Annotated in this window: 149 protein-coding genes and 2 tRNA genes; 89 read left to right on the top strand and 62 right to left on the bottom strand. The window is 68.5% G+C overall.

What is annotated here, in order from left to right:
• Positions 1–132: 132 nt before the first annotated feature.
• From AWC16_RS04325 to AWC16_RS04315, 3 genes are read right to left on the bottom strand one after another with little or no spacing between them, the layout of a single operon-like run.
• Entirely contained in the window at positions 133–1359 is a 1227-nt protein-coding gene (locus AWC16_RS04325; RefSeq protein WP_109561278.1) for an MFS transporter, read from the bottom strand.
• Positions 1360–1407: 48 nt separating this feature from the next.
• Positions 1408–2259 carry an NAD-dependent protein deacetylase gene (locus AWC16_RS04320; protein ID WP_085263546.1) on the bottom strand — a complete coding sequence of 284 codons (852 nt, stop codon included), beginning with the start codon at positions 2257–2259 and terminating at the stop codon, positions 1408–1410.
• Between the two features lie 5 nt (positions 2260–2264).
• A complete protein-coding gene (locus tag AWC16_RS04315; RefSeq protein ID WP_085263545.1) occupies positions 2265–2804 on the bottom strand; it encodes a cysteine hydrolase family protein in 540 nt (179 codons plus the stop codon).
• A 57-nt stretch (positions 2805–2861) separates the two neighbouring features.
• Between AWC16_RS04315 and AWC16_RS04310 the strand changes: the two genes are divergently transcribed.
• The 3 genes from AWC16_RS04310 to AWC16_RS04300 all read left to right on the top strand — a co-directional run bounded on the left by AWC16_RS04310 (position 2862) and on the right by AWC16_RS04300 (position 5571).
• A complete protein-coding gene (locus tag AWC16_RS04310; RefSeq protein ID WP_085263544.1) occupies positions 2862–4904 on the top strand; it encodes an NAD(+) synthase in 2043 nt (680 codons plus the stop codon).
• A 65-nt stretch (positions 4905–4969) separates the two neighbouring features.
• Positions 4970–5182, top strand: a complete 213-nt coding sequence (locus AWC16_RS04305; RefSeq protein ID WP_234812122.1) for a ribbon-helix-helix domain-containing protein — start codon at positions 4970–4972, stop codon at positions 5180–5182.
• Positions 5179–5571 (top strand): PIN domain-containing protein, encoded by a 393-nt coding sequence (locus AWC16_RS04300; protein ID WP_085263543.1) that lies wholly within the window; start codon positions 5179–5181, stop codon positions 5569–5571. Before AWC16_RS04305 ends, AWC16_RS04300 begins: the two co-directional genes overlap by 4 nt.
• Here AWC16_RS04300 and AWC16_RS04295 read toward each other — a convergent pair.
• The gene (locus AWC16_RS04295) at positions 5537–6409 is read right to left on the bottom strand and encodes a ribokinase (RefSeq protein WP_085263542.1); all 873 of its coding nucleotides are present in this window, start codon (positions 6407–6409) and stop codon (positions 5537–5539) included. The genes AWC16_RS04300 and AWC16_RS04295 overlap by 35 nt on opposite strands.
• A gap of 87 nt (positions 6410–6496) precedes the next feature.
• Here AWC16_RS04295 and AWC16_RS04290 point away from each other — a divergent pair, with 87 nt between their 5' ends.
• The 5 genes from AWC16_RS04290 to AWC16_RS04270 are packed head-to-tail and all read left to right on the top strand — an operon-like array spanning position 6497 to position 13703.
• On the top strand, positions 6497–8662 hold the full coding sequence (locus tag AWC16_RS04290) for an adenylate/guanylate cyclase domain-containing protein (RefSeq protein ID WP_085263541.1): 2166 nt from the start codon (positions 6497–6499) through the stop codon (positions 8660–8662).
• The gene (locus AWC16_RS04285) at positions 8638–10038 is read left to right on the top strand and encodes a mechanosensitive ion channel family protein (RefSeq protein WP_109561270.1); all 1401 of its coding nucleotides are present in this window, start codon (positions 8638–8640) and stop codon (positions 10036–10038) included. The genes AWC16_RS04290 and AWC16_RS04285 overlap by 25 nt, the downstream gene beginning before the upstream one ends.
• Before the next feature lie 45 nt (positions 10039–10083).
• Positions 10084–11337: a glutamate-5-semialdehyde dehydrogenase gene (locus AWC16_RS04280; protein WP_085263540.1), complete on the top strand. Its 1254-nt coding sequence runs from the start codon at positions 10084–10086 to the stop codon at positions 11335–11337.
• Positions 11338–11353: 16 nt separating this feature from the next.
• Positions 11354–12253 (top strand): AAA family ATPase, encoded by a 900-nt coding sequence (locus tag AWC16_RS04275; protein ID WP_085263539.1) that lies wholly within the window; start codon positions 11354–11356, stop codon positions 12251–12253.
• A 7-nt stretch (positions 12254–12260) separates the two neighbouring features.
• On the top strand, positions 12261–13703 hold the full coding sequence (locus AWC16_RS04270) for a vWA domain-containing protein (RefSeq protein ID WP_109561269.1): 1443 nt from the start codon (positions 12261–12263) through the stop codon (positions 13701–13703).
• A gap of 9 nt (positions 13704–13712) precedes the next feature.
• Here the strand turns inward: AWC16_RS04270 and AWC16_RS04265 are convergent, their stop codons facing one another.
• Positions 13713–14768, bottom strand: a complete 1056-nt coding sequence (locus tag AWC16_RS04265; RefSeq protein WP_276062041.1) for a class I SAM-dependent methyltransferase — start codon at positions 14766–14768, stop codon at positions 13713–13715.
• Between the two features lie 144 nt (positions 14769–14912).
• On the opposite strand from AWC16_RS04265, the gene nadD reads away from it, so the two are divergent.
• From nadD to AWC16_RS04235, 6 genes are all read left to right on the top strand, one after another.
• Positions 14913–15539 carry a nicotinate-nucleotide adenylyltransferase gene (gene nadD / locus AWC16_RS04260; protein WP_409370635.1) on the top strand — a complete coding sequence of 209 codons (627 nt, stop codon included), beginning with the start codon at positions 14913–14915 and terminating at the stop codon, positions 15537–15539.
• Entirely contained in the window at positions 15536–15949 is a 414-nt protein-coding gene (rsfS, locus tag AWC16_RS04255) for a ribosome silencing factor (protein WP_085263536.1), read from the top strand. The genes nadD and rsfS overlap by 4 nt, the downstream gene beginning before the upstream one ends.
• A complete protein-coding gene (gpgP, locus tag AWC16_RS04250) occupies positions 15946–16620 on the top strand; it encodes a glucosyl-3-phosphoglycerate phosphatase (RefSeq protein ID WP_085263535.1) in 675 nt (224 codons plus the stop codon). Before rsfS ends, gpgP begins: the two co-directional genes overlap by 4 nt.
• Positions 16621–16645: 25 nt before the next feature.
• Positions 16646–17377: a diglucosylglycerate octanoyltransferase gene (gene octT, locus AWC16_RS04245; protein WP_085263534.1), complete on the top strand. Its 732-nt coding sequence runs from the start codon at positions 16646–16648 to the stop codon at positions 17375–17377.
• An 18-nt stretch (positions 17378–17395) separates the two neighbouring features.
• Positions 17396–18250, top strand: a complete 855-nt coding sequence (locus AWC16_RS04240) for a DegV family protein (protein ID WP_085263533.1) — start codon at positions 17396–17398, stop codon at positions 18248–18250.
• A gap of 126 nt (positions 18251–18376) precedes the next feature.
• A complete protein-coding gene (locus tag AWC16_RS04235; RefSeq protein WP_085263532.1) occupies positions 18377–18964 on the top strand; it encodes a PepSY domain-containing protein in 588 nt (195 codons plus the stop codon).
• Positions 18965–18968: 4 nt separating this feature from the next.
• Here the strand turns inward: AWC16_RS04235 and AWC16_RS04230 are convergent, their stop codons facing one another.
• Positions 18969–20021, bottom strand: a complete 1053-nt coding sequence (locus AWC16_RS04230; protein ID WP_085263531.1) for an NAD(P)H-dependent amine dehydrogenase family protein — start codon at positions 20019–20021, stop codon at positions 18969–18971.
• A 38-nt stretch (positions 20022–20059) separates the two neighbouring features.
• Between AWC16_RS04230 and AWC16_RS04225 the strand changes: the two genes are divergently transcribed.
• Positions 20060–21271: an enhanced intracellular survival protein Eis gene (locus AWC16_RS04225; RefSeq protein WP_085263530.1), complete on the top strand. Its 1212-nt coding sequence runs from the start codon at positions 20060–20062 to the stop codon at positions 21269–21271.
• A 5-nt stretch (positions 21272–21276) separates the two neighbouring features.
• Here AWC16_RS04225 and AWC16_RS04220 read toward each other — a convergent pair whose 3' ends face one another.
• A complete protein-coding gene (locus AWC16_RS04220) occupies positions 21277–22386 on the bottom strand; it encodes an acyl-CoA dehydrogenase family protein (protein ID WP_085263529.1) in 1110 nt (369 codons plus the stop codon).
• A gap of 14 nt (positions 22387–22400) precedes the next feature.
• Entirely contained in the window at positions 22401–23561 is a 1161-nt protein-coding gene (locus AWC16_RS04215) for an acyl-CoA dehydrogenase family protein (RefSeq protein WP_085263528.1), read from the bottom strand.
• Between the two features lie 178 nt (positions 23562–23739).
• Between AWC16_RS04215 and AWC16_RS04210 the strand changes: the two genes are divergently transcribed.
• Genes AWC16_RS04210 through holA form a run of 3 tightly spaced genes read left to right on the top strand, consistent with a single transcriptional unit; the run spans position 23740 to position 27129 of the window.
• On the top strand, positions 23740–24591 hold the full coding sequence (locus AWC16_RS04210) for a ComEA family DNA-binding protein (RefSeq protein WP_085263527.1): 852 nt from the start codon (positions 23740–23742) through the stop codon (positions 24589–24591).
• A gap of 3 nt (positions 24592–24594) precedes the next feature.
• Positions 24595–26154 (top strand): ComEC/Rec2 family competence protein, encoded by a 1560-nt coding sequence (locus AWC16_RS04205; RefSeq protein ID WP_234812121.1) that lies wholly within the window; start codon positions 24595–24597, stop codon positions 26152–26154.
• Positions 26155–26166: 12 nt separating this feature from the next.
• On the top strand, positions 26167–27129 hold the full coding sequence (gene holA / locus AWC16_RS04200; RefSeq protein ID WP_085263526.1) for a DNA polymerase III subunit delta: 963 nt from the start codon (positions 26167–26169) through the stop codon (positions 27127–27129).
• 70 nt (positions 27130–27199) lie between these two features.
• On the opposite strand, the gene rpsT is transcribed toward holA, so the two are convergent.
• Positions 27200–27460: a 30S ribosomal protein S20 gene (gene rpsT, locus AWC16_RS04195; RefSeq protein WP_085263525.1), complete on the bottom strand. Its 261-nt coding sequence runs from the start codon at positions 27458–27460 to the stop codon at positions 27200–27202.
• Between the two features lie 100 nt (positions 27461–27560).
• A complete protein-coding gene (locus AWC16_RS04190; RefSeq protein WP_085263524.1) occupies positions 27561–28418 on the bottom strand; it encodes a ribonuclease Z in 858 nt (285 codons plus the stop codon).
• Positions 28419–28543: 125 nt separating this feature from the next.
• Here AWC16_RS04190 and AWC16_RS04185 point away from each other — a divergent pair, with 125 nt between their 5' ends.
• Entirely contained in the window at positions 28544–28972 is a 429-nt protein-coding gene (locus AWC16_RS04185) for a CBS domain-containing protein (RefSeq protein WP_085263523.1), read from the top strand.
• 29 nt (positions 28973–29001) lie between these two features.
• Here the strand turns inward: AWC16_RS04185 and AWC16_RS04180 are convergent, their stop codons facing one another.
• Complete coding sequence (locus AWC16_RS04180) at positions 29002–29616, bottom strand: type II toxin-antitoxin system PemK/MazF family toxin (protein ID WP_085263522.1); 615 nt, start codon at positions 29614–29616, stop codon at positions 29002–29004.
• 279 nt (positions 29617–29895) lie between these two features.
• Between AWC16_RS04180 and AWC16_RS04175 the strand changes: the two genes are divergently transcribed.
• The 4 genes from AWC16_RS04175 (at position 29896) to AWC16_RS04160 (ending at position 34001) form a co-directional block, all read left to right on the top strand.
• On the top strand, positions 29896–30561 hold the full coding sequence (locus AWC16_RS04175; RefSeq protein ID WP_085263521.1) for a hypothetical protein: 666 nt from the start codon (positions 29896–29898) through the stop codon (positions 30559–30561).
• A gap of 150 nt (positions 30562–30711) precedes the next feature.
• Entirely contained in the window at positions 30712–31254 is a 543-nt protein-coding gene (locus AWC16_RS04170; protein ID WP_085263520.1) for a hypothetical protein, read from the top strand.
• Between the two features lie 96 nt (positions 31255–31350).
• Positions 31351–33237 (top strand): translation elongation factor 4, encoded by a 1887-nt coding sequence (gene lepA / locus AWC16_RS04165; protein ID WP_085263519.1) that lies wholly within the window; start codon positions 31351–31353, stop codon positions 33235–33237.
• Complete coding sequence (locus tag AWC16_RS04160) at positions 33237–34001, top strand: sensor domain-containing protein (protein WP_234812120.1); 765 nt, start codon at positions 33237–33239, stop codon at positions 33999–34001. The genes lepA and AWC16_RS04160 overlap by 1 nt, the downstream gene beginning before the upstream one ends.
• A 149-nt stretch (positions 34002–34150) precedes the next feature.
• On the opposite strand, the gene AWC16_RS04155 is transcribed toward AWC16_RS04160, so the two are convergent.
• Positions 34151–36202, bottom strand: coding sequence for a glycoside hydrolase family 15 protein (locus AWC16_RS04155; RefSeq protein ID WP_085263518.1), 2052 nt, complete (start codon positions 36200–36202; stop codon positions 34151–34153).
• A gap of 86 nt (positions 36203–36288) precedes the next feature.
• Here AWC16_RS04155 and AWC16_RS04150 point away from each other — a divergent pair, with 86 nt between their 5' ends.
• The 6 genes from AWC16_RS04150 (at position 36289) to AWC16_RS04130 (ending at position 40542) form a co-directional block, all read left to right on the top strand.
• Entirely contained in the window at positions 36289–36486 is a 198-nt protein-coding gene (locus tag AWC16_RS04150) for a hypothetical protein (protein ID WP_085263567.1), read from the top strand.
• A 106-nt stretch (positions 36487–36592) separates the two neighbouring features.
• The gene (locus AWC16_RS25715) at positions 36593–36691 is read left to right on the top strand and encodes an Ms4533A family Cys-rich leader peptide (RefSeq protein ID WP_322791081.1); all 99 of its coding nucleotides are present in this window, start codon (positions 36593–36595) and stop codon (positions 36689–36691) included.
• A 128-nt stretch (positions 36692–36819) separates the two neighbouring features.
• Positions 36820–37851 carry an extracellular solute-binding protein gene (locus tag AWC16_RS04145; RefSeq protein ID WP_085263517.1) on the top strand — a complete coding sequence of 344 codons (1032 nt, stop codon included), beginning with the start codon at positions 36820–36822 and terminating at the stop codon, positions 37849–37851.
• Positions 37848–38708 carry a sulfate ABC transporter permease subunit CysT gene (gene cysT / locus AWC16_RS04140; protein WP_085263516.1) on the top strand — a complete coding sequence of 287 codons (861 nt, stop codon included), beginning with the start codon at positions 37848–37850 and terminating at the stop codon, positions 38706–38708. Before AWC16_RS04145 ends, cysT begins: the two co-directional genes overlap by 4 nt.
• The gene (cysW, locus tag AWC16_RS04135; protein WP_085263515.1) at positions 38705–39520 is read left to right on the top strand and encodes a sulfate ABC transporter permease subunit CysW; all 816 of its coding nucleotides are present in this window, start codon (positions 38705–38707) and stop codon (positions 39518–39520) included. The genes cysT and cysW overlap by 4 nt, the downstream gene beginning before the upstream one ends.
• Entirely contained in the window at positions 39517–40542 is a 1026-nt protein-coding gene (locus AWC16_RS04130) for a sulfate/molybdate ABC transporter ATP-binding protein (RefSeq protein ID WP_085263514.1), read from the top strand. Before cysW ends, AWC16_RS04130 begins: the two co-directional genes overlap by 4 nt.
• Before the next feature lie 38 nt (positions 40543–40580).
• Here the strand turns inward: AWC16_RS04130 and AWC16_RS04125 are convergent, their stop codons facing one another.
• The 6 genes from AWC16_RS04125 to AWC16_RS25770 form a co-directional block, all read right to left on the bottom strand.
• A complete protein-coding gene (locus AWC16_RS04125) occupies positions 40581–42218 on the bottom strand; it encodes a diflavin oxidoreductase (RefSeq protein ID WP_085263513.1) in 1638 nt (545 codons plus the stop codon).
• Complete coding sequence (locus AWC16_RS04120; protein ID WP_085263512.1) at positions 42215–43006, bottom strand: iron reductase; 792 nt, start codon at positions 43004–43006, stop codon at positions 42215–42217. Before AWC16_RS04120 ends, AWC16_RS04125 begins: the two co-directional genes overlap by 4 nt.
• Before the next feature lie 96 nt (positions 43007–43102).
• The gene (locus tag AWC16_RS04115) at positions 43103–43861 is read right to left on the bottom strand and encodes a sirohydrochlorin chelatase (protein ID WP_085263511.1); all 759 of its coding nucleotides are present in this window, start codon (positions 43859–43861) and stop codon (positions 43103–43105) included.
• Complete coding sequence (locus tag AWC16_RS04110) at positions 43840–44571, bottom strand: phosphoadenylyl-sulfate reductase (protein WP_085263510.1); 732 nt, start codon at positions 44569–44571, stop codon at positions 43840–43842. Before AWC16_RS04110 ends, AWC16_RS04115 begins: the two co-directional genes overlap by 22 nt.
• Complete coding sequence (locus AWC16_RS04105; RefSeq protein ID WP_085263509.1) at positions 44568–46247, bottom strand: nitrite/sulfite reductase; 1680 nt, start codon at positions 46245–46247, stop codon at positions 44568–44570. The genes AWC16_RS04110 and AWC16_RS04105 overlap by 4 nt, the downstream gene beginning before the upstream one ends.
• Positions 46248–46360: 113 nt before the next feature.
• Positions 46361–46531 (bottom strand): Ms4527A family Cys-rich leader peptide, encoded by a 171-nt coding sequence (locus AWC16_RS25770; protein ID WP_409370634.1) that lies wholly within the window; start codon positions 46529–46531, stop codon positions 46361–46363.
• A 115-nt stretch (positions 46532–46646) separates the two neighbouring features.
• Between AWC16_RS25770 and AWC16_RS04100 the strand changes: the two genes are divergently transcribed.
• The 3 genes from AWC16_RS04100 to hemW are packed head-to-tail and all read left to right on the top strand — an operon-like array spanning position 46647 to position 48791.
• Positions 46647–47189 carry a hypothetical protein gene (locus AWC16_RS04100; protein ID WP_234812119.1) on the top strand — a complete coding sequence of 181 codons (543 nt, stop codon included), beginning with the start codon at positions 46647–46649 and terminating at the stop codon, positions 47187–47189.
• Positions 47186–47572 (top strand): transglycosylase family protein, encoded by a 387-nt coding sequence (locus tag AWC16_RS04095; protein WP_085263508.1) that lies wholly within the window; start codon positions 47186–47188, stop codon positions 47570–47572. Before AWC16_RS04100 ends, AWC16_RS04095 begins: the two co-directional genes overlap by 4 nt.
• A gap of 37 nt (positions 47573–47609) precedes the next feature.
• Positions 47610–48791, top strand: coding sequence for a radical SAM family heme chaperone HemW (gene hemW, locus AWC16_RS04090; RefSeq protein WP_085263507.1), 1182 nt, complete (start codon positions 47610–47612; stop codon positions 48789–48791).
• Between the two features lie 32 nt (positions 48792–48823).
• Here hemW and AWC16_RS04085 read toward each other — a convergent pair whose 3' ends face one another.
• Positions 48824–49096, bottom strand: coding sequence for a hypothetical protein (locus AWC16_RS04085; protein WP_409370633.1), 273 nt, complete (start codon positions 49094–49096; stop codon positions 48824–48826).
• A gap of 500 nt (positions 49097–49596) precedes the next feature.
• On the opposite strand from AWC16_RS04085, the gene AWC16_RS04080 reads away from it, so the two are divergent.
• From AWC16_RS04080 to AWC16_RS04065, 4 genes are all read left to right on the top strand, one after another.
• Positions 49597–50622, top strand: a complete 1026-nt coding sequence (locus AWC16_RS04080) for a Rieske (2Fe-2S) protein (protein WP_085263505.1) — start codon at positions 49597–49599, stop codon at positions 50620–50622.
• Positions 50619–51107: a hemerythrin domain-containing protein gene (locus AWC16_RS04075; RefSeq protein ID WP_085263504.1), complete on the top strand. Its 489-nt coding sequence runs from the start codon at positions 50619–50621 to the stop codon at positions 51105–51107. Before AWC16_RS04080 ends, AWC16_RS04075 begins: the two co-directional genes overlap by 4 nt.
• A gap of 68 nt (positions 51108–51175) precedes the next feature.
• Positions 51176–52261, top strand: coding sequence for a chorismate-binding protein (locus AWC16_RS04070; RefSeq protein ID WP_085263503.1), 1086 nt, complete (start codon positions 51176–51178; stop codon positions 52259–52261).
• A gap of 61 nt (positions 52262–52322) precedes the next feature.
• A complete protein-coding gene (locus tag AWC16_RS04065) occupies positions 52323–52592 on the top strand; it encodes a metal-sensitive transcriptional regulator (protein WP_085263502.1) in 270 nt (89 codons plus the stop codon).
• Between the two features lie 32 nt (positions 52593–52624).
• Here AWC16_RS04065 and AWC16_RS04060 read toward each other — a convergent pair whose 3' ends face one another.
• From AWC16_RS04060 to AWC16_RS04030, 7 genes are all read right to left on the bottom strand, one after another.
• Positions 52625–53524 carry a MerR family transcriptional regulator gene (locus AWC16_RS04060; RefSeq protein WP_085263501.1) on the bottom strand — a complete coding sequence of 300 codons (900 nt, stop codon included), beginning with the start codon at positions 53522–53524 and terminating at the stop codon, positions 52625–52627.
• Positions 53521–54990: a flavin-containing monooxygenase gene (locus AWC16_RS04055; RefSeq protein ID WP_085263500.1), complete on the bottom strand. Its 1470-nt coding sequence runs from the start codon at positions 54988–54990 to the stop codon at positions 53521–53523. Before AWC16_RS04055 ends, AWC16_RS04060 begins: the two co-directional genes overlap by 4 nt.
• Position 54991: 1 nt before the next feature.
• Complete coding sequence (locus tag AWC16_RS04050; RefSeq protein WP_085263565.1) at positions 54992–55912, bottom strand: reductase; 921 nt, start codon at positions 55910–55912, stop codon at positions 54992–54994.
• A 14-nt stretch (positions 55913–55926) separates the two neighbouring features.
• Positions 55927–56775 carry an SDR family NAD(P)-dependent oxidoreductase gene (locus tag AWC16_RS04045; RefSeq protein WP_109561266.1) on the bottom strand — a complete coding sequence of 283 codons (849 nt, stop codon included), beginning with the start codon at positions 56773–56775 and terminating at the stop codon, positions 55927–55929.
• A gap of 147 nt (positions 56776–56922) precedes the next feature.
• On the bottom strand, positions 56923–57849 hold the full coding sequence (locus AWC16_RS04040) for a hypothetical protein (RefSeq protein WP_085263499.1): 927 nt from the start codon (positions 57847–57849) through the stop codon (positions 56923–56925).
• Positions 57850–58110: 261 nt separating this feature from the next.
• Positions 58111–59853, bottom strand: a complete 1743-nt coding sequence (locus AWC16_RS04035; RefSeq protein ID WP_085263498.1) for an ABC transporter ATP-binding protein — start codon at positions 59851–59853, stop codon at positions 58111–58113.
• Positions 59850–62450 (bottom strand): ABC transporter ATP-binding protein/permease, encoded by a 2601-nt coding sequence (locus AWC16_RS04030; protein WP_085263497.1) that lies wholly within the window; start codon positions 62448–62450, stop codon positions 59850–59852. The genes AWC16_RS04035 and AWC16_RS04030 overlap by 4 nt, the downstream gene beginning before the upstream one ends.
• A 181-nt stretch (positions 62451–62631) precedes the next feature.
• Between AWC16_RS04030 and AWC16_RS04025 the strand changes: the two genes are divergently transcribed.
• Entirely contained in the window at positions 62632–63237 is a 606-nt protein-coding gene (locus AWC16_RS04025) for a GNAT family N-acetyltransferase (RefSeq protein WP_085263496.1), read from the top strand.
• A gap of 83 nt (positions 63238–63320) precedes the next feature.
• On the opposite strand, the gene mbtN is transcribed toward AWC16_RS04025, so the two are convergent.
• The 3 genes from mbtN to AWC16_RS04010 are packed head-to-tail and all read right to left on the bottom strand — an operon-like array spanning position 63321 to position 66273.
• The gene (mbtN, locus tag AWC16_RS04020; RefSeq protein WP_085263495.1) at positions 63321–64481 is read right to left on the bottom strand and encodes a mycobactin biosynthesis acyl-ACP dehydrogenase MbtN; all 1161 of its coding nucleotides are present in this window, start codon (positions 64479–64481) and stop codon (positions 63321–63323) included.
• The gene (gene mbtM / locus AWC16_RS04015; RefSeq protein ID WP_085263494.1) at positions 64478–66016 is read right to left on the bottom strand and encodes a long-chain-fatty acid--ACP ligase MbtM; all 1539 of its coding nucleotides are present in this window, start codon (positions 66014–66016) and stop codon (positions 64478–64480) included. The genes mbtN and mbtM overlap by 4 nt, the downstream gene beginning before the upstream one ends.
• A complete protein-coding gene (locus AWC16_RS04010; protein ID WP_085263493.1) occupies positions 66013–66273 on the bottom strand; it encodes an acyl carrier protein in 261 nt (86 codons plus the stop codon). Before AWC16_RS04010 ends, mbtM begins: the two co-directional genes overlap by 4 nt.
• Positions 66274–66454: 181 nt before the next feature.
• Between AWC16_RS04010 and AWC16_RS04005 the strand changes: the two genes are divergently transcribed.
• Positions 66455–67135: a cutinase family protein gene (locus tag AWC16_RS04005; RefSeq protein WP_109561265.1), complete on the top strand. Its 681-nt coding sequence runs from the start codon at positions 66455–66457 to the stop codon at positions 67133–67135.
• A gap of 6 nt (positions 67136–67141) precedes the next feature.
• On the opposite strand, the gene AWC16_RS04000 is transcribed toward AWC16_RS04005, so the two are convergent.
• Complete coding sequence (locus tag AWC16_RS04000; protein ID WP_085263492.1) at positions 67142–67513, bottom strand: nuclear transport factor 2 family protein; 372 nt, start codon at positions 67511–67513, stop codon at positions 67142–67144.
• A 233-nt stretch (positions 67514–67746) separates the two neighbouring features.
• Between AWC16_RS04000 and AWC16_RS03995 the strand changes: the two genes are divergently transcribed.
• The 7 genes from AWC16_RS03995 to AWC16_RS03965 are packed head-to-tail and all read left to right on the top strand — an operon-like array spanning position 67747 to position 85456.
• Positions 67747–68493, top strand: coding sequence for a thioesterase II family protein (locus tag AWC16_RS03995; RefSeq protein WP_085263491.1), 747 nt, complete (start codon positions 67747–67749; stop codon positions 68491–68493).
• The gene (locus AWC16_RS03990; RefSeq protein ID WP_085263490.1) at positions 68486–69832 is read left to right on the top strand and encodes a beta-ketoacyl [acyl carrier protein] synthase domain-containing protein; all 1347 of its coding nucleotides are present in this window, start codon (positions 68486–68488) and stop codon (positions 69830–69832) included. Before AWC16_RS03995 ends, AWC16_RS03990 begins: the two co-directional genes overlap by 8 nt.
• Positions 69826–72780, top strand: coding sequence for an SDR family NAD(P)-dependent oxidoreductase (locus tag AWC16_RS03985; RefSeq protein ID WP_085263489.1), 2955 nt, complete (start codon positions 69826–69828; stop codon positions 72778–72780). Before AWC16_RS03990 ends, AWC16_RS03985 begins: the two co-directional genes overlap by 7 nt.
• Positions 72773–79510, top strand: a complete 6738-nt coding sequence (locus AWC16_RS03980) for a non-ribosomal peptide synthetase (protein ID WP_234812118.1) — start codon at positions 72773–72775, stop codon at positions 79508–79510. Before AWC16_RS03985 ends, AWC16_RS03980 begins: the two co-directional genes overlap by 8 nt.
• Positions 79507–83892, top strand: a complete 4386-nt coding sequence (locus AWC16_RS03975) for a non-ribosomal peptide synthetase (RefSeq protein WP_234812117.1) — start codon at positions 79507–79509, stop codon at positions 83890–83892. Before AWC16_RS03980 ends, AWC16_RS03975 begins: the two co-directional genes overlap by 4 nt.
• Positions 83889–85229 (top strand): NADPH-dependent L-lysine N(6)-monooxygenase MbtG, encoded by a 1341-nt coding sequence (gene mbtG, locus AWC16_RS03970; RefSeq protein ID WP_234812116.1) that lies wholly within the window; start codon positions 83889–83891, stop codon positions 85227–85229. The genes AWC16_RS03975 and mbtG overlap by 4 nt, the downstream gene beginning before the upstream one ends.
• Positions 85226–85456 carry an MbtH family protein gene (locus AWC16_RS03965; RefSeq protein ID WP_085263487.1) on the top strand — a complete coding sequence of 77 codons (231 nt, stop codon included), beginning with the start codon at positions 85226–85228 and terminating at the stop codon, positions 85454–85456. Before mbtG ends, AWC16_RS03965 begins: the two co-directional genes overlap by 4 nt.
• Before the next feature lie 36 nt (positions 85457–85492).
• Here the strand turns inward: AWC16_RS03965 and AWC16_RS03960 are convergent, their stop codons facing one another.
• The 3 genes from AWC16_RS03960 to hisN all read right to left on the bottom strand — a co-directional run bounded on the left by AWC16_RS03960 (position 85493) and on the right by hisN (position 89584).
• Positions 85493–87028 carry a xylulokinase gene (locus AWC16_RS03960; RefSeq protein ID WP_085263486.1) on the bottom strand — a complete coding sequence of 512 codons (1536 nt, stop codon included), beginning with the start codon at positions 87026–87028 and terminating at the stop codon, positions 85493–85495.
• Positions 87025–88419, bottom strand: a complete 1395-nt coding sequence (locus AWC16_RS03955; protein ID WP_085263485.1) for a pyridoxal phosphate-dependent decarboxylase family protein — start codon at positions 88417–88419, stop codon at positions 87025–87027. Before AWC16_RS03955 ends, AWC16_RS03960 begins: the two co-directional genes overlap by 4 nt.
• A 364-nt stretch (positions 88420–88783) precedes the next feature.
• The gene (gene hisN / locus AWC16_RS03950; RefSeq protein ID WP_085263484.1) at positions 88784–89584 is read right to left on the bottom strand and encodes a histidinol-phosphatase; all 801 of its coding nucleotides are present in this window, start codon (positions 89582–89584) and stop codon (positions 88784–88786) included.
• A 214-nt stretch (positions 89585–89798) separates the two neighbouring features.
• Between hisN and AWC16_RS03945 the strand changes: the two genes are divergently transcribed.
• From AWC16_RS03945 to AWC16_RS03915, 7 genes are read left to right on the top strand one after another with little or no spacing between them, the layout of a single operon-like run.
• Complete coding sequence (locus AWC16_RS03945; RefSeq protein WP_085263483.1) at positions 89799–91211, top strand: ethanolamine ammonia-lyase subunit EutB; 1413 nt, start codon at positions 89799–89801, stop codon at positions 91209–91211.
• Positions 91208–91996, top strand: a complete 789-nt coding sequence (gene eutC, locus AWC16_RS03940; RefSeq protein ID WP_085263482.1) for an ethanolamine ammonia-lyase subunit EutC — start codon at positions 91208–91210, stop codon at positions 91994–91996. The genes AWC16_RS03945 and eutC overlap by 4 nt, the downstream gene beginning before the upstream one ends.
• Before the next feature lie 11 nt (positions 91997–92007).
• On the top strand, positions 92008–92946 hold the full coding sequence (locus tag AWC16_RS03935) for a LysR family transcriptional regulator (protein WP_308213312.1): 939 nt from the start codon (positions 92008–92010) through the stop codon (positions 92944–92946).
• A 53-nt stretch (positions 92947–92999) separates the two neighbouring features.
• Entirely contained in the window at positions 93000–94043 is a 1044-nt protein-coding gene (gene hrcA / locus AWC16_RS03930; protein WP_085263480.1) for a heat-inducible transcriptional repressor HrcA, read from the top strand.
• Between the two features lie 33 nt (positions 94044–94076).
• Complete coding sequence (gene dnaJ / locus AWC16_RS03925; RefSeq protein WP_085263479.1) at positions 94077–95222, top strand: molecular chaperone DnaJ; 1146 nt, start codon at positions 94077–94079, stop codon at positions 95220–95222.
• A gap of 7 nt (positions 95223–95229) precedes the next feature.
• Complete coding sequence (locus AWC16_RS03920; RefSeq protein ID WP_085263478.1) at positions 95230–95973, top strand: 16S rRNA (uracil(1498)-N(3))-methyltransferase; 744 nt, start codon at positions 95230–95232, stop codon at positions 95971–95973.
• On the top strand, positions 95966–96667 hold the full coding sequence (locus AWC16_RS03915; protein ID WP_234812115.1) for an AraC family transcriptional regulator: 702 nt from the start codon (positions 95966–95968) through the stop codon (positions 96665–96667). The genes AWC16_RS03920 and AWC16_RS03915 overlap by 8 nt, the downstream gene beginning before the upstream one ends.
• Here AWC16_RS03915 and AWC16_RS03910 read toward each other — a convergent pair.
• Genes AWC16_RS03910 through AWC16_RS03890 form a run of 5 tightly spaced genes read right to left on the bottom strand, consistent with a single transcriptional unit; the run spans position 96646 to position 98575 of the window.
• Positions 96646–97308, bottom strand: coding sequence for a class I SAM-dependent methyltransferase (locus tag AWC16_RS03910; RefSeq protein ID WP_085263477.1), 663 nt, complete (start codon positions 97306–97308; stop codon positions 96646–96648). The two genes, AWC16_RS03915 and AWC16_RS03910, sit on opposite strands and share 22 nt — an antisense overlap.
• Positions 97309–97356: 48 nt before the next feature.
• The gene (locus AWC16_RS03905; protein WP_085263476.1) at positions 97357–97740 is read right to left on the bottom strand and encodes a type II toxin-antitoxin system death-on-curing family toxin; all 384 of its coding nucleotides are present in this window, start codon (positions 97738–97740) and stop codon (positions 97357–97359) included.
• Positions 97737–97934 (bottom strand): antitoxin Phd, encoded by a 198-nt coding sequence (locus tag AWC16_RS03900; RefSeq protein WP_109561264.1) that lies wholly within the window; start codon positions 97932–97934, stop codon positions 97737–97739. The genes AWC16_RS03905 and AWC16_RS03900 overlap by 4 nt, the downstream gene beginning before the upstream one ends.
• A gap of 30 nt (positions 97935–97964) precedes the next feature.
• Positions 97965–98351 carry a type II toxin-antitoxin system VapC family toxin gene (locus AWC16_RS03895; RefSeq protein WP_085263474.1) on the bottom strand — a complete coding sequence of 129 codons (387 nt, stop codon included), beginning with the start codon at positions 98349–98351 and terminating at the stop codon, positions 97965–97967.
• Positions 98336–98575 carry a hypothetical protein gene (locus AWC16_RS03890; RefSeq protein WP_085263473.1) on the bottom strand — a complete coding sequence of 80 codons (240 nt, stop codon included), beginning with the start codon at positions 98573–98575 and terminating at the stop codon, positions 98336–98338. The genes AWC16_RS03895 and AWC16_RS03890 overlap by 16 nt, the downstream gene beginning before the upstream one ends.
• A gap of 118 nt (positions 98576–98693) precedes the next feature.
• On the opposite strand from AWC16_RS03890, the gene AWC16_RS03885 reads away from it, so the two are divergent.
• From AWC16_RS03885 to AWC16_RS03855, 7 genes are all read left to right on the top strand, one after another.
• Positions 98694–99734 carry a PhoH family protein gene (locus AWC16_RS03885; RefSeq protein ID WP_085263472.1) on the top strand — a complete coding sequence of 347 codons (1041 nt, stop codon included), beginning with the start codon at positions 98694–98696 and terminating at the stop codon, positions 99732–99734.
• The gene (ybeY, locus tag AWC16_RS03880; RefSeq protein ID WP_085263471.1) at positions 99731–100267 is read left to right on the top strand and encodes an rRNA maturation RNase YbeY; all 537 of its coding nucleotides are present in this window, start codon (positions 99731–99733) and stop codon (positions 100265–100267) included. The genes AWC16_RS03885 and ybeY overlap by 4 nt, the downstream gene beginning before the upstream one ends.
• A complete protein-coding gene (locus AWC16_RS03875; RefSeq protein ID WP_085263470.1) occupies positions 100264–101562 on the top strand; it encodes a hemolysin family protein in 1299 nt (432 codons plus the stop codon). The genes ybeY and AWC16_RS03875 overlap by 4 nt, the downstream gene beginning before the upstream one ends.
• 92 nt (positions 101563–101654) lie before the next feature.
• Positions 101655–102563: a GTPase Era gene (gene era / locus AWC16_RS03870; RefSeq protein WP_085263469.1), complete on the top strand. Its 909-nt coding sequence runs from the start codon at positions 101655–101657 to the stop codon at positions 102561–102563.
• An 87-nt stretch (positions 102564–102650) separates the two neighbouring features.
• On the top strand, positions 102651–103325 hold the full coding sequence (locus tag AWC16_RS03865; protein ID WP_165759158.1) for a DUF5642 family protein: 675 nt from the start codon (positions 102651–102653) through the stop codon (positions 103323–103325).
• Between the two features lie 3 nt (positions 103326–103328).
• A complete protein-coding gene (locus tag AWC16_RS03860; protein ID WP_234812114.1) occupies positions 103329–104195 on the top strand; it encodes an SDR family oxidoreductase in 867 nt (288 codons plus the stop codon).
• Positions 104192–105649: a flavin-containing monooxygenase gene (locus AWC16_RS03855; RefSeq protein WP_085263468.1), complete on the top strand. Its 1458-nt coding sequence runs from the start codon at positions 104192–104194 to the stop codon at positions 105647–105649. The genes AWC16_RS03860 and AWC16_RS03855 overlap by 4 nt, the downstream gene beginning before the upstream one ends.
• A gap of 8 nt (positions 105650–105657) precedes the next feature.
• Here AWC16_RS03855 and AWC16_RS03850 read toward each other — a convergent pair whose 3' ends face one another.
• The 3 genes from AWC16_RS03850 to AWC16_RS03840 form a co-directional block, all read right to left on the bottom strand.
• Positions 105658–106524: a sulfurtransferase gene (locus AWC16_RS03850; protein WP_085263467.1), complete on the bottom strand. Its 867-nt coding sequence runs from the start codon at positions 106522–106524 to the stop codon at positions 105658–105660.
• Between the two features lie 13 nt (positions 106525–106537).
• Positions 106538–106876, bottom strand: a complete 339-nt coding sequence (locus AWC16_RS03845) for a hemophore-related protein (protein WP_085263466.1) — start codon at positions 106874–106876, stop codon at positions 106538–106540.
• 123 nt (positions 106877–106999) lie between these two features.
• The gene (locus AWC16_RS03840; protein ID WP_109561262.1) at positions 107000–108445 is read right to left on the bottom strand and encodes an amidase; all 1446 of its coding nucleotides are present in this window, start codon (positions 108443–108445) and stop codon (positions 107000–107002) included.
• A 73-nt stretch (positions 108446–108518) separates the two neighbouring features.
• Here AWC16_RS03840 and recO point away from each other — a divergent pair, with 73 nt between their 5' ends.
• From recO to AWC16_RS03815, 5 genes are all read left to right on the top strand, one after another.
• Entirely contained in the window at positions 108519–109325 is an 807-nt protein-coding gene (recO, locus tag AWC16_RS03835) for a DNA repair protein RecO (protein ID WP_085263465.1), read from the top strand.
• A gap of 113 nt (positions 109326–109438) precedes the next feature.
• Positions 109439–109993 (top strand): hypothetical protein, encoded by a 555-nt coding sequence (locus tag AWC16_RS24625; RefSeq protein ID WP_207572252.1) that lies wholly within the window; start codon positions 109439–109441, stop codon positions 109991–109993.
• 134 nt (positions 109994–110127) lie between these two features.
• Positions 110128–111348, top strand: coding sequence for a class I SAM-dependent methyltransferase (locus tag AWC16_RS03825; RefSeq protein ID WP_085263464.1), 1221 nt, complete (start codon positions 110128–110130; stop codon positions 111346–111348).
• A gap of 89 nt (positions 111349–111437) precedes the next feature.
• Positions 111438–112325, top strand: a complete 888-nt coding sequence (locus AWC16_RS03820; protein WP_085263463.1) for a decaprenyl diphosphate synthase — start codon at positions 111438–111440, stop codon at positions 112323–112325.
• Positions 112325–112714, top strand: a complete 390-nt coding sequence (locus AWC16_RS03815) for a hypothetical protein (protein ID WP_085263462.1) — start codon at positions 112325–112327, stop codon at positions 112712–112714. The genes AWC16_RS03820 and AWC16_RS03815 overlap by 1 nt, the downstream gene beginning before the upstream one ends.
• 4 nt (positions 112715–112718) lie before the next feature.
• Here AWC16_RS03815 and AWC16_RS03810 read toward each other — a convergent pair whose 3' ends face one another.
• Both AWC16_RS03810 and AWC16_RS03805 read right to left on the bottom strand, forming a co-directional pair.
• Positions 112719–113111, bottom strand: coding sequence for a Fur family transcriptional regulator (locus AWC16_RS03810; protein ID WP_085263461.1), 393 nt, complete (start codon positions 113109–113111; stop codon positions 112719–112721).
• Entirely contained in the window at positions 113108–113464 is a 357-nt protein-coding gene (locus AWC16_RS03805; RefSeq protein WP_085263557.1) for an ArsR/SmtB family transcription factor, read from the bottom strand. Before AWC16_RS03805 ends, AWC16_RS03810 begins: the two co-directional genes overlap by 4 nt.
• A 163-nt stretch (positions 113465–113627) precedes the next feature.
• On the opposite strand from AWC16_RS03805, the gene AWC16_RS03800 reads away from it, so the two are divergent.
• Positions 113628–115010 (top strand): glycine--tRNA ligase, encoded by a 1383-nt coding sequence (locus tag AWC16_RS03800; RefSeq protein WP_085263556.1) that lies wholly within the window; start codon positions 113628–113630, stop codon positions 115008–115010.
• A 6-nt stretch (positions 115011–115016) separates the two neighbouring features.
• On the opposite strand, the gene AWC16_RS03795 is transcribed toward AWC16_RS03800, so the two are convergent.
• Both AWC16_RS03795 and AWC16_RS03790 read right to left on the bottom strand, forming a co-directional pair.
• On the bottom strand, positions 115017–115769 hold the full coding sequence (locus AWC16_RS03795) for a hypothetical protein (RefSeq protein ID WP_085263460.1): 753 nt from the start codon (positions 115767–115769) through the stop codon (positions 115017–115019).
• 106 nt (positions 115770–115875) lie between these two features.
• Positions 115876–117879, bottom strand: a complete 2004-nt coding sequence (locus AWC16_RS03790) for a TPM domain-containing protein (RefSeq protein ID WP_085263459.1) — start codon at positions 117877–117879, stop codon at positions 115876–115878.
• Positions 117880–118015: 136 nt separating this feature from the next.
• Here AWC16_RS03790 and AWC16_RS03785 point away from each other — a divergent pair, with 136 nt between their 5' ends.
• Both AWC16_RS03785 and dnaG read left to right on the top strand, forming a co-directional pair.
• Positions 118016–119278 (top strand): deoxyguanosinetriphosphate triphosphohydrolase, encoded by a 1263-nt coding sequence (locus AWC16_RS03785; RefSeq protein WP_085263458.1) that lies wholly within the window; start codon positions 118016–118018, stop codon positions 119276–119278.
• A 9-nt stretch (positions 119279–119287) separates the two neighbouring features.
• Positions 119288–121216: a DNA primase gene (gene dnaG, locus AWC16_RS03780; RefSeq protein ID WP_085263457.1), complete on the top strand. Its 1929-nt coding sequence runs from the start codon at positions 119288–119290 to the stop codon at positions 121214–121216.
• A 78-nt stretch (positions 121217–121294) separates the two neighbouring features.
• Here the strand turns inward: dnaG and AWC16_RS03775 are convergent, their stop codons facing one another.
• Positions 121295–121549 (bottom strand): hypothetical protein, encoded by a 255-nt coding sequence (locus AWC16_RS03775; protein WP_085263555.1) that lies wholly within the window; start codon positions 121547–121549, stop codon positions 121295–121297.
• Between the two features lie 134 nt (positions 121550–121683).
• Here AWC16_RS03775 and AWC16_RS03770 point away from each other — a divergent pair.
• Positions 121684–121759, top strand: a tRNA-Asn gene (locus AWC16_RS03770).
• Positions 121760–121775: 16 nt separating this feature from the next.
• Here the strand turns inward: AWC16_RS03770 and AWC16_RS03765 are convergent.
• Both AWC16_RS03765 and AWC16_RS03760 read right to left on the bottom strand, forming a co-directional pair.
• Positions 121776–122162, bottom strand: a complete 387-nt coding sequence (locus AWC16_RS03765) for a hypothetical protein (protein ID WP_085263456.1) — start codon at positions 122160–122162, stop codon at positions 121776–121778.
• A 38-nt stretch (positions 122163–122200) separates the two neighbouring features.
• Positions 122201–124156: an acyl-CoA dehydrogenase family protein gene (locus AWC16_RS03760; RefSeq protein WP_234812113.1), complete on the bottom strand. Its 1956-nt coding sequence runs from the start codon at positions 124154–124156 to the stop codon at positions 122201–122203.
• 168 nt (positions 124157–124324) lie between these two features.
• On the opposite strand from AWC16_RS03760, the gene AWC16_RS03755 reads away from it, so the two are divergent.
• The 3 genes from AWC16_RS03755 to AWC16_RS03745 all read left to right on the top strand — a co-directional run bounded on the left by AWC16_RS03755 (position 124325) and on the right by AWC16_RS03745 (position 127092).
• Positions 124325–125479: an esterase-like activity of phytase family protein gene (locus AWC16_RS03755; protein ID WP_085263455.1), complete on the top strand. Its 1155-nt coding sequence runs from the start codon at positions 124325–124327 to the stop codon at positions 125477–125479.
• Between the two features lie 240 nt (positions 125480–125719).
• Positions 125720–126412, top strand: coding sequence for a TetR/AcrR family transcriptional regulator (locus tag AWC16_RS03750; protein WP_085263454.1), 693 nt, complete (start codon positions 125720–125722; stop codon positions 126410–126412).
• On the top strand, positions 126412–127092 hold the full coding sequence (locus AWC16_RS03745; protein WP_085263453.1) for a TetR/AcrR family transcriptional regulator: 681 nt from the start codon (positions 126412–126414) through the stop codon (positions 127090–127092). The genes AWC16_RS03750 and AWC16_RS03745 overlap by 1 nt, the downstream gene beginning before the upstream one ends.
• 3 nt (positions 127093–127095) lie before the next feature.
• Here the strand turns inward: AWC16_RS03745 and AWC16_RS03740 are convergent, their stop codons facing one another.
• The 3 genes from AWC16_RS03740 to AWC16_RS03730 all read right to left on the bottom strand — a co-directional run bounded on the left by AWC16_RS03740 (position 127096) and on the right by AWC16_RS03730 (position 130329).
• Complete coding sequence (locus AWC16_RS03740; protein ID WP_109561272.1) at positions 127096–127461, bottom strand: PAS domain-containing protein; 366 nt, start codon at positions 127459–127461, stop codon at positions 127096–127098.
• Between the two features lie 424 nt (positions 127462–127885).
• The gene (locus tag AWC16_RS03735) at positions 127886–129694 is read right to left on the bottom strand and encodes a putative bifunctional diguanylate cyclase/phosphodiesterase (protein WP_085263553.1); all 1809 of its coding nucleotides are present in this window, start codon (positions 129692–129694) and stop codon (positions 127886–127888) included.
• Between the two features lie 185 nt (positions 129695–129879).
• Entirely contained in the window at positions 129880–130329 is a 450-nt protein-coding gene (locus AWC16_RS03730) for a MarR family winged helix-turn-helix transcriptional regulator (RefSeq protein ID WP_085263451.1), read from the bottom strand.
• Positions 130330–130464: 135 nt separating this feature from the next.
• On the opposite strand from AWC16_RS03730, the gene AWC16_RS03725 reads away from it, so the two are divergent.
• The 3 genes from AWC16_RS03725 to AWC16_RS25485 all read left to right on the top strand — a co-directional run bounded on the left by AWC16_RS03725 (position 130465) and on the right by AWC16_RS25485 (position 133824).
• A complete protein-coding gene (locus AWC16_RS03725; RefSeq protein ID WP_085263552.1) occupies positions 130465–132453 on the top strand; it encodes an ATP-binding cassette domain-containing protein in 1989 nt (662 codons plus the stop codon).
• The gene (locus AWC16_RS03720; RefSeq protein ID WP_085263450.1) at positions 132453–133262 is read left to right on the top strand and encodes a CbiQ family ECF transporter T component; all 810 of its coding nucleotides are present in this window, start codon (positions 132453–132455) and stop codon (positions 133260–133262) included. Before AWC16_RS03725 ends, AWC16_RS03720 begins: the two co-directional genes overlap by 1 nt.
• Before the next feature lie 169 nt (positions 133263–133431).
• Positions 133432–133824: a DivIVA domain-containing protein gene (locus AWC16_RS25485; RefSeq protein ID WP_085263449.1), complete on the top strand. Its 393-nt coding sequence runs from the start codon at positions 133432–133434 to the stop codon at positions 133822–133824.
• A 6-nt stretch (positions 133825–133830) separates the two neighbouring features.
• Here AWC16_RS25485 and AWC16_RS03710 read toward each other — a convergent pair whose 3' ends face one another.
• Together AWC16_RS03710 and AWC16_RS03705 are read right to left on the bottom strand one after the other, a co-directional pair.
• Positions 133831–135162 (bottom strand): ABC transporter substrate-binding protein, encoded by a 1332-nt coding sequence (locus tag AWC16_RS03710; protein ID WP_085263448.1) that lies wholly within the window; start codon positions 135160–135162, stop codon positions 133831–133833.
• Positions 135159–135995, bottom strand: a complete 837-nt coding sequence (locus AWC16_RS03705; RefSeq protein WP_085263551.1) for a carbohydrate ABC transporter permease — start codon at positions 135993–135995, stop codon at positions 135159–135161. Before AWC16_RS03705 ends, AWC16_RS03710 begins: the two co-directional genes overlap by 4 nt.
• A gap of 188 nt (positions 135996–136183) precedes the next feature.
• Here AWC16_RS03705 and AWC16_RS03700 point away from each other — a divergent pair, with 188 nt between their 5' ends.
• Positions 136184–136669, top strand: a complete 486-nt coding sequence (locus AWC16_RS03700) for a lipoprotein LpqH (RefSeq protein WP_085263447.1) — start codon at positions 136184–136186, stop codon at positions 136667–136669.
• A gap of 81 nt (positions 136670–136750) precedes the next feature.
• Positions 136751–138208, top strand: coding sequence for an amino acid permease (locus AWC16_RS03695; RefSeq protein WP_085263446.1), 1458 nt, complete (start codon positions 136751–136753; stop codon positions 138206–138208).
• Here the strand turns inward: AWC16_RS03695 and AWC16_RS03690 are convergent.
• On the bottom strand, positions 138193–139071 hold the full coding sequence (locus AWC16_RS03690; RefSeq protein ID WP_085263445.1) for a carbohydrate ABC transporter permease: 879 nt from the start codon (positions 139069–139071) through the stop codon (positions 138193–138195). The two genes, AWC16_RS03695 and AWC16_RS03690, sit on opposite strands and share 16 nt — an antisense overlap.
• A 33-nt stretch (positions 139072–139104) precedes the next feature.
• Here AWC16_RS03690 and AWC16_RS03685 point away from each other — a divergent pair, with 33 nt between their 5' ends.
• Both AWC16_RS03685 and AWC16_RS03680 read left to right on the top strand, forming a co-directional pair.
• Positions 139105–140619 carry a TldD/PmbA family protein gene (locus AWC16_RS03685; protein WP_085263444.1) on the top strand — a complete coding sequence of 505 codons (1515 nt, stop codon included), beginning with the start codon at positions 139105–139107 and terminating at the stop codon, positions 140617–140619.
• Positions 140616–141983 carry a metallopeptidase TldD-related protein gene (locus AWC16_RS03680; RefSeq protein ID WP_085263443.1) on the top strand — a complete coding sequence of 456 codons (1368 nt, stop codon included), beginning with the start codon at positions 140616–140618 and terminating at the stop codon, positions 141981–141983. Before AWC16_RS03685 ends, AWC16_RS03680 begins: the two co-directional genes overlap by 4 nt.
• Before the next feature lie 12 nt (positions 141984–141995).
• Here AWC16_RS03680 and AWC16_RS03675 read toward each other — a convergent pair whose 3' ends face one another.
• The 3 genes from AWC16_RS03675 to AWC16_RS03665 are packed head-to-tail and all read right to left on the bottom strand — an operon-like array spanning position 141996 to position 152690.
• Complete coding sequence (locus AWC16_RS03675; RefSeq protein ID WP_085263442.1) at positions 141996–142424, bottom strand: type II toxin-antitoxin system VapC family toxin; 429 nt, start codon at positions 142422–142424, stop codon at positions 141996–141998.
• Positions 142421–142690 carry a hypothetical protein gene (locus AWC16_RS03670; protein WP_085263441.1) on the bottom strand — a complete coding sequence of 90 codons (270 nt, stop codon included), beginning with the start codon at positions 142688–142690 and terminating at the stop codon, positions 142421–142423. The genes AWC16_RS03675 and AWC16_RS03670 overlap by 4 nt, the downstream gene beginning before the upstream one ends.
• Before the next feature lie 40 nt (positions 142691–142730).
• Positions 142731–152690 (bottom strand): BTAD domain-containing putative transcriptional regulator, encoded by a 9960-nt coding sequence (locus AWC16_RS03665; RefSeq protein WP_085263440.1) that lies wholly within the window; start codon positions 152688–152690, stop codon positions 142731–142733.
• A 131-nt stretch (positions 152691–152821) separates the two neighbouring features.
• Between AWC16_RS03665 and htpG the strand changes: the two genes are divergently transcribed.
• The 4 genes from htpG to AWC16_RS25475 all read left to right on the top strand — a co-directional run bounded on the left by htpG (position 152822) and on the right by AWC16_RS25475 (position 161254).
• Positions 152822–154753: a molecular chaperone HtpG gene (gene htpG / locus AWC16_RS03660; RefSeq protein ID WP_085263439.1), complete on the top strand. Its 1932-nt coding sequence runs from the start codon at positions 152822–152824 to the stop codon at positions 154751–154753.
• Between the two features lie 218 nt (positions 154754–154971).
• Complete coding sequence (locus AWC16_RS25480; RefSeq protein WP_272937805.1) at positions 154972–158301, top strand: PGRS repeat-containing protein; 3330 nt, start codon at positions 154972–154974, stop codon at positions 158299–158301.
• Between the two features lie 468 nt (positions 158302–158769).
• Complete coding sequence (locus AWC16_RS03630) at positions 158770–160026, top strand: PPE family protein (protein WP_308213311.1); 1257 nt, start codon at positions 158770–158772, stop codon at positions 160024–160026.
• Between the two features lie 25 nt (positions 160027–160051).
• The gene (locus tag AWC16_RS25475; protein WP_085263437.1) at positions 160052–161254 is read left to right on the top strand and encodes a PPE family protein; all 1203 of its coding nucleotides are present in this window, start codon (positions 160052–160054) and stop codon (positions 161252–161254) included.
• Between the two features lie 4 nt (positions 161255–161258).
• Here the strand turns inward: AWC16_RS25475 and AWC16_RS03620 are convergent, their stop codons facing one another.
• Positions 161259–162632: a PPE family protein gene (locus AWC16_RS03620; protein WP_085263436.1), complete on the bottom strand. Its 1374-nt coding sequence runs from the start codon at positions 162630–162632 to the stop codon at positions 161259–161261.
• 554 nt (positions 162633–163186) lie between these two features.
• On the opposite strand from AWC16_RS03620, the gene AWC16_RS03615 reads away from it, so the two are divergent.
• On the top strand, positions 163187–164017 hold the full coding sequence (locus tag AWC16_RS03615; protein WP_207572254.1) for a carboxymuconolactone decarboxylase family protein: 831 nt from the start codon (positions 163187–163189) through the stop codon (positions 164015–164017).
• A gap of 16 nt (positions 164018–164033) precedes the next feature.
• Here AWC16_RS03615 and AWC16_RS03610 read toward each other — a convergent pair whose 3' ends face one another.
• Together AWC16_RS03610 and AWC16_RS03605 are read right to left on the bottom strand one after the other, a co-directional pair.
• Complete coding sequence (locus AWC16_RS03610) at positions 164034–169154, bottom strand: type I polyketide synthase (protein ID WP_085263434.1); 5121 nt, start codon at positions 169152–169154, stop codon at positions 164034–164036.
• On the bottom strand, positions 169151–170794 hold the full coding sequence (locus tag AWC16_RS03605) for a (2,3-dihydroxybenzoyl)adenylate synthase (RefSeq protein ID WP_085263547.1): 1644 nt from the start codon (positions 170792–170794) through the stop codon (positions 169151–169153). Before AWC16_RS03605 ends, AWC16_RS03610 begins: the two co-directional genes overlap by 4 nt.
• Positions 170795–170919: 125 nt before the next feature.
• Between AWC16_RS03605 and AWC16_RS03600 the strand changes: the two genes are divergently transcribed.
• Positions 170920–174429, top strand: coding sequence for a non-ribosomal peptide synthetase (locus AWC16_RS03600; RefSeq protein WP_085263433.1), 3510 nt, complete (start codon positions 170920–170922; stop codon positions 174427–174429).
• A 27-nt stretch (positions 174430–174456) separates the two neighbouring features.
• Here the strand turns inward: AWC16_RS03600 and AWC16_RS03595 are convergent, their stop codons facing one another.
• Positions 174457–175320, bottom strand: a complete 864-nt coding sequence (locus AWC16_RS03595; protein WP_085263432.1) for an alpha/beta fold hydrolase — start codon at positions 175318–175320, stop codon at positions 174457–174459.
• 108 nt (positions 175321–175428) lie between these two features.
• On the opposite strand from AWC16_RS03595, the gene mddA reads away from it, so the two are divergent.
• Entirely contained in the window at positions 175429–176172 is a 744-nt protein-coding gene (gene mddA / locus AWC16_RS03590; protein ID WP_085263431.1) for a methanethiol S-methyltransferase, read from the top strand.
• A gap of 1 nt (position 176173) precedes the next feature.
• Here the strand turns inward: mddA and AWC16_RS03585 are convergent, their stop codons facing one another.
• The gene (locus AWC16_RS03585; protein WP_085263430.1) at positions 176174–176557 is read right to left on the bottom strand and encodes a DoxX family protein; all 384 of its coding nucleotides are present in this window, start codon (positions 176555–176557) and stop codon (positions 176174–176176) included.
• 78 nt (positions 176558–176635) lie between these two features.
• Here AWC16_RS03585 and AWC16_RS03580 point away from each other — a divergent pair, with 78 nt between their 5' ends.
• From AWC16_RS03580 to AWC16_RS03565, 4 genes are all read left to right on the top strand, one after another.
• The gene (locus AWC16_RS03580; protein ID WP_085263429.1) at positions 176636–177508 is read left to right on the top strand and encodes a sigma-70 family RNA polymerase sigma factor; all 873 of its coding nucleotides are present in this window, start codon (positions 176636–176638) and stop codon (positions 177506–177508) included.
• Between the two features lie 30 nt (positions 177509–177538).
• The gene (locus AWC16_RS03575) at positions 177539–177793 is read left to right on the top strand and encodes a type II toxin-antitoxin system VapB family antitoxin (protein ID WP_085263428.1); all 255 of its coding nucleotides are present in this window, start codon (positions 177539–177541) and stop codon (positions 177791–177793) included.
• Complete coding sequence (locus tag AWC16_RS03570; protein ID WP_085263427.1) at positions 177793–178185, top strand: type II toxin-antitoxin system VapC family toxin; 393 nt, start codon at positions 177793–177795, stop codon at positions 178183–178185. Before AWC16_RS03575 ends, AWC16_RS03570 begins: the two co-directional genes overlap by 1 nt.
• Before the next feature lie 61 nt (positions 178186–178246).
• Positions 178247–178323: transfer RNA gene (locus AWC16_RS03565), tRNA-Ile, on the top strand.
• The last annotated feature ends 83 nt before the right edge of the window (positions 178324–178406 follow it).

Raw genomic sequence — 178406 nt, 5'->3', positions numbered from 1 at the left:
GCAGTGTTTGCAAGAGCCAGGCACCAGGTGAGAAGAACCCAACCACCGCAACGCGGCACCGTCGACAGTGACACTGAGTGTTTGCACACCGACACGCCGCAAAGGGCGTACAACCGCGCACGCTCGATCCAGCTACGAAGTCCCGAACCGGATCCCGGTGGCGTCCTTACCGATCGCGGTCAGCACCGCCACGGCGATCAGCACCGGCACCAGGGTGACTGCCAGCGCGAACGGGTAGCCGTGCGCGGCCGCAAGGTGTTCCTGGATCGGCAGGTTGAACGCGGCCAGCAGGTTACCTAGCTGGTAGGTCACGCCTGGATAGAAACCGCGGATCGCGTCGGGGGACATCTCGGTCAGGTGCGCCGGGATCACGCCCCAGGCGCCCTGCACGCAGAACTGGATCAGAAACGAACCGAGGCACAGCATGCCCGCGCTTTGCGAAAATGCGAACAGCGGCACGATCGGCAGGCCCATCACCGCGCACCAGATGATCGCGTAGCGACGTCCCAACCGCTGCGACAGTGTGCCGAAGATCAGCCCGCCGATGATCCCGCCGATGTTGTAGATCACCGCGATCCACTTGGCGGTCACGTGCGGCAGGCCGGCTCCGTCAGGTGAGGTCAAGAACGTCGGATAGATGTCCTGGGTGCCGTGGCTCATCCAGTTGAACGCCGTCATCAGCAACACCAGGTAGCAGAACCGGCGGATGACCTTGGCATCGGTGAACACATCACGAATCCTGGTGCGGGTCAGCCGCATCCGGTTCTGGGTGGCCTGCCATACCTCGGATTCCGAAACCCGGTAGCGGATGAGCAGGCTGACCATGGCGGGCAGGATGGAAAGCCCGAACAGCCAGCGCCAGGACAACCCCAGCCAGTCGGTCACCAGCAGCGACGCCAGGGTGGCCGCCAGGTAGCCGAACAGGTAGCCCTCCTGCAGCAGCCCGGAGAAGAATCCGCGGCGCTCCGGCGGGATCTTCTCCATGGCCAGCGCGGCGCCCAGCCCCCACTCGCCGCCCATGCCGATTCCGTACAACAGGCGCAGGATCACCAGCACGGTGAAGTTGGGCGCGAACGCGCATAGGAACCCGACCGTCGAGTAGAAGATCACGTCCACCATCAGCGGCACTCGTCTGCCGACCCGGTCGGCCCACAGGCCGAACAGCAGTGCGCCCACCGGGCGCATCACCAAGGTGGCCGTGGTCAGAAAAGCCACCTCGGTCTTGGTGTGGCCGAAGGTCTTGGCGATGTCGGCGTAGACGAACACCACGATGAAGTAGTCGAACGCGTCCATCGACCAGCCCAGAACAGCGGCCAGGAAGGAGTTGCGCTGGTCGGGAGTGAGCCGCTGCCTCGTCACCTGAGCATCGTGCCCGATCTCGGCGCGATTTTTCCCGCAGAGCGGCAATTATCGCGCCGAAATCACACGACTCAGTTCGGAAGCCAGCAGAGTCAGGACCGACGAGCAGTCGCCGTCGAGTTTGATCGCCGCCAAGTCGTCGCCGCGCGTCCTGCCACGGTTGATGATCGCGACGGGAATGCCGCGCCCCGCGGCGTGCCGGACGAAGCGGTAGCCGGAGAAGACTGTCAGCGACGACCCCGCGACCAGCAGCGCGTCGGCGCCGTCGACCATCGAATAGGCTTGCGCGACACGGTGCTTCGGAACACTTTCGCCGAAGTAGACGATGTCGGGTTTGAGCATGCCTCCGCAGCGGTCGCAGTCGACATAGCGGAACGACGCGGTGTCGGTGACGACGGCGTCGGCGTCCGGTGCCACCGCGATGCCGCTGAGTGCCCCGGCACGCTCGAGAAATCCCGGGTTGAGGGCTTCCAGTCGCTCGGCCAGTGCCGCGCGGCTGATGGTGTTCCCGCAGGCCAGGCACACCACGGCCGCGAAGCTGCCGTGCAGGTCGATGACGTGGCGACTGCCCGCCCGGGTGTGCAGCAGGTCGACGTTCTGGGTGATCACCCCGGTCACCACTCCGGCGGCCTCCAGTTCGACCAGGGCCCGGTGCCCGGCGTTGGCGGCGGTGCCGGCCATGTGCCGCCAGCCGACGTGGTTGCGGGCCCAATACCGCCTGCGGAACTCCGGGTCGGCGACGAACTGGCCGATGGTCATCGGGTTGCTCGGCGGCGAATCCGGACCTCGATAGTCCGGAATGCCCGAATCGGTGGAGATCCCGGCACCGGTGAGCACGGCGACGCGGCGGCCGGACAGCAGGTTGACCAGGTCGCAGACGCTCGGCTCCACGGGCCCCACGCCGTTCAGCGTAGGCACTCCGCAGCGGTGGACTGTTCGGCAGCCATGTTGCGGCGCATCATCTCCAGGCCGGCCGCGCCCAGGCCGGCATCGATGTGGGCGACGGCGTCGACGGGTATCACCACCGGAAGATGACGGACGTAGGCGTCCAGCGCGGTGTAGAGGATGCACTGCTCGGTGACCTGCCCGGTCAAGATCAGCCGCCGGGTGCCGAGCCGGCCGAGCAGGTACTCCAGCGGCGTGGCGTAGAACGCACTGTGCCGCACCTTGGTCATCATCCGGTCACCGGGCATCGGCACTATGGGCCGCACCAGGTCCGGCCGGGCGCCATCCAGCGCCGCACCGACGATATCGGCGAATCCGGCGGTGAAATCGCCGTAGTTGTCATTGACGTAGATCAGGTCCACGGACTCGCTGGCCCGGCTGTGTTCGACCAGCTCAGCCAACGGTTCGATGATCTGCGCGACGTTGGCGGCCAGTGATTCGGCGTCCACGTGCCGGTAGCTGTTGAGCATGTCGACGACCACCACCGCGGTATCGGTCATGGCCTGGTGATACCCGAAAGCTGCGAATCGACACAACCCAGGCGACAATGACACGTGATGGACTTTTACAACGCCTACCGGCACGGGTTTGCGCGGGTCGCCGCCTGCACTCACCACACGACGCTTGCCGACCCCGCCGCCAACGCCGAATCGGTGTTGCGGCTGGCGCGTGACTGCCATGACGACGGCGTCGCGCTGGCGGTCTTCCCCGAACTCACGTTGTCGGGCTACTCCATCGACGACATCCTCATGCAGGACACCCTGCTCGACGCCGTCGAGGTGGCGCTGCTCGAGGTTGCCGCCGCCTCGGCGGACCTGTTGCCGGTGCTGGTGGTGGGGGCTCCGCTGCGGTACGCGCACCGCGTCTACAACAGCGCCGTCGTCATCCATCGCGGGCGCATCCTGGGCGTGGCGCCGAAGTCCTACCTGCCCACCTATCGCGAGTTCTACGAGGCCCGGCAGCTGGCCGCCGGGGTCGGGGAGCGCGGAACGCTGCGGCTGGGAGATGCCGACGTCCCGTTCGGGCCGGACCTGCTGTTCGCCGCCACGGATCTACCCGGGTTCGTTCTGCACGTCGAAGTGTGCGAGGACATGTTTGTGCCGGTGCCGCCCAGCGCCGAGGCCGCGCTGGCCGGTGCGACGGTGCTGGCCAACCTGTCCGGTAGTCCAATCACCGTGGGGCGCGCGGATGATCGCGCCCTGTTGGCCCGGTCGGCTTCGGCGCGATGCCTGGCCGCTTACCTCTACGCCGCGGCCGGCGAGGGCGAGTCGACCACCGACCTGGCCTGGGACGGCCAGACGATGATCTGGGAGAACGGCACACTGCTGGCCGAAACCGAGCGGTTCCCCAGCGGCGCACGGCGTTGTGTCGCCGACGTCGACCTCGGTTTGCTGCGTGCGGAGCGGCTGCGGATGGGCACCTTCGACGACAACCGCCGGCAGCACCGCGATGTGGTGGGGGAGTTTCGGCGGGTGGAGTTCCGTCTGCAACCCCCGGGCGGCGACATCGGGCTGCGGCGCGTGGTGGAACGGTTCCCGTTCGTTCCGTCGAATCCGCAGCGGCTGCAACAGGATTGCTACGAGGCCTACAACATCCAGGTTTCCGGCCTGGAACAGCGGCTGCGCGCGCTGAACTACCCGAAGGTGGTGCTGGGGGTGTCCGGCGGGCTGGACTCCACGCACGCACTGATCGTCGCCGCGCGAGCGATGGATCGGGAGAACCGGCCGCGCAGCGACATTCTGGCCTTCACCCTGCCCGGCTTCGCCACCGGCGAGCGCACCAAGGCCAACGCGGCTGCGCTGAGCAGGGCGCTCGGCGTGACATTCGCTGAGATCGACATCCGCGAGACCGCGAAGCTGATGCTGACCGAGCTGGGTCATCCGTATGCCCGCGGCGAGGCCGTCTACGACGTCACGTTCGAGAACGTGCAGGCCGGCCTGCGCACGGACTACCTGTTCCGGATCGCCAACCAGAACGGCGGCATCGTGCTGGGCACTGGCGACCTGTCTGAGTTGGCGCTGGGTTGGTCCACCTACGGCGTGGGCGATCAGATGTCGCACTACAACGTCAACGGTGGAGTGCCAAAAACCCTGATCCAGCACCTGATTCGCTGGGTGATCAACTCCGGTGAGTTCGACGCTGACGTGTGCGCAGTGCTGGCCTCGGTGCTCAACACCGAGATCAGCCCGGAGTTGGTGCCGACAGACGGAGCCGAGGAGATCCAGCGCAGCGAAGACACCGTCGGTCCTTACTCACTGCAGGATTTCGCCCTGTTTCAGGTGCTGCGTAACGGGTTCGCACCGGCCAAGATCGCATTTCTGGCCTGGCATGCCTGGCATGACATGGACGAGGGCGCCTGGCCTCCGGGATACCCGGCGGATAAGCGGCAGGCCTATTCGCTGGCCGAGATCCGGCGCTGGCTGAAAGTCTTTGCACAGCGGTTCTATTCGTTCAGTCAGTTCAAGCGTTCGGCATTGCCCAACGGGCCCAAGGTGTTACACGGCGGCGCACTGTCTCCGCGCGGTGATTGGCGGGCCCCCTCGGACATGTCGGCGCGGATCTGGCTCGACGCGATCGAACGGGAGATACCGGAGCAGTAGGGACGGTAGCCGGCGTTGCGCCGGATAAAAGTGATGTATACATCATCTCGCTATCCAGCGTAGGTTTGCAGATCTACATTGAAGAGGACGTTGACCAGGCGCTGGGCGTTGAAGCCCGGAGGCAGCGCAAGTCCAAGGCGGCACTCATCCGGGAGTACCTAGCCGATCGACTGCGGGCGCCCGGTCCCGACCCGGTCGACGCTTTCATCGGTTCGTTCGACGGGGATCCCGACCTGTCCGCGTCGGTGGACGACGTGGTCTACGGATCGACTGGATGATTTTCGTGGATACGTCGTTCTGGGCCGCACTGGGCAATGCCAGGGACGCCCGGCATGACATCGCCAAGAGGCTTTGGAGCGCGAGACTGGGGATGGTCGTGACCTCCAACCACGTCCTGGGCGAGACGTGGACATTGCTCGATCGACGCTGCGGCCGCCGGGCCGCGCTGGCCGCTGCCGCGATTCGGCACAGCGCAAGTGTTCGGGTTGAGCACATCACGCCAGATGTTGAAGAGCAGGCCTGGGAATGGCTTGGCTGCCACGATGAACGAGAGTACTCATTCGTCGACGCAACGAGTTTCGCGCTGATGCGGAAGAAGAAGTTGGTCAATGCCTTTGCGTTCGACGGCGATTTCAGCGCGGCAGGATTCGTCGAGCTTCGCCCGTGACCAGCCAGCGCTCCCGCTCCTCGGCGCTCGGGGCGCAATCGCCGGCGCCGGGCACCAGGGTCGCCAGGGCCCCCGCGACACAGGCGGTGTGCAGCGCATGCGCTATCCCGCCGGACCATTCGGCCGCCAGCACTCCGGCGAACACGTCACCCGCGCCGGCGGTGTCGACGGCATCCACCACCGGCGCCGGCACATCAACGGTGCCGGCAGGCCCGGTGTAGCGAACCCCGCGCGCACCGTGGGTGACCACCCGGTGCGGCACCGGGTGGTCGAACCGTGCCGATTCCGTCTCGTTGACCACCGCGACATCGATGAGCCCGGCCAGCTCGGTGAGATCGGCACCGAGCGGGGAGACGTTGATGATCACCGTCGCCCCCGCTGACCGGGCCAGTCGGGCGGCAGCGGCCGCCGTCGCGATCGGGATCTCCAATTGCGCCAGCAGCACCTGACAGCCGGCGATCAGCCCGCGGTGACCGGAATCCAATGTCAGTGCGGCGTTCGCGCCCGGTGCCACCACGATGGTGTTCTCCCCGGCCGGGTCCACCGTGATGACCGCCGATCCGCTGGGCCCGGACACGGTCCGCAGTCCCTCGGTGCCGACGCCGTTGACCTCCAGGTGGCGGCGCAACCGCGTCCCTGCGTCGTCGTCACCCACCGCGCCGACGAACAACACGTCCGCACCGGCCCGCGCAGCGGCCACCGCCTGATTGGCGCCCTTTCCGCCGGGGGAGGTACGCGGCGCCGAACCGAGGACCGTCTCGCCCGGAGCCGGCAGCGCGGGCACGGTGAACACGGTATCCAGGTTCACGCTGCCCACCACGCATACTCGCGTCGCCATGGATGTCAGCTTTGCATTCACGACCGCGGGATGTCGGACATCCCCTAGGGTGGGGGCCGTCCGGTAACCGGGGAAGGGAGCGGCCGAGTGGACTCGGCACCGTCGACAGACGTGGGCAGCACGGCCGGCGAACAGCGACGGCGGCGAGTATTGCCGTCCCGGGTCAGTATTCAGACCAAGCTGATGCTCATTCTGCTGCTGACCAGCATCGCTTCGGTTGCGGTGGTCGGATTCGTCGAGTTCCAGTACGGCGCAGCCGAATTGCAGCGCGCGGCGACGAGCAAACTGGTGCAGGCCCGGGAGTCGCAGCGTCGGGCGGTCACCAGTCTGTTCGCTGAGCTGACGAACTCCCTGGTTGTTTTCAGCGGGGGAACAACCGCGGCCAGTGCGCTCAAGGCTTTCACCGCCGGCTTCGACGAGCTCGCTCACGCCACGGTCACTCCCGAGCAGCAGCACGCCGTGGAGGCCTACTACCGCGACCACTTCGTGAAGGCGCTGGCCGAACGGACCGGTGAAGTTGTCGACATCGCCGCACTGTTGCCGACCTCGACCGCGCAGCGCTACCTGCAAGCTCACTACACCGGGCAGTCGGACAAGCCCGACGACGCCGGTGACGGCAGCGCGTGGAGTGCGGCCAATGCTCAGTTCAACAATTTCTTCGCCGAGATCGTCAAACGCAACGAGTACCTGGACGCGCTGCTGTTGGACAGCAGGGGAAACGTGGTCTATACCGCCAACAAGGGTGTGGACCTGGGCACCAATGTGCTGACCGGCCCCTATCGAGAATCCAGTCTGCGCGACGCCTACCGCAAGGCGCTGGCGTCCAACGCGGTCAACTTCGTCTGGATCACCGACTATCAGCCGTACCAACCCAACCTGGACACCCCCACCGCCTGGCTGGTGTCGCCGGTCGGCAACAAGGGGGCGGTCGAGGGGGTGCTGGCCCTGCCGCTGCCCAGCGCGAAGGTCAACCGGATCATGACCGCCAACCGGGCGTGGGAGAAGGCCGGGCTGGGCCACACAACCGAGACCTACCTCGCCGGCCCGGACGAGCTGATGCGGTCGGATTCACGGCTGTTCCTGGAGGATCCCGAGGAATATCGGCGTGAGGCGGTGGCCGCCGGGACCGCGCCGGCGACCGTGGAAAAGGCGCTGCGATTGGGGACCACCACCCTGGTGCAGCCGGTAGAGGCCCCGGGACTGCGCGCCGCGCAACGTGGCCAGACCGGCACGCTCAACACCGGATACGACTATCTGGGCAACCGCGAGCTGGTCGCGTACGCGCCGCTGACCGTGCCGAATTCGGACCTGCAGTGGTCGATTCTGGCGACCAGGGACTACGCCGACGCCTACGCCGGGGTCACCTCGTTCAGCAAGAGGGTGGTGCTGGCCACCACCGCAGTCATCTTCGCCATCTGTGTGCTGGCGATGTTGCTGGCCCGGCTGTTCCTGCGGCCGATCCGGCGGTTGCAGGTCGCCGCCCAGCGGATCAGTGCCGGTGACTACAGCGCCGCGGTGCCGCCCGGGGCTGCCGACGAGATCGGTGATCTCACCAAGGCATTCAACGACATGAGCCGCAGCCTGCGGACCAAGGAGGAGTTGCTCGCCGAGCAGCGCAAGCAGAACGACGAGTTGCTGCTGTCGCTGATGCCGGAGTCGGTGGTGCAGCGTTACCGCGGGGGCGAACAGGCCGGCGAACAGGTGATCGCCGAGGAGCATCACAACGTCAGCGTCGTCTACGCCGAACTGAAGGGGATCGACCAACTCTCGTCGGAGGTCTCCGCGAGCGAACTGGTGACCATCGTCGACGAACTGGTCCGGCAGTTCGACGCCGCCGCCGAAGTCGTGGGTGTCGAACGAATTCGCACCATGTACAACGGCTATCTCGCCGGTTGCGGCCTGACCACCCCGCGGCTGGACGGCGTGCACCGCATCGTCGAATTCGCCTGCGAGATGCAGCGAATCGTCGATCGATTCGACGTCAACACCGGCCGCCGGCTCAAGCTGTGGGCCGGAGTCAACACCGGGGAGGTCGTCAGCGGCCTGGTGGGCCGGTCCAGCATCACCTACGACCTGTGGGGTTCGGCGGTCAACGTCGCCTACCAGTTGCGCACGGGCACATCAGAACCCGGCATCTACGTGACCGAGGTGGTGCGCGACATGCTCGGCGGCGGCGAGGAGTTCGTGCCGGCCGCCACCGTGAAGATCGGCGACGCCGAGGAGCAGATATGGCGACTGTCGGGGACGCCGTGAACAACCTGTTCGGGTCCTGGTTCTACTGGGCGGCCGGGGTCGCGATCGGGTTGCCGGCGGGGCTGATCCTGCTCACCGAATGGCATGTGGCACTGGCCCGCCGGGGCAGCCATCTGGCCCGGCCGGTGGCGCTGGCCCGGAACTACCTGCTGCCGCTGGCCGCGTTGCTGGTGCTGCTGGCCCGGGTGGCCGGAGTGGCCGAACAGGATCCGGTGGTGCGGGTCATCTACACCGCGTTCGGCTTCGTGGTGCTGGTGTTGCTGCTGTCCGGGCTGAACGTCACCTTCTTCCAGAGCGCTCCGCAGGGCTCCTGGCGCAACCGGGTGCCGACCATCTTCATCGACGTCGCCCGTTTCCTGCTCATCGGTGTCGGCCTGGCGCTGATCCTGTCCCACGTCTGGGGCGCGAAGATCGGCGGGCTGTTCACCGCGCTGGGCGTGACGTCGGTGGTCATCGGCCTGATGCTGCAGAACTCGGTCGGCCAGATCGTCTCGGGCCTGTTCATGCTGTTCGAACAACCGTTCCGGCTCGGCGACTGGCTGGACACCCCCGCCGCGCGCGGTCGGGTCGTCGAAGTGAACTGGCGCGCGGTGCACATCGCCACCGCCAACGGACTGCAGGTCACACCGAACTCCGTACTGGCCGGAACCTCCTTCACCAACATCAGCCGAAGCGGTGGCGCGCACCGGGTGTCGGTCACCACGACGTTCGCCGTCGCCGACCCTCCGGACCGGGTGTGCGCGTTGCTGTCGAGGGTCGCCGCCGCCCTGCCGCTGCGAACCGCGGGGGAGACGCCCACCTCGGTGGCGCTGGGCGGTGGCGAATACCGGACCACCATCGCACTGGACGGCCCGGGCGACGACGGTGCGGCGCAAGCCACCTTCTTGCGGTGGCTCTGGTACGCCGCGCGGCGAGAGGGGCTGCACCTCGACGACGCCGACGACGAGTTCTCTACCCCGGAGGCGGTGGCCGAGGCGCTGCGGACGGTGGTGGCGCCCGCGCTCCGGCTGACCGACGCCGACCAGCAGGCGCTGGTGCCCTACGCCACGGTGGTGCGCTACGGAACCGACGAAGCCGTGCAGAAGGCCGGCCACGTGCCGACCGCGATGACCTTCCTGACCGCGGGCAGCGTCCGGCTCACCGACGATGACCCGGATGCGCCGGGCACCACGCTGCGACACGGCGCCTTCCTGGGTATCACCACGCTGACCCGCCAACCCAGCCAGTTCGACGCCTACGCACTGGAGGAGGTGACCGCGGTGGTGATCGACCGCGAACACATCGAAGACCTCGTGATGCACAAGCCGCTGTTGCTGCAGGAGCTGGGCCGCGTCATCGACCAGCGCCGCCGTGTGGTGTCGGCGCCTTCAACCTGACGGGGCCGTTTTACCTGATCGGGCGTTCGCCGATACGCTGGCACGATGAGCGTCCCCGTGCTTCCCGACCTGCGCCAAGAGGTCCACGACGCCGCCCGCCGAGCCAGGGTCGCCTCGCGCGCCCTGACGGCGTTGTCCACGGCGGCCAAGAACAGTGCGCTGAACGCCGCAGCCGACGCGCTGCTGGCCCATACCGATGACATCCTGACCGCCAATGCCCAGGATCTGGCCGAGGCGCGGGCCGCCGGCACCCCCGAGGCCATGCTGGACCGGCTGGCGCTGACCAAGGACCGGGTCGACGGGATCGCCGCCGGTCTGCGCCAGGTCGCCGGGCTGCCCGATCCGGTCGGCGAGGTGTTGCGCGGCTACACCCTGCCCAACGGGCTGCAGCTGCGCCAACTGCGGGTTCCGCTCGGTGTGGTCGGAATGGTCTACGAAGGCCGGCCCAACGTCACCGTGGATGCGTTCGGCCTGACGCTGAAGTCCGGCAACGCCGCGCTGCTGCGTGGCAGTTCGTCTGCGGCGCACTCCAACCGGGCGCTGGTCGAGGTGCTGCGGGACGCCCTGATCGGCGAGGACCTGCCCGCCGACGCGGTGCAGCTGATCTCGGCGGCCGACCGCGCCACCGTCACCCACCTGATTCAGGCCCGCGGGCTGGTCGACGTGGTGATTCCGCGCGGTGGGGCCGGGCTGATCGAGGCGGTGGTACGCGACGCGTTGGTGCCGACCATCGAGACCGGTGTCGGCAACTGCCATGTCTACGTCCACGAGGCCGCCGACTTGGCCGTCGCCGAACAGGTGCTGCTCAACTCCAAGACCCGTCGGCCCAGCGTCTGCAACGCCGCCGAAACCCTGCTGATCGACGCCGCGATCGCCGAGACGGCGCTGCCCCGGCTGGTGGACGCCCTCACCGCGGCGGGGGTCACCGTGCACGGCGACGCGAACGACGCCGCCGCCGAGGACGACCTGCGCCGCGAATACCTGGCGATGGACATCGCCTGCGCAGTGGTCGACGGGCTTGAGGACGCGATCGAGCACATCAACGAGTACGGCACCGGTCACACCGAGGCCATCGTCACCACCAACATGGCCGCCGCACAGCGATTCAGCGAGCTGGTCGACGCGGCCGCGGTCATGGTCAATGCCTCCACCGCGTTCACCGACGGAGAGCAGTTCGGTTTCGGCGCCGAGATCGGCATCTCCACCCAGAAACTGCACGCCCGTGGCCCGATGGGGTTGCCGGAGCTGACGTCGACCAAATGGATCGTGTGGGGTGACGGCCACACCCGTCCCGTCTAAGGAAGCCGCCGCCTGTATGGAAAAGCCAGCCATTCCCGCCAATCCGGCCCGGCAAGCGCCGCTGTTCGCCGACATCGACGATGTCGCCCGCCGGCTGGCCGAGACCGGTTACCTGGCCGACACCGCCACCACCACCGCGGTGTACCTGGCCGACCGGCTGGGCAAACCCCTGCTGGTGGAGGGTCCGGCCGGCGTCGGCAAGACCGAACTGGCCCGCGCGGTCGCGGCGGCGACGGGCTCCGGGCTGGTGCGGCTGCAGTGCTACGAGGGTGTCGACGAGGCCCGGGCGCTCTACGAGTGGAACCACGCCAAACAGATCTTGCATATCCAGTCCGGGTCAGACTCCGGCGACTGGGACGCCACCAAGATGGACGTGTTCGCCGAGGAGTTCCTGCTGTCGCGGCCGCTGCTGACCGCGATCCGGCGCACCGAGCCGACGGTGCTGCTCATCGATGAGACCGACAAGGCAGACATCGAGATCGAGGGCCTGCTGCTGGAGGTGCTCTCCGACTTCGCGGTCACCGTCCCGGAACTGGGCACCATCACCGCGACGCAGACGCCGTTCACGGTGTTGACCTCCAACGCCACCCGGGAGCTGTCCGAGGCGCTCAAGCGCCGCTGCCTGTTCCTGCACATCGACTTCCCCGACCCCGACCTGGAACGCCGCATCCTGCTGTCGCGTGTGCCGGAGCTGCCGGAGCATCTGGCCGCCGAGCTGGTGCGCATCATCGGGGTGCTGCGCGGAATGCAGCTCAAGAAGCTGCCGTCGGTGGCCGAGACCATCGACTGGGGCCGCACCGTGCTGGCCCTGGGCATGGACACCATCGACGACGCCACCGTCGCCGCGACCCTCGGGGTGGTGCTCAAGCACCAGTCGGATCAGGTGCGGGCAGCCGGAGAACTGCGACTGAACTGATGGTCCACTGATGGTTCGCCGCATCCGCTCACCGCAGCCGCTGGCCCCGCACGGAATCCCGGGGCATCTCGTCGGGTTCGTGGAAGCCCTTCGGGAGCAGGGTATTTCAGTGGGCCCGTCGGAGACCGTCGACGCCGGGCGGGTGCTGGCCGTGATCGGCCTGGGTGACCGGGAGGTGCTGCGCGAGGGCCTGGCGTGCGCGGTGCTGCGCCGGCCCGACCACCGCGACACCTACGACGCCATGTTCGACCTGTGGTTCCCCGCCGCGCTGGGCGGGCGCACCGTCGTCATCTCCGATGATCCGCAGTCGGCCGACGACGTACCGCTGCCGCAGGACGCCGAGGACATGCGGGCGATGCTGGTCGATCTGTTGACCGCCAATCCCGATCTCGCCGACACCGACCCGCGGCTGTCGGCGATGATCGCCGCGATCGTCGGCGCCTACGGGCAGTACCGCTCCAGCCGTGGCCCGTCCTATTCGGCCTACCAGGCACTCAAGGCGCTGGCGCTCGACGAGTTGGAGGGCAAGCTGCTGGCCGGTCTGCTCGCGCCCTACGGGGACGAGCCCAGCCCGACCCAGGAGCAGATCGCCAAAGCGATGGCCGCGCAGCGGATCACCCAGTTACGCAAGCTCGTCGACGCCGAGACCAAGCGGCGCACCGCCGAACAGCTGGGCCGCGAACATGTGCAGATGTACGGCATCCCGCAACTGTCCGAGAATGTCGAGTTCCTGCGGGCTTCCGGCGAACAGCTGCGTCAGATGCGCCGGGTGGTGGCGCCGTTGGCCCGCACCCTGGCCACCCGGTTGGCCGCGCGCCGGCGACGCTCTCGCGCCGGCACCGTCGACCTGCGCAAGACGCTACGGAAGTCGATGTCCACCGGTGGGGTGCCGATCGACGTGGTGCTGCGCAAGCCGCGACCCGCCCGGCCGGAGCTGGTGGTGTTGTGCGACGTGTCCGGGTCGGTCGCCGGGTTCAGTCACTTCACCCTGTTGCTGGTCCATGCGCTGCGCCAACAGTTTTCGCGGGTTCGTGTCTTTGCGTTCATCGACACCACCGACGAGGTGACGCACCTGTTCGGTCCGGAGGCGGACTTGGCGGTTGCCATCCAGCGGATCACCCGGGAGTCCGGGGTCTACACCCGCGACGGCCACTCCGATTACGGCAACGCCTTTGTCTCGTTCACCGAGAAGTACCCGAGCGTGGTGTCGCCGCGCAGCTCGCTGCTGGTGCTCGGCGACGGCCGCACCAACTACCGGGACCCGGGGGTGACTGCGCTGTCGCATCTGGTGACGGCGAGCCGCCACGCGCACTGGCTGAACCCCGAGCCCACGCATCTGTGGGGCAGTGGGGATTCCGCGGTGCCGCGCTACAGCGACGTCATTCCTATGCACGAGTGCCGTTCGGCCAAGCAACTGGCCGGGGTCATCGACCAGTTGCTGCCGGTCTGACCAGGTGGGTCAGTAGCGGGTCCGCTCGTAGACCAACCAGCGCAACTCCATCGGGCTTTCCTCACGCGAGGTTCGGAACGCGTCGAGCCCGGCTGCCCAGTCGGGGTACCAGCTGGTCTGTGGCCAGGCGCCCTCGGGCAGATGCGCCTTCTCGTAGTCGTACGCGGACTCGTCGGAAAGCAGCTGAAGCGGTAGGCCGGCCGTGGCGATCGACATCTCGTCACGGGTGAACAGCCCCGAATACACCTGCTGGCAGAACTCGCGGGCGGCCGCGTCGGGCTCGTAGCCGTCGTGCGCCAGGAAGCTGTTGAACACCAGCAGGCCGCCGGGAGCCAGGCACCGGGCGGCGAGTTCGAACAGGCTGCGCAACTGCTCGGTGGACCGGAAATCGGTCAACACCTCGGAGATCACCATCATCTGGTAGTCGTCGCGCAGGTCGTCGGCGCCGGCGAACACGTCGCGCACGATGACGCGCACGTCCAGTGACTCCCGGTCCGCATCGGCCCGAAGCATCTCGGCGAACTTCGGGGTCATCTCCACGACGTCGACCGGATGTCCGCGACGGGCCAGCGCCAGGGCGTTGCGGCCGGTGCCGCCGCCGATTTCGAGCACGCGATGCGAGGCTGGATCGGCGACTTCGCCGGACAGCTGCCAGACTCGGGCGTCGGGTTCCGTGCCGAACAACGGTGGTTGCCGCGTTTCCAGCCAGTTCTCGTATGCCTGCGCGATGGAGTTCCACTGGGCGCGGACCGTGTAGTTCAGGGTGGGGCCGACCGTGGCGTTGTAGGAGATGACGATCTGCGAGCGCGTCGATGCCGCGTAGGCCTCGGCGAGTTGGCCCTCCAACACGCCTTTGAGATGGGCGAGTTCGCCGTCGCTGAAGGGCTTACCCAGGCCCGCGAACACCGCGCTGCACATCGACACGTATTCGTCCACCATGCTCGGTACGGCCGGCAGCCTGATTTCGCCGGTGAGCACCGCGCGGGTGTGAAAACGCCGCAGCATGGCGTCCTTGGCCGCCTGCAGGCGATCAATGGGCCTCAACGGCAAACCTTCCACAGACATCTTCTACACGATCGGGCCGTTCGTCGCGGCAGCAATCGACGTCGCGGTGCCCCCGGCGGGCGTGCGCAGATCCACAATACTGCTCGGTATGTCGGCGGGGGACGCACACGCTGGCCCAGATGGCGACCCCAAGTAAGCTGGCCTATCGTGCGAAAACGGCGGCTGGGAGTCATGGGTGGGACGTTCGATCCCATCCATCACGGACACCTGGTCGCCGCCAGCGAGGTGGCCGATCTGTTCGGGCTCGACGAGGTGGTGTTCGTGCCGACCGGTCAGCCCTGGCTCAAGGACCGCCGCGTCACCGCCGCCGAGGACCGCTACCTGATGACGGTGATCGCCACCGCGTCCAACCCCCGGTTCTCGGTGAGCCGGGCCGACATCGACCGCGGCGGACCCACCTACACCAAGGACACCCTGCGGGACCTGCACGGGCAGCACCCCGATGCCGAGCTGTACTTCATCACCGGTGCGGATGCACTGGCCACCATCCTGTCCTGGCAGGATTGGCCGGAGATGTTCGAGATGGCGCGGTTCGTCGGGGTGAGCCGGCCCGGTTACGAGCTGAACGGCGACCACCTCGCCGATGCGCTCGGATCCCTGCCAGCACACGCCTTGACGCTGGTGGAAGTGCCGGCGCTGGCCATTTCGTCGACCGATTGCCGGCGGCGCGCCTCGGAATCCCGACCGATCTGGTACCTGGTGCCCGACGGTGTGGTCCAGTACGTGTCAAAACGCCGGCTCTACCAACCGACCCCCGGAGACCAACAATGACCGCGACACCCGAGGCCGTCCGGATGGCCACCGTGGCGGCCGGCGCCGCCTCGAACAAGCTGGCCGACGACGTCGTCGTCATCGACGTCTCTGCGCAGCTGGTCATCACCGACTGCTTCGTCATCGCCTCGGCGTCCAACGAACGACAGGTGAACGCCATCGTCGACGAGGTCGAGGAGAAGATGCGGTTGGCCGGCTACAAGCCGGCGCGGCGTGAGGGCACCCGGGAGGGGCGCTGGACGCTGCTGGACTACGTCGACATCGTCGTGCACATCCAGCACCAGGATGAGCGGGACTTCTACGCGCTGGACCGGCTGTGGAAGGACTGCCCGCTGGTGCCGGTGGACTTGGAAGACTCAGCGGACTCAGCCGGTGAGGCCGATGAGTCCGTGTCTGGGGACGCATCGTGAGGGTCCGCCGGTTGATCCTGCTGCGGCACGGCCAGACCGAGTTCAACGCCGGCAGCAGGATGCAGGGTCAGCTGGACACGGTCTTGAGTGATTTGGGCCGTGCACAGGCGGAGGCGGCGGCCGAGGTGCTGCGCAAGCGACACCCGCTGCTGATCGTGTCGTCGGATCTGTGGCGTGCCTACGACACCGCGACCGTGCTGGCCGAGCACAACGGCTTGCAGGTCCGGGTGGACACCCGGTTGCGTGAAACCCATCTGGGTGACTGGCAGGGGCTGACCCACGAAGAGGTAGACGCCGCGGCCCCCGGGGCACGGCTGGCCTGGCGCGACGATGCCCGATGGGCACCGCACGGCGGGGAGAGCCGTATCGACGTGGCCCAGCGCAGCACCCCGCTGGTCGACGAGCTGGTGGCCGGCGAACCGGAGTGGGGCAGGGCCGACCATGCCGATCGGCCGGTGGTGCTGGTCGCCCACGGCGGGCTGATCGCCGCACTCACCGCGGCACTGCTGCGGCTGCCGGTGGAGAACTGGCCGGCACTGGGCGGGATGGCCAACGCCAGCTGGACCCAGCTCAGCGGCTACTCCGAAGACGACGTGATCACCCCGGACAACGTTCGCTGGCGTCTCGACGTGTGGAACGCCTCAGCCCAGGTGGCCGGCGATGTCCTCTGAGTCCTCTGAGTCCTCTGGCGCGCGGATGTCCCCGCCGGCGCGTCCCACGCTGCTGATCTTCGCCGATTCGTTGTCCTACTACGGGCCCACCGGCGGGCTGCCCGCCGACGACCCGAGGATCTGGCCGAACATCGTTGCCACCCAACTGGACTGGGACGTCGAGTTGATCGGCAGGATCGGCTGGACCAGCCGGGACGTCTGGTGGGCGTCCACCCAGGACCCGCGCGCCTGGGCCGCCCTGCCCCGGGCCGGCGCGGTCATCTTCGCCACCAGCGGAATGGACTCGTTGCCGTCGGTGTGGCCGACTGCGCTGCGCGAGCTGATCCGCTATGTGCGGCCGGCCTGGCTGCGGCGCTGGGTCCGCGACGGCTACGGCTGGCTGCAGCCCCGATTCTCGCCGGTGGCGCGGGCGGCCCTGCCGCCGCATCTCACCGTGGACTATCTCGAAATGACCAGGGGAGCTATTGATTTCAACCGCCCCGGGATTCCCATCGTGGCGTGCCTGCCGTCGGTGCACATCGCCGACACGTACGGTCGCGCCCACCAGGGTCGGGAACCGACGGTGCGAGCGATCACCGCGTGGGCGCAGCAGCGCGACATCCCGCTGGTCGACCTGAAGGCTGCGGTGGGCGACGAGGTCATGAGCGGGCGCGCCAATCCGGACGGCATCCACTGGAACTTCGAAGCGCACCGAGCGGTTGCCGACCTGATGCTCAAAGCCCTCAGCGAGGCCGGTGTGCCCGGACAGTCGGTATGACCGGCCGATGAGCGTCTCATGACCGTTACCGTCGTCACCGATTCGTCGGCGTGTCTGCCCGCCGAGCTGCGCGATCGGTGGGGCATCCGGGTGGTGCCGCTGCACATCCTGCTCGACGGCGCCGATCTGCGCGACGGCGTCGACGACGTGCCCGAAGACATCTATGCGCGCGAGCGTGTCAGTACCGCCGGAGCGGGCCCGGAGGAGCTGGCGGAGGCCTACCGGAACGCGCTGGCCGACAACGCCGGCTCCGGTGTGGTGGCGGTGCACATCTCGGCGGCGCTGTCGGGGACCTTCGGCGGCGCCCTGCAGGCCGCCGCCGAGCTCGGCTCCGGGGTGCGGGTGATCGACTCGAAGTCGGCGGCGATGGGCACCGGATTCGTGGCGCTGGCCGCCGCCCGTGCCGCGGCCGGCGGCGCCGACTTGGACGCTGTCGCGGCCGCCGCGGATGCCGCCGTGCAACGCGGCCACGCCTACATGGTGGTGCAGCGGCTGGACAACCTGCGGCGCAGCGGCCGGATCGGCAGTGCGGCGGCCTGGCTGGGCACCGCGCTCTCCCTCAAACCGCTGCTCGCCGTGGATGACGGAAAACTCGTTTTGGCGCAGCGCATCCGCACCGTCAGCAAGGCCGTCGCATCGATGATCGACCGGGTCTGTGATGTGGTCGGCGATCGGCCCGCCGCGTTGGCCGTGCATCATGTCGCCAATCCGCAGGGGGCGCAGGACGTAGCCGGCGCGCTGGCCGAGCGGTTGCCGGTCTGCGAACCTGCCGTGGTGACCGACCTGTGTCCTACCCTGGCCCTTCACGTCGGGGCGGGTGCGGTTGCGGTGTGTGTCGACCTGAATCCGGGAGGGGCTCCGGCTGGGGTCTGAACGCGTTCATCCTGCGTCCAGGGCGGCGTCTGTCGGCGTGTCGCCGCCCTGGACGCAGGGTCGACGCAGAATCAGCGCCACCTCGACTTGAGCGCCGACGCCCCGACTTCAGTAGCATGGCCGCTGATGCACGCTCTGGTGAAAGGCGCCCGATTCGGCGCAATGGTCGTCGCGGCAACGCTGGCACTGGCCGGCTGCGGCGGCAGCGGCAAGTCCGGCGCCTCGTCGTCAGAGTCGACGACGCCGGAGGCGTCCTGGACTCGGCCTGACGCGCCGCCGGACCCGCAGACCCTGCTTCATGCGGGTGACCTCGCCGTTTCGCAGGTGCCCGACAGTGTGCTGATCTTCATCGAGAGTCAGACCAGCGACGCCGGCGCCTGGAAGGCCCGGGTGGTCACGCCCGACGGCACCGAACATCAGCTCAAGATCGGATCCAACGGGGGAGCGGTGCTGGTCGGCCCCGCGGCGACCGAGGACAGCGACGCCGACAAGGCCAAGCGCCGCGCCAACGTGGAAGGCGCCCACCTCGACTACCGCGGCGCGGTGGACAAGGTGCTCGCCGCGGTGCCCAGCAGCTCGATCACCGAACTGAGCCTGCTCGACATCAACGGCACCGTGGTGTGGGACGCCGACGTGTGGGACGCCGAACTCGCCGAACGCAACGTCACCGTCGACGCCGCATCCGGGGCGGTCACCGTCAACCGGCAGGTTTAGCGACTCAGCTCGCCGCGGGTTTGACTCGGCCGGTGATCGGCGGCAGATCGGCCAGGGTGACGATGCCCGGCTCGGCCGCGACCACCGCCGGCACCGCGTTGGTCACCGGCATCGCCGTGTAGATCGAGCCCAGGCCGTTGAAGTTCGGCTCGCTCCAGTCCTTCGGCGGCAGGCAGTTGATGACGGTGCGCATGTTGGGCAGCCCGAACACCTGGATCACATGGCCGTGTGCCACCGGCTTGGGCGGGGTGACGTGGCTGCCCATGATCCAGTTGAAGCCGACGCTGACCACGTTGCGCGTCCCCACCCAACCGCGGTGGTAGCCGAAGACGCTGCCCACCGTGCCGGCCGGGATCTGCATGAAACCGAGGTCGCTGTCGCCGGTCGCGGCGGTGAACTGCACGTCGAAGGTGATGCGATCCAGCTGTGCACCGATCGCGTCGGCCATCATCGCCGCCGACTCGGCGAACACCTCGCTCTCACGGCGGACGCTCGCGGCCAGACCGGGGGTGTCGGGGTCCTGGGCGAATCCCATCGCCGCCATGGTCGCCGCCGACTCGTAGGTGGAACAGTCCACCGATTCGGTGATCCGGATTTCGTCGACGCGCTCGCACGCTCCCGACAGCACCATGCCGACCATGTTGGTCAACCCGGGATGTGCGCCGCTGCCGAACATCGTCGAGTTGCCGGTCCGGCAGGCGTCCTCGATGCGTTTGCGGTCTTCGGGGGCCTGTTTGCCACCGGTGATCCAGGCGGCGGTCGAACACACGTTGATCCCGGCCTCCAGCAGCCGGACCAGCTCGTCGATGCTCGGCCACAGCGGGTTGTAGCAGCAGGCATCCGGGCGCAACGCGATCAGGGCGTCGATGTCATCGGTGGCCGTGACGCCGGTCGCAGTGGGCCAGCCGGCCAGCTCGGCGGCGTCCACCCCGACCTTGTCCTTGCCGTGGGCGTAGACGCCGACCAGCTCCATGTCCGGCCGGCCGATGATGGCGTGCAGCGAGCGCTGCCCGATGTTGCCGGTGGTCCATTGGATGACGCGAAGCGGGTTGGTCATGGCTACCCACCTTATTGGGATGCGGTGCGCCGCCCGTTATGGCACCGTCGAAGCCTGTGACCGATGTGACCGTGCGGACCGCGGATGACGACGACTGGGCGGCGATGTCGGTGCTGTCCGCCGCCGGTTTCGCTGAGGACTGGGACCCTGAGGCGATGGCCGCCTGGCGGACCCTGACCACTCCCGACAGCGTCATCGTGGCCTGCGACGGCAGCGAGGTCGTCGGCATGTCGGGCTATCTGGATCTGGAGCTGACCGTCCCGGGAGGGGCGGTGCTACCGGCGGCCGGGGTCAGCTTTGTCGTGGTGGCTCCGACGCACCGTCGACGTGGCGTGCTGCGGTCGATGTACACCGAATTGCACCGGCGCATCGCTGATTCGGGCTACCCGATCGCGGCGTTGACCGCGAGTGAGGGCGGGATCTACGGGCGGTTCGGCTACGGTCCGGCGACGGTGGACCACCAGCTGACCATCGACCGGCGGTTTGCCCAGCTGCACGTGGACGCGCCGGACCCCGGCGGGGTACGCCTGGTGAAGGCCGCCGACAGCCGGGACGAGTTCGCGGCGATCTACCAGCGGTGGCGGGCACGTGTTCCGGGCGGTTTGGCGCGTCCCCTGCCGCTCTGGGACGACCTGCTCGCCGACCGGGAGAACACTCGCGAGGGCGGCACCGCCTGGTTCGGGCTGCTGCATCCCGACGGCTACGTGCTCTACCGGGCACACGGTGAGGATCCGAAGTCCGCGCGAGTCGGCGAGTTCCGAGCGGTCACCCCGGACGCCCATGCCGCGTTGTGGCGGGCGCTGCTGGGGTTGGATCTCATGAGCAAGATCGTCGTCGAGACCTACCCGGACGATCCGATGCCGTACCTGTTGACCGACACCCGGCTGGCCACCACCACCGGGCGGTCCGATGGTCTGTGGCTGCGGATGATGGATATTCCCGCGGTGCTACAGGCTCGCCGCTATGCCTCGGACGTGTCCGCCGTCGTAGCGGTGCGCGACGGGTTCCGCAGCGACGGAGGACGGTTCGCCCTCGAGATCTGCGCCGGCGTCGCCGGCTGCACCCCCACCGAGACAGCCGCCGACGTCGAGCTGGACCTCGATGTGCTGGGCAGCCTGTACCTGGGTGCGCACCGGGCGTCGGCGCTCGCCGGCGCCGGCAGGCTGCGCTGCCGCGACGACGCGCTGGTGCGCCGACTGGATGCGGCGTTCGTCAGTGACGTCCCCGCCCAGATCGGTTACGGCTTCTAAAACCGCTACAGCTTGGCCAGGTCGTAACTGCCCAGGTTGTCCATCAGCACGTGCAGCTGGTCCTGCGTCGAGCCCAGGGTGTGCTCGAACGCGGTGAGCCGGGCCGCGTAGTGGCCGACCGGATACTCCCAGGTCACCCCGATCCCGCCGTGCAACTGGATGGCCTCCTGGGCGATGTGCCGCCCGGACCGGCCGACCTGCAGTTTGGCGCGCGCCGCGATCAGCGGGTCGAGGTTGTCGTCGGAGATCGACATGGCCGCGTACATGCTCATGCTGCGAGCCAACTCCAGCGACACGTACATGTCGGCGGCGCGCTGGGTCAGGGTCTGGAAGGTGTTGAGGGTGACCCCGAACTGCTTGCGTGTCTTGAGGTAGTCGGTGGTCAGCCGCAAGGCCTCTTCCATCGCGCCGACGGCCTCGGCGCACAGCGCCGAGGAGATGCGGACAACTGCGTGTCCGATGGCCGCCGTGGCATCGGTCGGCTCACCCAGCGGCGTGCCCGAGGCATCGGCAAGGTCGATCTGCGCGCCGCGCTGGCCGTCGAAGGTCCGGTAGGGCTGTCGGCTCAGGCCGTCGGCGCTTGCGTCGACCAGGAACAGCCCGGTCCCGCCGTCCGGCAAGGCGGCGCTGACCACCAGGGTGTCGGCGCGATCCCCGGTCAGCACCGGGTTCTTGCGGCCGTTCAGCAGCCACGAATCACCTTGCTGCGCAGCCGTGGTGGTCACCTTCCCGGCCGTGCCGCGCATGCCGGGCTCGGTGTGGGCGAACGCCAGAACCTGCTCGCCTTCGGCGACGGCGTCGAGCAATGCCCGCTGCTCGGCATCGCCCCGCTCGGCGATCAGCGCGCCCGGCCCGAGCGCTCCGTGCACCACGGGCTCGGGAGCCAGTCGCCGGCCGAACTCGGTGAGCACCACCATGATCTCCAGCGGACCGGACTCGTCCGGGTCGAAACCCAGGCCGAGGATCCCGGTTTCCGCCAACTGTTTCCACAACTCGGGGTTGAAGCCGGGGTCGGTGTCGATGGCCTTGTTGCGGGTCTCGGTGTCATAGCCCGACAGGATCGAACGGGTGGTGTCGCGAAGCAGAACCTGCTCGTCGCTGAGTTGAAAGTCCATGGCCGTCCTACCTCCTAGAGACCGAGAATGGTCGACGCGATGATGGTCCGCTGAATCTCGTTGCTGCCGCCGTAGATCGAGGTCTTGCGGTAGTTCAGGTACGTCGGCGCGGCGTCCTGCGCCCAACCGGGCGAAGCGATGGCCTCGCCCGCCTCGAACGGCAGCGCCTCGGGACCGGCCAGTTCCACGAACAACTCGGTGGCGGTCTGCTGCAGTTGGCTGCCCCGCAGCTTGAGCACCGACGACGCCGGATTCGGCTTACCGTCGGCGGAGTCGCTGGACACCCGCATCTGGGTGAGTTCCAGTGCCAGCAGATCGTTTTCGAGTTCGGCGACCCGCGCGGCGAACAGCGGATCGTCGAGCGCCCCCAACTCATTGGCGCGCCGCTTGAGTTCGGCGAGGCGCACCTTGGTGCGGGTCACCCCGGCGATGCCGGTTCGCTCGTTGCCCAGCAGGAACTTCGCGTAGGTCCAGCCGTGGTTCTCTTCGCCGACCAGCTGATCGGCGGGCACCCGCACGTCGGAGAAGAACACCTCGTTGACCTCGTAGCCGCCGTCGATCAACTTGATCGGCCGCATGGTGACACCCGGAGTCGACACTTCGAACAGCAGGAAGGAGATACCGGCCTGCTTCTTGGGGGCCTGCGGGTCGGTGCGCACCAGGCAGAAGATCCAGTCCGCGTACTGCCCGAGCGTGGTCCAGGTCTTCTGCCCGTTGACGATGTAGCTGTCGCCGTCACGCACCGCCGTGGTGCGCAGGCCGGCCAGGTCAGAGCCGGCGTCAGGCTCGGAAAAGCCTTGGCACCACCAGATATCCAGGTTGGCGGTGGCGGGCAGAAAGCGTTCCTTGATCTCCTGGGAGCCGAACTCGGCGATCACCGGGCCCACCATCTTGGCGTTGAAGGTCAGCGGTTCGGGGACCGACGCCAGCTGCATCTCGTCGTGCCAGATCTGGTGCTGGGTTAGCGTCCAGTCCTTGCCGCCCCACTCGGTCGGCCAGTTGGGCACCGCGAGGCCGTTCGCGTTGAGGATCCGCTGGGTGGCGACGATGTCGTCGGGAAAGATCGAGTGGCCCTGCCGGCTGCGCTCGCGGATCTCGGCGGGGATCTCGGTGGTGAAGAAGGTGCGCATCTCGTCGCGGAACGCAGCCTCCTGCGCGGTCAGTGCCAGTCTCACGTCGGCCTCCGAGTCAGGTGGGTGAAGTCACGGTTGGTATGCACCCTAATCGGACGTCGCGCGGTGTGAGTCGCCGCCATCGATACGGTTGTGCACAGCCCGGGGTTGATCCACAGACTCGACCCGAATCGTGCGGTGAGAGAGTGGTTCCGACGGTGCCGGCACCTAGCGTCGGCGCATGGCATCAGAACTACCCGGTGAACGGCTGCAGCGGCGGCTCGGCCTGCTGCCGGAACCCGACCGCGGCGAACACGCTCCCGACCCTGACGACGAGGCTGACCCGAATTCATTGCTGCCGCGCTGGCTGCCCGACGGTGCGGCCGATGCCGGCTGGCTCGCCAGGGTACGGGCCGACCCGGGCCGGGCGGGCGCGATCGCCCTGGCGGTGATCGCCGCGGTCGCGGTGCTCATCACGGTGTTCACCATGATCCGAGACCGGCCCGCCCCGGTACTGAGCGCCAAACTGCCTCCGGTGGAGATGGTTTCGACGGCCAGCCCACGCGCCGATGATCCCGCCGCGAGCCCCGCGGCGCCCGTCGCCGAGCAGGTGGTGGTCAGCGTGGTCGGGTTGGTGCACAAGCCTGGCCTGGCGACGCTGTCGCCGGGTTCCCGGATCGCCGACGCGCTGAGCGCAGCCGGCGGGGCGCTGGACGGCGCGGACACGATCGGCCTGAACCTGGCCCGCCCCTTGGTCGATGGCGAACAGATCGTGGTCGGCCTGGCGCCGCCGACCGGGCAGCCGGTGCTGGGCAGTTCCGTCGGTGCCGCGTCGCCGGCGCCGGACGCGCCGCGCACCAGCACCGCGCCGACGCCGGCGGGACCGCCGGGTTCAGGCGGTGAGCCGGTCAACCTCAACACCGCGACCGTCGAGCAGCTCGACGCCCTGCCCGGCGTCGGACCGGTGACCGCGGCCGCCATCGTGGCCTGGCGCGAGGCCCACGGCAAGTTCACCCATGTCGACCAACTCGGCGATGTCGACGGTATCGGCCCGGCGCGCCTGGAGAAGCTGCGTGCCCTGGTCCGTGTCTGAGGCGTGACGCCGCCATCGGCCGCACCGCCGGCGGCCCGGCTGGATGTTCGGTTGGTACCGGCGGCGCTGGTGGGCTGGCTGGTCACCGCGGCCGGCATCCAATGGCAGATCGGCGGCTTCCTGGCCGTGCTGTGTGCGCTGCTGGGTACGGCCGCAGGTGCGCTGTGTCGGTGCGCCGGGCGGAATCGGCGCCCGGGCTGGCGGCTCGCAGGTGCGGCCGTGGCCGCGGCATCGCTGGTCGGGGCCGGCTTCGGCTGGGCGGTTGCGCTGCGCACCGAGTCCGTCATCCACCATCCGATCACCGCGGTGTTCGGCCGAACGGCCGCGGTGACGGTCACCCCGAGTGAGAGCCCGCTGCGAACCGGCGCCCGGCGGGTGATGTTCCGGGCCACCCTGCAGCGCCTCGGCGACGACGCCGCTTCGGGCCGGGTGGTGGTGTTCGCCTCCGGTGCCGAATTCGGCGAAGTGATGGTCGGCCAGTCCCTGGCGTTCCGTGCGAAGATCGCCCGCCCGGCCCGGCGTGACCTGACGGTGGCGACGCTGACAGCTCACGGGCAGCCCAGGCGGGGCGAGCCCGGATCCGTTGCGCGGGCAGCCCATCGGGTCCGGGCCCGGTTCGCGATCGCCGCCCGGCAGGTGCTGCCCGACGAGCAGGCCCGGATGCTGCCCGCCCTCGTGCTGGGCGACACCTCTGCGATCACCGCCGCCACCGGAGGTGACTTCCGGGCCGCGGGGTTGACCCACCTGATGGCGGTCTCCGGCGCCAACGTGACGATCGTCTGCGGTGCGGTCTTGTTCTCGGCGCGGCTGGTCGGGCCGCGCGCGGCCACCATATTGGCCGGCTGTGCCCTGGTGGCGTTCGTGATCGTCGTGCAGCCGACGGCCAGCGTGTTGCGCGCGGCGGTGATGGGGGCGATCGCGCTGTTGGGGGTGCTCTCGGCTCGCAGCCGCCAGGCCGTTCCGAGCCTGGCCGCCAGTGTCCTGGTGCTGCTGGCGCTGGCACCGCACCTGGCCGTCGACGTCGGGTTCGCGCTCTCGGTGGTCGCCACCGCGGCGTTGGTGCTGGTCGCACCGGTGTGGTCGGCTCGGCTGATGGCCCGCGGCTGGCCACGGTCCCTGGCCGCCGCGGTCTGTGTGGCGTGGGCCGCCAACCTGGTCACCGCGCCGTTGATCGCGGGCATCTCCGGACGCCTCAGCCTGGTCAGCACCCTCGCCAACCTGGCGGTGGCGATGCTGGTCGCGCCCATCACCGTGCTGGGCAGCGCGGCGGCGGTGCTGTGCGGATGGTGGCCGGCGGGCGCGCACCTGCTGATCCGTTTCACCGGCCCGGAATTGTGGTGGGTGTGCCGCGTCGCGCACTGGGCCGGCGGCATGCCCGCCGCCACCGTGCCCGTGCCGTCGGGGGCGGCCGGGGTGGCCGGGGTCGGCGCCACCGCGGCCCTGGTGGTGGTCTGTTGGCGTTGGCGGTGGTGTCGGCGGGCGCTGGCGGCGCTGGCGCTGTGCCTGCTGGCGTGGTCGGCGTCGGAGGTGTTGACCGGCTGGGCGGGTGTCGGTGCTGCGTGACACGATTGGCGGGTGAGCCAACCGGTTTCGCCGCTGCATCTGATCCTCGGGGATGAGGAACTGTTGGTCGAACGGGCCATCGGTCAGGTGTTGGCCGCGGTGCGGGCGGAGGCCGGCAGCGCCGACGTCCCGGTGGACCGGTTGCGTGCCGGTGAGGTCGAGGCGGGTGAACTCGCCGAGCTGCTGAGTCCGTCGCTGTTCGCCGACGAACGGGTGGTGGTGCTGGAGGCTGCCGGCGAGGCGGGCAAGGACGCGGTGGCGCTGATCGCAGCCACGGCCGCCGACATCCCGCCGGGCACCGTGCTGGTGGTGGTGCATTCCGGCGCTGGGCGGGCCAAGGCGCTGGCCGGGCAGCTGCGGGAGCTCGGCGCCCAAGTGCACACGTGCGCGCGCATCACCAAGGCCGCCGAACGTGCCGACTTCGTCCGCGCCGAGTTTCGGGGCCTCAAGGTCCGGGTCGACGACGGATGCGTGACGGCGCTGCTCGACGCGGTCGGCTCCGATATCCGCGAACTGGCCTCGGCCTGTTCGCAGTTGGTCGCCGACACCGGTGGGCACGTCGATGCCATCGCGGTGCGCCGCTATCACAGCGGCAAAGCGGAGGTGAAGGGGTTCGACGTCGCCGACCGTGCGGTGGTCGGCGACGTCGCCGGTGCCACCGAGGCGCTGCGCTGGGCGATGATCCGCGGCGAACCGCACGTGGTGCTGGCCGACGCCCTGGCCGAGGCGATCCACACCATCGCCCGCGTCGGACCCAAGTCCGGTGACCCCTACCGGCTGGCCGGCGAGTTGGGGATGCCGCCGTGGCGGGTGCAGAAGGCGCAGAAGCAGTCGAGGTACTGGACTCGGGAGTCGGTGGCGGCCGCCGTCCGGCTGGTGGCCGCGCTCAATGCCGATGTCAAAGGCGCTGCCGCCGACGCCGACTACGCGCTGGAAGCCGCTGTTCGTGGGGTCGCCGAGCTGGCCGGGCGCTGATTCAGGGCAACACGAAGGCCCCTGTTCCGGGCGGAATCAGGGGCCTGCGCTGGCGGGAAACCCGCCCCGATCAGAGCTTGTTGAGGGCCCGGGCCAGCGCCGACTTCTTGTTGGCGGCCTGGTTCTTGTGGATCACGCCCTTGCTGGCGGCCTTGTCCAACTTGCGGCTGGTCGACACCAGCAGCTCGCCGGCCTTCTCTTTGTCGCCGGACTCGGCGGCCTCACGGAAGGCGCGGATCGCGGTGCGCACCGCCGACTTCACCGACTGGTTGCGGAGCCGGGCGCGCTCGTTGGTCCGGTTGCGCTTCACCTGCGACTTGATGTTGGCCACGGAGTAATTCCTTCGCAAAAGCTTGAGTTGGGTTCGCCTCCCGACGCGGGAGCAACAGCTGTTCAGGGTACCAGCTGGCCCAGCAACTCCCCAACTCGGCTCAACTGCGCGCGGCCACTTCGACCCGGTGCAGATCGTCGCCGAGCTCGATCGGCCCGTCGAACTCCGCGGCGGCCAGAGCCCGCCACTGTTCTTCCTGCCCGGGCGCGATGGCGGGTACGTAGTGGGTCAGCACCAGGGTGCCCACTCCGGCCCGCCGGGCGGTCGCGGCGGCTTCTGCCACCGAAGAGTGGTAGTCGCAGATGTCGCGGATCCGCTGTTGGGGGAGTGTGGCAATGAGGTCTTTGCGAATGACGGTGTGCACCAGTGCGTCGGCCCCGGCGGCCAACCCGTCGAGGCTGTCACAGGGCACGGTGTCTCCGGCGAGCACCACCGAGGCTGTCCCGGTTTGATCGTCGTGCTCGATCCGGAACCCGATGGTGGGTGCCACCGGCCGATGGTCGGTCTGGGCCACGGTGATCCGCACGCCGTCGCGATCCCAGACCTGACCTGCGGTGTGTTCGTGTATCTCGACCGACGGTGGTGCGGTCAGGTCGTCGTGGTGGGCGATCCGGTAGCCGATGTCGTGGCCGAACGCTCGCAGCGTGGCCTCCACGACCTCCGCGGTGCCCGGCGGACCGATGATCGGCAGTGGCGCGGCGTCGGGGGTGAACGTGGCGACCCACCGGGTGATCAGCAGGTCGCCCAGGTCGGCGATGTGGTCACTGTGCAGATGCGTGAGCAGCAGCGCGGACAGGGTGTTGGCGGACGCTCCTGCCGCGGCGAGTCGCTGCAACACCCCGCGCCCGCAGTCGACCAGCAGCACCTGGCCGCCGGCCCGGATCAGGGTCGACGGTCCCGCGCGGTTCGGGTCGGGGATCGGGCTTCCGGTGCCCAGCAGGGTGATCTCGATCGTCATGAGTCACATATGCCACAGATGTCTCGCGCGCGCCAGGAGACCGGAGGAGTTTCGGCATCGCCGCCCCGTGTCCGGGCAAATGGCCTAGCCTGGTGTGAGGCAGCTCACTGCGGCGGGAGGCTTCAATGCGGATCGCGGATGTATTGCGGAACAAGGGTGCGGCGGTGGTGACCATCCACCCGGATGCCACGGTCATGGAACTGATCGCGGGCCTGGCCGAGCACAATATCGGCGCCATGGTCGTGATCGGACGGGATGGCTTGGAGGGGGTGGCCTCCGAGCGTGACGTGGTACGCCAGTTGCAGGTCCACGGTGCCAGCCTGCTGGCCCGGCCGGTATCGGCCATCATGACCCGCCTGGTGGCGACCTGCACCAAGACCGACTCGGCCGACGACGTCAGCATGCTGATGACCGAGCACCGCGCACGTCACATACCGGTGCTCGAAGACGGCCGACTGGCCGGGATCGTCAGCATCGGCGACGTCGTGAAGTCGCGGATGGAAGAGCTGCAGGCCGAGCACGAGCAGCTGCGCGACTACATCGCCCAGGGGTAAGCGGCGATCGCAAGGCCGGCGCTGACCGCTCACCGCCACGCGTAGTCGCTGCGCAGCCGAGCGGCCACCATCTCGAACATCGAGCGCTCCAGGATGGCGCCCTCGCGCCGGATCGACTCCTCGGGCACGTCGAGCACCCGGTCGAGCCGCACCCAGCTCAGCCGGTGTTCTTCATCCCAGCTGCCCGCACCGATTCCGACCCAGTTCGTGTCATCGGCGTGGCGTTGCCGGCTGGACAGCATCAGCCCGAGCAGCGTGCTGCGGTCACGCCCGACGACCAGGACCGGGCGGTCCTTGCCCCGGTCCGGCTCGTCCTCGTAGGTCACCCAGGTCCAGACGATCTCGCCCGGATCGGCGCGGCCGTTGAGGTCGGGGGCATAGACGAGCCTGCGAGCGCGGTGCGCGGTGGGGACACTGCTGTCGGTCACCGGACGTCCGGCGGGGATTTCCGGCGCCGGCTCCAGCGACGCGCCGCTGAGCACCTCCAGGCCGATCTTGATGCCCTGTTCGATGCCCCGTTGGATGCGCTGCTGCACCAGCGGTGCCTGCTCGAGTTGGCGGATGAACCGTGGGGCTTCGTTGAACACCAGGTTCTCCGCGAATCGCTGCACCGCCTCCCAAGGGGTCTTCCGCGGGGAAGCCATGTTCGCAGCATAGGCGACGCGAAATCGAAGGCACCCGTCTTTGTGATGTGTGGGCAGGCGATAGGGTCCGGAAACTGTCCGAAAACTGATGTGCCGCTTGCATTGTCCATAGATGCACATCGGCGTAGGGTGTCGAGAATAGACGTTCACGGTGCGGGCACATGAACAGTCGAGCGTTGGACGCCGGAGAGGCGTGGTTGGTGACTTTCGGGTTGCTCGCCCCAGGGCGAGCCACAACAACAGCAGGCTGACCCTTCGCGACCATTGGAAAGTGAAATCATGAGGGAGCAGAACCGCTTTCGACGCGGGTTCGCTGTCTGGGTCGCCGCCCTCACCGGACTGTCCGCCGCCGCTCTGGGGGTGGTCGGCATCTCCGCGCATGCCGACCGTGCCGCCCAACGGGAGGTGACGCTGATCAGCGCTGCCGACGCCGCTCAGCAGGGTTTGGTCGCCGCACAGGTCGGCCTGGACCACGACCAGTTCCTCAACGACGTCGCGCTGCAGCAGAACGTCTACTCCTGGGCTCTCGAGCCGATTGCCAACGGTGGCCTCGGACTGCCCGACGACTCGCTGCTGTTCCCAGGCAGCGCCGACGAGCCGGCTGACAGTCTTTTCAACGGGGCATTCTCGCGGTTCACTGAGGCCAACCTGGTCGGCCAAGCGCTGATACAGGCCGAGCTGGACCATCTGTTGGGGGTGAACCAGACCCTGGATGTCGGTGGCTACGAGACGCTCATCGGGCAACAGCTCTTCGACGACCTCAGCGGTGCCGGCGTAGCGGTGGACGCTGTCCTCGCCGGCGACCTGGACGACCTGATCGATTCCGGCACGCTGTCCGGCGCCGGCGGCTTCCAGGACGCCCTGATCGCCTTGCAGGGCGACCTGATGCAGACGATGTGGAGCGACCTGTTCGGCATGTTCAGCATCGCCGACGTGACGCCGTAGGACGGCAACCGGAGCTGAGTGGGATCAGGGATCCTTGCAATTAATCACAGGTTTCTGTTAGATTAAATATGCTTACAGCAACGGTGCTGGGGGGAGCATCCGGCGGCATCTGACCGCCCGCCGGATACACATCGTGAAAGGCAATCAAGCATGAACATGCGTAAATTCGGGGTGCTCGGCAGCTTCGCAGTCGGTACGGCAGTCGCGTTGGCGCCGCTGGCGGCCGCCGACGACAGCGCCAGCGGTTTCGACTTCGACAGCGTGGTACAGGCCCAGATCCAGTCGATGAACTGGCTGTTCGAAACGCAGGCCACCCTGGCGGGTGTCGGCGACAAGGTCATCGACGGCTCCGAGGCCTATCCGTTCCTCACCATCGACCGCGACGACGTGAACGCCGCATTCGGAACACTGCTCTACGGCTTCAACTGGGAGAACGAGATCTCCGACGCCCCGGGTTCCTACAGCTTGCTCAACGGCGCGTTGACCCAGTTCTTCAACGGCAACAACGTTCTGCTGTTCGCCATCCTGAACGGCGGTGACCAGATTGAGGTCGAGAACGCGGCCGACTACCTGTTCGGTTCCGACGCGGGGATCATCGCCGGCCTGGCCGGCGACAGTGCCTGGGAAGACGCCGCCAACTTCTTCCAGGCAGGCTTTGCCGACATCGGCGGCTACTTCGCGATCGACCTGTAGTTTGCGCTCAGACACGCAAACCCCCGGAGGTGCGCCTCCGGGGGTTTCGTTTTGAGGCCACCGCCTCGCTACCCTGGCTAGGCAGTACGCACCACCATCGCACCCGTTCACCAGGAGATTCCCATCAGCAGCTTCGCCGACCAGACCTTCACCGCGCCGGCGCAGATACGGAACTTCTGCATCATCGCCCACATCGACCACGGCAAATCCACGCTGGCCGACCGGATGCTGCAGCTCACCGGCGTCGTCGACGACCGGTCGATGCGCGCCCAGTATCTGGACCGGATGGACATCGAGCGGGAACGCGGCATCACCATCAAGGCGCAGAACGTCCGGTTGCCTTGGACGAGCGCCGCAAGTGGGTCGACCGAGGACTATGTGCTGCACCTGATCGACACCCCCGGCCACGTCGACTTCACCTACGAGGTGTCCCGCGCGCTGGAGGCCTGTGAGGGCGCCATCCTGCTGGTCGATGCCGCCCAGGGCATCGAGGCCCAGACCCTGGCCAACCTGTACCTGGCGCTGGACCGCGACCTGACCATCATCCCGGTGCTCAACAAGATCGACCTGCCCGCCGCCGACCCCGAGCGCTACGCCGCCGAACTGGCTCACATCATCGGCTGCGAGCCCGAAGATGTGCTGAAGGTGTCCGGCAAGACCGGCGAGGGCGTGGCCGAACTGCTCGACGAAGTCGTCAAAAAGGTGCCGCCGCCAACCGGCGACGCCGATGCGCCCACCCGGGCGATGATCTTCGACTCCGTCTACGACATCTACCGCGGCGTGGTGACCTATGTCCGCGTCGTCGACGGCAAGATCACCCCGCGCGAGAAGATCGCGATGATGTCCACCGGCGCCACTCACGAGCTGCTGGAAGTCGGCATCGTCTCCCCGGAACCCAAGGCCACCAAGGGACTTGGCGTCGGCGAGGTGGGCTATCTGATCACCGGCGTGAAAGACGTACGCCAATCGAAGGTCGGCGACACCGTCACCACCGCGCGGGCCGGCGCCACCGAGGCGCTCACCGGCTACCGCGAACCCAAGCCCATGGTCTATTCCGGGCTGTATCCGGTGGACGGGTCGGACTACCCGAACCTGCGCGATGCCCTGGACAAGTTGCAGCTCAACGACGCCGCTCTGACCTACGAGCCGGAAACCTCGGTTGCGCTGGGCTTCGGCTTCCGCTGCGGCTTCCTGGGCCTGCTGCACATGGAGATCACCCGGGAACGCCTCGAACGTGAATTCGACCTGGACCTGATCTCCACCTCGCCCAATGTCGTCTACCGGGTGATCGCCGAGGACGGCAGCGAGATCGTCGTCACCAATCCGTCGGACTGGCCGGAGGGCAAGATCCGGACCGTCTACGAGCCCGTCGTCAAGACCACCGTGATCGCGCCGAGTGAGTTCGTCGGCACCATCATGGAGCTGTGCCAGTCTCGGCGCGGGGAGCTGGGCGGCATGGACTACCTCTCGCCGGAACGCGTCGAACTGCGCTACACGATGCCGTTGGGCGAGATCATCTTCGACTTCTTCGACTCGCTGAAGTCACGTACCCGCGGTTACGCCAGCCTGGACTACGAGGAGGCCGGCGAGCAGGAGGCCGACCTGGTCAAGGTCGACATCCTGCTGCAGGGCGAGGCGGTGGACGCGTTCAGTGCGATCGTGCACAAGGACTCGGCGTCGGCCTACGGCAACAAGATGACCACCAAGCTCAAGGAGCTGATCCCCCGGCAGCAGTTCGAGGTGCCCGTGCAGGCCGCGATCGGCTCGAAAATCATTGCCCGCGAAAATATTCGTGCCATCCGCAAGGACGTGCTATCCAAGTGCTACGGCGGTGACATCACCCGTAAGCGCAAGCTGCTCGAGAAGCAGAAGGAGGGCAAGAAGCGGATGAAGACCATCGGTCGGGTCGATGTACCGCAGGAGGCGTTCGTCGCGGCGCTGTCGACCGATGGCGGCTCGGCCGGAGATAAGGCCAAGAAGTAGTGGCCGCCCTGGCACGCGCGATCGCTGGGGGTGCGGTCGCGCTGGTGCTGCTGGCCAGCGGGTGCACGACGGTGGTGCCCGGAACCGTCCGGCCTGCACCGGGATTGGCTCCGACCCCGGTCACCGGGATGGCGGTCCGGCAGGTGTTGCTCGACGACTCAGAGCTGTCGAAACTGGTCGGCCAGCCGTTCCGCAGCGATCCCGATCTGCCGCCGCGGTACGGCGGGGTCGATGAACTGCTCGACGCCTGGGACTCGGCCCAACCGGCAGACTGCGTCGGCGCCGTGGTGGGCGCTCAGAAGAGCGTCTATGGCGCCGCGAACGTGCGGGACGTCGCCCATGAGTTCTGGGACAGCTCCGGCGCCGAGGACTCGCCGTTGACCGGTGTGGGCGAGGCGGTGATCGCCTTGGGCAGCGCCGCTGACGCAGACGCGCTCATGGAGAAGTTCTCGAAGCAGTGGGGCAGTTGCGACGGAGTGCTGGTGATCCGGGATGGCGATGACGTCGACGAGGCCAGCGGCGAGGTCACCGACATCTCCGCTGGAGGCGAAGTGCTCACCGCCACCGTGCGCACCACCGTGGACGGCGAAGCGGGCCTGCATGTGACGCGGGCGGTCGCGGCGCGGGTGAACTGCATCGTCGACATCGATGTGTTCTGGTTCGTCGACGAGGAGGACGACTCCGATGCCCCGCCCGCCGGGGACACCACCGCGGCCGATCTGGCCCGGGCGATGCTGGACAAGGTCCGCGGTCTGAGCGGCTGACCCCGGGTTCATACGGCGGTCCCAGCTTCGGCTCTCCTCCGTCGAGCCTTGCTGAACCGCCGGCTTCCCGGGCCGAGCAGACACAGAATCGCCCAAAAAGCTCCCATTCTGGATAATTCTGCGTCTGCTCGCGCCGAGTGAGGCGATCCCTACATAGGCGCGTTCGCGGGCTGGAATCCTCCGGTGGAGTCGGCCTCCTCCTCGGCGCGGATCACATGGACGACGGCGTTGATCAGCGCCAGATGGGTGAAAGCCTGCGGGAAGTTGCCCAGGTGGCGACCGGTGCGCGGTTCGATCTCTTCGGCGTAGAGGTGTAACGGGCTGGCAAAGGACAGCAGCCGCTCACACAGATGCTTGGCGCGGCTGACCTCCCCGATCTCGACCAGCGCCGAGACCAGCCAGAAGGAGCAGATGGTGAACGTGCCCTCGGCGCCGGACAACCCGTCGTCGGTCTCCTCCACCCGATAGCGCAGTACCAGGCCGTCCTCGGTGAGCTCGTCGGCGATCGCCATCACGGTGGCGCGCACCCGCGGGTCGTCGGCGGGCAGGAACCGGGTCAGAACCACCAGCAGCAGTGAGGCGTCCAGCGCGTCGCTGCCGTAGGTCTGGGTCAGCACACCGCGCGAGTCCACCCCGTTGGCCAGCACGTCGGCCTTGATCTCCTCGGCGATCACTCGCCACTGCCGGGCGTAGGAGACCTCGCCCTGCAACTCGGCCAGCTTCGAGCCGCGGTCCAGCGCCACCCAGCACATCACCTTCGACGAGGTGAAGTGCTGCGGTTCGCCGCGCACCTCCCAGATGCCGCGGTCCGGCTCGCGCCAGTGCTTGATGGCCTCCTCCACCTGACGCTTGAGCACCGGCCACAGCGATTCGGGGACCTGCTCGCGGGACCTGGCGTGCAGATACACCGAGTCGAGCATGGTGCCCCAGATATCGTGCTGTTCCTGGTTGTAGGCGGCATTACCGATCCGCACCGGCCGGGCGTTGTCGTAGCCGGACAGATGGTCCAGTTCCTCCTCGACGAGTTGGTGCTCCCCACCGACGCCGTACATCACCTGCAGCGGATGCTGCTGGCCGTTGTTGACACCGGAGACGTCGGCGATGAACGAGAAGAAGTCGTCGGCCTCGCGGTCCAGCCCCAGCGTGTAGAGGCCCCACAGGGTGAACGCCGAATCACGTACCCAGCTGTATCGGTAGTCCCAATTGCGTTCACCTTGTGGCGTTTCCGGCAGCGACGTGGTGGGCGCAGCCAGCAGGGCCCCGGTCGGTGAATAGGTCAGTCCCTTCAGGGTCAGCGCGCTGCGCTGCAGATACACCCGCCACGGATGGTCGGGGAAGTTGCCGATGTTGATCCACTGCCGCCAACATTCGGTGGTGTTCCACATCTTGTCGGCGGCTTCGGCATAGCTTTGCGGCGCAGGGTGTTTGGACCAGCTCAACGCCACGAAGACGTCGTCGCCCTCGGTCAGGCGGGTCCGGGCCCGGGCCTCACGGCCTTCCAGTCCCAGCCGCAGGTTCGTGGTCAACCGCAGTGTGGGGTGGGCGTCGGGGTTCTGCCGCGCCCGCGCGATCGCCTCGCCGTAGGCGTTGGCGGAGTACTCCCAGGTGGCGCTGGTGCGGTGATAGTCGAAGGCCGGTTCACAGCTCATGGTCAACTCGACGGTGCCGCTGACGCAGCGCACCGTGCGCAGCAGGATGTGCTCGGCGTCCCAGTCGGTGGGGGTGCGTCGGTGGGTCTGGGACCGGGCCTCGATGTCGTGCCATTTGCCCATCACCAGCGCGTCGCGCACGATCATCCAGCCGGTGTGGGTCTGCCAGGTTGTCTCCATGATCGGGCTGCCGGGCAGGTAGCGGCGCGCTGCCGGCACCGACACCCCGTAGGGACCGAGCCGAAAGTGCCCCGCGCTGCGGTCCAGGATCGCGCCGAAGACGCTGGGGGAGTCAGGTCGCGGCACGCACATCCACTCCACGGATCCGGCCGCCGAGATCAGGCAGTTGGTTTCGCAGTCCGACAGAAACGCGTAGTCGGCGATCGGAGGGAACGGGTTACGGACCTGGGTCGGCGTTGCGGCATACGGCACCGGCGCGGTCGCCGACAGGGGCGGGGTCGGCGCAGTTGCCGTCCCGGGGCCCGGGGTTCGGGCGCTGATTTCCGGCGCGGTCTTCTCGGGTGCATCGCCCGGCGGGGTGTGCAGATCCATTCCGCCATCATCTCTGGCCTCATGGCGCGCGTCTACCCGAGACGGCGATCTTGGCTTCGGTCGGCGACCCGCCTAGGGTGGTCGGGGTGGTTGGCTTCCTGAGCTGGTGGGACGGTGTCGAGCTGTGGCTGTCCGGGCTCGGCTTCGTGGTGCAGACCGCGGTGGTGATGCCGGTGGTGCTGGTACTGGCCTACGGTCTGGCCTCGGTGCTGGACGCCGTGCTGGGGGAGGGAATCCGGGTGCAGGAGCGAGTCAGGCACGGGCGTGACGGTGGTACGCGCTGATGCCGCGGTCACAGGTGACCCTGGTCCTGGTCGGCCTCATTCTGTTGGTGATCGTCAGCTGGCTGCTGACCCGGTGACCGCACAGGCCTCTGTTATGCTTCCCGGCATGTTCGCAGCGACCGGTGACCGGCCGCGCCACGTGGTGGCGCTCCCGATGCTCGCCGTGGTGACTTCCGCTGTGGCCGACCTGCACTGTTGTTGCTGATCCCGCACCCGTCGGCGCACCGGTGTCGTCACTGTTGACGCACGATCTTTCGAGCGAATGCCCTTTCGCGATCCGACGGACAAGCACTTTTGCTGAAGTCTGTACGGAGTCGCCGAGAAAGGTCACGAATGCCCAATCCCATTGCGCGCGGTGCCGCACTGGCGCTGGCTGCCGCCTTGGCCATCACCACGCTTGCGGGGTGCGGCGGCGGTCCCAGCGACGTGGTCGGCGGAGCTGAGCGATCCGACACGCACACCACGCTGACGCTGGTGGCTTATGCGGTTCCCGAGCCCGGCTGGAGCAAGGTGATCCCGGCCTTCTACGGCACCGAGGAGGGCGCCGACGTCCAGGTCGTCACCTCTTACGGCGCGTCGGGCGATCAGTCCCGCGGCGTGGTCAACGGCAAACCCGCCGACATCGTGAACTTCTCGGTCGAACCGGACATCACCCGGCTGGTGAGCGCGGGCAAGGTGGCCGAGGACTGGAACGCCGACGTCACCAAGGGCATCCCGTTCGGCTCGGTGGTGACCCTGGTGGTGCGGCAGGGCAATCCCAAACGCATCAAGGACTGGGACGACCTGCTGCGGCCCGGGGTCGAGGTGATCACGCCGAGCCCGCTGAGTTCCGGATCGGCCAAGTGGAATCTGTTGGCGCCGTATGCCGTCAAGAGCGACGGTGGCAAGAACCCGCAGGACGGCCTGGACTTCGTCGATCGTCTGGTCAGTGACCACGTCAAGCTGCGCCCGGGCTCGGGGCGGGAGGCCACCGATGTGTTCCTGCAGGGCAGCGGCGACGTGCTGATCAGCTACGAGAACGAGGCCATCGGGATCGAGCGCAAGGGCAGGCCGGTGGAGCACATCAACCCATCGCAGACCTTCAAGATCGAGAACCCCCTGGCGGTGGTGAGTTCCACCAGGCACCTCGACGCCGCCAACGCGTTCAAGAATTTCCAGTACACGGCCGTGGCGCAACGTCTGTGGGCGCAGGCCGGCTTCCGTCCGGCAGACCCGGGTATCGCCGCCGAGTTCAGCCACGAGTTTCCCGCGCCGGACAAGCTCTGGACGGTCGCCGACCTGGGTGGGTGGGCCGTCATCGACAGCGGGTTGTTCGACAAGGCGAGCGGCTCGATCAGCAAGATCTACACCCGAGCCACCGGATGAGCGCGGCTGTGGTCACCGAAGCGACCCAGCCCGGCCAGGGCGGGCCGCCGGTGCATTCGGGGTTCCGGCGCGAAGGCATCTCGTTGCGGGTGGGTACCGCCGTGGTGTGGTTGTCGCTGATCGTGCTGGCGCCGCTGGCCGCGATCGCCTGGCAGGCGGCCGGTGGCGGCTGGCGGGCGTTTCAGCTGGCGGTCAGCTCGCACGCCGCGCTGGAGTCGTTCCGGGTGACGTTGACGATCGCGGCCGGCGTCACCGTGCTCAACCTGGTGTTCGGCCTGTTGATCGCCTGGATGCTGGTGCGTGACGACTTCTTCGGCAAACGCTTCATCGACGTGATCATCGACCTGCCCTTCGCACTGCCGACCATTGTGGCCAGCTTGGTGATGCTGGCGCTGTACGGTCCCGCCAGCCCGGTGCACCTGCATCTGCAGCACACCGCATGGGGTGTCGGTCTGGCGCTGGCGTTCGTCACGCTGCCTTTCGTGGTGCGGTCCGTGCAGCCGGTGCTGTTGGAGATCGATCGGGAGGTCGAGGAGGCTGCCGCCTCCCTGGGCGCCTCCGGGTTCACCATCTTTCGCGCCGTGGTGTTGCCGTCGTTGACGCCGGCGCTGCTGACCGGGGCGGGCCTGGCGTTCTCCCGGGCGATCGGTGAGTTCGGCTCGGTGGTCTTGATCGGCGGCGCGGTGCCCGGCAAGACCGAGGTGTCATCGCAGTGGATCCGGACGCTGATCGAGAACGACGATCGCACCGGCGCAGCGGCGATCTCCATTGTACTGCTGGGGATTTCGTTCCTGGTGCTGCTCGCGCTGCGGGTGTTGGGGGCGCGGGCGACCATGCGGCAGGAGCGGTCTTCATGACATCGTCGCCGAAAGTCCGTTACCTCATTCGATTCCTGTCGCTGACCTATATCGGCCTGCTGTTGATCGTTCCGGTGTCGTTGATCCTGTGGCGCAGTTTCGCCCCCGGATTCGGGCAGTTCTTCGACTACATCTCTACCCCGGCGGCCATCTCGGCGCTGCAGTTGTCGTTGCTGGTGGTGGCGATCGTGGTGCCGTTGAACGTGATCTTCGGTATTCCCACGGCATTGGTGCTGGCCCGCAACAAGTTCCGTGGCAAGGGTGCACTGCAGGCGGTCATCGACCTGCCGTTCGCGGTCTCGCCGGTGATCGTCGGCGTGGCCCTGGTGGTGCTGTGGGGATCGGCGGGTCTGCTGGGATTCGTGGAGAACGACTGGGGTCTGAAGATCATCTTCGGCCTGCCCGGCATCGTGCTGGCCAGCATCTTCGTCACCCTGCCCTTCGTGATCCGGGAAGTCGAACCGGTGCTGCACGAGCTGGGAACCGATATGGAGGAAGCGGCGGCGACGCTGGGTTCGAGCTGGTGGCAGACGTTCTGGCGCATCACGCTGCCGTCGATCCGCTGGGGGCTGACGTACGGGATCGTGCTGACCGTGGCGCGCACCCTCGGCGAGTACGGCGCGGTGTTGATCGTGTCGTCCAACCTGCCCGGCAAGTCCCAGACGCTGACACTGCTGGTGTCCGACCGTTACAACCGCGGCGCCGAATACGGCGCCTATGCCCTGTCCACACTGTTGATGTCGGTGTCGGTGTTGGTGTTGATCGTCTCTGTGGTGCTCGACATGCGCCGGGCCGGAAAGGGAAACAAATGAGCAACGCAATCACGGTGCGCGGAGCCAACAAGCGCTACGGCGACTTCGTCGCGCTGGACAACGTCGACTTCGCGGTGCCGTCCGGTTCGCTCACCGCGCTGCTCGGCCCCAGTGGCTCGGGCAAGTCGACCCTGCTGCGGGCGATCGCCGGGCTGGACCACCCGGACAGCGGCACCGTCATCATCAACGGCGTCGATGTCACCGGGATCCCGCCGCAGCGCCGTGGGATCGGATTCGTCTTCCAGCACTACGCGGCGTTCAAGCACATGACGGTGCGCGACAACGTGGCGTTCGGGCTGAAGATCCGCAAGCGTCCCAAGGCCGAGGTCAAGGAGAAGGTGGACAACCTGCTGGAAGTGGTGGGGCTCAGCGGTTTTCAGACCCGTTACCCCAACCAGCTGTCCGGCGGGCAGCGTCAGCGGATGGCCCTGGCGCGGGCCCTGGCGGTGGATCCGCAGGTGCTGCTGCTCGACGAGCCGTTCGGAGCGCTGGACGCCAAGGTCCGCGAGGACCTGCGGGCCTGGCTGCGCCGTCTGCACGACGAGGTGCATGTCACCACGGTCCTGGTCACCCATGACCAGGCCGAGGCGCTGGATGTCGCGGACCGGATCGCGGTGCTCAACCAGGGCCGCATCGAGCAGCTCGGCACGCCGACCGAGGTTTACGACGCTCCGGCCAACGCCTTCGTGATGTCGTTCCTCGGTGCGGTGTCCTCGCTCAACGGGGCCCTGGTCCGTCCGCACGACATCCGGGTCGGGCGCACCCCGGACATGGCGGTGGCCGCGGCCGACGGCGCCGAGGGCGTCGGGGTGTTGCGCGCCGTTGTCGAGCGGGTGGTGGCCCTGGGCTTCGAGGTGCGCGTGGAGCTGACCAATGCCGCCACCAAGGTTCCGTTCACCGCGCAGATCACCCGCGGCGACGCCGAAGCCCTGGCGCTGGCCGAAGGGGACACCGTCTATGTGCGGGCCACCCGGGTGCCGCCGCTGGGTGACGTGGCAGCAGACGCACCGGTCTCGGCGTAACAGCGGCGAGGTTTCCCGGGGCCGGGCCGGCGCCGGGGTCAATAGATGTCGCGCAGGTAGCGGTGACTCTTGATGAGGTGGTTGACATAGGCGTGGGCCTGCGCGGTGTCCATGTTGCCGGCGCTGGCCACGACGGCGTGCAGGGTGGCGTCGACGTCCTTGGCCATGCGTTCGGCGTCGCCGCACACGTAGAGGTACGCGCCGTCTTCGAGCCAGCCGAAGAGGTCGGTCGAGTTTTCCCACATGCGGTGCTGGACATACCGGTTGGGTGCGTCGCCGGCGCCGTCGCGGGAGAATGCCAGATCGAGTCTGGACAGCACCCCTGACCGCAGGTGGTCGTCGAACTCCTCCCCGTAGAGAAAGTCACCGGCCCTGCGCCGACTGCCGAAGAAGAGCCACGAACGTCCCTTCGCCTGGCCGGCGCGGCGTTCCTGCAGGAACGCCCGAAAGGGTGCGACTCCCGTGCCGGGGCCGATCATGATGATGGGTACGTCGGGGTCCGGCAGCCGGAAGGAATGGTTGGGGCGCAGGTGAACCCGCACCGTGTCACCGCGATCGGCCAGGAACGTGGTAGCCACCCCGCCGTAGCGGCGGTCGCCGAGCGCGTAACGCACGGTCGCCACCGTCAGGTGCACGTGGTCGGGGCTGACCAGGGGGCTGGACGCGATCGAGTAGTCGCGGTACTGAAGCGGACGCAAGGTGTCGATCACCTCGTCCACCGTCAGCCCGGCCAGTCTGATCAGGTCGAGCACGTCCTTGCCGTAGAGCCACGAATCCTGTGCGGCATCGGCATTCACGCGCAGTGCGGCCGCGGCGCTCGGGTCGCGGGTGCGCGACGCCGCGAGTTCCCGCAGCGCCCGCGACGGCGTCCGGATCTCGAGGTGATGTGCCAGCAGCACGCCCAGGGGCTCGTCGTGGCCGGTCACGCTGTGGTCGGGGTCGAGGCCGAACTCGGTCAGCAGGGCATCGACCAGGGCGGGGTCGTTGCTCGGATGCACCGCAATGGAATCGCCTGCGGTATAAGCGATGCCGGAGCCGTTGAGGTCCAGCTCGTAGTGGCGGACCTCCTTGTCGGATCCCGGCGCCGTGAGCAGCCGGTTGACCGCCAGCCGGGCCTCGAAGGGGTGGTCACGATCGGGGGTCGACGGTGCGGCCTGCTCGGGTGGGTGCACCGCGGCACTCGATACGGCAATGCTCGGATTGGGGCTGGCGTGCTCGGCCGCCAGCAGCTTGACGACGTCGGTTGTCCACGCCGCGGCCGGCTTTGAATAGGAGCCGTCGATCTCGGTGCGTTCGATCAGCCGGGTAGCGCCCAGCTGTTCGAGACGCGCGTCGAGCAGTCGGCCGGCGTTGCAGAACAGGTCATATCCGCTGTCGCCGAGGGCGAGCACCGCGAAGCTCAGGTGATCGAGGCGGTCGGCCGTGTCCGCGCTGATGGCCTCCCAGAACAGGTTGGCGTTGTCGGGAAACTCGCCGTCACCCCAGGTGGAGGTGACCACGATCAGATGCGTCGCCGACGCCAGATCGCCGATCTCGACCTGGTTGAGCTCGACCGCTTCGGCGCCCCGGCCGACGGCTTCTTCGAAGGCCTCGGCGAATGACATCGCGGCGTCCTCGGCGTTGCCCATGTCGCTGCCGTAGCCCACGATCATCGAGAAGGCGGGGGCAGCGCTCACAGCTGTCCTCCGCTGCGGCTGGAGGCCTTCGAGGTGGTGGCGAGGCGTGCCGGCACGGCGAGCCCGCGCACCGGCAGTCCGAAGCCGACCATCGCGTCGAGCACTGCCTGACTTCGCCGGAAGCTGCGGGCCTCGTCGATCTCGGGCCGGCGGGGAAGCTGGGAGGCGGCCACCACGACCGCCGATCCGACGAGCTGCCACATCGACAAGATCGAAACCGCGCCTTCGGACGCCTTGTGGAGCCAGACGAACAGCGGGGCCAAGGTCCGATGGCACCGGTGGGCCACCCAGGTGGTCAGGGCCGACTCGTTGGGCAAGACCACCATGGTGTCGACGTCGCCGCGCCCGCCCTTCTTGCTGATCCAGGGATCATCTGGAAGGACCCGCACCGTCGGGTCGACCACGGCCACCCAGTCGATGTCGTTCTCGCCGTCGAAGTGCACCCACAGGTTCTCCAGGCCCGCGTCCCAGGCTCTTCCCTCGAGGAGCACGAGCGGAAGCAGCCGACCCAGCACCTCGTGCACCAGGCGCGCGGCCAGCACGTTGCCCGCCGCGCGCCGGTCGGTGAGCTCGGCGGTCTCGTCCAGGCGGACCCGCAGGCGGTCGACGGTGAACACCGAGTCCAACGGGAACCATCGGCGCTTGCTGACGTCCGCCAGAATCGCGACACCGTAGGTGCGCGGGCACTGCGGATGAAGTTGGCGAAGCCGGTGACAGGATTCGTGCAGCGCGTGCCGCCGCCGAATTACCATTCTCGCGATGAGGGGATCCTCGCCCGTCGACGTCACCCAAGGCTCCTAACGTAGGTTAGGCTAACCATACTAAAACGGGCGGAGGGTGATGACTGCTGTGACGGCTCTCACCCTTGGCGTGGGGTCCGTGGGTCAGGCGGCCGCGGTCCGAGCGGTCAGGGCCGCTTCGGCGCGATCCAAGACTGTCGCTGCCACCAGGCGGTGCGCGCCCAGCGGCTCAGCCATCGGGATCCCGGCTTGTCTGGCGTAGCCGGCGACTCGGTCGGTGATCAGCCCGTGCGCCAGGAACCAGGGGGCGATCATCAGCCGGGTGGCGCCGCGGGCCCGCAGGCGTTCGACGGCTTCCGGTACAGAAGGTTGCGGGCCGCTGGTGGCGAAGGCGACCTCCACTCCGGCCCAACGGGTTCCGCGAGACAGGCGGGCGGCGATCCGAGCGGTCTGCGCATTGGCCGTCGCATGCGAGGAGCCCACCGCGGCCACCACCACGCCCAACTTCGGGTCGAACCGTGACGCCCCGGCGCTGGTCAGCCGTTCCCCGAGAACCTGGACCAGACGACTGTCCTCGCCCAGGGTCGGCGCCACCCGAACGTCGGCACCGGACTGCGCGATCATCGCCGGGATATCAACCCGGGCGTGGTAGGCGCTGGCCAGCAGGAACGGGACCACCACGGCACGGTGGCCGGGCGAGCCGGCCAATGGTCCTTCCAGAACGTCGCGCAGATTCGGGGTGCTCTGTTCGCAGAACGCCACCTGCACGGCGTACTCCGGCGCCACCCGGCGCAGATGCCCGGCGATCGCGTCGGCATTGGCGGCCGAGCGCGGATCCCGGCTGCCGTGCGCGGTCAACACGAGGGTCGCAATGGGAGCTGTCACGAGGCGTGCAGCCCGCATTCGGTCTTGGCGAGGCCCGCCCAGCGCCCGCTGCGCGGATCGGCGCCGGCCGCCGGCTTGGCCGTGCACGGTGCGCAGCCGATCGACGGGTAGCCCTCGTCGATCAGCGGGTTGACCAGCACGTTGTTCGCGGCGATGTAGGCGTCCATCTCATCGTCGGTCCACGCCGCAATCGGGTTGACCTTCACCAGCCCGAACTGCTCGTCGAAGCTGATCAGCGGCGCGTTGGCGCGGGTCGGAGCCTCCACCCGGCGCAGCCCGGTCACCCACGCCGAATAGCCGCGCAGCGTGCGTGCCAGCGGTTCGACCTTGCGCAGCCGGCAGCACAGCGCCGGATTGGACCCGAACAGGTCCTTGCCGTGGGCGGCGTCCTGCTCGGCGACGGTCTGCTCCGGGGTGACGTTGACCAACTGGACGTCGTACATCGCCTCCACCGCATCGCGGGTGCCGATGGTCTCGGCGAAGTGATAGCCGGTGTCGAGGAACAGCACCGGGACCCCCGCGCGGACCTTCGCCGCCAGGTCCACCAGCACCGCGTCGGCCATATTGGAGGCCACCACGTAGTTACAGGTCGCGCCGCCGCGCGGGCCGTTCACGCCGCCGAAGTGCGTATCCGTCCACTCCAGCAGTTCGGTGGCACTGGCGCCGTCGAGCTCGGCCGCCCCCTTGGCGGCCAGCTCGCGCAACTCCGCTTCGCCGTGTGGTCTCATCGCAGGTCGTCTTCTTCGGCCCGCACCGCCCACTGGGCGAAGCGCTCACCGGCGGTGCGCTGCTTGATGAAGTTGCGCACCACCCGTTCGATGTAGTCGCCGAGCTCGGAGCTGAACACCTTGTGCTGACGCAGCTTGCGGCCGAAACCGCTGTCGGCGCCCAGGCTGCCGCCGAGGTGCACCTGGAAGCCCGGTACCGCGTTGCCCTCGCCGTCGTCGATCATCTGGCCCTTGAACCCGATGTCGGCCACCTGGATGCGGGCACACGAGTTCGGGCACCCGTTGATGTTGACCGTCACCGGCACGTCCAGCAGGGCGTTGAGGTCATCGAGGCGCTGCTCGAGTTCGGGGACCAGGCTCTGCGCCCGCACCCGGGTCTCGACGAACGACAGCTTGCAGAACTCCAGCCCGGTGCAGGCCATCAGATTGCGCCGCCACGGCGAGGGGTTGGCCGGCAGACCCAGCGCATCCAGCTCGGTGAGCAGGCCGTCGAGCTTGTCGTCGGGAACATCGAGGATGACCAGTTTCTGGTACGGGGTGAACCGTGCCCGGTCCGAACCCACCTGTTCCATCAGCTCAGCCACCTTGAGCAGCGTCGCTCCGCTCACCCGGCCGGAGATCGGGGCCACGCCCACCGCGTTGCGGCCGTTGCGGGTCTTCTGCACCCCCACGTGGTCGACGGTCGCGGTGGGCTCCGCGGGCGCCGGCCCGTCGATCATCGGGCGCTTGAGGTACTCCCGTTCGAGAACTTCCCTGAATTTTTCAGGCCCCCAGTCCTTGAGCAGGAACTTCAGCCGGGCCTTGGAACGCAGCCGCCGGTAGCCGTAGTCGCGGAACAGGCTGGTGACGGCCTCCCAGACGTCCGGCACCTCGTCCAGCGGCACCCACGCGCCGAGGCGCTGAGCCAGCATCGGGTTGGTCGACAGCCCGCCGCCGACCCACAGGTCCAGGCCGGGGCCGTGCTCGGGGTGGTTGACGCCGATGAAGGAGACGTCGTTGATCTCGTGGGCCACATCCGGCAGGCCCGACACCGCGGTCTTGAACTTGCGCGGCAGGTTGGCGAACTCCGGGTTGCCGATGTAGCGGCGGACGATCTCGTCGAGGGCGGGGGAGGGGTCGAGGACCTCGTCGAGGGACTCCCCGGCCAGCGGCGAGCCGAGCATGCCACGCGGGCAGTCGCCGCAGGCCTCGGTGGTCTGCAGCCCGACGGCGTCCAGGCGGTCCCAGATCTCCGGGACGTTCTCGATCTCGATCCAGTGGTATTGCAGGTTGTTGCGGTCGGAGATGTCGGCGGTGCCCCGCGCGAAGTCGACCGAGATCTCACCAAGGGTCCGCATCGCGGCGGCCGACAGCGGTTTGCCGTCGCAGCGCACCCGCAGCATGAAGTAGGGGGCCTCGAGCAGGTCGGCGTTCTCGTCGCCGGTGAAGGTGCCGTCGTAGCCCTGCTCGCGCTGGGTGTAGAGACCCATCCAGCGGAAGCGTCCGCGCAGGTCATCCTTGGCGATGCTGTCGAAGCCCTGCTTGGAGTAGACGTCGAGGATCCGGGCCCGCACATTGAGGGCCGGGTCCTCCTGCTTGAACTGCTCGTTGTGGTTGACCGGTTCGGTCTCGCCGAGCGCCCACTGGGCCTCGCTGCGCTTGGCCCTGCTCGGCGGAGCAGTCGGAGTGGCGGTCATCGGTTCTCCTTCGAAAAAGGAGCTGGCGGGATTGAGCGCAGGTCACCGGCGACTGTCTCCGGCGGCGCAGATCCGTCGGCCAGCTGGAAAAACAGGTGGGCGGCTCTACGGCATCAAGGCAGACAGCGACAGCTGCAAACTCGCTTGAAATCGATATGCCGCCGAGCCACCAAGGCAACCCCAGATGCGGTGCAGTAGGCGGCGGTCACGGGAGCGATTATGCCATGGATGCCGAAAATCTTCCTTACCGGCGCAAAGTTGTGATCAGCGTGAGCAAAACTCATGTGGGGTCCGAGGGGAGACGGTCGGTCCGGGAGGGGCGGACAGGAAGGCCCGGGGCGGTGTGTCCTATGCCGGACAGCCGTAAGACAACAGCCGATCGGAAGGCGGGTGGGACAGGTGAGTGTGGTCGACTTCGGCTGGGAACCGGCGTGGGAGCCGCTGCCGGTCCCCGAACCGCCACCGCGCGCGGGCGGACGCGCCCTGCTGCGGCGCTGGCTGGCGATCGCGACGCTGGTGGCCATCGTGGGCGGCGGCGGATGGCTGGCCGTCCAGCATTACCAAACCCACCTCGCAGGTGAGCAGGCCCTGGCGGCCGCCGAGTCATATGTCTTGCGGCTGACCGACATCGACGCCGACGACATCGATCGGAACTTCGCTGACATCACCGACGGGTCGATCGGTGAGTTCCGGGCGATGCACACCCGCTCCGGTGTGCAGCTGCGCCAGCTGCTGATCGACAACAAGGCGACCGCTCGCGGGCACGTCGCCGACGCGGTGGTCAAATCCGCCGAGAAGGGCCACGTTGTGGTGGTGCTGCTGGTCAACCAAGCGGTGCGCAACGCCGACAATCCCGAACCGGTGATCGATCGCAGCCGGATCCGGATGACCATGGACAAGGTCGACGGCCGATGGCTGGCCAGCAAGGTGGAGTTGGTATGAGGAAATTCACAGCGCTGGCGGCCGGCGCGCTGCTGGTCGGCGCCGCCGAACTGGCCGGCGCGGCCAACGCCGACCCGATCGACTGGGAGGCCATCGCCAGGTGCGAGTCCGGGGGAAACTGGTCGGCCGACACCGGCAGCGGCGGCTACGGCGGGCTGCAGATCAGCGCTGGGGACTGGGACCACAACGGCGGGGTGGGATTGCCGTCGCAGGCCTCTCCGCAGCAGCAGATCGCCGTCGCCAAACGCATCATGGCCAGCCGGGGGCCCGGGGCGTGGCCGGCCTGCGCCGCCCGGGCCGGGGCCGCCCCGATCGGTTCGCTGACGCATTACGTGACGGCGCTGTACGTGGACGCCGAGCAGCCCGGAGCGCAAGCCGACTGAGGCGCTGACGGGCGGCGCCGTGGGATGATCGGGCCTCATGACGCCCACCCCGACCGCTGTGGCGCTGCCCGAGGCACCACCTGCCCGGCGCGGCCCGGAAGACCCGTTCGGGGTGTATGTGCACGTGCCGTTCTGTTTCACCCGGTGCGGCTACTGCGACTTCAACACCTACACCCCGGCTGAGCTGGGCGGCGCCAACCCCGACGCCTGGGTGGCGGCGTTGGCCCGGGAACTGGAGTTGGCGGCCGCCCGCCTGGGTGGCCCGCGTGCCGACACGGTGTTCGTCGGCGGCGGCACACCATCCCTGCTGGGCGGTGCCCGGCTGGCACTGGTGCTCGACCACGTGCGTCAACACTTCGGACTGGCCGACGACGCCGAGGTCACCACCGAGGCGAACCCGGAGTCGACGTCGCCGGAGTTCTTCGAGTCGATCCGGGCCGCCGGCTACACCCGGGTATCGCTGGGCATGCAGTCGGTGTCGCCGCGGGTGCTGGCCACCCTGGACCGCATCCACTCCCCGGGCCGGCCGGTGGCCGCGGCGCGGGAGGCACGTGCCGCCGGATTCGAGCACCTCAACATCGACCTGATCTACGGCACTCCCGGTGAGACCGACGACGATCTGCTGCGTTCGGCAGACGCCGCGCTGGAGGCGGGCGTCGACCATGTCTCGGCCTACAGCCTGATCGTGGAGGACGGCACCGCGCTGGCCCGTCGGGTACGGCACGGCGAACTACCCGCTCCCGACGGCGATGTGATGGCGCATCGCTACGAACTGGTCGACACCCGACTGCGTGCCGCCGGGATGGACTGGTATGAGGTGTCGAATTGGAGCCGGCCCGGCGCCGCCTGCCGGCACAACCTGGGTTACTGGGGCGGCGGCCGGTGGTGGGGCGCCGGACCGGGAGCGCACAGCTACGACGGCGCGCTGCGCTACTGGAATGTCAAGCACCCCAATACCTACGCGCAGCTGGTGGCGGAGAACGTGCTGCCGGTGGCGGGTTTCGAGGAGCTGACCGAGTCCGACCGGCACACCGAGGACGTCATGTTGCGGTTGCGGATGCGCGAGGGGTTGCCGCTGGCGACTCTGGACCCCGCCGAGCGGGAGCGCGCCGCGACCTCGGTCAGCGACGGCCTGTTGCGCCTCGACGGCGAACGGCTGGTGCTGACCGACCGCGGTCGGCTGCTGGCCGACGCGGTGGTGCGGGCCCTGCTGGGGTAGCGGCGGGTCGCCGCCACCTGGGTAGGCGTCGGTCAGCCGCTGAACCAGCCGCGGCCGCCGTCCCAGCTGCCGCAGATGCCGTTGAAGCAGCCGTGGCCGAAACCACCCTGGCCGGGGATGAAGCCCCCGCAGCCCTGCCAGCCGGCGTCATGGCCACAGCCGCTTCCGCCGCCGTTGCCGTCCGGGCCGCCGGCACCGTGCGGTTGGGCGACCACGGTGTGGCTCGGCGTGCCCGCCGGTGCAGTCATCAGCATCACGCCGGTCGGGGCGGCAGCGATGGCCACCGCGGCTGTCGCTACGAACATCGATCCAATGAGTTTGCGGATACTTAGCATGACTCCATGGTCCACGCGGGCGCTGTCGTTGCAACCATCGTGTGGGGACTGATACCGAATCGTGAATGCTCGTAACACATCACCGCGATCTCCTCGCAGTGGTCGGCATCACCGGACCTGTGGCCGGTCCGACTCGGGAAACGAACCGCATATGCGGATCCAAAGCGCGCTCAGAAGGCCGTCGTTCTGGGTAGCGCACAGGCGTCCAACATACTCACAGCAATCTTTACATGATGTTGCCAGATCCGGCGTACTGAACTCTGGCGAATGGCTGTATGAGGCATATTCTGTTGAAACACAACATTTCTAGATCGCACACGATGTGCATCTCGCCAGCTGCCGGCGGCCTTCGTAGCGCAAAGATAGCTATATCGTAACCCGTTACTTGTGTGCATACCTGCACGCGGATACGCTCCCGGATGCAGTGCCGCAAACGAGGCATTGTCGATGTCAGATGGAGGACCGACGGGATGGCATTTCAACGGGCGCGAGACGCTGCGGACCGGGCGCACGGCGCCGGTGGGCGGGTGCTGGAGATTCTCGGGCGACAGGAGTGGCTGGACCGACCGAGCTACCGGCTGGAGAACGTACTGAGCTTCGTCTTCAACGCATTCGGCGGGTGGCGCAATCGGGTGACCAATTTCTTGAACGGCGTCTGGCTCGGGCACCCGGTGCATCCGCCGCTGGCGTCGCTGGCCACCGGCGCCATCGGGACGACGGTGGCGCTGGATGCGCTGAGCCTGTTGCCCGGCAAGTCCGCGAACGAAGTCCTCGATGCGTCTCGATTCGCCCAGCGGGCGCTGGGGCTGGGGATTCTGGCCAACTTCGCTTCCGCCGCCACCGGTGTGACCGACTGGCAGCACACCCACGAATCCGACCGGCGGATCGGGCTGGTGCACGGCGTGCTGAATCTCGTCGCCACGGGTCTGTACATCCGGTCCTGGCGGGACCGGCGCCGCGGCCGGCATCTGCGGGGCATAGTGACCAGCGCGGTCGGCTACGGCATCACCTCCGCCAGCGGATTCCTGGGCGGTGCACTGGTGTTCGGCTCCGGGATCGGCATCGACCAGTCCGGTCAACGGCTACGCATCGAGGATTGGACGTCGGTGCTGCCGGAGGCGGAGCTGCCGGCCGACACGAAGCTCAAGCGGGTTGAGGTCGACGGCGTCGGGGTGGTGGTGTGTCGCGACGGCGACACCGTGTCGGCGTTCGCCGGCCTGTGCCCGCACCTTGCCGCGCCGATGGAGGACGGTTGGGTCGACCGGGGCCGGGTCGTCTGCCCATGGCACGGTTCGCAGTTCGACGTGTACTCCGGCGAGGTGGTGCGCGGACCGGCCACCGCTCCGCTGCCGTGCTATCAGGCTCGGCTGCGCAACGGGATGGTCGAGCTGCGTGACGGTGCACCGATTCCGCTCGGGGTGGCCCGGGAGAAGTACCTCGCACCGCAGGTTCCGGAGTGCCCGGAAATCTTCGAACCGAAGGAGACCGCACAGTGAGCAACGCCTATGACGTGTTGAGAGATCACCACAACGTGTTGCGCGGGCTGGGTTCCAGGCTCAAGGCGGCTCCGGTCGGATCGGCCGAGCGGCAAGAGACCCTCGATGAACTGTTGCGGGAGTTCACCATCCATATGCGCATCGAGGACGACATCTACTATCCGGCACTGTCGGCGGCCAGCAGGCTGATCGCGATCGCGCACGCAGAACACCGGCAGATCTACGACCAGCTCGCGGTTGCGTTGCGGACACCGGCCTCCTCGCCCCACTACGTAGATGAGTGGAATTCCTTCCTGATGGTCTTGGAAGCCCATGCCGACGAAGAGGAGCGCGACCTGGTGCCCCCGCCGGCGCCGGTCGACCTGACCGACGCCGAGTTGGAGGACCTGGGCAACAGGATGGCCGCGGAGATGGAGCGGCAGCGCAACTCCACGTTCGAGGAGTTGCATGTCAAGGCGCGAGCCGCGTTGCTGAAAGCCTTTTGACCCGGTATCGCCGCAGGTCGTGGAGCTACGAGCCTTTTGGTTAATAGGTTAGGCTACATTTACTAATTGTGTTCGAGCTCGGTGTCGAAACGGCCTCCGAGAGTGCGCTGTCGATACCGTTGCCGCCGGGTGTCGAGCCGGCCGATCTGGCGGCCACGCTGGCCGCGGCGTTGCCGGAACGTGATGGCAAGGAGTACCTGCTCTACGAGCGTGACGGAAGCTGGACACTGGCCGCAGGTCTGCGCGCCGCCGTCGAATTCGACAGTGACGAACTGCGCATAGTTCGCGACGGGGTGGTGCGACGCCAGCACTGGCGAGGCCGGCCGGCCGCGGTGCTCGGCGAGGCGGTTGACCGGTTGCTGCTGGAGGCCACCCAGGTGTTCGGTTGGGTCGCCTTCGAGTTGGGCGCCTACCGCTTCGGGCTTCAGGACCGCTTGGCGCCGGGCACCGCATTGGCGCGGGTGTTCTGGCCGCAGACCCGCATCGTCGTCACCGCCGAGAAAGTAGAGATGTTCGGGCACGCCGACCGTGAAGTCGCGGTGCTGGACCGGCTGCTGGCCGGCGCCGTTGCGACGCCGGCCGAACCGTCCCCCGTCGCGGTGGACGTGGACGGCACCGGCTATCGCGAGCGGGTGGCGACCGCGGTCGAGGAGATCCGCGCCGGCGCCTACCGCAGGGTGACTCTGTCGCGCTGCGTCGCCGTGCCGTTCGCGGTCGACTTTCCCTCGACCTACCGGCTGGGGCGGCCGCACAACACCGCGGCCCGGTCATTCTTGTTGCGGCTGGGCGGGATACGCGCACTGGGGTACAGCCCGGCGTCGGTGGTCGACGTCATGGCCGCGCGGGATCGGATGGATGCCCTGGAGGCGCTGTTCCCGGCTATCACGTCGGGCAGTCCCGGCCCGGCGGGGATCGATGCCGTCCTGCGGCTCGATCAGTACCCGCGTGGCCTGTACTCCGGCGCGGTGGTGATGCTCTCCGCCGACGGCGGGCTGGATGCGGCGTCGGCGCTGCGGACCGCCCACGAGCGCGGAGGGCGGACCTGGCTACGGGCCGGAACGAGCGTGATCGGCGAGGCGCATCCCGAGCGGGAGTTCGACAAGACCTGCGAGATGCTGGCCACATTGGCGCCGTTCCTGGTCGCCCGCCGCTGAGCTCCGCGGCCATCAGATACCCGGCAGGGTATGATTGGTGGTTCCGCAGAGAGGAGCTCAGGTGGTTGGGGACGACGAAAGCGTCAAGTCGGTACTGAACCGGTTGCGCCGCGCGCACGGCCAGCTCGCCGGGGTGATCGCGATGATCGAAAGCGGCCGCGACTGCAAGGACGTGGTCACACAACTCGCCGCGGTCTCGCGGGCGCTGGATCGGGCGGGTTTCAAGATCGTCGCGAGCGGGCTTCGGGAATGCCTGGCCGGCCAGTCCGGCAGCGGCAACGCGCCGCTGACCGAGGATGAGCTCGAGAAGCTGTTCCTCGCCCTGGCCTGATCGGTTCGCCGCGAACCTCGCGGTGGACGCGGTCAGTGCAGCAGCGACTCGGCGAGCAGGCCGCTGACCATCGACTCGATGGTCGACTCGATCGAGGCCGCCAGGGTTGCGGTGACCGACGCGACGGCCTGGGTGCGGAACCGCACCAGCATCCCGATCAGCTCGGCGATCTCGGCGTCGGCGGGCAGCGGCGCACCGGGCTGGACCCTTTTCAGGACATGCTCGGCCCCGGCGCGCACCAACATCTGGCTGATCGCGTCGATATGCGGCAGCGTCTCCTCGTAGAGGTCGATGAGCCGGTCCACGGAGATGCCGTAGCCGCGGATCTCGTTGAACGCCTCGATCAGTTTGGGCCGGGTGATGGTGGCTCGCGAGCTGTCGGCCTCGTCGATGCGGACGATTCCCAGGCCCATCAGCCGCCGCAGCGCCTGCGGATCGCCGATCAGCCGCTCGGCCGCGGAACTGGGCATGGTCTGAGGGCGCTCGGTGGTCCAACTGCCGGCGATCGCGCTCTCCAGGCCCAGGATGTCCCCGAGATCCTTGCCCTGCTCCCAGGCGCCGATCATCTCCTTGACGTGCGCGATGGTGTAGCCCCGGTCCAGCATCGAGGTGATCAGCCGCAGCCGGGTCAGGTGCGTGTCGTTGAACAGCGCGATCCGCCCCACTCGTCGCGGCGGCGGCAGCAGATCCCGGTCCCGGTACACCCGGACATTGCGGGTGGTGGTGCCGGCCAAGCGGGCCAGGTCGTCGATCCGGTATTCCCGCGACGCCGTGTGACCGCCGGGGTGGCGCACCACCACCTCGAACAGTTGGGTCACCGCTGCCTCGATCACCTCGCGGGACTCGCGCCGCACCCGCCGTGGCACCCGGCGCAGGTTCGCCAGCACCCCGGCGATGGAGTCCGCTTTCGGGTGGCGATCCGGTGTGCTCATGCCACCGCGTGGTAGTCGGAGAGCCGGAAGCTTCGCATCTGCCGAAGATACTGCGTCGCGAACCCCGGGTACATCGAGGCGTTGAAGCCGTCTTCGGTCAGATACCAGCTACTGCAGCCCGACATCCACGTCGTCTTGCGGAGTCGTCGCTGGATCTGCTCGTTGTGGCGGCGCTGCACCGTCTCGCGGACGTCCAGATACCGCAGCTTCGCCTGACGGACGGTGCGGATGGCGCGCACCACGTAGTCGAGTTGGCCTTCGACGTAGACCAGCAGTGAGTTGTGGCCCGGGCCGGAGTTGGGGCCGGTCATGAAGAACAGGTTGGGATAGCCGTGTGCCTGGATGCTCTTGAAGGCCTGGGCACCTCGGGTCCATTCGTCGGCCAACGACCTGCCACCCAAGCCGGAGACGGAGAACGGCGGACCGGTCAGGTGCACGTCGTAGCCGGTCGCGAAGACGATGGCGTCCAGTTGGTGCTCCACGCCGTCGCTGGTGCGGATGCCGGCCGGGCTCATCGTGGCGATCGGCCAGTCGATCAGCTTGCAGTTGTCGCGCTGCAGGGCGGGGTAGTAGTCGCTGGAGATCAGCATGCGTTTGCAGCCGGGGGTGAAGTCCGGGGTGAGCTGACGGCGCAGCCATGGATCCTTGACGGCGGCCCGCAGGTGGGCCTTGCCCAGCTGCGCGACCAGGCCGCTCAGCGGGGTGTTCCACACCAACGCGGTGGCGCTGGCCTCATGTCCCCAGAACAACGCCTGGCGCGCAAGCTGCTGGGCCGCGGGGACTTTGGCGAACAGCTCTTGAACGCTCGCCGGCATGGCCACATCCAGTCGCGGGATCACCCAGCCCGGGGTGCGCTGGAAGACCTTGACGAAGCCGGCCTGCTCGACCAACTCCGGGATGATCTGCACCGCGCTGGCGCCGGTGCCGATGACCGCGACCTTCTTGCCGGCGAAGTCGTAGTCGTGATCCCAACGGGCGCTATGGATCTTGTGGCCGGTGTAGGCGTCCAGGCCGCGAATAGCCGGGAAGCTCGAATCGGGCAACGGGCCCGACGCGAGCACCACGGTGCGGGCCCGGAACTTCTTGCGGCCCGCCGATACGGTCCAAACACCGGCGCTTTCGTCGAACGCCAGGGCGGTGACCTCGGTGCCGAACCGGATGTGGCGGCGCAGGTCGAACCGGTCGACCATGTCCTCGATGTGCTGATAGATCTCGCCGGCCGAGGGATAGGCCCGGGACCAACCGGGGTTGGCCACGAATGAGAACGAGTACAGCAGCGACGGAATATCGCAGGCCGCACCGGGATAGCGGGTGTCGCGCCAGGTTCCGCCGACCCGGTCGCTGCGCTCCAGGATCACGATCTCGTCGTCGCCGCCGAGGCCGGCTTCGGCCAGCTTGATCGCCGCACCTATCCCGCTGAAGCCGGCACCGACGATCAGCGTCTGGTAGACGTGCGCGCGGGCCATCTCAGGCCGCCGGCTCGTGCGTCAGCTCCTTGAACCAGCTCGGGATGGGTTTGAGCAGCCGCTTGGGGTAAAAGCCGGACAGCCACACCGCGGGGTCGGCCAACAGGTGATAGGGGCTGTCCGGGTTGGCCACCAAGGCCGCGTAATGCTTGACGATCTGATACGTCGGCACCCGCCAGGTGTGCGTGCCGCGTTCGCCGAACTGCCGGAAACGCATCAGTGCCGAGTAGAGCCGGTGCGGATCCAATCCCATGCCGATCACTTCGTTGCGCACCCGGTTGAGCAACGGGACGGAGATCAGCGCGCCGACGATGAGAGATGGCGAGGCGACGGTGCCGACGAACTCGATGGCCAGCTTGCGCAGGCCGGCGTGCCCGATCATCTCCAGCACCTCGAAATCGACGGCGATGTGCCGGGATTCGTCGTTGTTGATCTTCTCGAACACCTGGTGGCAGACGGGATCGTCGACCTCGTCGAGCAGGAACTTCAGCAGTGCGCCGTCGAGCGCCACTTCCAGCATCGGAATGACCGTGCCGAGCACGGACAACGGCAGGTCATCGGAGTAGTCGTCGAGCCACTGCATCGCCAGCCGGATGTTGACGTTGGGCTCGGGCATTTCACCGTCGTCGAGCATGCCCCAGCGCTTCATCAGTGCCAGCTCGGCATTGGCGTGGCGTTGCTCCTCGGCGTGAAAGTAGCGGTAGATCTCGGCCAGCGCCGGGGTGGGCGCCTTGCGTGCCATAGCCGCGAATCCGCGGGCCCCGATGTTCTCGATCCAGCACAGGTCGGCCATGAACTTCTTGAGCTTGGGCACCATCTCGGGGCGAATCAGCTCGGCACCCGGCGCGTCCCAGTCGATGTCGGCCAGCGCCCACTGTCGGTCCTTGATCTTGGTGAGCATCACATCCAGGTCGACAGCCATGACAATCTCCTCGATCAACTCGGCAGGATTGAGCCGGCCCGAAACGCCAGCCCGATGGTCCTGGTGAATGTCTCAGGCGCCAATCGCTTGATGTTCCAACCGATTTTGGCGTCCAACTGCGGCATGCAGTACAGACCGCCGCGGTCATGGGTGTCGAGGCAGTCCCGGGCCACCCGGGCCGCCGAGAGCCCGGTCCAGCGCATCAGACGGTTTGCCATGTCAGTGGACTGCGCGGTGATGCGGCCGGATTCGACGATGTTGGTCTTGACGAACGTCGGGCACAGCACGGTCACGCCGATCCCGGTGCCCGACAGCTCGGCGGCCAGGGTCTCCGACAGGGACAACACGCCGGCCTTGCTGACGTTGTAGGCCGCCATCTCCGGGGCGGCGCCGAACGACGCGGCCGAGGCAACGTTGATGATGCCGCGGGGCTGGCCGGCGGAGGCGTCGCGCAGGATCGGGGTGAAGACGTGGCAGCCGTGGATCGGGCCCCACAGGTTGATGCCCAGCGTCCAGTTCCAGTCGTCCAGCGCCATGGTGCCGATCGGCTCTCCACCGGCGCCGACGCCCGCGTTGTTGATCACCAGCGTGGGCGGGTGGCCGAACCAGTCCTGCGCGGCCTCAGCCAGCGCGATGACCTCGTCGACGGCGGAGACGTCGCAGTGCATGGCGGTGGCGCGTCCGCCCGCGCCGGTGATGGCCTCGACGGTGCGCTGGGCGGCGTCATCGTCGATATCACTGCAGACCACGGCGCTGCCGCGGCGGGCCAGTTCGACGGCGAATGCCGCTCCGATGCCGCTGCCGGCTCCGGTGACGACGGCGGAAGCCCCGTGGCTGCGTTTCGGCGAGCGGCCAAGCATCATGTGACTGAGTCAACAGTCAATGGTGCCATTAGTCAATGGCAATGTTTTGAGCCGGGCCCGGGCCATTGCGGCCCGAACCCGGCTCGTCCTCCGCGCGAGCGTGCGTAATCGGACACACGCACGCTCGCGCGAGAGAGGGTGGTGCGATCAGGCGAACAGGCCGGTGAGCCAGTCCAGGTCGAAGTCGAACAGGCTGGCGGCCGCAACCGCGTCGCCGGCATCGACGTCCGGAATGTTCGCTGTCAACGCATCGGCGATCCTGCTCGGCAGCACATCGAGGAAGTAGGCGAAGGTGCCCTGCGGGGTGAGCAGGCCCCACCACTGGCCGGTGTCCTCGCCGGTTTCCTCGTTCCACGTGATGTAGCCGTTGAGCAGGGCGTCGATCGGGTCCTGAGCCTCGCGGCCCTCGACGCCGTTCAAGTTTTCCGACAACGCGAACATGTAGCCGGTAAGCGGTTCCGTCAGGTACTTGGCGGTGCTCTTCCAGAAGTTGAAGTCACCGAAAATGTCCTGCACTTCCGCCCAGACCCGAGTCATGTCGGCGCCGAGGCCGAACACGCCGGGCACGAATTCGCCGGTGCCGCGCACGGTGTGGTCGAAGAGCGGCTGGAAGATGTTCTGCGCGGAGAACAACAGGTCCCAGTTGATCAGGTCCCAGGCATGAGTGAAGTCACCCTGCTGCAGGTAGTCCATGATCTGGGGAAGGATGGTCTCCAGGCCCCGAGCGGCGCCCATACCGGACCAGGCGCCCTCGATGCCCGCCATCATCCCGTCGAAGCTGTTGCTGGCGACCTGGCTGTAGTAGCCGGTGAGTTCGTTGATGGCGGTGCTGAGCGGGTTCGGGCCCGACAGCAGGCCCATCAGGTAGTCGAGGTTTTCCTCAGTGGTGGCGGTGAGCTCGACGGCGGGCTGGTGGTGGCTGGCGACGGAAACCAGCGGCGCAACCGGGTTGACGGCGATCACACCGGCGCCGGCCAGGACGACCCCCGCGGCCAGCAGCCGATTGGTCCGCGCGTTCGGCAGAAAGTCGGATGTGCCGCGGCCGGTCGAACCGGCGGCAAGAGCGAGCTGCATTGCATCTCCTTATCGTGACCTCACCTGATATGAGGTTCCCTATATGTATTGCAGCTTTGACGTTAAGCTAAACCGAAGAAATAAGGCAAGCCTTGCCTAACTTTGTACGGAACCTCACAGGGAATCCGCAGTGGGTTTTACGTCACTCGTGGGCGCGCCGCAGTCGACCGGCTCCGGTCACCGGGGCGGTGACGATCGCGTCGTGACGGGGGTCGGTGCTGAACGCGGGTTGGCAGCGCCGGCGCTGATCGCGTCGAACTCTCAGTCGGCATGGACCCGCCAATCGGCCGCGTCCTGCTGCTGCCGCCAGAATTCATCGAACCGCCCACCGGTGGAACGCAATTCGTCGATGGTTCCGTCTTCGACAACGCGGCCGTCGTCGATGAACAGCACCCGGTCGGCGTGCCGGATGCTGGCCAGCCGGTGGGCGACGATCACGCGGGTGCGCGAGCGCAAGTCCGCGGTGAGAGCGTCGACGACAGCGGCCTCATTCTCGTTGTCCAATGCGCTGGTGGCCTCGTCGACCAGCAGCACCGGCGCGGGCTTGAGCAGGGCGCGGGCGATGCTGACGCGCTGCCGCTCACCCCCGGACAGTGCGGTGCCGGCCTCCCCGACGCGGGAGTCGAGGCCGTCGGGCAGCCGGCCGGTCAGCTCGTCGACGCGAGCCAGCTCCAATGCCCGCGCCAGCTGCGCCGGGTCGGCGTCGGGATCACCGGCGGCCACGTTCTCGCCGATGGTGCCGTCGAACAGGTACGGCTGTTGGAAAACCACACTGGTCACGGCGCGCCGGGCGTGCGGTTCCAGCGTGGCCGCGTCGACCGCGTCGATGAGCACCCGGCCGCTCGCAGGCTGCGCCAGTCCGGCGATCAACGCCAGGATGGTGCTCTTGCCGGACCCTGACGGCCCGACGATCGCGGTGGTGCTGCCCGGTGCCAGGGTGAAGCTCACGTGATCGAGCACCGGGGTGCGGTCGTAGCTGAAGCTCACGTCCTCGAATGTGACGGCCGGCGGCGACGTGGCGTCGGGCAGGGTGGCGTCGCCGGCGGGCAGCGCGGGAGCGGACAGCACGGTGGCGATCCGGTCCAGGCTGGCGCGGGTGGACTCCAATGCCGGCGCCAGTTCGCTGACCGTGGTGAACGGCTCCAGGTAGCGGGCGATCACCACGATCAGCGCGACGGCCTGCGCGGGTGCGAGCGTGCCTGCCACCGTCAGCGCCGTGGTCGTGCCGGCCAGCAGGATCAGCGCGGTCTGGCTGGCCGCGCCGAACAGCAACTGGCCGGGAATCTGCATGCCCAACAGCCGCAGGGCGGTCCCGCGCTGGGAGGTCAGCGCGTCGCCGACCAGGCTGCGGGCCGGTTCCACCCGCCGGGCGGCGCGCAGGGCCTGCTGGGTTCGGGCGAACTCGATGAGGCGTTCGGTGAGCGTGGTGTTGGCCGCATCCGCGGCGGCGTCGGCGCGCCGGGTGAATCGGGCCGATGCCCACAGCGCCGCGAGCAGCAACGGCACCCCGGCCAGGGCGGCCAGCCCGAGCTGCCAGGAGACGCCGATCAGGCCCAGCGCGATAGCGCCCGGCAGCAATACCGCACTGGTCAACGGGGTCAGCAGGTTGACCACCAGCCCGACCAGCTCGGGACCGGTCGCCGCGATCGCCTGCCGAGCGGTAGCGGTGTTGCCGGTGTCTCCGGCGGTCAGCCAGTCCAGCCGGATGTCGGGGAGTCGGTCGGCCAGGTCGTGCTGGGTGTGGTCCAGCACCGCGAAACCCAGGTCGAAACCGAGGCGCGAGGTCGCGGCGTCGATCAGCCAGCCGGCGGTGGTGGCTGCCGTCAGCCAGCCCAGCCAGACCACTGCGTGCTGCGGGGCGGGGCTGAACAGCGCCCCCACCAGCGGTACCAGCAGGACCGTGCCCGCCGCGCGCACCAGCACCGACGTCAGCGCCAGCGCGATATAGGTCAGTACCCGGCCGCGACGATCGGACGGGACCAGCGAAAGCCAGGTGCGGATCACTGCGCGCGCTCCCCGGCGGCAGCCAGGTCAGCCGGCTCGGGGCCGCCGGTCCGCTGCCCGGTCTGCCAGAGCTGTCGGTAGCGCCCGTCGGCGGCCAGCAGTTCGGTGTGCGTCCCGGATTCGGCGATGCATCCGTGGTCGAGCACCACGATCTGGTCGGCTGCCGTGATGGTGTGCAGCCGGTGGGCGATCATCAGCACGGTGCGATCGGCGGTGAGCCGGTTGATCGCCTGCTGCACCAGGTATTCCGATTCCGGGTCGGCGAACGCGGTGGCCTCGTCCAGAATCAGGACCGGGGTGTCGGCCAGGATGGCGCGGGCGATGGTCAGCCGCTGCCGCTCGCCGCCGGACAGGCCCGAACCGGCGCCGAGCACGGTGTCATAGCCGTCGGGCATGCGGCAGATCCGGTCGTGGATCTGCGCCGCTTTGGCGGCGGCCTGCACCTGGGCGTCGGTCGCCTCGGGAACCGCCAGCGCGATGTTGTCGCGGACGCTGCCGTGCACCAGCTGGGTCTCCTGCAGGACGAACCCGACCCGGGAATACAGCTCGTCGGCGGTCATGGTCGCGATGTCACGCCCGTCGATGGTGATGGCGCCGGAGTCGACGTCGTGGAACCGGGCCAGCAACGCGGCCAGCGTGGACTTGCCGGATCCCGACGGTCCCACCAGCGCGGTCACCGTGCCGGGACGCAGGGTCAGCGAGGCGTCCCGGATCACCGGCACCCCGGGCCGGTAGCTGAAGACGACCCGGTCGAACACCACCGAACCGGCCGGGCTCGCCGCGCCGTGCGTTTCGGCGGGGCGCACTGCCAGCTCGGGTTCGTCGAGGGCGGCCTGCAGCCGGCGTGCGGCCAGCAGCCCGGAGCGGATACCGCCCACCCCGTAGGCGATACCCAGCAGCTGCGCACCGAACGCCGTGCCCAGCAGCAGGAACGGCAGCAGGTTGATCGGGTCCATCCGGTGGGTGACCACCAGGGCGGTGCCGGAGGCGGCGATCAGCCACAGGAATGTGGCCGGTCGGGTCACCAGGTCCGCCCGGGTCTTCTTTCCGGTCAGCGGACGCTGCCAGGCGACCAGGAAGCCGATGTAGTCGTCGAGCCGGCGCCGGAACGCCGAGGCGGCGGCACCGCCGAACACGCGGATCACCGGCTGGCCCTCCAGGTATCCGGCGGCCTCGGTGTTCATGGTCTCGGCCCAGCGTTGCGCCTGATTGATCCGCGGGCCGGACTGCACCGCCATCGAGGACGCCATGACCAGGTAGATCAGTACCGGCACGAACAGCACCAGCGCCACTCGCCAATCCACACTGAACAGGTAGGCCAGGACCGCGACCGGGGCGATCACCGCGGCGACGGCGTCGGGGATCGCGTGGGTGACCAGGTAGTGCAGCGACAGCGTGTCGTCGGCCACCAGCTGCTTGATCGACCCCGAACCGCGCGCCGTGAACCAGCCCAACGGCAGGCGCGCCAGTTTGCCCAGCAGCCGCACCCGCAGTCCGTGGGCGAAACGGGCGTCGATGACGTGCAGCCACAGCGTCAGGGCGGCGCCCAGCAGTGTGGCCAGGCCCAGCAGCCCAACCGCGGCGAGCCCCAACGTCCACAACCGGGAGGTCTGCGCGCCTGACACCAGCAGGCGGGCCAGCTCGACGAGCAGCACGAACGGGGCCAGCTGCACCAGCGTGAGCAGCGCCTGCAGAATGCCGGAGATCACCAGCGGGGTCCGCAGCGGCGCCAGGAGCCGGCCGGCCCCCTGGGCGCGCCAGTTGCCCTGCGGTGCGGACGGCGCCGTCACCTGCGACTGCTCAACGGTTTCGGGCTGGTCGATCTCGGGTGTTGCATCGCTGCTGCGCAGCTTGCCCATCGCCCGGCCGGCGGTCCAGTAGGCCTGGGCGTGCACCTCGGACTTGGGGAAGCCGAACTCCTCGCGCAGCCGGGTCCGCAGGTGTTTGAGGCTGGCCGCCTCCGGGGTCAGCCAGGCATACCAGTTGGACCAGTTCCGGGCTTCGATCGCCGCCGCCAGCGAGGTGGCGTCGCGGCGAGGAACCCAGTGCACCCGCAGCCGGGGGTGGCTTGCCAGCGGGATCAGCGTGTCGTTGTCGTCGTGCTGCTCGAGGTAGAGCTCGATCGGGATGTCGGGAGCGACGGTCTCGATGATCCCGTTCAGCGCGGTGATCGCGGCGGCGTCGCCGACCAGCAGATAGCCGGCGGGCTGCTCGTCGTCCTCGCCGGGGGCCTGGTAACGCGACGAGCCCATCAGCGACATCGCCGCGATCGTCGTACCCGGTGTCACGGTGCGTACCCACTGCGATGCCGGGCCGGCCGGCTCGTGCAGGAGGATGTCGACGGCGAATCGCCCGGTGGCGGGGTCGCCCTCGGAGAGGGTGTAGCCGCGCTGGTGCTCGGTGGAGGACCCGTCGGGGTCGGGGAACCAGAACCGCAACCAGGCGGTGGGTTCGAGGACCACGTCTTCGAACAGGGTCGGCGACTCCATCCGCACCCGGATGAAGTGCGGCGCGATCTGCAGTGTTTCCAGCACCGTCGCGGTGTGTTCCCGCGCGCCGAGGCCGCGCAGGACGGCGCCCTGAAATCCACGCGCCATCAGCGATCCAGTCTCACGAGTCAGCCTCCACCCCGATGGGCCCAGCGTCGGAAATCAGCCACGAACCGACTCAAAACTAAGGGTTGCCTTACCGAACGTCAAACCGCTTGCCGGTACGTGCCGCGCAACGCTGGTGGGGCAGGGTTAGTGCACCCTCACTCCGGTAGGCTCCGTGCCCGACATGACTGACACCGAGCCGATCCTGCATCGGGAGCTCACCGACGTCTCCGAAGCGGTCCGTGCGGTGCCGCCGCCGCCGGTGCCGGTGTTGGCCGCGCCGTTCGAGGTCCGCCTGGTCGACCCGGATGCCGACGCGGCGACGATCGCGGAATGGATGAGCCGGCCGCACCTGGTGGAGGCGTGGGAGTCCGACTGGCCGGTGCAGCGCTGGCGCCGCTACCTGGCCGCCCAGCTGGCCGGGGACTATTCCCGCCCGCTGTTGGTGGGCCTGCGCGGGAAGTACCACGGCTACATCGAAATCTACCGGGCGGCAAAGGATTCCATCGCTCCGCGATACGACGCAGATCCGTATGACCTCGGCATGCACGCCGCGATCGCCGATCTGGCAATCGTCAACCGGGGGATCGCGCCGTTGCTGCTGCCGCGCGTGGTGGCCAGCCTGTTCGAGCTGGAGCCCCGTTGCCGCCGGATCATGTTCGACCCCGACCACCGCAACACCGGCGCCCGGCGGTTGTGTGAGTTCGCCGGCTGCGAATTTCTCGGCGAGCACGACATGGCCAACCGGCGGATGGCGCTGTACGCGCTGGCGCGTCCCGAGCCGGTCTAGCCCGGTCTGGCCGCCCGTCCGCGCGAGTGGGGACCCCACGACGCGGCTCCGGCGAGTCGCGTCGGGTATGTCCCACTCGCGGATCAGTCGGCGGCTGTGTGGTTGCCGATCAACTCCGCGTAGCCGTCGTGGTCGGGCTGCATTCCGGCCGCCACCAGTTCCCAGAGCACCTCGTCGGTGCCGCCACCGACCCGGGCCAGCTTCATGTCCCGCCACCAGCGTCCCAGCGGCGTCTCGTCGACCAGGTAGCCCGAGCCGCCGAAGATGTGCATGCACTCGCCCAGCACCTCTTCGCCGAGCCGCGCGGCGGTCACCTTCACCGCAGCGGCGGCGCGCAGGTCCAGCCGGCCCCTGGCGGCGATACCGACCAGCCCGTACCGCAGCAGATCCACCCGGGACTGCAGATCGGCCATCCGCAGCCGCAGGGCCTGATGTTCGAACAAGGTGGCCCCGAACTGGCGGCGGTTGACCATCCGGGCGTGGGTGATGCCCAGCACGACCTGACAGGACGAGGCCACCTGCCCGGCGATCGACATCCGCTCGTGCGCCAGCCCCCAGGAGATCGCCGCCAGGCCGGTGCCCGCCCGGGCGATCAGTGCGTCGGCGGGCACCCAGGTGTCGATGTGCACCGCTGCGGTGTCCAGCGGCCCGGCGCCGACCTTGCGGTAGGGCGCCTGCACGTCGACCTGCTCGGTGGGGACGGCGATCAGCATGACGTTGCCGTGCCGGCTGTTCTCGTCGTGGTCGACGCTGCGGGCCACCACGATGATGTAATCGGCGATCGGGGACAGCGAGACGAACTTCTTGATCCCGCGAACCGTGAAACCATCACGCTCGGAACGGGCTTCGGTGCCTACGATCTGCAGGTCCGAACCACCGGACTCCTCCGAGGCGCCGATGCACAGCACCGCGTCGCCGAGGATCGCCTGTTCGCAGACGGCCTTGAGATGATCGGAGCGGGCGAATCGGCGCAGGATGGCGATCGCCGAATCGTGCAGGCTGACCCCGACGCCGATTCCGGCCGATCCGGTTCGGCCCAGCGCGAACGCCAACTCGACGAGTTTGTCCAGGTCCGGGTGGGGGTTGCCGGCCGGACCCCACTTCTGCGCGAAAACTCCGCTCTGGCCCAGGTGTTCGAGTAACTTGCGCGGAAACCGTTCGGTGGCTTCGGCTTCGGCGGTCCAGTCGGTGACCTGTTGGCCGAAGGCCAAGCCGAGCAGTTCGCGGTATTCGTCGACGTTCATGAGCGCGCGGCCTCCAGGTTCTGTTTGACTTCCAGCCGCCGCAACTTCCCGGAGGAGGTGCGCGGTAGCGATCCCGGTGCCACCAGCACCACATCGGCTGGCACGACCCCGCATTCAGACGCCACCCGGGCGAGTACCTCGCCACGGGCGCCCTCGGCGTCGGGGCCGCGGAACTCGGCGGTGATCACCAGACCCGGCCGGGCCGCACCCTCGCCGGTGCCCACGGCCACCACCGCGCCGTCGCGCACTCCGCGCACCTGCGCGGCGACCCGCTCGATCTCGGTCGGGAACACGTTGCGCCCGGCCACCGAGATGACCTCCATGGCGCGCCCGCACACCACCAGTCCACCCTCGGTGAGGTAACCGAGATCCCCAGTGGGGAACCAGGTTTCAGCCGCCAAGGGTGAGTCGCCCAGATACCCCGACATCAGTGAGGAGCCCCGGATCTCGATGGCGCCGGCATGCGGTTCGCCGGTGTCGGTGACTCGCAGCTCCATGCCGGAGATCGGTTCGCCCAGGATCGCGTGCCGGCGTCCGCCTACCTCGTCATAGCGCAGGCCGGTGCCGGGGTGCGGCATCGTCACCGCGCAGGTCGCCTCGGCCAGGCCGTAGGACGGGCAGGGCGCGCCGGGGTCGAATCCGAACCGGCCCAACTCGGTGCAGAACCGTTCCAACCCGGCGCAGTCGATCGGTTCGCCGCCGTTGATCGCCACTCGTACCGCGCTCAGGTCGACGTCGGGCACCCGGCGGGCGTACTTGCCGATCACGCTGTAGGCGAAGTTGGGCGCGGCGGTCAGGGTGGCGCGGCTGTCGTGCAGCCACTGCAGCCAGCGGAACGGCGACGCCGCGAACGCGGTGGTGGGGGCCAGCCAGACCGGCGCCCCGAGCAGCATCGCGGACAGCAGGAACGTCAGACCCATGTCGTGGTAGAGCGGCAGCCACGTGCATCCGATGTCGTCCTTGCCGACCCCGGTCCGATCGATGAGGCCGCGCAGGTTGCTCAGCATCGCCTCCGGCGACAACAGGGCGGTGCGCGGCGTTCCGGTGGAGCCGGCGGTGCCCTGCAGCACCGCCGGTGCCTCGGTCGGCACCGGAGCCAGCGTGGCCGACGGTGGCCGGCGTGCGGCGTCGGTGACGTCGATGACGGTCAGTGTGGTGTCCTGCGCCCACAGCAGGCTCAGCACCGACTCGGTGCCGAACACCACGTCGACGCCGATCCGGGCGAACCGGTCCAGGGTGGCGTGCGCCCACTGCGCGGGGTCGGCGCCACGCACCGGTCCGGGCAGGATCGACACGGCGCGCCCGGCCAGCCAGGCGCCCGGGATCGCGGCCACGAACTCGGCCGTCGGCTCTCCGACGAGCCCGACGGCACCGGGCAGGCCGGTGTCCAGGATCCGCGCGGCGATGCTCCGCGCGTAGTCGTGCACCTGCGCCCAGGGCCGGGGAGCCCACTCGCCGGTTGTGCGGTCCAGTACCACCAGGTCGTGCGGGGACGCCGTCATCGCCTCGGTCAGGGCGACCGCCAGGACGCTCACTTGTCGGCCGGCACCTTGGCCAGGATCGCCGCCTCCAGCTCGCCGACGGTGTCGCAGGTCAGCAGGTCCTGTTCGTCGAGTACCGCGCCGAGCCGGTCCTCGATGGCCACCATCCCGATCGCGAACGCCACCGAGTCCATGCCCAGGTCATCGACGAGGCGGGCGTCGGGAGTGGCGCGTTTGACGTCGATCTGAAGGTCGTCGCGCAGGATCTCCTGCAGGGTGGCGCGTACCGCCGCCGAGTTCGGGGAAGTCATGGCGATCGACCTTACTCGGTCAAGTTATGCAAGCCTATGCTTACCCGGTCGCGGGGGAGATTTGCCGACAAGACGCGGCGCGGGTCGCAAGCTGTGCCCGCCGGAAAGACGGCTGAAAAGGGCGGCTTAACGTCGCGATCAGGGGTGGTGGACGCCGTCGCGGTGTGCCAGCATCGATGCTATGAAAGCGCGCCGATCGGGCGTATTGCTGGGTGTTTTGGTGGCAGCCTGGACACTGTCCGGCGCGCCGGGCGTCCTTCCCCCCGCGTCCGCCGCCTGTCCCGACGTGGAGGTGACCTTCGCCCGTGGCACTGCCGAGCCGCCCGGCGTCGGCGGAGTCGGACAGAAGTTCATCGATGCACTGCGCTCCCAGGTCGGGGGACGGTCCCTGGCGGTGTATGCGGTCAACTACCCGGCAGGCCAAGACTGGCCGCCGTCGGCGTCCGACGGCGCCGGCGATGCGAACGCTCACGTGCAATACATGGTTGCGAACTGTCCCAACACCAAGCTGGTGCTTGGCGGGTATTCCCAAGGTGCGATGGTCATCGATCTCATCACCATCGCGCGGGCATCGGTGGCGGGCTTCAACGCCGCGACCCTGTCGGCGGACGAAGCCGAACACGTGGCCGCGGTCGCGGTCTTCGGGAATCCGACCAACAGGTATCTGGGGGGACCGGTCAGCGAGATCAGCCCGTGGTACGGGGCCAAGGCCATTGATCTGTGTGCGGACGGCGATCCGATCTGCTCTCCGGGCGCCCTCGCGCTGCCTTCGCACGACGAGATGTTCTCCGCGCCGCACCTGTCCTACGCGCAGTCGCCGATGCCCGGCCAGGCCGCGGCTTTCGTGGCCGGCCGTATCTGAGCCGCCTTACCCGACTACCTCCGAAGCCCAGTACTCGCGCAGGCTGGCGATCAGCTCACCGGCGAACTCCAAGATGGCCACTTCCCGCATCCGTTTTCGCACGCCCTGGACGCGGTCGTCGAAGGTTGCTTCCCACTCGGCGATCACCGTGACGCCGTCGGTTGCGGGGTAGAGGTTGAGCAGCCGGGCGTCGATGTCGGTCTGTCCCTCGACGACCTTGGACTGCCAATAGTTCCGGATCCCGGCTCGGGTGCGGATCGGTTCGCCCAGCACCCGTTCGTGGTAGGTGGCGTCGTCGGTGAAAATCGTGACGATGAGCTCGGGGTCCTGCTGCATCCACGCCCGCAGATAGGTGTCAATCGTGCCGCGGATATCCATCAGGGGAGTGTGGCTCACGCGGGGCGCTGTCTTCGCCGAACGTGTAATCAGCCCGGAAAAATCGCCACGAGATCGGGCTCAGTGCACGCTCGGCGCAGCGGCGGGCCTAGGACCGGCAGAGGGCGGGTCGGGGGCCGGCGCCGCGGTGCCCGGATTTCCGGCCCGCCCCTGATGGGGGTAACCTGACGCGGGGGAATTAGGGCAGCCTTTACTAACACATGCGAGGGGATCGGATGGCCGTCGACGACACCTCGGCCGCCGCGGGCTTCCCGTCCTGGATCGGCCACTTTGCCGGGCCCGGCGCCGCGACTCTGGTGTTCCCGCACGCCGGCGGCGCGGCGGTGAACTACCGCCCGTTGGCGCTGGCGCTGGCCACCGGTGCCGACACCTACGTCATGCAGTATCCGCAGCGTGCCGACCGGTTTCGGGAACCCCCCGCCGAGACCCTGCCGGAGCTGGCCCGCAGCCTGTTCGACGCCGGGCCCTGGCATCAGCTCGGCCCCCTGCGACTGTTCGGCCACAGCATGGGCTCGATCGTCGCGTTCGAGTTCGCCCGGATCGCCGAAGAGCGAGGCATCGAGATTCAGCGACTGTGGGCCTCCTCGGGACCGGCGCCGGGCTTGGTGGCCGGGCTGCGCAAGCTGCCCACCGGCGACGCCGAACTGCGCGCCGAACTGGCCGAACTGGGCGGCACCGATCCGCGGCTGCTGGCCGACCAGGAATTCCTCTCCCTGCTGCTGACCCCGGTGCGCGCGGACTACCTGGCCTTCAACCGTTACCGGTGTGCACCCGAGGCCACCATTGCCGGCGATATCAACGTGCTGGGCGGCCGGTCCGACGAGCGGGTGGGCACCGACCTGCTGGAGCGCTGGGCCGACCACACCACCGGCGCATGCACGGTGTCGATGTACGACGGCGGGCACTTCTACCACTACGAGCACATCGAGACCCTTGCGAAGCGGATCATCACCGATGACTGACCGGCCCGAGGACCCGGTCGTCATCACCGGCCTCGGTGTCGAGGCGCCCGGTGGAATCGACACCGCCGAGGAATACTGGTCGCTGCTGGCCGAGGGCCGTGAGGCCCTGAGCGCCATCCCGGAGGACCGGGATTGGGCGGTGCGCGAACTCATCGAGGGCTCGCACCGCGACGGCTTCAAACCCATCTGCAACGTCGGCGGATTCCTGACCGGTGCCACCGAATTCGATCCCGGATTCTTCGGCATCGCACCGCGCGAAGCCATCGCGATGGACCCGCAGCAACGGGTTGCGCTGCGGGTGGCCTGGCGAGCCCTTGAGGACGCCGGCATCAACCCCGAGGAACTCAGCGGCCATGACGTCGGCGTCTATCTCGGCGCGTCGGTCACCGGCTACGGCCCGGACATGGCGCAGTTCACCGACCACAGCGGTCATCTGCTGCCGGGTACGGCGCTGTCGGTGATCTCCGGTCGCGTCGCCTACGTCCTCGGGCTGGCGGGTCCGGCCATCACCGTCGACACCTCCTGCTCATCGGCGCTGTCCGCTGTGCACCTGGCGGTACGGGCGATCCAGAGCGGTGACGCCGACATGGCGCTCGCCGGCGGGGTCTGCGTGATGGGCTCGCCCGGATTCTTTGTCGAGTTCTCCAAGCAGCACGCGCTGTCCGACGACGGCCACTGCCGGCCCTACAGCGCTGCCGCCACCGGAACGGTGTGGGCCGAAGGCGCAGGAATTTTTGTGCTGCAACGGAAATCGGCTGCGCTGCGCGAGCACCGGCACATCTACGGCGAGGTGCTGGCCAGCCGGCTCAACCAGGACGGCCACACCACCGGCCTGCTCACGCCCAGCGAGCAGGCCCAGCAGCGACTGTTCCGGCACGCCCTGAACGAAGCCGGCCTGCACCCCACCCAGGTCGGGATGATCGAGGGCCACGGGACCGGGACGCGGGTCGGCGATCCCGTGGAACTGCGGTCGCTGATCAACGTCTACGGCACCGAGACGAACCCAGGCGCCGGCCCGCGACTCGGTTCGGTCAAGTCCAACATCGGCCACACCCAGGCCGCAGCGGGCGCACTCGGCCTGACCAAGGTGCTGCTGGCCGCCGAGCACGAGGCGATCCCGCCCACCCTGCATGTGCGCGACGGCTGGCACGACGGCATCGACTGGGACGGCGGGGTCGGCGGGGGCATCACGCTGGCCGAAACCATCACCGCCTGGCCGGCCGCCGACGGGCGCCGGATCGGCTCGGTCTCGGCGTTCGGGATGAGCGGCACCAACGCGCACCTGATCGTCGCGATGGACGCAGCGGACCAAAATTCCCAGGCAGCGGTGCCGTGCTGAGCAGCCACCCCACCGTCCTGCCCGACGGCCGCATCCCGGTGCTGATCTCGGCGCACGCCCGCGACCTGGTGGCCGCCGAGGCCGGCGCGCTGGCGGGCTACCTGCGCCGGCGCCCCGCCGCGGTCGGGGCCGTCGCGCGGACCCTGCGGGCCACCCGCCCGGTGCGCCGCTACCGTGCGGTGATCCGGGCCCGGGACACCGCCGAGCTCATCGGTGGCCTTGACGCGGTGTACCACGGCGTCGACCACCCGCTGGTGGCCCGATCGCATCATCAGGAGCCCACCCGCACCGCGTTCGTCTTCCCCGGCCAGGGCAACCAGTGGCCCGGCATGGGGGCCGACCTGTTCGGCATCGACGCCTACCGCGCCGAGGCGGATCGCTGCGATGACGCCTTCCGGCGCGCCGGTCATGGCTCGCCGCTGGCCTACCTGCGCGGCACCGACGACCGCCGCACCGATCCGGTGGTGGTGCAGGCCGCACAGTTCACCCACGCCGCCGCGCTGGCCGCCACCTGGCGGCATTTCGGTGTACTGCCCGACATCACCGTCGGCCACAGCCTCGGCGAGCTCGCCGCCGCCTACACCGCCGGGGTGGTCGACCTGGACGCCGCGGTGGCGGTGGTGGCCGCACGGGCGCAGTTGACCGACCAGCTGGCCGAGCAGGCACCGGATCGATTCGGTATGGCGGTGATCGCCCTGAGCGCCGAGGTGGCCGCCGAGATCATCACCGACATCTCCGGCTGGCTGGAGCTGTCGGTGGTCAACGGGCCCGAATCGGTGGTCGTCTCCGGCGAATGGGCCGCAGTAGAGCAGATGCTGGAGTGCGCCGGACGGCGTGGGGTGTTCGCCCGCGAACTCCCGGTGCGCTATCCCGGCCACACCAGCGCCCTGGAGGCCCTGCGGGACCGGATGATCGGGCAGCTTCCCGACGCGCAATTCCACAGCACCCCGGTGGAATTCATCGGCTCGGTGTACGGTGGGCCGATCCCGGATGCAGTAGCGTTCCGGCAGTACTGGTTTGACAATCTGCGCAGGCAGGTCCGGTTCGACCTGGCCACCGCCGCCGCGGTGGCGCGCGGTGTCACCACGTTCATCGAGATGTCGGCGCATCCCACCCTGCTCGTCGCGCTCGGCGACACCGCGGACACCGCACAGGTGCTGGGCAGTACCGACCGTGACCACCTGGCCGACGAGGCACTGGCAGCCAACATCGCCTCCGCGGCGATCGCCGATCCCGGCTACCGATGGCGAGACTTCGTGCGGGAGGACGCCGGCGCACCGCTGCGTCATTTCCCGCATGCCCCGATGCACACCACCAGACTGTGGGCCGCCCCCGAACCGCCCCCGCAGCGGCATCGGCTGCCGGTGGTCATGAGCGAGCGTTGGCTACCGGTCGGGGATCCGGGCCAGCGGCCCGCGCGGGTAGCCGTCATCGACTACACCGGCGGGGCGCCTGATCTGACCGACCAGCTGTTGGCGGTCCTGGATGCCTCTGATGCCGAGGCGGTGGACCCCGCCGCCGCCGAATTGCTCCTGCTGGTGGCTCCGGCCGCTGACGAAGCTGATATCGCCACGGCAGCAATTGAATTCGCCGGTCAGGCGGCCGGCCAGGCCGCGGTGGCGCCCGGACCGAACTGCCGCCGGGTATGGCTGCTGACCCGTGGCGCCGAATGCCTCGACGGTGATCCGGCACCGCGCCCGGGCGCTGCCGCGCTGGCAGCGCTGCACCGCAGCGTCGGATTCGGCTACCCCGACCAGACGTTCGCACACCTGGATCTGCCGGTGCAGCCCACCGCGGCGGACGTGCGCGCCGCGGTCGCCGTACTCTCGCTGACCGACACCGAGGTCGCGGTGCGTTCCGGAGAGCTCGCGGTGCGCCGGTTGCTCCAATCCCCGGCCGCCCGGGCGCTGCCCGCGATCCCGGAGAGTGTGGTGATCAGCGGTGGCACCGGTGCCATCGGGATGGCCTACGCGGCGTTCTGCGCCGAACGCGGCGCTCGCAACCTCGTCCTGCTCAGCCGCAGCGGGGCCGGTGATGCCGTTGCGGCGCAGCTGGATGCGCTGCGCTCGCGCACCGGCGCCCGAATCACCGCGATCCGGTGCGACATCACCGACGACGCGGCACTCGCGGCGGTGATCGCGCAACACCGTCCCGAGCCGGCCGGGCTCTTGGTACACACCGCATCGGCGGAAGCCGTTGCCGTCGAGAAGATCACCGGAGCCGACGTTCGGGATGCGCTCGGCGCCAAGGTGATCGGACTGGACAACCTGGCGCGGTGCTGGCCGCTGCACGCCGACGCCCGGGTGCTGGTCTGTTCGTCGGTGTTGGCGCTGTGGGGCGGGTCGGGGCACGGCCTGTACGCGGCGGCCAATCGGATGGCCGACGCCCTGGTTGCCCGGCTGCGGACGCAGGGCCGCAACGCCAGCGCTGTCCGGTGGGGCCTATGGGAGAGCGTGGCCGTGGTCCGCGGCGAGGAGAAGGACCGGATCGCCCGGACCGGGCTCACACCGATGCCACCCGAGGCCGCGATCACCGCCGGGCTGGTCGCCGAGCCGAGCGATCCGGTGATCCTGACCGCCGACTTCGACCGGCTGGCGGTGTTCTTCGACAGTCAGGGCGTGCCCTTGCCGTTCGACGAGTCGCTGGTGACATCGCCGACCGATTACACAGCGGACCGTCCGGTCGCCGAGGTGGTGGCCGCCGAACTGGTGACGGTGCTCGGGCTGGACGGGACGGACGACATCGACATGCACCGGGCCCTGGTCGATCTCGGCCTGGATTCACTGCTGGCGCTGGATCTGCGTAAGCGACTGGGACGGGCGACCGGCCGGCGAGTGGCGCTCGGTCCACTGCTGGCCGGAATGACCGGAGCCCAGCTGACGGCGGCGCTGCGTGATGACGCAGCGCCGGCCGGGCGATGCGAAAGGACTGTATTCACCCATGACTGACACCGGCGGTTTAGCGAGGCTCGACGGAGGAGAGGCGAAGCTGGAACCGCCGCATGACACCGGCGGTTCAGCGAGGCTCGACGGAGGAGAGGCGAAGCTGGAACCGCCGCATGACACCGGCGGTTTAGCGAGGCTCGACGGAGGAGAGGCGAAGCTGGAACCGCCGCATGACACCGTCGACCAGGCGAGCAACTCCCGCGAGCGGCGGCTGGAACTGCTGCGCCGCCGGCTCACCGAACGCGGGCTGGCCACCAGCGCGCCGGCCGCCGGACCGTTGACGATGAGCGACGGTCAGCGTCGGATGTGGTTCGTCCAAGCCCTCGACCCGGACGGCACCGTCGCCAACATTGCCCTCTCCTACCGGCTGACCGGGCCGCTGGACGGCGCCCGGTTGGGGGCCGCGCTGGCCGCGGTGGCCGCCCGGCACCCGGTGTTGCGCACCGTCTATTCCGTCGACGACGCCGGTGAACCCCAGGCGGTGCTCGCCGAGGTCACCCCCGGCTTCGCCACACACGACCTGTCCGATCTGGCCGAACAAGCCCGGGCGCTGCGGCTGGAGGTGCTCGCCCAGCGTGAGTTCGCCACCCCGTTCCGGCTGGAATCCGATGCCCCGCTGCGGCTCACCCTGGTCCGAGTACGGCCGGACGAACACATTCTCCTGCTGGTGGCCCACCACATCGCCTGGGACGACGCCTCCTGGGCGGCATTCTTCGCCGACCTGACCGCCGCCTACACCGACCCCGAGGCGTTCGCCGCCCGCCCACCCGTGAACGTCGTGCCGTCGCCACCGAGCTCCAACCACGACGCGGAGCTGAACTACTGGCGCAATCTGCTGGCCGATCCACCGGACCCGCTGGAGCTGCCCGGTCCGCGGGGTTCGGCGGTGCCCCGTACCCTGCGCTCCGGCCTGTGCACCCGGGCCCTGCCCGCCGAGCTGATGGACGGCATCGCCGACCTGGCGCGCAGCAACGGCGCCACGCCCTACATGGTGATCGCCGCCGCGTTGACCGCACTGATCCACCGCTACACGGCCACCGACGACTTCCTCATCGCCTCACCGGTGCTCAACCGAACTGCCGGCACCGAGGACGCGATCGGCTACTTCGGCAACACCGTGGTGCTGCGCGCCCGGGTCAGCGCGTCCGATCGATTCGCCGACCTGCTGGAGCGCACCCGCGACACCGCGCTGGGCGCGTTCGGCCACCAGGGCATCAACCTCGACCGGGTGGTGCGCGAACTCAACCCCGACCGCCGACACGGGGGAGTGGAACGACTCACCCGGCTCAGCTTCGGGCTCCGCGGGGCGAACTGGAACGCTTTCCAGCCGGACGGGATCACTTGCACCCGAGCCGATTACCGCGGAAAGGTCGCCCAGCTGCCGCTGGGAATCATGGTGGAGGCCGGCCCTGACGGCGCGCTGATCGAAGCCGAATACCTGCACGACGTGCTCGACGAGGCGCTGGTCGACCAGCTGCTGCGGCACCTGGTGCAGCTGCTGGCTGCCGCCGTGGCGCAACCGCGGGCATGCGTCGGCGAGCTGGACATGCTCGGCGATGCCGATCGCGCCTGGCTGGACGCGGTGTCCCGCGGACCGGAGTACACGCTGTCCTCCGAGGCGCCGGCCACGCTGGGCACCCTGGTGGCCGACCGGGCTGCGCTCACCCCGGACGCCATCGCCGTCGTCGACGATCACGGCCGCTACAGCTACGCCGAGATCAACGCCCGCGCCAACCGGATCGCGCACCACCTGATCCGGGCCGGTATCGGCACCGAGGACAAGGTCGCGGTGCTGTTCGGCCGCTCGCTGGATCTGGTGGTCACCGCGCTGGGCATCGCCAAGGCCGGTGCCGCCTATGTGCCCGTCGACCCCGAATATCCGCCGGACCGAATTGAATTCATCCTCGGCGACGCCCGGGCGGCGGCGGTGCTGCGCGAGCCTCTGGACGCGGCCGAGTTGGCCGGCCTGCCCGACACCGACCCGACCGACGCGGACCGGGTACGTCCGCTGCGACCGGAGAATCTCGCCTACCTCATCTACACCTCGGGGTCGACCGGATTGCCCAAAGGCGTCGAGGTATCCCACGCTCCGATCACCGAGTACCTGACCTGGTTCGGCGACGAGTACGGCATCGACGACACCGACGTGCTGCTGCAGGTCGCCTCACCGAGCTTCGACGTGTCGGTCGGCGAATTGTTCGGCACCCTGGGAAACGGTGCCCGGCTGGTGATCCCACGGCCGGACGGACTGCGCGACATCGGCTACCTGACCGACCTGCTGCAGCGCGAGGGCGTCACGGCCATGCACTTCGTGCCGTCGCTGCTGGGCCTGTTCCTGTCGCTGCCCGGCGTGAATCAGTGGCGCACGTTGCGGCGCATCCCGATCGGTGGCGAACCGCTGCCCGGCGAGCTGGCGGACAAGTTCCACGCCACCTTCGATGCGCTGCTGCACAACTTCTACGGCCCCACCGAGACGGTGGTCAACTCCACTCGATACAAGGTCGAAGGCACCCAGGGCAGCCGGATTGTGCCGATCGGCAGCCCCAACATCAACACCACCATCCGGCTGCTCGACGACGCCTTGGCGCCCGTGCCGGTCGGGGTGATCGGCGAGATCTACATCGGCGGAACACATGTCGCCCGCGGCTACTTCGACCGCCCCGGCCTGACCGCCGACCGCTTCGTCGCCGATCCGTGGGCGCCCGGCATGCGGATGTACCGCACCGGTGACCTGGCCCGGCGCAATGCCGCCGGTGACCTGGAATTCATCGGCCGCGCCGACGACCAGGTCAAGGTCCGCGGTTTCCGGATCGAGCTCGGCGAGGTGGCCTCGGCGATCTCGGTGGACCCCAGCGTCGGACAGTGCGTGGTGGTGGTGTCCGATCTGCCCGCGCTGGGCCGCAGCCTGGTCGCCTACTTGACACCGAACGAGCAGGGCGCCGCCGAAGAAACCGTGGAGATTCCGCGGATCCGGGCCCGGGTGGCCGCTGCATTGCCCGAATACATGGCCCCGGCGGCCTACGTGGTGGTCGATGACATCCCGATCACCGCTCACGGCAAGATCGACCGCGCTGCCCTGCCGGAGCCGCAGCCGATCGAGACCATGCCGTACCGGGAGCCGCAGACCGACACCGAACACACGGTGGCGCAGCTGTTCTCGCAACTTCTCGGGCGTGACAAGGTCGGCGCCGACGACTCGTTCTTCGACCTCGGCGGCCACTCACTGCTGGCCACCAAACTGGTGGCATCGATCCGCGCCCGCTGCGGGGTGGAGATCGGCATCCGCGACATCTTCGAGGCGAGCACGGTGGCCAGGCTGGCCGCCGCGATCGACCGGGCACCGGCCGCGCAGGACGGGGAGCACGGGCAGGGCCGTCCGGCACTGGACGCGGTGCCGCGCTCCGGGAACCTTCCGGTGTCGGCGTCGCAGCTGCGCACCTGGTTCGCCTACCGGCTGAACCCGGATGCCACCGGCGACAACATTCCGCTGTCGGCCCGGCTCACCGGCCCCTGCGACACCGCCGCCCTGATCGCCGCCATCGGGGACGTGGTGTCCCGCCACGAGAGTCTGCGCACCACGTTCTGCGAGATCGACGGGATGCCCCACCAGGTCATCAATCCGCCCGCGCCGGTGCCGGTAGCCGAATTCACCTGTCCGGAAACCGATCCCGCGGCGGTCGCGGAGTGGACCCGAGCCCGGCTCGAAGAGCAGCGGGGCGTGGTGTTCGACCTGGAGCGGGACTGGCCGATCCGGCCAGCGCTGCTGCACCTGCCCGGCGATGAACGGGTGCTGTCACTGGTGGTGCATCACATCGCCGCCGACCATTGGTCGGTCGAGGTGCTCTTCACCGACCTGCTGATCGCGTACCGCTCCCGGGCCGCCGGCGCACCGCCGTCGTGGGAGCCACCCGCATTGCAGTACGCGGACTTCGCGCACTGGCAGGCCGAGCTGCTGCGCGACGAGTCCGGGCTGATCGACGCGCAGCGCCGCTACTGGATCGAGCAGCTGGCCGGCCTGGCCGACGACACCGGGCCCCGGCCGGATTTTCCGCGCCCGGCCACCGCGAACGGCTCCGGCGATTCGATCCCGTTCACCGTGACGCCGCAGGTGCGGGCCGGGCTGGCGGCGCTGGCCCGGGAGACCGGCGCCACCGAGTTCATGGTGGTGCAGGCCGCAGTTGCGGTGCTGCTGCACCTGGCCGGCAGCGGCGACGACATCCCGCTCGGGGTGCCGATCGCCGGACGCACCGACAACGCACTGGACAACCTGGTCGGCTTCTTCGTCAACATCGTGGTGTTGCGAAACCGGTTGTCGGGCAATCCGACACTGCGCGAGGTGGTGTCCCGGGCGCGGGAAGCCGCACTGGGCGCCTACGCGCATGCCGACCTGCCGTTCGACCGGCTGGTGGAGGCGCTCAACCCGGTCCGGACGCTGTCGCGCAACCCGCTGTTCCAGGTGGTGGTCCACGTCCGCGACGCCGCCGACGTCACCCACGTCATCAACAGCGGCCCGGAGGGTGACCTGGTGTTCCGCACCGTGATGCCGACGTTCGACATCGCGCACGCCGACCTGTCGGTCAACCTGTTCACCACGGCCGACGCCGAGGGTGCCGGCTATGACGGCCACCTGATCTACCGCACCGACCTCTACGAACGCGCCACCGTGGCGCGGCTGGCCGACTGGCTGGGCCGGGTGCTCGCGGCGATGGCAGCCGAACCGGGGCGGACGCTGCGTGACATCACCTTGGTCGACGACGAGCAACGCGACCGCATCCTGCGCCAGTGGAGCCGCGGTGCCGAGGCGCCCGAAGATGCGCCGCGCACCATCGCCGAAGTGCTTGCGGCCAGCCGGAACTTCGCCGGCGTCGCGGCGCGCTGCGCCGGAGCAGAGCTGACCTATCCGCAGCTGCACCACCGCTCCGACCGGCTCGCCGAACTGCTGATCGCATCCGGTGTGCAGCCCGGAACACTGGTGGGACTGTCGGTGCGTCGCGACCTCGACCTGCCGGTCGCGCTGGTCGGCATCATGAAGGCCGGCGCGGGCTACTTCCCGCTGGACCCGAGCTACCCGCGTCAGCGCCTGGAGTTCATGATCGATGATGTTGCGCCGAAGGTCATCATGGTCAGCGCGGCCACCCGGGGCGCGATGCCGGAGACGGACGGCGTGACGCTGCTGTGTCTGGACGACGCGGACGTGCAGGCCGAATTGGCGAAAGACGTTACCGGCGCGGATCTTCCGGTGCCGCAACCGGACGACCCGATGTTTCTGGTGTTCACCTCCGGCTCCACCGGCGTGCCCAAGGGCGTGCTGGGCACGCACCGGTCCATGAGCGCCCGACTGAACTGGCAGCTCGCCCACTACCCGGTGGACGGCGAGGACATCCGGCTGGCCCAGTCGTCGATGACGTTCCTGGAGGGCGGCATGGAGATGCTGGCCGGGCTGGCCGCCGGGGCGACCATGATCCTGGCCGACGACAACGAGTTCCGCGACCCCGAGGCGCTGGCCCGGCTGATCGTGGATAAGCGGGTGGCGCAGGTGACGGCGGTGGCCAGCTTGGTTTCGGTGCTGGCCGATTCCGGCGGTTCAGCGAGGCTCGACGGAGGAGAGCCGAAGCTGGGACCGCCGCATGAACCCGGCGGGGCGCTGCGCGGTCTGCGCCGTCTGGTGTGCAGCGGCGAACCCGTCTCGGCGGACCTGTTGGCCCGGCTGGGCGAGGTACTGGACTCGAAGACTCAGCTGCTCAACAACTTCGGTGCCACCGAGACCTCCGGCGCGGTGGTGCGCGGCGAACTGGCCCCTCCCACACCGAAACTGGGCAGGCCCATTCCGGGAGCGCAGGCCTACCTGCTTGACGACGCGCTGCAACCGGTGCCGCCCGGTGTGGTCGGCGAGGTTTACTACGCCGGCCCGCAGATCGTGCGCGGCTACTGGAAGCGGCCGGGGCTGACCGCAACCCGCTTCGTCGCCAACCCCTTCTCGAACGCGCCCGGCGACCGGCTCTACCGCAGCGGGGATCGCGCCCGCTGGAGCACCGATGGGGTGCTGGAGTTTGTCGGCCGCACCGACCACCAGGTCAAGGTGCGTGGTTTCCGGGTGGAGCTGGCCGAGGTGGAGACCGCGCTGCGGGGGGCGCCCGGGGTGGCGTCGGCGGCCGCCCGCACCTGGGAGCAGCGGGGTGTCACCACGTTGGCCGGCTACCTGGTGCCGGCCGGCCCGGTCGCCGATGCGGCGGAATTCATCGCTTCGGTGCGCACGGCCGTGGCCGCGACGCTGCCGGGTTACATGGTGCCGTCGTCGCTGACCGTGCTGGAAGCCATGCCGCTCACCGACTCCGGGAAACTGAACCGGCCCGCGCTGCCCCAGCCGACGGTGGCCACCCGCGGGGAGGCCGACCCGCCGGTCACCGCGACCGAACGGACCCTGGCCGGTATCTGCGCGGAGTTGTTGGGTGTCCAGGCGATTGGGCGCAGCGACGGGTTCTTCGAACTCGGCGGCGACAGCATCCTCTCGGTGCAACTGGCCGCCCGGGCGCGTGCGGCCGGTCTGGGCATCGATCCGCGGATGATCTTCGAGCATCCGACGTTCGCCGAACTGGCCGCCGCCGCCGACGCCCAGGCCGAGGCCGGCTCAGCGCCCGCGCCCGCCGACACGGCCTTCGAGCCGATGAGTGTTTCGGGCCTGAGCAGCGACGCGCTGGCCGATCTCACGGCGGCATGGGGTGATTCGCCGTGACGGAAGCTGTGACCGACACGGCGGCGCGGCGCGCCGCCGGGCCGTCGATCGAGGACGTGCTGGCACTCTCCCCGCTGCAGCAGGGGCTGTTCTCGCTGGCCAAACTCGCCGGTGAGGTCGACGACGGTGTGGACGTCTACACGGTGCAGTTCGTGATCGACATCGTCGGAACCGTCGACGCCGCGCTGCTGCGCCGTAGCGCGCAGGCCATGCTCGCCCGGCACGCCAACCTGCGGGCGTCGTTCTGGGACGTCGACCTACCGCACCCGGTACAGATCGTGCCGGTGTCAGTCAGCGTCCCGTGGCGAGAGATCAGCGCCGCACCAAGTGAATTCGACACGATCGCACGTACCGAGCGCACCACCAACTTCGACCTGGCCCGCGGGCCGCTGCTGCGATTCCTGCTGGTCCAGTCCGCGCCCGACCAGCACCGGCTGATCCTCACCGTGCACCACCTGCTGCTCGACGGCTGGTCGATGGCGGTGTTCTTCGACGAAATGGTGGCGATCTACCGCGCCGGCGGTGTTGACCCGCTGCCCCCGCCGCGCCCCTACCGCGACTACATCGGCTGGCTGGCGAGCCAGGACACCGATGAAGCCGTCGCCGCCTGGCGCGACTACCTTGCCCCGCTGAGCGCCCCGACCATCCTGGCCGACGGCGAGCCGGCGGTGGTGGGCGGCGCGGTCCCGCAGGCCCACGAGGTGGTGCTGGACAGCGACGACACCGCCCGGCTGACGGAGTGGGTCCGCCGGAACGGTCTGACCCTGAACACCGTGCTGCAGTTCGCCTGGGGGGTGCTGCTCGGCCGGCTCACCGACCGGACCGAGGTGGCGTTCGGCGCGGTGGTGTCGGGCCGTCCGCAACAGCTCACCGGCGTCGAGTCCATGGTCGGCCTGTTCATCAACACCGTGCCGGTGGTCGCGGCGAGCCCGCCCGGTGCTGACGTGGTCGCCACCTGCCAAGCGCTGCAACGCGATACCGCCACCATGCGCGACCTGGGGTACCTGAGCCTGTCGACGGTGCAACGGGCGGCCGGCAACGCCGTCTTCGACACCCTGCTGGTATTCGAGAACGCCCCGATCGGCTCGGCGACGGCCGGAGTCACCACCCCCGACGGCGTGCGCTTCATCCCGGTCACGGTGGAAAGCCTCACGCATTACCCGCTGACCCTGGTCAGCTACCCGCCCCGCGAGGGCCGGCTGAGCGTGCTGCTCGAGGCGGTACCGGATGCGTTGGGAGAGTTGTCGATTCCCGATCTGGGACAGCGGCTGCTGCAGGTGCTGCGCCAACTGGTCGACCCGGCACGGCCCCGCATCGCCGACCTGGACGTGCTGTTGCCCGCCGAGCGGACCCGCCGGGCCGAGCCGGCGCCGCAGCCCGCCACGGCGGTGCCGGCACTGTTCGCCGAAGCCGTTGCCGCATATCCGGACCGCTTCGCGCTCACCGGCGAGGACCGCACGCTGACCTACCGCGAACTGGCGGCCGAATCACGCCGGCTGGCGCGGGCACTGGCGGGGCGGGGGATCGGTCCCGAAGACCGGGTCGCGATCGCACTGGCCCGCTCACTGGATTCGATCGTCGCGATCTTAGCGGTGCTGCAGACCGGTGCGGCCTACGTTCCGGTCGACGTCACCCTGCCGGCCCCCCGAATCGAATCGATTCTGCGCCAATCAGACCCGAAGCTGACGCTCACCGCCGAGATGCTTGCCGAGTTGCGCTCCGACGGCGCGCTGCAGCGGCCGACGCCGGCGACGATCCACCCCGACTCGGCCGCCTACGTCATCTTCACCTCCGGTTCCACCGGGGAACCCAAGGGCGTCATCGGCACCCACCGGGCGCTGGCGTCGTACTTCGCCGACCACCAGCAGCGCATGTACGCGCCGGCGATGGCCCGGCTGGGCAGGGCACTGCGCGTCGCGCACGCCTGGTCGCTGAGCTTCGACGCGAGCTGGCAACCGCTGGTCGGCCTGCTGGGCGGACAGACCGTACACCTGTTCTCGGCCGAGGAGATGCGCGACGCCGAGGCGATCATCGACGGCATCCGGCGGCACCGGCTGGACATGATCGACACCTCGCCGTCGATGTTCACCCAGCTGTTCGACGCGGGCCTGCTCGGCGCCGGATCCGACCACCGCCTCACCGTGCTGGCGCTCGGCGGCGAGGCCATCGCGCCGCACACCTGGGCGCGGCTGCGCGCGGTCTCCGCGGCGTCTTCAGTGGCGGTGCACAACTGCTACGGGCCCACCGAAACCACCGTGGAGGCCGTCGTCGCCGATGTTGCCGACACCGAGGTGCCGGTGATCGGCGAAGCGGTGCGCGGCATGACGGCCTACGTGCTGGATTCCGGGCTGCGAGAGGTCCCCGACGCGGTGGCCGGTGAGCTCTACCTGGCCGGTGAGCAGGTCACCCGCGGCTACCTGGGCCGGGCCGGTGCGACCGCGGCCCGCTACGTGGCCGACCCGTTCCGTGCCGGCGGCCGGATGTATCGCACCGGCGACCTGGTCCGGCGTCGCGCCGACGGCAGCCTGGTCTACCTGGGCCGCGCCGATGACCAGGTCAAGGTCCGCGGCTACCGAGTGGAGATCGCCGAAGTCGAGGCGGCGCTGGCCGCGGCGACGGGGGTGACCGCCGCGGCGGTGCTCCCCGTGCCGGGGCCCACCGGAACACAACTGGCCGGGTTCGTCACCGGCGCGCACGCCGACGCCACCCGGGTGCGCGCCGAGGTCGGCGCCCGGCTGCCCGCCTACCTGATTCCGGCCCGGATCATCGTGGTCGAGTCCATGCCGCTGACCGCCAACGGGAAACTGGACACGGAAAAGCTGGCGGAGCTCCTCGCATCATCCGGCCCCTTTGTCGGCGGCGGCACCGAAGCGGCAACCGACACCGAGCGGGCCCTGGTGGAACTGCTCGCCGAAGTCTTCGACGGTGCGACTCCCGGCGTTGAGACCGATCTGCGGGAGCTGGGCCTGGACAGTATCGTCGCGCTCTCGATGGTTCGGTCGGCGCGACGGCGCGGGCTGCCGCTGCGTCCACGGACGGTCTTGAGCTGCATCACGATTCGGGACCTGGCCGCGGCCCTGGATCGCGAGGTCGACGAAGCCGCTCACGACGGCGCTGCGGTCGCCGATGACGGTCCGATTCCACTGCTGCCCGCCGGCCGCTGGCTCTACCAGTACGGCAGCCCGCGCCGGCTCGGTCAGGTTGAGGCGGTGCGGCTGCCGGCCGACATCGATCCGGGACAGCTGCGGGCAGCGCTGGCCGCGATCGTCGCCGCGCACCCGCTGCTGCGCGCCCGCCTGGACCCGGTCGAGCTGACGCTGCACCCGATCGAGCCCGTCGACGTGCTGACCGAGATAACCGTCGACCAGGCCGATCTTTCCGTGGTGACCGAGCACGGCACCCGGCTGCTGGCGAGCCTGGACCCGGAAGCCGGGGTCATGGTGCGGGCGATCTGGCTACGAGGTCCCGACGGCGCGGGAGTGTTGCTGCTCGGCGCGCATGTGCTGGCGCTGGACCCGGTGTCGTGGCAGGTGATCCTGGGTGAACTGCACGCCGCCCTGGCCGGGGCGGAGCCGCTGCCGGAACGCAGCGGCTACCGGCGTTGGGCGGCCGCATTGACCGCACGGGCGCAATCCCTGGACACCGTGGAGTTCTGGGCCGCCCAACTGGACGGCGATGATCCGCAGCTGGGCGCCCGCCGCGTCGACCCGGACCGCGACCGCGCCGGTGACCTCACGGTGTCGGTGTCCGTCACCGACCCGACGATCACCGCTGCGCTGTTGGCCGCGCAGGTTCCGATGCATGACCTGCTGGTGGTGGCGACCGCGCGGATGATCAACACCTGGCGGACCCGTCGCGGACAGGCCGGGACGGCGCCGCTGCTGGCGTTGGAGACCCACGGGCGTGCCGAGGATGTGGTCTCCGGGGTCGACACCGCCGATATCGCCGGGCTGCTGACCGCGATCTACCCGCTGCGGGTGCCGCAGGCCGACCCGGCCGGAGTCGCCCGGGCACTGGCTGAGATCCCGGGCGGGGGCATCGATTACGGTCTGCTGGCCTACCTGCGCGCCGACACCGCCGAGCGGTTGGCCGGTTATCCCGGCCCCCAGCTGTTGTTGAACTACCTGGGACGCGTCGACCGGGCCGCGGGCGGGCCGGCCCTGGCCCCCGACCTGATCGCCGGGCTGCCGTCGGTGCCAGAACCCGGCCAGGCGGTGCGTCACGAACTGGGCATCTTCGCCGCGGTGGCCGACGTCGGGGCGGGCCAGTCGCTGATGACCCAGTGGCGCACCCTGCCCGACATCCTCGGCGAGGCCGAGATCACGGAGCTGCAAGGGTTGTTCGTCGAGAGCCTCGGCGATCTGGTGGAGGAGCTGCGATGAGCACGCTGGCGGTGGTGGGCGCGGGAGCCAAAGCGGTGGCGGTGGCCGCGAAAGCCGCGGTGCTGCGCGAGATGGGCGTCGCCACACCCGATGTGGTCGCCGTGGAGCGCACCGAGGTGGCCGCCAACTGGCGCGCGGCCGGGGGGTGGACCGACGGCGCGCACCGGCTGGGCACCAGCCCGGAGAAGGACGTCGGCTTCCCGTACCGCTCGGCGTTGGTGGCCGGCCGCAACGCGGAACTCGACGAGCGGATGACGCGTTACAGCTGGCAGTCCTATCTGATCGCCACCGGACAGTTCGCCGAGTGGGTGGACCGGGGCCGGCCGGCCCCGACGCATCTGAGGTGGAGCCAGTACCTGCGTTGGGTGGCCGACGCGGTGGCGCTGACCGTGATCCCCGGGGAGGTGGAGCGGCTGGGGGTCGACGGCGCCGGCTGGGTGTTGCACACCCGTGAGACCGAGGTGGCCGCCGACGCGGTGATGATCACCGGGCCCGGCCAGGCCGAGAAGTCGATCCTGCCCGGCAATCCGTTGGTGCTCTCCATCGCCCAGTTCTGGCATCGGGCCGCTGCCGATCGGATCAGCGCAGAGCGCGTCGCCGTCATCGGTGGCGGTGAGACTGCCGCATCGATGCTCAACGAGCTTTTCCGGCACCGGGTTTCGACCATCACCGTGATCTCCCCGCAGGTGACGCTGTTCACCCGAGGAGAGGGCTTCTTCGAGAACACGCTGTTCTCCGACCCCATCGACTGGACCGCGCTGACTCTGGCCGAGCGGCGGGATGCGCTGGCCCGCACCGACCGCGGGGTGTTCTCGGCGCGCGTGCAGGATGCGCTGCTGGCCGATGACCGGATCCGCCACCTGCGGGGCCGGGTCGCGCACGCCGTTGCCCGGGACGGCCGAATCCGCCTGACGCTGAGCACCAACCGCGGTGGCGAGAACTTCGAGACCGTACACGGTTTCGACCTGGTGATCGACGGCTCCGGGGCCGACCCGCTGTGGTTCGTGTCGCTGTTCGGACAGGACACCTTGGATCTGCTGGAACTGGGGCTGGGCGGTCCGCTGTCCGGGGACCGACTGGCCGAGGCGATCGGCCACGACCTGGCCGTCACCGACGTCACGCCGAAACTTTTCCTGCCCAACCTGGCCGGCCTCACCCAGGGCCCCGGTTTCCCCAACCTGAGCTGTCTGGGGCTGCTGTCCGACCGGGTCCTGGGCCCCCACCTGTCCGCTGCGCCACTCATTTCCCCCGCGAGCAGACGCAGAATCGCACTCGACGGCTCCGCCGCGTGCGATTCTGCGACTGCTCGCGTTGCCGACACCGAGGAGAACCGATGAGCACCAATCCCTTTGATGACGAGAGCGGCAGCTTCTACGTGCTGATCAACGACGAGGAGCAGTACAGTCTGTGGCCCACCTTCGCCGACGTTCCCGCCGGATGGCGGGTGGTCTACGGGGGTGAGCAGGGCGCCGCTCGGGCGGCCTGCCTGGAGTACGTCGAAGCGCATTGGAACGACCTGCGGCCCAAGAGTCTTCGTGACGCCATGGCGGCCGAACGGGGATAGCCGGCCGCTGGGCACTGCTTTCGATGCGGTTACAGTTCAGCGGTTGAGCCGAGCGAAGATGCCCTTCTGCGCCTTGTAGAGCCGCGGGAATTCGGCGAAGAGCCGGTCATACACCCCGCGGTGGGCGGCATTCGGCTCGAAGACACCGTCGAGCGGGATCAGGTCGTGCAACTCGTCGCGATGCAGCTCGCCCATGCCGATACCGGCGAACAGCGCCGCGCCGCGCAATTGGGCATTCAACGGGTCGGCCACCCGCTCGCAGGTCCGCCCGCACACGTCGGCGACGATCTGGCACCACAGTTCTGAACGTGCCCCGCCGCCGACGATCCGGATCGGCCCGGCATTGGGTGCGAACTTGTTCACGTAGTCGAGCAGCCAACGATTGTTGTAGGCCACCCCTTCGAGCACCGCGCGCACCAGATCCGCGCCGGTGGTACCCAGCGACAGGTTGTGAAAGCCGCCGCGGGCGTCGCGATCGTCGATGGGAGAGCGCTCGCCCTTGAGCCAGGGAGTGAAGATCACCCCGTTGGAGCCGGCCGGTGCACCCGCCGCAATCTCGGTCAGCGCGTCATAATCGAGATCGTCGAAAACGTTGTCGCGCAACCATTGCAACGCCCGCCCGGCGGTGTCCTGATTGTTGACCAGCAGGTAGGAGGACGGGTCCAGGCCCGGAACAGTGGCCAGCTGGTGCAACGCATCGGTCTTCTTGAACGCCACCGGGCAGCTGATCCACGACGTGGTGGACAGGGTCAGGTGCAGCTCGCCGTGGCGTACCGCGCCGGAACCCACCGCCGCGCTGTGCAGGTCCGGGGTCCCGGTAACCACCTGCGCGGCAGGCGATATGCCCAGTTCGGCGGCGACCGCCGGCGCCACCGGGCCGATGATCGAACCGGTCGGCACCAGCGGCGGCAGCTTCGCCCGGTCAATACCGGCTCGGCGCACCAGCACGTCGTCGTAGTCGAGCACCGCCAGGTTCCGGTTGTCGGTGAGCCAGGCGCCCATCATCGAGGCCCGCGATGCCGCGGCCTGCCCGGTGAAACACATGCTGAGGTAGTCGACCGGCTCCAGCAGCCAGCGAGCCGCGCCGAAAGTCGCCGGGTCACCATGCTGCAGATGCAGCATGTGGCCGACCGGGTCGTCGCCGCTGGGCGAGGGGATGCCGCCGTTGCGACGAAGCCAGCTCAGCAGAGCCCGTGGCCGGTAGCCGGCCACCGGGCCGCCGAATGCCTTGCGGCTGTAGGGCGCACCGCGGGTGTCCATCCACATCACGCACGGACCCGCCGGCCGTCCGTCGGCGTCGACCGGGATGGTGCTGGCCCACTGCCCGGTGATCGACACCCCGGCCACCTGCTCGCCGCGCACCCCGCTCTGGGTCAGCCCGCGCCGAGTGGCTTCGCGGATGATCTCCCACCACAGACCGGCATCCTGGGTGGCCGCCCCGCCCGGCCCGTAGTCGGTCGAGACCTCGACCAGGTCCGACCAGAGCACGGTGCCGTCCAGCGACACGAAACCGACTTTGGGGCCGCCGGTGCCGAGGTCGACGGCGAGAACGACGCGGTCAGCGCGGCTCATACGGGCGGCAGCGACTGCTGGGTGTCGAGCATCTGCTCCATGAACCCCTCGATGAACTGGGCGGCCTCGTCGGTCAGCCCGCCCGGGATACCGCCGTAGACCGCCGCGCTGACCGGTGCCTCGCCGGCGGCGGTCTTCTTCTTGGCGTACTCGACCGCGTCGTCGAGGTCGGCGGCGAAGGCCGCGACCACACCGGGCTGGGTCTGCGGCCGCGTGACGGCCATGTGGATCGAATTGGGGTACTGCTGACCGTTGAACCGCCAGCCCTTGGGTTTCATCGCGTCGGCGACGTGGTAGATGTCGAACTCGTCGGAGCGGAAGCTGAAGCAGAACGTCGGGTCACCCATGATCTTCAGCTCGGGGTGGCTGCGCACCGCCGACTGCATGGCCGACGCGGTGTCCAGGATGGCCTTGGCGTAGTTGCGGTATCCCTCGCGGCCCAGCTGAACCATCGACGCCCACGCTGCGGCGATCAATCCGCCCGAGCGGGAACCCTCGATGCCCGGCGACATGTACTTCCCGCCGGACCAGTCCAACAGGTAGAAGTACTGTGAATTGCGGTAGGCCTTGTCGCGGAACAACAGTGTGGAGGCGCCCTTCAACGCATAGCCGTACTTGTGGTTGTCCGCGGAGATGCTGGTGACACCCGGCACCCGGAAATCGAACACCGGGACGTCATAACCCAGCTCCTGCGCGAACGGCAGCACGAACCCGCCCAGACAGCCATCCACGTGCAGACCCACTCCCCGCTCCAACGCCAGCTGCCCCAGCTCGGGAATCGGGTCGACGGTGCCGTAGCCGTAGTTGCAGGCCGAGCCCATGATCGCGATGGTGTTCTCGTCGATGTTGTTCGCCACCCAGTCGACGTCGACCTGGGTCGTGTGCGGGTCGATCGGCGCCTTGCGCAGTTCGATGCCGAACAGGTGACAGCCCTTGTCGAAAGCCGGGTGGCCGGTCTCGGGCTTGATGAAGTTCGGCCGGGTGATGCCCCGGTGCTGCGCGGCGTGCTCGCGGTAGGCCAGCAGCGCGTGGATGATGCTGCCGGTGCCGCCGGTGGTGACCATGCCCGCCGGGTTGCCGTCGGTGATCGCTTCGGCGTGCATCAAGTCCAGCGCCATCGCGATGATCTCGCCCTCGAACTTGGTCGCCGACGGGCAGATGTCGCGTTGCAGCACGTTGACGTGGGCGAACAGCCCGAACGCCTCATCGAGGAAGCGGTAGTGCTCGTGGTCGCCGCAGTACATGGTCCCGGATACCTTGCCGGTTTCCCAGGTGGGGTCCTCGGCCTGCGCCATCTCGCGCAGCTCCGCGAGCACCTCCTCCCGCGGCCGGCCATGCTCGGGCAGCGTGCGGTTGACCGTGAACCGGTCCGTATAGGGGAAGTCGGACATGGCTTGAGCAGACCCTCCATTTTGAGAACCCCTCCAGGCTAGGGACCGAAGGGATTGTCGTGTTGTTGTTCGCGCACGCAATAGCAGAGCTAACCACGGTCGGTCGAGGCGCTGTCACACCACGTCGCCGCTCACCCGTTCGGTATCACGCGGGTAGGGCCGAAGCGACCCGGCGATGAAATGGTGAATTCACGATCTCCCACACGTTCGAATGGCCTGGCCGCACGCGGGCAATGAAAATGCCGAACCATTTATTCAGCCCGTGATATCAGAATCTCAAACCGCGGCCGAGAATTCCAACACCAAAAAGCTACAGCATTGACAATATTTTGTTGTTAATCCGAACCGGGGGATGCGACCGGCGCTAGGCCACGCCCAGGCGCTCCAGCACCGCCGCGTGCAGCAGGGCGTTGGTGGCCACCGCGCTGCCGCCGTGCGGTCCCGCGTTGCCGCTCAGGTCGCTGAACATCCCACCGGACTCACGAACCAGCACATCGAGTGCCGCCAGGTCCCACACCGACACCGCCGGCTCGGCGACGATGTCGAGCGCGCCCTCGGCGAGCAGGCAATAGGCCCAGAAGTCGCCGTAGCTGCGCGTTCGCCACACGGTGTCGGTCAGATCCAGAAAGCGCTCCCGCAGTCCACGGTGCACCCACAGCGAGAGCCCGGCGAACGACAGACTCGCCGAACCCACCTCGGCCACCGCGGACACCGACAACCGACGCGGTTCCGCCCCGTCTACCGCGGCGAATGCACCCAGGCCGCTCCCGGCCCACCACCGTCTGCCCAACGCGGGGGCGCTGATCGCGCCCACGCGCGGCACGCCGTCGTCGAGCAGCGCGATCAGGGTGGCCCACACCGGCACCCCGCGCACGAAGTTCTCGGTTCCGTCGATCGGGTCGATCACCCATTGGCGGCCACTGAACGTCGCGGTCCCGCCGAACTCCTCACCCAGGACGTCGTCGTCGGGTCGATCCCGCGCCAGGACCTCGCGCAGCGCGGCCTCGACCGCGCGGTCGGCGTCGGTGACCGGGGTGAGGTCCGGTTTGGTGTCCACCCGCAGATCCAGCGCGCCGAATCGGTCCAGGGTCATGGCGTCGGCGAGGTCTGCCAGACCCAGCGCCAGTGTCAGATCATCATCGGTCGATGCCGCGGCAATTCCCATAGGCGGGGGACAGTACCACCGAATGGAGTTTTTGCCGCGCCCGCCGGAGAAATGGCTTGAATTATGGGATCGCGCCGATGATATGCAACACTGACCTCCGCGGGTGCCTTTCTTCGCCCGTGACTCATATCGGCGCGAAGAATTTATTCTGGCCAGACACGCGTGCCGCCGTCGATTCGATCAGAGGGATCCGGCTGATGGGAAGGGGCCTGCGGTGACCACCTACACGCAGACGCTCGCCGGCACCACCTACCGCTTCGACGGGCTGATCGACCTGCTGGCCAAGGCCACCCCGCGGCGCTCCGGCGACGAACTCGCCGGCTGTGCCGCCGGCAGCGACGCCGAGCGAGCCGCGGCGCAGTGGGCGCTCGCCGACGTCGGCCTGGACACCTTCCTGCACGACCTTGTGGTGCCGTACGAGACCGACGAGGTGACCCGGTTGATCATCGATCGCCACGACCGTGAGAGTTACCGGGCGGTGTCGCATCTGACGGTCGGCGGCCTGCGGGACTGGCTGCTCGAGGTGGCGGCCACACCGGCCGCGGCGGACACGCTGCGCCGAGTCGGCCCCGGGTTGACCCCCGAGATGGTGGCCGCGGTCAGCAAACTCATGCGCAATCAGGATCTGATCGCGGTGGCGCGGGCCATCTCGGTCACCAGCGCGTTTCGCACCACGCTGGGCCTGCCCGGCCGCCTGGCCACCCGGCTGCAGCCCAACCACCCGACCGACGACCCCCGCGGTGTGGCCGCGGCCACCCTGGACGGACTGCTGCACGGCTGCGGCGACGCCGTGATCGGCATCAACCCGGCCACCGACTCGCCGCAGGCCACCGCCGATCTGCTGCGTCTGCTCGACGACATCCGACTGCGCTACCAGATCCCGACGCAGTCCTGCGTGCTCTCACACGTGACCACAACCGTTGAGCTGATCGAGCAGGGCGTCCCAGTCGACCTGGTGTTCCAGTCGATCGCCGGGACCGAGGGCGCCAACCGCAGCTTCGGCGTGAGCCTTGATCTGCTGCGGGCCGCCAACGAGGCCGGGCGTTCGTTACAACGCGGCACCGTCGGGGACAACGTGATGTACTTCGAGACCGGGCAGGGCTCGGCGCTGAGCGCGCACGCTCACCTGGGCAGCGGAGGCCGGCCGGTCGATCAGCAAACCCTGGAGACCCGGGCCTACGCGGTCGCACGCGAATTCTCCCCGCTGCTGGTCAACAGTGTGGTCGGGTTCATCGGACCCGAATACCTCTACGACGGCAAGCAGATCGCCCGGGCCGGGCTCGAAGACCACTTCTGCGGGAAACTGCTCGGCCTGCCGATGGGCGTCGACGTCTGCTACACCAATCACGCCGAAGCCGACCAGGACGACGTCGACACCCTGCTCACCCTGCTCGGCGTTGCCGGCTGCAACTTCGTCATCACCGTGCCCGGTGCCGACGACGTGATGCTGGGCTACCAGAGCATGTCCTTCCACGACGCGCTCTACGCGCGCCGGGTGCTGGGTCTGCGCCCGGCGCCCGAGTTCGAGACGTGGCTACAGGAGCTCGGCATGGCCGATGAGTCCGGCCGGGTGCTTCCGCACGCGGTGGAGCGCTCACCGTTGCGTTCGCTGGCGGCACCGGCATGAGCGCCGTGCATCCGAAATCAGCTGATTCGCAAGACATCTGGCAGAGCTTGCGCCGCCACACCCAGGCCCGGATCGGGCTCGGCCGCTCCGGCGACGCCCAGCCCACCCGCAGCATCCTGGAGTTCAGGGCGGCGCACGCCCTGGCCCGTGACGCCGTGCGCCAACCATTCGACCTCCAGCTCCTGGCGCAACGGGTAGCCGGCGTCGGGCTGGGTGAGCCCGTCGCCGTGACCAGCCGAGCCAACAGCCGCGGCGAGTATCTGCGGCGCCCCGACCTCGGCCGCCTCCCCGAGGATCTGAGCGAGATTCCTTTTAGCGCAGCCGAAGTGGGCTTCGTGCTGTGCGACGGACTGTCTCCGGCGGCACTTACCGAACACGGCGTTGAATTGCTGCGCGCGTTGACCGACGTCGTGGGCGCCCATCGCACCATCGCCGCACCGGTGATCGCCACCGGGGCCCGGGTGGCTCTCGGCGACCACATCGGCCAGGCGATGGGCGTGCAGACCGTCGTGGTGCTGATCGGTGAGCGACCGGGATTGTCGGTGGCCGCCAGCGTCGGGCTGTACCTGACACACCTGCCGCGGCCGGGACGCACCGACGCCGAACGCAACTGCGTGTCCAACGTGCACCCCCCGGAGGGACTCGGCTACCGCGAGGCGGCCCACGTCATCGACTCCCTGATCACCGGCGCACGAAGACTGGGCCGCTCCGGTGTCGACCTGAAGGCCACCTCGGCGGGTGCGCTCGACATTCGAACCACGCTGGACGGCCACGTGCTGTCCTAAGATCGAGCACCATCGACATCAACACGCGAAAGCTGCGCCACTTCGTGGTGGCCGCCGAGGAGCTGCACTTCAGCCGGGCAGCGGCGCGTGTGTACCTGGCGCAGCAGGCGCTCAGTCGCCAGATCAAGGACCTTGAGGACGAGCTCGGCGCCAAGCTGTTCGAGCGAAACACCCGCAACGTGACGCTGACGCCGGCCGGGGAAGTCTTCCTGGAGGGAGCGCGCGCGGTACTGACCGCTCTCGACGGCGCGGCCGCCGCCGCGCAACAGGCCGCCCGCGGGCTGGTCGGCACACTGCGGCTGGGCTACGTGCCGGGCGCGGCGCTGGAACTGACCGCGCCGATCATCGCCGAATTCCGGGAACGCCACCCCGACGTCGTGGTCGAGATGCGGGAGTTCCAGGTCAGTGACCCCTCGGCCGGCCTGGCGTCGCGGGCCGCCGACGTCGCGTTCCTGCGCCTGCCGCAGAGCACACCGAACCTCAAGACCGAGATCCTGGCGGTCGACCCCGTCGTCGCCATGGTTTCCGCATCCCACCGCCACGCCGGACGGGACTCGGTGTCGGTACGCGATCTGCTCGATGACCCGATCACCCAGTCGTCCAGCCTCGATGAGACCCATCACGCGTTCTGGAGCCTGGCGGCTGCGCGGACCGATGCGACACGGGTCGAGGTCGTGCGCACCGACTCGATCACCGAGGAGGCGCAGATGGTCGCCGCCGGCGCGGCCATCGCCATCACCAGCGCGGCGGCCGCGCACTTCATGCCGGCGACCGGCGTCCGGTTCCTGCCGATCGACGACTGGCCGGGCTCGGCGATCGCGGTCGGCTGGACCGACGACGAGCCGTCACCGCTCGTCGCCCGATTCGTCGACGTCGCCTGTTCGGTGCGCGACGCCGAGCCCGACGTCGTGCACAGCATCGAGCACCGGCGCTTGGCGTCTTCACCGTAAAATCGGGGACGGCCCCTAGCCGTCCTAGCCGTTTGAAGCAGGAGGTGACACCGATGGGCGTGGCTGATGACCGCCGCTTCGAGGTACTGCGTGCCATCGTCGCGGACTTCGTCGCCACCAAGGAGCCGATCGGGTCCAAAGCCCTGGTCGAGCGGCACAACCTGGGGGTTTCTCCGGCCACCGTCCGCAACGACATGGCGGTGCTGGAAGCCGAGGGCTACATCGCCCAACCGCACACCAGCTCCGGGCGGGTGCCCACCGAGAAGGGCTACCGCGAGTTCGTCGACCGCCTCGAAGACGTCAAGCCGCTGTCGAGCGCGGAGCGCCGGGCGATCCTGTCGTTCCTGGATTCCGGTGTCGACCTCGACGACGTGCTGCGTCGTGCGGTGCGAACGCTGGCCCAGCTGACCCGCCAGGTTGCCGTCGTGCAGTATCCGACCCTGTCGGTGTCCACGGTGCGCCGCCTGGAGGTGATCGCGCTCACCCCGGCACGGCTGTTGCTGGTCGTGATCACCGACTCCGGTCGGGTCGATCAGCGCATCGTCGAACTCGGTGATCCCATCGACGACCACCAGCTCAGCCAGCTGCGTGAGCTGCTGGGCGCCGCGTTGGACGGCAAGCGGATTTCTGCGGCCTCCACCGCCGTCGCCGAACTCGCCGGGCACCTGGAGGGCCGCAGCGGGCTGGCGCCCAGCCTCGCCAACGCGGTCGGGCGCTCGGCGACGGTGCTGCTGGAATCGCTGGTCGAACACCGCGAGGAGCGCTTGTTGCTGGGCGGCACGGCCAACCTGACCCGCAATGCCGCCGACTTCGGCAGTTCGCTGCGCTCGGTCCTGGAAGTCCTCGAAGAGCAGGTCGTGGTGCTGCGGTTGCTGGCCGTGCAGCAGGAAGCCGGTAAAGTCACGGTGCGCATCGGTCACGAGACCGAGGCGCAGGAGATGGCCGGCGCCTCGGTGGTGTCCACCGCTTACGGTTCCCAGGGCACCGTGTACGGGGGTATGGGGGTGCTCGGCCCCACCCGGATGGACTATCCGGGAACTATCGCCAGTGTCGCTGCGGTTGCAATGTACATCGGTGAAGTGCTCGGGGCTCGCTGATCTCCGGCTAGCAGAAGGTGGGAAGGGTCAGGCGTGGCACGCGACTATTACGGCCTGCTGGGCGTCGACAAGGGCGTCAGCGATACCGAGCTCAAGCGCGCCTATCGGAAGTTGGCGCGCCAGTACCACCCCGATGTCAATCCCGACGAGGCGGCGCAGGCCAAGTTCAAGGAGATCAGCGCCGCCTACGAGGTGCTGTCCGACCCGGAGAAGCGCCGGATCGTCGACCTCGGTGGCGACCCGCTGGAGAACGGCGGGGGTAACGGCTTCGGCGGAGGATTCGGGGGTTTCGGCGGCCTCGGGGATGTGTTCGAAGCCTTCTTCGGCGGCGGTGCGGCCTCTCGCGGACCGGTCGGGCGGGTCCGGCCGGGATCGGATTCGCTGCTGCGCATGCGCTTGGATCTCACCGAGTGCGCGACCGGGGTGACCAAACGCGTCACCGTCGACACCGCCGTGTTGTGCGACCGCTGCCAGGGGCGCGGGACCAATGGGGATTCCCAGCCCATGAGGTGCGACACCTGCCATGGCCGCGGCGAGGTGCAGACCGTGCAGCGGTCGCTGCTCGGCCAGGTGATGACGTCGCGACCTTGCCCGACCTGTCGCGGTGTGGGCGAGGTCATCCCGGATCCGTGCCACCAGTGCGGCGGCGACGGCCGGGTGCGGGCCCGCCGTGAGATCAGCGTGAAGATCCCGGCCGGTGTCGGCGACGGGATGCGGGTCCGGCTGGCCGCCCAGGGCGAGGTCGGGCCCGGCGGCGGACCGGCCGGCGACCTCTACGTCGAGGTGCACGAGCAGGCCCACGACATCTTCGCCCGCGACGGCGACGACCTGCACTGCCACATATCGGTGCCCATGGTCGACGCCGCGCTGGGCACCACCGTGACCGTTGACGCGATTCTCGACGGCGCCACCGACATCACCATCCCGGCCGGCACCCAGCCCGGAGCGACCATAGTGCTGCGCGGCCACGGCATGCCGCAGCTGCGGACCGGTGCGCGCGGTGACCTGCACGCCCATGTCCAAGTGGTGGTACCCGAACGGCTCGACAACCACGACACCGAGCTGCTGCGCCAGTTCAAGGCCCACCGCGACCGCGAGACCGCCGAGGTCCGCTCGGCGCACGCTCCGCAGAGCGGCGGGCTGTTCAGCCGACTGCGCGAAACCTTCACCGGCCGCTGAGCCAGCGGTGGGTGGCCTGTTCTACGTCGAGGCGCTGCCCGAGGTCGGTGCGCTGGCCGTAGTCGGCGGTGACGCCGGCTTTCACGCCGCGACGGTGCGCCGGATCCGGCCCGGTGAGCAGCTGACGCTCAGCGACGGCGCCGGTGTGGTGGCGCAATGCCGGGTCGAGGAGGCCGACAGGAGCGGGATACGCGCCCGGGTGCTGGACCGCCGCCGGGTCGCGCCGGCCGCACCACCGGTCACCGTGGTGCAGGCCCTGCCCAAATCCGAACGGTCCGAGCTGGCCATCGAGCTGGCCACCGAGGCCGGAGCCGACGCATTCGTAGCCTGGCAGGCCGACCGCTGCGTGGCCCGCTGGGACGGCTCCCGGGCCGAGAAGGGGCTGCGGCGGTGGGCCGCGGTGGCCCGGGCGGCCGCCGGGCAGTCGCGTCGCGCCCACATCCCGCCGGTGGACGGGGTGCTGACGACGTCCGGGCTGGTGTCGTGGGTCCGCGAACAGGTCGCCGGGGGAACGACCGTGCTGGTGCTGCATGATGCGTCCGGCGCCGGGCTGCCCGACGTGGCGGGGTGCTCTGCGCTGGCGCTGGTGGTCGGCCCGGAGGGTGGGATCACCGAGGCGGAGCTGACGGCGCTGACCGGCGCCGGTGCCGTCGCCGCCCGGCTGGGGCCGACCGTGCTGCGCACCTCCACCGCGGCGGCGGTCGCGCTGGGTGCGCTCGGGGTGCTCACCCCGCGCTGGGCGAGTGGATAGCCGAGCGGGTTGGGCGCCGCCGCTGGTGATCGGCGACGGCTACGCGGTGTATCGCGGCCCGGTGGGCGGCGGCGGACCGATTCACCGCCACGGCGCCTTCCAGATCGTGGTCGCCGGACGGGGCGAAGCGGCGATGGTGGACCTCGCCGGAACCCGCCATCAGTCCGTCGCGCTGGTGGTGTCACCGATGGCGCCGCACCGCATCCTCGCCGTGTCCGATCTGGTCACCTACTTCATCGAGCCGCACTGTTTGTTCGCTGACCGGCTGCGCCAGCGCTTCGACGCCGGGATCGCCGCCGCGCCCGAGCTGGGCTCGCTGCGGGAGGACGACGTCGCGGCGGCGTGCCGCAGGCCGTCGGAATCGCTCGATCCACGCCTGGTGACAGCGCTGGCCATGCTGGCAGACAACAGTGTTCCGATGCCGAGTCTGGCCGCTGCGATCGGCGTTTCGCCGCAGCGCCTGCGCGCGCTGGCGCGCCGGGAACTGGGGATGCCGCTCACCCGCTGGCGCGTCTGGTCACGGTTGCGCAGGGCCGTGGAAGCCCTGCAGTCGGGTAAACCCCTGGCCGAGGCCGCGGTTGCCGCGGGCTTCGCCGACCAAGCCCACTTCACCCGGCAGATGCGGGAGATGATGGGCCTGACGCCGACGGTGGTGCTGCGGGCGCTCGGCGATCAGCGCTTGCGGGCAACATAGATCGAGATCGTCCCGGTGATCGTCGGCACCACTTCGGCCTCCCGCACGTCGGCGAAGCCGGCGGCCGAAATCAGCTCCGGGAGAACACCGTCGGCATTGGGCTGGGTGTCGGTCTTGCCGTCGGCAAGCTGAACAATCCGAAACGCCAGGCGCATCAACCGCGTCCGCTGCAACCCGTAGTCGGCGATCACCAGCCGGCCGCCCGGCCGCAGCGCCGCGAACATCGAAGCCAGGACGGCGCGCTTGACCGCGATCGGGCACTGGTGCAACACCAGACTGGACATCACCGCGTCCATCGACTCCGCGCCCACCGCTTCCTCCAGGGCGTCGCCCATTCCGGTCAACCAGCGCACCCGGCCGTGGGTGTCCTTGCCGCGTGCCACCGCCAAGATCTCCGGATCGGGATCCAGGCCCACGATCTGTGCCCGCGGCTCGACCTGGCTTGCCAGCACCGCCAGCGAACCGGTGCCGCAGCCCACGTCGAGGATCACATCGTTCGGGCGCGGTGCCAGGTGCTTGATGGTCAGGCCTCGCCACAGCCGCTCGCGCGTCATCGCCACCACGGCGTCGAACAAGCGGGCGTCGAAGAAGCGGCCCGGCGCCAGCCGGCCCAGGGCGGGGGTGAAGTCTTTCTCGCTCATACCCGGCAGTCTCCGCGGCTCGGCACCTTCCTGTCTTGAACGAACCGCTCACCCGGCCGCGAATGACGCCAGCGTGGCGGCGATGTCCTCGACCGACAGTTCTCCGCGCTGTGCAACCTCGTTCATGAACGCCTCCGCCGCGTCGACGTCGAAGTTTGGTGAGAGCTCAATGCCGTTGATGTACAGGAATGTCCACGCCGAGGCCCAGGCGGTGCGCTTGTTTCCGTCTACCAGCGCATGGTTGCGCGCCAGCGATTGCAGCAACGCCGCCGCTTTTGCGTACAGGTCGGGATAGGCGTCTACGCCGAATGCCGTCGCTTGGGGACGAGCGACGGCGGCGTCGAGCAACCCATAGTCTCCGACTTCGCATGCGTGTCCTATGGCGAATGCACCGGCGACGAGCACGTCGTCACGGTCCAGAAATTCGGTCAAGCCAGGCGGCGATTCAACTCGGCTGAGCGTTTTGCGACCAGGGCTGCCGCCTCGGCGACCCGGCGCCGGTGTTCGCTGGCCGCGGTGATGACCGCACGGTGTGCGAATACGCGCAGCGAGAGGTTCTCTTCCCCGGCCGCGGCGCGGACGGCGGCGAGCTCCTCTTCGGTGAAGGTGATGTTCAGGGACGGCACGACAATGATGGTACTACTTATAGTGCCAATTCAGGTACCAAGCAATCGCAAGCCCGGGACCCGACTGAAGTGTTTGCGGTTTCGGGTCGCGAGCGGGAGATCGAATCTCAGGCAGATGCCCGCTTGCAGACAGTCCGCCATCGCGATGTCCTGGCCGGCGGACCGTAGGGTTGCGGCAACCTCTCCGGCGCGTAGCGCGGAATCGGGGTCGAGCGGGAAGGTCCGTGACCGCCCCAGCCGGAGGATCTCGTCGCGGCGGTCCAAGAAGTCGGCGCCGACCCGCAATTCGAACGCGGTGACAGCGGTGATGCGGAAACGATGCTCGACGATCAAGTCGCGCACCAGCGGTACCCCGGAGCCCTTGCCGCGCAGAAAATCGATGACGAGATCGGTGTCGACGACTACGAGGCCCGCCACGTGCTTCTCACGTCGCCGGCGCGGGAGCGCATCTCCTGGGCGTCGGAGTCGGTCAGCACGCCCTCCAGTTGAAGCAACAGGTCTACCTCGTCAGTGTGCAGATTCGCCAGATATCCATCTAGCGCTTCCTGGACCAGGACGGAAAAGCCTCGCACGCCGCGACGCTGCGCGATGGCGCTCAGTGCGCGGTGCTGGTCGTCGGTGATCTCGACCGTAGTACGCATGCATGCATGTTAGCATGCCCATGATTGTCGTTGGGGAGCGTCCTGCCCCGGCGCTAGACTGAGAATCCGAGCACAAAACGCTGCCCAGTCCCGCAAGAAAGCAGGCATCAGACCCCACGTGACGCCCCGCGACGCCAACGCTGCCTCCCAGGTCCGCAGCAGCATCGATGTTCCGCCTGACCTCGTCATGGGCCTGTTGGGTTCCGCAGATGAGAACCTGCGCGCGCTCGAACGCCTACTTGCCGCCGACCTGCACGTGCGCGGCAACGCCGTCACCCTCTCCGGGCCGCCGGCCGACGTCGCCCTGGGCGAGCGGGTGATCTCCGAGCTGGTGGCGATCGTGGCCAGCGGCCAGTCCCTGACCCCCGAAACCGTGCGGCGCAGCGTCGGCATGCTGGTGGGCACCGGCAGCGCGTCGCCGGCCGAAGTTCTAACTCTCGACATCCTGTCCCGGCGCGGCAAGACCATCCGGCCCAAGACGCTCAACCAGAAGCGCTACGTCGACGCCATCGATGCGCACACCATCGTGTTCGGTATCGGCCCGGCCGGCACCGGCAAGACCTATCTGGCGATGGCCAAGGCGGTACGCGCGCTGCAGACCAAGCAGGTGACCCGCATCATCCTGACGCGGCCGGCGGTGGAAGCCGGTGAGCGCCTGGGGTTTTTGCCCGGCACCTTGAGCGAGAAGATCGACCCGTATCTGCGCCCGCTCTACGACGCGTTGCACGACATGATGGACGCCGAGCTGATCCCCAAGCTGATGAGTTCCGGGGTGATCGAGGTGGCGCCGCTGGCGTACATGCGGGGCCGGAGTCTTAATGACGCGTTCATCATTCTTGATGAGGCGCAGAACACCACCGCCGAGCAGATGAAGATGTTCCTCACCCGCCTCGGGTTCGGCTCCAAGATCGTGGTCACCGGCGACGTCACCCAGATCGACCTGCCCGGCGGGGCGAAATCCGGGCTGCGGGCCGCGGTGGACATCCTCGATGACGTCGACGACATCTATGTCGCCGAGCTGACCAGCGTCGACGTGGTCCGGCACCGGCTGGTGTCCGAGATCGTCGACGCGTACTCACGTCACGAAGCCGAACACGCCCAGGGACTGTCGATGAACAGGGCGTCGCGGCGCGCGGCCCAGGGCCGGTCGCGCCGATGAGCATCGAGGTCTCCAACGAATCCGGTCTCGACGTCTCCGAGGTCGAGCTGGTCAGCGTCGCCAAGTTCGTCCTGGCCAAGATGGACGTCAACCCGGGCGCCGAACTGTCGATGGTGCTGCTGGACACCGCCGCCATGGCCGACCTGCACATGCGCTGGATGGACCTGCCCGGACCCACCGACGTCATGAGCTTCCCGATGGACGAACTCGAGCCCGGCGGGCGGCCCGACGCCCCCGAGCCCGGACCGTCGATGCTGGGAGACATCGCGCTGTGCCCCGAGTTCGCCGCCGAACAGGCTGCGGCGGCCGGGCATTCACTGGGCCAGGAGTTGGCCCTGCTCACCGTCCACGGCGTGCTGCACCTGTTGGGCTACGACCACGCCGAGCCGGATGAGGAAAAAGAGATGTTCGCGCTGCAGCGCCGGCTGCTCGAGGAGTGGGTCGCCGACCAGGTGGAGACCTACCGGGCCGAGACCCAGAGCGAGAAAGACCGCCGGCTGCTGGACAAGTCCAGGTACTTCGACGAACCGTGACCGGGACACCGCTGTTACTCAGTGTGATCGCACTGATCGGTCTGGGCGGGTTGTTCGCGGCGATCGACGCCGCGGTCAGCACCGTGTCGCCGGCGCGTGTCGAGGAACTGGTCCGCGTGAAACGTCCCGGCGCGGTGTGGCTGGTCAAGCTGATGGCCGAACGGCCCCGCTACATCAACCTGGTGGTGCTGCTGCGCATCACCTGCGAGGTGACCGCCACCGCGCTGCTGGTGCTGCTGCTGCATTCCGTGCTCGGCCTGGACTGGGGACTGTTCGCCGCCGCGGCGGGCATGGTGGTGGTCAGCTTCGTGGTGATCGGTGTGGGCCCCCGGACCTTGGGTCGGCAGAACGCCTATTCGATCGCCCTGGCCTCAGCGCTTCCGCTGCAAGTCCTTTCGGTGCTGCTCGCCCCGATCAGCCGCCTGCTGGTGGTGTTGGGTAATGCGCTGACGCCGGGGCGGGGTTTCCGCAACGGGCCGTTCGCCTCCGAAGTCGAGTTGCGTGAGGTGGTCGACCTGGCGCAGCAGAGCGGAGTGGTGGCCGCCGACGAGCGCCGGATGATCCAGTCGGTCTTCGAACTCTCCGACACCCCGGCCCGAGAGGTGATGGTGCCCCGCACCGAGATGGTGTGGATCGAACGTGACAAGACGGCGGGTCAGGCCACTGCTCTGGCGGTGCGCAGCGGCCACTCCCGCATCCCGGTGATCGGCGAGAACGTCGACGACATCCTCGGGGTGGTCTACCTGAAAGATCTTGTCCAACAAACCTATTACTCGACCAACGGGGGACGGGACACCACGGTGGCGCAGGTGATGCGCCCGGCGGTGTTCATGCCGGACTCCAAAGCGCTCGACGCGTTGCTGCAGGATATGCAGCGCAGCCGGTATCACATGGCCCTGCTGGTCGACGAGTACGGCGCGATCGCCGGACTGGTCACCATCGAGGACGTCCTGGAGGAGATCGTCGGCGAGATCGCCGACGAGTACGACCAGGGCGAAGTGGCCCCGGTGGAGGATTTGGGCGACAACAGGTTTCGGGTTTCCGCACGGCTGCCCATCGAAGATGTGGGCGAACTGTACGGGCTGGAGTTCGATTCCGGCCTGGACGTCGACACGGTCGGGGGGCTGCTGGCGCTGAAACTGGGCCGGGTTCCGCTGCCCGGCGCCGAGGTAGTGTCACACGGCCTGCGACTGCGGGCCGAGGGCACCCGCGACGGCCGGGGGCGGGTGCGGATCAGCACCGTTCTGGTCAGCCCGGTGGAACCCGAGGGCGAGGAGGCCACGGATGAGCGGTGACGCACTGACGGCTGCGAGCGCGCCGAACGTGTACTCAGCACGGAGATCCGCGCGAAGTATCGCCCTGAGTGCACGCTCGGTGAAAGGGAACCATGTCTGAGCTCGATTCTGAGTTCCATTCCGGCTTCGTGTGTTTCGTCGGCCGGCCCAACACCGGCAAGTCGACCCTGACCAACGCCCTGGTCGGCCAGAAGGTGGCGATCACCTCCAACCGCCCCCAGACCCCCCGCCACACCATTCGCGGGATCGTGCACCGGGACGACTTCCAGATCATCCTGGTCGACACTCCCGGCCTGCACCGGCCCCGGACGCTGCTGGGCAAGCGGCTCAACGAGTTGGTCAAAGACACCTATTCCCAAGTCGACGTCATCGGCCTGTGCATCCCCGCCGACGAGGCGATCGGCCCGGGGGATCGCTGGATCATTGAGCAGATCCGCGCCGTCGCACCCAGGACCAAGCTGGTCGTCGTCGTCACCAAGATCGACAAGACCAGCCGCGATAAGGTCGCCGCGCAACTGGTCGCGGTCGGCGAGCTGGCTCCGGAAGCCGAGATCGTCCCGGTGTCGGCGGTCACCGGCGAGCAGGTCGACGTGCTGATCAACGTGCTGGCCGCGGCGCTGCCGGTGGGTCCCGCCTTCTACCCCGACGGCGAGCTGACCGACGAGCCCGAAGAGACCCTGATGGCCGAGTTCATTCGGGAGGCGGCCCTGGAGGGGGTGCGCGACGAGCTGCCGCATTCGCTGGCCGTGGTGATCGAGGAGGTGCGCCCCCGCGAAGACCGCGAAGATCTGATCGAGGTGTACGCGATCCTCTACGTCGAACGGGACAGTCAGAAGGGGATCGTGATCGGCCGTGGCGGCGCCCGGCTGCGCGAGGTGGGCACCGCCGCGCGCACTCAGATCGAAAAGCTCCTGGGCACCAAGGTGTTTCTCGACCTTCGGGTCAAGGTCGCCAAGAATTGGCAGCGCGACCCCAAGCAGCTCGGACGGCTGGGATTCTGAGATTGCGGCCGGCCGTGGGCGTACCGCGCCCGAACCGGGATGGGCCACCGCCCGCCGCCGGCGGACCGGCATTGGTACATTCCAGGGATGCGCGTACGCAAGTCGTTGGTTGTCTCCTCGGTTGGCCTGGTCATGTGTGCGCAAGCACTGACCGGTTGCGGGGGATCCCACAAGCCGCTCGATACCACCAAGCTGTTCAACGTCGAGTCGACGTTCGGCTCGGACTTCAAGACCCAGACCAAGGGTCCCAACGAGATCGATCCGAAGATCCTCGGGCCGCAGAAGATGCCGCCCGGTGTGACTTTCGACCCCGCCGACTGCGCCGACTATGCGGCCTCGAGCGGCCGGCCACCGAAGGGTACCCGGGGCAAGATGTCGATGGTCTCGATCGTCGGCAACGGCAACCAGTTGGTCGCGATTGCCATGCAGGCCGATGACGACCTGCCCTATGACGCGGCGGCCGCCGAGAAGTGCAAGCACGTCTCGTTCGACGCCGGCAAGCTGACCGGCTACCTCGACGAGGTGGACGCCCCGCAGATCGACCACGCCACGACGGTGGGTTCGCACTCCGAGATCGAGCTTGTCGGCAAGGACGGGCAGCGGCAGTCCCGCGAGTCCTACACCTTCACCGCCTACCTCGGCAGCGCCCTGGTTCAGGTCACGGCCAACCCGCAGGCGGTGAAGGGCCAGCCGCCGGGCATGGTCGACCCTGACCGGGCGCGCCAGCTGCTGGTCGACGCGGTAGCGGCGCTGCGCGAGTAGTCCGTGCCGAAGAAGCTGTCGGTCGCCGGCGCCCTGGTCCTGATCACCGGAGGTGCCCGCGGAATCGGGGCGGCCACGGCGGCGATGCTGTCCGCTCGCGGCGCACGAGTGTGGATCGGCGACGTCGACGAGGACGCCTGTCTGCACACTGCCGCCGAACTGGGCGTCTCCGGAGGCCGGCTCGACGTGACCAGCACGGCGTCCTGGCAGGAGATGCTGGGGCGCATCGAGGCCGACTCCGATGCGGGCGGCCCGTTGGACATCCTGATCAACAACGCCGGGGTGATGCCCCTCGGGGCGTTCGAGGCCGAGACGGAGCAGGTCAGGGATCTGATCCTGGATGTCAACATCCGCGGTGTGCTCAACGGTATGCAGGCGGTGCTGCCCGGTATGGCCCGCCGTGGCCGCGGCCATGTGGTCAACGTCGCCTCGATGGCCGGCATGATCCCGGTGCCGGGAATGGTCACCTACAACGCGAGCAAGTTCGCCGCCCTGGGAGCGTCGCTGTCGGCGCGGCGGGAATACGCCGGAACCGGTGTCGCGGTGTCGGCGGTGCTGCCTTCTGCGGTGCGGACCGAGCTGACCGCCGGCGCCCCGCTGGGCGGCGGCATGCCCACGGTCGACCCGGAGGACGTGGCAGCGGCAATTCTCGCGGTGCTCGGGTCGCGGGCCGCGCGCCGATCGGTGCCCCGCTGGGTGGCTCCGGCCTGGTCGACGACCGCATTCGTGCCGGAGTGGCTGCACAATCTGGCCCGGCGGCTGATCGACGATCGCCGGGCGTTGACCTCCATCGACACCGCTGCGCGCGGCACCTACATCGATCGGGTGGACCGGCAGGCCCGCGCGCACCATGGCGAAAGAGCATCGTGACCGAGCGTGAGCCCCGGGTCGTCATCATCGGTGCGGGCGTCGCGGGCATCACCACCGCCCACATCCTGCGTGAGCAGGGCTTCACCGACATCACCGTGCTGGAGAAGGGCTCCGACGTCGGCGGCGTCTGGTACTGGAACCACTATCCGGGGCTGCGATGCGACGTGCCCTCGCAGATCTACCAGTTCGGGTTCGCGCCGAAGGCCGACTGGCGGCACGCCTGGGCAACCGGCCCGGCGATCCAGCGCTACCACCGCGACGTCGTCGACCGGCTCGGGCTGACGGAGCTGATCCGGCTCGACACCGAGGTGACCGACGCGCAATGGGATGAAACCCGGCACTGGGTACTGACCACCGCCACCGGGGAACAGTTGGTCGCCGACTTCGTGATCTGCGCGACCGGGGTGCTGCACCACCCGTTTGTCCCCGAGATCCCCGGGCTGGCGGATTTTGCCGGCCCGGTGGTGCACACCGCCCGCTGGGATGACGATCTCGACACGGCCGGATCGCGGGTCGCGGTGATCGGCACCGGATCGACCGGCGTGCAGGTGGTCTCGGCCCTGCAGCCCCGAGCCGCGTCGATCGACCACTACGTGCGTTCGGCGCAGTGGATCCTGTGGGCGCCCATGTTCCTGCCGCAGCTGCCGGGGGTCGCCGCGGTGCTGGCGCGCTTCCCGGCGTTGCACCGAGCGCTGTACCGGATGATGGCCTTCGGCGGATCGGACCTGCTGACCGACCTCACCACGCGTCCGACGTGGCGCCGCCGGGCCGTGCAGGCATACGCTCGGGCATGCCTGCGAATTCAGGTGCGCGACAAAACATTACGGGCCAAACTCCAACCCGACTACCAGCCGCTGTGTAAGCGCCAGGTGGTGTCGGGAAGCTACTACCGGGCCATCCGCGCCGACAACGCCGACCTCGTCACCGACGGTATCGCCGAAGTCACCCAGAACGGCATCCGCACCGCCGACGGCACCCACCGCGAGACCGACGTCATCGTGCTGGCGACCGGATTCCACGCCCACAACTACATGCGGCCCATGCGGCTGACCGGCCGGGATCGCATCAACATCGACGACGCCTGGGCCAAGGGCCCGCGCGCCTACCGGATGACGGCCATCCCCGGGTTCCCCAACCTGTTCACGGTGCTGGGCCCCAATTCACCCACCGGATCCATCTCACTGCAGTACACCTCGGAGTTGACCGCCCGCTACATCGCGCAGTGGCTGGAGAAGTTCCGGGCCGCGGAGCTGACCACCGTCGAGGTCACCGACCAGGCCACCACCCGGTTCAACGACGACGTCGCCGTCGCGATGGGACCGACGGTATGGAACACCGGCTGCAACTCGTGGTACCTGACCGAGGGCGGTGCGGTCGACCTGTGGCCCTTCGACCGGGCGACGATGAAGGCGATGCTGGACAGCCCGGACCCGGCGGACTTCCACGTCAGCTGATTCGGCCCTCAGTGCTCGCCGCGGGCCACTGGCCGTGACGGATCCGAGCTCCACTGCGACCACGACCCCGGGAACATCGCCGCTGAGCGGCCGACGGCGGCCAGCGCCGCCACGATCACCGTCGCGCTGATCCCCGAACCGCAGTAGGCACCCACCGCGTCGTCGGCGCCGACGCCGCGCTCGGACAGCAGCCGGGCAACCGCGTCGTCGGGCAGGAAGGTTCCATCGGCGGCCAGCAGGGCGGTGAACGGTAGGTTCTTCGCGCCGGGAATATGACCGGCGGCCGCATCGATCGGTTCCACCTCGGCGCGGAATCGTTCGGGGGCGCGGGCATCGAGCAGCGCCAGCATGCCGGTGCGGGCGCCCTCGCCGGCCTCGTCGGCGGTCAGGGTGGGCCGGATGCCGTCGTAGAGGTCTTCGGGCAGCAGGGTCACCTTGCCCGGTTCGGCGGTCACCTCACCGGTCTCCAGTTCGCCGCCGGCCGTTGTCCACGCCGGCAGCCCACCGTCGAGAATCCGGACGTTGGCCACCCCGGAGGTGGTCAGCAACCACCACAACCGCCCGGACGCGGCCCGGTTCCAGTCGTCGTAGACCACCACCGGCCGGTCTCGTCTCACGCCCCACCGGCGGGCGGCGGCTTCCAGGTTGCGCCCGGTCGGCAGCGGGTGCCGGCCCCGGTCGGCAACGGCGTGGTCGGACAGCTCGTCCTCGAGCGAGACGTACACCGCACCCGGAAGGTGGCCGCGCAGGTATGCCGGATGCCCATCCGGTGCCTCCAGGCTCCAACGGACGTCGAGGACGGTCACCGGATCACCGGCGCGCAGGAGCTCGGCGAGCTCCGCGGCGGTGATCAGGACCTTGCTGCGCGGGCCCACCGCTGGGCTCTGCTCAGTAGTTGTTGCAGGAAGCGGCAATCGAGGTGATGGTGCCGATGTACTGCTGAGCCTCCGGCATCGCCTGGATCTGGGTGGCGATCCGCTGCCGCTTCTCGGGAGGCGAAGCCAGGAAGGACTGCAGCCAGGTCGCGGCGATCGGGGAGGCAGTGAAGTCTGCGGCCTCAGCGGGGTGCTCGGTGTTCAGCGCCGCCATCACCTGGGAGTAGTTGCAGGTGGTGTTGACGATCGGGCCGAGGTCGGGGCTTGCGGCCGCGAACCCGGCTCCAGCGGAGAGCGACAAAGCCAGACTGCCAGCTGCGACAGCGAGCCTGGTCAACGACAGAGAGGCCATTTTGCAGACGCCTTTCACCAATGCACCTATACGGGGGTACGAAGTCCTACCTCAAGACGGACCAAGCTTAGCGGACAGCCGGTGACCGCGCTGAAGTCACAGGTAGGGCGGGTTCTCCGGTGCTCACGAGCCGTGGCCGGGCTCCGTGCGCCACCACGGCGTGGGCTGCCGGGACGCCCAGCCGCTGATGCCCTCCAGCTCGGCGGCCAGTGAGACCAGCAGGCCGTCGCTGTTGGCCGGTCCCATCAACTGCACCCCGATCGGCAACCCGTCGGAGGTGAACCCGGCGGGCACGTTGACCGACGGCCAGCCCAGCAGGTTCCACGGCCAGGTCACCGGGCAGGCCGCGATCATGGCGCGGTCGGTCTCCCAGCTGCCCAGATCGTCGAAGGTGTGCACCAGTGGTGGCGGTTGGGCGGTGGTAGGTGCCAGCACCACGTCGACGATGCGAAAGATCGAGCCCACCCGGCGCTGATCGTCGGCCTCCCGGGCGCGGGCCTTGCGCAGCACGGTCTGGGACAGCAGCCGGCCGGTGCGCAGATTGGCCAGGGTCCGCGGGTCGAGGGTGACGTGATCGAGGCCGCTCGCGGCGGCCAGTACACCCGCGGTGGAGCGGGACAGGAAGTTCCACGACAGCCGCAGCCCGTAGTCGGGGTTTCCCGGAACCACAATGTGCCCGAGTAGCCGCAGCTGCTCGGCGGTGTGCTCCAGCGCGGCCCTGATCTCCGGGTGCAGTCGAGCCGGGAACCCGGTGTAGGGGAAGCGGGTGGACAGCGCGATGCGCAGTCGCCCCGGCGCGGTCCGCACATAGTCGGAGACCGTCATCGGCGGCGGCTTGTGCAGTTCGCCGTCGACATTGCCGGAGGCCGCGTCCAGTACCAGCGCCGCGTCCTCGACGGTGCGGGCCAGCACCCCGTTGACGGTGAGTCCGTTGAACGCCTCCGGCAGCGGCCAGGTGGAGATGCGGCCACGCTGCGGTTTGATGCCGACCAGATGCGTCCACGCGGCGGGGATGCGCACGCTGCCGGCCCCGTCGGACCCGATCGCCGCGGCGACCAGTCCGGCGGCCACCGCGGCGGCGCTGCCCCCCGACGACCCACCGGGGGTGTGCCGGCGAGACCAGGGATTGCGAGTGTGGCCGAACCCGGGGCCGCTGGTGAACGGCCACTGGCCCAACTCGCAGGTGTTGGTCTTGCCGACGATCACCGCGCCGGCGGCCCGCAGGCGGCGCACCACCTCGGCATCGTTGCGGGCGGGTTCGACGTATCCGGCGGTGCCGAACCAGGTGGGCACGCCCGCGATGTCGGTGTCGTCTTTGACCGAGATCGGGATGCCCAGCAGCGGTGCTCGGTGACCCGCGGCCCGGCGCCGGTCGGCTTCGGCGGCGTCGATCAGCGCAGACTCGGTGAACACCACCCGAAAAGCGTTCAGCGTGGACTGGCTGGCGTCGATGGCGTGCAATGCGCGGCGCACCAGGTCGACGGAGGTCACCTCGCCGCTGGCCAGCTGGTAGAGCTGTTCGGTGAGGGTGGGGAAGCGGGTGCCGGACGCCGCGGGCGGGTGGGTCATCGGTGATGAGACTATCGGCGTGCCGCGCGGTGGCTGTCCTCGAATCGCCCCCCTGCGATGCGAAACTGGTGCGATGCGGCTGTATCGGGACCGGGCGGTGGTGCTGCGCCAGCACAAGCTCGGCGAAGCCGACCGGATCGTCACCTTGCTCACCCGCGACCACGGGCTGGTCCGCGCGGTGGCCAAGGGGGTGCGCCGTACCCGCAGCAAGTTCGGTGCCCGGCTGGAGCCGTTCGCCCACATCGACGTTCAGCTGCATCCCGGCCGCAACCTCGACATCGTCACCCAGGTGGTGTCGGTGGACGCGTTCGCCACCGACATCGTCAGCGACTATGGCCGCTACACCTGCGCCTGCGTGATGCTGGAGACCGCGGAACGCCTCGCCGGCGCCGAGCGTGCCCCGGCGACGGCGCTGCACCGGCTGACGGTCGGTGCGCTGCGTGCGGTGGCGGACGGCAGCCGGCCCCGCGAACTGGTGCTGGACGCCTACCTGCTGCGTGCCATGTCGGCGGCCGGGTGGGCGCCGGCGCTGACCGAGTGCGCCCGCTGCGCCACCCCCGGCCCGCACCGGGCATTTCATGTCGCAGCCGGCGGCAGCGTCTGCGGGCACTGCCGCCCGGCCGGTGCGACGACCCCGCCGTTGGGGGTGCTGGATCTGATGTCGGCGCTGCACGACGGCGACTGGGAGGCCGCCGAGAGCTCCACCGCGGCACACCGCAGTCACGCCAGCGGATTGGTGGCTGCTCATCTGCAATGGCACTTGGAACGGCGGCTGCGAACGTTACCGCTGGTAGAACGTGTCCAGCGGGCAGTCGGGCCGGAGGCCCGGGCTGGTGTTGCGGCTGGTCCCGGATCCAAGGCCACCGGCAGCGAGGGCTGAGTGCGCCGGACACCGACCTGGCAATTGTGTCTGTTTCGGTGGACCGTTCGGGCGTCGGCGGTAGGCTGATGCGACTTTCACGATACGAAGGCTCAATCAGGAAGGCAGGCCGAATGATTCACGACACCGGATGGGGGCGCTGGGCGCACGACACTGCGCCGCGCTACGTCGCCGGCTTCGGAGCAGCTGCGGGAGCGCTGCTTGTCGCGGGAATGATCCCGGCGGTGGCCCCGCTGGCGCAGGCCCGCGTCGAATTCGGCCCCGGGTTCGGGATCACGACGCCTCTGCAGGTCCACGCGCCCGGTGGTGATGGAGCCGACGGTGCTGACGGTGCCAACGGCGCCGATGGTGCCAACGGTGCTGACGGTGCCAATGGTGCTGACGGTGCCGCGGGTGCCGGGGGCCAGGGCGGCAAGGGCGGTCAGGGCGGTAAAGGTGGACAGGGCGGAAAGGGTGGCCAAGGCGGCAAGGGCGGCCAGGGTGGCAAGGGCGGCCACGGCGGTGACGGCGGCAACGGTGGCGCAGGTGGCGCCGGCGGCGCCGGCGGTGCGCCCGGTCTCGGCGGCCAGCCCGGTGAGGGCGGCGCCGGTGGCCAAGGCGGCGCACCCGGACCGGGCGGAACACCGGGCCAGCCCGGTCAGCCCGGCCAGCCCGGTCGCGCCGGCTGAGTCAGCCGGCAGCACCATCCCGGCGCATCGGACGCTCCGCTAGGAGTCGCTCCCGGCGCGGCGGCCGAAACAACCCCCGCTAAAGTCTGATCCGATCCGGCGGGGGGTCGAACTCAACAAGGAGCCACAAAGAAGTGACCGAGAATCCACGCGCAGATATCGTCTCCCGACAGTACGAGCGGTGGACCTACCCGCCGCCCATCCATGACCTGCAGGCGTGGTCTGCCGGAAACTGGGAGTGGTTCGACCCGAGCCACGCGCACCGGGTGCTGTGGCCGGACCGGGAGTACCGGCCCGACCTGGACATCCTGATCGCGGGCTGCGGCACCAACCAGGCGGCGGTCTTCGCCTACAACAACCCCAAGGCCAAGGTGGTGGCCGTCGACATCAGCCAGTCATCGCTGGGGCATCAGCAGTACCTCAAGGACAAGCACGGGTTGTGGAACCTGGAGCTGCACCAGCTCCCCATCGAGGAGCTGTCCACGCTCGGCCAGGACTTCGACCTGGCGGTCTCGACGGGCGTACTGCACCACATGGCCGACCCGAAGGTGGGCATGAAGGCGGTGGCGGACCGCCTGCGGCCCGACGGCGTCGCCGGCATCATGCTCTACGCACGCTATGGCCGGATCGGCATCGAAATCCTCGAGACGGTCTTCCAGGACCTCGGGTTGGAGCAGAACGACGAGTCGATTCAGACCGTCCGCCAGGCCATCCGGATGCTGTCCCAGGACCACCCCGTCCAGCCGTACCTGAAGATCGCAGGCGACCTGGCTTCGGATTCGGGCCTGGTGGACACGTTCCTGCACGGCCGGGCAAAGAGCTACGACGTCGACGGCTGCATCGATCTGGCCACCTCGGCCGGGCTCGACTTCCAGGGCTGGCTGCTCAAGGCGCCCTACTACGCCCATGACATCGCCGTGCCGTCGGGCGGCTTCTACGACAAGGTGAACGCGCTGCCGGAGGCCAAGATCTGGTCGGTGATGGAGCGCATCCACACCCTCAACGCGCGGCACTTCTTCATGGCCACCCGCCCCGACCGGCCCAAGAGCAGCTACGTGGTCGACTTCTCGACGCCGGAAAGCCTCGATTATGTGCCCCTGTTCCGCTACAAGTGCGGCCTGAACGGCAACGAGATCTTCCGCCCGGGCTGGCGCATGGGACTCAACCCGGCGCAGCTGCCGTTCGTCCAGAGCATCGACGGTCGCCGGAGCATCCGTCAGATCGCCGCGGACCTGGCGCAGGCCGGCGGTCCGGCTCGCGGGAGCGCGGCCGACCTGGAGAAGTTCGGCCGCAAGCTCTTCCAATCGCTGTGGCGGCTGGACTTCGTCGCAATGGACCTGGGTGCCGGTTCCTGATCGCGGCCTAGCGATCGAAGCCGGTAAACCGCCGCGGCGACTTCGCGGTCGCCGCAGGCGGTGCCGGCCCGGTCGGGCAGGATAGGCGCATGGTGTTGAATCGGGCCAGTCGGAAGGTCGCCTTCCCGCAGCTGCCCGCGGCGCCCGACGACTATCCGGTGTTCCCGGACAAGTCCACCTGGCCGGTGGTCTTCCCGCAGCTGCCGTCGCCGCCGGGCGGGGGACCGTGCCGCCCGCCGCAGCACACGTCCAAGGCGGTCGCTCCGCAGATCCCCGCTGACGCGCTGCCCAACCACGTCGCCGTCGTCATGGACGGCAACGGCCGCTGGGCGACCCAGCGCGGGTTGGGTCGCACCGAGGGGCACAAGATGGGCGAGGCGGTGCTGATCGACATCACTTGCGGTGCCATCGAACTCGGCATCAAGTGGCTGACGGTGTACGCCTTCTCCACCGAGAACTGGAAGCGCTCCGCCGAGGAGGTCCGGTTCCTGATGGGGTTCAACCGCGAGGTGGTGCGCCGCCGCCGGGAGAACCTCAATGCGATGGGTGTGCGGATGCGCTGGGTGGGTTCGCGGCCGAAGATGTGGCGCAGCGTCATCAAAGAATTCGAGATCGCCGAGGCCATGACGGTCGGCAATGACGTCATCACGATCAACTACTGCGTCAATTACGGGGGACGCACCGAGATTGCCGAAGCCGCACAGGCTATCGCGCAGGAGGCGGTCGCGGGCAAGCTGAACCCGAACCGGATCACCGAGGCCACCATCGCGCGTCATCTGCACCGGCCGGACATGCCCGATGTCGACCTGCTGATCCGCACCTCCGGCGAGCAGCGGTCCTCGAACTTCATGCTGTGGCAGGCGGCCTACGCGGAGTACATCTTTCAAGAGAAGTTGTGGCCGGACTATGACCGCCGCGACCTGTGGGAGGCCTGCGAACAGTACGCCTCGCGGCAGCGCCGGTTCGGGACGGCGTGATGACGGCGCTGGTCGATCGTCTCGCCGCGGCGCTCGCGGAGGTACTGGCCGTCGATGCCGAGCCCGACGGTGCGCTGACCGTTGCGCATGACGGCACGCTGGCGTCGCTGCGGGTGGTGCCGATCGCCGAGGGCCTTGAGCTGGTGTCGCTCACCCAGATCCTGGCCTGGGGCCTGCCGCTGACCAAGAAGCTGCGCAAGCGCGCCGCCGAACAGGCGGACCTCAGCCAGCTCGGGACCCTCACCCTGCTCGAGAAGGACACCGAGTCCGCAGATGTGATGCTGCGCTACAACTTTCCCGGCTCGGGCTTGACCGACGATGCGCTGTGCACCATGGTCTTGTTGGTGCTGACCAAAGGCGTGGACATCCGCGGCATACTCACCGCCTGAGGACTCACTTCCGGCAGTCGGCGCAGGTTCCGAAGATCTCGATGGTGTGGCTGACGTCGGAAAAACCGTGCTCGGCAGCCACTTTCGCCGCCCAGTCCTCCACCTCGCGATCGCCGACCTCGACAGTGGCGCCGCAGTGCCGGCACACCAGGTGGTGATGGTGATGCTCAGAGCAGAGCCGGTAGACCGACTCTCCGGTGTCGGCGCGCAGGGTGTCGACGGTGCCGGCCTCGGCCATCGCCTGCAGGGTGCGGTACACCGTGGTCAGGCCGATGTTCTCGCCGCGCTCACGCAGCGCGTCGTGCAGCTCCTGGGCAGACCGGAAATCGTCGACGGTCTCCAGCAGCGCCGAGATCGCCGCGCGCTGGCGGGTGGAACGCACCCCGGGGGCGGTCAACGGTCTTCACCGGCGTGGGCCACCGCATCGACGGCGATGTGGGCCAGGTGATGGTCGGTCAACCGGTAGAGAACTTCGCGGCCGGATCGTTCGCCTGCGACCACGCCGGCCGCCTTGAGGATTTTCAGATGTTGGCTGACCAGTGGCTGCGGCACACCCAGTGCGTCAACGAGTTCATGCACGCAGCGCTGTGACTCCTGCAGCTGCAACACGATCGCGATACGTACCGGCGCGGCCAGCGCGCGCAGCAGTTCTCCGGCGGCTTCCAGGATCTCCCGCGGCGGTGTCGCGGGGAAGGCCGGACCGGTGTGTTGATGGCTGTCGGCAATCAGCTCCGGCGCTGAGGGAGGCATGCCACCATCTCCCGACGTGTTGGAAATCGTTTTCATCTAGCGTCCACTGTTCCATGCGTGATGATGCATGTCAAAGAACCCGGACGGGTGTCGATACGATGACTGATGTTTTGCGTGTCGGCGTTGCCGGCGCGGTCCCGACAAGGCAGGAGTGCACCCCCTCGTGGCGTCCATCATCGACACCGTTGCCAATCTGGCCAAACGACGTGGCCTGGTCTACCAGTCGGGCGAAATCTACGGCGGCACAAAGTCGGCGTGGGACTACGGGCCACTCGGGGTGGAGCTCAAGGAGAACATCAAGCGGCAGTGGTGGCGCTCGGTCGTGACGTCCCGGGACGACGTTGTCGGCTTGGACAGTGCGATCATCCTGCCGCGTCAGGTGTGGGTGGCCTCCGGTCACGTCGCGGTGTTCAACGATCCGCTGGTGGAATGTCTGAACTGCCATAAGCGGCACCGGCAGGACCACATGCAGGAGGCGGTGGCCCTCAAGAAGGGCGGCAACCCCGATGACGTGCCGATGAGCGAGATCGCCTGTCCGGACTGCGGTACCAAGGGCGAGTGGACCGAGCCCCGTGACTTCAACATGATGCTCAAGACCTACCTGGGCCCGATCGAGTCCGACGAGGGCCTGCACTACCTGCGGCCCGAAACGGCGCAGGGCATCTTCGTGAACTTCGCCAATGTGGTGACCACGGCGCGCCGCAAGCCGCCGTTCGGAATCGGCCAGATCGGCAAGAGCTTCCGCAACGAGATCACCCCCGGCAACTTCATCTTCCGGACCCGTGAGTTCGAGCAGATGGAGATGGAGTTCTTCGTCGAGCCCGCCACCGCAGCCGAGTGGCACAAGTACTGGATCGACACCCGCCTGCAGTGGTACGTCGACCTGGGTATCAAGCGTGAGAACCTGCGCCTCTACGAGCATCCGCGCGAGAAGCTGTCACACTACTCCGACGGCACCACCGACATCGAATACAAGTTCGGTTTCGCCGGGAACCCGTGGGGTGAGTTGGAGGGCATCGCCAACCGCACCAACTTCGATCTGTCCACGCACTCAGAGCATTCCGGCGTGGACCTGTCGTTCTACGACCAGGCATCCGACACCCGCTACACGCCGTACGTGATCGAACCGGCAGCCGGCCTGACCCGCTCGCTGATGGCCTTCCTGGTCGACTCGTACCACGAAGACGAGGCCCCCAACGCCAAGGGCGGGGTGGACAAGCGCACCGTGCTGCGGCTGGACCCACGCCTGGCACCGGTCAAGGCTGCGGTGCTGCCGTTGAGCCGCAACGCTGACCTGTCGCCGAAGGCGCGGGATCTGGCGGCCGAGCTGCGACAGTCCTGGAACGTCGAGTTCGACGACGCGGGGGCGGTCGGCCGGCGCTACCGGCGCCAGGACGAGATCGGCACCCCGTTCTGCATCACGGTGGACTTCGACTCGCTCGAAGACCATGCCGTCACCGTGCGCGAGCGCGACAGTATGGCTCAGGAGCGGGTGGCCATCGACGCGGTGGCCGACTACCTGGCCGTCCGACTCAAGGGCTGCTGATCGAGGTCAGTCTCCGGCGGCCTCGGGGCTTATGCGCCTGAAGGGCTTGAACCACTGGGCCCGGGTTTGCCACGACAGCGCGGATGCGTAGGCGAAGGCGGTGCTGCTCACGCCCACGCAGATCCAGGTCGGCAGCGTGACGGTGCTGCCGGCCAGCACGCTGGTCAGCTGCGCCAGAATCGCGGCGACTTTGAAGGTGACCCAGACCAGGTACAGCTCGGCGGAAGATTTCGAGCGCGGATCGCGCCGCAGGGTCAGCAGCACCCGGCCGGTGAACACGAACAGATACAGCGCCAAGCCGGCGACCAGCGCCCAGTAGGCCGCGAACCACGGGCCGCCGCGGGGCGCGAAGACATCCAGGTATTCGGGGTGTCCCCGATCGGCGACGCAGAACACGACGACCACCAGCGGCAGACCGAATTTCAGTGGTGTCGTGACGTGGCGACGCCCCAGCAACCTGGCTTGGTCGGAGTCGGTCAGCCGCGTCACCAGGTGTTCGAACATGACCAACATCGCGCAGAACATGCAGAGCACGGCGAGCAGACCGGCGACGTTCCACAACCCGAACACGCGGTGTGCGAGCGGGTCGAAGAACGTCGACCCCACCGGGGACATGAGTAGTCCTGCGCAACCCATGAGGACCAGGACGCGGGAGGGGTTGGCGTCCCAGCGCGAACTCCAGGTGTCGCGGCGGACCCACAGCGCGTACCCGCAGGCACCCAGTGCCCCTACCAAGGCGACGTTGACCAGTCCGAACATGGCTTACCGCCGAGCGTCCAGCGGCCTGCCCACCGGCCGGTCGTTGAGGCTGTTGTCCACGGCTCAGGAGTCTACGTAGGGCGTGTGGCGGGGAGTGGTTCGGCGGCTAGAAGCGGCCGCCGCCACCGAAGAAGCCCCCGCCGCCGGAGGAGCCGCCGAACGAGGTCGGGCTCCAGCCGCCCCCGCTCGATCCGCCGCCGCCGAACCCGCCGCCCATACCGCCACCACTGAGAATGTTGCCGATGATGATGCCGCCCAACATGGCGCCGGTGTCGTTGCCGCCGCCGGGACCGCCGCCGTAGCGCCCGTAGTAGGCCCGCTGTGCGGATTGCACGTCGGCTTTGGCCAGTGATTGAGCCGCAGCCGCCAGTGTGGCCGCGCCGTTGGCCTGGGTGATGGCGCCGGCGACATCGGTGGTGCGTCGGTCTTCGGCGGCGTCGAGCCGGCGGCGCGCCTCGGCCAGCCGGGTGCGGGCCTCCGGGCCGACGCTGCCGCGGCGGGTGTCGATGTAATCCGAGACGGCGCGGATCCGCGACGACGCGGTGAACAGCGCCTGTTCCAGCGTGCGGGCCAGCCGCTCGGCAGCCGCGCGCTCCTTGGCCAGGGTGTCCAGCAGCCGGTCCAGGTCGGCGTCGGCTTTGGTCAACGCGGTGAAGGCACCCAGAGGATCCCCGGAGGTGCGTGCTGCGGCGACGGCCTTGACCGCGGCGTCGCGGGCGGCGGTCAACGCGGACTTGTGTGTGCCCGCCCCGCGCTGCAGCTGCTCGCCGGCCTGCGCGATACCGGCCTCGGCGTCGGCGACGGCCTCCGGCAGTGTGGCGACCGCGTGGTGGATGTCGCGGGCGGCGTTGTCCACCGCATCGAGCAGCGTCCGGCACTGGCCCAGTCCGGATTCGGCGGCCCGTACGGCGTCCACCAGTTCACTCTGTCCTCCGGTCACCGGGCGGTCGGCCAGCCCGCGTGCCCGGGTGATGTTGCGCTCGGCGAAAGCCGCCCGGTCCTGCGCGGTCTTGACGTTGCCGGACACCGAACTGAGCGCGGCGGCGTCGAATTCGGTGTGCAACCCGACCAGATGGCGCTCGGAGGTCGGAATGCGCCCGGTCAGCTCCACCAGCTGCTGGGTCAGGTCGTCGAGCCGGGCCGACGCGTTGATCACCAGGTCGCGCAACTGCTCGAACGACGTGCGCTGGGTCTCCAGTTCACGGTCGGCTTTGGAGGCGGTGACGATCACGCCGGTCAGCAGGTCGCGCTGTTGGGCCGGCGTCTCGGGGATGTCGTCGTCGAGTTGCTGGCGCACGGTGAAGGCGTGCTCCATGGCCGCCTTGGCCGAGGCGACGGCCTGCGCGAACGGCCGGGTACGTTCCTCGCCGAACTCGTCGAGGGCCAGCTCCAGCTCGTTGGCGCTGGTGCGCACCGCGTTGTCGACCTCGACCACCTTCTCCCGCGACAGCGCGTCGAGGGCGAACACCGGCACCTCGGCCAGCGCGTTGGGATCGGTGGAATCGATCCGCCGGGCCGCCGCCAGTGCCGCGGCTCGCCGACGGCGCCGCAGATGACGGACCACCAGCATCAGCACCAGACCGGCCGCCGCGACGGCGGCCAGGGCGATCAGGATCGGCCCCCAGCTCACCTCGGCCGGAGCGGCGGCCGCGTTGAGCCCGGCGGCGGCGGCGGTGGCCGCCCCGGCCCAGTCGCCCCGGTGCAGTGCCGGTTCGATCTGGTTGCGCCGCAGCGCGTCGACTTTGGAGGTGCTGATCTCGGAGATGCCGTTGGACACCAGGAACGCATAGCTGCGGTCGGCGACGGCCACCGCCAGCACGGCGTCGTTGCTGCCCAGATCGCTGAGGCGCGCCGTGCTGCGGCCCCAGTCCTCGGCGGTCTGTCCGGAGAAGATGTCGACGTAGACCACCCACAGCCGGACGTGCCGGTCGGCGTAGAGCCTGTCGATCGCGGCCTGTACCCCGGCGCGGTCGGATTGCGACAGCACCCCGGCGCTGTCGGTGATCGAGTGGGGCAGGCGCATCGGCGGTTGTGCCGCGGCGCTCGGCGCCACCAGCAGCACAGCGATGAGGATCGCCAGAGCGGTGCTGGCCAGGCGGGTGATTCGCATGGTCGCCAATGTATATGCGATCGGGGGTTGATCGACGGAATTCTGCGACCGGCCCGCCCGATTTCCCCGCCGCTGAGCATCGAACTTCGGCCCGGCATGTCATCGATGCCGGCAAGGTCAAAATAGACTGGCGGCGGTGGCCACAAACTCATCCGACAGCTACGACGCGCACGACCGCGAACGCATCGTGGGGGAGTCGTCGAAAACCGCCGGCCTGCCCGGAACCGCGGGCCAGCATCGAACCGACTTCGCGCGTGACCGGGCCAGGGTGTTGCACAGCGCCGCGCTGCGCCGGCTGGCCGACAAGACCCAGGTCGTCGGACCCCGCGACGGCGACACCCCGCGCACCCGGCTGACCCATTCGCTGGAGGTGGCGCAGATCGGGCGGGGGATGGCGATCGGGCTGGGCTGCGATCCCGACCTGGTCGATCTGGCCGGGTTGGCCCACGACATCGGGCACCCGCCCTATGGTCACAACGGTGAGCAGGCGCTCAACGAAATCGCTTCAGACTGCGGTGGATTCGAGGGAAACGCGCAGAATTTCCGCATCCTCACCAGTCTGGAGCCCAAAGTTCTGCGGCCGGACGGTGCCAGCGCGGGGCTGAATCTGACCCGGGCGGCGCTGGATGCCGTCACCAAATATCCGTGGCCCCGGGTGTCCCAGGACGGCACGGTCCGCACCAAGTTCGGTTTCTACGAGAACGACCGGGCCGCCGCCGAATGGATGCGCCGGGGAGCGCCCGAGGGGCGGGTCTGTCTGGAGTCGCAGATCATGGATTGGGCCGACGACGTCGCCTACTCGGTGCACGACGTCGAAGACGGCGTCATCTCCGGCCGGATCGACCTGCGGGTGCTCGCCGACTCCTCGACGGTGGCCGAACTGGCACGACTGGGCGACCCCGGCGGGGCTCACGACCTGGCCGCCGCGGCCCGCCGACTCACCGAACTGCCGGTGGTGGCCGCGGTCGGCTCTCACGGCGAGTTCTCGGCGAGCCTGTCGGCGTCGGTGGCGCTCAAGCGGCTGACCAGCGAGCTGGTCGGGCGCTTCGCCTCCGCGGCGATCACCGCCACCCATGCCGCGGCCGGCCCCGGGCCGCTGACTCGTTACCAGGCCGACCTCGAAGTGCCCGAGTTGGTCCGGGCCGAAGTGGCCGTGCTGAAAACCCTTGCGGTGCAATTCATCATATCCTCGGATCAGCATCGCAAGCTCCAGGCCGCCCAGCGCGACCGGGTGCACGCGGTGGCGCACCGCCTGCTCGCGACGGCGCCGGACAGTCTGGACCCGATCTTCGTCCCGGCGTTCAACGCCGCCGAAGACGACTGCGCGCGGCTGCGGGTGGTCGTCGACCAGATCGCGTCCTGCACCGAGGGGCGCCTGGAGCGCATCGAGGCGCTCTAGACTGACCCGGTGCCCGGCCGTATCTCCGATCGCGACATCGCCGCCATCCGCGAACGTGTCCGGATCGAGGACGTGGTGGGCGACTACGTGCAGCTCAGGCGGGCCGGGGCGGATTCGCTCAAGGGTCTGTGCCCGTTCCACAACGAGAAGTCGCCGTCCTTTCATGTCCGCCCCAACCACGGACTGTTCCACTGCTTCGGGTGCGGGGAAGGCGGCGACGTCTACGCGTTCGTGCAGAAGATCGAGCACGCCAGCTTCGTGGAGGCGGTGGAACTGCTTGCCGACCGGGTCGGCCACACCATCACCTACACCGGGGCGTCGGCCACCAACATCCAGCGGGAGCGCGGTGGCCGCAGCCGGCTGATCGCCGCCAATGCCGCGGCCGCCGAGTTCTACGCCGCGGCGCTGGGCACCGCCGAGGCCGCACCGGCGCGGAAATATCTCACCGACCGCAACTTCGATGCCGCGGCCGCCGAGCGGTTCGGCTGCGGATTCGCCCCGTCCGGGTGGGACGGCCTGACCAAACACCTGCTGCGCAAGGGCTTCGAGTTCAAGGAGCTGGAGGCCGCCGGTCTGTCCCGGGAGGGGCGCCGCGGCCCGATGGACCGATTCCATCGCCGGCTGCTGTGGCCGATCCGTTCCTCGGCGGGGGAGGTGATCGGGTTCGGCGCCCGCCGGCTGTTCGACGACGATCCGATGGAGGCCAAGTACGTCAACACCCCCGAGACCACGCTCTACAAGAAGTCCAATGTGCTGTTCGGGCTCGATCTGGCCAAGCGGGACATCGCCCGCGGACATCAGGCCATCGTCGTCGAGGGTTACACCGACGTGATGGCGATGCACCTGGCGGGAGTGACCACCGCGGTCGCCTCCTGCGGCACCGCTTTCGGCGACGAGCACCTGGCGATGTTGCGCCGACTGATGATGGACGACAAGTTCTTTCGGGGTGAGCTGATCTACGTCTTCGACGGCGACGCGGCCGGGCGTGCAGCCGCGGTCAAGGCGCTCGAGGGGGAGCAGCAGTTGGCCGGTCAGTCCTTCGTCGCGGTGGCCGCCGACGGCATGGACCCGTGTGATCTGCGTCTGGCGCACGGTAATGAGGCGCTGCGCGACCTGGTGGCGCGCCGAACTCCGTTGTTCGAGTTCGCGGTTCGCACCGCGCTGTCGGAGATCGATCTGGACAATGCCGAGGGCCGGGTAGCCGCGCTGCGCCGCTGTGTGCCGATGGTCGCCCAGATCAAGGATCCGACACTGCGCGACGAGTACGCGCGCCAGCTGGCCGGCTGGGTGGGCTGGGACGACGTCGCGCAAGTGATCGGCCGGGTGCGCGCGCAGGCCAAGAGCGAGGCCAGAAACGAGGGCCAGGCCACCGGGAGCAGGGAGCGTACGGCTTCGCGTGCCCCCGGCAGACCCGCCGTCGAACAACCCGCCGCGGCGCGCCCCAACCCCGCCGATCCGACGCTGTGGCCGCAACGCGAAGCGCTCAAGGCGGCGCTGCAGTTTCCCGCGTTGGCCGGCCCGGTGTTCGACACCCTGACCGTGGAGAGCTTCACCCACCCCGGCTACGGGGCGGTGCGCGCGGCCATCGATGCGGCCGGTGGAACCGGCGGGGTGGCCGGCGCCGGTGGCGCGCAGTGGATCGAAACCGTGCGCGAGCAGACGACTTCGTCGTTGACCACCGCGCTCATCCACGAGTTGAGCGTGGAGGCGATCCGGGTCGATGACGACAAGCTGCCCCGCTACATCGGCGGGGTACTGGCCCGGTTGCAGGAGGTGTGGGTGGGTCGGCAGATCGCCGAGGTCAAGTCCAAGCTGCAGCGCATGTCGCCCGTCGAGCACAGCGACGAATACCACGCGCTCTTCGGCGACCTGGTGGCGATGGAGGCCTACCGGCGCAGCCTGTTGGAGCAGGCCAGCGGCGACGATCTGACCGCCTGATCGCGGCCCGGCCGGAGGTCGGGTGCAGCGGGTCAGGCGTGTTTGGTGCCGCCTGATCGGAGGTCGGGTGCGGCGAATTCAGCGTGCGTCGGGACCCTGCGGGTCCTCCGGCTGCACCACGGTGGTGCCGTCCTCGAGCTCGGTCAGCGTCACCATGCTCGGGTCGGGATGGATCCGGTTGGCGATGCTGCGCCGTCCCTTGTCGATCACCGCTTTGGCGATCGGACTGCTGGTCACGGCGTGGTAGGTGCCGACGATCTGCTCGTAACGACGGCGGCCGGCTTTCGTGCCCATCACGTAGCCGACCCCCGCCACCACGACATACCCGATCAATGTGGCCCCTTCGAACAGACGATGCAGTAGTTCCATCCTGCCTCACGCGGCACCGGGTGGGTCGGGTGCGACCCCCGTGGGAATGCGGTGCCTGCCGTATGCGCTAGAGTCGTGCACGTCCACGCGGACGGCAGTCCCCTGTAGCTCAATTGGCAGAGCATTCGGCTGTTAACCGGAGGGTTGGTGGTTCGAGTCCACCCGGGGGAGCCACGCTTGAATACCGGCGTCAGTCCAGCCGGGGAATCACCGACGGCCCCGCCTGCGAAGGCGGCTGCTGTGCGAACATCGGCGGCGTCTGCTGGGGCTGCTGCTGCTTGGCGGCGCGGGCCTGGGCGAGCGCGTTGACCAGCGGACTGTTGGCCATCATCTCGCGACGCTCTTCTTCGCTCAGCTGGTAGATCGCCCAGGCGCCCCAGGCGGCCGGACGCACATACAGGGTGACCTGCTGGCGGCCGTTGTTGAACACGGCGGGGACCGCCACCGCGCGATCGGAGGCGGCGAAGGTCGCCATCTCCTCGGTGATCCGCTCGATATCAGCGGTTTCGTGCAGCTCATAGGTCGGGGCCTGGACACCTTTGGTCGGTGTGGCATTCAGCGCGAGGAACCACGCCATGAGAGATACTCCTTTGTTCGGGCAGGGGTCCCAACAGCCTATAAAGACAGCTGTCCGGGTACACCGGCGGGCGTTACTGACAAGTGTTCCGGATGCAGCATCTCGGCGTACCGCAACTGCTCAGGGATGCCGAACCCGTCGACCAGGGTCTGCGCGTGCGGCCGCAGCTTCCGGCACCGATCGTTGATACCGCGGGTGACGGCCTTGGCCCGATCGGTGGACAGGTACCGATGTGCGATGTACCAGGCCTTGTCTTCCTCGATGACGCTCAGCGCGTACAGGTCGCACACCAGCTCCAGCAGCTCGCGTGCACCGGTGTCCGGGCAGGATTCGATACCTGCGACGAACGCCTCCAGCACCACCCGATCTATGTGGGCGGTGGCCGCGTGCAGCACGTGGTCCTGCACCGCGTTGAAGGCGTCGAAGTCGCTCATCTCCTCGGACTTGGCCTTGAGCCGGCGTGCCACCGAGGCCAGCAGATACTCTTCGCGGTCCTCGAACATGTGTACCTGGGTTCCTCGGTTGAACAGGCTGCCCTCCTCCTCGCTGTCCTGCCGGGCGTCCACGATGGTCTGGATGATCGTCTCCGCCGCAGTTCGTTTCAACACCCGGTCACTGACGGTTTCGGCGGCGAACCGCACCCAGTCGACCGGGCTCATGCCGGCGATGTCGTCGGCGTAGGCGGTCAGCAGCTGTTTGGCCACCAGCTGGGTCAGCACGTGGTTGTCGCCCTCGAAGGTGGTGAACACGTCCGTGTCGGCGCGCAACGCGATCAGCCGGTTCTCGGCCATGTACCCGGCGCCGCCGCAGGCCTCCCGTGCCTCCTGGATGGCCCGGGACGCGTGCCAGGTGTTGGCCGCCTTCAGTCCGGCCGCCCGCGCCTCCAGCTCGCGCTGCTCTTCGGCGTCGGGGCTGTCGGTGGTCTGCAGATCATGACACCGGCCCACCAACTCGTTCTGGGCGAACTGCAGGGCATAGGATCGGGCGATCAGCGGGAACAGCCGGCGCTGGTGCGCCAGGTAGTCCATGATCAGCACCTCGTGTTCGGCCCCGTCGTGGCCGGGTGCGCTGAACTGTCTGCGCTGCAACGCATACCGGGTGGCGATATCCAGTGCGACCCGCGCCGCCGCACCTGCGCTCCCGCCCACCGAGACCCGGCCCCGGATCAGGGTCCCGATCATGGTGAAGAACCGTCGGCCATCGCTTTCGATCGATGATTGGTAGCTGCCGTCGGGCTCCACGTCGGCGTATCGGTTCAACAGGTTCTCCCGGGGAACCCGTACCTGGTCGAAGACGATACGGCCGTTGTCCACCCCGGGCAGCCCGCCCTTGTAGTGACAGTCCGAGGTGGTGACGCCGGGCAGGTCGTTGCCCTCGGCGTCTCGGATCGGCACCAGGAAGCAGTGCACGCCGTGGGTTTCGCCGTTGGTGATGAGCTGGGCGAACACCGCTGCGACGGTAGCGGTTTCGGCGGCACCGCCGATGTAGTCCTTGCGCGCGGTGCCGGTGGCGGAGTCGATGACGAACTCCTGGCTCGCGGGATCGTAGGTGGCGGTGGTCTCCAGTGCCTGCACGTCGCTGCCGTGACCGGTCTCGGTCATCGCGAAGCAGCCGAGTACGTCGAGATTGATGATCTTGTCCACATAGGCGCTGTGATGACGCTCGGTGCCGAGGTTCTCCACCGCACCGCCGAACAACCCCCACTGCACTCCGGCCTTGACCATCAGCGACAGATCCGACATGGCCAGCATCTCGATCATGCTGATCGCCGCTCCCACGTCGCCGGTGCCGCCGTGCTCCTTGCGGAAACTGTCGGCAGCCACGCCGGAGCCCGCCATGATCCTGAGCTGTTCGGCGACCTTGGCGCGGGCGATGGCGGTGTTGGGGGTGTAGTGCGGACGAAACTTCTCATCGGACAGGGTCTCCCGGACCCGGTTCTTCACCGCGTGCCAGCGGCCGTCCAAGGTGTCGCGTAAGGCTTCGGAAGTGGTCACCTCATCCACCGTATCCACGCGGGCCCGCGGATAAACGGGTTTTAAGGGGCGGTTCCAGCTTCGGCTCTCCTTCGTCGAGTCTCGCTGAACCGCGGGGTTGATGCGGCGGTTCCAGCTTCGGCTCTCCTTCGTCGAGCCTCGCTGAACCGCGGGTTTACATTGGCCGGTGTGCGTTGCAAGCCGAGCCGGTTGCCGGCACTGTGCCGGGTCCTGCTCGCCGGCGGCGTTCTCGTCGCGGGCTGCACACCGTGCGACGTTCCCGAGGCGCCGTTGCGCCTGCAGTATCTCGGCCAGGCCCGGCTGGCGCCGAACACCACCGTCGGCGGTACCACCGTCGGCGGCCTGTCGGGGATCAGCTACGACCCCGGCCGGGACTGCTACTACGTGATCAGCGACGACCGGTCGGCCACCGGACCGGCCCGGTTCTACACGGTGCGGCTTTCGCTGTCGGATCGCGGCGTCGACGATGTCGCTGTCGGCGCCGTGCACCCGTTGCTGAATGAGGGCGGTGGTCCGTTCGGGCCGGCGGACTTCGAGGCCTCGCCGCCGATCGTGCCGCCCGACCCCGAGGGCATCGCGTTCGATGCCGGCCGGCAGCGGCTGTACTGGTCATCCGAGGGGGAGCGGCGCACCGGCGGCCCAAGCGGTGCGGTGCTGGCCGACCCCTGGATCAGGATCGCCGGGCTCGACGGAAGTTACCTCGGTCAGTTCACCCTGCCGCCGGGTCTGAGCATGTCGGCCCAGCACACCGGCCCGCGCCGCAACACCACGCTTGAGGGCCTGACGGTGACCGCCGACGGCCGGAGGCTGTTCGCCGCTATGGAGGGGCCGGGCTACAACGACGGCGCTCTGCCGGATCGCGCCCACGGTGCGCTGACCCGTATCACCGCCTATCACCTCGACTCCGGTCCGGGCGCCGGTGCGCCGGCCGCCCAGTACGCCTATCCGCTGGAACCGGCTGCCGCGCGCGCCAAGACCAACGGCCTCACCGATCTCGTCGCGCTCTCTGACACCGCGTTCCTGGTGATCGAGCGGAGCTTCGGGGACCGCCCGACGGTGCGGCTGTTCCGGGCCGATATCGCAGACGCCACCGACGTGCTGGGCATGCCGACACTGACCGGCGCGACAGTGACACCGATGACGAAGACCCTGCTGGCCGACCTGTCCGCCACGCCCGCGCTGGATCCGCTGGACAACATCGAGGGGATCACGCTGGGGCCGCGACTGCCCGACGGACGGCAGACGGTGGTGCTGGTCAGCGACGACAACTTCTCGCCGCGCGAGGTGACCCAGTTCGTCGTCTTGGCGATGCCCGCGAGCTAGACGGGCCCAGTGGCACAGCCTGCTCGTCGTCGGGCGACCGTCGTCGGGACGGAACCGGACCGGAGCAGACCGAATGCAATCCGGCACCACGGAATTGACGTTTTGAGAATGCCACCAGGCCGAGCGGACGATGCGGAGTATCAAAACGGGCCAACTTCAGCGGTCAACTTCAACAATGGGCTGATAGCGTTACCTCGATGCGGTACGACTGCCGGTCGATGACGAGGCTGAGATCGCGCGTTGGTTGACTTACCCGACCGGCGCGCTGATGCTACGCGCCAGCAGATCATCCGTGCCGCTGCGCATCAGTTTGCCCAGCGGCCCTATCACGATGTCGGGCTTGACGATATTCTCGCCGAGGCGGAATTGACCAAGGGCGCAATGTATTTCCATTTCCGCTCGAAGCACGCGCTGGCGCTGGCCGTCATCGACGAACAGCTCGCGAGGACCGGGGCGGCGATACAGGCGCTGGTGGACCGGAAGCTCTCCGGTCTGGAAACGCTGCTCGACGTCGGTTACATGATGGCGGTCGATGACCTCACCAGCGACAGTGCCCGCGCGGTGCTGCATCTGTTGCCGGTGGTCGGTCGTGCTGAAGGACTACAGGCCACGGTGATCAACAATGTGATTCGGGCGTTGACAGTGGTGGCCGAGCGGGCCATTGCCGAAGGCGATGTCATCGACCGCGATCCGCAGGATGTGGCCCGGATGATGGTGGCGCTCTACCTGGGTCTGCGGCAGGCGGGCCATCTCGATGAGCCCGAGGAGTACCTGCGCGAGCTCCAGCAGATCTGGTCGGTGGTGCTGTCCAGCGTGGTACCCGCCGACCGGATCGACTATTTTGTCCAGTTCGTTCGGCGGCGCACCGCGCTGGCCGTCAAGACCACGTCGGCGGGAGGCAAGACAGCCGTGCCCGACGACCAGGCCGGCTGATGGCGCGCCAGGTCCGGTCCGAGGTGACCCGGCGGAAGTTGCTCGACGCCGCCATCGACGTATTCGGCGAGGTCGGCTACGTCGCGGCCGGACGAACGGCGATCATCGAGCGGGCCGGGGTGACCAAAGGTGCCCTGTACCACCACTTCGACTCGATGGACTCCCTGGTGACGGCCATCATCGAGGGCGGGTTCGCCACGGTTCTGAACACCTTCCGGGGCATGTGCCTGCCGTCCTCGCCGGCTTTGGAGGGCATGATCCACGGCATGTTCGCCGTCACCGAGGTGCTGGCCGTCGACAAGGAGGCGCGGGCCGCCGGTCATCTGGTCTTCGCGCTGGCCGAATCCAACGAGCTGGGTGCGGAGGTCGGCGGCGAATGGGCGGACGCGGTGACGGCCCAGGCCGCGCGCGCGATCGCCGAGGGCGACCTGCGCGAGGAGTTCGACCCCCGCCAGGTCGCCGAGTCCGTCATCGCAGCGATGCTCGGGACGTGGCTGCTGTCGCACGGCGGTGGCGACAACGTCGGCCGGGTGACCCGGATGTGGGAGACGCTGCTTCCCGCGATCGTGGTGGAGGAGTCGCTGCCGTATTTTCAGCAGTTCCTGGCGCGCGACGCGCTGCGTTATCAAGCCGGCCGCGGCCCGAACGACGGCGCCGACGGCTCAGCCGCCGAGCACTGAGAGCTACCGCTCATCCAGCCACAGTTGCTCGGTGAGGTCTTGGAACGTGGCGAGCGCAACCCGGTCGTCGGCACGTTCAAGCGCTGACTTGCTCATCAACGCCCGCACGGTGGAGCCGTCTCGATGCTCCAGGGAGACAACCAGATTGGCCAGCGAGTGCATCACCGACAGCGCTGACTCCTCCGCCGGCGGGACCTCTCCGAATATCTGCCGGAACTCCAGGGCCAGCACCTCTTGCTGGGTGTAGCCCAGCATGGCGGCAAACCCGCTGTTGGCGAACAAGATGGTGCCGTCATCGGCGATCGCGAGCACCGGGACCGGGATCCGTTCGAGCGCAACCAAGGCCGGCAGCTGCTGCAGGGTCTCCATCGGGGTCTGGGTTTGCGCGTTACGCCGTCGCTCCATGCATCTGATTATGACGGGCGGTGCCGACGGTTCGGGAGTCCTTTCCGGTGCCGGGCGGACTGGCAGGCACAGATGGCTTCACGGCTCCCCAGAGTGACCAGAGTGATATGACACACAGTCTTGCTACGGTTGGACATCATCCGAAAGGTATGTATTATCTCCGTTTATGCGAGGGACTGGTTTGCAAGGCTCGGACGCGCTGCGGCGTGCGCCGTGGCCGGCGCCGGTGGGTCCCTCCCACAGCTTCGCCCGGGGCACCTTGAGGGGTCCGCATCGCCGATTGTCGCCGCACGCCGAGCCGCGTTGGTGCACCGCACCGACGGCAGCGCTCGCCGGCAGGCAGACGGGGATGCGGTTGTGTGCCGCTTTCTACCGGGCGATGTTCTTGTCAGATCACCAAAGCCTGGCTGTCGGCCAGGAAGGGCATCGCCATCCAGCGTGACGCCAGCATCGCTTCGGCGGCGGGGCCCGGTACCGGGCGGGAGAACAGGAAGCCCTGCGCCCGGTGACAGCCGTGCCGCATCAGGGTGAGCGCAGCCGCTGAGGTTTCCACGCCCTCGGCGACCACCTGCAGGCCGAACGCCTCGGCGAGAGCGATGATCGCTCGGACGATCGCGAGATCACCGGCGTTGACGCCCAATTCACGCACGAACACGGTATCGATCTTCAGCGTGTCGACCGGCAGATCCTTCAGGTGTGACAGGACTGCATAACCGGTGCCGAAGTCGTCGATGGCGATCTGCACCCCGGCCTCGCGCAGCTCGGCCAGGGTGCGCCGGGTGGTCTCGATGTTCTGCACCACCGCACGCTCGGTGATCTCCAGGCACAGCGAGCCGGGGCGCAAACCGAATTCGTTGATGGTGTCCACCACGTTCTGGACGAAACCGCGGGCGGCCAACTGCACCGGCGAGACGTTGATGCGCAGGGTGGCGTTGGTCCGGACGCCGTTGGCCTGCCATTGGCTGAATTCCGCGCAGGCACTGCGCATCACCCACCGGCCCAGATCATCGGCCAGGTTGGCCGATTCGGCGATGCTGATGAACGAGCCCGGCAACAGCAGCCCGCGGGTGGGGTGTCGCCAGCGGACCAGCGCCTCCACCGCCACGATCGCGCCACTCCACAGGTCGACCTCGGGCTGGTAATACAACAGCAGCGACTCGTCGTCGATCTTGCCCTGCAGGTGCAGTTCGATGTCCTTGCGGAACAGGCTCTTCAGCGACATGTCGTCGGTGGAGCTGACGGTCTGGTTGCCGCCGCCGCGTTTTGCGGCCAGCACGGCTTCGTCGGCGCGGTGCAACAGACCCGCGCTGGTGTCCTCCCCGGGCAGACCCACCGTCACGCCCACACTGACCGTGCTGTTGACGGTGTGGCCCTGGATCTCCACCTTTTCGCGCAGTGCGCTCTGCAGCCGGTCGGCGAAGGTCTCGGCGCTGGCCATCGACATCGGCCAGTCCGGGATGACGACGAACTCGTCACCGCCGATCCGGGCCGCCATCGTCCGGTTCCCGGCGTACGCCCGCAGCCGCCGGGCGAAGTCCTGAATGAACCAGTCGCCGGCGGCGTGGCCGAGGTAGTCGTTGATCGGCTTGAGCCGGTCCAGGTCGATGTAGAAGACGCCGACCGGTCCGGGGCTGCCGGCGGCGAGTCGCTCGGAGAGGTGGGCGACCAGCGCACGACGGTTGTGCAGACCGGTCAGGTCGTCGTGGTCGGCCAGGTAGCGCAGCCGCTCCTCGGCCGCGACACGAGCCTGCAACTGCGCGAACAACGACGCGATCGCCTCGATGGTGTTGAGTTCCTCGGGCCGCCACTTGGGCCGGCGGAACTTGACCAGGCCCAGCATGCCGATGGTCACCGGGCCGGAGATCAACGGCGCGGTGGCCACCGACAACGATTCGATGGCATGGTCCCGCGCCATCTGACGCACATAGCCGGATTCGTCCGGTTCCGGCCGGATGACCGCCACGCGTTTGCCGTGCGCGCAGGTGGTGAAGACAGGGTCGGCGGTGGTGAAGGAGACGACCGCCAGGGGATCCGGGTCCGGCGGATCGGCCCGCGGCGGCCATTCCGCCACCAGCTTGGACGCCCTGATCTCATGATCGTTGTGGCGCAGGAACCCGGCATCGACGTTGAGCTGCTCCACCAGCGTCTGCAGCACCCGTTCGCTGACGGCGGCAGCCGTCGATGGTGTGGTGGCCATCAGTTGGGCGGCGATCGAGGTGACCAGCGCCAATCTATCCGCCACGATGTCCTTCCCCCGAAGACCGGCAGCCCGGTAAAAGAGCCGCAGGGGCCGCAGGAGGCCTGGGATCGCTTCGGGCCGATGCCGCAGTGAGCATATTCCGAAACCGGTCAGGCTGGAAATACCTCAGCTGACGGTGGCCCCTAACGCACCGGCCGCGCCGGGGCGGCGTCAGCCAGGAAACGGTGTAGGACCTCGACCGCGTCGGCCAGCGTTTGGCGGTCCGCGGGAGCGAGGCGGTCCAGCTCCGGATCGAGCGCCGCGGCCCGGTCCTGACGAACCCGGGCCATCGTCTCGACCCCTTTGTCGGTGATCCGGATCAGCACCGCGCGAGCGTCAAGCGGATCAGCGGCCCGGGTGGTCAGACCGGCGTCCTCCAGTCGGCGCACCTGCGTCGTCATCGTCGGTTGCGAACAGTGGTCCACCGCGGCCAACTCCGAGATGCGGGCCACATCCAAGTCCTCGATGGTGGACAGCAGTCGCGCCTGCGCCGTCGGAATCGGAAGAGCGACTCGCTGCGTCGCCAACCGATTGAGCCGGGAGACGACGCTGAGCAGATCCGCTCCCAGGCTGGCGTGGGCGGGGGCTACCATCGCGCGAGTATTTCACATGCGTGGACGAAAGTGGACCAACTCGCTTCAGCGTCACGCCGGGCCGTCGGGAGCGGCTGGCAGAATCGACGGGTGACGAAGACCGGCCAGGGCGGTAGCCAAGTCCGGGCGCGGTCGATGCAACCCGTCGAGATCGCCCAGGCTGCGGTGATGGCAGCGCTGTGCGCGGCTACGGCGATCATCGCCGTCGTGGTGCCCTTTGCCGGCGGGCTCGCGCTGTTGGGCACGGTGCCGATGGGCCTGTTGGCCTACCGCTACCGGATCCGCGTGCTGATCGCCGCCACGGTGGCCGCCGCGACCATCGCGTTCCTGATTGCCGGCTTGGGCGGCTTCATGACGGTGGTCAACTGCGCCTACATCGGCGGGCTGACCGGCGTCATCAAACGTCACCACCGCGGCTTGCCCACCGTGATCGCGGCCTCCGCGGTGGCCGGCGGGATCTTCGGCGGCGGCGTGGTGCTGGCGCTGACCGTGCTGTCGCGGCTGCGCCACCTGATCTTCGACGCGATCACCGCCAACGTGCACGGCGTCGCGGCCGCCATGACCGCGGTACCGCTGCCGGAGTTCCAGCGGGCCGCCCAGGACCTCACCGGATTTCTCGGTTTGCTGCTGCGCTATTGGCACTGGCTGATCCTGGCCCAGTCGATCGTCAGCGTCATGATCGTCTCCCTGCTCGGCTGGTGGGCGTTGTCGCGGGTGCTCGACCGGTTACGCGGTGTACCCGACGTGCACAAACTGGACCTGCCGGCAGAGGTCGGGCCGGTGGCGCCGGTCCCGGTGCGGCTGGATCACGTGCGGTTCCGCTATCCGCAGACCAGCCAGGATGCCCTGGGGCCGGTGAGCCTGGAAGTGCGAGCCGGCGAACACGTTGCGGTGACCGGCGCCAACGGCTCCGGCAAGACCACTCTGATGCTGCTGCTGGCCGGGCGCGCTCCCACCGCGGGCGCCGTCGAGCGTCCCGGCGCGGTGGGGCTCGGCGCCCCCGGGGGAACCGCGGTGGTCATGCAGCATCCGGAGAGTCAGGTGCTGGGTACCCGGGTCGCCGACGACGTGGTGTGGGGCCTGCCGCCGGGGGCGACCACCGATGTCGAGCGGCTCCTCGGGGAGGTCGGCCTGGCGGGATTCGCCGAGCGCGACACCGGCGGCCTGTCCGGGGGTGAGCTGCAACGGCTGGCGGTGGCGGCCGCACTGGCCCGCGAACCCGCGCTGCTGATCGCCGACGAGGTCACCAGCATGGTCGACCCGCAGGGGCGCGAGGCGCTGCTGGGGGTGCTGTCGGGGCTGTCCGAAAGACACCGCACCTCATTGGTTCACATCACCCACTACAACGACGAGGTCGGCAGCGCCGACCGGATCATCGACCTCAGCGGTTCGGCCGACAACACCGCCATGGTGGAGACCGTCGGCCTCCCCGTCGCACCAGCAGGGCCGCGCCGTTCCGGTCCACCGGTGCTGGAACTGTCCGGCGTCGGACACGAATACGGCAGCGGCACCCCGTGGGCCAAGACCGCACTGCGCGACGTCAGCTTCAGCGTCGGCGAAGGTGACGGACTGCTGATCCATGGCGGCAACGGTTCGGGCAAGTCCACGCTGGCCTGGATCATGGCCGGCCTGACGACCCCGACCACCGGCAGCTGCCTGCTCGGTGGCCGGCCCGCCGATGAACAGGTCGGGGCGGTCGCGCTGTCGTTCCAGGCCGCCCGGTTGCAGCTGATGCGCAGCCACGTCGGTCTGGAAGTTGCCTCAGCGGCCGGCTTCTCGCGACACGACCACGCCCGGATCAGCGCCGCGTTGGCGGCCGTCGGTCTGGACGCGGCGCTGGCCGGCCGGCGCATCGACCAACTCAGCGGTGGTCAGATGCGCCGGCTGGTGCTGGCGGGCTTGCTGGCCCGGTCCCCGAGGGCCTTGATCCTGGACGAGCCGCTCGCCGGCCTTGATGCGGCGAGCAGGCAGGGTCTGCTGCGGCTGCTGGAGGACCTGCGGCGGGATACCGGACTGACCGTGGTGGTCATCTCGCACGACTTCGCCGGACTGGGGGAGTTGTGCCCGAGGACTTTGCACCTGCAAGACGGTGTGCTGGTGCCGGCACCGGCGGGGGCGGCGTGATGTCCGCCGGCAGGAGGGGAGCCACCCGACCGGTGGTACTGCTGCGCCCGGTACCCGGCGACTCCGCGGTGCACCGATTGTGGGCCGGGACCAAGCTGCTGGTCGTCTTCGGCATCTCGGTGCTGTTGACCTTCTACCCCGGCTGGGCGCCGATCGGCGCGGTGGCACTGTTGGTGTTCGCCGCGGCCAGAATCGCCCGCATCCCGCGGGGTGCCCTGCCGTCAGTGCCGCACTGGCTCTGGGTGCTACTCCTGATCGGTGGTGCCACCGCGGCGATGGCCGGCGGCGACCCGGCCGGTCTCGGCGGGTTGCTGAACTTCCTGCGGATCACCGCGCTGTCGATCGTGCTCCTGGGCCTCGGGGCGATGGTGTCGTGGACTACCAATGTCGCCGAGATTGCGCCCGCGGTGGCCGCCCTCGGCAAGCCCTTGCGACTGCTGCGAATCCCGGTCGACGACTGGGCTGTGGCGTTGGCCCTGGCCCTGCGCGCCTTCCCGATGCTGATCGAGGAGTTCCGGGTGCTCTACGCCGCCAGGCGGCTGCGGCCCAGGCCACGGGCGCGCACCCGTCGTGAACGTCGGCGCCGCTGGGCGCGCGAGGCGATCGATCTGATCACCGCCGCCATCACGGTCACCCTGCGTCGGGCCGATGAGATGGGAGACGCGATCACCGCTCGCGGTGGCATCGGCCAGATCTCAGCATCCCCGGCGCGGCCTGGTTTCGCCGACCTCATGGCCCTAGCGCTGGTGGCCGCGGTGTGCGGCGGTGCCTTGGTGCTGGAGCTCGCGGCCTTGTCCACCACCCGGTAGAAGTCACCGGCGGGGAGGAATGTGTCTGTTGCCCGGCTGTCAGCGACAACTCGAGTTGCGCGACGGTCCCAGGAACATGGTGTCGCTGACAGCCGGGCAAACACCACATCGATGCCACTCGGGTGCCCGAGCAGAGATCCGCGGCGCGCCCCAAGGTAGGTTGGATCCGATGTCGCTGTTCGGAAAACGCAAGCGCCAGTCCGCCGATACCAGTCCGTATGAGGCGCCACCGATCGAACATGCGGGCGCTGCCCGGGTTGCTGCGTCGCCAACGCAGGCCGGATACGGCCGGCTGACCGCCGAGGACGTGCGCCAGGTGGCGTTCGGCAAACCCCGCATGGGCAGGCGCGGCTACGACGAGGCCGTGGTTGACGCCTTTCTCGACCTGGTGGAAGCGGAACTGGATGGGCCGGCGCCGGCCGACGGGAATGCCCTCACCCCCGAGCAGGTCGAGACCATGGTTTTCGCGAACCCGCCCTGGGGGAAACGCGGCTACAACGAAGACCAGGTCGATGCGTTTCTGGAGCGCATCGCCGCGGAACTGCGGTATCGCGCCACCTGAGCGGCACTATCGGCGGGCTGCTGCGTTCGCGGCGTCCTGAGCCCTGCGCAGGGTGGAGCCCACGTCGGATCGGCCTAAGAACATCTCGTCGAAATAGGGTTTGATCGCCTGGTTTCCAGCCGGGAATCCCACCCCGCCGCCCGGGGCGGGGATACGCGGTCCGTCCAGCACCGCGAAGAACGGCGTGACGCTGATCCCGCGCTGCGCCCAGTAGTCGAAGTAGACCTGTTGCGCGCTGAGCACGGCCGGGATCGCCGCGCCCTGACGCCCGACGTACTCGTTGCCCTCACGACCACCAAGCCAGGCCAAGACCTCTCGTACCGCCTCCGGGTGCCTACACGCGGCATTGCCGGCAGCGGCGATGCCGTTGGTGACGCTGACCCTGCCCGCCGGCCCGGCCGGCAGCATCGCCACTCCCCAGGAGAACTCCGCCTGCTCGGCGATGGCCGCCAGGTTGTAGGTGCCGGACTGGAACAGCGCCATCTTCCCGGCCAGGAACTGGTTGCGGGAGAAGTCGCCATTGGTGTTGGTGTCGGAGGCCGGCGGAGCCACGTGGTCGGCGTTGATCAGTTTCACCAGGTAGCCGAAGGCATCCGCCGCCGCCGGGTTGTCGAAGGCGAATTCGTCGCCGCGCTGGAAGACCCCGCCGGCCGAGCCGATGTAGTTCAGGTAGATGCCCTGCGGGTCGTTGGCGGCGTTGTAGCCCCACTGCCTGATCCGGCGCGCATCGAAACCCGTTGTGCCCGAGCTGCGTCCGGCGCTGTCGAGGGTGAGTCGGGCCAGCAGGGGTCGCAGGGTGTCGCTCTTGCCGTGCGGATCCCAGCGCAGCCGCGCCAGTTGCGCCGGATCGACTCCGGCCGCGGCCAGTAGATCGGCGTTGTAGTACACCGCGATACCGGCGTCGGTCAGCTGCGGCACCCCCCACAGCGTTCCGCCGCGGGTGAACTGGGTGACCACGGAGGGCTCCCAATCCGCTCCGCGCGCATCGATCTTCATCAGTCGCCCGCTGTCGGCGTAACCGGCCAGGTAGGCATCGGAGAGCCAGAAGATGTCATCGGCGCCACCGCCGGCGACGTCGGTGCGCAGGGTGTCGAAGTACGTGCCGTAGGCGACCACGTTGACGCGCACCTCGATATCGGGGTGCGCGCGGTGGAACGCGGCGAACGACTGCCGGTAGGCGGCGGCGACTTGTTCATCCCACAGTCGCACCGTCACCACCGTTCTGCCGCCGGCGGATCGGGTCGAGGCGTCGTCCAGCAGCACCGCCGCGATACCGAGCAGCGTGGCCACCACGACGACCGCGATCGCGAACAGGGTGGAGAACCGCGGCCGGCTCACTTGATCCCCGTCACGACGATCGACTGCACGATCCGGCGCTGGAACGTCACGAACAGCACGATCAGCGGGATCATCGCCACCGTGGTCGCCGCCATCACCAGCGTCCACTGGGCGTTGTACCGCGATTGCAGCGCAGCGGTCGCCACCGTGAGTACCCGCCACTTGTCGCCGCTGGTGATCACCAAGGGCCACATGAAGTTGTTCCACTGCGAGACCACGGTGATCAGCCCCAGGGTGACCAGGATCGGCCTGCTGGCCGGCAGCATCACATGCACGATCACGTCGAGGGTGTTCGCGCCATCAAGACGCGCGGCGTTGACCAGGTCGTTGGGTACCGAGCGAAAGTACTGACGCAGCAGGAAGATCGCATACGGGGAACCGAACACAAACGGCAACACCAAGGCCCAGAAGGTGTTCCGCAGCCCCAGCTGCGCCATCATCAAATACAGCGGCACGACCGTCACGGTGGCCGGCACCATCAGGGTCGCCAGGTACACCCAGAACAATGCATCGCGCCCCGGAAAGTCCAGGCGGGCGAACGCATACGCCGCCAACACCGAAAAGGTCAGCTGCCCGAGCACGATCACCGCCGTCATCAGCACCGTGACCGCCGCCGCCCGCCCGAATCCGGCGCCGCCCAGGTCGCCGTAGTTGTCCAGGGTCGGCGGGTGCGGCCACGACAGCGGGGTGCCCGTGGCGAATTGCCGTGCCGGGGTGAACGACGTCAACAACCCGAGCAGAAAGGGTGCCAGCGTGATCAGCGCGCCGAGCGTCAGCAGCGCGTAGACCGCCGCGACGCGAACTTGTTTCTGCGAACTGAGTGAGTTGCTGATCGACACGACTTTAGTAGCTCACCGGGGCTGTTGGTGGGCGTAGGCGGCGGCTTGGGTGCGGTTGTGGACTCCGAGTTTGGCGTTGATCGGATCAGGATGCGGAGTAAAGTTTAGCCCGCCGGCCCCCGCTCGCGCCCACCAAACAGCACGAAATCAGGCGCGTGACCACCCACAACAAAGGAGCACGGATGAAGCGTTCAGTAACGGTTGCCGCCGCAGCGGCAGCGATCGCGATTGTAGGTCTGTCCGGGTGCTCCAGCGACAAGAAGTCGGACAGCGCCCCCGCATCCTCCTCAAACGGATCCGGCGCGTCGGTGAACGTCGGGGGCGCGGCCGCAAACGCGAAAGTCACCATCGACGGCCAAGACCAGAACGTCAGCGGCACAACCGTGTGCACGACGATGGCCGGCGATGTCAACATCGCGATCGGCGGAGCGGCAACGGGCATCGCCGCAGTGCTCACCGACGCCAACCCCCCAGAGGTGAAGTCGGTCGGGCTGGGCAACGTCAACGGTGTGGTCCTGGGATACACCGCCGGTGCCGGTCAGGGCGAGGCCAAGGCGACCAAGGACGGCAACGAATACAAGATCAGCGGCACGGCGACTGGCATCGATACGGCCAACCCGTTGCAGCCGGTGAACAAGCCCTTCGAAATTGACGTGACCTGTTCTTAGCCTGGTACGCCGCGCTGTAACGCCGTTGCGCCGGTCGGGCCGCGTTCAATGACGGACTCGAACCGTCCAGCTAGGAGCACCATGCCAACGCCGGCGCTCAGCATGCGACGACAGCTGCTGCGGCGCCGGCCGGTGAACGGTGCACCGGTCGCCGCCGGCGGCGCGCACCACCTGCGACGCAGCCTCGGCGGCTTTCGGCTCACCATGTTCGGCGTCGGCGCGACGGTCGGCGCAGGCATCTTCTTTGTCTTCCCGGTGGCGGTACCCCAGGCCGGTCCGGCAGTGATCGTCTCGTTCATCATCGCCGGGGCCGGGGCGGGTCTGGCCGCGATCTGCTACGCCGAGTTGGCCTCGGCCGTGCCAGTTTCGGGATCGGCATACTCCTACTCCTACGCCACCCTCGGTGAGTTCATGGCCATGGTCGTCGGGGCATGCCTGCTGCTCGAATACGGCGTGTCCACCGCCGCGGTGTCGGTTGGGTGGAGTCAGTACCTCAACAAGCTGTCGCTCAATATCTTCGGATTCTCCGTGCCGCAGGCTGTTTCATCGGCACCATGGGATTTCGAGGGTGGTCTCGTCAATCTGCCGGCTATCGTCCTGGTGGCGATCTGTGCCGCTATGTTGATCGGCGGCACCAGTGAATCGGCGAAGGTCAATGCCGTGATGGTGGTGATCAAGCTCGGTGTGCTGCTGATGTTCGCGGTGATCGCGTCAACGGCGTTCAGGGCGGAGCGATTCGCCGACTTCGCGCCGTTCGGATTCTCGGGAATCAGCTGGGCAGCGGGCACGATCTTCTTCTCCTACATCGGTCTTGACGCGGTATCCACCGCCGGTGAGGAGGTCAAGAACCCGCAGCGCACGATCCCACGGGCAATCATCGCGGCACTGCTGATCGTGACCGGTGTCTATGTGACTGTCGCGGTGGCCGCGATGGGCAGTCAGCCATGGCAGGACTTCGAGGGGCAGAACGCGGGGCTGGCCGTGATTGTGGACCACATCACCGGAAACCGCTTGGGCAGCACCGTCTTGGCCGCAGGCGCCGTGATCTCGATCTTTTCGGTCACTTTGGTGACGATGTACTGCCAGACCCGCATCCTTTTCGCGATGGGTCGTGACGGCCTGCTGCCGGCGACCTTCGCCAAGGTCAACCCGCGCACCAGGACACCCGCAACCAACACCGTGATCGTCGCGGTTGTGGCGGCAATCCTCGCCGGCCTGGTACCGCTTCAGCGTCTTGCCGAAATGGTCTCCATCGGCGCCTTGACCGCGTTCATCGTGGTGTCGGTGGCTGTGGTTGTGTTGCGGGTCCGGGAACCGGACCTGCCGCGCGGATTCAAGGTGCCCGGCTATCCGATCACCCCGATCCTGTCGGTGGCGGTTTGCGGATGGATCATGTGCAGCCTGCACCGGTCCACCTGGATCGTGTTCACCTGCTGGGTGGCGGTCGCGTTGATCTTCTACCTGGTGTGGGGTCGCCGTCACAGCGCACTCAACGGTGGCCAGAACGGAAGCACCGCAACGACTCACGTGAGGTCGTAGCTGACCCGTCGTCCGAACGAAAGCTGCTGAACCACCGTGACACCGACCAGCACGACGAACAGCACCAGTGCCATCACCGCAGCCCGGCCGATGGCCGCCGCGCCGAATGCCTCGTCGTAGATGCGGTGCGCGATCAGGTCGGTGCGTCCGCCCGGGCCGCCCCCGGTCAGGGCGTATACGGTGTCGAATACCTGTGCCGCGCTGACCACTCCGGTGACCAGGACGAAGAACATGGTGGGCCGCAGCATCGGCAACGTGACCCGCCAGAATCGCTGCCAGCCGTTCGCTCCGTCGATCCGCGCCGCCGAGAGCACCTGGGTGGGGATGGCCAGGATGCCGGCCAGGAAGAACAGGGCGACGTAGCCGACATTGGTCCACACCACCACCGCCGAGGTCACCGGCAGTGCCAGCCCGGGATCGGTCAGCCATTCGATGCGATGTCCCAGCACGGTGCTCACCGCGCCGTCGGTGGGGCTCAGGATCCAGCGCCACAGCACCGCGATCGCCAGCGGCGCGCAGATCCAGGGCAGCACGTAGATGGTCCGGAAGGCGCCGCTGCCGGGCAGCTCGCGGGCCAGCAGCACCGCCACACCCAGCCCCAGCAGGGTTTGCAGCGGTACCACGATTGCCACGAAAAGCACCGTCACCGCAAGCGAATTGCCGAACAACGGATCGGTCAGCACGGATCGCCAGTTGTCGGCGCCGACATAGCTGATCGGCCCCAACAGATCCCAGCGGTGCAGACTGAGCCACACCACCACCAGGATCGGCAGCAGCAGGAACGCCACCACGCCGAACAGGCTGGGGGCGAGCAGCGCGTAGCCGAGCGCGGTGGAGCGTCGGGCACGCGGGGAGTCTGCCATGCAGGTATTAAAGCCGCTCGTTACCGTGGACGGGTGACACTGAACCGGGGGATCGATGCCGAGTTTCTGGCCCTGCCCCGCCATGAGCTGGCCGACGCCGCGCTGAGCGCAGCCAGAGCGGCCGGAGCCGAGCACGCCGACCTGCGCATTCACCGGATCGCCACCGAGGTCATCCGGCTGCGCGACGGTGAGCTGGAGACCGCCGTCGTCAACCGCGAACTCGGCTTCGCGGTGCGGGTGGTCGTCGACGGCACCTGGGGCTTCGCCTCCCATGCCGAACTGGCGCCGGGCGTCGCGGCCGACACCGCGCGGCGCGCCGTGCAGGTGGCCAAGACCCTGGCGGCCCTCAACGCCGAGCACGTCGAGCTGGCCGCTGAGCCGGTGTACCGGGATGCGACCTGGGTGTCGGACTATGTGATCGACCCGTTCGACGTGCCCGTGGCCGACAAGATCGACGTGCTGGAGGACTACTCGGGCCGGCTGCTCGCGTCCGATGGGGTGGACCACGTGTCCGCTTCCGTTACCGCGGTAAAGGAACAGACGTTCTACGCCGACACTTTCGGGTCGTCGATAACCCAGCAGCGGGTGCGGCTGATGCCGGTCTGCGATGCCGTGACCATCGGGCCGGACGGCTTTGACTCGATGCGCACCCTGGCGCCGCCCACCGCGCGCGGTTGGGAGGCGGTGGCCGGCGACGAGGTGTGGGACTGGACTGGAGAACTGGCAGAGTTGCCGGTATTGCTGGCAGAGAAGATGAAGGCCCCCGGTGTGACGCCCGGACCGACGGATCTGGTGATCGACCCGACCAACCTGTGGCTGACCATCCACGAATCCATCGGACACGCAACAGAATACGACCGCGCCATCGGGTACGAAGCCGCCTACGCCGGCACGTCTTTCGCCACCCCGGACAAGCTCGGCACGCTACGCTACGGCTCTCCGGTGATGAACGTGACCGCCGACCGCACCGTGCAGTACGGGCTGGCCAGCATCGGCTACGACGACGAGGGCGTGGCAGCCCAGAGCTGGGATCTGGTGCGCGACGGGCGATTCGTGGGCTATCAGCTGGACCGGGTATTCGCGCCCAGGTTGGGGCAGGCGCGCTCCAACGGATGCTCGTATGCCGACTCGCCGCATCACGTCCCCATCCAGCGGATGGCCAACGTGTCACTGCAGCCCGGGACCGAGGACCTGTCCACCGCCGACCTGATCGCCCGGGTCGACGACGGCATCTACATCGTCGGGGACCGATCGTGGTCGATTGACATGCAGCGCTACAACTTTCAGTTCACCGGGCAGAGGTTCTTCCGGATCCGTGACGGTCGGCTGGATGGGCAACTGCGCGACGTGGCCTATCAGGCCACCACCACCGACTTCTGGAATGCGATGGAGGCCGTCGGCGGCGCCTCGACTTGGCGGCTGGGCGGGGCCTTCAACTGCGGCAAGGCCCAGCCCGGTCAGGTGGCCGCGGTCAGCCATGGCTGCCCGTCGGCGCTGTTCCGGGGGATCAACGTGCTCAACACGCGTAGCGAGGGGGGCCGGGAATGATTCCGGCGCAACAGGCCATCGACACCGCGCTGGCGGCGGCCAAAGGCGACAATGTCGAAACCATCGTGCTGGTCACCGACCGGGCCGAAGCGTCGCTGCGGTGGGCGGGCAACTCGATGACCACCAACGGGGTGTCGAGCAGCCGAACCACCACCGTCGTCTCGATCGTCTCCGATGACAACGGGTCCCGGGTCGGCTCGCTGCGCTCGGCGGAGGTCGATCCCGCGCTGATCCCGGCGCTGGTGGTGGCCTCGGCGGAGGCCGCTGCGGGCGCCCCGGAAGCCCGCGATGCCGCGGGCCTGCTGGGCGGTACCGACGTGCCGGACGACTGGGATGCCGAGGTGCCGGGAACCGGAGCGGAGGTATTCGCCGGGCTGGCCACGTCGCTGGGCCGGGGCTTTCGCGGCGCCGATCAGCTCTACGGCTTCGCCCGCCACGAGGTGGAGACGACGTTCCTGGCCTCCTCCACCGGGCTGCGGCGGCGCTTCACCCAACCCACCGGAACTGTGGAGATCAACGCCAAACGCAACGGCGCCAGCGCCTGGGCCGGGATCAGCACCCCGGATTTCGTTGACGTGCCATGCGATTCACTGCTGGAGCAACTGTCGACGAGATTGGGGTGGGCGGCGCGCAGCGTCGAACTGCCGGCCGGACGTTACGAAACACTGATGCCGCCGTCCACGGTCGCCGACATGATGATCTACCTGGGTTGGACGATGAGCGGCCGTGGCGCCGAGGAGGGCCGCACCGCGCTGTCGAGGCCCGGCGGCGGCACCCGGGTGGGGGAGCGGCTCACCGAGCTGCCGCTGACCCTGTACTCCGACCCGCACGCCTTCGGGCTCGAATGCGCGCCGTTCGTGGCGACCGGCACCTCCTCGGAGACCACGTCGGTGTTCGACAACGGCCTGGATATCGGCTGCGTGGACTGGATCCGCGGCGGGGTGATCAACGCGCTGGCCTACCCGCGGGCCGCGGCCGCGGAGTTCGGCGCGCCGGTCGCCCTGGCCGCCGACAACCTGTTGATGACGGGCGGTTCGGCCAGCATGGATGAGATGATCGCCTCGACCGAACGCGGGCTGTTGCTGACCACGCTGTGGTACATCCGCGAGGTTGACCCGACCACGCTGCTGCTGACGGGGCTGACCCGCGACGGCGTCTACCTGGTCGAGGACGGTCAGGTGAGTGCGGCGGTGAACAACTTCCGGTTCAACGAGAGCCCGCTGGATCTGCTGCGCCGGGCCACCCAGGCCGGTATCGCCGAGCCGACGTTGCCGCGGGAGTGGGGTGATTGGGCGACCCGGGCGCTGATGCCGTCACTGCGGATTCCCGACTTCCACATGTCGTCGGTGAGCCAGGCGCAGTGAGCCTGCTTCAGATCAGTCGCCGTCCGGCCGGATCGTGATGAGGGCACAGCGGATTGGAGCGCCGGATCGCTCGATTCGTGCGTCGCTGGTGAGCAGCGGGCATCGGTGGCGTTCGGCGGTGGCGACGTAGACGGCGTCGGGGTAACGCAATGACGCCTGCGCCAGTGTCCAGGCGCGCCGGACATCGTCCCACGGTGTGCCCTCGATAGTTATCTCGAACGCCGCAGCGTCAAGCAGCGCCTGTTCGATCTGGTCGGGCTGAAGCGGATGGGATGGTCGGTGCGCTGCAGCCACCAGTCCGGACAGGATCTCGATCGCGAGATGCCCTGGCGCGAGCAAGGGTTCGGAGGCTGGGTGGTCGGCGAGGGCTTGGCGGGCTGCTTGTCCCCGGGGGCCGGAGTCGGTGAGCGCGTCGATGACGGCCGACGCGTCGACGATCACGTTGGACCGCTCAGCTGTTCGCCACGGTCGGCATGAGCCTCATCGATGGCATCGAGCACGGCCGTCCGGTCTTGTTCATCGACAGCAGGCTGTTGTGCCAGGCGTGCCGCGGTGCGGTCCAGGGCAGCTCGGCGGCGGAGGTGGGCTGCCTGTGCGTGCATCGCCTCGAGCAGATACGCCTGCAAGGAGACGCCCCGTGCCGCAGCCGCTGACCGGATCTGGTCGAGGTCGTCGACCGGGACGTCACGAATCAGTACGTTGGGCATGCTGAACGCTATCAATTATGATATCAGTTACGCAAGCACCCTACTGCGACAATGGCACGTTCCCGCTTGGGCTGATCTCGTCGCCGACGTGAGGGTGCAATTCATCGAACCTTGCGAGCGCGGTGTCCAGATCCGTTACGTCGAACATCTCGCAGTGGTTGATCAGGTCGCTTTCGAAAGTCAGAAGCTCGATCGTCTGCCACTCGGCCCCGAAGCCCTCGCGCGAGTTGCCAGACGCCGTGTGAGTGACGACTGCTCCCAGCCTGCTGAGGCGATGCACGGCCGCAACGTAGATGCTGAGATCCGGTGTGACTTCCCATGCGGCACGAAGGAATGCGAACAACTCACCAGGCGCGAACGCCCGCCCTCGCCGGTGGTCGACGTTGACCCAGTCCGGCGTGGTCGCAGGAAGTTCGCGCCGGTTGAGCGCGGCATACGCTCGCGTCACGACCGACCAGGAATCCGAACAGGCCGCTGCCTCGCCGGCAAGGTAGCGGGCATCGAGTTGCTCGAACGCGGCGGCGGTGTCGTCGGGATCGAAAGTCACGGTGTGGCGCATCAGGCCGTCGGCGTCGACTTCGGTGACGTCCAACACGTCGACGGTGATCGGTTGAGCGGGATCGTCGATGTCACGGTAGCTCCTGCGGGTCAACGCGACGCGAGACCCCCTGACAGCGACCGGCGTTATCTCCACCCGCCAACTGCCGGGTGCCATCTCCAACATGGCATCGATGGCTTTCCGCGCCTCTGCACCCTCGTATGCATCACGTAGGCCCTTTCGCCGGTCCTCATATCGGATGTCCGCGCTCGCGAGCGCGAACATCGCCTCACCGTCACGGCGGTTGAATGCGTCGGCTACGCACGCCCAGGCCCGGGTCGCTTCGTTCTCCAGCAGCAACGTCGGTGCGCTGAGTTCATCGAACCGGGCGAGTGCGGCGTCCAGGTCCGATTCGCCGAAGATCTCAGTGCGCCTGACCATGTCGCCTTCGACCGTCGTAAGGCCGATCGCTCGCCATTCGGCCTCGAAGCCCTCGTGCGACGTCCCAGATGCCACGTAGGTGGCGACCGCTCCGAGGTTGTTCAGCTGATGAACTTCCTCGACGTAGGTCGTGATGCCTTGGCTGAGCTCCCACCCGGCATGGACGAAGGCCACCGCCTCACCCGGCGCGAAAGCTGCCGGACGACGGTGATCGATATTGACCCAGTCCGGCGTCGTGGCCGGGAGTTCACGCCGGTTGAGTGCGGCGTGGGCGCCGGCGATCACCGACCAAGTCTGCGCGTGGGCGGCTGCCTCACCGGCGAGGTAGCGAGCATCAAGTTCCTCAAACGCGGCATCGATGTCATCGGGATCAAAGTTCACGGTGCAGTGCCTCGCGCCGTCAGCGCCGACTTCCACGACGTGCAGCATCTCCACGGTGATCGGTCGATCCGGATCATCGATATCGCGGTAACGCCCGCGGGTCAGCGAGAGGCGAGCCCCCCGGATGGCGATGGGCTCCACCTCCAATCGCCAGCCGCTGGGTGCTGTGTCCAAAGTGGCGCTCACGATCTTCCGTCGGTCCGGACCCTCGTGCACATGACGCAGCCCTTTCCGGCGGTCGTCGTATTGGCCGTCCCCGCTGGCGAGCGTCAGCAGGGCCTTCCTGTCACGACGGTTGAACGCGTCGGCCACGTATGCCCAGGTTCGGGTCGCGTCGTTCTCCAGCAGCAACGTCGGCGCGCTGAGTTCATCGAACCTCGCGAGCGCGGCGTCGAGGTCAGCTTCGTCGAAGAACTCACTGCGGTTGACCAGATCGCCGTCGACGGTCAGCACATTGATATCCCGCCACTCGGCGTCGAAGCCTTCTTGCGAGATCCCGTGTGCGACATGGGTGACGACCGCTCCGATGTCGCTGAGCCGATGCACCGCCGCGATGTAGATCCTGGTGTCAGGCGAGTCGTCCCATGCCGATTGGATGTACGCGATCATGTCGCCGGGGGCGAAAGCTGCCCCACGACGGTGGTCCATGTTCACCCAGTCTGGCGTCGTCACGGCGAGCTCGCGTCGGTTGAATCCGGCATAAACGTCTGTGACGAGGGACCACGTGTGCGCGTGGGGTGCCGCCTCGCCGGCGAGGTAGCGGGCGTCGAGTTCGGCGATTGCGGCGTCGAAGTCGTCGGGGTCGAATGAGAGGAACGCCGCGACTCGCTCTTCGGCGTCGATCTCAAAGATGCTGAGTGTCTCGGTGAGAAATGCCTCGGCTCCTTGATCTCGCTCCGAGAAGCTGTTGCGCGCGAGGACAAGGCGTGTCCCACGGGTCGCGATGACCGTCGTTGTCAGGTTTGTGAACAGGTCGGCAGTGGCTTGCGCGTCGGCCAGCTGGGCATCCCGACCATGTCGGATTCCCGATCCCACCACCGGCCGGCGATCGTCATTGAGAAAGTTGTCTGCCATCGTTTTCGCCGCGGCGTTCCAGTCGTGTGCCGCGAAGTGCGCCAGGCCGCGCTCAACCACTCGGCGTGCCGTGTTGTCCAGCGGCCGCGGTTGCGGGTGCAGTTCATCGAACCGGGCGAGTGCGGCGTCGAGGTCGGTCGCGTCGAACAGTTCACTGCGATCGACTAGATCACCGTCGACGGTCACCACATTGATATCCCGCCACCCGGCGTCGAAGCCTTCTTGCGAAATCCCGTGTGTGACATGGGTGACAACCGCTCCGATGTAGCTGAGTCGATGCACCGCCGCGATGTAGATCCTGGTGTCAGGCGAGTCGTCCCATGCGGCCTCCAGGTACGGGATCATGTGACCGGACTCGAACGCTGCTCCGCGACGGTGGTCGATGTTCACCCAGTCTGGTGTGGTCGCGGCGAGATCCCGTCTGTTGAACCCGGCGTAGGCGCCGGTGACGAGGGCCCACGTGTGCGCGTGGGGTGCCGCCTCGCCGGCGAGGTAGCGGGCGTCGAGTTCGGCGATTGCGGCGTCGAAGTCGTCGGGGTCGAATGAGACGCTCGCGGCGAGTTGGCCATCTGAGTTGATTTCCGCAACGTCGAGTTGCTCGGCGAGGAAGGCCCCGGGATCGTGGTCCCGAAACGAAAAGACGCTGCGGGTGAGGACCAGACGCTCCCCGCGCGTCGCCACTTCGGTCACGTTGACGCTGGTGATCCCGAGGTCGGCCGTAGCGCGCATGTTTGCGATAGCCGCTTCTCGGCCGTGCCGGATTCCTGCGTTGACGACACTTCGATGATCGTCGTGGTAATAGCTTTCGGCCAGCAACCCCGCCATGGCGTCCCACTCGTGAGCCGCGAAGTGCGTCAGAAAATGTTGGGACACCACGCTCGCCGCGTTTCTCAATCGCCACGCCGGCTGGCGGTGCAGCTCTTCGAACCTCGCGAGCGCGGCGTCGAGGTCCGCTTCGTCGAACATCTCGCAGCGGCTGATCAGGTCGCCGTCAACGGTGAGGGTGTCAACTACGCGCCATTCGACGTCCAAGCCTTCCCGCGATGTCCCTTTGGCCACGTGGGTGATAACGGCGACGCGTTCGGTCAACCGATGAACGGCCTCGATGTAGATGATGTTTTCCACCGTGTCGTCCATCGCGACACGAAGGTATGCGATCAGATCACCCGGCCCGACCGTTGCAAGCGTCCGACGGTCAACGTCAGCGAAGTCGGGAGTCATCGAAGGCATTTCACGTCGCCTGAGCGCGACAAATGCGCCTGCGATCGCTGACCAGGTGTGCGCGTGTGCGGCCGCTTCGCCGGCGAGGTAGCGGGCGTCGAGTTCGGCGAGGGCGGTATCGAAGTCGTCGGGGTCGAACGCGACGGTCGTGGCGATTCGATTGTCGTCGTCGATCTCGACAATGGTCAGCGCCGCCATTCGGAACGCTTCAGGCGGTTGGTCCTGGCCGTCCAAGACCAGGCGAACGAGCGCAAGGCGCTCACCGCGGGTCGCAACCACGGTCGAGTCGACATTGGCGGTCCAGACATCGCCGGTGGCACGCCAGTTCGCCATCTCGATATCTCGACCTCGTCGGATCCCTGCGTTCACGACACGACGGCGATCGTCGGAGGAGGTATCCTCGGCGAGTAGTTCTGCCATGGCATCCCATTGCCGGGCCGCGAAGTGCGCGAGGAAACGTTGCGCCACCTGGCTTGCCGCGTTCTCCAGCGGCCGCGTCGGCTGGCTGAGTTCTTCGAACCTCGCGAGCGCGGCGTCGAGGTCCGCTTCGTCGAACATCTCGCAGCGGCTGAAAAGGTCGCCATCGACCGTGAAAGTGTCGACCATGCGCCATTCGACGTCTACGCCGTCCCGCGATGTCCCTTTGGCCACGTGGGTGACGACCGCGCCGAGGTCGGTCAACCGATGAACGGTCTCGGGGTAGATGGTGTTGTTGACCGTATCGGCCATTGCGACACGAAGGTACGCCATCAGACCACCCGGCTCGACCGCCGCGACCGCCCGATGGTCGACGTCGACGAAGTCGGGGGTTACCCGAGGCAGTTCCCCCCGGCTGAGCGCGACGAAACCCCCTGTGATGGCAGACCACATCTGCGCGTGGACGGCGGCTTCGCCGGCGAGGTAGCGGGCGTCGAGTTCGGCGATGGCGGCGTCGAAGTCTTCGTCGTCGAATATGACCCGGGCCACAACCCGTTCGTTGGCATCGACTTCGACGATGTCGAGGAGATCCGTGCGGAACGCATCGGGTCGGTGGTCGCCTGCCGAGGCGCGGCCACGACTCAAGACGAGGCGTTCTCCACGGGTCGCAAGGACCTCGGACGTGAGGTCGGTTACCCCCGCCTCGGCGATTGCCGCAATCTCCGCGACTACGGCGTCCCGGCCATGTCGGAGGCCGGCATTGACCACCCGACGACGATCCTCGGTGGAAACGTCTTCGGCCAGAATCTCTCTGATCGCGGTCCAGTCGCGCGTGGCGAAGTGCGTCAGGATGCCCTCGTAAACTCGAGCGGCGGCGGTTTTCTGCCTTGGCCGGCTAAGTTTTTCGAACCTCGTGAGCGCGGCGTCGACGTCTCCTTCGTCGAATACTTCGCAACGGGTGAACAGGTCGCCGTCGATGGTGAACAGGATGACTTCCCGCCATTCGGCGTCGAACCCCTCTTGCGAGGTGCCACGCACCACGTGGGTGACGACAGCACCGAGGTCGCTCAGCCGATGCACCGCCTCCACATAGACGTTCACGTTGGGCGCGAGGTCCCAGGTGGCGTGCATATATGCGGTCAGTTCACCGGGCGCGAACGCCCTCGCACGTCGATGATCGATGTTCACCCAGTCGGGCTCGGGGAATTCATGTCGGTTGAAAGCGGCGAAACCGTCGACGATGACCGACCACGTGTGCGCGTGGGCGGCCGCTTCGCCGGCGAGGTAGCGGGCGTCGAGTTCGGCGATCGCGGCGTCGAAGTCTTGGACCTCGAAGGTGAGGCCTGCCATGATCCGTCCGTCGGCGTCGATCTCGATGACGCTGAGAATCTCGCCGTGAAACGCATCGGGCCGATACTCGTGCTCCGACAGTCGGTCACGGCAGAGGGTGAGTCGCTCGCCGCGCGTCGCGACGACAGTCGACATCATGGTCGTATCCATCTCGGCGAGGATCCGCATGTCAGCGATTGCGACATCTCGGCCGAATCTTTTTCCGGCTCCCACCATGCCCCGTCGATCGTCGGAGTAAACGTCGTCGGCCAGCATCTGTGTCATGGCGGCCCACTCGCGCGCTGCGAAGTGTGCCTGCCAGCGCTCAGCCACTTTGCTCGCGGAGTTCCCGAGCGGTGATCGAGGACAAACCTTCTCAAATCGGGCATGTACCGCATCGAGTTCGGCGATCGCCGCATCCATGTCTTCGACGTCGAACCAGGTCTGCAACGCGACCTGCCCCGCCTTGTCGATGCCATAAAGCACGAGGAACTCATCCTGTGGTGACCCAGGGCCCACGTCGGCAGTTCCTATCATCAATCGAGTGAGCGCCAGACGCTCACCTCGAATGGCAATAACCACTTGGCTGACCCGCATGGGGACGGACTCGAGAATTCGCCGGATCACATGCGGCGATTCACCCGCCGGAACATCGATCCGTCCAAAGCCGACGATCTTCCGGCGGCTCTCAAATGTGCCATCTGGCGCGAACAGCTGCTCCACTTCGTCCCAGGCCTCACGATTGATGACGGCGATGACGCCTTCTCCCGCTTGCACGCACGCGTTGCCCAGCCGGACGGCCGGCGGATCCACTGGGGGCGGTTCAGCAGGCGTGAAATGCTCTCCGAGAACCAGCCGCGCCGTCTCAACAAGTGCCGCAGCACCTTTCCGTTCGTATAGATCCACCGCCCGCTCGGCAGCGGCTCTCGCCCCCGCCAGATCGCCCGCAGCTCCCAACACCGTTGCCAGCGCCAGACACGCATCACCGTGATCGACCAAGCCATCGGTGCGCTCAGCCAGGCCGACCGCGGCCTCGGCCATCCGCCGGGCCTCGTCATGATCGCCGCGACGAGCCAACAGCAGTGCCCGAAGCGTGCGCCACGCGATCGATGCCTTCAGTGCGTGACCGGCCAGACGCTCACTCTCCGAACACAACTCCTGCGCCTCGGCATCCCGGTCGAGTGCGAGACAGGTGCGACCCAGCAGCGCCGCTGTCTCGGCGGTGTCGGCGTCCAGCCCCATGCGACGAAAACCGCGGTAGGCCTTACGCAGATGCGGTTCGGCGGCAGCGGGATCGTCGGCGACCAGCTCGACGATTCCGGCGAACTGTTCAACTTCGAGCAGCGCGTGGCGCAGACCCAGTTCGGTGACCGTGCGCCGCGCCGAGTCGATCATCCGTCGTGCCGCGGCGGCGCGGCCGCGGAAGGACTCCAACACCGCCTGGCACCGCGTCGAGGTCGCCTCGACCGCTGGGGAATCCGTGGTGATCCGCAGTAGCCGAACCACGTCAAGGCATCTACCGCCTGCGCGCGGAACCGGGGTGGGGCCCCACAGCGCCGCGAGCGGAGCACCGGCCAGCACGGCGTTCACGCGGCGCTGCTCGCGGGCGCGGCGCGCCGCGGTGAGCGCGTTGTCCAACGCGATCTCGCAGTCGCCGATTCGACCAAGGCGGGCCAGGCACCCGGCCCGCACGGTGTGCGCCTTGGCTTCGCCCGCGGCATCGTCCAAACCGGCCAGCTTTACGGCAGCCGCACCCAGCGCGGCTTCGATCTCGTCCAACCGCTCGGGATTGGTCAGCATCGACAGCTGGCCGTCGAAGCAGGTCGCCCACGCCGCCAGCCGGGCCGAATCGACTGTTGCCGCCTGCAATTGCGTTACCGCACCGGCCGCCGACACCACGTCACCGGCGGCCAGCAGCGCTTCGCAGCGCGCGACCAGCAACTCGGCGGCCTGCTCGTCGCGGTCACCCAGTTCCTCGTCCATCTCCTCCAGCGCGTGCAGGGCCTGGTCGTACAGGTCCGCGGCGCCCTCGTAGGCGAGGCGGGACATCGACTGGTCTGCTGCTCGTCGGCAGTACTCGACGGCCTTGGCCGTGTTCCCCGCCCACGCACATTCGAAGTAGTGGTGGGCCAGTTCCGCCAGCAGCTCGTCGTCCGCGCCGGCCTCGCCCTCCAATGTGGTGGCGATGCGTTGGTGCAGCCGCATGCGACGTACCGACGCCAGCTCGGCAAGCAGCGATTGCCGGACGATGGCGTGGTTGAACCGGTATCGACCACCGGGCTCTTCGATGACGATGCCGGCTTTGGACGCCTCGTCGAAGGCGTCGACGAGATCCTGGTCCACCACGCGCTCGACGAGGTCCAAGCCGAAGCGGCTGCCCACGACCGCGGCCGCGGCCAGGGCCTTGTTGGTCTCGGCCGGCAGCCGAGAAAGCCGGCGGCTCACCGCTTCCCGAACACCCTGAGGCAAGGTGCTCGGATCCCATACGCCGCCACTTTCGTCGACATGGCGCAGCGCCTCGATCAGGAAGAACGGGTTGCCGCCGGTGAGTGACGCCAGCGCCCGGGCGAGTTCTTCGTCGTCGTACCCGGTCTCGGTGAGATACGTCGTCACGTCGTCCTCGTCGAGGCCGCTGAGGGTAAGGCGGTTCGCGGTGCCGTCCCGGTGCAGGTCGGCGAGCATCGCCGCCAGCGGGTGGGCGCGGTCGAGGTCAGTGCTGCGGTACGTCGCGACGACCTGCACCCGGGTGTGGTCGCCGAAGCGCAGCAGATGCCGCAACAGCAGCAGCGTGGGTTTGGCCGCCCAGTGCAGGTCGTCGAGAATCAGGGCGACGGGCGCGCTGGCGGAGGCGAGTTCCAACAACGCGACCACGGCGTCGAAAAGTGCGTAGCGTTCGGTGTCCGGGTCAGCGCGGGTCGGCGCGGACAGATCGGGCAGCAGCTCGGTCAGACCCGGAACGAGGGGGAGCAGGGCTTCAACTCCGCGCAGTCCCCGCAGCCGCTTGGTGCCTACCGATGGCACGAGCGAACGCAGCGCCTCGGCGAACGGCTGATACGGCGCTCCGAGATCCTCGTCGGAACGGCCATACAGCACGATGGCGCCGAGCTCATAGGCCTGTCGTGACCATTCGCCGGCCAGGCGCGTCTTGCCGACACCGGGTTCGCCGGCGATCAGCACCGCGTGCATGCCGCCGGCGAGCGCGGTCTGCCACGCGGAGGCAAGTCGCGCCAGTTCGCGGCCACGCCCCACGAACGGCCCGGGGCCGGTCAGTACCGCGGGGAGGTCCGGCCGCTCGACGGGCGTCTCGGCCGGATCTGCGGGTTGCTCGGTGGTCTGGAGGCGGAGCTCGAAAACGTGCTCCGGGCGCGGCAGGTTGCGGAGGTGACGCATCCCGAGGTCGGCAAGCGCCACATCGTCGGGCAGGGTGTCGATGACGAGTTCGGCCGTCGCGCCCGAGCACAGGATCTGGCCGCCGACCGCCAGCGACCGCAGCCGGGCGGCTCGGTTGACCGCGCGACCGAAGTAGTCGCCGTCACGGAGTTCGACCTCTCCGGTGTGCAGCGCCACCCGGATACGCATCGGCTCCAACAGGTCCCACGGCTCGTGCAGGATGGCGTCTTGCAGCTCCATGGCGGCGGCCGCCGCCGCCGACGGGCGCTCGAAGACCGAGAACGTGGCGTCGCCCTCGCCGCGTGTCTTGATCAGTCGTCCGCCGCGGGAGGTGACGACTTGCTCGACGAGCTCGTCGTGGCGGGCCAAGGCCACCGCCATGGCGCCGGCGTCGGCCTCCCAAGCAGCGGTCGACCCCTCGATATCGGTGAGCAGGAAGGTCACGGCGCGTGTCACCGACGGGAGATGTTGTGCCACCGGGAAATCCAATGCCGTGTCCTGGGCGACGATCGCGCTCTCCAGCCGCCGGAGTTCCGGTCCGGGGTCGACCCCGAGCTCGTCGGCCAGCAGTGACCGTGCCCGCTGGTAGGCGCCGAGGGCTTCGCCCTGGCGGCCGGCGCGGTAGAGGGCGAGCATCAGCTGGGACCATCGTCTTTCCCGCAGCGGTGCGTCGGCCACCGCGGCCTCCATCTCGCCGATGATCTCCGCGGCCCGCCCCGTTGCGAGCAGCGCGTCGGCGCGGTCCTCGACCAGCGCGGCGTGGCTTTCAATCCAGCGTGTCTTCTCGGAGATACCTCGGCGGGAGTCGGGCAGTTCGGGAGTTCCACGCCAGAGGGTCAGCGCCTCCTCGAAGCGAACCACCGCCTGGGTGGTGTCCCCGGCCGCAGCGGCATCTCGGCCCGATTTGGTGGCGAGCCTGTAACGCGGCGCATCGACCTCGGTCGTGCTGAGGACCCAGCCGGTTCCCTGCGTGAGAACGAAACCGTCGCCCAACACCCGACGCAGCGAGGAGATGTGGGTCTGCAGGGCCTTGGCGGCCGTGCGTGGCGGCTCGTCGCCCCAGAGGAGATCGATCAGCGTTTCGGCCGACACGACCGAACCGCCCTGCAGCCCGAGCATCGTGAGGATGGCGCGCGGTTTGGCGCCCGGGATTATGACCGGGGCGCCGTCTCGCCGGACCTGGAGAGGTCCCAAAACCCCCAGCTCCACGGCTTGAATGGTAGTCACGTCAATGATCGTCGGTGGGGCGATTCAACACGCGGTCAAGATCTGGTAAAGACGGTGCGCTGGAGTCAACCCCTCGACGAGCACGATGAGGCCGCCGGTAAAATTCGGCTCTTATGAACGCACGTGTCGAGCAGCTGGAGTTTCAGGCCGAGGCCCGTCAGCTGCTGGATCTGATGGTCCACTCGGTCTACTCCAACAAGGACGCGTTCCTGCGGGAGCTCATCTCCAACGCCTCCGATGCGCTGGACAAGCTGCGCCTGGAAGCGTTCCGCAACAAGGATCTCGATGCGGACACCTCCGACCTGCACATCGAGATCGAGGTCGACAAGGCGGCCCGCACACTGACCGTCCGCGACAACGGGATCGGCATGTCGCGCGACGAGGTGGTGGACCTGATCGGCACCCTGGCCAAGTCCGGCACCGCCGAGCTGCGTCAACAGCTGAGGGAAGCCAAGAACGCCAAGGCTTCCGAGGAACTGATCGGGCAGTTCGGGGTCGGCTTCTACTCGGTGTTCATGGTCGCCGACCGGGTCGAGATGCTGACCCACAAGGCCGGCGAGAGCGAGGCGATCCGCTGGGAATCCAGCGGCGACGGCACCTACACCATCGAGCCGGTCGAGCAGGCGCCGCAGGGAACGTCGATCACCTTGCACCTCAAGCCCGAAGACGCTGAAGACGAACTGCATGACTACACCGCGGAGTGGACCATCCGCGGGCTGGTCAAGAAGTACTCCGACTTCATCGCTTGGCCGATCCGGATGCAGGTCGAGCGCCGTACCCCGCCGGCTGAAGAGGGTGGCGAAGAGACGGTCACGGTCGAGACCCAGACGCTGAACTCGATGCAGGCGCTGTGGGCGCGGCCCAAAGACGAAGTCTCGGAAGAGGAATACAAAGAGTTCTACAAGCACATTGCGCACGCCTGGGACGACCCGCTCGAGGTCATCGCGATGAAGGCCGAGGGGACCTTCGAATACCAGGCGCTGCTGTTCATCCCGTCGCACGCCCCGTTCGACCTGTTCAACCGGGACGCGCAGGTCGGCGTGCAGCTGTATGTCAAGCGGGTCTTCATCATGGGCGACTGCGACCAGCTGATGCCGGAATACCTGCGATTCGTCAAGGGCGTGGTCGACGCGGCGGACATGTCGCTCAACGTCTCCCGCGAGATCCTGCAGCAGGACCGGCAGATCAACGCGATTCGCCGACGGCTGACCAAGAAGGTGCTCTCGACTATCAAGGAGCTGCAGTCGCAGCGGCCCGAGGATTACCGCACCTTCTGGACCGAGTTCGGCCGGGTGGTCAAGGAAGGATTGCTCTCCGACTTCGACAATCAAGAGGCATTGCTTGCGATCAGCTCATTCGCCTCGACGCACAGCGACTCCGAACCAACCACCCTGGCCGAGTACGTCGAACGCATGAAAGACGGCCAGGAGCAGATCTTCTACGCCACCGGCGAGTCTCGCCAGCAGCTGCTGAAGTCGCCGCACCTGGAGGCGTTCAAGGCCAAGGGGTACGAGGTGCTGCTGTTGACCGACCCGGTCGACGAGGTGTGGGTGAACACCGTCCCCGAGTTCGCCGGAAAGCCCCTGCAGTCGACGGCCAAGGGTGAGGTGGACCTGGACTCCGACGAGGACAAGACCGCGCACGAGGCCGAACGCAAGGAACAGGCAAAGGATTTCGCCGACCTGATGGCGTGGCTGGAACAGACGCTGACCGACCACGTCAAAGAGGTGCGGCTGTCCACTCGGCTGACCGAGTCGCCGGCCTGCCTGATCACCGACACCTTCGAGATGACCCCGGCATTGGCCCGCATCTACCGCGCCAACGGTCAGGAGGTTCCGGTCGGCAAGCGGATCCTCGAACTGAACCCGGGCCATCCGCTGGTCACCGGGCTGCGCCAGGCGTACAGCGAGCGCGGCGAGGACGCCGGGCTGGCCGAGACCGCGGAGTTGCTGTACGGCACCGCGCTGCTGGCCGAGGGCGGGGCGCTGGAGGATCCGGCGCGGTTCGCCGAGCTGCTGGCGGATCGGCTGGCCCGCACCGTCTGAGCCCACCCGGCGGGCTTCTGGCCCGCCCCCTGATCGGGTGTGACGTACCTCCCATTAACGGATCCAACGGCGAGGCCCAAGGTCTAAGACCTTGGGTCATTGCTATTTTTAAGGACGGGTTAACCGTTTTAACGGATAATGGTCCAGAAAAATGATCTGAATTTCAGGTTTGACGCTGCTTGTCGCGGGCAAGAGCGCGAGAAGAGGAGACGCACTCGGTGGTCGACACAAACCGCATCGAATGCCGCCGGTCGCCGAGTGCAGCGGCACGTCCCTGGAATCGGGTGTTGGCCATCCTGGTGGCTACGTGTGCCTTCTTGGCGTTCGGGATGACACCGTCGGCGGTCAGCCCGCGTGCCCAAGCCGATGTATTCGATTGGATCATCGATCTTTTCGACCCGAGTGAGTGGGTGCTCGGCGACGGCCTCATCGGCGGTTTCGACGTCGCCGCGTTTCTGGACAGCTTCGTCAACGACCCGATCTACGGCGGCATCGACAGCTTCATCGACGACCCGGACAACGCTTGGCTCATCGACCTGATCAACCTGTCGGCGCCGGAAGGTCTGAAATGGATCGGAGATGGTGCCGACGGCACTGCGGAAAGCCCCGACGGCGGTGCCGGCGGCCTGCTGTTCGGCGACGGTGGCAACGGCTACGACGGCCTGGGCGGTGCCGGCGGTGATGCCGGGATGTTCGGTAACGGCGGGAACGGCGGTTCCGGTGCCGACGGGGCGGTTGGCGGCGACGGCGGGGCCGGTGGCTGGTTGCTGGGCGACGGCGGGGTCGGCGGCGCCGGCGGTGCCGGGGGTGGTGATGGTGGTGTCGGCGGTATCGGCCGGGGCGTGGTGTTCGGCGACGGTGGTGCCGGCGGTGCCGGTGGGGCGGGCGCAACGGGCGCCAGCGGTGCCACCGGTGGCGTCGGCGGAAACGGCGGCGCCGGCGGTGCGAGTAGTGCGCGGTTCGGCAACGGCGGCGTCGGTGGTGCGGGTGGCGCGGGCGGCGCGGGCGGCAATGGAGCGGCGGGAGTCGCCGGTGTCCACGGCGGTGCCGGCGGCAATGGTGGCAACGGCGGCGTCGGTGGTATCGGCGGTGTCGGAGGTGACGGTGGCGAGTTTGGCAGCGCGGGTGCCGGCGGTCGAGGCGGAGCCGCCGGTCTTGGCGGTACCGGCGGCACCGGCGCGGCCGGTACCGCAGACACCCCGGACGGCGGTCTGGGCGGCAACGGGGGTGATGCCGGTACGGCCGGTGCCGGGGGTGCGGGCGGTTTCGCCAACGAGGGGCCGGGGTTCAGCGGCGCGGCCGGCGCCGATGCGCAGAGCGGCGGCGACGGCGGCACCGGTGGTCGGGGCTTCGACGCCACCGAGGCCGGCGACAACGGCGGCCGGGGCGGCGCCGGCGGCCACGGCGGCAATTACGGCAACGGCGGCGCTGGCGGCACCGGTGGCGCCGGGATGGACAACGGCACCGGCGGGGACGGTGGCCGGGGCGGCAACGGCGGCGATTACGGCGACGGCGGTAATGGCGGCGGCGGTGGCCGGGGCGGTGACGGCGAGGCCGGAAACGACGGCACCCACGCCGGCCAGGCCGGCACTGCTGGACGGGCCGGCGGACTCGGCGGTAACGGCGGCGCCGGCGGTCTGGGCGGTTCGATCCGAGGCAACGGCGGTGACGGCGGCACGGGCGGTAGTGGCGGTACCGGTGGCAACGGCGGGGCCGGCCAGAACGGCGCCGCTGGGACCGGTGACGGCGGCAACGGTCAGACCGGCGGCGACGGCGGCCATGGCGGCAGGGGTGGCAACGGTGGCTACGGTGGCGCGGCCGGCGGGGTGGCCGCCGGCGGCTCCGGGCACGACGGCAAGGTCGGTGCCGGGGGTGCCGCCGGTGACGGCGGCAACGGCGGCATCCCCGGTGACGGTGGCAAGGGTGCCGACGCCACCACCGCCGGCTTCCAGGGCGGCTTTGGCGGCAACGGCGGAAACGCCGGTGCCGGTGGTGCGGCCGGCACGGCCGGCAGCGGTTCTGTGCGCGGCGCCGCGGGTGTCGCCGGTGACCTGCCGAGCGGCATTCACGGCAGCGGCGGTGCCGGTGGCAATGGCGCGGACGCCACCGGGCCCGGTTTTACCGGCGGCGCCGGCGGCCGGGGCGGCAACGGCGGCAACATCGGCGACGGCGGTGACGGCGGTAACGGCGGTCAGGGTGCTGCCGGCCATGAGGGCGACCGGGGCCTCGGTGCGGGTGGTTCCGGCAGCACCGGTGGCGTCGGCGGCACCGGCGGCGCGGGCGGTGCCGGCGGCCTGGGTGGTCGGGTGCGCGGCGACGGCGGCGAGGGTGGCGCCGGTGGCACGGGCGGCACGGGCGGCACCGGCGGGACCGGGGTGAACGGCGCGGTGGGCACCGGCAATGGCGGCAATGGGCAGGCCGGTGGCAACGGTGGCACCGGTGGTGCCGGCGGCGCGGGCGGCGCCGGTGGTACCGGCGGCGGGGTAGCTTCCGGCGGATCGGGCAGCGCGGGCGCGCAGGGCGCCGGCGGCGCCGGCGGTAGCGGTGGCACGGGCGGAACCCCGGGTGACGGCGGCCGGGGTGCCGACAACCACGACATCGACATGTTCTCCGGGAGCGGTGGCGCCGGCTCCACCACCGGCGCCACCGGCGCGGCAGGCCAGATGCCGACCGGACCGTTGGGCAACGGCGGCGACGCCGGCACCGGTGCGGCGGCCACCGCAATCCACGGAATCGGTGGTAATGGCGGCCGAGGCGGTGACGGCGGCAACATCGGCAACGGCGGGCGCGGCGGTGACGGAGGCGATGGTGGCCCCGGCCTGAGCGGGGGCAACGGCAGCAACGGTCAGCAGGGATTCGGCAACAACTACAACGGCGGCGTGGGAACCGGAGGCGGCCAGGGCGGCACCGGCGGTGACGGCGGACGCGGTGGTGCGGGTGGCTCGATCTCCGGCGATGGCGGTGACGGCGGCACTGGCGGCACCGGCGGTAGCGGTGGTGACGGCGGCCGGGGAGGCCATGGTGCCAGTGGCTCCGGCACACCCGCCCAGAGCGGCGGCTACGGCAACACCGGCGGCAAGGGCGGTACCGGTGGTGACGGCGGCGTCGGCGGTCGCGGCGGCACTGCCACCAACGGCACTGCCGGCAATGGCGGTACCGGTGGCACCGGTGGTGACGGCGGCGGCGGCGGCGCCGGCGGTAATGGCGGCGGTTCGTGGGGGCTGTACGAGGCCGGTACCGCCGGCACCGGTGGAAGCGGCGGCACTGGCGGCGTCAGCGGCGCCGGCGGGGTCGGCGGCACCAGTACCAACGGTTTGGGCGGCGACGGCGGAGACTCAGGCCAGGGCGGCCGGGGTGGAAACGGCGGCGCCGGCGGCAACGGTGGTGGCGGCTTCCAGGCCAAGGATGGCGGTAGTGGCGGTGCCGCAGGTGCTGGTGGCGGCGCCAGCACCACGGTCGGCGCCGCGGGCAGCCCCGGCGGAATCAACGGCAACGTCGGCACCACCGGGGCGGCCGGACATGGCGGTGTCAAAGGCAACCATGGCTGACCTCGGCGAATGCAGTCGCCAAGTCCTCGGAACGAGGGGAGTCATTCCGAACTGGGGTTGAGCCCGCCGTCGCGACCGAGCTCGAACGCCTCCGGCTGCGCAGACGCGACGCTGATCGGAGCATGATCAGCACCAAACGGGGCCAAACGCAGGTTCCACGGTGATGCCGACGGCCCCAGTTGCATTTGCAACGTTTCCCACCCAGTGGGCCGGCGTTCATACAGGTCACGTCCCCCCGCGATTGGGTGTCATATCCCATAGCGGACGGCCGGTTTACAACTGAAACTGAGTACAGGTGGAAGGAAATTCCTTCCGGACTGGGGTTAATTTTCGGGCGGACCGGGGTAATTCAAGGAAGTCGAATGATCGGCGGCAACGCCGCCGCGCGATCCGGTCCGGTTGAGCCATCGTTGGTCGATCGGCTCTATGAGCCCGAACCGCGGGTCAGTGCGGCACCGCTGGTCGCCGATGGAACGGCAACTAGAGGGGCTACGTGACATGTTGGATTTTGGAATCTCCCCGCCCGAGATCACCTCGGCAAAAGTTTATGCGGGTCCTGGCTCGGGGCCATTGCTGACCGCTGCGGCGGCTTACGATGGACTTGCGGCGCAATTGAATTCATTTGCTAACGGATATTTCTCGGTGATCGCGGATTTGCAGGGCCAAAGTTGGGCCGGCCCGGCATCCGCGGCGATGGCCGCGGCTGCAACACGGTACGCCGAGTGGGCGGCGGCGACGGCGAGCCAGGTTGAACGCGCGGCCGGACAGGCGCGCGCCGCGGCGGCCGCCTACGAGAACGCGCGGGCCGCGATCGTGCCGCCGCCACTGGTGACCGCCAACCGCGCCCGGCTGGCGAACCTGGCCGCCACCAACGTCCTGGGGCAGAACACACCGGCGATCGCGGCCACCGAGTTCGAGTACGCCGAGATGTGGGCCCAGGACACTCTCGGAATGTATGGCTATGCCTCCTCGGCGGCGACGGCGACGCAGTTGCCGGCGTTTCAGCCGCCGCCGCCGACGACCAACCCGGCTGGTGGCGCTGCCCAGGCCGCCGCGGTCGCCGGTTCCGCGGGTGCCGCGGGTGCGTCGAACTCGCAGGCCTCTCTGTCGCAGCTGCTTACGGCGTTGCCGCAGCAGCTCGGCGGCCTCTCGACGGGAGCAGCTACCGCACTGCCTGCACAGGCAGACCCGTTCTTGCCGCTTGATCTGGTCGCGGCCATGAACGTCCTGCTGGGTCCGGCGTCTTTCGGCATGCAGACCGCCCGTACGGTCTCGGCGATTGGTTCCTTCTCGCTGGCCGGCAACGCCTTCCTGCTCACCCATGGCAATGCCGGCATAGGCTCGGCCAGCGCGACGGGACCGGTCCTGGTCAACGAAGCAACACCGCCAGCGGGGTCCGGTGCAGAAGATCGCCACGAGGTGCTTGCCCAGATGGGCGGCGACGCCCCACCGGTGGGAGGGCTGTCGGTACCGCAGGCGTGGGCGGATGCCACCCCGGCGGCGGCCGCTTCCGAAGACCCGGTGTGGCTGTCGGAAGCAGACCTCGCGGATACCTCGCAGGACGGATCGGTGGCGGATATGCCCGGCGCGTCTCCGGCGATGGGCATGGGGCCGGTGGCGGCAATGATGGCCGGTGCGGGTGCGGCGGGGCGCCAGTCGGTCGCCGGTGCCTTGCGGGTCGCGCCCAGTCGCTTCAAGATGCCTCGTCCGTCCTGTGGTGGATAGCTGATGCTCGCCGACGGGGCAATTGATGTTTGATTTCGGCGCCCTACCGCCCGAGATCAATTCGACCAGGATGTATTCCGGTCCTGGGTCGGGGCCGATGATGGCTGCGGCCGCGGCCTGGGACGACATCGCCCGGCAACTGGAGTCAGTCGCAACCGGTTACTCCGCGACCATCTCGACCCTGCAGGGCCAGCACTGGTCGGGTCCTGCCTCGGCGACGATGGCGGCGGCTGCCACCCGATATATGGAGTGGGCCACGGCGACCGCGGCGCAGGCCGAACAGACCGCCGCCCAGATCCGGGCGGTGGCAGGCGCCTATGAGACCGCGTTCGCCGCGACCGTGCCACCGGCAGCGGTGGCGGCCAACCGCACCCAACTGGCGATGCTGGTGGCCACGAATTTCTTCGGCCAGAACGCACTGGCGATCGCGGCCACCGAGGCCGTCTACGCCGAGATGTGGGCCCAGGACGCGACAGCGATGTATGGCTACGCGGGAGCCTCGGCGGCGACGGGCACACCGACGCCATTTCAACAGCCGCCGGAGACCACCAACCTAGGCGGGCAATCCGCTCAGCATGCCGCGGCGGCGCGCGCCGCCGCCGACGTTGTCGCCCAGGACACCAAACTGCTTTTGTCGGAATTACTTTCGGGCTCCCCGCAACAGTCACAGATCCTCACCGCAGCACCGGTGCAGGCGCCGCAAGCGGGCGCCGCCCAGGTCACACCGCCGATGACGTGGCCGATAGTCGCCGAGCTTGCGATTCTCGGTCCCACCCTGGGGGTGTTGGGCGTAGCTCAACAGGTGCCATTCACCATCGGTTCGCAGGGCATCTTCGGTATGGCGATCCTGAACGCACAAGACCCAATAGCCAAGGGGGAGTTGCCGCCTCGCCCCATGGTCCTGGCCGATGCGCCCGGGACGTCGTTGCGAGGCTTCCCCACGGGGGTGCTGGCGAGCGCAGGCAAGGCGGCGCCGGTGGGGAAGCTGTCGGTGCCGCAAGGCTGGTTGACGGCAACTCAGGCGACAGACGCCGCGGCTGCTCGGTCATCGGGACCGCTGACCGTCCGTGCGGCGCCCGGCGAGGCATCCAACTCGTTGAGGCCCGCAGCGGGCAACGCCCCGATGCCGGTGATGGGACCGATGGGCGCGCCCCGCAGCGGCAGCAACGCGGTGTTCCGGATGAAGGACCGCCGCTTCCGGATGCCGCGGCCACCTGCGGCCGGATAGGCGCCTATTTCTCATTCGGACGGTCGGATGGCCGCTCGGCGTCCTGGGGCCAGGTGGCCGGCATCATCGGCATGGTCGGCTCGCCGTCAAGGTGGTCACCTTTCAATGTGGTCAAACCCGTTGCGCGAGAGGCGGTGTCCTTACTATGGGTACCGCCGAGTCCCAGTGCCCCTGCGCTGTGCGCGGAAGCCAAGGTCGAGGTGGCCGGTCCATCCGTTGTCGGCTCGTCATCCGCCAACGGTCCAGCGTTCATGCTCGCCGTGACGCCGGGATCCTTGGCCGCTGTCCGGCGCCGTCGTCGAGCCGATGCCGCTTTCCGGGTAGTGGCGGCGGCGCTCACGCCGGAGGACGGCGCCCGGGTCTTGTCGCGGTCGTTCAATGTCGGGCCGACTGGCGTATCGGGACCTTCGTCACCGGCACGTTGGTGGCGGAATCCCGCCGCCGCGGCCGTCGGCGCCGCCGCCGGGGTGGTCACGCTCGGACCGGACGCGGGGGTGGACCCGGCGGCGGTTGCGGCCGGTGCACTCGGGGGAGCGGTTCCCATTGCGGGCCATGGCTCGCTTTGTGTCGCGGTAGACACGCTGGGCATCCCTGACAGGGGAGCGACAACTGCCGCACCCCCCAGGGCGGCCGCGGCCGGACCGACGGCCGCCGCCTCGGGCTCGGCTGCTCCAATGGCCGGGATCAACGCCGGACTTGCCGTGATGCTGTAGATGATCGCCTGGATGATCCATTCGTCAAAGAGGTCGGCGAACTCAATGAGCGCCGGAAGGGACTCGATCCAGTTCGATCCGCCACCGCCGCCATCGTCACCGCCGTCGTCGCCGCTGCCGCCGTCAGATGCCACGATCGGCGGAGCCGGTGTCGAGCGGGGAGTCGAGGCCAGCGCGGTGTCAGAGACCGCTTGATAGCTTTCCATCGTGGCTGCCGCCTGGACCCACATGCGGGCGTAGTCGGCTTCGTTGACAGCGATCGGAATGGTGTTGATGCCGAAGAAGTTTGTGGCCACCAATACGTCGTGGACGGCGTGGTTGGCCGCGATCTCGGCCGGTGTCGGCATGGTGGCCAGCGCAGCCGTGTAGGCGGCCGCCATGGTTTCGTGCTGGACGGCTGTCGACATGCTGTCGTTGCCGGCGCGCATCAACCAAGCCAGATATGGCAGATGGGAGTCCGTGTACCGGTCAGAGCTGGGACCGTGCCAGGCCCCGGCCCGTACAGACTCCAGTATGTCGGTCAGTTCTGTTGCTGCCGAAGCATATTGCTCGCTCAACGACGACCATGCCTGCGCTGCTGCCAGCAGCGTCTCGGCTCCCGGGCCGCTGCTCAACAACGACGAATGAACCTCCGGTGGCAAGGCCAACCACAGCGGCGCGGTCATGTAGCCACTCCGGTGAATGGGCGGCCGAAAAGAACGAAGAACATCGAATCTCCTCATCTGTCCGACCCGTGGGCAGCATCGCGTCACCATCAGGTGCGCACCAGAAACTGCCCCGGGTCAGCAGACACGGGGATGTCAAAGCAGTGCGGTACAACCCGATTCAGGAACGGCGAACGATGCCGGGGAGGGATCGGAACCAAACACTCAGCGTTGTCGGATAGGGACCGTCACTAGGACTCAAGTCGATCTCACCTCCTCGAAGCCAGGGCACGCGGGGGTGCCGGCCAGATGCACAGTCAGGGCATGAAGACGCCCGGCAAACAAAACGGTATGCAGATTCCTCACTGACCGAGGTGCATACCGAGCCGTCGTGACACCAGTCTGGTCTGCGGCCGCGCCAACCGGTATCGGGTCTGACACCCATTCTCGGGTAGTGCGGACTGCAGGGAGCGCCGACGCAGCCTGAATGCGGTGAGCCTCCGGGACATTCACCAACGGCATCACCGCTCGCCGCGCGCGTGACCGAGGGGTTTCGGCTTTCTGCTGCAGGGTCCATAATTCGTGGGGTGGACGTACTTGATGAGCTGAACCGGTTGGTGGCGCTGTCGGGCGGCGGTGTCGGTGCATTGGTCCGCAAGGTATGCGCGCGTACCCTGGGGCTGCCGCCGCTGCCCGCGGAGGCGGCGGGCGAGGAGTCCGCGGCCGATCCGGTGGTGGCCGAGTTCGCCGAGCAGTTCAGCGTCGACGTCTCGATGATCACCGACGCTCAGCGTGACCGGCTGCGGGACGCGTTGGGGAACGGTGCCTTTGAGGCCGTCGTACAGATGTTTGTCGCCGACTTCGTGCCGCGGGTGCGGGCCGGTCTGCAGGCTCTGGGCGTAGCGATCCCGTGGCCGGAGACGATCGCGTGGGACCACTCGGGGAATCCGGCCGATGCCCTGTTCAACGGGTTCATGCCCGCCGTGGCCCGGCTGCGGGCGCTGGACGCGGTGACCTCCGAGGTGGTGCGCCTGCGTGGTGCGGCCCAGCACAACTGCCGGCTGTGCAAATCACTGCGGGAGACCACCGCACTCGACGCCGGAGGATCCGAGACGCTCTACGACGACATCGAGCGGTTCGAGGATTCCCAGCTGCTGAGCGAGCCGCAGAAGGCGGCGCTGCGCTATGTCGACACCCTGGTCTGGACGCCTGCGCACATCGACGCCGACGTCGCTGCCGGCGTACGCCGGCACTTCACCGACGACCAGGCCGTTGAGCTGACCCTGGACGTGATGCGCAACGCCGGCAACAAGATCGCGGTCTCGCTGGGGGCAGACGCTCCGCGGGTGGCCGAAGGCACCGAGCGTTACCTGCTCGGCGCCGATGGCCAGACCGTTTTCGGCTGACGCCGGTCAACGAGAGCTACCCGAGAAGTTCGAGGATCTTCTTCGTCACCGCGGCCGCCGTCGGATGCTCCCACAGGAGTGTCGGCGACAGTGTCAGCCCGGTCTGCTTTTCCAGTCGACGCCGCACGGCGACGGTCATGATCGAATCGACGCCCATTTCGATCAGCGGGACATAGGGGTCGACGCCGTCCTCGGGTAGACCGAGTTGGCCCGCTATCGCGGCAGACACCCGTTCGGCGACCCAATCGGAGGCCTCGGCGGGATCCTCGGGCAACCCCGTCTGCAACGGATCGTCCGATTCGGCGACGTCGGACTCGACGGGAGCGATGTCGGCCAGCATGGCCACCGAGGCCGCCAGCGGCGTGACGGGCAGCACGACGGCATTGGCCTGGTCATCGCGCATCGCCAGGTCCAGGGCCCACATCGCATCATCGGCGCTGATGGTTTCCATGCCCATGGACTCGAGCTGCGCGGCAACGTACTCGGAGGTGGACCCCATCCCCAGACCCCGCCACGCCGTCCAGGCGACGCTGACGGTTCGGTCGCCGAGGTTGCGGCGTTGCCGGGCGAACGCATCGAGAAACGCATTCCCGCATGCGTAGGCGCCCTGCCCCGGAAATCCGGTGAGATAGCCGCAGGAGGAGAACAGCAGCATCCAATCCAGCATCCCGGGCGGGAACACTTCGTCCAGCACCAGCGCGCCGGTGACCTTCGCGTGCATGGATGCGTTGACCTGGGCAAGCGTTGTGTCGGTCAGCAGCGCACCCGTCTCGATGCCGGCCGCGTGCACCACGCCGAGCACCGGCGGCAGGTCCGTCAACGCGAGTTGCAGCGCCGCAGCGGCCCCGGGTGCGCCGATGTCGATAGCGGCCACCCGTACAAAAACCCCGCGTTCCTCGAGCGACCGGACGGTCTGGACCAACTCCGGGCTGGTTGCCGCATCCGCGGGCGCCCTGTCCGGCAGTCCCGAACGCGACACCAGTACCAGGCGCCTGGCGCCGAGATCGACCAATCGGTGGGCCATCTGTCGTCCGAGCGCGCCGGTACCCCCGGTGATCAGGTAGGTACCGCCCGGCGAGCAACGCATGGGTTCACCGGCACACGGCGCGGGGGCCAGGCGTGCGGTGTGGGCGATGCCGTCGCGCACCACGACCACACCGTGTCCGGTCAGCGAACTCAGGGCGGGTACGGGCAGGCGGGACTCGGACAGATCCAAGACACCGCCCCAGACTTGGGGCTGCTCGGCGGCTGCCACCCGGGACAGCCCCCACAGCGGAGACTGTTCGATATCGGTGCCTTCGTGCACATTTCGGGTCAGCACCCACAGGCGTGCTTTCGAGTGCTGTCCCACAAGGTGTTTCAGCGTCCGCAGAACCACATCGATGGACACACTCGGCTCGTCGTGCGGCTCGGTCAGCACCAGGACCACGGCACCGGCATCCGGGCCATCACCGGAAGGCAAGTCCGCCGGGTCGGCGACGCTGCGGGTAGGCACGCCGGCCGCGGCCAGATCACGGGTACACCATTGCCGCGTCGCTTCGACGCCGCCGATCAGGGTGACGTGGGCGGGGCGATCGTCCTCACTCCACGGTGTCGGGTGCCATGCCAATCTGTGCACCAGGCGGCTGAGTTCGCGGTCTCCGGTCCGCTCGAGATCTTCGAAGGCCAACCCGGTCATCGAGACCAGCACTGTGCCGGTGAGATCGGTGATCACGACGTCGGTGATCGTCCCTTGCGCGCAGCGCCGCGCGTGGAGCAGGGCCTCACCGCACGGCGGGCCGTGCACGGCCACCCGCTCGACTCGTGCCGGCATCTTGAGGCGTCCGGTATCGCTGAAAAGGACCGACGCCGTCGACGTCGCGGCATCGAGAAGGCCGGCCCAGGTCGGCGGTACCGATCCGTCGGGCTCGGCGCTGACCCGTGCCAACAATTCCCTGTCACCGCGGCGCAGTTCCCGGATCTCCCACTCGAATCCCATTGCGGCGACACCGAGTGATTCCAGAATGTCGATGACATGGGTCGACGGAAGCACGTCTGTGCATCGTTGTTGCACGGCCGCGATGTCGAAGACCGGCGCCGCGGCGTTGTCGTTGACCTCGGCCACCGCGGTGCAGTGAGTCAGCCAGCCGCCATCGGTAGGTGCGTCGTCTGATTCCACGATGCGTGAGGACACGCTCAGGCAGTGTTCCTGCAGCACCACCTGGAGGTCGCGGGTGCGTCCGGGGGCGACGGGCGTGCGCAGCCGCACGTCCACCAAATTCGTTGTGGCGGCGGTCAGCATCGTGTTCAGCAGAACCGCGGCGGGCACGATCTCGGTGCCCTGCACCGGATGATCGCCGGGATAGGGGCGGTTGGACATCTCCAGCCGGGTCTGCCACATGCGGGCGGGAACCGCACTCGTGATATCCACCGAGCCGCCCAGAAGCGTGTGGGTGTCGACGTCGTGGATCCCACCGCCGACCGGTGGGGGAGTCGGTGTGCGCCAAAAGTGTTGATGCTGCCATTGGGTGACCGGCAAGTTGTCGGTCCAGGGTGAGTCGGCGGTGAGCCCGTGCGGGAACGGCGCACCGTGACAGTACAGCGCGGCCAGCGCATGGGTGACGGCGCGCCGTTCCGGTTGCTGACGCCGGAGGGTGGGAACTACGCCGTACTGGTCAACTCCCATGTGCAGCAACGTTTCCAGCACTGAGTGTGAGACCACCGGATGAGCTGATATCTCCAGAAACAGTCGGTGGCCGTCCTGCGCGGCGGCGATCACGGCCTCGGCGAACCGCACTTGACCACGCAGGTTGGCCACCCAGTAGTTCGAGTCTCGGGGAGCGGTCGAGCGGGGGTCGGCCAGCGCGGTCGTGTACAGCGGGACGTCAGCGTCGCCCGCCGGCGGGAGGCCTGCGGTAAGTCGGGCGAGGTCCCCGGTGAGTGCGTCCATCTGCGGGCTGTGGAAGGCCACGTCGGTGTTCACCCGACGCACTGAAACGCCTTCTTCCGAACAGCGTTGGCAGACTTGATCGATGGCCTCGACGGTGCCGGAAACCACCGTGGACTCCGGTGTCGAGCTGATCGCCGCCACCACGTCGCTGCCCTGACACAGACGCCGCCGTGCCTCCTCGAAGGAAAGCCCCACCAGCGCCATCGCCCCGTGTCCGGCGACACTGCGGAAACCGCGCGCCCGGTAGCACGCCACCTTGGCTCCCTGCGCCAAGTCGAGCACACCGGCTGCCACGCATGCGGCGACCTCGCCGACCGAGTGGCCGATGACGGCTGCGGGAGTGATGCCGCGGTCTCGCAACAGTGCGGCGAGCCCGGCCTGGATGGCGAAGGTCAACGCCTGTACCCGATCAGTTGTGCCCAGTTCACCGGTGCTCAGCGCCTCGCGGGCCGAGAAGCCCAACTCGGCTTGAAACACCGGGTCGATCTCATCGATGACCGTGGCGAAGGCGGGTTCATTCGCCAGCAGTTCGCGACCCATGCCCTCCCATTGCGAGCCGTGACCGGAGAACACCCAGACGGCTCCGCCTGATGCGCCGGGCACAATCGCGCCGGTGGCCACGGCAGGCTGTTGGGCATCGTTGGCCAGTGCGTCCAGGCCGGCCACCAGTTCTTCGCAACTGTCGGCCAGCACGGCCGCGCGCACCCGTTCGTGGGAGCGTCGTGTCCACAGCGTCGCCGCGACCTGATCGAGCGAGTGGTCGCCGGTGCGGAGGTGGCCGGCCAGTGCCTCGGCCTGGCGGGCGAGCCGGGCGTGCGAGCGCGCCGAGACCGGGACGACGGCAGGCGCGGCAGCGGGGTCCGGCACGAGATGCGAGGCGGGCTGCAGCGGCGCTTCTTCGAGCACGATATGGGCGATGGTGCCGCCGTAGCCGTAGCTGCACACCGCGGCTCGCCGCGGACTGTCCTGCTGCCGTGGCCAGGCTTCGACTTCGGTGGCCACCCGTAAGCCGCTGGCGGCCCAGTTGATGGCCGTGGTGAGTTTGCTGATCCCCGCTGTCGGCGGGATCTTCTCCTGATCGAGCGCCAGTACCGCTTTGATGAGCCCGACGACGCCCGCCCCGCCTTCGAGGTGACCCGTGTTGGGCTTCACCGATCCGACCAGGCAGGGGGCGTCCGTGGGGCGCCCGGCGCCGTAGACGGCCGCAAGAGCCGCCAGTTCGACCCGATCGCCGACGGGTGTGCCGGTCCCATGGGCCTCGACGAAGCCGACGCTGGTGGGCTCGATATCGGCGGACTCGCAGGCGAGCCGGAACAGATCCTCCTGCGCGGCACCGTTGGGCGACATGATGCCCGCCGTGTTGCCGTCATGGGCGACGGCGCCACCACGGACCAGTGCCCACACCCGGTTGCCGTCCCGCCTGGCGTCGCTGAGGCGCTTGAGCACCACCACCGCCGCGCCTTCTCCGCGGCCGTAGCCGTCGGCCGCCATGTCGAAGGTCTTGGACCGACCGTCCGGCGCGGTGGCACCCGCCTGATCGAGTACCCGGGTCAAGCCAGGCCCGATCAGCGCGCTGACGCCGCCGGCAAGCGCAAGCGACGTCTCTCCGGCGCGCAGCTGTTGGCAGGCCTGCTGCACGGCCACCAGCGACGCAGCGCAGGCCGCGTCGAGGGCGACGCTGGGGCCACGCAGATCAAGCAGGTGTGAGACCCGGTTGGCGACCCCGCACAGCGCTGTGCCGATTCCGGTCCAGGCCTCGATACCCGGCAGGTCTTCCATGATCAGCTTGCCGTAGTCGTCGGCGTTGACGCCCATCAGCACCGCGGTGTCGCTGCCGGCCAACGACCGGGGCGCTATCCCGGCGTGTTCGAGTGCCTCCCAACACACTTCGACTGCCAGACGCTGCTGCGGATCCATCAGTTCGGCCTCGCGGGGGGAGACGCCGAAGAACTCCGCGTCGAAGCCGGCCAGGTCGTCCAAGAAGGTGCCCCACGGTGTGGTGGCTCGCAGCACCGCGGCGTTTCGCGGGTCGCGCCGCAGATACGGCTCCCAACGTTCGGCCGGAACCTGCCGCACCGCGCTGCGGCCGTCGAGCAGAAACGTCCAGAAGTCCGTCGGGGTGGTGACGTCTCCGGCCAGTCGGCAGCCGATGCCGACGACGGCGATGGGTTCGGCCGCGTCGTGCGGGTGGAGGCGCGGTGCAGTCATCTGCTGCCCACCTGGGCGACGATCTGCTTCTTGTCGACCTTCCCGACGGCGGTGATGGGCAGCGACGACATCGCGACGAGCACGTCCGGGCGCGAGTGGGCGGAGACTCCGCGCTCATCCAGGTAGCGATTCAGTTCGGCCAGTTCAAGCTGCTCGCTCTTGAAGATCACTGCAGCACAGATCTTTTCACCCAGAAACTCATCCGGCAGGGCGACCGCGGCGACGGCTGAGATCGCCGGGTGGGTAAGGATGTGCTCCTCGATGTCGGAAGCCGAAACCGTCTCGCCGCCACGGTGAATCACGTCTTTGATCCGGCCGGTGACCTCGACATTGCCGGCGAGCGGACCGTCGGCAAAGATTCGCACCTGGTCGCCGGTGCGGAAGAACCCGTCGGGGCTGAACGAGCGCGCGTTGGCCTGCTCTGCGCGGTAGTAGCCGTTGAGCGTGTACGGACCGCGGACCAGCAGTTCGCCTTCCTCGCCCGGCGCCACATCGTCGCCGTTGTCATCCACGACGCGCAGCTCGTCATGCGGTGACATCGGCCGACCCTGCGTCTGTTCGACGACCTCGATCGGGTCTCCGGGGCGGGTGAAATTCAGCATCCCCTCGGCCATTCCGAAAATTTGCTGCAGCCCCGGTCCCAGGGTCTCGCGGAGATAGCGGGCTTCGTCGGGTGCCATCCGCGAGCCACCCACTTGCAGCAGTCGCAGTGAGGTCGGCGGGGTCGGTTCCCATTCGCAGGCCTGCGCCCACAACTTCGCCAGCGCGTTGACCAATGCCGTTGCGGTCACACCGTGCCGGTGTATCAGGGCAAAGGCGGCTTCGGGGCTGGGGTCGGCGGTGAACACGGTGGTGGCGCCCACCGTCATCGCACCCAACATGCCCGGGCACCCCAGCGGAAAGTTATGGCCGGCGGGCAGCGCCACCAGGTAGACGTCGTCTCCGGTCAGTTCGCAGGCCCGGGCGCAGGCAGTCGTGTTGTAGACGTAGTCGTCATGGGTGCGGGGAATGAGCTTGGGCATGCCGGTGGTGCCGCCGGACACCAGAAGGAGCGCGGGCGAGGAGGTTTCGACATGGGCGCGTCCTACGGCGGGATCTGTGCACTGGGCGACGGTCGACCACGCGGTGAAGGGTCCGGGATCTCCGTCGACAATGACGTGCCGCAGACCCGGGCGACCCTCGGTGACGCGCGCGGCAAGTTCGCGGTAGTCGAAACCTCCTGCACGCTGGGGGATTATCAGCCCCACGGCGTCACTCACATCAGCGAAGTGCCCGAGCTCGGCGGCCCGGTGACCCGGCAGGCACATCACCGGCACGGCTCCGGCCCGCAGTATGCCGAAGAACGCCAGGGCGAACTGAGTCGAATTCGGCAGTTGAAGCAGGACGCGGTCGCCCGCAGCGATGCCGAGCCGCGCCAGGCCTGCCGCGAATCGGTCGGCAGCCGAATCAAGTTCTGCGAAGGAATAGCTGCGGTTCGAATCGATGACCCCGAGCCGCTGCGGCCACTCGTTTGCCGCTTGGGTGAGGATCGAGTCCACGGTGCGCCCGGTCCAGTAGCCCGCTCGCCGATACTCGGCGGCGCGGTCAGCCGGGAACGGCACGAAGCCGGCGAGGAGTTCGGGCTGGAGTGCAGCGCTCATCCAGTCGAACCGCCCCTCGGTCAATTCCCGTCGGTCAATTACTGTGGTGTGCGACCGACCCCCATGCGGTAGCCTTCGCCAAGTTAGGCCATCCTATACTAACTTAACTTAAGGGGAGCAGCGTCGTGCACGGTGGTGCGACACCTTCACAGTCCGTCCGTGACGAGGTCGCCGAACTCCTTGGCGTGAGTCCCGACACCATCGATCCGGCACAGGACTTGATCGCCTCCGGCCTGGACTCAATCCGCATGATGTCGCTGTCGGGCCGGTGGCGAAAACGGGGGATTGACGTCGATTTCGCGACCCTGGCGGCCAGCCCCACGGTTGCGGCGTGGTCGGACCTGGTGGCCGCACACGGCGCCGGTATCGACGCGAACGACGCCGCGCCGGACACCGACGCGTCAGTGGCGGATGTCAGCGACCCCGCAGCGCCATTTCCCCTCGCGCCGCTGCAACACGCCTACTGGGTGGGCCGAAACGACCAGCAGCAACTCGGTGGAGTGGCCGCCCACCTGTACGTCGAATTCGACGGTGCCGGAGTCGATCCCGAGCGCCTGGCCGCGGCGGCTGCCGAACTCGCCGTCCGCCACCCGATGTTGCGGGTCGAGATCCTGCCGGACGGAACCCAACGCATCGGAGACCGCGACCTTCCGGTCAAGATCAGCGACCTACGCGACCTGGACGCCGAGGCCGTCGAGCGGCAACTGCTTGCCACCCGCGAAGCCAAGTCTCACCAGTTGCTCGACGGGGAAGTGCTCGAACTGAGCCTGTCCCTGCTGCCGGACGGCCGAACCCGACTGCATGTCGACCTGGACATGCAGGCAGGCGACGCCGTGAGCTACCGCAAACTCATGTCCGACCTCGCGGTGCTGTACCGAGGTGGGCGGCCGCCGCAGCTGGGCTACACCTACCGCGAGTACCGCGCCGCCATGACCGCGGTGGAGGCGGCCCGCTCAGCCGAGGATCAGCCGTGGTGGAGCGAACGGATACCGAGCCTGCCCGAACCACCCGCGTTGCCGCTCGTCCCGACATCGGAGCAGGCCGATCCGCGACGCAGCGTCCGGCGTTGGCACTGGTTCGACGCGCAAGCCCGCGAAGCCCTGTTCGCCGCGGCCCGCAGCCACGGCGTCACGCCGGCGATGGCGTTCGCGGCGTCTTACGCCGGGACACTGGCCCGCTGGTCCACCAGCCGCCGGTTTCTGCTGAACCTGCCGCTGTTCGGCCGTGAGCCGTTCCATCCGCAGGTGGACATGCTGGTGGGCGACTTCACGTCGTCGTTGATGCTCGATGTCGATCTGACGCAGGCGAACACTCCGTTGTCGCGGGCGGTCGCGGTGCAGGAGGCGCTGCACTCCAGTGCGCGCCACTTGGGCTATTCGGGGCTGTCGGTGCTGCGCGACCTGAGCCGCCACCGCGGTGTCCAGACGCTGGCGCCGTTCGTGTTCACCAGCGGACTCGGGCTCGGTGATCTGTTCGGTGGCGAGGTGACCGAACAGTTCGGCGCGCCGGTGTGGACGATCTCCCAGGGCCCGCAGGTGCTACTGGATGCCCAAGTGACCCCGCTTGGCGGTGGCCTGCTGGTGAACTGGGATGTTCGTGAGGAGGCGTTCCAGCCCGGTGTCGCCGACGCCATGTTCGCTCACCAACTCGATGAACTGCACCGGCTTGCCGACCCCGAGGCTTGGAAGACGCCCGATTCGCCGGACGTCCCGGAATCCCAGCGTGCCGTGCGGGCGGCGGTGAACAACACGCTCGCCGACCCGAGTGGCGAGGCGTTGCACACCGGGTTCTTCCGGCAGGCCGAGCTGCAGCCCGATGCTCCTGCGGTCTTCGCCAGTTCCGGTGATCTCAGCTACCGGCAGTTGCGCGATCAGGCACTGGCGGTGGCCGCCGCTCTGCACGCCGAGGGGGTGCACAGCGGTGACACGGTCGCGGTGATGGGACCCAAGAACGCCGAGCAGGTGCCGGCCGTGCTGGGGATCCTGGCCGCGGGGGCGGTGTACCTGCCCATCGGTGCCGACCAGCCACGCGAGCGGGCCGAACGTCTACTGCAGACCGGATCGGTCCGCCTGGCCCTGTTGTCCGGTGAGCAGCAGGCACCCTCGTCAGTGCCCGCGCTCCGCCTTGCCGAGGTGCTTTCGGATCCGACAGTCCCGGGTGAATCGGTCTCTGTCGCAAGCGATCCGCAAGCTCTGGCCTACGTGCTGTTCACCTCGGGATCCACCGGAGAGCCCAAGGGCGTGGAGCTGACGCACGACGCGGTGATGAGCACGGTTGAGTTTCTCATCCGGCATTTCGACATCGGGTCCACCGATCGCTGGCTGTCACTGGCGACGTTGGAAGCCGATATGTCGGTGCCGGACATCTTCGCCAACCTGCGTGCGGGTGGTGCGATCGTCGTGGTCGACGAAGACCAGCGCCGTGACCCCGACGCCTGGGCCAGACTTATCCATGAGCACCGGGTCACCGCCCTCAACTTCATGCCCGGCTGGCTCGAAATGCTGCTCGCGGTCGGCGATGGGCGGTTGTCGTCGCTGCGAGCCGTGGCGGTCGGCGGGGACTGGGTGCGCCCGGAACTGGCTCGCCTGCTGCGGCAGCAGGCACCGCAAGCCCGTTTCGCGGGACTGGGTGGTGCCACCGAGACAGCAGTGCACGCAACAATTTTCGAGGTCGACGCCGCGCTACCGGCGAACGGCAGCTCGGTGCCCTATGGTGTGCCGTTGCCGAACATGGCCTGCCGGGTGGTCGGCGAAAGCGGCAGCGACTGCCCGGATTGGGTGATCGGCGAACTCTGGGTGACCGGGCGCGGCCTCGCCCGCGGCTACCGCGGTCGTCCCGACCTGACCGCGGAGCGCTTCGTGGAGTACCCGTGCAACGGTGCGCCGCACACCTGGTACCGGACCGGGGACCTGGCTCGGTACTGGCCGGACGGCACGCTGGAATTCGTCGGCCGCGCCGATCATCGCATCAAGATCAGCGGCTACCGCGTCGAACTCGGCGAGGTTGAGGCCGCGCTGGGAAAGATCCCCGGCGTGCATGCCGCGGTGGCTGCGGTACTGCCCGCCGCCGGAGGCTCCGATGGGCTGGCGGCGCTGGTCCGCGTGGGCGACTCGGGTTTGACGGCAGGGGGGATTCGCGACGCACTTGTCGATCTGGTTCCCGCGCACATGATTCCCCGTTGGATCTTGCTGGTGGATCGGATCCCGTTCACCGACGCGGGCAAGATCGACCGAACGGCCGTCGTCGGCCTGCTTGCCGAGGAGTTCGGGCAGTTCGGTGGCGCGACAGGGCCTGTCACCGCGCCGCGAACGACATTGGAGCGCGCGCTGTGTCATATCGTCGCGGGCGTCTTGGGCCGTGATGGCGACATCGTCGGCGTCTATGACGACTTCTTTTCACTCGGCGGTGATTCGGTCCTTGCCACGCGAGTCGTGGCCGACATCCGGGAGTGGCTCGACTCACCGCGGATGATGGTGGCGGACATGTTCGCTGCCCGAACGGTCGCCGCGCTGGCCGAGGTGCTGACCAGCCGTGAAAGCGACACCGGCCGAATGGAATTGGTCGCCGAGATGTACTTCGAAGTTGCGGCCATGTCGGAGGCCGATGTCATGGTGGCACTCGAGCCCCGCGACTGAGCAAGGATTGGGCGGGTTTCGCTGAGCTCAGTTTGCGTGACGGGCCAGGAAGCCCAGTATGGCGTCGGCGAAGATGTCGTTGCGGTCACCGGCGACCATGTGGCCGGCGCCGGCGACGTCGACGAATTCCACCTGCGGGAAGCGGGCCAGGAAGGCTTCGGCGCTTTCGGCCCGGACCAGGTCGCTGAGTTGGCCGCGCACCAGCAGCATCGGCACGCCGCCGTCGAGGATGGTCTGTACCGCGGTGTTGAGCCGGTCCACGTCGTGGATCTCGAGGGGAGCCAGTTCCTCGCTGGCGCTGACGAACTTCGGATCCCAGTGCCAATACCAGCGGTCACCGCGGCGGCGAAGGTTGGCGGTGAGGCCGTTCAGGTCCGCCGGGCGCGGCCGGTGGGGGTTGTAGGCGGCGATCGCGTCGGCGACCTCGTCGAGGGAGTCGAAGCCTGACTCCATCCGCTCAGCCATGAACGCCTGGATCCGTTCGGCGCCGCCGGCGTCCATGTTCGGCACGATGTCCACCAGCACCACGGCGCTGGCCGCACCCGGGGCCAGTTCGCCGCACAGCAGCATCGAGGTGAACCCGCCCAGCGAGGCACCGACCAGCACCGGGTCCGGCGGCAGGGTGCGCAGCACCTCACGAACGTCGCCGGCGAAGCTGACCAACCGGTAGTCGCCCTCGGCCGCCCAATCCGATTCGCCGTGCCCGCGCAGGTCGACGGTGACGGCCTGCCAGCCGCGTTCGGCCACCGCCGCGGCGGCCCGGGCCCAGGACCGCCGGGTCTGGCCGCCGCCGTGCAGGAACACCACCGCCCGTGCATCGGGGTCGCCGTGACGATCGGCGATGATCCGCACATCGCCCGGCGCGTGGGTGACGAACGTTTCCGCGGTCATCTTGGGATCGTAAGCCGACGCCGGTGGGCGAATGTCAGTGCCCAGCCAAAACCCCTGTTGAGCTGCGGGTTGCCGGGGTTACTATGGCTTATTCACAAGGAGGGCGCCATGGCCCGTTACCTCGCCTTCGCATATGGGGCAATCAACTATCTGGTCTTCCTCGTCGTGTTCCTGTACGCCATAGGATTCGTCGGCGACCTGGTGGTGCCGCGCAGTGTCGATCAAGGTCCGCAGGCGCCGCCGGGCCGGGCGGTGTTGGTCGATGTGTTGCTGCTGGGTGTGTTCGCTGTGCAGCACAGCCTGATGGCCCGGCCGGTGTTCAAGCGCTGGTTGACGCGACTGGTGCCGCCGGACCTTGAACGCAGCACCTATGTTCTGGCGTCGAATCTGGTTCTGGTGCTGCTGTTTTGGCAGTGGCGGCCGATCCCGTCGATTGTCTGGGACGTTACGACGCCGCTTGCGCGAACAGCGCTGTGGGTGTTGTTCTGGACCGGCTGGGTGATCGCGCTGGCGTCGACATTCATGGTCAGCCACTTGGACCTGTTCGGGCTGCGTCAGGTGTACTCCGCTTGGCGGGCACAGCCGTACAACCCCGTCGGGTTCCACGCCTCAGCGTTGTACCGGGTGGTGCGGCATCCGCTCATGCTGGGTTTCGTGATCGCGTTTTGGGCCACACCCACCATGACCGCCGGTCACCTGCTGTTCGCGGCGGCGAGTACCGGCTACATCTTGATCGCACTGCAACTGGAGGAGCACGACCTGATCGGGATACTCGGCGACGAGTATCGGCAGTATCGTCGCCGGGTCCCGATGCTGATCCCCGTTCACATGCGGCGCAACGCGCCGCGGTAGTTCAGGCGAACGGCTGCAGGCCGAACCGGCCCCAGGCGAGGAAGGCGAACAGGGCGAGAAAGGCTATGTCGCCGACCATGTAACCCCACTCGCTGCGGCGGAACCTGGTGGTGGCAGCACCGGCCATGAACAGCATCAGGCCGCAGGCAGCCAGCGGCACCAGCACCGGTGCCACGCCGAGGGCCGCCGGGAGCACCAGGCCGATCGCACCGATCATCTTGATGGTGCCGATGGCCTTGAGCTGGCCGCTGCTGAATTCGTCGACCCAGTGCTGGCTGACTGCCAGTGATCGGTACTTCTCTTTGGGCATCAGCACCTGGGTTGCGCCGCCGATGAAGAATGCGACAGCGGCGACGCCGGCGATGACCCACAGGGTGGTGTTCATGGCTGCTCCTTCGTGGTTACGTCGGTCGGGTGGGGTTCGTCATCACCTATGACGGACCGGCACGACGAGAGGTAACCGATGACGAGCGAGTCGCAGCTGGCGGAGGCCTTCGAGCAGCAGCGCCATCGCCTGTTGGCGCTGGCGTATCGGATTCTGGGCTCATGGTCGGATGCCGAGGACGCCGTCCAGGAAGCCTGGCTGCGGCTGTCCCGTCAGGACGTTGATGCGGTCGACAACCTGCCGGGGTGGTTGACCACCGTCGCCAGCCGCATCTGCATCGACACTCTGCGCTCGCGTGCCGCCCGGCCGGAGGTCTCGATTGATCAGGGCCTTCCCGAACTCGTCGTGACCGACGACGTCGACACCCCCGAGGACACCGCGGTGCTGTCGGACTCGGTCGGGCTGGCGCTGCTGGTGGTGCTGGGGTCACTCCGCCCTGATGAACGGCTCGCGTTCGTGCTGCACGACATGTTCGCGGTCCCGTTCGCCGAGATCGGGCCGATCGTCGGCAGATCGGCCGACGCCGCCAAGATGCTGGCCAGCCGGGCACGTCGGAAAGTCCAGGACGTACCCACGCCGGCGGGGGACCGGCGTGCGCAGCGTGAGGTGGTCGACGCCTTCCTGGCGGCCGCGCAGGACGGCGACTTCGACGCCCTGTTGCGGGTGCTCGATCCCGACGTAACGTGGCGTCAGCACACGGTCCGCGGTGTGACCGTCACGAGCGGAGCCGGCGCCGTTGTGGAGGCGGTCCGTCGAGGTCAGGGGGCGCGCGTCATCGCGCGTCGTGTTCTGGTGAACGGCGAGCCCGGAATCTTGGGCTGGGGTCCGACGGGCCGGGCGCTGGCCTTGATGGCGTGCACCGTGCGGGAAGGTCGCCTGGTGGGCATCGTCTCGATCGCCGACCCGGTGCGTTTGGCCGGTATGGATCTACCAGATCCGCCGACTGTCTAGAATCTACCTAATTGTCTAGAATCAGTACTCATGGCACTGAGTATCAAGGATCCCGAAGCGGACCGTCTTGCCCGGGAACTCGCTGCACGCACCGGGGAGACGCTTACCGAAGTTGTCGTGGTTGCGCTCAGGGAGCGACTGGTTCGTGAGCGGGGACGCGTGCAGAGTGCCTCGCTGAGCGACGACCTCGCGGCCATTCGTCGCCGCTGCGCGGCGCTGCCGTTGGTCGATTCCCGGCCGGCCGAACAGATCATCGGCTACGACGACCGTGGATTGCCCGTCTGATGGTGATCGATACCTCCGCGCTGGTGGCGATGTTGACCGACGAGCCGGGGGCCGAGCAATTCGAGGCTGCCGTCGAAGCCGACCCGGTCCGGCTGATGTCGACAGCGTCGTATCTGGAAACGGCGATCGTGATCGAAGCCCGGTTCGGCGAGCCGGGTGGGCGCGAGCTGGACCTGTGGCTGCATCGCGCTGCGGTCGATCTCGTCGCTGTGGACTCCGAACAGGCGAATGTCGCGCGCCTTGCCTACCGCCGGTATGGGAAAGGGCGGCATCGCGCATCCCTGAACTATGGTGAGTGCTTCTCCTACGCTCTGGCCCAGGTCAGTGGTCAGCCGCTGCTGTACAAAGGCGACGACTTCGAGCACACCGACATCAGTGGCGTCATGCGCTGATACCCAGGTGCACCGGCACGGCGGAGGGCATCAGTAGAGTCAACGAACGTAGTTGACGCCAGGGGCGGTAGCTCAGTTGGTTAGAGCCGTGGACTCATAATCCATTGGTCGCGGGTTCGAGCCCCGCCCGCCCCACCATAAATCTGTATTACGTCGGGTGATGCTTGACGTTTCGGCTTCGGGTGATGCTTGACAGTGTTTCGGCTGATGCTTGTCAGTTG

Origin of the sequence: Mycolicibacter longobardus, from assembly GCF_002102265.1 — a bacterium.
Lineage (GTDB): Bacteria > Actinomycetota > Actinomycetes > Mycobacteriales > Mycobacteriaceae > Mycobacterium > Mycobacterium longobardum.
The sequence above is the reverse complement of the archived record's forward strand: the minus strand, read 5'-3'. Positions and strand labels throughout refer to the sequence as shown.

Coding starts and splice junctions, on each gene's coding strand:
- AWC16_RS04315 (WP_085263545.1), bottom strand. CDS start 2,804: ATGACCGATACCGCGGTGGTGGTCGTCGACATGCTCAACAGCTACCGG.
- AWC16_RS04310 (WP_085263544.1), top strand. CDS start 2,862: ATGGACTTTTACAACGCCTACCGGCACGGGTTTGCGCGGGTCGCCGCC.
- AWC16_RS04300 (WP_085263543.1), top strand. CDS start 5,179: ATGATTTTCGTGGATACGTCGTTCTGGGCCGCACTGGGCAATGCCAGG.
- AWC16_RS04295 (WP_085263542.1), bottom strand. CDS start 6,409: ATGGCGACGCGAGTATGCGTGGTGGGCAGCGTGAACCTGGATACCGTG.
- AWC16_RS04285 (WP_109561270.1), top strand. CDS start 8,638: ATGGCGACTGTCGGGGACGCCGTGAACAACCTGTTCGGGTCCTGGTTC.
- AWC16_RS04280 (WP_085263540.1), top strand. CDS start 10,084: ATGAGCGTCCCCGTGCTTCCCGACCTGCGCCAAGAGGTCCACGACGCC.
- AWC16_RS04275 (WP_085263539.1), top strand. CDS start 11,354: ATGGAAAAGCCAGCCATTCCCGCCAATCCGGCCCGGCAAGCGCCGCTG.
- AWC16_RS04265 (WP_276062041.1), bottom strand. CDS start 14,768: ATGTCTGTGGAAGGTTTGCCGTTGAGGCCCATTGATCGCCTGCAGGCG.
- rsfS (WP_085263536.1), top strand. CDS start 15,536: ATGACCGCGACACCCGAGGCCGTCCGGATGGCCACCGTGGCGGCCGGC.
- octT (WP_085263534.1), top strand. CDS start 16,646: ATGTCCCCGCCGGCGCGTCCCACGCTGCTGATCTTCGCCGATTCGTTG.
- AWC16_RS04240 (WP_085263533.1), top strand. CDS start 17,396: ATGACCGTTACCGTCGTCACCGATTCGTCGGCGTGTCTGCCCGCCGAG.
- AWC16_RS04235 (WP_085263532.1), top strand. CDS start 18,377: ATGCACGCTCTGGTGAAAGGCGCCCGATTCGGCGCAATGGTCGTCGCG.
- AWC16_RS04230 (WP_085263531.1), bottom strand. CDS start 20,021: ATGACCAACCCGCTTCGCGTCATCCAATGGACCACCGGCAACATCGGG.
- AWC16_RS04225 (WP_085263530.1), top strand. CDS start 20,060: ATGGCACCGTCGAAGCCTGTGACCGATGTGACCGTGCGGACCGCGGAT.
- AWC16_RS04220 (WP_085263529.1), bottom strand. CDS start 22,386: ATGGACTTTCAACTCAGCGACGAGCAGGTTCTGCTTCGCGACACCACC.
- AWC16_RS04210 (WP_085263527.1), top strand. CDS start 23,740: ATGGCATCAGAACTACCCGGTGAACGGCTGCAGCGGCGGCTCGGCCTG.
- AWC16_RS04190 (WP_085263524.1), bottom strand. CDS start 28,418: ATGACGATCGAGATCACCCTGCTGGGCACCGGAAGCCCGATCCCCGAC.
- AWC16_RS04185 (WP_085263523.1), top strand. CDS start 28,544: ATGCGGATCGCGGATGTATTGCGGAACAAGGGTGCGGCGGTGGTGACC.
- AWC16_RS04180 (WP_085263522.1), bottom strand. CDS start 29,616: ATGGCTTCCCCGCGGAAGACCCCTTGGGAGGCGGTGCAGCGATTCGCG.
- AWC16_RS04175 (WP_085263521.1), top strand. CDS start 29,896: ATGAGGGAGCAGAACCGCTTTCGACGCGGGTTCGCTGTCTGGGTCGCC.
- AWC16_RS04170 (WP_085263520.1), top strand. CDS start 30,712: ATGAACATGCGTAAATTCGGGGTGCTCGGCAGCTTCGCAGTCGGTACG.
- AWC16_RS04155 (WP_085263518.1), bottom strand. CDS start 36,202: ATGGATCTGCACACCCCGCCGGGCGATGCACCCGAGAAGACCGCGCCG.
- AWC16_RS25715 (WP_322791081.1), top strand. CDS start 36,593: ATGTTCGCAGCGACCGGTGACCGGCCGCGCCACGTGGTGGCGCTCCCG.
- AWC16_RS04145 (WP_085263517.1), top strand. CDS start 36,820: ATGCCCAATCCCATTGCGCGCGGTGCCGCACTGGCGCTGGCTGCCGCC.
- cysT (WP_085263516.1), top strand. CDS start 37,848: ATGAGCGCGGCTGTGGTCACCGAAGCGACCCAGCCCGGCCAGGGCGGG.
- cysW (WP_085263515.1), top strand. CDS start 38,705: ATGACATCGTCGCCGAAAGTCCGTTACCTCATTCGATTCCTGTCGCTG.
- AWC16_RS04130 (WP_085263514.1), top strand. CDS start 39,517: ATGAGCAACGCAATCACGGTGCGCGGAGCCAACAAGCGCTACGGCGAC.
- AWC16_RS04115 (WP_085263511.1), bottom strand. CDS start 43,861: ATGCGGGCTGCACGCCTCGTGACAGCTCCCATTGCGACCCTCGTGTTG.
- AWC16_RS04110 (WP_085263510.1), bottom strand. CDS start 44,571: ATGAGACCACACGGCGAAGCGGAGTTGCGCGAGCTGGCCGCCAAGGGG.
- AWC16_RS04105 (WP_085263509.1), bottom strand. CDS start 46,247: ATGACCGCCACTCCGACTGCTCCGCCGAGCAGGGCCAAGCGCAGCGAG.
- AWC16_RS25770 (WP_409370634.1), bottom strand. CDS start 46,531: ATGAGTTTTGCTCACGCTGATCACAACTTTGCGCCGGTAAGGAAGATT.
- AWC16_RS04095 (WP_085263508.1), top strand. CDS start 47,186: ATGAGGAAATTCACAGCGCTGGCGGCCGGCGCGCTGCTGGTCGGCGCC.
- hemW (WP_085263507.1), top strand. CDS start 47,610: ATGACGCCCACCCCGACCGCTGTGGCGCTGCCCGAGGCACCACCTGCC.
- AWC16_RS04085 (WP_409370633.1), bottom strand. CDS start 49,096: ATGTTCGTAGCGACAGCCGCGGTGGCCATCGCTGCCGCCCCGACCGGC.
- AWC16_RS04080 (WP_085263505.1), top strand. CDS start 49,597: ATGGCATTTCAACGGGCGCGAGACGCTGCGGACCGGGCGCACGGCGCC.
- AWC16_RS04060 (WP_085263501.1), bottom strand. CDS start 53,524: ATGAGCACACCGGATCGCCACCCGAAAGCGGACTCCATCGCCGGGGTG.
- AWC16_RS04055 (WP_085263500.1), bottom strand. CDS start 54,990: ATGGCCCGCGCGCACGTCTACCAGACGCTGATCGTCGGTGCCGGCTTC.
- AWC16_RS04050 (WP_085263565.1), bottom strand. CDS start 55,912: ATGGCTGTCGACCTGGATGTGATGCTCACCAAGATCAAGGACCGACAG.
- AWC16_RS04045 (WP_109561266.1), bottom strand. CDS start 56,775: ATGATGCTTGGCCGCTCGCCGAAACGCAGCCACGGGGCTTCCGCCGTC.
- AWC16_RS04040 (WP_085263499.1), bottom strand. CDS start 57,849: ATGCAGCTCGCTCTTGCCGCCGGTTCGACCGGCCGCGGCACATCCGAC.
- AWC16_RS04030 (WP_085263497.1), bottom strand. CDS start 62,450: ATGGCGCGTGGATTTCAGGGCGCCGTCCTGCGCGGCCTCGGCGCGCGG.
- AWC16_RS04025 (WP_085263496.1), top strand. CDS start 62,632: ATGACTGACACCGAGCCGATCCTGCATCGGGAGCTCACCGACGTCTCC.
- mbtN (WP_085263495.1), bottom strand. CDS start 64,481: ATGAACGTCGACGAATACCGCGAACTGCTCGGCTTGGCCTTCGGCCAA.
- AWC16_RS04010 (WP_085263493.1), bottom strand. CDS start 66,273: ATGACTTCCCCGAACTCGGCGGCGGTACGCGCCACCCTGCAGGAGATC.
- AWC16_RS04005 (WP_109561265.1), top strand. CDS start 66,455: ATGAAAGCGCGCCGATCGGGCGTATTGCTGGGTGTTTTGGTGGCAGCC.
- AWC16_RS04000 (WP_085263492.1), bottom strand. CDS start 67,513: ATGGATATCCGCGGCACGATTGACACCTATCTGCGGGCGTGGATGCAG.
- AWC16_RS03995 (WP_085263491.1), top strand. CDS start 67,747: ATGGCCGTCGACGACACCTCGGCCGCCGCGGGCTTCCCGTCCTGGATC.
- AWC16_RS03990 (WP_085263490.1), top strand. CDS start 68,486: ATGACTGACCGGCCCGAGGACCCGGTCGTCATCACCGGCCTCGGTGTC.
- AWC16_RS03980 (WP_234812118.1), top strand. CDS start 72,773: ATGACTGACACCGGCGGTTTAGCGAGGCTCGACGGAGGAGAGGCGAAG.
- mbtG (WP_234812116.1), top strand. CDS start 83,889: ATGAGCACGCTGGCGGTGGTGGGCGCGGGAGCCAAAGCGGTGGCGGTG.
- AWC16_RS03965 (WP_085263487.1), top strand. CDS start 85,226: ATGAGCACCAATCCCTTTGATGACGAGAGCGGCAGCTTCTACGTGCTG.
- AWC16_RS03960 (WP_085263486.1), bottom strand. CDS start 87,028: ATGAGCCGCGCTGACCGCGTCGTTCTCGCCGTCGACCTCGGCACCGGC.
- AWC16_RS03955 (WP_085263485.1), bottom strand. CDS start 88,419: ATGTCCGACTTCCCCTATACGGACCGGTTCACGGTCAACCGCACGCTG.
- hisN (WP_085263484.1), bottom strand. CDS start 89,584: ATGGGAATTGCCGCGGCATCGACCGATGATGATCTGACACTGGCGCTG.
- eutC (WP_085263482.1), top strand. CDS start 91,208: ATGAGCGCCGTGCATCCGAAATCAGCTGATTCGCAAGACATCTGGCAG.
- hrcA (WP_085263480.1), top strand. CDS start 93,000: ATGGGCGTGGCTGATGACCGCCGCTTCGAGGTACTGCGTGCCATCGTC.
- AWC16_RS03910 (WP_085263477.1), bottom strand. CDS start 97,308: ATGAGCGAGAAAGACTTCACCCCCGCCCTGGGCCGGCTGGCGCCGGGC.
- AWC16_RS03890 (WP_085263473.1), bottom strand. CDS start 98,575: ATGCGTACTACGGTCGAGATCACCGACGACCAGCACCGCGCACTGAGC.
- ybeY (WP_085263471.1), top strand. CDS start 99,731: ATGAGCATCGAGGTCTCCAACGAATCCGGTCTCGACGTCTCCGAGGTC.
- era (WP_085263469.1), top strand. CDS start 101,655: ATGTCTGAGCTCGATTCTGAGTTCCATTCCGGCTTCGTGTGTTTCGTC.
- AWC16_RS03865 (WP_165759158.1), top strand. CDS start 102,651: ATGCGCGTACGCAAGTCGTTGGTTGTCTCCTCGGTTGGCCTGGTCATG.
- AWC16_RS03845 (WP_085263466.1), bottom strand. CDS start 106,876: ATGGCCTCTCTGTCGTTGACCAGGCTCGCTGTCGCAGCTGGCAGTCTG.
- AWC16_RS03840 (WP_109561262.1), bottom strand. CDS start 108,445: ATGACCCACCCGCCCGCGGCGTCCGGCACCCGCTTCCCCACCCTCACC.
- recO (WP_085263465.1), top strand. CDS start 108,519: ATGCGGCTGTATCGGGACCGGGCGGTGGTGCTGCGCCAGCACAAGCTC.
- AWC16_RS24625 (WP_207572252.1), top strand. CDS start 109,439: ATGATTCACGACACCGGATGGGGGCGCTGGGCGCACGACACTGCGCCG.
- AWC16_RS03820 (WP_085263463.1), top strand. CDS start 111,438: ATGGTGTTGAATCGGGCCAGTCGGAAGGTCGCCTTCCCGCAGCTGCCC.
- AWC16_RS03815 (WP_085263462.1), top strand. CDS start 112,325: ATGACGGCGCTGGTCGATCGTCTCGCCGCGGCGCTCGCGGAGGTACTG.
- AWC16_RS03805 (WP_085263557.1), bottom strand. CDS start 113,464: ATGCCTCCCTCAGCGCCGGAGCTGATTGCCGACAGCCATCAACACACC.
- AWC16_RS03795 (WP_085263460.1), bottom strand. CDS start 115,769: ATGTTCGGACTGGTCAACGTCGCCTTGGTAGGGGCACTGGGTGCCTGC.
- AWC16_RS03790 (WP_085263459.1), bottom strand. CDS start 117,879: ATGCGAATCACCCGCCTGGCCAGCACCGCTCTGGCGATCCTCATCGCT.
- AWC16_RS03765 (WP_085263456.1), bottom strand. CDS start 122,162: ATGGCGTGGTTCCTCGCGCTGAATGCCACACCGACCAAAGGTGTCCAG.
- AWC16_RS03745 (WP_085263453.1), top strand. CDS start 126,412: ATGGCGCGCCAGGTCCGGTCCGAGGTGACCCGGCGGAAGTTGCTCGAC.
- AWC16_RS03740 (WP_109561272.1), bottom strand. CDS start 127,461: ATGGAGACCCTGCAGCAGCTGCCGGCCTTGGTTGCGCTCGAACGGATC.
- AWC16_RS03735 (WP_085263553.1), bottom strand. CDS start 129,694: ATGGCCACCACACCATCGACGGCTGCCGCCGTCAGCGAACGGGTGCTG.
- AWC16_RS03730 (WP_085263451.1), bottom strand. CDS start 130,329: ATGGTAGCCCCCGCCCACGCCAGCCTGGGAGCGGATCTGCTCAGCGTC.
- AWC16_RS03725 (WP_085263552.1), top strand. CDS start 130,465: ATGCAACCCGTCGAGATCGCCCAGGCTGCGGTGATGGCAGCGCTGTGC.
- AWC16_RS03720 (WP_085263450.1), top strand. CDS start 132,453: ATGTCCGCCGGCAGGAGGGGAGCCACCCGACCGGTGGTACTGCTGCGC.
- AWC16_RS25485 (WP_085263449.1), top strand. CDS start 133,432: ATGTCGCTGTTCGGAAAACGCAAGCGCCAGTCCGCCGATACCAGTCCG.
- AWC16_RS03700 (WP_085263447.1), top strand. CDS start 136,184: ATGAAGCGTTCAGTAACGGTTGCCGCCGCAGCGGCAGCGATCGCGATT.
- AWC16_RS03695 (WP_085263446.1), top strand. CDS start 136,751: ATGCCAACGCCGGCGCTCAGCATGCGACGACAGCTGCTGCGGCGCCGG.
- AWC16_RS03690 (WP_085263445.1), bottom strand. CDS start 139,071: ATGGCAGACTCCCCGCGTGCCCGACGCTCCACCGCGCTCGGCTACGCG.
- AWC16_RS03680 (WP_085263443.1), top strand. CDS start 140,616: ATGATTCCGGCGCAACAGGCCATCGACACCGCGCTGGCGGCGGCCAAA.
- AWC16_RS03670 (WP_085263441.1), bottom strand. CDS start 142,690: ATGCCCAACGTACTGATTCGTGACGTCCCGGTCGACGACCTCGACCAG.
- htpG (WP_085263439.1), top strand. CDS start 152,822: ATGAACGCACGTGTCGAGCAGCTGGAGTTTCAGGCCGAGGCCCGTCAG.
- AWC16_RS03630 (WP_308213311.1), top strand. CDS start 158,770: ATGGAACGGCAACTAGAGGGGCTACGTGACATGTTGGATTTTGGAATC.
- AWC16_RS25475 (WP_085263437.1), top strand. CDS start 160,052: ATGTTTGATTTCGGCGCCCTACCGCCCGAGATCAATTCGACCAGGATG.
- AWC16_RS03620 (WP_085263436.1), bottom strand. CDS start 162,632: ATGACCGCGCCGCTGTGGTTGGCCTTGCCACCGGAGGTTCATTCGTCG.
- AWC16_RS03610 (WP_085263434.1), bottom strand. CDS start 169,154: ATGACTGCACCGCGCCTCCACCCGCACGACGCGGCCGAACCCATCGCC.
- AWC16_RS03605 (WP_085263547.1), bottom strand. CDS start 170,794: ATGAGCGCTGCACTCCAGCCCGAACTCCTCGCCGGCTTCGTGCCGTTC.
- AWC16_RS03595 (WP_085263432.1), bottom strand. CDS start 175,320: ATGACCGCGGAAACGTTCGTCACCCACGCGCCGGGCGATGTGCGGATC.
- mddA (WP_085263431.1), top strand. CDS start 175,429: ATGGCCCGTTACCTCGCCTTCGCATATGGGGCAATCAACTATCTGGTC.
- AWC16_RS03585 (WP_085263430.1), bottom strand. CDS start 176,557: ATGAACACCACCCTGTGGGTCATCGCCGGCGTCGCCGCTGTCGCATTC.
- AWC16_RS03580 (WP_085263429.1), top strand. CDS start 176,636: ATGACGAGCGAGTCGCAGCTGGCGGAGGCCTTCGAGCAGCAGCGCCAT.
- AWC16_RS03575 (WP_085263428.1), top strand. CDS start 177,539: ATGGCACTGAGTATCAAGGATCCCGAAGCGGACCGTCTTGCCCGGGAA.
- AWC16_RS03570 (WP_085263427.1), top strand. CDS start 177,793: ATGGTGATCGATACCTCCGCGCTGGTGGCGATGTTGACCGACGAGCCG.